This window comes from Herbidospora daliensis (genome assembly GCF_001570585.1).
Classification (GTDB): domain Bacteria; phylum Actinomycetota; class Actinomycetes; order Streptosporangiales; family Streptosporangiaceae; genus Herbidospora; species Herbidospora daliensis.
This window is the reverse complement of record NZ_BBXF01000002.1, coordinates 284,772-512,968: the sequence shown is the minus strand read 5'-3', so window position 1 is coordinate 512,968 and position 228,197 is coordinate 284,772. Positions and strand designations below refer to the sequence as shown.

The 228,197-nt window shown below is 69.0% G+C and carries 221 protein-coding genes, 4 tRNA genes, 1 other RNA gene, 4 pseudogenes and 1 CRISPR repeat array (2 of these 231 cut by a window edge); of the genes and pseudogenes, 132 read left to right on the top strand and 98 right to left on the bottom strand.

The features are described 5' to 3' along the window. The 8 genes from rpmH to AW274_RS08630 form a co-directional block, all read left to right on the top strand. Positions 1–72, top strand: the 3' portion of a protein-coding gene (gene rpmH / locus AW274_RS08665; RefSeq protein WP_155339926.1) for a 50S ribosomal protein L34. 66 nt of this gene lie to the left of the window's left edge; only the last 72 of its 138 coding nucleotides appear in the window; its start codon lies beyond the left edge, outside the window; its stop codon occupies positions 70–72. Positions 73–140: 68 nt separating this feature from the next. Continuing rightward, positions 141–497: a ribonuclease P protein component gene (rnpA, locus tag AW274_RS08660; RefSeq protein WP_062346976.1), complete on the top strand. Its 357-nt coding sequence runs from the start codon at positions 141–143 to the stop codon at positions 495–497. Then, positions 494–772 (top strand): membrane protein insertion efficiency factor YidD, encoded by a 279-nt coding sequence (gene yidD / locus AW274_RS08655; protein WP_061290521.1) that lies wholly within the window; start codon positions 494–496, stop codon positions 770–772. Before rnpA ends, yidD begins: the two co-directional genes overlap by 4 nt. A 4-nt stretch (positions 773–776) precedes the next feature. Continuing rightward, the gene (gene yidC, locus AW274_RS08650; RefSeq protein ID WP_062430543.1) at positions 777–1,724 is read left to right on the top strand and encodes a membrane protein insertase YidC; all 948 of its coding nucleotides are present in this window, start codon (positions 777–779) and stop codon (positions 1,722–1,724) included. Positions 1,725–1,738: 14 nt separating this feature from the next. Next, positions 1,739–2,233, top strand: a complete 495-nt coding sequence (locus tag AW274_RS08645) for a Jag family protein (protein ID WP_062430542.1) — start codon at positions 1,739–1,741, stop codon at positions 2,231–2,233. Positions 2,234–2,412: 179 nt separating this feature from the next. Then, a complete protein-coding gene (rsmG, locus tag AW274_RS08640; protein ID WP_062430541.1) occupies positions 2,413–3,090 on the top strand; it encodes a 16S rRNA (guanine(527)-N(7))-methyltransferase RsmG in 678 nt (225 codons plus the stop codon). 213 nt (positions 3,091–3,303) lie between these two features. Next, a complete protein-coding gene (locus AW274_RS08635) occupies positions 3,304–4,185 on the top strand; it encodes a ParA family protein (RefSeq protein ID WP_269750551.1) in 882 nt (293 codons plus the stop codon). Positions 4,186–4,297: 112 nt separating this feature from the next. Then, the gene (locus AW274_RS08630) at positions 4,298–5,272 is read left to right on the top strand and encodes a ParB/RepB/Spo0J family partition protein (RefSeq protein WP_062430539.1); all 975 of its coding nucleotides are present in this window, start codon (positions 4,298–4,300) and stop codon (positions 5,270–5,272) included. A gap of 2,095 nt (positions 5,273–7,367) precedes the next feature. Here AW274_RS08630 and AW274_RS08625 read toward each other — a convergent pair. Further along, positions 7,368–8,399, bottom strand: a complete 1,032-nt coding sequence (locus AW274_RS08625) for a threonine aldolase family protein (protein ID WP_232320042.1) — start codon at positions 8,397–8,399, stop codon at positions 7,368–7,370. Positions 8,400–8,646: 247 nt separating this feature from the next. Between AW274_RS08625 and AW274_RS40100 the strand changes: the two genes are divergently transcribed. Next, entirely contained in the window at positions 8,647–8,796 is a 150-nt protein-coding gene (locus AW274_RS40100) for a hypothetical protein (RefSeq protein WP_157519920.1), read from the top strand. 326 nt (positions 8,797–9,122) lie between these two features. On the opposite strand, the gene AW274_RS08620 is transcribed toward AW274_RS40100, so the two are convergent. Further along, positions 9,123–10,073 carry a D-alanine--D-alanine ligase family protein gene (locus AW274_RS08620; protein WP_062430538.1) on the bottom strand — a complete coding sequence of 317 codons (951 nt, stop codon included), beginning with the start codon at positions 10,071–10,073 and terminating at the stop codon, positions 9,123–9,125. Positions 10,074–10,131: 58 nt separating this feature from the next. After that, positions 10,132–11,475 (bottom strand): aminotransferase-like domain-containing protein, encoded by a 1,344-nt coding sequence (locus AW274_RS08615; protein WP_083973939.1) that lies wholly within the window; start codon positions 11,473–11,475, stop codon positions 10,132–10,134. 163 nt (positions 11,476–11,638) lie between these two features. Here AW274_RS08615 and AW274_RS08610 point away from each other — a divergent pair, with 163 nt between their 5' ends. Further along, positions 11,639–12,259: a GCN5 family acetyltransferase gene (locus AW274_RS08610; protein WP_062340923.1), complete on the top strand. Its 621-nt coding sequence runs from the start codon at positions 11,639–11,641 to the stop codon at positions 12,257–12,259. A gap of 61 nt (positions 12,260–12,320) precedes the next feature. Here the strand turns inward: AW274_RS08610 and trxA are convergent, their stop codons facing one another. From trxA to AW274_RS08570, 8 genes are all read right to left on the bottom strand, one after another. Next, positions 12,321–12,644 (bottom strand): thioredoxin, encoded by a 324-nt coding sequence (gene trxA / locus AW274_RS08605; protein ID WP_062430536.1) that lies wholly within the window; start codon positions 12,642–12,644, stop codon positions 12,321–12,323. A 26-nt stretch (positions 12,645–12,670) separates the two neighbouring features. Further along, positions 12,671–13,600 (bottom strand): thioredoxin-disulfide reductase, encoded by a 930-nt coding sequence (gene trxB, locus AW274_RS08600; RefSeq protein WP_062430535.1) that lies wholly within the window; start codon positions 13,598–13,600, stop codon positions 12,671–12,673. 117 nt (positions 13,601–13,717) lie between these two features. Then, positions 13,718–14,551 carry an RsmA family anti-sigma factor gene (locus AW274_RS08595; RefSeq protein WP_062430534.1) on the bottom strand — a complete coding sequence of 278 codons (834 nt, stop codon included), beginning with the start codon at positions 14,549–14,551 and terminating at the stop codon, positions 13,718–13,720. Then, the gene (sigM, locus tag AW274_RS08590; RefSeq protein ID WP_062430533.1) at positions 14,541–15,185 is read right to left on the bottom strand and encodes an RNA polymerase sigma factor SigM; all 645 of its coding nucleotides are present in this window, start codon (positions 15,183–15,185) and stop codon (positions 14,541–14,543) included. Before sigM ends, AW274_RS08595 begins: the two co-directional genes overlap by 11 nt. A gap of 96 nt (positions 15,186–15,281) precedes the next feature. Further along, positions 15,282–16,769, bottom strand: coding sequence for a protein kinase family protein (locus AW274_RS08585; RefSeq protein WP_063813187.1), 1,488 nt, complete (start codon positions 16,767–16,769; stop codon positions 15,282–15,284). Between the two features lie 175 nt (positions 16,770–16,944). Beyond that, positions 16,945–18,558 (bottom strand): murein biosynthesis integral membrane protein MurJ, encoded by a 1,614-nt coding sequence (gene murJ, locus AW274_RS08580; RefSeq protein WP_062430531.1) that lies wholly within the window; start codon positions 18,556–18,558, stop codon positions 16,945–16,947. Between the two features lie 41 nt (positions 18,559–18,599). After that, a complete protein-coding gene (locus tag AW274_RS08575) occupies positions 18,600–20,660 on the bottom strand; it encodes a DUF6049 family protein (RefSeq protein ID WP_157519918.1) in 2,061 nt (686 codons plus the stop codon). Positions 20,661–20,697: 37 nt separating this feature from the next. Then, a complete protein-coding gene (locus AW274_RS08570) occupies positions 20,698–21,201 on the bottom strand; it encodes a YbaK/EbsC family protein (protein ID WP_062430529.1) in 504 nt (167 codons plus the stop codon). Positions 21,202–21,315: 114 nt separating this feature from the next. Here AW274_RS08570 and AW274_RS08565 point away from each other — a divergent pair, with 114 nt between their 5' ends. Together AW274_RS08565 and AW274_RS08560 are read left to right on the top strand one after the other, a co-directional pair. Beyond that, positions 21,316–22,731: a CCA tRNA nucleotidyltransferase gene (locus AW274_RS08565; RefSeq protein WP_062430528.1), complete on the top strand. Its 1,416-nt coding sequence runs from the start codon at positions 21,316–21,318 to the stop codon at positions 22,729–22,731. A 2-nt stretch (positions 22,732–22,733) separates the two neighbouring features. Continuing rightward, positions 22,734–23,945, top strand: a complete 1,212-nt coding sequence (locus AW274_RS08560; RefSeq protein WP_232320117.1) for an adenosylmethionine--8-amino-7-oxononanoate transaminase — start codon at positions 22,734–22,736, stop codon at positions 23,943–23,945. Here AW274_RS08560 and AW274_RS08555 read toward each other — a convergent pair. Continuing rightward, on the bottom strand, positions 23,935–25,236 hold the full coding sequence (locus AW274_RS08555) for an MFS transporter (RefSeq protein WP_062430527.1): 1,302 nt from the start codon (positions 25,234–25,236) through the stop codon (positions 23,935–23,937). The genes AW274_RS08560 and AW274_RS08555 overlap by 11 nt on opposite strands. A 90-nt stretch (positions 25,237–25,326) precedes the next feature. Here AW274_RS08555 and idi point away from each other — a divergent pair, with 90 nt between their 5' ends. Continuing rightward, on the top strand, positions 25,327–25,914 hold the full coding sequence (gene idi / locus AW274_RS08550; protein WP_062430526.1) for an isopentenyl-diphosphate Delta-isomerase: 588 nt from the start codon (positions 25,327–25,329) through the stop codon (positions 25,912–25,914). Between the two features lie 44 nt (positions 25,915–25,958). On the opposite strand, the gene AW274_RS08545 is transcribed toward idi, so the two are convergent. Together AW274_RS08545 and AW274_RS08540 are read right to left on the bottom strand one after the other, a co-directional pair. Next, positions 25,959–27,038 carry an inositol-3-phosphate synthase gene (locus AW274_RS08545; protein ID WP_062340934.1) on the bottom strand — a complete coding sequence of 360 codons (1,080 nt, stop codon included), beginning with the start codon at positions 27,036–27,038 and terminating at the stop codon, positions 25,959–25,961. 21 nt (positions 27,039–27,059) lie between these two features. Continuing rightward, entirely contained in the window at positions 27,060–27,704 is a 645-nt protein-coding gene (locus AW274_RS08540; RefSeq protein WP_062430525.1) for a PadR family transcriptional regulator, read from the bottom strand. Positions 27,705–28,418: 714 nt separating this feature from the next. Between AW274_RS08540 and AW274_RS08535 the strand changes: the two genes are divergently transcribed. The 3 genes from AW274_RS08535 to AW274_RS08525 all read left to right on the top strand — a co-directional run bounded on the left by AW274_RS08535 (position 28,419) and on the right by AW274_RS08525 (position 33,499). Further along, positions 28,419–30,893: a transglycosylase domain-containing protein gene (locus tag AW274_RS08535; RefSeq protein ID WP_198169096.1), complete on the top strand. Its 2,475-nt coding sequence runs from the start codon at positions 28,419–28,421 to the stop codon at positions 30,891–30,893. A gap of 70 nt (positions 30,894–30,963) precedes the next feature. After that, positions 30,964–32,286, top strand: coding sequence for a glycosyltransferase family 87 protein (locus tag AW274_RS08530; protein WP_232320041.1), 1,323 nt, complete (start codon positions 30,964–30,966; stop codon positions 32,284–32,286). 1 nt (position 32,287) lies between these two features. Further along, positions 32,288–33,499 (top strand): glycosyltransferase family 87 protein, encoded by a 1,212-nt coding sequence (locus AW274_RS08525; RefSeq protein ID WP_062430523.1) that lies wholly within the window; start codon positions 32,288–32,290, stop codon positions 33,497–33,499. Positions 33,500–33,541: 42 nt separating this feature from the next. On the opposite strand, the gene AW274_RS08520 is transcribed toward AW274_RS08525, so the two are convergent. Beyond that, on the bottom strand, positions 33,542–34,315 hold the full coding sequence (locus AW274_RS08520; RefSeq protein WP_198169095.1) for a deoxyribonuclease IV: 774 nt from the start codon (positions 34,313–34,315) through the stop codon (positions 33,542–33,544). Between the two features lie 98 nt (positions 34,316–34,413). On the opposite strand from AW274_RS08520, the gene AW274_RS40095 reads away from it, so the two are divergent. Next, positions 34,414–34,662, top strand: coding sequence for a hypothetical protein (locus tag AW274_RS40095; RefSeq protein WP_062340939.1), 249 nt, complete (start codon positions 34,414–34,416; stop codon positions 34,660–34,662). Between the two features lie 56 nt (positions 34,663–34,718). Here the strand turns inward: AW274_RS40095 and AW274_RS08515 are convergent, their stop codons facing one another. Then, the gene (locus AW274_RS08515) at positions 34,719–35,027 is read right to left on the bottom strand and encodes a hypothetical protein (protein WP_062430522.1); all 309 of its coding nucleotides are present in this window, start codon (positions 35,025–35,027) and stop codon (positions 34,719–34,721) included. Positions 35,028–35,189: 162 nt separating this feature from the next. On the opposite strand from AW274_RS08515, the gene rpsF reads away from it, so the two are divergent. The 4 genes from rpsF (at position 35,190) to rplI (ending at position 36,871) form a co-directional block, all read left to right on the top strand. Further along, positions 35,190–35,480, top strand: coding sequence for a 30S ribosomal protein S6 (gene rpsF / locus AW274_RS08510; RefSeq protein WP_030452633.1), 291 nt, complete (start codon positions 35,190–35,192; stop codon positions 35,478–35,480). A 68-nt stretch (positions 35,481–35,548) separates the two neighbouring features. Continuing rightward, positions 35,549–36,109 (top strand): single-stranded DNA-binding protein, encoded by a 561-nt coding sequence (locus AW274_RS08505; protein WP_062430521.1) that lies wholly within the window; start codon positions 35,549–35,551, stop codon positions 36,107–36,109. A gap of 60 nt (positions 36,110–36,169) precedes the next feature. After that, positions 36,170–36,406 carry a 30S ribosomal protein S18 gene (rpsR, locus tag AW274_RS08500; protein ID WP_030452635.1) on the top strand — a complete coding sequence of 79 codons (237 nt, stop codon included), beginning with the start codon at positions 36,170–36,172 and terminating at the stop codon, positions 36,404–36,406. 18 nt (positions 36,407–36,424) lie between these two features. Beyond that, on the top strand, positions 36,425–36,871 hold the full coding sequence (rplI, locus tag AW274_RS08495; RefSeq protein ID WP_030452636.1) for a 50S ribosomal protein L9: 447 nt from the start codon (positions 36,425–36,427) through the stop codon (positions 36,869–36,871). Positions 36,872–37,138: 267 nt separating this feature from the next. Here rplI and AW274_RS08490 read toward each other — a convergent pair whose 3' ends face one another. Continuing rightward, positions 37,139–38,437 (bottom strand): MATE family efflux transporter, encoded by a 1,299-nt coding sequence (locus AW274_RS08490; protein WP_232320040.1) that lies wholly within the window; start codon positions 38,435–38,437, stop codon positions 37,139–37,141. 261 nt (positions 38,438–38,698) lie between these two features. Here AW274_RS08490 and dnaB point away from each other — a divergent pair, with 261 nt between their 5' ends. Further along, the gene (gene dnaB / locus AW274_RS08485) at positions 38,699–41,254 is read left to right on the top strand and encodes a replicative DNA helicase (protein WP_062430519.1); all 2,556 of its coding nucleotides are present in this window, start codon (positions 38,699–38,701) and stop codon (positions 41,252–41,254) included. Between the two features lie 7 nt (positions 41,255–41,261). Here the strand turns inward: dnaB and AW274_RS08480 are convergent, their stop codons facing one another. Genes AW274_RS08480 through AW274_RS08460 form a run of 5 tightly spaced genes read right to left on the bottom strand, consistent with a single transcriptional unit; the run spans position 41,262 to position 44,939 of the window. Then, positions 41,262–41,990 (bottom strand): metallophosphoesterase, encoded by a 729-nt coding sequence (locus AW274_RS08480; protein WP_062430518.1) that lies wholly within the window; start codon positions 41,988–41,990, stop codon positions 41,262–41,264. 9 nt (positions 41,991–41,999) lie between these two features. Beyond that, positions 42,000–42,422, bottom strand: coding sequence for a hypothetical protein (locus AW274_RS08475; protein ID WP_062431800.1), 423 nt, complete (start codon positions 42,420–42,422; stop codon positions 42,000–42,002). Between the two features lie 39 nt (positions 42,423–42,461). Beyond that, the gene (locus AW274_RS08470; RefSeq protein WP_062431798.1) at positions 42,462–43,232 is read right to left on the bottom strand and encodes a helix-turn-helix domain-containing protein; all 771 of its coding nucleotides are present in this window, start codon (positions 43,230–43,232) and stop codon (positions 42,462–42,464) included. A gap of 58 nt (positions 43,233–43,290) precedes the next feature. After that, positions 43,291–44,049, bottom strand: a complete 759-nt coding sequence (locus AW274_RS08465) for an ABC transporter permease (RefSeq protein ID WP_062430517.1) — start codon at positions 44,047–44,049, stop codon at positions 43,291–43,293. A 35-nt stretch (positions 44,050–44,084) separates the two neighbouring features. Next, the gene (locus AW274_RS08460; RefSeq protein WP_062430516.1) at positions 44,085–44,939 is read right to left on the bottom strand and encodes an ABC transporter ATP-binding protein; all 855 of its coding nucleotides are present in this window, start codon (positions 44,937–44,939) and stop codon (positions 44,085–44,087) included. Positions 44,940–45,072: 133 nt separating this feature from the next. On the opposite strand from AW274_RS08460, the gene AW274_RS08455 reads away from it, so the two are divergent. From AW274_RS08455 to dnaN, 3 genes are all read left to right on the top strand, one after another. Next, positions 45,073–46,557, top strand: coding sequence for a sensor histidine kinase (locus tag AW274_RS08455; RefSeq protein WP_062430515.1), 1,485 nt, complete (start codon positions 45,073–45,075; stop codon positions 46,555–46,557). Between the two features lie 6 nt (positions 46,558–46,563). After that, positions 46,564–47,211, top strand: a complete 648-nt coding sequence (locus AW274_RS08450) for a response regulator (protein ID WP_062430514.1) — start codon at positions 46,564–46,566, stop codon at positions 47,209–47,211. A gap of 75 nt (positions 47,212–47,286) precedes the next feature. Then, entirely contained in the window at positions 47,287–48,378 is a 1,092-nt protein-coding gene (gene dnaN, locus AW274_RS08445) for a DNA polymerase III subunit beta (RefSeq protein WP_062430513.1), read from the top strand. On the opposite strand, the gene AW274_RS08440 is transcribed toward dnaN, so the two are convergent. The 6 genes from AW274_RS08440 to upp form a co-directional block, all read right to left on the bottom strand. After that, positions 48,375–49,061, bottom strand: a complete 687-nt coding sequence (locus tag AW274_RS08440; RefSeq protein ID WP_062340952.1) for a FadR/GntR family transcriptional regulator — start codon at positions 49,059–49,061, stop codon at positions 48,375–48,377. The genes dnaN and AW274_RS08440 overlap by 4 nt on opposite strands. A 159-nt stretch (positions 49,062–49,220) precedes the next feature. After that, positions 49,221–50,549, bottom strand: a complete 1,329-nt coding sequence (locus AW274_RS08435) for a helix-turn-helix domain-containing protein (RefSeq protein ID WP_062430512.1) — start codon at positions 50,547–50,549, stop codon at positions 49,221–49,223. A gap of 145 nt (positions 50,550–50,694) precedes the next feature. Then, a complete protein-coding gene (locus AW274_RS08430; protein WP_030452650.1) occupies positions 50,695–51,225 on the bottom strand; it encodes a PH domain-containing protein in 531 nt (176 codons plus the stop codon). After that, positions 51,222–51,389: a hypothetical protein gene (locus AW274_RS40090; RefSeq protein WP_157519910.1), complete on the bottom strand. Its 168-nt coding sequence runs from the start codon at positions 51,387–51,389 to the stop codon at positions 51,222–51,224. The genes AW274_RS08430 and AW274_RS40090 overlap by 4 nt, the downstream gene beginning before the upstream one ends. 73 nt (positions 51,390–51,462) lie before the next feature. Then, positions 51,463–51,657, bottom strand: coding sequence for a three-helix bundle dimerization domain-containing protein (locus tag AW274_RS08425; protein WP_062340954.1), 195 nt, complete (start codon positions 51,655–51,657; stop codon positions 51,463–51,465). Positions 51,658–51,752: 95 nt separating this feature from the next. Further along, positions 51,753–52,391, bottom strand: coding sequence for a uracil phosphoribosyltransferase (gene upp / locus AW274_RS08420; RefSeq protein ID WP_062430511.1), 639 nt, complete (start codon positions 52,389–52,391; stop codon positions 51,753–51,755). A 138-nt stretch (positions 52,392–52,529) separates the two neighbouring features. On the opposite strand from upp, the gene AW274_RS08415 reads away from it, so the two are divergent. The 4 genes from AW274_RS08415 to AW274_RS08400 all read left to right on the top strand — a co-directional run bounded on the left by AW274_RS08415 (position 52,530) and on the right by AW274_RS08400 (position 54,088). Further along, positions 52,530–53,018 (top strand): tRNA adenosine deaminase-associated protein, encoded by a 489-nt coding sequence (locus tag AW274_RS08415; protein WP_062340956.1) that lies wholly within the window; start codon positions 52,530–52,532, stop codon positions 53,016–53,018. A gap of 20 nt (positions 53,019–53,038) precedes the next feature. Then, entirely contained in the window at positions 53,039–53,521 is a 483-nt protein-coding gene (locus tag AW274_RS08410) for a tRNA adenosine deaminase-associated protein (protein WP_062430510.1), read from the top strand. 21 nt (positions 53,522–53,542) lie between these two features. Then, positions 53,543–53,977 carry a tRNA adenosine(34) deaminase TadA gene (gene tadA, locus AW274_RS08405; RefSeq protein WP_062430509.1) on the top strand — a complete coding sequence of 145 codons (435 nt, stop codon included), beginning with the start codon at positions 53,543–53,545 and terminating at the stop codon, positions 53,975–53,977. 23 nt (positions 53,978–54,000) lie between these two features. Then, a tRNA-Ser gene (locus tag AW274_RS08400) sits at positions 54,001–54,088 on the top strand. A gap of 51 nt (positions 54,089–54,139) precedes the next feature. On the opposite strand, the gene AW274_RS08395 is transcribed toward AW274_RS08400, so the two are convergent. Together AW274_RS08395 and ypfJ are read right to left on the bottom strand one after the other, a co-directional pair. Beyond that, the gene (locus tag AW274_RS08395; RefSeq protein ID WP_030452656.1) at positions 54,140–54,430 is read right to left on the bottom strand and encodes a type II toxin-antitoxin system VapB family antitoxin; all 291 of its coding nucleotides are present in this window, start codon (positions 54,428–54,430) and stop codon (positions 54,140–54,142) included. A 33-nt stretch (positions 54,431–54,463) separates the two neighbouring features. Further along, positions 54,464–55,321, bottom strand: coding sequence for a KPN_02809 family neutral zinc metallopeptidase (ypfJ, locus tag AW274_RS08390; protein ID WP_062430508.1), 858 nt, complete (start codon positions 55,319–55,321; stop codon positions 54,464–54,466). A 39-nt stretch (positions 55,322–55,360) separates the two neighbouring features. On the opposite strand from ypfJ, the gene AW274_RS08385 reads away from it, so the two are divergent. Then, positions 55,361–55,786, top strand: coding sequence for a hypothetical protein (locus AW274_RS08385; RefSeq protein ID WP_062430507.1), 426 nt, complete (start codon positions 55,361–55,363; stop codon positions 55,784–55,786). Positions 55,787–55,935: 149 nt separating this feature from the next. On the opposite strand, the gene AW274_RS08380 is transcribed toward AW274_RS08385, so the two are convergent. Further along, positions 55,936–56,024: transfer RNA gene (locus AW274_RS08380), tRNA-Ser, on the bottom strand. Positions 56,025–56,111: 87 nt separating this feature from the next. On the opposite strand from AW274_RS08380, the gene ffs reads away from it, so the two are divergent. Together ffs and AW274_RS08370 are read left to right on the top strand one after the other, a co-directional pair. Further along, positions 56,112–56,209, top strand: an RNA gene (gene ffs, locus AW274_RS08375) — signal recognition particle sRNA small type. Between the two features lie 31 nt (positions 56,210–56,240). Next, a complete protein-coding gene (locus tag AW274_RS08370) occupies positions 56,241–58,769 on the top strand; it encodes a DNA polymerase III subunit gamma and tau (protein ID WP_062430506.1) in 2,529 nt (842 codons plus the stop codon). Here the strand turns inward: AW274_RS08370 and AW274_RS08365 are convergent. Both AW274_RS08365 and AW274_RS08360 read right to left on the bottom strand, forming a co-directional pair. Beyond that, positions 58,766–59,230: a hypothetical protein gene (locus AW274_RS08365; RefSeq protein ID WP_062430505.1), complete on the bottom strand. Its 465-nt coding sequence runs from the start codon at positions 59,228–59,230 to the stop codon at positions 58,766–58,768. The genes AW274_RS08370 and AW274_RS08365 overlap by 4 nt on opposite strands. Before the next feature lie 11 nt (positions 59,231–59,241). Then, a complete protein-coding gene (locus tag AW274_RS08360; RefSeq protein WP_062430504.1) occupies positions 59,242–60,576 on the bottom strand; it encodes a helix-turn-helix domain-containing protein in 1,335 nt (444 codons plus the stop codon). A gap of 278 nt (positions 60,577–60,854) precedes the next feature. Here AW274_RS08360 and AW274_RS08355 point away from each other — a divergent pair, with 278 nt between their 5' ends. The 5 genes from AW274_RS08355 (at position 60,855) to AW274_RS08335 (ending at position 64,751) form a co-directional block, all read left to right on the top strand. Beyond that, positions 60,855–61,187, top strand: a complete 333-nt coding sequence (locus AW274_RS08355) for a YbaB/EbfC family nucleoid-associated protein (protein WP_198169094.1) — start codon at positions 60,855–60,857, stop codon at positions 61,185–61,187. Between the two features lie 2 nt (positions 61,188–61,189). After that, entirely contained in the window at positions 61,190–61,789 is a 600-nt protein-coding gene (recR, locus tag AW274_RS08350; protein ID WP_030452663.1) for a recombination mediator RecR, read from the top strand. Beyond that, complete coding sequence (locus AW274_RS08345; RefSeq protein WP_062340963.1) at positions 61,782–62,315, top strand: DUF5063 domain-containing protein; 534 nt, start codon at positions 61,782–61,784, stop codon at positions 62,313–62,315. Before recR ends, AW274_RS08345 begins: the two co-directional genes overlap by 8 nt. A gap of 91 nt (positions 62,316–62,406) precedes the next feature. After that, a complete protein-coding gene (locus tag AW274_RS08340; RefSeq protein ID WP_030452665.1) occupies positions 62,407–63,681 on the top strand; it encodes an aspartate kinase in 1,275 nt (424 codons plus the stop codon). After that, the gene (locus AW274_RS08335; RefSeq protein WP_062430503.1) at positions 63,678–64,751 is read left to right on the top strand and encodes an aspartate-semialdehyde dehydrogenase; all 1,074 of its coding nucleotides are present in this window, start codon (positions 63,678–63,680) and stop codon (positions 64,749–64,751) included. Before AW274_RS08340 ends, AW274_RS08335 begins: the two co-directional genes overlap by 4 nt. On the opposite strand, the gene AW274_RS08330 is transcribed toward AW274_RS08335, so the two are convergent. Next, positions 64,748–65,182: a hypothetical protein gene (locus AW274_RS08330; protein WP_198169093.1), complete on the bottom strand. Its 435-nt coding sequence runs from the start codon at positions 65,180–65,182 to the stop codon at positions 64,748–64,750. The two genes, AW274_RS08335 and AW274_RS08330, sit on opposite strands and share 4 nt — an antisense overlap. Positions 65,183–65,542: 360 nt before the next feature. Here AW274_RS08330 and AW274_RS08325 point away from each other — a divergent pair, with 360 nt between their 5' ends. The 5 genes from AW274_RS08325 (at position 65,543) to AW274_RS08305 (ending at position 69,835) form a co-directional block, all read left to right on the top strand. Next, entirely contained in the window at positions 65,543–66,163 is a 621-nt protein-coding gene (locus AW274_RS08325) for a TetR family transcriptional regulator (RefSeq protein WP_232320038.1), read from the top strand. A gap of 40 nt (positions 66,164–66,203) precedes the next feature. Then, a complete protein-coding gene (locus AW274_RS08320; RefSeq protein ID WP_198169092.1) occupies positions 66,204–66,947 on the top strand; it encodes a bestrophin-like domain in 744 nt (247 codons plus the stop codon). A gap of 1,151 nt (positions 66,948–68,098) precedes the next feature. Then, positions 68,099–68,329: a hypothetical protein gene (locus AW274_RS41845; RefSeq protein ID WP_062430501.1), complete on the top strand. Its 231-nt coding sequence runs from the start codon at positions 68,099–68,101 to the stop codon at positions 68,327–68,329. A gap of 129 nt (positions 68,330–68,458) precedes the next feature. Beyond that, positions 68,459–69,406, top strand: coding sequence for an LLM class F420-dependent oxidoreductase (locus tag AW274_RS08310; RefSeq protein WP_062430500.1), 948 nt, complete (start codon positions 68,459–68,461; stop codon positions 69,404–69,406). Between the two features lie 60 nt (positions 69,407–69,466). Further along, positions 69,467–69,835, top strand: coding sequence for a YkvA family protein (locus AW274_RS08305; RefSeq protein ID WP_062430499.1), 369 nt, complete (start codon positions 69,467–69,469; stop codon positions 69,833–69,835). A 7-nt stretch (positions 69,836–69,842) separates the two neighbouring features. Here the strand turns inward: AW274_RS08305 and AW274_RS08300 are convergent, their stop codons facing one another. From AW274_RS08300 to AW274_RS08290, 3 genes are all read right to left on the bottom strand, one after another. Further along, positions 69,843–70,991, bottom strand: a complete 1,149-nt coding sequence (locus AW274_RS08300; protein WP_232320037.1) for an amidohydrolase family protein — start codon at positions 70,989–70,991, stop codon at positions 69,843–69,845. Between the two features lie 117 nt (positions 70,992–71,108). Further along, entirely contained in the window at positions 71,109–71,903 is a 795-nt protein-coding gene (locus tag AW274_RS08295) for an SURF1 family cytochrome oxidase biogenesis protein (protein ID WP_062430497.1), read from the bottom strand. 19 nt (positions 71,904–71,922) lie between these two features. Next, on the bottom strand, positions 71,923–72,405 hold the full coding sequence (locus AW274_RS08290) for a winged helix-turn-helix transcriptional regulator (protein WP_062430496.1): 483 nt from the start codon (positions 72,403–72,405) through the stop codon (positions 71,923–71,925). 80 nt (positions 72,406–72,485) lie between these two features. On the opposite strand from AW274_RS08290, the gene AW274_RS08285 reads away from it, so the two are divergent. Both AW274_RS08285 and AW274_RS08280 read left to right on the top strand, forming a co-directional pair. Beyond that, complete coding sequence (locus AW274_RS08285) at positions 72,486–72,983, top strand: GNAT family N-acetyltransferase (RefSeq protein WP_062430495.1); 498 nt, start codon at positions 72,486–72,488, stop codon at positions 72,981–72,983. Beyond that, positions 72,980–73,567 carry a TetR/AcrR family transcriptional regulator gene (locus AW274_RS08280; protein ID WP_062430494.1) on the top strand — a complete coding sequence of 196 codons (588 nt, stop codon included), beginning with the start codon at positions 72,980–72,982 and terminating at the stop codon, positions 73,565–73,567. The genes AW274_RS08285 and AW274_RS08280 overlap by 4 nt, the downstream gene beginning before the upstream one ends. Here AW274_RS08280 and AW274_RS08275 read toward each other — a convergent pair. Continuing rightward, positions 73,557–73,844, bottom strand: a complete 288-nt coding sequence (locus AW274_RS08275) for a hypothetical protein (protein ID WP_062430493.1) — start codon at positions 73,842–73,844, stop codon at positions 73,557–73,559. The genes AW274_RS08280 and AW274_RS08275 overlap by 11 nt on opposite strands. Positions 73,845–73,932: 88 nt before the next feature. Here AW274_RS08275 and AW274_RS08270 point away from each other — a divergent pair, with 88 nt between their 5' ends. Beyond that, a complete protein-coding gene (locus tag AW274_RS08270) occupies positions 73,933–75,372 on the top strand; it encodes a N5-glutamine methyltransferase family protein (protein ID WP_232320036.1) in 1,440 nt (479 codons plus the stop codon). Positions 75,373–75,615: 243 nt separating this feature from the next. Here the strand turns inward: AW274_RS08270 and AW274_RS08265 are convergent, their stop codons facing one another. Then, positions 75,616–78,552, bottom strand: coding sequence for an AfsR/SARP family transcriptional regulator (locus tag AW274_RS08265; RefSeq protein ID WP_062430491.1), 2,937 nt, complete (start codon positions 78,550–78,552; stop codon positions 75,616–75,618). A 163-nt stretch (positions 78,553–78,715) separates the two neighbouring features. On the opposite strand from AW274_RS08265, the gene AW274_RS08260 reads away from it, so the two are divergent. Then, a complete protein-coding gene (locus AW274_RS08260) occupies positions 78,716–79,231 on the top strand; it encodes a hypothetical protein (protein WP_062430490.1) in 516 nt (171 codons plus the stop codon). 193 nt (positions 79,232–79,424) lie between these two features. On the opposite strand, the gene AW274_RS08255 is transcribed toward AW274_RS08260, so the two are convergent. Together AW274_RS08255 and AW274_RS08250 are read right to left on the bottom strand one after the other, a co-directional pair. Then, the gene (locus tag AW274_RS08255) at positions 79,425–80,069 is read right to left on the bottom strand and encodes a GNAT family N-acetyltransferase (protein WP_062431790.1); all 645 of its coding nucleotides are present in this window, start codon (positions 80,067–80,069) and stop codon (positions 79,425–79,427) included. 162 nt (positions 80,070–80,231) lie between these two features. Then, the gene (locus AW274_RS08250; protein WP_062430489.1) at positions 80,232–81,542 is read right to left on the bottom strand and encodes a pyridoxal phosphate-dependent aminotransferase; all 1,311 of its coding nucleotides are present in this window, start codon (positions 81,540–81,542) and stop codon (positions 80,232–80,234) included. Positions 81,543–81,639: 97 nt separating this feature from the next. On the opposite strand from AW274_RS08250, the pseudogene AW274_RS43140 reads away from it, so the two are divergent. The 3 genes and pseudogenes from AW274_RS43140 to rnhB all read left to right on the top strand — a co-directional run. Then, positions 81,640–81,816: pseudogene (locus tag AW274_RS43140) on the top strand (LysR family transcriptional regulator); the annotation flags it as partial. 144 nt (positions 81,817–81,960) lie between these two features. Further along, positions 81,961–82,584 (top strand): annotated as a pseudogene (locus AW274_RS08245) (LysR substrate-binding domain-containing protein); the annotation flags it as partial. A 9-nt stretch (positions 82,585–82,593) separates the two neighbouring features. After that, positions 82,594–83,259: a ribonuclease HII gene (gene rnhB, locus AW274_RS08240; RefSeq protein WP_062430487.1), complete on the top strand. Its 666-nt coding sequence runs from the start codon at positions 82,594–82,596 to the stop codon at positions 83,257–83,259. On the opposite strand, the gene AW274_RS08235 is transcribed toward rnhB, so the two are convergent. From AW274_RS08235 to AW274_RS08200, 8 genes are all read right to left on the bottom strand, one after another. Next, positions 83,243–83,884: a potassium channel family protein gene (locus AW274_RS08235; RefSeq protein WP_063813315.1), complete on the bottom strand. Its 642-nt coding sequence runs from the start codon at positions 83,882–83,884 to the stop codon at positions 83,243–83,245. The two genes, rnhB and AW274_RS08235, sit on opposite strands and share 17 nt — an antisense overlap. A gap of 50 nt (positions 83,885–83,934) precedes the next feature. Beyond that, positions 83,935–84,321: an SCO5389 family protein gene (locus AW274_RS08230; RefSeq protein ID WP_062430486.1), complete on the bottom strand. Its 387-nt coding sequence runs from the start codon at positions 84,319–84,321 to the stop codon at positions 83,935–83,937. Positions 84,322–84,356: 35 nt separating this feature from the next. Further along, a complete protein-coding gene (locus AW274_RS08225; RefSeq protein ID WP_062430485.1) occupies positions 84,357–85,283 on the bottom strand; it encodes an ATP-binding protein in 927 nt (308 codons plus the stop codon). Positions 85,284–85,341: 58 nt separating this feature from the next. Further along, the gene (locus AW274_RS08220) at positions 85,342–86,862 is read right to left on the bottom strand and encodes a serine/threonine-protein kinase (RefSeq protein ID WP_062430484.1); all 1,521 of its coding nucleotides are present in this window, start codon (positions 86,860–86,862) and stop codon (positions 85,342–85,344) included. Positions 86,863–86,941: 79 nt separating this feature from the next. Next, positions 86,942–87,334: an RrF2 family transcriptional regulator gene (locus AW274_RS08215; protein ID WP_062430483.1), complete on the bottom strand. Its 393-nt coding sequence runs from the start codon at positions 87,332–87,334 to the stop codon at positions 86,942–86,944. A gap of 5 nt (positions 87,335–87,339) precedes the next feature. Beyond that, complete coding sequence (locus AW274_RS08210) at positions 87,340–88,209, bottom strand: ABC transporter permease (protein ID WP_062430482.1); 870 nt, start codon at positions 88,207–88,209, stop codon at positions 87,340–87,342. Beyond that, the gene (locus tag AW274_RS08205) at positions 88,199–89,020 is read right to left on the bottom strand and encodes an ABC transporter ATP-binding protein (RefSeq protein WP_062430481.1); all 822 of its coding nucleotides are present in this window, start codon (positions 89,018–89,020) and stop codon (positions 88,199–88,201) included. Before AW274_RS08205 ends, AW274_RS08210 begins: the two co-directional genes overlap by 11 nt. Further along, positions 89,017–90,099, bottom strand: coding sequence for an ABC transporter substrate-binding protein (locus tag AW274_RS08200; protein ID WP_062430480.1), 1,083 nt, complete (start codon positions 90,097–90,099; stop codon positions 89,017–89,019). The genes AW274_RS08205 and AW274_RS08200 overlap by 4 nt, the downstream gene beginning before the upstream one ends. A gap of 197 nt (positions 90,100–90,296) precedes the next feature. Between AW274_RS08200 and AW274_RS08195 the strand changes: the two genes are divergently transcribed. Then, positions 90,297–90,896, top strand: a complete 600-nt coding sequence (locus tag AW274_RS08195; RefSeq protein WP_157519904.1) for a Uma2 family endonuclease — start codon at positions 90,297–90,299, stop codon at positions 90,894–90,896. 19 nt (positions 90,897–90,915) lie between these two features. On the opposite strand, the gene AW274_RS08190 is transcribed toward AW274_RS08195, so the two are convergent. From AW274_RS08190 to AW274_RS08180, 3 genes are all read right to left on the bottom strand, one after another. Next, positions 90,916–92,181 (bottom strand): LCP family protein, encoded by a 1,266-nt coding sequence (locus tag AW274_RS08190; RefSeq protein ID WP_062430478.1) that lies wholly within the window; start codon positions 92,179–92,181, stop codon positions 90,916–90,918. A 30-nt stretch (positions 92,182–92,211) separates the two neighbouring features. Further along, entirely contained in the window at positions 92,212–93,540 is a 1,329-nt protein-coding gene (locus AW274_RS08185; RefSeq protein WP_232320035.1) for an LCP family protein, read from the bottom strand. Positions 93,541–93,687: 147 nt separating this feature from the next. Continuing rightward, positions 93,688–94,707: a LacI family DNA-binding transcriptional regulator gene (locus tag AW274_RS08180; RefSeq protein ID WP_062430476.1), complete on the bottom strand. Its 1,020-nt coding sequence runs from the start codon at positions 94,705–94,707 to the stop codon at positions 93,688–93,690. Between the two features lie 253 nt (positions 94,708–94,960). Between AW274_RS08180 and AW274_RS08175 the strand changes: the two genes are divergently transcribed. The 8 genes from AW274_RS08175 (at position 94,961) to manA (ending at position 104,740) form a co-directional block, all read left to right on the top strand. Further along, positions 94,961–96,682: an ABC transporter substrate-binding protein gene (locus AW274_RS08175; RefSeq protein WP_232320034.1), complete on the top strand. Its 1,722-nt coding sequence runs from the start codon at positions 94,961–94,963 to the stop codon at positions 96,680–96,682. Positions 96,683–96,747: 65 nt separating this feature from the next. Beyond that, entirely contained in the window at positions 96,748–97,743 is a 996-nt protein-coding gene (locus AW274_RS08170; protein ID WP_062430474.1) for an ABC transporter permease, read from the top strand. Next, positions 97,740–98,582, top strand: coding sequence for an ABC transporter permease (locus AW274_RS08165; RefSeq protein WP_062430473.1), 843 nt, complete (start codon positions 97,740–97,742; stop codon positions 98,580–98,582). The genes AW274_RS08170 and AW274_RS08165 overlap by 4 nt, the downstream gene beginning before the upstream one ends. Beyond that, positions 98,583–99,527, top strand: a complete 945-nt coding sequence (locus AW274_RS08160; protein WP_062430472.1) for an ABC transporter ATP-binding protein — start codon at positions 98,583–98,585, stop codon at positions 99,525–99,527. After that, positions 99,527–100,309, top strand: coding sequence for an ABC transporter ATP-binding protein (locus tag AW274_RS08155; protein ID WP_062430471.1), 783 nt, complete (start codon positions 99,527–99,529; stop codon positions 100,307–100,309). The genes AW274_RS08160 and AW274_RS08155 overlap by 1 nt, the downstream gene beginning before the upstream one ends. Further along, positions 100,291–102,669, top strand: coding sequence for a glycoside hydrolase family 2 protein (locus tag AW274_RS08150; protein ID WP_062430470.1), 2,379 nt, complete (start codon positions 100,291–100,293; stop codon positions 102,667–102,669). Before AW274_RS08155 ends, AW274_RS08150 begins: the two co-directional genes overlap by 19 nt. 12 nt (positions 102,670–102,681) lie before the next feature. Further along, on the top strand, positions 102,682–103,608 hold the full coding sequence (locus tag AW274_RS08145) for an ROK family protein (protein WP_062430469.1): 927 nt from the start codon (positions 102,682–102,684) through the stop codon (positions 103,606–103,608). Between the two features lie 46 nt (positions 103,609–103,654). Beyond that, positions 103,655–104,740, top strand: coding sequence for a mannose-6-phosphate isomerase, class I (gene manA, locus AW274_RS08140; RefSeq protein ID WP_062430468.1), 1,086 nt, complete (start codon positions 103,655–103,657; stop codon positions 104,738–104,740). Here manA and AW274_RS08135 read toward each other — a convergent pair. Both AW274_RS08135 and AW274_RS08130 read right to left on the bottom strand, forming a co-directional pair. Further along, positions 104,737–104,958, bottom strand: coding sequence for an RNA-binding S4 domain-containing protein (locus AW274_RS08135; protein WP_062430467.1), 222 nt, complete (start codon positions 104,956–104,958; stop codon positions 104,737–104,739). The two genes, manA and AW274_RS08135, sit on opposite strands and share 4 nt — an antisense overlap. A gap of 19 nt (positions 104,959–104,977) precedes the next feature. Continuing rightward, positions 104,978–105,478: an anthrone oxygenase family protein gene (locus AW274_RS08130; protein ID WP_062430466.1), complete on the bottom strand. Its 501-nt coding sequence runs from the start codon at positions 105,476–105,478 to the stop codon at positions 104,978–104,980. A gap of 316 nt (positions 105,479–105,794) precedes the next feature. Here AW274_RS08130 and AW274_RS08125 point away from each other — a divergent pair, with 316 nt between their 5' ends. Both AW274_RS08125 and AW274_RS08120 read left to right on the top strand, forming a co-directional pair. Then, on the top strand, positions 105,795–106,577 hold the full coding sequence (locus tag AW274_RS08125; RefSeq protein ID WP_063813179.1) for a rhomboid-like protein: 783 nt from the start codon (positions 105,795–105,797) through the stop codon (positions 106,575–106,577). Next, complete coding sequence (locus tag AW274_RS08120) at positions 106,564–108,324, top strand: phosphatidylglycerol lysyltransferase domain-containing protein (RefSeq protein WP_083973935.1); 1,761 nt, start codon at positions 106,564–106,566, stop codon at positions 108,322–108,324. Before AW274_RS08125 ends, AW274_RS08120 begins: the two co-directional genes overlap by 14 nt. On the opposite strand, the gene AW274_RS08115 is transcribed toward AW274_RS08120, so the two are convergent. Continuing rightward, the gene (locus tag AW274_RS08115; RefSeq protein WP_062430464.1) at positions 108,254–109,096 is read right to left on the bottom strand and encodes an SRPBCC family protein; all 843 of its coding nucleotides are present in this window, start codon (positions 109,094–109,096) and stop codon (positions 108,254–108,256) included. The genes AW274_RS08120 and AW274_RS08115 overlap by 71 nt on opposite strands. Then, entirely contained in the window at positions 109,093–109,653 is a 561-nt protein-coding gene (locus AW274_RS08110) for a winged helix-turn-helix domain-containing protein (RefSeq protein WP_062430463.1), read from the bottom strand. The genes AW274_RS08115 and AW274_RS08110 overlap by 4 nt, the downstream gene beginning before the upstream one ends. 93 nt (positions 109,654–109,746) lie before the next feature. On the opposite strand from AW274_RS08110, the gene AW274_RS08105 reads away from it, so the two are divergent. Next, positions 109,747–110,622, top strand: coding sequence for a DMT family transporter (locus tag AW274_RS08105; RefSeq protein WP_062431788.1), 876 nt, complete (start codon positions 109,747–109,749; stop codon positions 110,620–110,622). Here AW274_RS08105 and AW274_RS08100 read toward each other — a convergent pair. Next, a complete protein-coding gene (locus AW274_RS08100) occupies positions 110,619–110,999 on the bottom strand; it encodes a roadblock/LC7 domain-containing protein (RefSeq protein ID WP_062341008.1) in 381 nt (126 codons plus the stop codon). The two genes, AW274_RS08105 and AW274_RS08100, sit on opposite strands and share 4 nt — an antisense overlap. 5 nt (positions 111,000–111,004) lie before the next feature. Further along, positions 111,005–111,790, bottom strand: coding sequence for a hypothetical protein (locus AW274_RS08095; RefSeq protein WP_062430462.1), 786 nt, complete (start codon positions 111,788–111,790; stop codon positions 111,005–111,007). 119 nt (positions 111,791–111,909) lie between these two features. Here AW274_RS08095 and AW274_RS08090 point away from each other — a divergent pair, with 119 nt between their 5' ends. Next, a complete protein-coding gene (locus tag AW274_RS08090) occupies positions 111,910–112,275 on the top strand; it encodes a hypothetical protein (RefSeq protein WP_062430461.1) in 366 nt (121 codons plus the stop codon). A 9-nt stretch (positions 112,276–112,284) separates the two neighbouring features. On the opposite strand, the gene AW274_RS08085 is transcribed toward AW274_RS08090, so the two are convergent. From AW274_RS08085 to AW274_RS08070, 4 genes are all read right to left on the bottom strand, one after another. Then, positions 112,285–112,923: a hypothetical protein gene (locus AW274_RS08085; protein ID WP_062430460.1), complete on the bottom strand. Its 639-nt coding sequence runs from the start codon at positions 112,921–112,923 to the stop codon at positions 112,285–112,287. An 8-nt stretch (positions 112,924–112,931) separates the two neighbouring features. Further along, positions 112,932–113,750 (bottom strand): hypothetical protein, encoded by an 819-nt coding sequence (locus AW274_RS08080; RefSeq protein ID WP_062430459.1) that lies wholly within the window; start codon positions 113,748–113,750, stop codon positions 112,932–112,934. Positions 113,751–113,922: 172 nt separating this feature from the next. Next, complete coding sequence (locus tag AW274_RS08075; protein WP_062430458.1) at positions 113,923–114,456, bottom strand: hypothetical protein; 534 nt, start codon at positions 114,454–114,456, stop codon at positions 113,923–113,925. 138 nt (positions 114,457–114,594) lie between these two features. After that, positions 114,595–115,551 (bottom strand): TIGR03885 family FMN-dependent LLM class oxidoreductase, encoded by a 957-nt coding sequence (locus AW274_RS08070; protein WP_062430457.1) that lies wholly within the window; start codon positions 115,549–115,551, stop codon positions 114,595–114,597. Between the two features lie 66 nt (positions 115,552–115,617). Here AW274_RS08070 and AW274_RS08065 point away from each other — a divergent pair, with 66 nt between their 5' ends. Next, positions 115,618–116,238 (top strand): hypothetical protein, encoded by a 621-nt coding sequence (locus tag AW274_RS08065; protein ID WP_157519898.1) that lies wholly within the window; start codon positions 115,618–115,620, stop codon positions 116,236–116,238. Positions 116,239–116,337: 99 nt separating this feature from the next. After that, on the top strand, positions 116,338–116,523 hold the full coding sequence (locus AW274_RS08060; RefSeq protein ID WP_062430455.1) for a hypothetical protein: 186 nt from the start codon (positions 116,338–116,340) through the stop codon (positions 116,521–116,523). Here AW274_RS08060 and AW274_RS08055 read toward each other — a convergent pair. Next, complete coding sequence (locus tag AW274_RS08055; RefSeq protein ID WP_157519896.1) at positions 116,520–118,739, bottom strand: rhamnogalacturonan lyase family protein; 2,220 nt, start codon at positions 118,737–118,739, stop codon at positions 116,520–116,522. The two genes, AW274_RS08060 and AW274_RS08055, sit on opposite strands and share 4 nt — an antisense overlap. 432 nt (positions 118,740–119,171) lie before the next feature. On the opposite strand from AW274_RS08055, the gene AW274_RS40080 reads away from it, so the two are divergent. Both AW274_RS40080 and AW274_RS08050 read left to right on the top strand, forming a co-directional pair. Beyond that, positions 119,172–119,546 carry a hypothetical protein gene (locus tag AW274_RS40080; protein ID WP_157519894.1) on the top strand — a complete coding sequence of 125 codons (375 nt, stop codon included), beginning with the start codon at positions 119,172–119,174 and terminating at the stop codon, positions 119,544–119,546. Positions 119,547–120,279: 733 nt separating this feature from the next. After that, positions 120,280–121,413 (top strand): acyl-CoA dehydrogenase family protein, encoded by a 1,134-nt coding sequence (locus AW274_RS08050; RefSeq protein ID WP_062430454.1) that lies wholly within the window; start codon positions 120,280–120,282, stop codon positions 121,411–121,413. A gap of 103 nt (positions 121,414–121,516) precedes the next feature. Here AW274_RS08050 and AW274_RS08045 read toward each other — a convergent pair whose 3' ends face one another. The 3 genes from AW274_RS08045 to AW274_RS08040 all read right to left on the bottom strand — a co-directional run bounded on the left by AW274_RS08045 (position 121,517) and on the right by AW274_RS08040 (position 124,687). Beyond that, positions 121,517–122,104 carry a PIN domain-containing protein gene (locus AW274_RS08045; protein ID WP_063813175.1) on the bottom strand — a complete coding sequence of 196 codons (588 nt, stop codon included), beginning with the start codon at positions 122,102–122,104 and terminating at the stop codon, positions 121,517–121,519. Between the two features lie 33 nt (positions 122,105–122,137). After that, positions 122,138–122,644: an excisionase family DNA-binding protein gene (locus AW274_RS39010; protein WP_083973934.1), complete on the bottom strand. Its 507-nt coding sequence runs from the start codon at positions 122,642–122,644 to the stop codon at positions 122,138–122,140. Between the two features lie 120 nt (positions 122,645–122,764). Then, entirely contained in the window at positions 122,765–124,687 is a 1,923-nt protein-coding gene (locus AW274_RS08040) for a WD40 repeat domain-containing serine/threonine protein kinase (RefSeq protein WP_157519890.1), read from the bottom strand. A 101-nt stretch (positions 124,688–124,788) separates the two neighbouring features. Here AW274_RS08040 and AW274_RS08035 point away from each other — a divergent pair, with 101 nt between their 5' ends. From AW274_RS08035 to AW274_RS08020, 4 genes are read left to right on the top strand one after another with little or no spacing between them, the layout of a single operon-like run. Further along, positions 124,789–125,175, top strand: coding sequence for a rhodanese-like domain-containing protein (locus AW274_RS08035; RefSeq protein WP_062430452.1), 387 nt, complete (start codon positions 124,789–124,791; stop codon positions 125,173–125,175). A 45-nt stretch (positions 125,176–125,220) separates the two neighbouring features. Then, on the top strand, positions 125,221–127,014 hold the full coding sequence (locus tag AW274_RS08030; protein ID WP_062430451.1) for an AfsR/SARP family transcriptional regulator: 1,794 nt from the start codon (positions 125,221–125,223) through the stop codon (positions 127,012–127,014). A 12-nt stretch (positions 127,015–127,026) separates the two neighbouring features. Beyond that, positions 127,027–127,818: a class I SAM-dependent methyltransferase gene (locus AW274_RS08025; RefSeq protein WP_062430450.1), complete on the top strand. Its 792-nt coding sequence runs from the start codon at positions 127,027–127,029 to the stop codon at positions 127,816–127,818. Further along, positions 127,818–128,387, top strand: a complete 570-nt coding sequence (locus AW274_RS08020; RefSeq protein ID WP_062430449.1) for a carboxymuconolactone decarboxylase family protein — start codon at positions 127,818–127,820, stop codon at positions 128,385–128,387. The genes AW274_RS08025 and AW274_RS08020 overlap by 1 nt, the downstream gene beginning before the upstream one ends. On the opposite strand, the gene AW274_RS08015 is transcribed toward AW274_RS08020, so the two are convergent. The 4 genes from AW274_RS08015 to AW274_RS08000 are packed head-to-tail and all read right to left on the bottom strand — an operon-like array spanning position 128,384 to position 136,246. Continuing rightward, positions 128,384–129,649: a condensation domain-containing protein gene (locus AW274_RS08015; RefSeq protein WP_062430448.1), complete on the bottom strand. Its 1,266-nt coding sequence runs from the start codon at positions 129,647–129,649 to the stop codon at positions 128,384–128,386. The two genes, AW274_RS08020 and AW274_RS08015, sit on opposite strands and share 4 nt — an antisense overlap. Further along, on the bottom strand, positions 129,646–129,882 hold the full coding sequence (locus AW274_RS08010) for an acyl carrier protein (protein ID WP_062430447.1): 237 nt from the start codon (positions 129,880–129,882) through the stop codon (positions 129,646–129,648). The genes AW274_RS08015 and AW274_RS08010 overlap by 4 nt, the downstream gene beginning before the upstream one ends. Further along, positions 129,879–134,792, bottom strand: coding sequence for an AMP-binding protein (locus AW274_RS08005; RefSeq protein ID WP_062430446.1), 4,914 nt, complete (start codon positions 134,790–134,792; stop codon positions 129,879–129,881). Before AW274_RS08005 ends, AW274_RS08010 begins: the two co-directional genes overlap by 4 nt. Next, positions 134,789–136,246 carry a class I adenylate-forming enzyme family protein gene (locus AW274_RS08000; RefSeq protein WP_062430445.1) on the bottom strand — a complete coding sequence of 486 codons (1,458 nt, stop codon included), beginning with the start codon at positions 136,244–136,246 and terminating at the stop codon, positions 134,789–134,791. Before AW274_RS08000 ends, AW274_RS08005 begins: the two co-directional genes overlap by 4 nt. A 244-nt stretch (positions 136,247–136,490) precedes the next feature. Here AW274_RS08000 and AW274_RS43135 point away from each other — a divergent pair. After that, a pseudogene (locus AW274_RS43135) lies at positions 136,491–136,556 on the top strand (hypothetical protein); the annotation flags it as partial. Between the two features lie 173 nt (positions 136,557–136,729). Here the strand turns inward: AW274_RS43135 and AW274_RS07995 are convergent. Further along, positions 136,730–137,317 carry an acyl-CoA-like ligand-binding transcription factor gene (locus AW274_RS07995; protein ID WP_083973932.1) on the bottom strand — a complete coding sequence of 196 codons (588 nt, stop codon included), beginning with the start codon at positions 137,315–137,317 and terminating at the stop codon, positions 136,730–136,732. Between the two features lie 51 nt (positions 137,318–137,368). Here AW274_RS07995 and AW274_RS07990 point away from each other — a divergent pair, with 51 nt between their 5' ends. After that, entirely contained in the window at positions 137,369–138,814 is a 1,446-nt protein-coding gene (locus AW274_RS07990) for an MDR family MFS transporter (RefSeq protein WP_062430443.1), read from the top strand. A 4-nt stretch (positions 138,815–138,818) separates the two neighbouring features. Here the strand turns inward: AW274_RS07990 and AW274_RS07985 are convergent, their stop codons facing one another. Next, positions 138,819–139,847: an NAD-dependent epimerase/dehydratase family protein gene (locus AW274_RS07985; protein WP_062430442.1), complete on the bottom strand. Its 1,029-nt coding sequence runs from the start codon at positions 139,845–139,847 to the stop codon at positions 138,819–138,821. Positions 139,848–139,880: 33 nt separating this feature from the next. Further along, positions 139,881–140,627, bottom strand: coding sequence for an MBL fold metallo-hydrolase (locus AW274_RS07980; protein ID WP_062430441.1), 747 nt, complete (start codon positions 140,625–140,627; stop codon positions 139,881–139,883). Between the two features lie 81 nt (positions 140,628–140,708). Here AW274_RS07980 and AW274_RS07975 point away from each other — a divergent pair, with 81 nt between their 5' ends. The 7 genes from AW274_RS07975 (at position 140,709) to AW274_RS07945 (ending at position 145,719) form a co-directional block, all read left to right on the top strand. Beyond that, positions 140,709–141,095 carry a YciI family protein gene (locus AW274_RS07975; protein ID WP_062430440.1) on the top strand — a complete coding sequence of 129 codons (387 nt, stop codon included), beginning with the start codon at positions 140,709–140,711 and terminating at the stop codon, positions 141,093–141,095. After that, positions 141,092–142,282: an RNA polymerase sigma factor gene (locus AW274_RS07970; RefSeq protein ID WP_062430439.1), complete on the top strand. Its 1,191-nt coding sequence runs from the start codon at positions 141,092–141,094 to the stop codon at positions 142,280–142,282. The genes AW274_RS07975 and AW274_RS07970 overlap by 4 nt, the downstream gene beginning before the upstream one ends. Before the next feature lie 41 nt (positions 142,283–142,323). Continuing rightward, positions 142,324–143,145 carry an alpha/beta fold hydrolase gene (locus tag AW274_RS07965; RefSeq protein WP_062430438.1) on the top strand — a complete coding sequence of 274 codons (822 nt, stop codon included), beginning with the start codon at positions 142,324–142,326 and terminating at the stop codon, positions 143,143–143,145. After that, positions 143,138–143,692: a TetR/AcrR family transcriptional regulator gene (locus AW274_RS07960; protein WP_062430437.1), complete on the top strand. Its 555-nt coding sequence runs from the start codon at positions 143,138–143,140 to the stop codon at positions 143,690–143,692. Before AW274_RS07965 ends, AW274_RS07960 begins: the two co-directional genes overlap by 8 nt. 12 nt (positions 143,693–143,704) lie before the next feature. After that, complete coding sequence (locus tag AW274_RS07955) at positions 143,705–144,427, top strand: dienelactone hydrolase family protein (RefSeq protein WP_062430436.1); 723 nt, start codon at positions 143,705–143,707, stop codon at positions 144,425–144,427. Positions 144,428–144,513: 86 nt separating this feature from the next. Next, on the top strand, positions 144,514–145,044 hold the full coding sequence (locus tag AW274_RS07950; RefSeq protein WP_062430435.1) for an EF-hand domain-containing protein: 531 nt from the start codon (positions 144,514–144,516) through the stop codon (positions 145,042–145,044). A 30-nt stretch (positions 145,045–145,074) separates the two neighbouring features. Beyond that, positions 145,075–145,719, top strand: coding sequence for a pentapeptide repeat-containing protein (locus AW274_RS07945; protein ID WP_062430434.1), 645 nt, complete (start codon positions 145,075–145,077; stop codon positions 145,717–145,719). On the opposite strand, the gene AW274_RS41160 is transcribed toward AW274_RS07945, so the two are convergent. From AW274_RS41160 to AW274_RS07930, 3 genes are read right to left on the bottom strand one after another with little or no spacing between them, the layout of a single operon-like run. Then, positions 145,663–146,526 (bottom strand): PrsW family intramembrane metalloprotease, encoded by an 864-nt coding sequence (locus AW274_RS41160; RefSeq protein WP_062430433.1) that lies wholly within the window; start codon positions 146,524–146,526, stop codon positions 145,663–145,665. The two genes, AW274_RS07945 and AW274_RS41160, sit on opposite strands and share 57 nt — an antisense overlap. Continuing rightward, on the bottom strand, positions 146,523–147,089 hold the full coding sequence (locus AW274_RS41155; RefSeq protein WP_062430432.1) for a hypothetical protein: 567 nt from the start codon (positions 147,087–147,089) through the stop codon (positions 146,523–146,525). The genes AW274_RS41160 and AW274_RS41155 overlap by 4 nt, the downstream gene beginning before the upstream one ends. A gap of 43 nt (positions 147,090–147,132) precedes the next feature. Continuing rightward, positions 147,133–148,173, bottom strand: a complete 1,041-nt coding sequence (locus AW274_RS07930) for an acetate/propionate family kinase (RefSeq protein ID WP_062430431.1) — start codon at positions 148,171–148,173, stop codon at positions 147,133–147,135. Positions 148,174–148,213: 40 nt separating this feature from the next. On the opposite strand from AW274_RS07930, the gene AW274_RS07925 reads away from it, so the two are divergent. After that, complete coding sequence (locus tag AW274_RS07925; RefSeq protein WP_062430430.1) at positions 148,214–150,511, top strand: phosphoketolase family protein; 2,298 nt, start codon at positions 148,214–148,216, stop codon at positions 150,509–150,511. On the opposite strand, the gene AW274_RS07920 is transcribed toward AW274_RS07925, so the two are convergent. Beyond that, positions 150,508–151,833, bottom strand: coding sequence for an MFS transporter (locus AW274_RS07920; RefSeq protein ID WP_062430429.1), 1,326 nt, complete (start codon positions 151,831–151,833; stop codon positions 150,508–150,510). The two genes, AW274_RS07925 and AW274_RS07920, sit on opposite strands and share 4 nt — an antisense overlap. A gap of 154 nt (positions 151,834–151,987) precedes the next feature. Here AW274_RS07920 and AW274_RS07915 point away from each other — a divergent pair, with 154 nt between their 5' ends. Beyond that, on the top strand, positions 151,988–152,329 hold the full coding sequence (locus tag AW274_RS07915; RefSeq protein ID WP_369408615.1) for a winged helix-turn-helix transcriptional regulator: 342 nt from the start codon (positions 151,988–151,990) through the stop codon (positions 152,327–152,329). Here the strand turns inward: AW274_RS07915 and AW274_RS07910 are convergent. Then, positions 152,307–153,458, bottom strand: coding sequence for an AbeC-like domain-containing protein (locus tag AW274_RS07910; protein ID WP_062430427.1), 1,152 nt, complete (start codon positions 153,456–153,458; stop codon positions 152,307–152,309). The genes AW274_RS07915 and AW274_RS07910 overlap by 23 nt on opposite strands. A gap of 119 nt (positions 153,459–153,577) precedes the next feature. Between AW274_RS07910 and AW274_RS07905 the strand changes: the two genes are divergently transcribed. After that, the gene (locus AW274_RS07905; RefSeq protein WP_062430426.1) at positions 153,578–154,540 is read left to right on the top strand and encodes a zinc-binding alcohol dehydrogenase family protein; all 963 of its coding nucleotides are present in this window, start codon (positions 153,578–153,580) and stop codon (positions 154,538–154,540) included. On the opposite strand, the gene AW274_RS07900 is transcribed toward AW274_RS07905, so the two are convergent. Together AW274_RS07900 and AW274_RS41150 are read right to left on the bottom strand one after the other, a co-directional pair. Continuing rightward, positions 154,482–155,900 (bottom strand): hypothetical protein, encoded by a 1,419-nt coding sequence (locus AW274_RS07900; RefSeq protein ID WP_062430425.1) that lies wholly within the window; start codon positions 155,898–155,900, stop codon positions 154,482–154,484. The genes AW274_RS07905 and AW274_RS07900 overlap by 59 nt on opposite strands. Next, positions 155,897–157,243: a hypothetical protein gene (locus AW274_RS41150; RefSeq protein ID WP_198169090.1), complete on the bottom strand. Its 1,347-nt coding sequence runs from the start codon at positions 157,241–157,243 to the stop codon at positions 155,897–155,899. Before AW274_RS41150 ends, AW274_RS07900 begins: the two co-directional genes overlap by 4 nt. 216 nt (positions 157,244–157,459) lie before the next feature. Between AW274_RS41150 and AW274_RS07890 the strand changes: the two genes are divergently transcribed. The 6 genes from AW274_RS07890 (at position 157,460) to AW274_RS07865 (ending at position 161,956) form a co-directional block, all read left to right on the top strand. Continuing rightward, a complete protein-coding gene (locus AW274_RS07890) occupies positions 157,460–158,323 on the top strand; it encodes an ABC transporter substrate-binding protein (RefSeq protein WP_062430423.1) in 864 nt (287 codons plus the stop codon). Next, positions 158,320–159,168, top strand: coding sequence for an amino acid ABC transporter permease (locus tag AW274_RS07885; RefSeq protein WP_062430422.1), 849 nt, complete (start codon positions 158,320–158,322; stop codon positions 159,166–159,168). The genes AW274_RS07890 and AW274_RS07885 overlap by 4 nt, the downstream gene beginning before the upstream one ends. Beyond that, a complete protein-coding gene (locus AW274_RS07880) occupies positions 159,165–159,890 on the top strand; it encodes an amino acid ABC transporter ATP-binding protein (RefSeq protein ID WP_062430421.1) in 726 nt (241 codons plus the stop codon). Before AW274_RS07885 ends, AW274_RS07880 begins: the two co-directional genes overlap by 4 nt. A 70-nt stretch (positions 159,891–159,960) precedes the next feature. After that, on the top strand, positions 159,961–160,488 hold the full coding sequence (locus AW274_RS07875) for a cysteine hydrolase family protein (protein ID WP_062431784.1): 528 nt from the start codon (positions 159,961–159,963) through the stop codon (positions 160,486–160,488). Then, positions 160,485–161,378, top strand: a complete 894-nt coding sequence (locus AW274_RS07870; RefSeq protein ID WP_062430420.1) for a GlxA family transcriptional regulator — start codon at positions 160,485–160,487, stop codon at positions 161,376–161,378. The genes AW274_RS07875 and AW274_RS07870 overlap by 4 nt, the downstream gene beginning before the upstream one ends. Positions 161,379–161,419: 41 nt before the next feature. After that, positions 161,420–161,956, top strand: a complete 537-nt coding sequence (locus tag AW274_RS07865; RefSeq protein ID WP_062430419.1) for a hypothetical protein — start codon at positions 161,420–161,422, stop codon at positions 161,954–161,956. Here the strand turns inward: AW274_RS07865 and AW274_RS07860 are convergent. Further along, positions 161,931–162,575 carry a response regulator gene (locus AW274_RS07860; RefSeq protein ID WP_062430418.1) on the bottom strand — a complete coding sequence of 215 codons (645 nt, stop codon included), beginning with the start codon at positions 162,573–162,575 and terminating at the stop codon, positions 161,931–161,933. The two genes, AW274_RS07865 and AW274_RS07860, sit on opposite strands and share 26 nt — an antisense overlap. Continuing rightward, positions 162,572–163,501 (bottom strand): sensor histidine kinase, encoded by a 930-nt coding sequence (locus AW274_RS07855; protein ID WP_062430417.1) that lies wholly within the window; start codon positions 163,499–163,501, stop codon positions 162,572–162,574. The genes AW274_RS07860 and AW274_RS07855 overlap by 4 nt, the downstream gene beginning before the upstream one ends. A 135-nt stretch (positions 163,502–163,636) precedes the next feature. Between AW274_RS07855 and AW274_RS07850 the strand changes: the two genes are divergently transcribed. After that, positions 163,637–164,128: a CBS domain-containing protein gene (locus AW274_RS07850; protein ID WP_232320032.1), complete on the top strand. Its 492-nt coding sequence runs from the start codon at positions 163,637–163,639 to the stop codon at positions 164,126–164,128. Positions 164,129–164,253: 125 nt separating this feature from the next. Next, positions 164,254–165,537: an ArsB/NhaD family transporter gene (locus AW274_RS07845; RefSeq protein ID WP_062430416.1), complete on the top strand. Its 1,284-nt coding sequence runs from the start codon at positions 164,254–164,256 to the stop codon at positions 165,535–165,537. Here AW274_RS07845 and AW274_RS07840 read toward each other — a convergent pair. From AW274_RS07840 to AW274_RS07830, 3 genes are all read right to left on the bottom strand, one after another. Beyond that, a complete protein-coding gene (locus AW274_RS07840; RefSeq protein WP_062430415.1) occupies positions 165,528–166,688 on the bottom strand; it encodes an esterase-like activity of phytase family protein in 1,161 nt (386 codons plus the stop codon). The genes AW274_RS07845 and AW274_RS07840 overlap by 10 nt on opposite strands. 111 nt (positions 166,689–166,799) lie before the next feature. Then, positions 166,800–167,459, bottom strand: a complete 660-nt coding sequence (locus AW274_RS07835; RefSeq protein ID WP_198169089.1) for a potassium channel family protein — start codon at positions 167,457–167,459, stop codon at positions 166,800–166,802. Next, on the bottom strand, positions 167,452–168,816 hold the full coding sequence (locus AW274_RS07830) for a TrkH family potassium uptake protein (protein WP_062430414.1): 1,365 nt from the start codon (positions 168,814–168,816) through the stop codon (positions 167,452–167,454). Before AW274_RS07830 ends, AW274_RS07835 begins: the two co-directional genes overlap by 8 nt. Before the next feature lie 74 nt (positions 168,817–168,890). Here AW274_RS07830 and AW274_RS07825 point away from each other — a divergent pair, with 74 nt between their 5' ends. Further along, on the top strand, positions 168,891–169,349 hold the full coding sequence (locus AW274_RS07825; RefSeq protein WP_062430413.1) for a MarR family winged helix-turn-helix transcriptional regulator: 459 nt from the start codon (positions 168,891–168,893) through the stop codon (positions 169,347–169,349). Between the two features lies 1 nt (position 169,350). Here AW274_RS07825 and AW274_RS07820 read toward each other — a convergent pair whose 3' ends face one another. Further along, positions 169,351–169,575: a hypothetical protein gene (locus AW274_RS07820; protein WP_062430412.1), complete on the bottom strand. Its 225-nt coding sequence runs from the start codon at positions 169,573–169,575 to the stop codon at positions 169,351–169,353. Between the two features lie 168 nt (positions 169,576–169,743). Here AW274_RS07820 and AW274_RS07815 point away from each other — a divergent pair, with 168 nt between their 5' ends. The 12 genes from AW274_RS07815 (at position 169,744) to AW274_RS07760 (ending at position 177,759) form a co-directional block, all read left to right on the top strand. Then, entirely contained in the window at positions 169,744–170,694 is a 951-nt protein-coding gene (locus AW274_RS07815) for an AraC-like ligand-binding domain-containing protein (protein ID WP_198169088.1), read from the top strand. A 19-nt stretch (positions 170,695–170,713) separates the two neighbouring features. Further along, positions 170,714–171,625, top strand: coding sequence for a BtrH N-terminal domain-containing protein (locus tag AW274_RS07810; protein WP_062430410.1), 912 nt, complete (start codon positions 170,714–170,716; stop codon positions 171,623–171,625). 122 nt (positions 171,626–171,747) lie between these two features. Next, complete coding sequence (gvpJ, locus tag AW274_RS43130; RefSeq protein WP_062430409.1) at positions 171,748–172,164, top strand: gas vesicle protein GvpJ; 417 nt, start codon at positions 171,748–171,750, stop codon at positions 172,162–172,164. Position 172,165: 1 nt separating this feature from the next. Further along, entirely contained in the window at positions 172,166–172,924 is a 759-nt protein-coding gene (locus AW274_RS07800; RefSeq protein ID WP_062430408.1) for a GvpL/GvpF family gas vesicle protein, read from the top strand. Then, positions 172,924–173,157, top strand: a complete 234-nt coding sequence (locus AW274_RS07795; RefSeq protein ID WP_062430407.1) for a gas vesicle protein GvpG — start codon at positions 172,924–172,926, stop codon at positions 173,155–173,157. Before AW274_RS07800 ends, AW274_RS07795 begins: the two co-directional genes overlap by 1 nt. Positions 173,158–173,160: 3 nt before the next feature. Further along, a complete protein-coding gene (gvpO, locus tag AW274_RS07790; protein WP_062336523.1) occupies positions 173,161–173,418 on the top strand; it encodes a gas vesicle protein GvpO in 258 nt (85 codons plus the stop codon). A gap of 4 nt (positions 173,419–173,422) precedes the next feature. Further along, positions 173,423–173,755, top strand: coding sequence for a gas vesicle protein GvpJ (gene gvpJ, locus AW274_RS07785; protein WP_083973931.1), 333 nt, complete (start codon positions 173,423–173,425; stop codon positions 173,753–173,755). After that, on the top strand, positions 173,748–174,515 hold the full coding sequence (locus AW274_RS07780) for a GvpL/GvpF family gas vesicle protein (protein ID WP_062430406.1): 768 nt from the start codon (positions 173,748–173,750) through the stop codon (positions 174,513–174,515). The genes gvpJ (AW274_RS07785) and AW274_RS07780 overlap by 8 nt, the downstream gene beginning before the upstream one ends. Next, entirely contained in the window at positions 174,505–174,717 is a 213-nt protein-coding gene (locus AW274_RS07775; RefSeq protein WP_062430405.1) for a gas vesicle protein, read from the top strand. Before AW274_RS07780 ends, AW274_RS07775 begins: the two co-directional genes overlap by 11 nt. Continuing rightward, the gene (locus AW274_RS07770; RefSeq protein ID WP_062336529.1) at positions 174,714–175,010 is read left to right on the top strand and encodes a gas vesicle protein K; all 297 of its coding nucleotides are present in this window, start codon (positions 174,714–174,716) and stop codon (positions 175,008–175,010) included. Before AW274_RS07775 ends, AW274_RS07770 begins: the two co-directional genes overlap by 4 nt. Before the next feature lie 203 nt (positions 175,011–175,213). Further along, positions 175,214–176,431, top strand: a complete 1,218-nt coding sequence (locus AW274_RS07765) for an FxsB family cyclophane-forming radical SAM/SPASM peptide maturase (RefSeq protein ID WP_232320031.1) — start codon at positions 175,214–175,216, stop codon at positions 176,429–176,431. Between the two features lie 68 nt (positions 176,432–176,499). Beyond that, positions 176,500–177,759, top strand: coding sequence for an HEXXH motif domain-containing protein (locus AW274_RS07760; protein ID WP_062430404.1), 1,260 nt, complete (start codon positions 176,500–176,502; stop codon positions 177,757–177,759). 5 nt (positions 177,760–177,764) lie between these two features. Here the strand turns inward: AW274_RS07760 and fxsT are convergent, their stop codons facing one another. Next, positions 177,765–180,296, bottom strand: coding sequence for an FxSxx-COOH system tetratricopeptide repeat protein (gene fxsT, locus AW274_RS07755; protein WP_063813173.1), 2,532 nt, complete (start codon positions 180,294–180,296; stop codon positions 177,765–177,767). A gap of 184 nt (positions 180,297–180,480) precedes the next feature. Here fxsT and AW274_RS07750 point away from each other — a divergent pair, with 184 nt between their 5' ends. The 4 genes from AW274_RS07750 to AW274_RS07735 all read left to right on the top strand — a co-directional run bounded on the left by AW274_RS07750 (position 180,481) and on the right by AW274_RS07735 (position 185,372). Further along, positions 180,481–180,639 (top strand): hypothetical protein, encoded by a 159-nt coding sequence (locus tag AW274_RS07750; RefSeq protein ID WP_157519887.1) that lies wholly within the window; start codon positions 180,481–180,483, stop codon positions 180,637–180,639. Positions 180,640–180,698: 59 nt separating this feature from the next. Further along, positions 180,699–181,571 carry an SIR2 family NAD-dependent protein deacylase gene (locus AW274_RS07745; RefSeq protein ID WP_157519885.1) on the top strand — a complete coding sequence of 291 codons (873 nt, stop codon included), beginning with the start codon at positions 180,699–180,701 and terminating at the stop codon, positions 181,569–181,571. Beyond that, complete coding sequence (locus AW274_RS07740) at positions 181,571–183,595, top strand: tetratricopeptide repeat protein (RefSeq protein ID WP_062430400.1); 2,025 nt, start codon at positions 181,571–181,573, stop codon at positions 183,593–183,595. Before AW274_RS07745 ends, AW274_RS07740 begins: the two co-directional genes overlap by 1 nt. A 181-nt stretch (positions 183,596–183,776) precedes the next feature. Beyond that, positions 183,777–185,372: an MFS transporter gene (locus tag AW274_RS07735; RefSeq protein ID WP_062430399.1), complete on the top strand. Its 1,596-nt coding sequence runs from the start codon at positions 183,777–183,779 to the stop codon at positions 185,370–185,372. Positions 185,373–186,165: 793 nt separating this feature from the next. Beyond that, positions 186,166–188,459: a CRISPR direct-repeat array (repeat unit 28 nt; unit sequence GGACCATCCCCGCAGGCGCGGGGCCGAC). A gap of 18 nt (positions 188,460–188,477) precedes the next feature. Here AW274_RS07735 and cas2e read toward each other — a convergent pair. From cas2e to AW274_RS07700, 8 genes are all read right to left on the bottom strand, one after another. Next, positions 188,478–188,756: a type I-E CRISPR-associated endoribonuclease Cas2e gene (gene cas2e / locus AW274_RS38990; RefSeq protein WP_083973930.1), complete on the bottom strand. Its 279-nt coding sequence runs from the start codon at positions 188,754–188,756 to the stop codon at positions 188,478–188,480. Then, entirely contained in the window at positions 188,753–189,826 is a 1,074-nt protein-coding gene (gene cas1e, locus AW274_RS07730; RefSeq protein ID WP_062430398.1) for a type I-E CRISPR-associated endonuclease Cas1e, read from the bottom strand. The genes cas2e and cas1e overlap by 4 nt, the downstream gene beginning before the upstream one ends. Further along, a complete protein-coding gene (gene cas6e, locus AW274_RS07725; protein ID WP_062430397.1) occupies positions 189,826–190,623 on the bottom strand; it encodes a type I-E CRISPR-associated protein Cas6/Cse3/CasE in 798 nt (265 codons plus the stop codon). The genes cas1e and cas6e overlap by 1 nt, the downstream gene beginning before the upstream one ends. Before the next feature lie 3 nt (positions 190,624–190,626). Further along, complete coding sequence (gene cas5e / locus AW274_RS07720) at positions 190,627–191,406, bottom strand: type I-E CRISPR-associated protein Cas5/CasD (RefSeq protein ID WP_062430396.1); 780 nt, start codon at positions 191,404–191,406, stop codon at positions 190,627–190,629. Continuing rightward, positions 191,403–192,548 carry a type I-E CRISPR-associated protein Cas7/Cse4/CasC gene (cas7e, locus tag AW274_RS07715; protein ID WP_062430395.1) on the bottom strand — a complete coding sequence of 382 codons (1,146 nt, stop codon included), beginning with the start codon at positions 192,546–192,548 and terminating at the stop codon, positions 191,403–191,405. The genes cas5e and cas7e overlap by 4 nt, the downstream gene beginning before the upstream one ends. Before the next feature lie 44 nt (positions 192,549–192,592). Then, on the bottom strand, positions 192,593–193,198 hold the full coding sequence (casB, locus tag AW274_RS07710) for a type I-E CRISPR-associated protein Cse2/CasB (RefSeq protein ID WP_062431776.1): 606 nt from the start codon (positions 193,196–193,198) through the stop codon (positions 192,593–192,595). 24 nt (positions 193,199–193,222) lie between these two features. After that, positions 193,223–194,857, bottom strand: a complete 1,635-nt coding sequence (casA, locus tag AW274_RS07705) for a type I-E CRISPR-associated protein Cse1/CasA (protein ID WP_083973929.1) — start codon at positions 194,855–194,857, stop codon at positions 193,223–193,225. Positions 194,858–195,096: 239 nt separating this feature from the next. Then, the gene (locus tag AW274_RS07700) at positions 195,097–197,976 is read right to left on the bottom strand and encodes a CRISPR-associated helicase/endonuclease Cas3 (RefSeq protein WP_062431772.1); all 2,880 of its coding nucleotides are present in this window, start codon (positions 197,974–197,976) and stop codon (positions 195,097–195,099) included. Positions 197,977–200,535: 2,559 nt separating this feature from the next. Between AW274_RS07700 and AW274_RS07695 the strand changes: the two genes are divergently transcribed. Further along, a complete protein-coding gene (locus tag AW274_RS07695; RefSeq protein WP_062430394.1) occupies positions 200,536–201,096 on the top strand; it encodes an NUDIX hydrolase in 561 nt (186 codons plus the stop codon). On the opposite strand, the gene AW274_RS07690 is transcribed toward AW274_RS07695, so the two are convergent. Then, on the bottom strand, positions 201,077–202,315 hold the full coding sequence (locus AW274_RS07690; RefSeq protein ID WP_232320030.1) for an NsdA family TPR-like regulatory protein: 1,239 nt from the start codon (positions 202,313–202,315) through the stop codon (positions 201,077–201,079). The two genes, AW274_RS07695 and AW274_RS07690, sit on opposite strands and share 20 nt — an antisense overlap. A gap of 115 nt (positions 202,316–202,430) precedes the next feature. Here AW274_RS07690 and AW274_RS07685 point away from each other — a divergent pair, with 115 nt between their 5' ends. The 11 genes and pseudogenes from AW274_RS07685 to AW274_RS42915 all read left to right on the top strand — a co-directional run. Continuing rightward, complete coding sequence (locus tag AW274_RS07685) at positions 202,431–202,841, top strand: hypothetical protein (protein ID WP_232320029.1); 411 nt, start codon at positions 202,431–202,433, stop codon at positions 202,839–202,841. Between the two features lie 62 nt (positions 202,842–202,903). Continuing rightward, positions 202,904–203,134: a hypothetical protein gene (locus AW274_RS07680; RefSeq protein WP_062430392.1), complete on the top strand. Its 231-nt coding sequence runs from the start codon at positions 202,904–202,906 to the stop codon at positions 203,132–203,134. Positions 203,135–203,224: 90 nt separating this feature from the next. Then, positions 203,225–203,941 (top strand): GntR family transcriptional regulator, encoded by a 717-nt coding sequence (locus tag AW274_RS07675; RefSeq protein ID WP_062430391.1) that lies wholly within the window; start codon positions 203,225–203,227, stop codon positions 203,939–203,941. Between the two features lie 112 nt (positions 203,942–204,053). Next, positions 204,054–204,479 (top strand): hypothetical protein, encoded by a 426-nt coding sequence (locus tag AW274_RS07670; RefSeq protein ID WP_062430390.1) that lies wholly within the window; start codon positions 204,054–204,056, stop codon positions 204,477–204,479. Next, positions 204,476–204,775, top strand: a complete 300-nt coding sequence (locus AW274_RS07665) for a hypothetical protein (RefSeq protein WP_062430389.1) — start codon at positions 204,476–204,478, stop codon at positions 204,773–204,775. The genes AW274_RS07670 and AW274_RS07665 overlap by 4 nt, the downstream gene beginning before the upstream one ends. Positions 204,776–204,862: 87 nt before the next feature. Then, positions 204,863–206,320: an FtsK/SpoIIIE domain-containing protein gene (locus AW274_RS07660; RefSeq protein WP_062430388.1), complete on the top strand. Its 1,458-nt coding sequence runs from the start codon at positions 204,863–204,865 to the stop codon at positions 206,318–206,320. Beyond that, positions 206,317–206,505, top strand: a complete 189-nt coding sequence (locus AW274_RS07655; protein WP_062430387.1) for a hypothetical protein — start codon at positions 206,317–206,319, stop codon at positions 206,503–206,505. Before AW274_RS07660 ends, AW274_RS07655 begins: the two co-directional genes overlap by 4 nt. Next, positions 206,498–206,650, top strand: a complete 153-nt coding sequence (locus AW274_RS40070) for a hypothetical protein (RefSeq protein WP_157519883.1) — start codon at positions 206,498–206,500, stop codon at positions 206,648–206,650. Before AW274_RS07655 ends, AW274_RS40070 begins: the two co-directional genes overlap by 8 nt. Before the next feature lie 50 nt (positions 206,651–206,700). Further along, positions 206,701–208,257, top strand: coding sequence for a replication initiator (locus tag AW274_RS07650; protein WP_062431767.1), 1,557 nt, complete (start codon positions 206,701–206,703; stop codon positions 208,255–208,257). Then, the gene (locus AW274_RS42590) at positions 208,254–208,385 is read left to right on the top strand and encodes a hypothetical protein (protein WP_269750548.1); all 132 of its coding nucleotides are present in this window, start codon (positions 208,254–208,256) and stop codon (positions 208,383–208,385) included. Before AW274_RS07650 ends, AW274_RS42590 begins: the two co-directional genes overlap by 4 nt. A gap of 9 nt (positions 208,386–208,394) precedes the next feature. Further along, positions 208,395–209,480 (top strand): annotated as a pseudogene (locus tag AW274_RS42915) (recombinase family protein); the annotation flags it as partial. A gap of 571 nt (positions 209,481–210,051) precedes the next feature. Here AW274_RS42915 and AW274_RS07640 read toward each other — a convergent pair. Continuing rightward, positions 210,052–210,137, bottom strand: a tRNA-Leu gene (locus tag AW274_RS07640). A 131-nt stretch (positions 210,138–210,268) separates the two neighbouring features. On the opposite strand from AW274_RS07640, the gene AW274_RS07635 reads away from it, so the two are divergent. The 3 genes from AW274_RS07635 to AW274_RS07625 all read left to right on the top strand — a co-directional run bounded on the left by AW274_RS07635 (position 210,269) and on the right by AW274_RS07625 (position 214,310). Further along, complete coding sequence (locus AW274_RS07635) at positions 210,269–211,567, top strand: M20/M25/M40 family metallo-hydrolase (protein WP_062430386.1); 1,299 nt, start codon at positions 210,269–210,271, stop codon at positions 211,565–211,567. 190 nt (positions 211,568–211,757) lie between these two features. Beyond that, positions 211,758–212,201, top strand: coding sequence for a hypothetical protein (locus AW274_RS07630; RefSeq protein WP_062430385.1), 444 nt, complete (start codon positions 211,758–211,760; stop codon positions 212,199–212,201). Positions 212,202–212,390: 189 nt separating this feature from the next. After that, positions 212,391–214,310 carry a chaplin family protein gene (locus AW274_RS07625; RefSeq protein ID WP_062430384.1) on the top strand — a complete coding sequence of 640 codons (1,920 nt, stop codon included), beginning with the start codon at positions 212,391–212,393 and terminating at the stop codon, positions 214,308–214,310. Positions 214,311–214,446: 136 nt separating this feature from the next. On the opposite strand, the gene AW274_RS41835 is transcribed toward AW274_RS07625, so the two are convergent. Further along, positions 214,447–214,632 carry a DUF5703 family protein gene (locus AW274_RS41835; RefSeq protein ID WP_081898449.1) on the bottom strand — a complete coding sequence of 62 codons (186 nt, stop codon included), beginning with the start codon at positions 214,630–214,632 and terminating at the stop codon, positions 214,447–214,449. Between the two features lie 192 nt (positions 214,633–214,824). On the opposite strand from AW274_RS41835, the gene topA reads away from it, so the two are divergent. The 10 genes from topA to AW274_RS07575 form a co-directional block, all read left to right on the top strand. Further along, the gene (gene topA, locus AW274_RS07620; RefSeq protein ID WP_062430383.1) at positions 214,825–217,557 is read left to right on the top strand and encodes a type I DNA topoisomerase; all 2,733 of its coding nucleotides are present in this window, start codon (positions 214,825–214,827) and stop codon (positions 217,555–217,557) included. Between the two features lie 144 nt (positions 217,558–217,701). Continuing rightward, entirely contained in the window at positions 217,702–218,952 is a 1,251-nt protein-coding gene (locus AW274_RS07615) for a metallophosphoesterase (RefSeq protein ID WP_062430382.1), read from the top strand. 164 nt (positions 218,953–219,116) lie between these two features. Continuing rightward, a complete protein-coding gene (gene tmk, locus AW274_RS07610) occupies positions 219,117–221,147 on the top strand; it encodes a dTMP kinase (protein ID WP_062430381.1) in 2,031 nt (676 codons plus the stop codon). 9 nt (positions 221,148–221,156) lie between these two features. Next, positions 221,157–222,338: a DNA polymerase III subunit delta' gene (locus AW274_RS07605; protein ID WP_062430380.1), complete on the top strand. Its 1,182-nt coding sequence runs from the start codon at positions 221,157–221,159 to the stop codon at positions 222,336–222,338. Between the two features lie 74 nt (positions 222,339–222,412). Next, positions 222,413–222,925 (top strand): SigE family RNA polymerase sigma factor, encoded by a 513-nt coding sequence (locus tag AW274_RS07600; RefSeq protein WP_232320028.1) that lies wholly within the window; start codon positions 222,413–222,415, stop codon positions 222,923–222,925. Then, positions 222,922–224,469: a hypothetical protein gene (locus AW274_RS07595; RefSeq protein WP_062430378.1), complete on the top strand. Its 1,548-nt coding sequence runs from the start codon at positions 222,922–222,924 to the stop codon at positions 224,467–224,469. Before AW274_RS07600 ends, AW274_RS07595 begins: the two co-directional genes overlap by 4 nt. A gap of 66 nt (positions 224,470–224,535) precedes the next feature. Beyond that, positions 224,536–225,351, top strand: coding sequence for a PSP1 domain-containing protein (locus AW274_RS07590; protein WP_232320115.1), 816 nt, complete (start codon positions 224,536–224,538; stop codon positions 225,349–225,351). Continuing rightward, complete coding sequence (locus AW274_RS07585) at positions 225,348–226,787, top strand: alpha/beta hydrolase (RefSeq protein ID WP_157519881.1); 1,440 nt, start codon at positions 225,348–225,350, stop codon at positions 226,785–226,787. The genes AW274_RS07590 and AW274_RS07585 overlap by 4 nt, the downstream gene beginning before the upstream one ends. Before the next feature lie 57 nt (positions 226,788–226,844). Further along, positions 226,845–226,918, top strand: a tRNA-Thr gene (locus AW274_RS07580). A gap of 561 nt (positions 226,919–227,479) precedes the next feature. Continuing rightward, positions 227,480–228,197 carry the 5' portion of a hypothetical protein gene (locus tag AW274_RS07575; protein WP_062430375.1) on the top strand. The gene runs 350 nt beyond the window's last position, so 718 of the gene's 1,068 nt are visible here — the first part of the coding sequence; it begins with the start codon at positions 227,480–227,482; its stop codon lies off the right edge, out of view.

Genomic DNA, 228,197 nt, shown 5'->3' with positions numbered 1-228,197 from the left:
ATGCGCACCCGCGCCGGCCGCGCCATCCTGGCCGCCCGCCGCCGCAAGGGCCGTCACGACCTCACCGTCTGACCGGCACTTCGTAGCAGCCCCGCCCGCCGTCATCTCTGACGGCGGGCTACTTGTTAAGGAAGTATCCGGTGCTCCCGCCCGCTTCCCGCATGCGCAAAGGCGAGGAGTTCGCCGAGGCGATCCGGCGCGGGCGCCGCGCCGGTAGACCCTCCCTGGTCGTCCACTTCACCGCTGTGGAGGCCGACGAGACCCCGATCGTGGGGTTCGTCGTCAGTAAGGCCGTCGGTGACGCGGTCACCAGGAACAGGGTCAAACGCAGACTCAGACACCTGATGCGGGCACGTCTGCACCTCCTTCCGCGAGGTAGCCTGCTGGTGGTACGCGCCAATCCACCGGCTGCGTCCGCGCGCAGCGAGCACCTGGCCGCCGATCTCGATGTCGCGCTCCAGCGACTGATCCGGCGGCCGCGGGATGGACGGTCATGACAACCGAGCAGCCCCAGCCGGTCACGCCGGTCTCGACGGCTGCCCGCGTATTGATCGTCCCGATCAGGTTCTACCGGGCGTTCATCAGTCCCCTCCTGGGGCCTCGATGCCGCTTCTTCCCCTCTTGCAGCGCGTACGGTGTCGAGGCGATCGCCGTGCACGGGGCGCTGCGCGGGGTGTGGTTGACCATCCGTCGCATCGGCCGATGCCATCCCTTCCACCCCGGCGGGTTCGATCCCGTGCCCCCTCGACCCCACGACAAGCAAGGGAGCTAGCTCGGTGGAGCTGTCCTGGCTGAACTGGCTTTATACGGCCATCGCCTGGGTGATCACCCATATTCACAACTTCTACAGTCTCGTCCTCAGCCCCGACAACGGGCTGAACTGGGCACTGACGATCATCACACTGACCGTGCTGATGCGCGTCCTGATCTTCCCGCTCTTCCTGAAGCAGATGCGCTCCTCGAAGAAGATGCAGGAGCTCGCGCCCAAGGTCCAGGACCTGCGGAAGAAGTACAAGAACGACAAACAGCGCATGAACCAGGAGGTCATGCGCGTCTACCAGGAGGCGGGCGCCAACCCCCTGGGCGGCTGTCTGCCGGTCATCGCGCAGTTCCCGATCTTCATCTCGATGTTCACGGTGCTGAACGCGATGGCCCACGGCGATCCGAAGTTCGGCATGACGCAGCAGCTGGTCGACAGCGCCCGGGCCGCCCACATCTTCGGCGCCCCGCTTCCGGCGACGTTCTTCACCAGCAGCGCCGACATCGAGGGTTACGGCGCCGACCCGATCGTCGCCAAGATCGTCCTGGTCATCTTCGTCGCGATCTCGTCCTTGACGACGTTCCTGACCGTCCGGCAGAGCGTGACCCGCTCGATGGCGCAGATGCCGGACAACCCCATGGCGCAGCAGCAGAAGATCCTGATGTACATCTCGCCGCTGTTCGCCGTGTTCTCCCTGAACTTCCCGCTGGGCCTGATCCTCTACTGGGTCACCACCAACGTGTGGACCCTCGGCCAGCAGCACTGGTTCTACAGCCGCAACCCGATGCCGCAGTTCGACGCCAAGGGCAACCTGATCCCCGTCGAGGTCAAGCCGGGCTTCTTCGCGCGCTTCCGCAAGACCCCGCCCGTTCCCGAGCAGCCGGCGGAGGCAGAGCCTAAGATCGTTCGTCAGCAGCCGACGCGCCAATCACGGAGCAAGCGGACCGGCAGCAAGAAGTCGTGAGAGGGAGTTCCCACGTGACCGAAGCCGAGGAGACCGTCAAGGCGGCTCCGAGCGTCGCCGCCCTGGAGCAGGAGGGCGAGATCGCCGCCGACTACGTCGAGGGGCTGCTCGACATAGCCGACCTCGACGGCGACATCGACATGGACGTCGAGGGCGACCGCGCCCTCGTCTCCGTGATCGGCCTCAAGGGCGGCGACCTGGTCGGCCCCGGCGGCGAGGTCCTGGAGGCGCTCCAGGAGCTGACCCGCCTGGCCGTCCACCGGCAGACCGGCGAGCGCTCGCGGCTGATGCTCGACGTCGCGGGTTACCGCGAGCGCCGCCGCGCGGAACTCACCAAGATCGGCATGGCCGCCGTCGACGACGTCAAGGCGTCGGGCGAGCCGAAGGCCCTCAAGCCGATGACGCCGTTCGAGCGCAAGGTCATCCACGACGCCGTCGCCGCCGCCGGCCTGCGCAGCGAGTCAGAGGGGGAGGAGCCCCGGCGTTTCGTCGTGGTCCTGCCCGCCTGACACTCCCGCCTGTGGAAACCGCCGCCCCGTCCCGGGTCGGCGGTTTTCTTTGTCTGTACGGCTTACGCCTGGGCTTTTGGCCAGCCGCGCACTGTTGTCCACAGGACACACACCGCAGTATCCACAGGTTTATCCACAGGCTTCGTGGTGGCCGTCCGCCGCCCGATACCCTACGAGGGATGACCGAAGAAATGAGCAACCAGCAGCCCCCCGAAGCCGCCAACACGGTGTTCACGGGCGAGGCCTTGGCCCAGGCGCAAACGTATGCCTCCCTGCTGGCCGGGCCGGGGGTGGTGCGTGGGCTGCTCGGCCCTCGGGAAGTCCCCCGGATCTGGGATCGCCACCTGTTGAACTGTGCCGTGATCGCCGAAGCGGTGCCGCCCGACGTGAAACTCGTCGACATCGGCTCGGGCGCGGGCTTGCCGGGCATCGTCCTGGCGATCGTCCGCCCCGACGTGACCGTCACCCTTCTTGAACCGTTGCTCAGGCGCACCGTCTTCCTCGAAGAGTGCGTCGAGACCCTCAAGTTGCAGAACGTCGAGGTGCTCCGCGGCCGCGCCGAGGAACTCAAGGGGAAACGCACCTTCGACGTCGCCACCGCCCGCGCCGTCGCCCCTCTTGATCGCCTGCTCTCCTGGTCGCTCCCCCTCCTCCGCGAGGGTGGAGAGCTGCTTGCGATGAAGGGGGAACGCGCTGCCGAAGAATTGGCGGGCGCCGACACCCAATTGTCCGCTCACGGGGCAAAGACGGCCGAGCTTGTCACGGTCGGGCGCGGTAAAGTCGATCCGCCTGCAACTCTTGTCCGCGTCATCGCCGGCGCCGGTTCACGAGCTGCACAGCGCCGACGTAAGAGGTAGTCGCGGTCGGACCGGGAACGATCGAACGACCTGTTGAATCAACCCGGGACAACCCGAAAGACTCGCGGCGACGCGACGAGCGCGGCCTGATGGGGGTGGGGCCGCACTCCCGCTCCGAACCACCGGCCACGGCCGGTCGAAAGGACGACCAAGGTGTCCCAGCCCCCGCTAAGCCCCGGTGATTCCCCGCTGGTTCGAGAGGCACTGAGTTCTGTGGTTTCACGTGAAACAGCCGCGCCCGGCAAGCCGGCCGCCGACGGCCCCGTCGGATATTCCGCCCGCCGCGACGGCGACTGGCCACGCCCGCCCAAGACCCGAGTGATCTGCATTTGCAACCAGAAGGGCGGGGTGGGCAAGACGACCAGTGCCGTGAACCTGGCCGCAGCCCTCTCGATGCACGGCCTGCGAGTCCTCGTGGTCGACCTCGACCCACAGGGAAACGCCTCGACGGCATTGGCCACCGAACACCGAGCCGGGACACCTTCCATTTATCAGGTCCTCGTGGAAGACCTCCCGATGGACTCGATCGTGACCCAGGTCCCCGACATGCCGGGCCTGTACTGCGCTCCCGCGACTCTCGACCTGGCCGGCGCGGAGATCGAACTGGTGCCGATGGTGGGCCGTGAGACCCGGTTGAGGCGCGCGTTCGCGGCGTACGAGTCGGCGCAGATGGACTACATCCTGATCGACTGCCCGCCGTCCCTGGGCCTGCTGACGGTCAACGCCCTGGCGGCGGCGCAGGAAGTCCTGATCCCGATCCAGTGCGAGTACTACGCCCTGGAAGGCCTGACCCAGCTCCTCCAGAACGTCGAACTGGTCCGCGTCCACCTGAACCAGACCCTGAACGTGTCGACCATCCTGCTGACGATGTACGACGGCCGCACCCGCCTTGCCTCCCAGGTGGCGGAGGAGGTCCGCTCCCACTTCGGCGCCACCGTGGTCGACGCGGTCATCCCCCGGAGCGTCCGGGTGTCCGAGGCGCCCAGTTATGGCCAGTCGGTCATGACCTACGACCCGGGTTCAAGCGGTGCGATGGCCTACATGGACGCGGCACGAGAGATCGCGTACCGCGGTGCCGCTGTCGCGGAAGCGTGAACCTGTAGCCTCTTACAATCGTGCGCGGCGTTTGAGAAACGACGCGGCGTTTCGGTACGACGGGCTGACGGAGATCAGCCATGCGGCGTTTCGGTGCGGGTGAGGAGCAAGGGTGAGTCAGCAGCGTCGGGGGCTCGGCAAGGGTCTGGGAGCCCTCATCCCCACCGGCCCCATCGTCGACCCATCGGTCGTCGGCGTGCCGGCCCCCACCCCACCGGGTGACAGAGAACTGATCCCGGTGGCCGGGGCCTACTTCCACGAGATCGCCGTCACCCAGATCATCCCGAACCGCCGCCAGCCCCGAACGGTCTTCGACGAAGAGCGCATCCGCGAACTGGCCGACTCCATCGCGGAAGTCGGCCTCCTCCAGCCGATCGTCGTCCGCGCCGCCGGCGTCGACGAAGACGGCAGAGACCAGTTCGAACTCATCATGGGCGAACGCCGCCTCCGCGCCAGCCGCCTGGCCGCCCTCGACCGCATCCCCGCGATCGTCCGCAGCACCGGCGACGACGAAATGCTGCGTGAGGCCCTGATCGAGAACCTCCAGCGCGAGCAACTCAACTCCCTGGAAGAAGGCGCCGCCTACCGCCAGCTCCTCGACGACTTCGGCGCCACCCACGAGCAACTGGCCAGAAAAATCGGCCGCTCCCGCTCCCACATCACCAACACCCTGCGCCTGCTGAACCTCCCCCCGAACGTCCAGCGCCGCCTGGCAGGCGGTTCCATCACCCCCGGCCACGCACGGGCCCTGCTGTCCCTGGAAGACCCGGAAGCACAGGAACGCCTGGCGAACCGGATCGTCGCAGAAGGCATGACGGTGCGGACGGTCGAGGAGATCGTGTCCCTGGGGGAGGCGACCGCCGGCCCTGCTCCCCGGAAGCCGAGAACGAAGCAGCCGGTGGCACCGGCGCTACGGACATTGGCGGACCGGCTGTCGGATCACTTCGAGACCAAGGTGAAGGTCGATTTAGGGCGTCGGAAAGGGCGGATCGTGGTGGAGTTCTCCACGATCGACGACCTTGAGCGCATCATCGGGACGATGGCACCGGACGCGGCTAACCAGATGCGGGAGCAGGAGGGCGACTAGGTTTCACGTGAAACAGGCTCCCTTGGACGTGAGTCCGGGGGAGCTTTTGTTTTGCGGAGACCTCGGGGCTTTGAAGGCTGCGGAGCCTAATGGCCAGGAACGAGCTCGGTTTCACGTGAAACCAGGCTTAGATCTTGGGAACGGGCGGGGAGGCTCTCAGCTCCCGGCGGGGGTGCCACGGTGAGCATAAACGGCTACCCCGATGCCTTTGCCAGCGAGGGCGCGGCCGGGAAGAAGGCACGAGGCGACAAGACGATTGGCCTCTCCTTGCACGAGACAACGACTTTTTACTGCACCATGCGAGCGTGCGGAGGCCCGCATCGACGGGTCAAGCCAGCAAACGTAGGCGTGCGAGACAGCTAGCCCGTGGAGGCTCGCTTTGAATGGCTCGGCAAGAAGGAGGTCGGAGCGGAAGAAGGAGTGGAACCGAGGAGCACTTTCGGAGAGCAAGCCTGAGTGCCATCACTCCCTGCTAGCCTCAACCGCGTCATCGCGAGGGGTCCGAGACTACTCACGCACGTGAAGCTCGCGTAGCAACTACATCGCTTGCTAGCGAAGGCCATGTCAGGCTCAGCGACGCTCTGGGGTTCGGCACTTGATTACACATCGACTCGACCTGGCTCACTCAATGGCGAAGCCAGTTCCCGCCTGTGGGGGAGCACGACTCGATCGCCTAATGCGGGTTGGCTCATGCGTGAGCCCAGGCAGGATGGCGCTTGTAGACGGCGCGACTGAGCCGCGTCGCATACACACATGAACAGAGGCAGCAATGTTCCCTTCAGATGACGGCCCATCTGCCACCACGTGAATCACCGCCTCCGGCCATGAGGTTGGGATGCCGAGTCGAGGATCTCGGTCGATCTCTCGCTTGCCTAAGCCGCTGGCTTGAGACAGCAAATCCATCAAGAACGACGCCCTCGGCACCAAGTCAGCGCCTGACCGCCAGGAGGCCACTCATCCTGACCAGATGATCAGCCACCTGCTCCTGCCGGAAGAGCCGTTCACGAGGCTGCGAGGGCATGACAGCAACTCGGGATCCCCGTTAGATCTCTCGCCTGACATTGCTACTCGCCTCATGCACTCTTCCCCTCGCAGTGCCCCGCCTCGCTCATCTCCAACTGACCGAAGCTCCCGTACTTTGAACCCCATTGATCAGCCAACGCGCGTCTGCCCATCACAGCCGAGTTCATTCCGGCTGGCGAGAGACGATGATGGATTGCGGCCCAGCGAGGGCTTCCGAGAGGGAAGGGCGCGTCAGATGTGTGCAGACGTTCCCGCCGGTGGTCTTCCAGGTGACTACATATTTCTCGAGCGAGCGAAGCCGAATCTCCCGTGAGGGATTGGTCCTCCTGCTGGCACTAGCAAACCAGGATGTTTCTGTAGCCGTCACATCCGCGTGTGCTCGAGCTCGTCTCCTCCCGGCCAGGCGAAGTCATTGACCCGTCGCCAGCCAGCACAGCGTTTCACGTGAAACATTGCGCTGAAGCCTCCCCACCCGATAGACGTCGTCGACGTTCTCGCGACTCGGGGCAGAAATCAGCTAAGTGATGGTCGTGCCGTGCGCGCCTCAGTTACCTACCGCCAAAGGGCCACACAGCGAGATCTGCGCTCCAACGACCTCCCGGCAATATGGCCACACCTAGCCGACAACCGGCTCTCCCCCGAGAGATGAGTCGTCGCGATCGCGGACTCTCACTTCAATTGCGGTCAGCTCGTCGCCCCGTCAGGTCCCCTCTTGCATGGAGCCGGCCGAAGTCCTAGCCTGCCGTCGGCACGTCGGCACGTCGGCACGTCGGCACGTCGGCACGTCGGCACGTCGGCACGTCGGCACGTCGGCACGTCGGCACGTCGGCACGTCGGCACGTCGGCACGTCGGCACGTCGGCACGTCGGCACGTCGGCGGCCGCGCTGGAAACGGTGCGGGTAAGAGACAGCTCAGCGATCCAGCGTGAGAGAAGTCCCGCGGATCAAGGTGCCATCAACAGCTGTGTCCAAGATCTGCGCACCAAGCCCGCCTCGTAAGGGCAGCGACGCACCGATTAACCCAAGACATTCAGTCGGGGCCAGCCAACTTCAACGGGCCCCGACTGATGTTTCACGTGAAACTAAGCGCCTCATGCGTAGCTGCGATCAGCGCGTCGACGTCATCCTCCGTCGTGTCGAAAGCGGTAACCCACCGCACGACTCCCCCAGCCCGATCCCAATGCCCGAAGGTGAACCTCTCCATCAGGTATGCGATCGCATTCTCCGGCAGCACCGGAAACACCGCGTTCGACTGAACCTCGTACCGGAACTTCACCACCGAAGCCACCCCGTCGGCCAACCGATGCGCCATCGCGTTGGCGTGAGAGGCATTCCGCAGCCACAGGTCACCACGCAGCAGGGCCGTGATCTGAGGGGAGACATACCGCATCTTCGAAGCCAGCTGCATACCCTGCTTACGAAGGAAGAGCGAGCCAGGCGCAAGCTCCGGCCGCAGGACGATCAACGCCTCGGCCCCCAACGCGCCATTCTTCGTCGCGCCGTAGCTGAGGACGTCTACGCCGACAGCGGTCGTGATGTCCGCCAGGCCGCACCCGAGTTCGGCGGCCGCGTTGGCCAGCCTGGCCCCGTCCATGTGCAAGAAGAGGCCGTTCTCATGGACGACCTCCGCCAGCGCCGCGATCTCCTCGGGCGTATAAACCGTCCCGCACTCGGTCACCTGGGAGATGGAAACCACCCGAGGTTGCGACAGGTGTTCATTGCCGACAGCACCAAGCTGCGCGAGCACGTCGGCGGGCCGGAGCTTCCCGTCGTCCGTTGCAACGGTGAGCAGCTTCGTCCCGAGAACCCGCTCGGCGGCGCCGGCCTCGTTGCCGTTGATGTGCGCACTGGCTGGGCAGATCACCCCGTCGTACGGCCGAAGCATCAACCCCAGGCCCACCACGTTGGCGCCGGTCCCGTTGAACATGGCGTAACCCTGCGCCTGTTCCCCGAAGACCTCCCGGACGGCGCTCTCCATGTCGGCCGTCCAGGGATCGCTGCCATAGGGGAGCGTGTCACCGTCGTTGGCCGCCACGACCGCTGCCATCACCTCGGGATGAACACCCGCATGATTGTCACTACCGAAGCTTTTCGCATGAACCACCCGCCAAGCCTAGGTCAGCCCTTTCTCACCCGGACCCCCAGGTCAGGCTTGACCGCGAGCGCAAGCCCACGCCCTCGCTGAGAGAACGCCAACGGGGCAACACCTATCAACTGGCCGATGCATCCGAAGCCGATGGGCGGGACGGCGAATCCATTTTCCAAGTAGGGGGAGCAGAGCCATTCCGAAGTAGACGTGAGCGCACGCTCCAGCCGATCAGATGCCAAGCGAATCGAACGATCGTTGGCCCATGAAACTGCTTGAGCCAGTTGAAGCAGCGTTCGACGATGCTGCCGCCGCCCTGATACGGCGCATCGGCAAGCGCGAGCGGACGGCACGTCGTCCGCTCGCGAAAGGGCCGGAACAACTCTCCCGGGTGCTCCGGCGCAATCGTGCTTAGTACTCGCCGCTAGCTCTGGCGTGCAGATCAGGGGACAGCCGGCTAAGAAGCCCAATGCGAAAGCCGCTAGCGGCCCACCGTTGCCGGCGTGTCTTGCGGTCGGCGAACTGGTCCGCGGCTGCGGAGATGCCGTGGCTGATGCCGTGCGGTCGCAGGTGCTGATGATGGATTGCCCTGGAGCCTTCGCCGGTCACCACGTGATCTGGGTGGATGCGTATGTGTCCCGGTCCGCTGGGATGCCGGCCAGGACCCGGATGGAGGTCAGTACAGTCGCAGAGGCTGGTTCGCTTCGAACACGAACCCGCCAGGCCCGCTCACCAGCACCATCACCCCCGCCGAGCCGCTATCTCCAACAACCCCCGGCAAAGCGCCCCCAAATCCCGCCCAGCCGCCTCAGCCGCCATAGGCAGAAGGGAAGTCTCCGTCATCCCAGGAGCCACATTCACCTCAAGAAACCACGGCTTCCCATCCCCATCAACAATGAGGTCAGTCCGCGACACATCCCGCAACCCCAACGCCGAATGCGCCGCCACAGCCATGGCCTCACAGGCGGCCCTAGCCTCATCCCCCAACCGCGCCGGTGCAAAGAACTCCGTCCGCCCCGCCGTATACCGAGCGGCATAGTCGTAAGCCCCACCGTCAGGCACGATCTCCACAGGAGGCAGGGCCACCGGCCCCTCCCCCAGGTCCACCACCGACACGGCCACTTCCACGCCTTCGATGTACGTCTCGACCAGCGCCGTGTCCCCGTAGGCGAAACACCCCACCATCGCCGCCGGCAGTTCCTCGGCCGACCGCACGATGGAAGCCCCCAGCGCAGACCCCCCACGCGAAGGCTTCACAAAGAGCGGCAACCCAAGGGATTCGACAATCCGCGACAACACCGCCGAAGCGCCCAAGTCGTGAAAAGTCTCCTTAGGCAGGGAAACGGAGTCAGGCGTGTTCAGCCCCCACGACCGCACCACGGCCTTCGCCGTCGGCTTGTCGAAGGCCACCCGGCACGCGTCCGGCGCCGCCCCCACGTAAGGCACCCCTAGGAGCTCCAGAACGGTCCGGATCGCGCCGTCTTCACCGGCGCCCCCGTGCAGGGTCACGAAGACCGCGGTAGGACGGTCGGCGAGCACGGAAGGCACCAGGGAGGAGTCGGTGTCGCGCGTCTCCACGTCGACGCCCTGGGCGCGCAGGACTTCGGCCACCCGTCGGCCTGACCGGATGGAGACCTCCCGCTCGTAGGACAGTCCTCCTGCCAGCACGAGCACGTTCCCGAGATCGCTCATAGCCCGGCCTTTCTCCGAATCTGTACGGCTAGCCCGAACAGGCTAGCCGTACAGAGGATCAGGCGAGGTCTGGACCGGGTGTGTCCACCCCGGAGTGGCCACCCCGGGCTCTGGTGCCGAACATCTCCACGGTCCGGAGTTCTTCTTCGATGACGCCGGCCAGGCGGCGGACGCCCTCGCGGATGCGGTCGGGCTGCGGGTAGCAGTAGGACAACCGCATGTGCCGGGAGCCCGAGCCGTCGGCGTAGAAGCCGGTGCCGGGGACGAAGGCGACGCGCTTGTCCACAGCCTGGGGAAGCATGGCCTTCGAGTTGAGGCCCTCGGGGAGGGTCATCCACACGAAGAAGCCGCCCGCCGGTTTGGTCCAGGTGCAGCCTTCGGGCATCAGGGTTTCCAAGGCGCCCAGCAGGGCGTCGCGGCGTTCGCGGTAGAGCTCGCGGAAGGTCTTGATCTGCTCCCGCCACGGCTGGGTGGCCAGGTATTGGCCGACGGCCAGTTGGGTGAAGGTCGAGTGGGACAGCACGGCCGACTCCATCGCCAGCACCAGTTTCTGGCGGATGGCGTGGGGGGCCAGGGCCCAGCCGACCCGGAAGCCGGGGGCCAGGGTCTTGGAGAACGACCCCAGGTAGACCACCCCGTCGGGGTCGTCGGCGCGCAGGGCGCGCAGCGGCTCGCCGTCGAAGCCGAGCAGGCCGTAGGGGTTGTCCTCGACGACCAGGATGCCGGCCTTCTGGCAGATCTCCAGGACCTGGCGGCGGCGGACCAGGTTCAGGGTCACGCCGGCCGGGTTCTGGAAGGTCGGGATCGTGTAGAGGAACTTGATGCGCTGGCCGGAGGCCTGGAGCGCGTAGATCGTCTGGGCCAGGGACTCGGGCACGAGGCCCTGGTCGTCCATGGCGATGTGGACAACCTTGGCCTGGTAGGCCGAGAAGGTGCCCAGGGCGCCGACGTAGGACGGACCTTCGGCGAGGACGATGTCGCCGGGGTCGACGAAGATGCGGGTGATCAGATCGAGCGCCTGCTGCGAGCCCACCGTGACGACGACGTCGTCGGCGCCCGCGTCGATGCCCTCCATGCGCATGACCTCGCAGATCTGCTCGCGCAGTGCGGGGTCACCCTGGCCCGAGCCGTATTGCAGGGCTTCGGGACCTCGGCGGTTGACGAGGTCGGCGACCAGTTCGCCGACCACGTCGAGGGGGAGCGCCGTGACGTAGGGCATGCCGCCGGCGAGGGAGACCACTTCCGGCCTCGATGCGACGGCGAACAGAGCTCGGATCTCGGAGGCGACCATCCCGGTAGCTCGTGCGGCGTACCGATCGACGTAGGCATCGATGCGTGACCCGTGGGTCGCGGGTGTCCGACCGTGATCCGTCTCATTCGTCACGGTCCACCTCCGTTTCATAGGCGTTAATTCAGAGGGTAAGGCAGCCGGGTGAACGGTCCGCAATCGGTATCAGCATGAGAGAAGGGCCGTGTGCTGCGCGCCGAATTCCTGTTCGGACCGGGAGCACCGGCTACTATTCCAGCAAAACTGCCGGGACCAATGCCGGGAATAGGGGCGTCACGTGTCGCGTCGGCTGGCCAGCATCACGCTCGACAATCTTGATGACCTGCCGCGCAGGTGTCGTAATTGCGTGTTCTGGGAGCTCGACCCCATGGGGGGCGAGCGGGCCGCGCAGGCCGGGGAGCCGAGCCTCGAGAAGGAGGCGTGGGTCTCCGCCACGCTGCTCGAATGGGGTTCCTGCGGCAAGATCGCTTATGTCGACGGGGTGGCCGCGGGCTTCGTCCTGTACGCGCCGCCGCTCTACGTACCGCGATCGGTCGCTTTCCCGACCTCGCCGGTGAGTTCCGACGCGGTGCTGCTGATGACGGCCCACATCATTCCGGAGTTCTCCGGCGGCGGGCTGGGGCGCATGCTCGTGCAGGGCGTGGCGAAAGATCTCACCCGCAGGGGTGTACGCGCCATCGAGGCGTTCGGCGACCTGAAATGGGAGCAGCCGGGGGCGTGCGTGATGCCGGCCGACTATCTGCTGTCGGTGGGGTTCAAGACGGTCCGGCCGCATCTGCGCTTCCCCCGCCTGCGGCTGGAACTCAAGACCGCCGTCTCGTGGCGTGAGGACGTCGAGGTGGCTCTCGAACGGCTTCTCGGCTCCATGAGCCCCGAACGGGCGCTGCGACCCGTCTGAAACGATCTGAGAGCCGTACAGACCAAAGAAGAAGCCCTCCCCGGAGGGAGGGCTTCCGAAACTAGATGACGCCGTCGAGTTCGCGGAGCAGCATCGCCTTCGGCTTGGCGCCGATGATCTGCTTGACGACCTCGCCGCCCTTGTAGACGTTCATCGTCGGGATCTGCAGGATCCCGTAGTCGCGGGCGATGTCGGGGTTCTCGTCGATGTTGATCTTCACGACGGTCAGCTTGTCGGCGTTCTCGTTGGCGATCTCCTGCAGGATCGGCGCGACCTGGCGGCACGGCCCGCACCACTCGGCCCAGAAGTCGACGATGACGGGCTTGTCGCTCTGCAGGACCTCGGACGCGAAGTCCTTGGTGGTGACGTTCTTGACGGTGCCCACGATGGCTCTCCTTGTGTTGGTGGGAACTATTCCTGGTCGGTGAGCCAGCGCTCCGCGTCGAGAGACGCGGCGCAGCCGGTGCCCGCTGCGGTGATGGCCTGGCGGTAGGTGTGGTCGACGACGTCGCCACAGGCGAACACGCCGGGGATGTTGGTCTTGGTGGTGGGCGCCTCGACCTTGATGTAGCCCTCGTCGTCGAGGTCGATCTGGCCCGCCACGATCGTGCTGCGCGGGTCGTGGCCGATCGCCAGGAACAGGCCGGTCGCCTCGACGGTCGACTCCTCGCCCGTCTTGAGGTTGCGGACCCGCACGCCGGAGACCTTGGCCTCGCCGAGCACGTCGACGACCTCGCTGTCCCAGAGGAAGCGGATCTTCTCGTTGTTGAACGCCCGCTCCTGCATGATCTTGCTGGCGCGCAGTTCGTCGCGGCGGTGCACGACGGTGACCGACCGGGCGAACCGGGTCAGGAAGGTGGCCTCCTCCATGGCGGTGTCGCCGCCGCCGACGACCACGATGTCCTGGTCGCGGAAGAAGAAGCCGTCACAGGTCGCACACCAGGACACGCCCTTGCCGGACAGCCGCTTCTCGTTGGTCAGGCCGAGCTCGCGGTAACCGGAGCCGGTGGCCAGGATGACCGACTTGGCGTAGTAGGTGTCGGTGTAGGTCTTGACGACCTTGGGGTTGGCGTTCAGGTCGACCTCGACGACGTCGTCGGCGACGAGTTCGGCGCCGAACCGCTCGGCCTGCTTGCGCAGGTTGTCCATGAGGTCGGGGCCCATGATGCCGTCGGGGAACCCGGGGAAGTTCTCCACGTCGGTGGTGTTCATGAGGGCGCCGCCGGCGGTCACCGAACCCTCGAAGACCAGTGGACGTAGATCGGCTCGGGCGGAATAGACGGCCGCCGTGTAGCCGGCCGGGCCCGACCCGATGATGATCACGTTACGGACGTCGCTCAACGCTCTGCCTCTCCTTCAAGCTCTGCACGGGCGTCAACAGATCCTAGGCGTCGGCGATTCCCGCCACACATGACGAAGGCCCCGCGGCATTCCGCGGGGCCTTCGATCAGCGAAAACTCAGTTCCAGGTCGCGAGACCCTCGGGACGCAGACTGTGGCAGTTGGAGCCGACCACGACCACGCGGACCGCGTTGATCGTCTTGTCTTCCCAGAAGGCCATGATCGTGGCGTCCTGGCCGTTGTAGAAGGCCCGGTCGACCGCTATCGGCTGGCGGTCGAGCTCGTTGGCCTTGCGGGCCACGCACTTGTCGGTCTGCTCGTCGCTGTTGCTGCCGGTGCCGGGCTCGGGACCGAAGTAGCCGAGCAGGGGGCCGTTCAGCTCGCGCGAGGTGTAGTTGTGCCCGCTGGCCCGGACGGCCCACGCGGACTCGGCCGTCTTCAGCGGCGACTTCTCGGGCGAGACGGCGGGTCCGGCCACGGTGACGCCTCCGTCACCCGATCCGGACGCCACGAACTGCGTGGCCAGGCCGACTCCGCCGAAGACCACGGCGGCCGCGGCGGCGGCCGCGACCGGCATGCCCCAGGTGCGGCGCGGCTTCTTCCGCCGAGCGGTCAGCGGCACCACCGGCGCGGGCTGAGGCTCAGGGGCGGGCTGCTCCCAGGGCGAGTCCTTCATGATCTCGTCCCAGTCGGGCGCCTCGACGAGGCGGAGGCCACCCCGCTCCGCCTCGGACTCAAGGGCCCTGTCGATCCGCATCGCGACGCCCAGCGGCATGGCGGTCACCGGCACTGCCGAGAGGAGTTCGCGAACCGCGGCCAGACCGGCGAGGCTTTCCCCGCAGGCGTCGCAGATCGCGAGATGCGACCGGACTTCCAGGGCCGTGGCGTCGTCGAGGAGTCCCTCGGCGAGCTCGGCCAGGATCTCCAGGTCGTAGTGCGTGTCACCCGTCACGAAGTTGTGCTCCCTTCGGGGATGAGACGCGAGTGAGGTCGGTTCGGTTCCGCAGATGGGAAAGAATCGGGGCAAGTTTCGCGCGCCCCCGCGCACATCGACTCTTCACCGTTCCGGCCGGAACGTCCAGTACGGCGGCGGCGTCCTCAACCGAGTAGCCCATCATGTCGACGAGGACCAGCGCGGCCCGCTGATCGGCCGGCAGCAGCTTGAGCGCGGCCGTGACCTCGAGAGACACCTCGCGCTCGGCGGTCTGGTCGGGCAGCGGCATGTCGCGCTCGGCGGCCTCGATGAGCTCGTCGTCGGCGACGGGCCGGACCGATTTCCGGCGCATACGGTCAAGACAGGCGTTCACCACGATGCGGTGCAGCCACGTGGTGACGGCGGCGTCGCCCCGGAAGCTCTCGGCCTTGCGGTAGGCGGACACGAAGGCGTCCTGGACCGCGTCGGCGGCTTCGTCGGGGTCGCCGAGCGTACGCAGTGCGACGGCCCACATGCGGTCGCGATGGCGCTTGACGATCTCACTGAACGCCGTGGTGTCGCCCTCGATGTGACGGGTCAGCAAATCGGCGTCACTCAGCGCCGGTCGACCGGAGAGGTCGGCCGGTGGGGGAATGTCTGGCGGCGAGGTCACTGGTCTGCCGATCCCGAGGGGTTCACGTGCACGATGGTGCCACCATACTTCCCTCTGCGAACGGCAAAGCGCGTAAACCAGATCAAACCGGCCTGGTCATTCCTTGATTCCAAGGAGCTTCACGTCGCGGATCATGGTCCGGTAGCCGTTGTTGTGCGGGGGCAGTTCGGTGAACCACACGAGCAGGTAGCGGGTGGCCGACGAGCCGTTGAGGTCGAAGGTCACCTTGCCGCTGACGTCTTCGCGGGTGAGGAAGGTCTTCAGGCTCTCGGGCGCGGGAGAGGCGCCGGTACGCAGCTCGACGGTCCCGCCGGAGGCGCCGAAGTCGATCACCGCCTGGGTCAGCTTGGTCTCTTTGCCCAGGTCGAGCAGCAGGCCGACGCCGTCTTTGAGGCGGCCGAAGTCGGGGCCGCCGTAGGTCTCGGAGTGCCAGTCGGTGGTGGCCGAGCCGTCGATGGCCAGGGCGGCCAGCTCGTTGCGCTCCTCGCCGTCGCCGAGTGGGTCGAAGCCGGTCGCTCCGGAGATCTTCACCTCGGCGGGCTTGCCGGCCGCCTCCCCCTCTTCGGCCGTGGCGCTCGGGGCGGCGCTGGGGACGGCGGGCTCGGTGCCCAGGCTCTTGCCCAGCGTCCAGGCGCCGACGCCGACCACGACCATGGCCAGCAGCACCACCACGGTCAGCACGAACCGCGACAACGCGGGGGACCGGCGCGGCGCCGGGCGGTGGATCATCGGCGGCATCGGGGGCCGCCCGCCCATCGTGTCGACCGGCTCGGAGCGCAGCTCGACGGACGGGGGCAGGGTCGAGACGGAGGCGGGGGCCGGGCGGGGCACCTCGGCCAGGGCCTCGGCGACCTCCATCGGGGAGTCCATCGGCTCGACCGACTTGCGCAGCCCGAGGATGCGCGAGGTGATCGTGTCGAGGTAGTTGGGCACTCCTGCGGTGACCTGGCGCGGGGTGCAGTAGTGGTCGTCGTCGACGGGCGCCTCGGGCAGGCCGCAGTCGTCGTCGGAGGAGGGCCAGTGGCCGGTGAGGGCGGCGTACAGGAGACGGCCGAGACCCTCGGCGTCGGCCTGGGCACGCTCTTCCTCGGTCAGGTTCTCGGCGATGTCGAGGATCGCGGCGTCGACGCCGACCCCGAGGACCTTCACGGTGTTGCCGGAGGTCCACATCAGCCGGTTGGGCGTCAGGTTGAGGTGGGCCAGGCCGTGCTCGTGGGCGTGGGCGATGGCCTCGGCGGCCTCGGCGACCAGGGCGGCGCCGCGCTCGGCTTCGAGCGGGCCGGCGGCCAGCAGGTCGAGCAGCGACTCGCCGGAGACCCACTCGCTGACGACGTAGGCGACGCCGTCTTCGTCGGCGGCGTCGAAGACCTGGGTGAGGCGGGGGTCGGTGAGGCGCGAGGCGGCGCGCGCGGCGATGACCACGTCGTGCTGGCGTTCGAAGTCGGGGGAGAAGGTGTGCACGGCCACGGGGCGGGCGAGCACCTCGTCGATGGCCTTCCAGAAGGTGGCGCCGGCCGACTCGTTCACCCGGTCTTCCAGGCGGAATCGATCAGCGAGGCGGGTTCCGGGTTCGACAGTGGACATGCTCACGCCGCCGCTCCCAAGAACGGCAGTCGACTCCGGGTGGATCCGCCCACACCTGCTCGCTTCCGCTCGACCTTCCACTGTGGCGCACCATGCTAGTGCCGCGCCGGTCTTGCCCGCCTTCCCCTTCGGAGTCGCATCAACCGGACCTTAAGCCCCGTTGGCACGGAAACCGTTAGCGTCCTACCCGTCTCGTCACCATTCCAATGATGGACCGCACTTCCTGGATGCCCAGACGGTGCGCGAGCGCGAGGTAGACGCCGAGCGCGAGACCGCCGCCGACGACGAGCACGACCAGCGAGCTGAGCACGGTCACCTCGGTGATCCGCACGCTCGCCCACAACACCGCCAGCGCCACGAGGGCGGCCGGGATCGCCGCGAGGTACATGCGCATCAGTCCCGAGGCGACGGCCCGCCCGCCGAGTCCGCCGACCCGCCGCGACGCCAGCACCCACGTGAGGACGCACGCCAGAACGTACGTCACAGTGAACGAACCCGCCAAACCCATGACAACCAGGTCTGGTTGGACAGTGAAGTACAAAGTAAGACCGATCGCGGCGTTGACCAGCACGTTCGCCCCCGCGATCACCGCCGGAGTGCGGGTGTCGCCGAAACTGTAGAAAACCCGCAGCAGCAACTGGAAGATCGAGAACGGCACCAGCGCGAGGCCGAACACCTGGAGCACGTTGCCGATGTAGATCGCCTGGTCGACCGAGACCGCCCCCCGGCCGAAGATCAGTACCGTCACCGAGGGGCCCAGCACCATCAGCAGCAACCCGGCGGGCACGATCAGCGCGCTGACGGTCCTGACCCCGCCCGCGAACTCCTCACGGGCCGAGGCGAAGTCCTTGTCGTGTACGAACCGGCTCAGCCGGGGGAGCAGCGCGGTGATCACCGAGACCGCGATGATCCCGTACGGCAGCTGGAAGAGCTGGAAGGCGTAGGAGTAGGGCGTGAGGCCCCGGCCGTGCACCCCCTCTTCCGCCGCGGCGGCCCCGGCCCCGACGGCCAGGTTGGTGGTGATCACGAAGCCGATCTGGTTGATCACCGTGAAGGCCAGCGCGCCCGCGCCGAGCCGGGCCATCTCCCCCAGGCCCGCGTTGCGCAGGTCGAACCTCGGCCGGAACCGCACCCCGGCCCGCAGCAGCGAGACGACCAGCACGAACGCCTGGGCCACGATGCCGGCCGTGGTGCCGAGGCCGAGCAGCAGCAGATCGGCGTGGGTGACCTGGTCGATCTCCGAGGGGCCGTCGCTCAGCAGGTAGGCCGCCGCGACGCCGATGACGACGACGTTGTTGAGCACCGGGGCCCACATCGGGGCGGCGAACCGGTCGCGGGCGTTCAGGATGGCCCCGGCCACGGCGCCCACGCCGAAGAAGGCGATCTGGGGGAGGATGAACTGCGCCATCGTCACGGCCGCGGCGACGCCCTCGGGGGGCAGCTTGTCGGCGTACAGGAGCACGAGGGGCCGGGCCAGCACGACCGCGATGATCGCGACGGCGGTGAGGCCGAGCGCGGCGACGGTCAGCAGCCGCTGTTCGTAGGCGGCTCCCCCGTCGGCGTCGATCTTCTGCCGCCGCACGATCGCGGGCACCACCACGCTGCTCAGCACGCCGGTGATCAGCAGGTCGAGCAGCACGAAGGGGATCGTGTAGGCCACGTTGTAGGCGTCGCCGAGGATCGCCGTGCCGATGGCGGAGGCCAGGATGGCGGTCCGCAGGAAACCGGTCACGCGGGACACCAGCGTGCCCGCCGCCATGATCGCGCTCGCGCGCAGCATCCGGCTCATCGATCAGCTCCTTGATCCACCCGGCCTACAGCGAGACGAGGCTACGCCCCTTGGGGCTCCTCCTGCTCCACGGGTATCTGCACGGGCGCGGGGAACACCGGGTCCTTGCGCTGGTGGCGGCGCAGCAGCCGCATGACGACGGCGGCCAGCATGATGGTCACCGCCACGCCGACGATCACCAGGGCGATGCCGGTGTATCCGGTGGCGGAGATCACGATCTCGGTCGGCCTGCCGTACTTCCGCCCGTCGGCGGTGAGCAGTTGCACGTCGAACTTGGCCTGGCCGTGGTCGGCGGGCACCACGACGGGGATCTCATAGGTGCCGGCCTTCCCGGCCTGGACCTCGGCCTGCTTCTCGACGAACACCCCGCCGGCCGCGTCGACCTGGAGCTGGTCGGGGTCGCGCGACTTGACCTCGAGGTTGAACTTCACGTTCTCGCGGAGCGTGTTGCGCACCGTCACCAGGATGCGGCCGTTGGTGCCGGCCACCGCGAACGGGTCGTCGGCGCCGACGATGAACACCCGGTCCATCTGCTTCTCGATCGAGGAGTTCAGCTGCCGGGCGTACCCGGGCGCCTTCTTGCCGCCCCGCCACGACGCCGAGGTCAGCCGCAGCACCGCCCGGTCGTAGGTCCGCTGCCCGCTCGTCGGCAGCGCCATCGCGACGTCGGCGGTCCGGGCCAGCCGGCGAACCCCGTTCATGTACGACTTGGGCAACTCCCCCTGCCGCGCCTGCGCCGGGTAGACCAGGTCGCCCACCGGGGCGTTCTTGGCCGGCCTGATGGAGGCCAGCGGCACGTCGCGCACCCACGGCAGCGGCTTGAGCAGCGCGGTCATGAACGTCGGGTCGGGGTTCCACAGGTGGTTCGACGGCATCGCGATCAGCGGCGCCGCCCGCTGGGCGGTCAGCCCGTTCATGGCCGTCTCGGCGATGTAGCGCTGCCGGGCCGCCACGGTCGCCCCGGCCGTGCGGCCGTCGGTGCCGAGCAGCCCGCTGAGTACCGGATCGGCCGTCTGCACGATCACCGGCCCGCTCACCGTGTCGACCACCCCGGCCGACCCGGCCCGCGCCGCGGTCGCCTCGGGCGGCACCGCGGCCTGGGCCAGCAGCACCGTGTCGACGCCGTTGACGGCCAGCGCGTCGAGGGTGTCGCGGTCGATCACCCCGCCGACCGGCCAGACCGTGGACGTGGTCGCCGACCCCACCTTGAGCAGCTGGTTGGTGGCGAACGAGCCGACCAGGAGCGCCGTGGGGGTGGTCGTGTCGAGCCCGTTGTGGACGACCGCGCCGAGGTCGGCGTCGGCGTAGGGCATCGCCATGACCGGGTTGTCGGCCAGCGCCGACCGCAGGGAGGTCACCCATTCCGCGCCCTGCTGCACGCCGTCTTTGGCGGTGTCGTCGAGGTAGTAGGCCCGCGACAACCGCTGGGCGTCGTCGAGCACCGAGCCGTCGACGAACCAGGTGGTGGTCTCGTCGGTCGCGGTGGCCAGCGCGAGCAGGTTGTTGAGGCGGCCGTCGCCGAACAGGTCGTCGTCGAGGAAGGTCTGGTCGTCGGCCCGCTTCGGCTGCGCGGTCAGCGGGAGGGCCAGCGCCAGCCGGGTCGGCTTCACGGCGGTGCCCTTGGGGACGTACGTGAGGAAGGTGCGCTCGACGCCGACGATCTGGCCGGTGGCGCCGTCGACGGCCTCGACCTCCAGCGGGTAGACGCCGGGCTGGCTGATGCTGAGCTCGGCCGGCGACACCGTGAGCGTGAACGGCAGCTTGCCGGTGCCGTCGAGCGGGGTCGCCTGCACCTTGGTCCGCCACGAGTTGGTGAAGATCGCTTGACCGGTGACGTAGGCGGCGATGTCGGCGCGCGAGGTGAAGGGGCGTCCGGCGGCGTACCTGATCTGCACGCGGACGGAGCTCTGCGGGATGCCGGTGACGGCGCCCGCGATGGTGATCGTCTGGTCGGCCCGGGTGGGGGACTCGGGGCTGAACTCACTCAGCGTGACCGGGTCGGCCGCACGCGCGGTGGCCGCCGCTGCTGTGGGGGCCGCCGGGATCGCCAGGCCCGCACCGGCGAGCAGAAAGGCGAACAAGACGGGACCGAGGCGACGCACGCCCTGAATGCTATAGGCCCCGGCCATATGGCCGTTGTCAGCTTGCCAGGCCGTGACCGGCGAGCTCCACCGGCTTTCCCGAGGCCAGAGGGAACAGATGCACAGCGCGTAGTCGCAGCGCTGTCATGCGTTCTCCTGTCGCGGTGTGCACGAACACGTCGGGGTCGGTGGCGTCGACCAGGCGGCGGTCGATCAGCAGGGTGAGCTTCTCGGGCAGCAGCAGCGGGCACACCAGCCCGGCCGCGTAGTCGGTGACCGCGTTGACCGTGTAGGAGGAGGCGGGCCTGACCCGTTCGGCGCCTAACGCGGCGGCGATCACGCCGGGCCTGGGCTTGCGGGCCACCGAGCTGATGACCGCGACGGGTTCGCGGCAGCCCCGGGTGGTCACCTCGAACACGGTGACGGTCACGCAGGTCTCCGGCGGGACTCCCAGCACCTCGGGCAGCTCGTCGGCGGAAGTCAGGACGCGCGGAAGCCGTACGATTTCATGGTGGATTTGACGGGCGAGGAGCCAGCGATGGATCGCGAGGGCGTCCTGCATGTGGTCTGCTCCTTCTCCCGGCCCCCGACAGATCTGCACTGAACGTAGCCTGCTGATCGCCATAGGTGTATTAGCCCAGTGGCACCTGTTCCGTAACCGAAGGACCTACCCAGCTTGTCCCCTACAAACCCGATAGAGAACGCTCTGGCCGACCTGCTCCGCCGGATCGAACCCGTCGCCCACGAACTGGGCGACCTGTTCGCCAAACACGGCCACGAGCTGGCCCTCGTGGGCGGGCCGGTGCGCGACGTGCTGCTCGGCCGGTCGGGGGCCGACCTCGATTTCACCACCGACGCCCATCCCGAACGCGTTCTGGAGATCGTGCGCGATTGGGGCGACGCGATCTGGACGATCGGCATCGACTTCGGCACGGTCGGCGTACGCAAGGGCGACTGGCAGCTCGAGATCACGACCTATCGCAGCGAGTCGTACGACCCCAAGTCGCGCAAGCCCGAGGTGTCCTACGGCGACACGCTCGAAGCCGACCTGGCCCGGCGCGACTTCGCGGTCAACGCGATGGCGGTCCGGCTGCCCAGCCGGGAGTTCGTCGACCCCTACGGGGGCCTCAGCGACCTGGCCCGCAAGGTGCTGCGTACGCCCGGCACGCCGGAGCAGTCGTTCGATGACGACCCGCTGCGCATGCTGCGGGCGGCCCGGTTCGCCTCGCAGCTCGGGTTCACCGTCGACCCCGACGCGATCAGGGCGATGACCGAGATGGCCGGCCGCATCGAGATCGTCTCGGCCGAGCGCATCCAGGCCGAGCTCGACAAGCTGATCTGCGGCGCCCACCCGCGCGAGGGCCTGAGCATCCTGGTCGAGACGGGCCTGGCCGACCACGTCCTGCCCGAGCTGCCCAAGCTGCGGCTGGAGATCGACGAGCACCACCGCCACAAGGACGTCTACGAGCACACGCTGATCGTGCTCGACCAGGCCATCGCGCAGGAGGTCGGCGGCCCCGACCGGGTGCTGCGCTGGGCGGCGCTGCTCCACGACATCGGCAAGCCCAAGACCCGCAGGAACGAGCCGGGCAACCGGGTCTCCTTCCACCACCACGAGGTCGTCGGCGCCCAGATGACCAAGCGTCGCCTGACCGCGCTGCGGTTCCCCAAGGAGGTGACCTCCGACGTCGCCCGCCTCGTCGAGCTGCACCTGCGCTTCCACGGCTACGGCACCGGCGAGTGGACCGACAGCGCGGTGCGCCGGTACGTCCGCGACGCCGACCACCTGCTCGACCGGCTCCACAAGCTGACCCGGGCCGACTGCACCACCCGCAACAAGCGCAAGGCCGCCGCCCTGGCCCGCACCTACGACCAGCTCGAAGAGCGCATCGCGAAGCTGGCCGAAGAGGAGGAGCTGGCCAAGATCCGGCCCGAGCTCGACGGCAACGAGATCCAGGAGATCCTCGGCATCCCGCCGGGCCCGATGATCGGCCGGGCCTACAAGTTCCTGCTCGACCTGCGGATGGACGAGGGCGTGCTCGGCAAGGACGTCGCCCGCGCCCGCCTGCTGGAATGGGCGGCCGCCCAGTGAACCTGGCAGAACTGGACGCCCGGCACGTCTGGCACCCCTACGCGACCGTGCCGCCCGCCGTGCCCACCCACGTGGTGGAGAGCGCCGAAGGAGTCAGACTCAGGCTCGCCGACGGCCGTGAGGTCGTCGACGGCATGTCGTCGTGGTGGGCGGCCATCCACGGCTACCGGGTGCCCGAGATCGACGCCGCGATCACCGGCCAGCTCGGCCGCATGGCCCACGTGATGTTCGGCGGGCTCACCCACGAACCGGCGATCCTGCTGGCCGAGCGGCTGGCCGCGATGACCGGCTACGAGAAGGTCTTCCTGGCCGACTCGGGCAGCGTCGCGGTCGAGGTCGCGATCAAGATGGCCGTCCAGGCGACCGGCAAGCGGCGGCTGCTGACCGTCAGAGGCGGCTACCACGGCGACACGTTCGGCTGCATGTCGGTCTGCGACCCGGTCAACGGGATGCACCACATCTTCACCGGGGCGGTGGCCGAGCAGGTCTTCGCGCCGGTGCCGCCGCTCGGCTACGACACCCCGGTCGACCCGTCCTACGTCGAGGAGGTCGACCGGCTGGCGGCCGACCCGGCGGTCGGCGCGCTGATCCTGGAGCCGGTCGTCCAGGGTGCCGGGGGCATGCGCTTCTACAACCCCGGCTACCTGCGGGCGTTCCGCGAGATCTGCGACCGCCGCGGGCTGCTGCTGATCGCCGACGAGATCGCCACCGGCTTCGGCCGCTCGGGCACGATGTTCGGCTGCGACCACGCCGGGATCAGGGCCGACATCGTCACCCTGGGCAAGGCGATGACCGGCGGCTACCTGACGATGGCCGCCACCCTGACCACTCCCGAGATCGCCGAGCGCATCGGGCTGCTGATGCACGGGCCGACGTACATGGGCAACCCGCTGGCCGCCGCCGCGGCCGGCGCCTCGCTCGACCTGCTGGCCCGGCGGCCCTGGCGGGCCGAGGTCGGCCTCATCGAGCAGACCCTGCGCAAGGGCCTGGCTCCGGCGCAGGGTTCGGTCGCCGATGTACGCGTCCTCGGCGCCATCGGCGTCATCGAGTGCCACGAGCCGGTCGACATGAAGAAGGCGCAGGACACCGCGCTCGAGCACGGCGTCTGGCTGCGCCCCTTCGGAAAGCTCGTCTACGCGATGCCGCCCTACGCCTGCACCGAGGCTGAGGTGGCGACCATCGCCGCGGCGATGGTCGCGGCGGCTACGGCTTGACGGTGAGCGGCTCCGCCTGCCGGACGACCTGGAGCACGGCCAGCCGGTAGGCGCCCGCCGCCACGAAGTAGAGCACGGTGATCATCGTCAGCACGAAGAACGACTTGCCGTCGGGCGGCAGCAGCAGCGCCGAGATCGACACCCCGGCCACCATCATGCCGTTGAACAGCAGGTCGTAGATCGAGAAGACGCGCCCCCGGTAGGCGTCGGCGATGCCGCGCTGGACGACCACGTCGGTGCAGATCTTGCCGCTCTGGCCCAGCACGCCGGTGACGAACCCGGTGATCAGGAACCCCCACTGCTGGAACGGCGCGCACAACACGAACTCCAGCGCGCCGCACAGGCCCAGCGTGATCGGGATCCACGACTCGATCCGGAACCGCTGGGTCGCCCACGGGGTCAGGAAGGCCGCCGCGAAGTAGCCCAGCCCCGAGGTGGCCACCACGCCGCTGAGGGCCATCAGCCCGAGCTCGGCGTCGTGGGTGAAGTAGTAGCGGTAGAGCATCAGCACCATGCCGAGCGACATGCCGTAGAGGACCCGGTGGGCGGCCATGCTCCCGAGGGCCGCAGCCGGGCCGCGCCGATGCGCGATGTAACGGACGCCGTCGACCAGCCCGCTGAGCACGTGCCGCACGGCGTCGCGCGCCTGCGGCCGGTCGGGGTCGAACGAGGGGCCGAGCAGTTCACGGGTCATCTGACGGGCGATCAGCGCGCTGGACGCGAAGATCACGCCGGAGATGACCAGGATTCCGGCGGTGCCGAGGTGCTCGGGCCCGAGGATCCACCGCAGCCCGAAGCCGACGCCCGCGCCCACGAACGTCACGACGGTCCCGGAGGTCGGCGTGACCGCGTTCGCGATCATGAGGGTCTCTTTGGGCACGACGTGGGGCAAGGAGGCCCCGAGCGCCGAGAGGAAGAAGCGGTTGACGCCGAGCACGCCGAAGGCGGTGGCGTAGAAGATCCAGTCGGGGGCGCGGGCCGCGACCGCCGCGGCCGACAGCAGCAGCAGACCGGCTCGGATGAGGGGGGCGACGACCAGGATCTGGCGCCGTGACCAGCGGTCGATGAAGACCCCGGCGAAGGGACCGATGATCGAGTAGGGCAGCAGGAGGACCGCGAAGGCGGCCGCGACATCGGCGACCGACGTCTGCTTCTCTGGACTGAAGAAGGCGTACCCGGCCACCGCCAGCTGGAAGATCCCGTCGGAGAACTGCGAGACCAGCCGGGTGCCGAAAAGCCGTCGGAAGTCCCTGCCTCGCAACACGACACGAAGATCTGAGACGTAGGACACGTCGCCAGCCTACGCGTGGCCCGAGCCTGGGACATCAGGGTCATCCCGGATAGGGCAGAAGCGGAACGGAAGAGACCGTAGTCTCATTGCGTGACGAACGATGAACACGTCGTGCTTGTTGACCCTGCGGGCAACGCGGTGGGCACCGCCCCCAAGTCCACGGTCCACGGCACGGCCACCCCCCTGCACATGGCATTCTCCAGCTACGTCTTCGACGCGTCGGGCAACGTGCTGCTCACCCGCCGCGCCGACCACAAGATCACCTGGCCCGGGGTGCTGACCAACAGCTGCTGCGGTCACCCCCTGCCCGGTGAGGGCCTCCCGTCGGCTGTGATTCGCCGGCTGTCCCACGAGCTTTCGCTGACCGTTTCCTCGGTCGACCTGCTGCTCCCCCGCTTCTCCTACCGCGCGGTCATGCCCGATGGCACGGTCGAGCACGAGCTGTGCCCGGTCTACCGCGCCCTGGTGGGCGAGGAGCCGACCGCCAACCCCGAAGAGGTCGGCAGCGTCCTGTGGATGCCGTGGAAGGAGTTCTCCGACCGGGTGCTGACGGGCGACCTCGAGATCTCCCCGTGGGCTGCCGAGCAGCTGCCCCAGCTGGTCGCGCTCGGACCCGACCCCCTCACGTGGCCGGTGGCCGACCCGGCGGAGCTTCCTGCGGCCGTACGGGATCTGTAGAAAAGCCGAGGGCCCCGGGATCTCCCGGGGCCCTCGGCTGCGGTCTAGCGCTCGACCTCGCCGCTGATGAACTTCTCCACCGCGTCGCGGGCGTCGTCGTCGGAGTACTGCTCCGGCGGCGACTTCATGAAGTAGGAGGACGCCGACAGGATCGGCCCGCCGATGCCCCGGTCAAGGGCGATCTTGGCGGCCCTGACGGCGTCGATGATGACGCCGGCCGAGTTGGGCGAGTCCCACACCTCGAGCTTGTACTCGAGGTTGAGCGGGGTGTCGCCGAACGAGCGGCCCTCAAGGCGGACGTAGGCCCACTTGCGGTCGTCGAGCCACGGCACGTGGTCGGACGGGCCGATGTGCACGTCGGCCTTGGCCATCTCGTGCGGGATCTGCGAGGTGACCGACTGGGTCTTGGAGATCTTCTTCGACTGGAGGCGCTTGCGCTCCAGCATGTTCATGAAGTCCATGTTCCCGCCGAAGTTGAGCTGGTAGGTGCGCAGCAGCTCGACCCCGCGGTCTTCGAACAGCTTGGCCATCACGCGGTGGGTGATGGTCGCGCCGACCTGCGACTTGATGTCGTCGCCGACGATCGGCACCCCCGCGTCGGTGAACTTCTGGGCCCACTCGGGGTCGGAGGCGATGAAGACGGGCAGCGCGTTGACGAAGGCGACCTTGGCGTCGATGGCGCACTGCGCGTAGAACCGGTCAGCCTCTTCGGAGCCCACCGGCAGGTAGGAGACGAGCACGTCGACGCGGGCGTCCTTGAGCACCTGGACCACGTCGACCGCGTGGTCGTCGGACTCCTGGATGATCTCGCGGTAGTACTCGCCGAGACCGTCGAGGGTCGGGCCACGCTGGACGTTCACGCCGAGGGGCGGCACGTCGCAGAACTGGATGGTGTTGTTCTCGGAGGCCAGGATCGCCTCCGAGAGGTCACGCCCGACCTTCTTGGCGTCGACGTCGAACGCCGCCACGAACTCGACATCGCCGACGTGGTAGTCGCCGAACTGGACGTGCATGAGGCCCGGCACACGCATGGCCGGGTCGGCGTCCTTGTAGTAGTGGACGCCCTGCACCAGTGAGGCGGCGCAGTTCCCCACACCCACGATGGCTACGCGCACCGAACCCATCGCACTCGCTCCTTTGGATCGTTATTCATCGGAACCGGGACGTTCGTCCCGTTCTGATTGGCTTTTATCGGCGGCTTGCGCCCGTTCAGTGTTGATCAGCTCGTTGAGCCAGCGGACCTCGCGTTCGACCGACTCCAGCCCGTGGCGCTGCAGCTCGAGCGTGTAGCTGTCGAGCCGCTCGCGGGTGCGGGCCAGGGCCGTGCGGACGTTTTCCATTCGTTCCTCCAGGCGGCTGCGCCGCCCTTCGAGGATCCGCAGGCGTACTTCGGCCTCCGTGTGACGGAAGAACGCGAAGTGGATGCCGAAGTTCTCGTCCTCCCAGGAGGAGGGACCCGCCTGGGTCAGCAACTCCTGGAGGCGCTCCTTGCCCTCGGCGGTGAGCTTGTAAACGATCTTCGACCGGCGGCCGAGGACCACGTCGTCCGGGGGTTCCTCCTCGACGATGAGGCCGTCGGTGAGCAAACCCTTCAAGCAGGGGTAGAGCGAGCCATAGGAGAACGCGCGGAACATCCCGAGCAGGGTGTTGAGGCGCTTGCGCAGCTCGTAACCGTGCAGCGGGTTCTCGTGGAGTGAGCCGAGGACGGCGAGCTCCAGCACGCCGTTTCTGGACCCGGTCACTGGAGGCACCTCCTCGGTATTCTTGGGCGATGTATCGAGCTGATACATCTGCAGGATACGTCGCGGCGCTATAGCGTGCAACGCGAGATGCGGGCGGCCGAAGGCCGGCCGTGGCTCTGGAGTCAACGGTTGGGCACGATTTGGCAAAGGGACGTAATCTTGCCCACATGTGGTCACAGCGGACGGGAGTGGCAGGAGGGCCGATGCGGCCCGGAACCATGCCCGCACGCTGGGTAAAAGCCCGGTCAGCAAGGGCCCCGATGGCCCATGAATCCGGCGAATACCCCGACGGGGCGCCGGAGACCTGTCAAGGTTGTGACCGGAACCGTCTGGTGGTCTCGTACGTCCTCGGGACAGACGCCGAGTAGACGTCGACGAGCATTCCCCACGAACTTTTGACGAGGACGCGTGAGTAACAGCAGCTATGGCCCGGGACAGACGGGCGGCCCCTCGGAGGGCGCCGGCCGTGGGCCCCGACCTGGGCGGCGCCGTCGCTCGCCCGAAGAATCGGCCCCCCCTCAGGCTCCGCAGGCACCGCCGCGTCAGCCGATGACCGGCGGCTGGGGCGCGCCACCCGCGCAGCCCCCCGCCCCTCGGCCCGGCCAGCCCGGCCGCCGCCAGGAGGCCGCATTCGAGGACACCGCCTCCATGGGCGCCGTCCCCCCACCCGCGGGCCCCGGCCAGCCGGGCCCCGCGCACATGGGCCCAGGACACCCGGGCCAGGGTCAGCCCACCCGCATAGGCCGCCCACCCGGCGGCCCGGTGGGCCCTGGCGGAAACCTGCCCTACCCGCAGGGCCCGAAGCCGGTGGCGCCGACCGGCGGCTTCCCACGCCCCGCCGAGGGCGAGTCGACCCAGATGATGGGCGCCGGCAGCGGTGGCCGACGCCGCCGCGGCGGCCCGCCGCAGCCCCTGCCGGGAGGCGGGCCGGGTGGTCCCGGCGGCCCGAAGGGGCCCGACGACTTCGACGACGACGATGACGAGCCGCGCCGCCGCACCGGCTGGCGCCGTTTCGTGCCGAGCTGGAAGATCGTCGTGACCGGTGTCACGGTGGTGGTCGCCGGCGTGTTCGGCATGATCGCGATCGCGTACGCGAACACCCCGGTCCCCGACAAGAACGACGCGCAGGCCGAGGCGCTCGCCCAGGGCTCGACCGTCTACTACGCCGACGGCAAGACCCCGATCGCCCACCTCGGCACCAAGCGCGTCATCGTCGACATCTCCAAGATCTCCGACACGCTGCAGGACGCGGTCATCGCGATCGAGAACGACACCTTCCGCGAGGACTCGGGCATCTCCATCCCCGCCATGTTCCGTTCGGTGTGGATGACCGCCACGGGCCAGCAGCTCCAGGGCGCCTCGACGATCACCCAGCAGATGGCCCGCAACTACTACGACGGGCTGAGCCAGGACGTCTCGGTGAAGCGAAAGGTCATGGAGATCTTCGTCGCGGTGAAGATCAACAAGACCATGGAGAAGGACGAGATCCTCGAGCAGTACCTGAACACGATCAACTTCGGCCGGGCCTACGGCGTCGAGGCCGCCGCGCAGGCCTACTTCGGCAAGAAGATGACCGCCGCCAAGCTCGACGTGAACCAGGCGGCCTACCTGGCGGCCCGCGTACAGACCCCGAGCTGGTCGGCCGACGAGCCCGCGCTGCAGTCGCGCTTCAAGGACGTCGTCAACGCGATGGCCCGGCTCGACCCGGCCAAGTACGGCAACCTGCCGCAGACCGCCAAGTTCCCGAAGACCATCAAGGACCCCAACCTCAACGAGATGGGCGGCCTCAAGGGCTACATGGTCTCCGTGGCGCTGCACGAGCTCAAGCAGCGCGGCATCAAGGAAGACGCCATCCAGAGCGGCGGCTACAAGATCGTCACGACCTTCGACCCGAAGCTCATGAAGGCGGCCCAGCGGGTCGTCAAGAGCGTCATGGCGAGCGTGCCGAACACCCGTGAGGTGCACACCAGCCTGGCGGCGGTCGACCCGACCAACGGCCGGGTGATCGCCTTCTACGGCGGCGACGACTACGTCAAGGACAACTGGAACGAGCCCTTCGACTCCGCCAAGCAGGCCGCCTCGGCGTTCAAGCCCTACGTGCTGGCCGCGTGGCTCGAGGCGGGCTACAGCCTGAACAGCTGGCTGCCCGGCAACGTGACCGTGCCGAAGGAGATCCCCGGCCAGGCCAAGGGCGGTTTCACCAACGACCACGGCGGCCCGGCGGCGGTCAACGCGATCACCGCGACGTCGGCCTCGGTCAACACCGCCTACGTCTCGATGGCCTACAAGCTCGACGAGGACAGCGGGACGATCGGCAAGCTCAGCTCTGTCCGCGACATCGTGGTCGAGGCCGGCTTCTCCGAGAAGCGCATGGACGCCGACATCAAGCGCGGCACCTACCAGTTCTCGATCGGCTCGGCCCAGGTCACCGCCGTGGAGCAGGCCGCCGGCTACTCGATCTTCGCCAACGCCGGCAAGCACGTGAACTACCACGTCATCAAGGGCGTCTACCAGGGCAAGCAGCTCAGGTACCCCGAGCGCAAGCCGGTCAAGCAGGTCATCTCGCCCGAGGCGTCCGCCGACGCGGTCGTCGCGCTGGAAGAGGTCCTCAAGTCCGGTACGGCCGGCGGCCAGGGCATCGGCCGTCCGGCGGGCGGCAAGACCGGCACCAACAACGAGGAGAAGGAGGCCTGGTTCGTCGGGTTCACCCCGCAGGTCTCCACCGCCGTCGGCATGTACCGCGAGGAGTGCCGTACCAAGAGCGGCAAGGTCGTGCCCCCGGTGAACGCCCGTTGCCCGTGGTGGAAGGGCAAGTCGCCGGAGAACGGCGACCCCAAGTTCACGATGACCAACCCGTACAGCACGCCCTTCGAGGTGTCGCTCGGCTTCGCCGGCGCCAGCTTCCCGACCCGCATCTGGCGGGAGTTCATGCTGGAGGCCCACAAGAACAAGCCGGTGGCGCAGTTCCCGCCGAAGGCCGGGATCGGCGCCCCCGAGGACATCGTGCCCAGCCCGACTCCGACGCCCAAGCCGGAGGACGAGATCGTCGAGGAGCCGACCCTGCCGTGGGAGGACGACGGCGGCGGCCCCGGCGAGAGCGAGTGCTTCCCGGGCGCGCCCGAGTGTGAGGTCGACATCCCCGACGGCGGCGGCGAAGTGCCGTTCGATCCGTTCAGCTCGCCGGCCACCCCGGCGCAGCAGCCAGCTCCCCCGGCGTCTTCGGGGCGTCGCTCGTAAGGTTCGGACTCGTCCAGGTCGGGGTGTCGCCGGTACAGTGCGACACCCCGACACCTGATCGAATGGCCTCATGATGACCCGGACGACGGAAGCCCCCGGGCCGCGCGCGGCGGTCGTAAACGGACTCATTCCCTACGTGCCGCTGGGGCTGCTGGCCTCGCTGGGCGCGATCCTGGCCTACTACTGGAAGTCCGCCTGCCGGTTCGGCGGGGCGTGGAACTCCGGCATCGATCAGTACACGAACTTCTGCTACACCGACATCTATCCGCTGTGGTTCGCGCGCGGGCTGAATGAAGGAAAGATCCCTTACATTCAGGGAGAGGTCGAATATCCCGTCGGCATCGGCGGGATCATGGAACTGGTGCGCCGGCTGTCGTTCGGCGACGCGGTCCGCTTCTACGACCTCACCGTGATCCTCATGGGCGCGAGCCTCGTGGTCGGCGTCTTGTGCATGGCCGCGCTCGCCGGGCCGACCCGCAAGTGGGACGCCCTCTGGTACGCCCTGGCTCCCGCGGTCATCCTGTCGGCGTACATCAACTGGGACCTGGCCGCCGGAGCGCTCGCGCTCGGCGGGCTGCTCGCCTGGGCCCGCGAGCGCCACTACCTCGCCGGGGCGCTGCTGGCCCTGGCGGTGGCGACCAAGTTCTACCCGCTGATGTTCCTCGGGGCGCTCTTCCTGTTGACCGTGCGCACCGCCAAATGGGTGCCGTTCCTGAAGATGCTGGGCGCGGCGGTCGGCGTGTGGCTGCTGGCCAACGGGCCGGTCATGCTGGCCAGCTTCGACGGCTGGAAGCGCTTCTACACCTTCAGCAGCGAGCGCGGGGTCGACTGGGGCGGCCTGTGGTTCTTCTTCCAGAAGTACCAATGGGGCATCCTGGCCGACGGCGAACACCTCAACCTGATGGCGATGATCGCGGTCGGCGTGCTCCTGCTCGGCATCGCGATCCTCACCCTCGCCGCGCCCACCCGGCCCCGGCTGATGCAGATCTGCTTCCTGGCGCTGGCCGCGTTCATGGTCACCAACAAGGTCTGGTCGCCCCAGTACGTGTTGTGGCTGATGCCCTTCGCGGTGCTCGCCCGGCCGAAGTGGCCCTCGCTCGCGGTGTGGCAGGTGACCGAGGTCTGGTACTTCTTCGCCATCTGGCTCTACTTCGTCGGCATGGACCCGAACTTCTCCGCGCAGGGCATCGGCGACGGGCCCTACTTCCTGGCCGTCTGGGCGCGGGCGCTGGCCGTCATCGGGCTGATGGTGCTGGTCGTGCTCGACATCCTGATGCCCGACCGCGACGTGGTCAGGGTCGCCGGGATCGACGACCAGGCCGGCGGGGTGTTCGACGGGGCGCCCGACCGGTTCGTGCTGTTCCGCCGGGCCGCCAAGACCGAAACGAGCTGAGATGCGATACGCCGCTCCGGTGTGGCTGCTCACTCGCGTGCTGCTGTTCCTGGCCGCGATGCAGGTCATCCCGGTGGGTTTCACCATGTCGTTCGAGAACGACATCCGGCTCTACTCCGACTGGTCGAACGTCCTGCTCACCGGGCAGTTCCCCGACAACGACGAGAAGTGGCAGTATCCGCCGTTCGCGGCCATCCCGATGCTGGTGCCGCACCTGCTGCCGTTCTTCGACTACCTGGTGTCGTTCTTCCTCATCGCGATCCTGTGCGACCTGGGGATCCTGCTGCTGATCTGGCGGTTCTGCCGGCGTACCGGCGGCGGGAACGGGGCCCTGTGGGCCTGGGTGGCCGGGCCGGTGCTGCTCGGGCCGCTGCTGATCGCCCGCTACGACCTGATGGTGGCGATCTTCGCGGTGGCGGCGCTGACGGCGTCCACCGACCCGGCGGTGCGGGGCGCGCTGATCGGCATCGGGTTCTCGATCAAGGTGTGGCCGATCGCGCTGCTGGCCGGGCTGCGCCGCTGGCGTGAGCTGCTCACCGGCAGCGCCTCGGCCGTGGCCGCCACCGTGGTGGCCTGCGGGGCGACCGCGCTGGTCATGCCCAACGCGCTCGACTTCCTGACCGCCCAGCAGGAACGCGGCCTCCAGGTCGAGTCGATGGCCGCGACGCCGTTCGTGCTGCTGCGCGCCCTCGGCCTGTGGGAGGGCTTCTCCACCTACCAGCATGGCGCGATGGAACTCGCCGGCCCGGGGGTCGAGACCGCCATCACGGTCGCCGTGCTGGCCACCCCGATCGCGGCGGTGCTGCTCGTCGTGTGGTGGTTGCGGGCCCACCCGACCGAGGCCACGTTCTACGACGCGGCGCTGACGACCGTGCTGCTGCTCGTGGTGACCAGCCGGGTGCTCTCACCCCAGTACATGATCTGGCTCATCGGCCTGGCCGCCGTGGTGTTCTCGGTGCCGAGGTCGAGCCAGAAGGAGGTCGCGTGGTTGCTGCTGGCGGCCACGCTGCTGACCGGGATCGCCTATCCGTGGATCGAGGAGCACTACTCGTGGAAGGGCGAACTGCCCGGCACCCTGGTGCTGGCCGCCCGGAACCTGCTGCTGCTGATGGCCGCGGTGTTGTCGTTCAGAAGGTTGTGGACGAGCACCCGCCGCCCCCCGGCCGAAGACGACGCGGGCGAGCGGGAGCTCCAGACCGTACCCACTTCTTGAGCGCGGGAATCCGCAGACTTTATCCACAGGCTGTGGAAACCCCTACGGCAGGTTCTTCCTGAGGAAGGCGATGTCCTCGGCCTGGCCGTCGCCCGGCGTCTCAACCACGATGGGGGCGCCGGCCTGACGGCAGATCTCCAGGATCAGCTCCGGATCGATCTGCCCGTGGCCCAGGTTCGTGTGCCGGTCGGCGCCCGAGTCGAACGCGTCGCGTGAGTCGTTGCAGTGGACCAGGTCGATGCGGCCGGTGATCGCCATCACCCGGTCGACGATGCCGTCGAGGTCCTCCCCGGCGGCGTGGGCGTGACAGGTGTCGAGACAGAAGCCGATCTTCTCGGGCTCGCGGGCCTTCGCGGTCACCGCGTCCCACAGGCGGGCGATCGTGTCGAGGTGGCGGGTCATGGCGTTGTCGCCGCCGGCCGTGTTCTCGATCAGGACGGGGATCGGGCAGTCCATGCGCTCGAACACCTTGCCCCAGTTGTCGAACCCCTTCTGCGGGTCCTCACCCTTGTTCAGGTGGCCGCCGTGCACGATCAGCCCGGTCGCGCCGAGCTCGGCCGCGGCCTTGAGCTGGCCCTCCAGCAGCTTGCGGCTGGGGATGCGGATGCGGTTGTTCGTCGTGGCGACGTTGATCAGATAAGGCGCGTGAACGAAGACCTGCACGTCGGACTCGCGGATCGCGTCGGCGCTCGCGGGCATGACCGGCCCCTTGAACCCCTGCGGATCACCGAGGAAGAACTGGACCACCTCGGCCTCCCGAGCGGCGGCGTGGGCCAGCGGGTCGTCTTGGTCGACGTGAGCTCCGATTCGCACCATGGAACCGAGCCTAAGCGAGACGCGGGCGGCCGAAGGCCGATCGCGTCTCGCGCACGGAATCCGCCTCGAAGAAGCGCCTTTTGAAGAGCGTTTCAAAGGTGATCGTCCGGGCAGTCGCGATGGCGGTTGACGCGCCCTGCGTCTCGCGCGTCACGACAAAAGGAGACGACATGCGCTACCGGGTCGGGAGTTTCATCCTGCTGATCTACATCCTGGTCGGCATTTACGTGGCGTGGGTCTACGACTACCTCACGCCCGGCATTCTTCGCGACATCGCCGAGGCCCTTCTTTCGATCTTCCTGTGGTTCCTCGTCCTGCTCGGCGTCGACCTGCATATCGGTAAATAACGCTCATGGAAAAGGCCGCAGACCCGCTGCGGCCTTTTCTCTCTGTACGTCGTCCTCTAGATGAATCCGCCGTGGGCGATGCCCAGCCCGGCGCCGACGAACGACCCCACGATGCCCATGATGTTGAACACCCGCTGGGGCGTGGTCACCGAGATGAACTGGGAGAACAGCCCAGTGAAGAAGCCGACCGCGCCCAGCCACGATGCGGGCACGTGGAGGACCACGACGAACCCGAAGATGAAGGCGAAGACGCCGATCGTGAACACCGAAAGACACAGCGTGTTCTGCAGCCGGTGGGGCCGGCCGTCGGTGTTGAGCGTGAGTTTTCGCGGCTGGCCCGCGACGGGATCCAAGATGTGTGGCATAAGCGCCACCCCCTTCTCCTACCTTCCACCGTTGATTCCCGGACCGGACCGGACACAACCGCGGCCCTGGTAGCCTTGACGGGCTGCGTCTGCTAAGGACGCGCGTCCTCCTGTCACGGCAAGTCGTCGTGGCCGCAGAGTCCAGAGGAGGTTGGATTCCGCATGCGTCGATACGAGATGATGGTCATCCTCGACCCGTCCCTCGATGAGCGCACCGTGCAGCCCTCACTCGACCAGTTCCTCGCCGTCGTCCGCAACGACGGTGGCACCGTGGAGAAGGTCGAAGTCTGGGGCCGTCGCCGGCTGTCCTACGACATCGACAAGAAGTCCGAAGGCATCTACGCCGTCGTCGACCTCTCGGCCGAGCCGGCCACGGTCAAGGAGCTGGACCGTCAGCTCAACCTCAATGAGGGCATTCTTCGTACGAAGGTGCTGCGTCCCGAACTTCACTGACGTTTTGTCGGAGCCTGGCTTTACGCTGGGCGACTAATACGTCGGCGGGATACGAAAGGCTACGACCGATGGCAGCAGGCGACACCACAATCACCATCGTCGGCAACCTTGTCGACGACCCCGAGCTCCGCTTCACGCCCACGGGGCAGGCGGTGGCCCGGTTCCGCATCGCGTCCACTCCGCGGTTCCTCGACAAGCAGACCAACGAGTGGAAAGACGGCGAGGGCCTGTTCCTCACCTGCAACGTCTGGCGTCAGGCGGCGGAGAACTGCGCCGAAAGCCTCACGCGCGGCATGCGGGTGATCGTGCAGGGCCGGCTGCGCCAGCGGTCGTACGAAACCAAGGAAGGCGAGAAGCGCACCGTCTACGAGGTCGAGGTCGACGAAGTCGGCCCCTCGCTGCGCAACGCCACCGCCAAGGTCAACAAGACCGCCCGTCAGGGCGGCGGAGGCGGCGGCGGCTTCGGCGGCCCCGCCAACGACCCCTGGGCCAATGCGTCCCCGGCCCCGTCCGGTGGCGGCGGCTTCCAGGGCGGCGGCGGCGGCGGCGGCGGTTACAGCGGCGGCGGCGGCAGCCCTCAGGGCGGCGGCGGCTTCGGCGGCGACTACAGCGACGAACCGCCTTTCTAATCCATAAGAAAACCGAGCGACCATTCCCGCCTCGCGCGGGGCTCTGAAAGGAGCACCACGATGGCCAAGCCGGCACTGCGCAAGCCCAAGAAGAAGGTTTGCCTGTTCTGCCACGACAAGATCTCCTACGTCGACTACAAGGACACGGGCCTGCTGCGGAAGTTCATTTCCGACCGCGGCAAGATCCGCGCCCGCCGGGTGACGGGCAACTGCACCCAGCACCAGCGCGACGTCGCCACCGCGATCAAGAACGCTCGCGAGATGGCGCTGCTGCCCTACACCTCCACCGCGCGCTAAGAAAGGAGCCTTGGGACAATGAAGCTCATTCTCACCACTGAGGTCTCCGGCCTCGGCGCCCCTGGCGACATCGTCGAGGTCAAGAACGGCTACGGCCGCAACTACCTCATCCCGCGCCAGTACGCGATCCTGTGGACGCGCGGCGCGGAGACCCAGATCGCCTCGATCAAGAAGGCGCGCGACGCCCGCGAGATCCGCGACCTGGGCACCGCCAAGGAGGTCGCCGGTCAGCTGGGCGCCCTCAAGGTCAAGCTGAAGACCAAGGCCGGCGCTTCGGGCCGCCTCTTCGGCTCGATCACCACGGGCGACATCGCCGACGCCGTCAAGGCGGCCGGCGGCCCGACCCTCGACCGCCGTCGCATCGTCATCGACAACGCGATCAAGACCACCGGCACCCACCGGGTCAGCGTCAAGCTGCACCCGGAGGTCGCCGCCGCGGTCGACATCGAGGTCCTGGCCAGCTAATCCCCGGCCCACACGAAGCCCCCTCCGGCCGCGCCGAAGGGGGCTTCGTCGCGTCTGCCACAGGGGTGGGAACCGCTTCGGCGCTTTAGGTCGGGTGGGAGTGCCCGGCTTTGGTGCTCCGGATCAGGTGAGAGTGGTCGGCTGCTGGGCGCCTGGAGGGAGAGAATTGGCTGCCCGTCCGCTCGCCCCACGTGCTGACCCGGGTCGAGGGCTGGCTGAAAGCGGTCAGGTTGCGGGCCGACTCAAAGGGGCGCCTGGAGTGCTGGGCTATTTCCGCACCGAGGGTCCGGTGATCAGCCATTTCGAGCCATAAGCGCGGGTGCCCAGGGTGACCAGACGGGCCGCCATCCACACGCCGATGGCCAGCCACAACCCGGCCAGGCTGCCGGCGACGAAAGCGAAGGGCAGGAAGGCGACCGTGGCCGCCACGGCAGCCCAGGCCAGATAACGCTGGTCGCCGGCGCCGATCAGCACTCCGTCCAGGACGAAGACCACGCCCGCCGCGGGCTGGAGGACGGCCGCGATCCAGATGATCGACGCCAGAGCGGCCGTGACGGCCGTGTCGGCGTCGAACAGGCCGGGGACGAACGGGCCGGCGGCCAGCAGACCGAGGCCGAGGACCACGCCCGAGCCGATGCCCCACAGGATCATCCGCCAGGTCGCCCGCCGCGCCGCCGTCAGCGACCCCGCTCCGAGTTGCCTGCCGATGATGGCCTGGCCGGCGATCGCGATGGCGTCGAGGGCGTAGGCGAGCAGGGCCCAGATCTGGAACATGATGCCGTGGGCGGCCACCTGGGCGGTGCCCATCCGGGCCGCCATCACGGTCGCCACGATGAGCACGACCCGCAGGGAGAGCGTGCGGATGAGGATCGCGATCCCGGCCAGGCCCGACGCCTTGATGCCGGCGAGGTCCGGCCGCAACGACGCGCCCTCCCTGCGCGCGCCCCTGACCACCATGACCAGATAGGTCACCGCCATGAGCGTCTGCGCGGCCGCCGTGCCGGAGGCGGAGCCGGCCAGCCCCCAGCCGAGGCCCAGGACGAACCAGGCGTTCAGCGCAGCGTTCAGGGCGAACCCGCCCACGGAGACGACCAGGGGAGTCACGGTGTCCTGGAGGCCGCGCAGCACGCCCGTACCGGCGAGCACCAGCAGCATGCCCGGAGCGCCGAGCAGGCTGACGCGCAGATAGGTCACCGCGTCGTCGACGATGGCGGGTTCGGCGCCCACGAGGCCGACCAGCCACGGCGCGAGCGGCCAGCAGACCACGACCACGGCGAGGCCGAGGGCCGCCGCCAGCCACAGGCCGTCCATGCCGCCCTGGACGGCCTCCCGTCGCGCCCCCGCCCCGATGCGCCGCGCGACGGCGGCGGTGGTTCCATAGGCGAGGAAGATGCACAGGTTGACGATCGTGGCCAGAATCGTGCCCGCGACACTCAGCGCGCCGAGCGACTCTGTGCCGAGCCGCCCGACGATGGCGTAGTCGGCCAGCAGGAAGAGGGGCTCGGCGACGAGCGCCGCGAACGCGGGGACGGCGAGCCGGAGGATCTCGCGATCGTCGGGGGACATGGAAGTCATTCTGCCGGTCAAGAAAAAACTTCTATCCACAGGGGGTGGATAACATCTCTGCAGTTCAGAACGTTATCCACAGGCATGTGGAAAGGTTATACACAGGCTAATCCCCAAGCTGCCCACACCCTGGAGGCCGTCGTCCACAGGTTGTCCACAGAGTTATCCACAGGCTTACGTTGCTGATGGCGTGTGGTGGCGGGAAACTGTCGGAGGCGTCATCTACAACTGGGGGTGGGTGCGAGCGAGGGGGAGGGCCAAGTGAGCGTCATCGACTTCTCCGGAGGGCCTTCCGAACCGTCCTTCGAACGGACCCCGCCGCACAACATCGAGGCCGAGCAGTCCGTCCTCGGCGGCATGATCCTTTCCAAGGACGCCATCGCCGACGTCGTCGAGGTCCTCCGCGCCGACGACTTCTACCGGCCGGCCCACCAGATCATCTACGAGATCATCACCGACCTCTACGGCCGGGGCGAACCCGCCGACGCCGTCACGGTCTTCAACGACCTCCAGCGCCGCGGCGAGGTCGGCCGCGTGGGCGGCGGCGCCTACCTCCACACCCTGACCGCCGTCGTGCCCACCGCCGCCAACGCGGGCTACTACGCGAAGATCGTGCGCGAACAGGCGGTGCTCCGCCGCCTGATCGAGGCCGGCACCCGCATCGTCTCCTACGGCTACGGCGGCCAGAACGAAGAGGTCGACGACCTGGTCGACCGCGCCCAGGCCGAGATCTACAAGGTCACCGAGCGCAGAACGTCCGAGGACTATCTGCCGCTGAGCGAGATCATGCCCGGCGCCCTCGACGAGATCGAGGCCATCGGCAGCCGGGGTGGCCAGATGGTCGGCGTCCCGACGGGCTTCCAAGACCTCGACGCCCTCACCAACGGCCTCCACCCGGGTCAGATGATCGTCGTCGCCGCCCGTCCCGCCATCGGCAAGGCCCTGGCCCTCGACACGCTCCTGCCCACCCCCACGGGCTGGACCACCATGGGAGAGGTCTCCGTCGGAGACCGTCTGATCGGCTTCGACGGCAAGCCGACCACGGTAGTCGCGGCGACCGAGATCCTCGAAGGCCGACCCTGCTACGAGGTCGAGTTCAGCGACGGCGCGGTCATCGTGGCCGACGCCCAGCACCAGTGGTTCACCCGCTCCCGCCGCGAGCGGCGCAACGGTCTGCCGGGTTCCGTCGTGACGACCGAGCAGATCGTCCAGACCCTCCGTCACACCGCGACTGACCGACGACTCAACCACGCGGTGCCCGTCGCCTCCGCCGTGGTCCTTCCCGAGGCCGAACTGCCGATTCCGCCCTACACGCTGGGGGTCTGGCTGGGCGACGGCAGCAGCGACTCGGCGCAGTACACCAGCGCCGACCCCGAGATCGCCCGGCACATCGAAGCCGAGGGTCTGCGGGTCGTCAGGGCCGGAGACTCCCTGCGCCATCGGATTCAGTTCCCCGAAGCGGCGCCGGTCGAGAGCCGGAACTGCGCGGTGTGCGGCACCTCCTTCGTGCCGCGCACGTCGCAGGTGCGCACCTGCGGCCGATCCTGCGGCGGCCGGGTCAGGTCCCACTCGGCGCCGGTCCCCGAGCCGACCTGTCCCGACTGCGGCGAGCCGTCGACCGGGCTACGTCGATGCCAGGCATGCCACAGCCACCACGGAACCGTGCAGGCCGTGCTCCGCAGCATCGGCGTGCTCAACGACAAGCACATTCCGGCCGCCTATCTGCGCGCTTCGGAGGATCAGCGCCGGGCACTGCTCGCCGGTCTGCTCGACACCGACGGCTACGTCAACAAGACCGGGACCGTCCAGTTCGCCGTCACCAACCGCCGGCTGGCCGAAGGCGCCTGGGAACTGGTGCTCAGCCTCGGTTACAAGGCGACCTGGACCGAGAAGGCCGTACCCGGCCGCAGTGTCGAGTCGTCGACCAGCTACATCATCACCTTCACCCCGGCCGACCCGGTGTTCCGGCTCGATCGTAAGGTCGCTCGCCAGACCGTTCGCGACCACCCGTCGACGCGACTGCGCTACGTCACCGATGTCCGGCCGGTGGCCAGCGTGCCCGTGAGGTGCGTGGAAGTCGACAACGACGACCATCTCTACCTCGCCGGACCGACCTGGATCCCCACCCACAACTCGACCCTGGGGCTCGATTTTGCCCGTTCTGCGGCGATCAAGCACGGTATGACCACCGCGATCTTCTCGCTGGAAATGTCGCGCAACGAGATCACCATGCGTCTGCTCTCGGCCGAGGCCAGGGTCGCGCTCCACGCCATGCGCTCCGGCATGATGAACGACGACGACTGGACCCGCATGGCCCGCCGCATGGGCGAGGTCGCCCAGGCCCCGCTGTTCATCGACGACTCCCCCAACATGTCGATGATGGAGATCCGGGCCAAGTGCCGCCGGCTGAAGCAGCGCAACGACCTCAAGTTCGTGATCGTCGACTACCTCCAGCTGATGAGCTCCCCGAAGCGGACCGAGAGCCGCCAGCAGGAGGTGTCGGAGCTGTCGCGTGCGCTGAAGCTGCTGGCCAAGGAGCTGGAAGTGCCGGTCATCGCGATCTCCCAGCTCAACCGTGGTCCCGAGCAGCGGACCGACAAGCGGCCCCAGGTCAGCGACCTGCGTGAGTCGGGGTCGATCGAGCAGGACGCCGACATGGTCATCCTGCTCCACCGCGAAGACGCCTACGAGCGCGAGTCACCCCGTGCCGGCGAGGCCGACCTGATCGTGGCCAAGCACCGAAACGGCCCGACCGCCACGGTCACCGTCGCCTTCCAGGGCCACTACTCGCGTTTCGTCGACATGGCCAGCCACTGACGCGCGGTCAGACGACCACCCGATAGTGGGTGACCAGGTGCTCGCCGTCGAACACGTGCAGGGCGAACCCCGGCGGTTGTTCGACCGACACCGGCGGCCGGTTCTCGGTCTCGTACGGCGTCAGCCCGGTGCTGACCACGCCCGGTCCGACCAGCAGCGGCAGGCCGGCGAACGTCGTGGCGGCGGCCGTGTGGGCGTGGCCCGACAACACCGCCACCACGTTGGAGTGCCGGCCGAGCACCTCCGCCAGGTCGCTGGGGTTCCGTAGCCCGATGCCGTCGACGTAGGGGCTGTGCAGGGTCGACGCCTGGTGGTGCATGCCGACGAACGCCTTGCCGGGCAGTGTCGAGAGCGTCTCGTCGAGCCACGTCAGCGTCGACTCCTCCAGGCGGCCCTCGGCGCGGCCGGGGATGCTCGAGTCGACCAGGACGATGCTGAACGATCCGACCGACATGACCTGGTTGACGGGGTCCGTTCCGGCGGAGCCGAGCAGCACTTCGCGGAAGGGGCCGCGGGAGTCGTGGTTGCCGGGGCAGATGAGCGTCGGGTGGCGGGTCGTCAGGATCTTGCGGGCCAGCTCGTATTCGGCCGGGGCGCCGTTGTCGGCGATGTCGCCGGTGGCGATCACGGCGTCGACCGCGAGGCCGTCGACGTGGCGCATGACCCGTTCGGCCCGCTCTGTGGCGCGGGGGCCGCCGTCGATGTGGGTGTCGCTGACATGGGCCACGACGATCATCTGGACCTCCTAGGCGAGCCGTTCGACGAGGATACGCGCCCGCGCCAGCTGGACCTTGCGGGCCTCGGAGGCGGCGTAACTGATGATCAGGGAGGGCGCCGACAGATTGAGCACGTCGTCGATGCGGGTCCCGGTTCCTTCGGCGCTGAGGTCGAAGCGGTACGCCATCCGCACCCCGCCCGGGCTCTTCACGTCTCCCCACACGGCGCCGTCATCGGTGAACAGCTCGACCGCGATGCGGTTGTCCCACTTGAGGAAGCCGAAGAAGCGGAAACGTTCGGTGGCGGTGTAGCGGACGACTCCGGGGGCCGACCTGTCGACGTCGTCGACGGCGACCACGATCGGGGAGAGGCCGATGTAGTTCTCCGGGGTCGTCAGATGGTCCAACACGACCTTGGGTTCGACGCCGATGTGAAACGTGTTCTTCAACACCTGAGCCGACACGCTGGGCCTCCGCAGTAGAACGTGATCCTATCTCGCGAATTCTGTCATCACCCGGCGAGTGTGATCGTCGGCGGGGAAGAACGATTCGATGGCCAACTCGGCCACGGTCACGTCAAGGGGCGTGCCGAAGGTCGCCATGATGCTGAAGAAGCGGAGTTCGCCCCTGTCGTGGCGCAGGCGCATCGGGACGAAGATGTCGCCCGGCCCGGGGAACTCGATCTCCGGTTCGGGCTGGTCGCAGGGGTAGCCGCGGAGCTCCTCGTACAGGGAGGTGAGCTCCGGGTCGGCGGTGAAGGCGATCTGGCGGCGCAGGCGGGAGAGCAGGTGGGCGCGCCACTCGCCGTGGTTGGCGATGCGCGGGGCCAGGCCCTCCGGGTGGAGGGAGGCGCGCAGCACGTTGGCGGTCAGGTCGGGGTCGATGCCCTCGGCGAGGAGGGCGAGGCCGGCGTTGGCGTCGACGAGGTTCCAGCGCTGGTCGACGACGACGGCAGGGTAGGGCTCGTGGCCGGTGAGGACCTGCCGGATGGCCGCCTGAATGGCGGCCATCCGGGGGTTGGACAGGGAGGTCTCGCCGTAGACCGGGGCGAAACCGGCTGACAGCAGCAGCCGGTTGCGCTCCCGGAGCGGCAGGTCGAGGCAGTCGGCGATGCGCAGGATCATCTCGCGGCTGGGCCGGGCCCGGCCGGTCTCCAGGAAGCTGATGTGCCGGGTGGAGACGTCGGCGGCGACGGACAGGTCGAGCTGGCTGAGCCGGCGGTTCTCGCGCCATCCGCGGAGCAGGGGGCCGACTGAGGTCATCGTCACACCTCCGAACCTAGGCTCTGACAGGTCATGCGGGCGATTACCCGGCGGGTAATCACAACCAGCGGAAGAACCGGACGGCCACGACCGCGGCGACCGCGCCCCAGCCGGCCATCAGGGCGACGTGCGTCCACTCGGCGCTGCCGGTGGCCAGGACGTCCACGAGCGCGGCGCCGAAGGCCCCCGACGGGGTGAACTCGGAGACGACGCGCAGCGCGTCGGGCATCAGGGCGTGCGGCACCCACATGCCGGCGAAGAACAGCGAGGGGAAGAACACCGCCATGCCGAGGCCCTGGACGATGCGCGAGGTGGGCGCGAAGGCGGCCAGCAGCAGCCCGATGGCGAACGACGACACCATGCCCAGCAGGAGGATGCCGGTGAAGGCGAGGGGCGCCTGGGGGAACGGGACGTCGTACACGAGATTGGCCAGGACCAGCATGAGCACGGTGGTGAACAGCGCCATGGCGAGGTTGAGCACCAGCTGCACGCCGAGCACGGTGACCGGGCTGACCGGCGTGGTCGACATCCGCTTCAGGATGCCGCGCTCCCGATAGGTGACCAGCACGGTCGGGAGCAGCGAGAACGCGCAGGTGAGCACCGAGAGGAGGATCATCATCGCGGGCAGGTGGGTGTCGATCGGCCGCAGGCCGCCGAGCGCGGGGTCGGGCTCGCGGAAGTCGGGGATCGAGCCGCCGAGGATCAGCATCAGGGCGATCGGCAGGCCGACCGCGAAGAAGATCACGGCGGGTTCGCGCAGGTAGAGCTTGGTCTCCACCGAAGTCAGACGGCGGACCTGGGGGGCGGTGACGGCCATGTCGGGCAGAGCTCCTCGTGTGGTGGGGGTGGTGGTCATTCGCCGGTGAGGGCGAGGAAGGCGTCGTCCATCGTGCTGGTCTCGGTCTTGAGGCCGGAGATCGCCGAGTCGGGCAGGGTGGTGACGATCGCGCGCAGCACGTTCTGGTCGCCGGTGACGGTCACCTGGCCGGCCTCGACGGTCACCGAGTGCACCTCGGGCAGCGACTTGAGGCTCTCGACCGGCACGGTCGACCGGAAGGTGACGCGGTGTACGCCGCCCGTCCGGGAGATGAGCCCGGCCGGGGTGTCGACGGCCAGCACGCTGCCGTCGGCGATGACCGCGACGCGGTCGCAGAGGCGTTCGACCTCTTCCATGAAGTGGCTGACCAGCAGCACGGTCACGCCGCGCTCGCGGATCCGGCTGATCAGCTCCCACGTCTCGCGCCGGGCCTGCGGGTCGAGACCGGTGGTCAGCTCGTCCAGGATCGCGATCTTGGGATTGCCGACCAGGGCGAGCGCGATCGACAGGCGCTGGCGCTGGCCGCCCGACAACTTGGCGAAGCCGACCTTCGGGTCGAGCCCGACCTCGTCGAGGAGCTCGGTCACCGAGGCGGGGTTGGCGTAGAAGGAGGCGTACAGGTCGAGGGCCTCGCCGACGCGGAGCTTGTCGGGCATGGTGCTCTCCTGGAGCTGCACCCCGACCTGCTGCTTGAGGTCGGCCGCGACGTGCACGGCGCCGCCGTCGGGCTTGCGCAGGCCGGCCACGCACTCGACGGTCGTGGTCTTGCCGGCGCCGTTGCGGCCGACGATCCCGTAGATCTCGCCCTCTTCCACGGAGAACGAGACGTCCTTGACGGCGATCTTGTCGCCGTACTGCTTGCGCAGGTTCTGAACCGTGATGATTGCCATGCCGAGAACGTTAGAAATCCGCGAGCTCGGAGGTAATGCATCTGGTGACCCACCCGGGGTGGAGGAAACCCCACCCCCCTCGGGCGGCTTCGTGCACTCCCCTCCGAGGCTCCGCGCGGTCACACTGAAACGCATGAAGCAGGTCAGATCGCTCGGTTACGGGCTCGCGCTGTCGGCGTTGGTCATCGTCCAGATCCCGGTGACACTGGTGGCGATCGTCGGCGTGCTGGTGTCGACGGTGGCCGGCATGGTGTTCCTGCTGGAGCCCTCGGTACGCCTGATCCGCTTCATGGCCGGCATCGACCGATCGCTGATCCGCCGCTGGATCGGGGTGGACATCCCCGTCCCCTACCGGCCCCGGCCGCCCGCGCTGGTGCGGGCCCGCGACGGCTACTACCACCACAAGGGCAAGCGCTACCGCACGGCGACCTCGCCGCACATCGACAGGATGCTGGCCTGGGTGATCACCGATCCGGCGACCTGGCGCGAGCTGGTGTGGATCATCATCGACCCGTGGACCCGCTCGGTGCTGGCCTTCGGGCCGACGTTCGTCATCGGCTGGGGCGTCTGGCTGACGTTCTCGGAGGGCCTGTACTGGGGCCTGGCCCTCTCCGTCCTCGCCTTCTTCCTCGCTCCCGTGGCACTGAAGAACTATGGCCTGTACGCCCTGGCCCTGCTCGGCCCCACGGCCAACACCCAGCTGGTCGGGCAGGTCAACAGGCTCAACCAGGTCAGGGCCGATCAACTCGACCTCCAGGCCGCCGAGCTCCGCAGGATCGAGCGTGACCTGCACGACGGGGCCCAGGCGCGCATGGTGGCCGTGGGCATGACGATCGGCGCCGCCGAGCAGCTCCTCGACAACGACCCGGTCGCCGCGAAGGCGCTGCTGGTGAAGGCGAGGGAGTCGTCGGCGACCGCCCTGCAGGAACTCCGGCAGCTGGTCAGGGGCATCCACCCGCCCGTCCTGGCCGAACGCGGGCTCGGCGACGCGCTCCAGGCGCTCGCCCTCGACAGCCCGCTCAAGGTCAAGGTCCACGCCGACCTGCTGGAGCGGCCCGAGTCGCCGGTCGAGTCGGCGGTCTACTTCGCCGTCAGCGAGCTGCTGGCCAACGCGTCGCGGTACGCGTCCAAGGTCACCATCGACATCAGCAGGCGCGGCCGGGCGCTGCGGGTGACGGTGTCCGACGACGGGCCGGGCGGGGCGAAGGCCGTACCGGGAGGGGGACTGGCCGGCATCGAACGGCGGCTGGCGGCCTTCGACGGGGTGCTGGCCCTGTCGAGCCCGCCCGGCGGCGGCACCACGGCGACCATCGAGGTGCTCGACGCGCTTCCCGGCGACGGGGAGACCGAGCCGGTCAACGCGCTGCCGAAGGGCTGGCGCGGCCTGGTCTACGCGCTCTGCTGGAGCTTGTGCTGGTTGCCGCTGTTCCCACAGGGGCTGGTGGCGACGTTCATGCTGATCTTCCAGCCGGACGAGCGGTCGTGGTTCCTGGCCCTCTACATGCCGCCGCCGTTCCAGTGGCCCACGGTCGCGGTCATGATCGCCCTCGGCGCCACCATGCTGGCCACCGGCATCCGGCTCAACCCGACGGTGGCCAAGAATCCGGGCGTATGCTGACCGATCATGAAGGTCGTACTCGCCGAAGACCTCCACCTGCTGCGCGAGGGCCTCGTCCACCTGCTCCGCGCCCACGAGTTCGACGTGGTCGCGGCCGTGGAGTCGGGCCCTGAGCTGCTGCGCGCTCTGGTCACCCACCGCCCCGACGTCGCCGTCGTCGATGTACGGCTCCCGCCCACCTTCACCGACGAAGGGCTCCAGGCCGCACTGGCCGCCCGCAAACAGGTCCCCGGATTACCGGTGCTGGTGCTCTCGCAGCACGTCCAGCAGCTCTACGCCCGCGAACTGCTCGCCGACGGCACCGGCGGCATCGGCTACCTGCTGAAAGACCGCGTCTTCAACACCGACCAGTTCATCGACGCGGTGCGCCGGGTGGCCGGGGGCGGCACCGCGATGGACCCCGACGTGATCGCCAAGCTCATGGTCAGCAACGCCCGCAACGAGCCGATCGCCCGCCTGACCCCGCGCGAACGCGAGGTCCTGGAGCTGATGGCCGAGGGGCGGTCGAACGCCGCGATCGGCCAGCGGCTGTTCCTGAGCGAGAGCGCCGTGGGCAAACACACGGCCAGCATCTTCGGCAAACTCGACCTGGCCCCGAGTGACGACGACAATCGGCGGGTATTGGCGGTTCTGGCATACCTCAATGGCCGCTGAGGCGAGACCGTCGGATTTTGTCGGTAGTGATGGGTAGCGTGTCGTCACTGCCAGTGGTGAGGTCGGAGGTCAACGGTGAAAGTCCAGGTCAACCGCGATGTGCTGGCTGAGGCCGTGGGCTGGTGCGCCCGCATCCTGCCGACCCGTCCGGCGTTGCCCGTGTTGACGGGCCTGCTCCTCGACGCCGCCGGCGACCTGCGCATCTCCGCTTTCGACTACGACGTGTCGGCCAGGGCCGACGTCGACGCCGCGGTCGCCGAGCCGGGGCAGGTGCTGCTGCCCGGCCGGGTGCTCGCCGAGATCGTCCGCAGCCTGCCCGGTGAGGTGGTCGACATCACCACCAGCGGCAGCGAGGCGGTGCTGACCTGCGGCAGCGCCGAGTTCGGGCTGCTGACCATGCCGGCCGACGACTTCCCGACCCTGCCGCCGATGCCGGCCAAGGTCGGCGCGGTCGGCGGCGCGCTGTTCGCCTCGGCCGTGGCCCAGGTCGCGGTGGCCGCCAGCCGCGACAACACGCTGCCGATGCTGACCGCGATCCGCGTCGACGCCGACGGCGTCAACATGACGATGGCGGCGACCGACCGCTACCGCATCGCCGCCCGCGACTTCCTCTGGCACCCCGAGACCGAGGGTGCCTCCCACGGCGCGATGATCCCGGCCAAGGTCCTCGTCGACGTCGCCAAGTCGCTGCGCGTGGGAGAGGTGAGCGTCTGCCTCGGCGGCAACGTCGCCGGCTTCGAAAGCGCCGGCAAGTCGACGACGGTCCGGCTGCTCGACGAGCAGTTCATCGACTACCGATCGAGGCTCGACGGCGACTGGGGCATCACGGCCACGGTCAGCGTGCAGCCGTTCCTCGAAGCGATCCGCCGCGTGGCCCTGGTCGCCGGCGCCCATTCGGCCGTACGTCTGTCGTTCTCCCAGGGCCAGGTGCTGATCCAGGCGGCGGGCGACGAGATCGGCCGGGGCGCCGAGGCGATGCAGGCCGAGCTCGACGGCGACGACATCCTCATCGCCTTCCAGCCCCACTTCCTGCTCGAAGGGCTGGCCGGGGTCGAGACCGAGCAGGCGGTGATCCACCTCGACTCGCCCACCCGCCCGGCGCTGATCACCGACGCGGGTGACGACCCCGCCTTCCGCTACCTCGTGATGTCGCTCCGCATCAACTAGTCGAGCTCGCCCGTCTCGGTGAGGGCGATCAGGATGTGCTCCATGCAGGCGTGCCCGGCGTGCTCGGCCGCCGTGGCGTCGCCCGAGGCGATGGCCCGCAGAATGCCGTCGTGGGGGATGTAGTTCTGCTCCAGCGAGCCGCCGGCCGCCGCGATGCTCGTGCGCAGCGCCGCCGAGAAGTCGACGTAGAGGTCGATCAGCACCCGGTTGTGGGTGGCCTGCACGACCGCGACGTGGAAGGCCAGGTCGGCCTCGACGAACGCGTCGACGTCACCGGAGGCCCAGGCCTGCTCGCGCCGGGTCAGCGCCGCCTGGATGTTGACGATGTCGGCGTCGCTGCGCCGGGTCGCCGCCAGCCGGGCCGCCTCGACCTCGAGGGCACGCCTGACTTCCAGGATCTCCAGCTGCTCGGCCGCCCGGAGCCGCCGCGCCATCGCGCCGGACAACTCACTGATGGCCCGGACATACGTGCCGTCGCCCTGACGGCAGTCGAGCAGCCCCGCGTGGGTCAGCGCCCGCACGGCTTCACGAACCGTGTTACGCCCCACGCCGAGCTGCTCGGCCAATACGGTCTCGGTCGGGATCTTGGCATTCAACTTCCACGAGCCCGAAGTGATCTGCTCCTTGAGCTGGTCGATCACCTGGTCCACGAGAGACGCCCGCTGCGCCGTACGCAGACTCACAACAGTCCGCCTCCTAAGGGGAAACCAGTCATCCCATGAGTCAATGACTGGTCGACCCTAATTATTCCAGAGCTTCCGGCACAAATCCGGTGCTTGACTGGAGGCAGATTCATAACACGAGCCGCGGCTGGCCGAAGGCCCGCCGCGGCTCGTCGTGGCCTACCTGGTCAGCACCGCCGGCGTGACGATGCCCGGCATGTTCGCGTGGACGCCCACCGCTTCGAGCGCCCTGCGGTATGCCTTCGACTGGTCTTCGCGAGACCCCGCCTGCCCCCACAGGTCACCGAGTTCCCGCCAGGTGCGGGCCGCCTCGCGGTCGGGCGCGGGCCCGGTCGCGGAGAGCAGGTCCTGCGCCTTGCGCAGCTCGGCGGTAGCGTTCTGGGACCGTGCCAAATGGACTTCCGCCAGGACGAGGTAGGCAGTCGCGGGAATCGTGCCCCGGATGCCGACCAACTGGTCGAGAGCGCGGTTGGCCAGTTCGGCGGCTCCTTCGGTGTCGCCGGACCGCAGCCGCACCGACGACATCACGATCAGGCTGCGCGCGTGGTCGAGGTGTTCGGCCGGGAAGGCGCCGAGCACCGAACCGGCGGACGCCGCGAGGGCGTTGGCGCGGTCCAGATCGGCGTCTTCGGGGTGAGTAGCTGTGATCTTCGCCCAGGTCATCGCGATGCGGGCCATCCGGACCGCCATGCGCGACGGCCGTCCGGCCGCGATCGCGTCCTCCGCGAGCTGCACCGCGAGCGCCGAGTCCTCCCCTTCTGCGGCGGTCACGCTGGCCTGCCAGAGCGCGAGGATCTCGGTCGTTCGGTCTTCGACCTGCGGCAGCCCATTGGCCACGAGCACGCGGTCGACGAACGGAAGTCCGGTCTCGGTTTCGGCAAGCGCCGCGGCGAGCTCCACGGCGAGTTCGCCCTGGGTCACCCCGAGCGCCTCGACGCGGCTCAACGCGTGTGCACCCAGATCGCGGGCGCGGGCGAGGTCGCCGGCCCGGTGGTAACACCGGCAGAGGGCGACGGTCAGGGGCAGTGCGGCCAGGCGCTCGGGGTGGGCGCCGGCCTCCCGCCGCAGTCGTTCGTAAGCCTCGACGGCCCGGCCGATACGGCCCTGCGCCTCAAGCGCGCGGGCCCGGCCGAGACGGGCGTGGGCGGCGAGCATGGCGTTGTCCTCGCCTGCCGCCTTGACGATGTCGCTGAATCGGTCGGCCGCCATGGCCGGGTCGCCGTGGTGCAGCTCGAGTTCGGCGTGCCGGAGGCCAAGCTCGGTGTCGATCCGCTGACGCGGCTCTATTCCATGAAGGAGGAACTCCGTCGTGCAGCCGAGTCGCTCGGCGAGAAGGCGGGCGACGACGGGCGTCGGCGTTCGCTTCCCCGATTCGATGAGAGAGACGTAGCTGTCGGACAGATCGGGCCCAGCGAGCTGGGCCTGGGACATGCGCCTGCTCAGTCGCAGCGCTCGGACGCGGTCGCCTATGGTTCCCTGACTCGGCATCTGTTCTCTCAGGGCAGGGGATTGGTCAATGGTCCCGCCATGATGGCACGAAGCTGTCGAATCGGGTAACCCTCCCGTCAAGAATCCCGAGGGCGAACTATGTTCGCGCCTCGGGAATCCTCGCTGGAAAGCGGCATAACGGACGTTAGTCGTCCGAGTCGTCCTTGTTCGGGAAGATCATCTGGCAGACCTCGAGGTAAAGGGTCTCGGGGTATGGAATGTAAGGGACGGTCCGCAACGCCTGGTCTTGACCGGCCGATTCCATGACGAATTCCCCGTAGCCGAGAATCCTGCCCATGAGGTCACGCTGGAAGCTCATGTCGGTGACCTTGCCGAGGGGCATCATGGCCACCTTGCGGGTGATCAGCCCGGTGGCCAGCATCATGCGCTGAGAGGTGACGACGAAGTAGTCGACCGACCACTCCGCCACCTTCCACACGAAGCGGATCAGCAGCAGGAGCCAGGCCCACCAGATGATGACGAGGGCCTGGCCGCCGCTTGCGGGGCCGAGCCACTGGCTGGCGAGCCCGGCGATGATCAGGCCGCCGAAGATCTCGGCGACCGGTCGGAGCAACACGGCCGGATGGCGGCGAACCATGATGACCTGATGCTCGTGGGGAAGTAAGTAGCGGTTGACGGAGGACGGGGCGGAGTCCCCGTGGGTGACTAGTCTCATGACAGTCGCGCGAAGAATTGGGCGACTGAGTTGGCGCCGTTGACGACCCCGGTGACCGCGCCGGTCACGGTGTCGGCGGCGTCATGCGGCCGCGACAACAGGTAGAAAGCCACCAGAGCAACAGCTCCCCACTTGAGAATCTTCTTGACCTGCACTGCGGTCACCACTCCCACTGAGTCATAGATTACCCAGGCACCTGGTTCGGTAAAGCGCTTAAAGCCGGAACTACCGGCCTCGCTATGACTCCGTCGCGGTAGCGAGAACCTGGAGGTGCCGGCGCGCGATGCGCTCCACCAGCCCGGGATAGGCGTGACCCGTCACTTCCACGGCCCCATGGTGGGCGGCCTGAATACAGCGCGTGACAGTAGAAGCCGGGTGAATTCCGGCGAACTCATCACGGAGCATGGCCTCGACCTGCTCATACTGACTCATGGCTCTCCCTGGTGCGCGCCCCACGTAACACCGAGTGACGCTAAAGAGACGTCGTCACTACTGTACGTACCCGAGCAGTCACCAAGTGTAACTAATCAGGCGACACCGTAGAGCCGGTCTCCGGCGTCGCCGAGGCCGGGGAGGATGTAGCCCTGGTCGTTGAGCCGCTCGTCGAGGCCGGCGGTGACGAGCCTGATGGGGTGGCCGGAGTCCTTGAAGACCCCGTCGAGGTGGGCGATGCCCTCGGGGGCGGCCAGGAGACAGAGCGCGGTCACGTCGACGGCGCCCCTGGCGAAGAGGAACTGGATCGCGGCGGCCAGGGTGCCGCCGGTCGCGAGCATCGGGTCGAGCACGAAGCACTGCCGGCCCGACAGGTCGTCGGGCAGCCGGGTGGCGTAGGTGGAGGCCTCCAGGGTCTCCTCGTTGCGGATCATCCCGAGGAAGCCGACCTCGGCCGTGGGGAGCAGCCGCATCATCCCGTCGAGCATGCCGAGGCCCGCCCGCAGGATCGGCACTACCAAAGGTGTCGGACGGGAGAGACGTACACCCTGAGTGGGAGTGAGGGGCGTCTCCACGGTCACCTCGGTGACGCGCACGTCCCTGGTCGCCTCGTAGGCGAGGAGGGTCACCAGTTCGTCGGCCAGCCGCCGGAAGGTCGGCGAGTCGGTCCGCACGTCACGAAGGGTCGTGAGCTTGTGCGAAACGAGCGGGTGGTCAACGACATGGGTCTCCATGGGACAAAAGGTACCGTCAACCGGAACAGACATCCGAACCCGCCCGGCGGTTTTGATCACAATTTGCGCGACAACCGGACGGGGGTGTCGCGCGTCTGAAACCATTACGGCCGTGATGACCGCGTCGGTGGAGATCAGATGACAGACGAAGACGTACTTGACTTCGCCATCGTGGTCTACCGCGAAGACGACCAGTGGGAAGCCGAAATGCTCCCAGTGGCGCTCACCTCTGACCTCCGGGGCCTGCTCCAGGCGCTGCGCCAGCAGCCCAGCAACGCCGGAACGATTGGCCTGGTCGCCGTTGGGGATGACTTCTTCGTGGCATTACGGGTCTTCGGCGAGCGGGTGAGCGTCTTCCTGTCAGACATCACCGCGTCGTGGGAGTGGCCGCTCGCGCGGCAGGTGCTCGACTTCATCGACGTCCCGGTGCCCGAGGAGGAGGAGCTCGACAGCGTGTTGCCCGCGGGCGACCTGTCGGTCTTCGCCGACCTCGGCCTCGACGAGATGGAGCTGGGCGCCCTGTCGGGCGACCGCGACCTCTACCCCGACGAGGTGCTGTTCAGCATCGCCGCCCGACTCGGATTCCGCGACCCCTTCGAACGCGCCGTCGACGCCATCATCGGCTGAGAAAACCTCGGGACCTCGCCATGCCCACGCGAACCAATCTCTTCGCCGCCGCTTTCCTGCGCACCAACGGCCGCTGGTCGGGGGCCGAGGTCGACCTGTCCGAAGCCGAGATCGCCGACGACGTCGGCGACGCCGTGAGCGAGGCCCTCGCCCTGACGGGCGACGAGCTGGTGCTCCTGTGCGTCGAGGTCGAAGACGAGTGGTTCGCCCTCGTGCGCTACGAGGGCGACCTCGACCCGAGGGTGTTCCTGTCCGACGCCCAGGCCGGGGCCACCGACCCGCTCGGCGAGCTGTTCGCCGAGCTGGCCGGCATCGCCGTCGACAAGGAGACGCCCGACCTCGGGGTCCGCCCCGGCGGCGACTTCGAGCTGCTGGCCGACTTCGGCCTGCGCGCCGAGGAGCTGCTGGAGCTGAGCGTCGAGGAGGGCATGCTGCCCGCCGACGTCCTGTCGGTCGTCGCCGAGCGCCTCGCCTTCGGCGAAGAGCTCGACCGGCTCAGGTGATCTTCTCTGTACGACCAGGTGATGGGCCTGGCCCTCGCCGAGGCCCTGGAGGCGTCGCAGCGGGGTGAGGTGCCCGTGGGCGCCGTCGTCGTGTCCGGAGACCGGGTGCTGGCGCGGGCCTCGAACACGCGCGAGTCGTCGGGCGATCCGACCGCCCATGCCGAGATCCTGGCCCTGCGGGCCGCGGCCGCGGCGCTGGGGCAATGGCGGCTGTCCGGCTGCACCCTCGTCGTGACGCTGGAGCCCTGCACGATGTGCGCGGGGGCCGCCGTGCTCTCTCGGGTCGACAGGATCGTCTACGGGGCCGTCGACGAGAAGGGCGGGGCCGTCGGGTCGTTGTGGGACGTGGTTCGCGACCGGCGGCTCAACCATCGGCCCGAGGTGGTCATGGGCGTACGCGAAGAGGAATGTTCTGCCTTGCTTTCGGCCTTCTTCGCCGCGAGGCGCGAGCAGTGACCTTTTCCGGTAAGCTGCTCTGCGGTGGTGTCTCCTAGTGGCCGATGGAGCGCGCCTCGAAAGCGCGTGTAGGGCAACCTACCGTGGGTTCAAATCCCACCACCACCGCCACGCATACGAAGACCCGGTGTGATCATCACACCGGGTCTTTTCGTTTCCGCCTCAGAGTTCGAGCACCCGCGCGTGCAGCACCGAGCGCTGGTGCAGCGCCGCACGCAGGGCCCGATGGAGCCCGTCTTCCAGGTAGAGCTCGCCCTCCCACTGGACGACGTGTGGGAAGAGGTCACCGTAGAAGGTGGAGTCCTTGGCCAGCAGCGAGTGCAGGTCGAGGTTGGCCTTGGTGGTGATGAGCGCGTCCAGTCTGACCTGGCGGGGCGGAATCTGCGCCCACTCGCGATGCCCGAGGCCGTGCTCGGGATAAGGGCGTTCGTCGCCGACCAACTTAAAGATCACGCTATGTAGTTTATGAGACGAAGGTGGCCAGGGTCAGATCGACCCGGAGAACGTGTCACATCGTGCTGGATCTCCTGATTTGTAGCCGTTCGTGAACCAGGTGACCCGCTGCTCCGAGGTGCCGTGGGTGAAGGCGTCGGGGTTCACCTGGCCCCCGCTCTTGCGCTGGATCGAGTCGTCGCCGACCGCCGAGGCGGCGTCGAGCGCCTCCTGGATGTCCTTGTCGGTGAACGCGTTGGCGAAGAAGCCGGTGTCGACGGCGTTCTTGGCCCAGACGCCCGCGTAGCAGTCCGCCTGGAGCTCCACCCGGACCGACCCGCTGTCGGCCCCCTCGCCGCCGCTCTGCTCCAGGGTGCCGGTGAGGTTCTGGACGTGGTGGCCGTACTCGTGGGCGATCACGTAGGACTGGGCGAACGGGGTGTTCGCCGCGCCCAGCTGCGATTCCAGTTGGTTGAAGAAGCTCAGGTCCAGATAGACGTAGCGGTCGACCGGGCAGTAGAAGGGCCCCACGGCCGAGTCGGCCGCGCCGCACTCGGTCTGCACGCCCTGCTCGAAGAGCGCCGTCTTGGCCTTCTGGTAGCCGTCGACCTGCGTGGCCCAGTAGTCCTGCAAGCTGTTGACGACACCGACGACCCGGCACTGCTCGTCCTGGTCGGCGTCCGCGCCGGTCTTGCACTTCTCGCCGAGGTCACTGGAGGGCTGGACGGCCGGGTTCTCCGAGCCTCCCCCGCCGGTGATGTCACCGGGGTTGATGCCGAAGACGAGGGCGACGATCAACGCGATGATGCCGGCCGCGCCACCGCCGATCGCAAGCCCGCCACCGGGGATCCCGCCCCGGCCACGGTTCTCGACCTGAGACGAGTCGAGTTGCGCTTGGTCATCGAAATCCATGGGCGCGCTACTGCCCTTCCGATGAGCGATCATGCGGGGATGAGCACCGCGGAAGAGGCCGAACTGATTGCCGAGCTGGACCGGCTCCTGAGGGCCGCCCTCGCCCACGACGACCCGGAGGAGATGCGCGATCCCTTCCTCCGGTCCGCGGGCAGCCTCCTCGACTACGGGATCGATCACCTGGTCGACGTCTATCCCGTCTGGATGGAGATCGACGACATCTTCGACCACTGGCCCGTCGACTACGGCGACGAGACCGACACGATCGCGATGCGGGAGGTCCGGCTGGCGGCGGAGGAGTGGCTGGCCCTGCCGAAGACGGAGGCCGAGATCGGCGAATACGTGAAGCGGTGGCGGACTCGCCAGGCACACGACGATTGGCCGGAACCAGGTGGGGTCTGGATCGCTGGAAACTGGGGCGGTGGTCCCCCAGGGCGGGAGAGGGACGACAGCGGCTTGGGGTGAGAGCAGATTTCTCGTCGCGGGCGTAGCCGGCGCGGGCGGTTGGCGCCGGTTGCGGCCTTAGCCGGGGCGGCGGGCGGTGCCGGGGTGGGCGGAGCCGTAACGGAAAAAGAAAGAAGGGGCTGGTCGGCTGTGCGACCTGCCCCTTCTGGTGGCGGAGGATAGGGGATTTGAACCCCTGATCGGTTTCCCGAAACACGATTTCCAATCGTGCGCCCTAGGCCAACTAGGCGAATCCTCCGCCGAGAAGCTTACATGACTTGGCGCATGCGCCGTCCTTCCAATCGGAGGGCTGGGCACAGGTGGTGCGGCTGGCGGCTAGACTGTCCTCGGACCCCTCGCGCGGCGTCATCCTGTGAACCTCCCCAGGGCCGGAAGGCAGCAAGGATAAGCGGGCTCTGGCGGGTGTGCGGGGGGTTCTTTGCTTCCGGTTCTGCTCTCCCCGAGGAGACCGTTCATGAGTCTCGCGCTCTACCGCAAATACCGTCCTGGGACGTTTGCAGAGGTCAAAGGGCAGGAGCACGTCACCGATCCGCTCCGCCAGGCTCTCAGAAGCGGGCGCGTGAACCATGCCTACCTCTTCAGCGGCCCTCGTGGATGCGGCAAGACGTCGAGCGCGCGGATCCTCGCCCGGAGCCTCAACTGTGAGCAGGGGCCGACTCCCGATCCCTGCGGCGTGTGCGAGTCGTGCGTCGCGCTGGCCCCGACCGGGCCCGGCCACCTCGACGTGATCGAGATCGACGCCGCCTCTCACGGTGGTGTCGACGACGCGCGTGACCTGCGTGAACGCGCTTTCTTCGCGCCCGTGTCGGCGCGGTTCAAGATTTACATCATCGACGAGGCGCACATGGTGACCCGCGAGGGTTTCAACGCGCTGCTGAAACTCGTCGAGGAGCCTCCGCCGCACCTGAAGTTCGTCTTCGCGACGACCGAGCCCGAGAAGGTCATCGGGACGATCAAGTCGCGCACCCACCACTACCCGTTCCGGCTGATGCCTCCGGCGACGCTGAAAGCGCTCATGGAGGAGATCCTCGCGTCGGAGTCGGTGCCCTACGAGCCGGCCGCGCTTCCTCTGGTGGTCCGCGCCGGGGCCGGGTCGGCCCGCGACTCGTTGTCGATCCTCGACCAGCTCCTGGCCGGCGCCGACGAGAACGGGATCACCTACTCGCGTGCGGTGTCCCTGCTCGGCTACACCGACGGCGACCTCCTCGACGAGATCGTCGGCGCCTTCGCCCGGCGTGACGGCGGGCAGGTCTTCCAGGCGGTCAACCGGGTGATCGAGGGCGGCCACGACCCGCGCCGCTTCGCGACCGACCTGCTGGAGCGGTTCCGCGACCTGGTGATCCTGGCGAACGTGCCCGAGGCGGCGGCCAACGGGCTGCTCGACCGGCCCGCCGACGAGCTGGAGCGCCTGCAGGGGCAGGCGGCCGCGATGGGGCCCGCCGAGCTGACGCGGGCGGGGGAGATTTTCAACGCGGGGCTGACGGAGATGCGGGGGGCGGCGTCGCCCCGACTGCTCCTGGAGCTGATGTGCGCCCGCATCCTGCTGCCTGCGGCCGAAGGCGGCGAGGCGGCGATGATGACCCGCCTGGAGCGGCTGGAGCGCGACGGGGTCGCGGGGGCGCGCGGGCAGGTTGCGGCATACCCGGCGGGCGGTCCGGCGACGGCTCACGTCGTCGGCCAGCATGGCGGCCACGCGGGGCAGGCTTCCCAGGCTGGGGCGTATCAGGGGCAGGCTCCACAAGCGGCGTATCAGGGTCAGGCGCCGCAGGCAGGGACCTATCAAGGGCAGGCTTCGCCGCAGAGCGCCCCGGGGGTGCAGACCCCGCAGCACGGTGCTGATCAAAGCCAGACCTCGCAGCGCGGTGCCTATCAGGACCAAGCGCCCAACAGTGCCGCGGAAATGGGGCAAAGCCCGCAGCTCAGGGCTCAGCAGGGCATGCCCGGTGCGCAGCAGGACCATGGCTCGGGTCAGCAGACCGGGGCATCGCCCGCTCAGACCGGTTCCTCTGATGCCCAGCCTGGTGCCGGGCAGGTCAACGGCCGACCGGCGGCGGGTGGCTCGGCCGACGACTGGCCCGAGACGGTCAAGCCCGGTTCGGGCGGGCCCGCGACCCAGGCCCAAGCGGCCCAGCCTGCCGCTCCCCCGGCCGGTGACTGGCCTACAGCCGTCAAGCCCGGGTCCGGTGGCCGGCCCGCCGACGTTCCGGCTTCCCCGCAGCAGGCCGAGGCGCCCCAGCCCGCTCAGGCCCCGCAGGCGGCCGCTGGAGTGGGTGTGGTGGCGCAGGTGTGGCCGCAGGTGCTGGAGGCGGTCAAGAACCGGCAGCGGGTCGCCTGGATGATCCTCAACGCCCAGGGCCGCCTGCTTGGGGCCGAGGGCAACGTGGTGACGGTCGGGTTCGAGAAGCCGGGCGACGTTCAGGGCTTCCTGAAGGGCAAGCGTGACGAGGTCGTCGCCGCGGCCCTCGGTGACGTGCTCGGAGGCCGCTGGCGGGTCGACGTCGTCGTGGGCGGTACCGGAGGCGGGCAGGCTGCTCGTCCGTCCCAGCCGTCTCCGCCGCCGGCACCGCCGGTTCAACCCGCTCAGCCCGCGCAGCCGGTGCAGCAGGCTCAGGCGGCCGCCCCGCCTGCGCCCGCTCCGCCGACTCAGCCTGCCCGGGAGGCCGCCCCGGCTCGTAAGCAGCCCGAGAAGGCCGCCACCGACGAGTCGTGGCCCGATGCGCCGACCGACGAGTTCGAACGGCCGGCCCCGCAGTCCGACTACGAGGCCCCTCCGCCACGGGCGGCGGCGCCCCGGCAGGCGGCGGCCGCCGCGCCCGCCCGGCAGGCCTGGCCGGACGCGGTGCCGTCGCGTTCGAAGAAGTCGGAGGTGGACGACGTCGACCCCGACAACGACGCCGACGTCGACACCGACGGCCTCTCAGGGCTGGCGCTGCTCCAGAAGGAGCTCGGCGGCCGGGTCATCCAGGAGATCGACCACTCCTAATCGCCGATTCCCCGCACGACGTCCATCAGGTCGTCGGTGGTCAGGGGGTTCTCGGTGATGCGGACCGTCAGCGCCACCCCGGGTGAGTCGAGCCAGAAGGCCTCGGTGTCGGTCGCCAGGCCGGGGGTGCCGTCTTTCGAGAACTCCTTGAGGTTCCAGCCGTCGCGCTCGTCGTATTCGGTCAGGAACTCCCGCAGCGACGGCAGGTCGGTCAGCGCCTCGCCGCGCAGCACGGCGACGCGGAGGTCGGCCTGGTGGCCGTCGGGCGTCTCGCGTTCCCAGACGCGGGTCGCGAAGGTCACGTCTTCCCATTCGGACTCGAAGTCGCTCACCGAGGGCCCGGCCCCCGCCGGGACGTGAGTGATCGCGAAGCCGTCGAGGGTGCCGCCGTCGCGGCCCGGAGAGCCGCCGGCGGGGGCCGACAGGACGAGGAGGCCGGCCATGAGGAGCGTGCCGATCATCGAAGGTCTCCCTAGAAGGAGTGGGTGAGGCGGACCGACGCAGCCGCGTGTCGGTGGTCGTCCGCCGGGACGATCGACATGATGCGCTCCAGGATCGCGACGTCGTCGTGGCCTCCGCTGGTCTGTGCATAACTCCAAAGGTGCGTCGCGGACCCCTTGCCCAGGATCTCGGACCTCACGCGGGCTTCCAGTTCGTTCCTTTCGCGGCGGATCTCGAAGGACTCCGACCGGGGCAGCAGCGGGCCCTGGTAGCGGTTGACGACCGTGTCGAGGTCGCCGGTGGACAACGCCCTGCGGACCGTCTGGAGGTCGGTGTCGACCTCGCCGACCAGGCGGTATGGCTTCGCCGCCACGGCGCCGGGCAGCTGCGCGCGGAGCCGGTGGATCTCCGCACGGATGGTCACGGGGTTGCCGTCGTCGCCGTACAGGAGGAAGGAGAGCTGTTCGGCGGTCAGGCCGCGCGGGTGGGTGGCCAGGAGGGTCAGGATCTCCGCGTGGCGCAGCGAGAGGGGCACGCGTCGGCCGCTGTAGTCGGCGAACGGGGTGCCGCCGAGGAGGGTCAGCGACAGCGGGGGCGGGCCGCCGCGACGGCAGTCGACCAGGTAGGAGTCGCCGAGGAACTCCACGTCGCCCACGCGGCCGTCGGGCAGCACGACCCGGCCGCCCTCTGACGGGAGTGAAACACGTTCCCCCTGGAACCGTTCTCCGGCGATGACCCGGCCGCTGCACGACACCAGCAGGCCCGAGCGGGTGGCGTGGCGGGTGCGGATGCGCTCGTCGTTCTCCCGCATGCGCAGGGCGAGGTGGCTCTCGGCCAGCTGGGCGGCCGCGCCGACCAGGGCGACCGTGGCCGGGGGCAGGGAACTGGCGATGCCGCTGATGTCGACGCAGCCCAGCACCGCGCCCGTGTCGGGGTCGACGATCGGGGCGCCGACGCACGACCAGCCGTGGAGGACCTCGATGTGGTGCTGCTCGCCGTAGACGCTCGTGGGGACCCCGGCCGCCAGGGCGGTGCCGATGCCGTTGGTGCCGACGGCGGACTCCGACCAGGCGAAACCGTCGGCCAGGCCGATGCGGTCGCCCTGGCGGAGGACCTCGTGGTGGCCGTCGCGCCAGAGGATGTTCCCGGCGGCGTCGGTGACCACCATGATGTGGGCCGCCTCGTCGGCGATCTGCAACAGCGTGTGGCGGAGAAGGGGCATCAGCTCACGTAGCGGATGCGCGGCGCGGGCGGCCGGGACGTCGGTGGGGTCGTAGACCAGCGGGGCCGCGCGGACGCCGGGGTCGACCCCGGCGGCGAGTGAACGGCGCCATGACGCCGAGATGATCGTGTCGCGTGATCTCACAGGCCCCAACCCTCCCGGATGCTGATCCACAATCTCCAGGAGTAACCGATTGATCGCAACCTGTATGCAACGTTCCAGTGCCTACGTTTGGTTCCGCCACTCCGGGCCGCGGCCGACCCGGGGTGGAAAGGCCGGGTCTCGGACGCTTGGAGGGGGGCCGGGACCCGGCCAGGGCCGCACCAATGAACACGCTCCGTGCTCCGGTGTCAGATGAGCGGCAAACACCGTAGGCTCGGTCGGGACGAACTACGTCGCCGGTCGCTGAGGAGCGCACGATTGTGAACCCAGAAGTCAACCTGCAGCAGTTGCTGGAGCAGGCTCAGCTCATGCAGCAGCAGCTCGTCTCGGCGCAGCAGGAGCTCAACGACGCCGAGGTTCAGGGGAGCGCGGGCGGGGGCCTGGTTGTGGCGACCGTCAACGGCAGTGGCGAGCTGCTCGAACTGAAGATCAACCCGAAGGTCATCGACTCCGGTGACGCCGCCGAGACGGCCGAGACCGTCGCCGATCTGGTCATCGCGGCCGTGCGCGACGCCGTCCGCGCCGCCGGCGAGCTCCAGCAGGAGAAGCTCGGCCCGCTGTCGCAAGGCCTCGGTCAGCTCCCAGGTTTCTAGATATGTACGAAGGCGTCGTCCAGAACCTGATCGACGAGCTGGGCCTGCTGCCCGGCGTCGGTCCCAAGAGCGCGCAGCGCATCGCGTTCCACCTGCTGTCGGCCGATCCGGCCGACGTCAAACGGCTGGCCCACGCCCTTCTCGAGGTCAAGGAGAAGGTGCGGTTCTGCCGCGTGTGCGGCAACGTGGCCTCCGAGGAGGAGTGCCGGATCTGCCGCGACCAGCGTCGCGACCCCCACGTCATCTGCGTGGTCGAAGAGTCGAAAGACGTCGTGGCGATCGAGAAGACGCGCGAGTTCCGGGGGCGCTACCACGTGCTGGGGGGCGCGATCAGTCCCATCGACGGGGTCGGTCCCGACGACCTCCGGGTTCGCGAGCTGATGACCCGGCTCGCCGACGGCGAGGTGACCGAGCTCATCCTCGCCACCGACCCGAACCTCGAGGGCGAGGCCACGGCCACCTATCTGGCCCGGCTCGTCAAACCGATGGGTTTAAAGGTCACTCGGCTGGCCAGCGGTCTGCCCGTCGGCGGCGACTTGGAGTACGCCGACGAGGTCACCTTGGGCCGCGCTTTCGAAGGACGGAGACTGCTGGATGTTTGACGACGAGTGGAAGGACCTGGCCGACCGGGTCGCCGGGCACGCCCAGAACTACCTCGACGGCCTGACCCGGCTGGCGGGGGGCGAGGGCGGCAACGCCATCCTCCCGCTGCTGCTCGTGGAGGTCGCCCAGGTCAGCCTGGCCGGTTCCCAGCTCGCCGCGGTTCACGACGTGATCCTGCAGGGCAACGTCGAGCCCGCCCTCAGCGAAGACCCCGACATCGACCCGCTGAGGGTGGCGCTGGCGGCCCGGCTGGGCCCGGTCGACGACTACGCCGAGGTGTTCGACCCCTACAAGGACACCACGGTGACCCCCTACCGGCTCTCCGACGACCTGACGGCGGTGGCGGCCGACCTGATCCACGGGCTGCGCCACTACAAGGCGGGGCGGCCGCTCGAGGCCATCTGGTGGTGGCAGTACTCCTACTTCAACACCTGGGGCAACCACGCCGGCGCGGCCCTGCGGGCGCTGCAGGCGCTGGTGGCCCACACGCGGCTCGATGTGGCTGAAGAGGTCACCGCGGTCTGAGGTTGTCCACATGCTGGGCTAACTCAGTTGGCCCTCTGGGGTGCGTAGCTAAACTGTGAACTCCACGTCCTGATTCGTTCGGAGAGATCCAGTGGCGCTCGTTGTCCAGAAGTATGGTGGTTCGTCCGTCGCCGATGCCACGAGCATCAAGCGTGTCGCGCAGCGGATCGTCGCCACGAAAAAGGCGGGCAACGAGGTCGTGGTCGTCGTCTCCGCGATGGGCGACACGACCGACGAGCTGCTCGACCTCGCCCAGCAGGTGTCGCCGCTGCCTCCGGGCCGCGAGCTCGACATGCTGCTGACCTCCGGCGAGCGCATCTCGATGGCGCTGCTCGCGATGGCGATCGCCAACCTGGGCCAGGAGGCGCGCAGCTTCACCGGGTCGCAGGCCGGTGTGATCACCGACTCGATCCACGGCAAGGCGCGCATCATCGACGTGTCGCCCGGCCGCCTGCGCGACGCCCTCGACAAGGGCCACATCGCGATCGTGGCCGGGTTCCAGGGTGTCTCGCAGGACACGAAGGACATCACGACGCTGGGGCGCGGCGGTTCCGACACGACCGCCGTCGCCCTCGCCGCGGCCCTCGGGGCCGACGTGTGCGAGATCTACACCGACGTCGACGGCATCTTCACCGCCGACCCCCGGGTCGCCTCTAAGGCTCGCAAGATCCCGCGCATCTCGTACGAGGAGACCCTCGAGATGGCGGCGTGCGGCGCGAAGATCCTGCACCTGCGCTGCGTGGAGTACGCGCGGAGGTTCAACCTCCCCATCCACGTCAGGAGCTCGTTCAGCACCAAGGAAGGCACCTGGGTCACCTCCGACCCCGCGACCGAAGGAACCGAAGTGGAGCAGCCCATCATCTCCGGCGTGGCACACGACCGGAGCGAGGCCAAGATCACCGTTGTCGGCGTGCCCGACAAGGTCGGAGAGGCTGCCGCCATCTTCCGCACGCTGGCCGACGCCGAGATCAACATCGACATGATCGTGCAGAACGTGTCGGCGGCGGCGACGGGCCGGACCGACATCTCCTTCACGCTGCCGACGAGCGACGCCCCCACCGCGCTCACGGCCCTGAAGAAGATGCAGGACCAGGTGGTCTTCGAGACGCTCCTGTTCGACGACCAGATCGGCAAGGTCTCGCTGATCGGCGCGGGCATGCGCTCCCACCCGGGCGTCACCGCCAAGTTCTTCGGCGCGCTCGCCGACGCGGGCGTCAACATCGGGATGATCTCCACCTCGGAGATCCGCATCTCGGTCATCGTCGACCAGGATCAGGTCGACGCGGCGGTCAACGCCGCACACTCGGCGTTCAATCTCGACGCCGACCAGGTTGAAGCTGTGGTTTACGGAGGAACCGGCCGATGAGCACCAAGCCCACCCTCGCCCTCGTGGGCGCGACCGGTGCCGTCGGCACCGTCATGCGCGAGATCATCTCCGGGCGCGACGACGTCTACGGCGAGATCCGCCTGGTCGCCTCGGCCCGTTCGGCCGGCAAGGTCCTGCAGGTCCGCGGCGAAGACGTGGTCGTCCAGGCGCTGACCCCCGAGGTCTTCGACGGCGTCGACATCGCGATTTTCGACGTGCCCGACGAGGTGTCGGCCACCTGGGTGCCGATCGCGGCCGAGCGCGGCGCGACCGTCATCGACAAGTCGGGCACCTTCCGCATGAACCCGCAGGTCCCGCTGGTCGTCCCCGAGGTCAACCCGGCCGACGCCGCCAACCGGCCGCTGGGCATCGTCTCGACCCCCAACTGCACCACCCTGTCGATGATGGCCGCCATGGGCGCCCTCCACGAGGAGTTCGGGCTCAAGGAGCTCGTCGTGGCGTCCTACCAGGCCGTCTCGGGCGCTGGGGTCGCCGGTTCCGCTCGCCTGTACGACGAGGTCGAGGCCCTGGCCGGAGACCGCACCGTCGGCACCACCGCCGGTGACGTGCGCAAGGTCCTGCAGAACAAGCTCGGCGACGGCGACGACACCTTCCCGGCGCCGGTCGCGTTCAACGTCGTGCCGTGGGCGGGCTCGCTCAAGGAAGACGGCTGGGCGTCCGAGGAGCTGAAGCTGCGCAACGAGTCGCGCAAGATCCTCGGCATCCCCGGGCTGAAGGTCTCCGCGACCTGCGTGCGCGTCCCGGTGATCACCACCCACTCGCTCGCGGTCCACGCGACCTTCGAGCGCGAGATCACCGTGGCCGACGCCCACCGGATCCTGGAGGCGGCGCCGACCGTCGTGCTGGTCGACGACCCGGCCAACGGGCTCTACCCGATGCCGATCGACGTCGTGGGCACCGACCCGACCTACGTCGGCCGGGTGCGGCAGGCCCTCGACTTCCCGAACACGCTCGACCTGTTCGTGTGTGGCGACAACCTGCGCAAGGGCGCGGCCCTGAACGCGGCCGAGATCGCCGAGCTGATCGTCGCCACCGAATACACCGCCTAGCGGAACAGGATGTCCCAGTGGTCGCTCTCCCGGGCGAACAGGTCCTGCTCGGGAGAGACGTACAGCTGGGAGCCGTCGCCGCGTTTGCCGTTCGGTTCGAGCTTGCGGGTGATGTAGCGGTCGAGGCAGCGGCTGGGAGCCAGATCGATCTTCCAGCCGTTGCCGTGGCTGTAGGTGCCGACGGCGTGCCCGGTCTCGGTGCCGCCGGTCACGATCAGCCGGCAACCCGACATGCGCTTGAGCTCGATCGTCTTCAGCAGGGTGCCGAGCCTGACGGTGTGCAGCGACGTACACGTCGGGCGGTGCTTGTCGACGCAGTTGCCGGTGGAACGCCAGCCGAGGCCCGCCTTCCGTATTCGGTTCATCGCGTAGTTGTGGTGCAGGCGGGTGTTCATCGCGCGGCGCCAGGTCCAGTAACGCACTTTCAGCACTCCCGTACGGAATGCGGTGCGCACCCCCTGAGGCGCTTCGACGGGGCGGAAGGTCAGCTCCGGTCTGGCGCGTTGGGCGTCGGCGGCGGCCGTTTGGCCGGGGAGTGTGACCAAGGCGAGAACGGTCAACCCGGTGACACTCCAGCCGGTCGTGCGTTGGGTCATTCTACTTCCCCCATTACTCTCCGTAGCGCGGTGGGGGAGCTTGATCAATGGCTTAACTCCCACGCCCGGGGGTGAGCCACCCTCGGAGAGGCGGAGTGTTTGGGGTAACTCGGCCATCATCTGGTGGGTTCATGACCTGACGGGGGCTGGAGACGTACAGTGACCGATGTGCCCAGGTCGAGCAGGGATCTCATCGTGGAGACCGCGCTGCGGCTTTTCCGTGAGCGGGGGTACGACGCGACGACGATGCGCGCGATCGCGGCCGAGGCCGGGGTTTCCGTCGGCAGCGCCTATTACTACTTCGCTTCCAAAGAACAGCTGATCCAGGCCTATTACGACCAGGCCCAGTCGGCCCACGAGGCGGCCAGCCGGGAAATCCTCGCCCGCGAAAGGGCGTTCGCGCCCCGGCTGCACGGCGTGCTCAGCGCGTGGGTCCGGGTTTCCGAGCCCTACCACGCGTTCGCGGTGAAATTCTTCAAGCACGCGGCCGAGCCCGACAATCCGCTGAGCCCTTTCAGCGCCGAATCGGCCCCGGCACGCGATTCCTCGGTGGCGCTCTATCGCGAGGTGGTCGAGGGCTGCGCCGACCGAATGGACCCGGAATTGCGGGCCGAACTGCCCGAACTCCTGTGGCTGCTGTCGATGGGGGTGGTGCTTTTCTGGGTGCACGACACCTCGCCCGGATGCGAACGCACCTATCGGCTCATCGACCGCAGCGTGCCCTTGGTCGATCGTTTGGTCGCGCTTTCCTACCTGCCGGGTTTGCGTGGTGTGACACGAGATTTCATCGAGGTGGTCCGCGAATTGCGGGAATGATCTGATTACTCTCAGTCACATGGTATGGGTCTTCGGGTTTGTGGCGATTGTCGTGGTGGCCCTGTTCGCGGTGCTGACGTGGCTGCGACGCAGCGGACGGTCCGACGAGGAGGGCGGCGCCGGGCCCATCGACTTCGCGGTCAACCTGGCCCTCGCGGTGTTCCTGGTGGTCGTGGCCTACGCGGTCGTGCTGTGCCGCGACGCCATCTCGGCCTCGGACGCCGACGTGCGGGCCGAATCGGAGAGCCTGGTCGAGCTGTACTGGGCGGTGGCGCCGCTGCCGCAGTCGGCCGAGGTGCGGGATCTGGTGCGGGCGTACACGACCCAGACGGTCGAACTCGACTGGCCCCGCATGCGCGAGGCGTCCCTGGACGCGCGGACCGGAGTGACCCTGGACTCGCTGCGGACCGCGATGCTGAAGCTGCCCGCGACCGACTCGGAACTGCGCGCGGAAGCCCTGGCCCGTGCCGCGGAGGTGTCGCACGCCCGAACGGTTCGAGCCGACAACGCGACGTCGGGCCTGGAATCGGTCTTCATGGTGTCGATGGTCGTGTCGGGCTTGCTGGTGATCGCCCTGCCGTGGGCCCTGCGCCGCCGGCCGACGTTGCCGTCAGTGATCGCCGACGTGGTCCGGGTCGCGACGGTGGTGACGGGGATCGTGGTGATCCACCTGATCTCGCAGCCATACGGGATCGAGGGCGCGGTGGACCCGGGGCCCCTCAAGGAGGCCCAGGTCCGATACGACGAGATCGACCGCCTGCTCCCTAACGCCGGCGCCGCCTGAGCACCGCCCCGGCCGCGACGGCGATCACCCCCGTGAAGAGCACGACCACGACGGCCTCCCGATCAGTAGGGCGATGCGTGGTGGCTGCCTGAGCCATCCGCTTCCGCGCCCGCGCAATCGCCCCGTCGGCCAGCGGAACGGAGTCGATCCGCACCGGCCCGGGCGCTTCGGCAGGGGGAACGCCTGGTCCGGGCGGAGCAGCGGGATCCGAGGCGGGATCGGCAGCAGGACCGGCAGCGGGGTTCGCACCGGGAGTCGCAGCACGGTTGGTAGCGGGATCCGCAGCAGGGCCGGGAGCCGATTCCGGGGCAGTCCTGGCGGCAGGTTTGGTCGCAGGTGCCGGGACGGGCGCGAGAGCGGGCGGCTTGGGCGCGGTCGCACTGGCCGGTGCCTGCGCTTCGGCGGGCGTGTTCTCACTCGGCGAGTTCTGGGCAGGCGGATTCGCTGGATTAGCAGGGCGTTTTGGGGACTCGCCGAATGCCGGCTTATAGGGGGCCTTCGAGGTTTTTGCCTGTACGGGCTGAGTGAGCGCCTTCGGATTGATGGGGTGGCCGGGGCCGTGCTCCGGCGCAGTGGCTTGACCTTGGGGCGATGCCTTGTCCACAGGAACTGCGGTGGATAGCTCTCCCACAGCCGGTCTATCCACAGCCGGTCTATCCACAGCCGGTCTATCCACAGCCGGTCTATCCACAGCCGGTCTATCCACAGCCGGTCTATCCACAGCCGGTCTATCCACAGTGGGGTTTTCCCCAGCGGGATTGTGGGCGGCTTGCGTCTCTGCGGGCTTATCCACAGCTGATGGGGTCGTGGCGGGTGAACTCGTAGTCGCATTGTTTGCCGCCAGGTTGTGGGCGGCGCTTCGATCTACGGGCGGTCTATCCACAACGACCGTATCCACAGGCGGCCCATTTGCCGGGATGGTCTCCACGACTGGTCTGTCTACAGGTGCGGTCTCCACAACGGGTTCCGCGTGGGTGGTGTCCACGAGTTGGGCCAGGAATGTGGCGACCGGGATTTTGATGGTCAGCGGCTTCGCAGGCGGGATCCGGATGGCGATGGGCAGCAGCATCGCCGGACGCGGCGCGCCCGGAAGATATACCGGACGCGGCGCTAGAGGCAGATACACCGGACGCGGCGCGCCAGGCATGTATATGAGCGTGCTCGCCGGCACCCGGACCAGTACCACCGGTCTGATCAGCACCGGAATCGTCACCGGCACAGCCAGGAACGCCCGCGTCGGCCGACGCACCACCGGCAGCCAGACCCACCCCGACTCCCCGGCCGACGCCGGTCGAGGCGGCGTCGGCCACGCCCCGGGCGGTCGGACCGTTTCGCTTCGTTCGCAGGTCACCTCGACCCACGGTCCGCGCATTTCCGCGTGACAGGACGTTCTCACTTCCACCGGGATATCTGCCATTTCTTCGTTCTAGCAGCTCAGAGGGCATTTACCCGACGTACCGAACGGTTGGTATGCTCGTGCCCTCACAATCGAAGAAGCCGGGAGGGCAACTGTGGCGCGTTGGGGAATCACCATCCCGTTCGCGGGGAGCGGGCTCGATCGAGACCTGATCGCCGAGTTGCCTTCCCTTGGTTACACCGACGCCTGGTCGGCCGAGGTCAACGGGAACGACGGGTTCACTCCGCTGGCGCTGGCCGCCGAGTGGGCTCCGGAACTGCGGCTCGGGACGGCCATCGTTCCGGTCTCCACGCGTGGGCCGGGGTTGCTGGCCATGACGGCGGCCACGGTCGCCGATCGGGCTCCTGGGCGGTTTCTGCTCGGGATCGGGGCCTCGTCTCCTGCCATCGTCGAGCGGTGGAACGCCGGGGAGTTCGTGAAGCCCTACGCCCGCACGCGTGACACGTTGCGGTTCCTCCGGGCGGCGCTCAACGGGGAGAAGGTCAGTGAGACCTATGAGACCTTCGCCGTCAAGGGGTTCAAGCTGGAGCGGGCGCCCGCGACCCCGCCGAAGATCGTGCTGGCCGCCCTACGACCGCGGATGTTGCGGCTCGCCGCCACCGAGGCCGATGGGGTGATCACCAATTGGTTGTCTCCGGGTGACGTACAGAAGGTTCGGGGGGTGATCGGCGACGAGACCGAGCTGATCGCGCGGCTCTTCGTCATCGTCAGTGACGATGTCGATCGGGTCAGGGCCGTGGGGCGGCGGATGATCGCCGGGTATCTCACGGTGCCCGTGTACGCGGCGTTTCACGACTGGCTCGGGCGGGGTGAGGTGTTGCGGCCGATGCACGAGGCGTGGGCGGCCGGGGATCGTGCCGGGGCGCTCAAGGCCATCCCCGATGAGGTGGTCGACGATCTGATCATCCATGGCACGGCGGAGCAGTGCCGGGCGCGGGTGAACGAGTACGTTCGGAACGGCCTCTCCACGCCGGTTCTGGCCCCGCTTGACCTCGGTGACCTGCCGATGGACCAAACGGTTAGGAATCTGGCCCCGAGGTAACGGAACCAACGCCGCAAAGTCCTCCGTTATCGGGGCAAATGGCCGGGCAGGGAGGCAATCATGGTCAAGGCACGACGGGCTGCGCAGGCGTACAAGGCCTACCAGGACATCTCCAGGCCGGGCAGTCCGGGTCTGGGCGCCCGTGTCCGCGCCCTGCCCCGCATGCTGGCCGGTGCGATGCGCGGTGACTACCGCGAGCTCGGCAAGGGGAAGCTGGCCCTGATGGGGGCCGCGATCCTCTACATCGTGAGCCCGGTCGACGTCGTCCCGGAGGCGCTGTTCCTGGCGCTCGGTGTGGTCGACGACTTCGGTGTCTTCCTCTGGCTGGCGACGTCGCTGCTGGGCGAGAGCGGGCGCTACGTCGACTGGGAGCGCCGGAACCTCGCCCTCGCCCCCCAGCCGGGGGTCGAGCGGCGCCGCCGCCGGTGACGTCGGGTCAGATCTCTTCCATGCGCAACCACGCCCGCGACGGCAGCGGGTGGCCGAAGAGGCGGGCGGCGTTGCCGTAGGCCACCCGCGCGATGTCGGCCGGCGGCAGGTTGCCCAGCCGCCGGGCGACCGAGTGTTGCGTGTCGGGCCACGACGACTCGGCGCGGGGGTAGCCGCTCTCCAGGAGCACGTGTTCCATGCCGACGGCCATGCGCACCCCGCTCAGGGCGGTGTCGTCGAGGGTGCCGAAGAAGAAGTTGCGGCGCAGGACCTCGCTCGGCCGCAGGCCGCCGTCCCAGGCCGACTCGCTCGACACCGGGTGGTCGAGGGCGTAGTCGGCGCGTTCGGCCAGCATCGGGAGCCAGCCCACGCCGCCCTCGACGATGAGGATGCGCAGGCCGGGGAAGCGCAGCGGGATGCCCGACCACAACCAGTCGGCGCAGGCGAACATCGCCGTCGACGGCATCAGGGTGGTGATCGCCTCTATGGGGGTGTCGGGCGAGGGCACCGGGGCCCACGACGACGCGCCGGTGTGGAGGCAGACGACCGTGCCGGTCTCTTCGCAGGCGGCCAGGAACGGATCCCAGTGGCCGCTGTGGATCGACGGCAGGCGCAGGCGGGTGGGGAACTCGGGGAAGACGACGGCCTTGAAGCCGCGGGCCGCGTTGGCCTTGATCTCCTTGGCGGCGACCTCGGGGTCGGGCAACCAGGGGAGCTGGAGGGCGATCACGCGCTCGGGGTAGGTGCCGGCCCACACGTCGACGTGCCAGTCGTTCCAGGCCTTGACCAGGGCTAAGCCGAGATCCTGGTCGCGGGTGCGGGCGAAGGCGACGCCCGCCTGGGTGGCCAGCATGCCGGGGAAGTTCAGGGCCGCCCAGATTCCGGCACGGTCCATATCTTCGATGCGGGCGTCGACGTCGTAGCAGCCGGGGCGCATGTCGTCGAAGCGGACCGGGTCGAGGGTCCACGCCTCGCGGGGGCGGCCGGCGCCGACGTCGATGCCGGCGGCCGGGTAGGTCGCGCCGCCGTAGCGCCACACCTGGTGGCCGCTGTCGGTGTCGACGACCTTGGGGGCCGCGTCGCGGAACTTGGCGGCGAGGCGGTTCTCGAAGACGTCGGGCGGCTCGATCACGTGATCATCGACTGAGATGATCACAAAATCCCGCCGCCTCGGCTCAGGGTCGGGAAGCAGCGGGGTACTCACAGCATTCAACGTTAGGGCCAAGGAATAACGCCAAACAAGCTGGCAGGTCTCCGGTTGGTATCCGTTGGTTCAGGTCGCGGCGTGGCTGGTGGCCTCGGACGCCCCACCATTATCAGTACTTTCGCGCCGGTCGTGAAGCTCTCGCCGGATCAGGAGGATCCAGCCGCCGATCGCCACCCCGATGAACAGCCACCACTGCACTCCGTAGGCCAGATTGAGCCCTCCGCCACCACCCGATTCCGGGGCGGGCACGGGCTCGGGCGCTTTTTCCGCGCTCGGCCGCTGTTCGATGAGGTCGACGTAGCCGCCGTAGAGGGGGGAGCCGACCAGGCCGGCGATGGGGCGGTCGTCGATCAGCAGGACCTGGCCCGCCGGGAGGCCCTTGCGGTCGATGATGCCGGTCGTCTCGGTGGTCTCGGCGGGGCGCAGACGGCCCGTCAATGTCACCTCGCCGCCAGGGGGCGGCGGCACCTCGGGCAGGGTGTCGATGGTCGCGCCGGCCGCGACCCAGCCGCGGTTCACCAGCACCGCGCCGTCGGCGGTCTTGAGCGGGGTGAGGACGTAGAAGCCGACCCGGCTGTTCTGGGTGCGCCTGCGGACCAGCAGCTCGTGGGCCGGGTCGTAGGCGCCGGTGGCGGTGACCCTGCGGAACTTGTCCTTCTCCGGTACGGCCCCGCCCACGCTCGTCAGATCGCCGACCGGCACCGGAGGCGCGGCCAGATTGGTCGCGTTGCGGTCTTCGGCGGCGGAGCGGTCTTCCCACCGGCCGAACTGCCACCGGCCGAGGAAGACGAAGGCCGGGATCACCAGCAGCACGACGACGTGAAGCGCCAGCCAGCGAGGGGTCAGCAGGAACCGGTACACGCCCTAAAGACTAAGGACCCTAGGCGGTGCCCCTGACGCGGGATCCCGGTCCGGGCAGCGCGACGGTCTCTCTGGGCCCGCCGACCTCGTGGCCGTCGGCGCACCGCAGCTCCAGCGTGACCTGGGCGCCGCAGCCGCGATGGGTGACCAGCAGCGACGGACCTTCGGGGTCGGCCATGTAGCGGTCGCCCCACTGGAGCAGCGCGACCAAAATCGGGAAGAGTTCGCGGCCCTTGTCGGTCAGCCGGTATTCGTCGCGCTGACGCTGGCCGGGCTCCTGGTAGGGGACCTTGCGCAGGGTGCCCTCGGCGACGAGCCGGGACAGGCGGGCGCTCAGCACCTGGCGGGGGGCGCCCGTGTTGGCCTGGAGGTCGGCGAAGCGGCGGACCCCGCCGAAGACCTCGCGCAGCACCAGGAAGGTCCACTTCTCGCCGAGGGCGGACAGGGTGCGCTCGATGGAACAGTTGTCCAGCCGGAAGGCGCTTCGCGGCGGATCGGTCATGGCACGCATCGTAAATCATCACTTCCTCTACCCATCTGAGTCTACTTGACATACCCAGCTCGGCAAGAAACCCTGAGTCCATGCAGAGAACTCAGGTGGACGTCCGCCCCGCGGGGCCGGACGACGCGGACGGGGTGCGGAAGTTCCTGCTCGACCTCTCGCTGCGCACGCAGACGCATCGTTTCTTCGCCGGGCTCACCCGGCCGACGAACACGCTCGTCGGAGCCATGCTGGCCAGGGACGAGCGCCGCGACGCCTTACTGGCCACCGTCGACGCGATGGTGATCGGGCACGCGATGGCGTACCGGAAGGGCGAGGAGGCCGAGATCGCGGTGGTGGTGGCGGACGCCTGGCAGGGGCAGGGCGTCGGCTCCCGGTTGATCAGGGAACTGGTCGCCCGCGCGGACGGGGTCCGGTGGCTGACGATGGACGTCATGGGGGAGAACCGGCGGGTGCTGGCCATGATCAACCGGGCCTGGCCGGAGGCCGAGATGGCCGTCGAACACGGGTCGGTTCAGGTCAGAGCGAGCCTCGCATTTGCAGAACAAAGCTCTGTTAGGCCACCATTGATGGTGTGAAGAGCGCGAAGATCGGCCGAGACGGGCGGACCCGGATCATGGACGGCGCCCTGCGCCGGTTCAGCCAGGACGGTGTCTCCGCCACCACGCTCGCCAGCCTCCGCGAGGAAAGCGGCGTGAGCGTAGGTAGTTTCTATCACCATTTCGCCAGCAAAGAGCACGTGTTCGGGGTGCTCTACGCCGAAACGCTGGCGATGTACCAGGAAGCGTTCATCACCCGGCTGCTCGCCAACGACGACGCCCGCGCCGGGATCGAGGCGATCGTCGCCTTCCACATGGAGTGGTGCGGCGAACACCCCGAGCGGGCCCGGCTGCTGATCAGCGAACGGCCGCCCCGGCGCGAGGAGCCCGGCGGCGACGACGTCGCCGAGACGCGGCGGGCCTTCTTCCGCCAGGTCGCCGACTGGTGGAAGCCCCACATGAAGTCGGGCACGCTCAAGACGGTCCAGTCGACCATGTGTTACGTGTTGTGGCTCGGCCCCGCTCAGGAGATGTGCCGCCTGTGGTTCGCCGGCGCCCACCAGCCGACCGACGAGGAGATCCGGTCTCTCGCCGAGGCCGCCTGGGCCGGCCTCAGCGGCTGAGCACCCGCCAGGTGCGCTTGTCGAGGGAGATCTCCAGCCGCAGATCGTGCCGCTGGCGGCGCATGCCCGGCACCGCGATCGTGCGGTTCACCGCGTAGCGGCCCCGGGCCGGGTAGCCGAAGCCCAGCTCCCCCGGCAGCACGCGCAGGTCGTCGCGGTTCCCGCAGGCCGGGCACGTCCACGAGACCAGGTCGCGGCCGCGGTTGTAGTCGTGGCAGGCGCGGAAGTAGTCGTCGGGCCGGAACCGCGAGCCGCACGCCAGGCACGGTATGAACATGGCAAACTCCCCGAAGAGGTTGTCCGGGTCATACGCCCGCCTGCTTGACCGCTGCTTGCAAAGCGCTTACGGCGCTAGATTGCTCTGTGTGGACGCACCATCTGACCTGCTCATACGGCTTCGCGATCGATTCCTGGAGATCGGCTACACGATCGACGGCGTACGCGGGAGGCTCGGCGACACGGCGGCCTCCGCGCTGGCGCGCGAGGAACTCGTGCCGGCGCTGCGCGCGACGCGTGACGGCGACTCGCTGGGCACCCTGATCCGCCTGTGGTGGCTGGGGGTGCCGGTCAGCACGGCCGCCGCCGACCTGCCGCTCCAGGAGCTGCTGCGCGCCGGGCTGCTGATCAAGGTGGGCGACACCGTCCAGGCGAACGTGCACATCCAGCCCTGGGAGACCGGCGGCTACGTGGTGTCCGACCGCAAGGTCCGGCCCGGCGACCCGGCGTTGCGGCGCGACCACGTGGTCGGGGCGGGCGGGGCGTCGGCGAACCTGGCGCAGCTGGTCTCGCGTGAGCCGGTCGGACGGGCGCTCGACCTCGGGACCGGGTGCGGGGTGCAGGTGCTCCACCTCGCCGACCGGGCCGAGGAGATCACCGCGACCGACGTGAACGCCCGCGCGCTCCACCTCGCCCGGCTGAGCTGGGGGTTGTCGGGCGTCACCGAGGTCGAGACGCGCAAGGGCTCGATGTTCGACCCGGTCGGCGGCGAGCGCTACGACCTCATCGTGTCCAATCCCCCGTTCGTGATCTCCCCGGCCGGTCGGCTGACCTACCGCGAGACCGGCTACCGGGGCGACGAGTTCTGCCGCGACCTGGTCAAGCTCGCGCCCGCCCACCTGGCCGCCGGGGGCACCTGCCACCTGCTAGCCAACTGGCTGCACGTGCGCGGCGAAGACTGGCGCGACCGCGTCGGCGGCTGGCTCTCGGCCACCGGCTGCGACGGCTGGGTGGTGCAGCGCGACGTGCAGGATCCGGCCGAATACGTCGAGTTGTGGTTGCGCGACGCCGCCGAACAGGGCACCCCGGCCTACCGCGACCGCTACGACGAGTGGCTGGAGTGGTTCGAGGAGCAGGAGGTCGAGGGCATCGGCTTCGGCTGGATCACCCTCAACGACTCGGGTTCCCTCGATCCCGTCGTCCGCATAGAGCAGCTCACCCACCAGGTCGAGCTCCCCGTGGGGGCCTACGTCGGGAAGGTGCTCGACGCGATCACCACCGCCCACCGGCTCAGCGACGACGACCTGCGCGAGGTCGCGCTGACCCTGGCCGAGGGCGTGATCGAGGAACGGGTCGGCCCGCCCGGCGCCGACGACCCGTCGGTGATCCGGCTCCGCCAGACGCGGGGCCTGCGCCGGACGGCCGACGTCGGCACCGTCGAGGCGGCGCTGGCCGGGGTCGTCGACGGCGAGCTGAAGACCGGCCCGCTGCTGGCCGCCATCGGCGAACTGACCGGTCGGCCGGGCCTGGCCGACACCGAGAGCGTGCGCCGTCTGGTGGCCGAGGGGTTCTTCGCAATCGGCCGTTGATCGATCGTCAAGCGCGAAGTAAGAAAGTGGAACCGGGCGGGGAACCCGGGGGTAGGGACCCCGCCCAGGCCCGGCCGGTCGTTTTCAGAGAGGCGGCTGGCGATCACCGAGGCGCACCGTGTGGATCCCACCGGGCCCCCTAACGCGCCGGGTGAGAGCGGCGACCGGCCGGGCGCGTTCATCTCCACCGCGAAAGGAACCCCAGTGATCAACCACGTCCGGATGACCAGGCTCGACGACGAACTAGGTCTCGACGCGATCGGCGAGCAGCTTCCGGACGTCGTCCGCCTCGGCCGAACCGAGCCGGATGAAAAGGTCGAGGGCCTTCTCTAGCGCGTCGCGGCTGCGGGTGCGGCTGCCGAGCCCGCGCAGCGCCTTGCCGAGCGCGGTCAGCGACTGGGCCTCCCCGTAGGGGTGGGTGATCTCCCGGCTGACCTGGAGGGCCTGCTCGGCGTGCCGGGCGGCCTCCTGGAATCGTTCGGCCTTGGTGAGGGTGGTGGCGAGCCGGTTGCAGACCCGCTGCTCCCAGACCTTCTGGTTGCTGGCGCGGAAGAACTCCAGGCATTCGGCGTGGTGGACGACGGCCTCGTTCAGGCGGCCGACGTACGACAACACCACGCCCAGGTGGTAGCGGGCCCTGGCCACGCCGGGGCCGCTGCCGATCTCGCCGAAGATCTGCAGGCCCTGCTCCGAGACGGCGACCGCGTCGGCGGCCCGGCCGAGCAGCAGCAGGTCGCGGGCCGAGTAGCTGAGCACCAGCGCCTCACCGGCCAGGTTGCCCAGCTCGCGGTAGACCTTGGTGGCCCGGCCGAACCAGTCGAGCGCCTCCGGGTGCCGCCCGAGCCGGCCGGTCACCACGCCGAGCGCGTTGTAGGTCTCCCCCAGCAGCGCGTGGTCGCCGGTGCGCTCGGCGATCTCCAGCGAGGTCCGGAACTCCTGGTCGGCCTCCGACAGCCGGTTGACCCCGAACAACATCCGGCCGCGCACGTAGCGGGCGCGCAGCCGGGCCGGATCGTCACCGGCCTCGATCAGGGCGCGGGTGCGCAGGTCGAACTCGCGGGCGAACGCGCCCGCCTCCAGCAGCGGCTCCATCGCGACCAGCAGATCGGCGGCGGCGGGCACGTCGGCGCGCTCCTCTGCCACCTGGCCCAGCAAGGCGAACAGGTCGTCGGCCTCGGCGGCCAGCCACGCCACCGACTCGTCGGCAGACCCGAACGTGTGGCCCCGGGTGCCGATGACGGTCAGGTTGTCGGCGACCTTGCTGCCCTCGTACGCCAGCCGGTGGGCCGCGCGGGCCGAGCCGAGGTAGAAGCCGAGCAGCCGGTGCAGCGCCTGGCCGCGGGCCTCGGCGGTCTCGCCGTCTTCGGCCTGGCGGCGGGCGAACAGGCGCAGCAGGTCGTGGAAGCGGTAGCGGCCCGGCGCGGGCGCTTCGAGGAGGCTGACGTCGACCATCGACTCCAGCACGTCCTCGGTCTCGACGGCGTTCAGGTCGAGCACGGCCGCGGCGGCCGGGGTGGAGATGTCGGTGCCGTTGGGCAGCGACAACAACCGGAACGCGCGGGCCTGGCGCGGGTCGAGCTGGCCGTAGCCGAGGGCGAAGGTGGCCGACACGGCCAGGTTGCCGATCTTCAGCTCGTCGAGGCGGCGTCTCTCGTCGGCCAGCCGGGGGACCAGCGAGGCGACCGTCCACGACGGGCGGGAGGCCAGCCGGGCGGCCACGATCCGGACCGCCAGCGGCAGGAAGCCGCAGGCCGCGACGACGTCCATGGCGGCGGCGCGTTCGGCGGCGACACGTTCGGGACCGGCGACGGCCGAGAACAGGGCCAGCGCCTCGTCGGGTTCCATCACGTCGAGGTCGAGCAGCTTCGCGGCCGGCAGGTCGGCCAGTTTGCCCCGGCTGGTGATGAGCGCGGCGCAGCCCGGGGCGCCCGGCAGCAGGTGCTCGACCTGGTCGGCGTCGCGCGCGTTGTCGAGCAGCACCAGCATGCGGCGGTCGCCCAGCAGCGAGCGGAACAGCGCGGCGCGGTCGGCCAGGCCGTCGGGGATGACGTCGACCGGGATGCCGAGCGCCCGCAGGAACGCCGCCAGCGCGGTCTCCGGCGACGTCGGTTCGCGGCCGTAGCCGCGCAGGTCGGCGTAGAGCTGGCCGTCGGGGAAGGTGTCGTGCAGCAGGTGGGCGACGTGCACGGCGAGGGTGGTCTTGCCGACGCCGCCGATGCCGCAGATGGCCGCTATCGGCACGCCGTCGGTCGCGCCCAGCTGGTTGAGCAGCCGGTTCACCAGGGCCTTGCGGCCGGTGAAGTCGGTCACGGCGGCCGGGAGCTGCGCGGGTTTCGGCATCTCTATGACGGGCTGGGGTTCGGCCGGCTCGTCCGGCGTGAGCCGTACAGAAGCCTGCTGTTGTACGAAGGTCAGCGTCGGGTCGGCGGCCAGCACACGGCGGTGCAGGTCGGTCAGTTCCGTGCCCGGGTCGATGCCGAGTTCCTCGATGAGGGCGTTGCGGGTGTCGGTGAAGACGTTGAGCGCCTCGGCCTGCCGCCCGCAGCGGTAGTAGGCGAGCATGAGCTGGGCGCGCAGGCGCTCGCGCAGCGGGTGGTCGGCGGTGAGCACCATCAGCTCGGAGATGATCTCGGCGTGCCGACCGAGGTCGAGGTCGAGGCCCATCAGCGTCTCGACGGCGGATATGCGGCGTTCGAGCAGCCGTTCGCGCTGCGACTCGGCGTAGGGCCCGACCGCGCCCGCGAGCGGTTCGCCGCTCCACCAGGCGAGGGCCTCGCGTAACGTCTCGGCGGCCCGGTCGAGCTCGCCCGCCTTGCGGGCCGAGTCGCAGGCGTGCGCCGCCTTCTCGAACCTGGCCAGGTCGAAGGCGCCGTCGGGCAGCCGCAGCGCGTAGCCCTTGCCGACCGAGGTCAGCAACTGCGGTGGTGTACGCGGAGAGCGGTCGGGCTCCAGCGCCGTGCGCAACCGGGAGACGTAGGTGCGCAGCGCGCCCAGCGCCCGGGGCGGCGCCTCCTCACCCCAGACGGCGTCGATGAGCTCGTTGGGGGTGACCGCGCGGCCCTCGCGCAGCAGCAGCATCGCCAGGATGGACCGCTGGAGCGGAGTGCCGAGATCGAGCTCGGCGTCGTCTCGCCAGGCTCTGACGGGTCCAAGTACCGCGAAGCGCAGCTGACCTGCCATCAGAAGCCCTCTTTGTACCAATCGGAAGTTTCGCTCCGAATGATACGACGTCAGGTCGCTCGCAATGAGGTCTCAAGGACGGTGAAAGTCCCGTGCAGGCAGGGCGACCTATCAATGAGGCGTACCCGGAAACGGGGTCGTCCTCAAAACCCTGGAGTATCCAATGCGCATCCGCAACGTGCTCGGCGTCGTCGCCACCGCCTCCGCCCTCACCCTCGGCATGGGCGTCGTCGCCTCCGCCGCCAACGCCGCTCCGCTCTCGTCGAACGACTGGGACTACGACGACGACTGGGGCTACTACTACAGCAACAACGGCAAGGCCAAGGCCAAGGGCTGGATCGACGTCGAGTACGACGACGAGGAGTCGAACACCGTCCGCATCGGCGGCAAGCTCTTCGACCGCGACTACCGGACCGAGCACCAGGGCGGCAAGTGCGGCTACGTCGCCTTCCGCTACACCTCGTGGGACGACCACGAGGACGACTGGGCTTCCAGCTACAAGACCTACAAGCAGTGCGGCACCGACGGCTGGAAGAACTTCAAGTTCACCCGCCACGACGTGGCCCAGGTCGAGGTGAAGGTCTGCCAGGTCGGCCTGCACCACAACTTCGCGACCAAGTGCGGCTCCTGGCACGAGATCTACAACGCGTGGGACGACGAGTTCGGCTACACCATCTGATCTTCCACCGATCCATATAGATAGGGGACAATCGCTCCAAAGCGACTGGTGACACGTCACTTGGACAGCACTTCCGCAGCAGACGAATCACGAAAGCGGCCGGTGCGGGCGATGGTCACCCGGACACGCGGCGGCCCGCCCTCCGGCATGGGGGCGGGCCGCTCGTTCCGTTTCGGCTCGAAGTAATGGCTGGTCAGGCGGCGTGCGCGTAATCAAGACGCGCTTGGATCCGTTCTCGTACCGCCGGCCATTCAGAGCGCAGGATCGAGTAATACGCCGTATCTCGGACCGTGTTGTCGGCGCCTCGGCTGTCCGCTCGCCGCACACCGTCGAGGTGTGCGCCGAGGGCCTCGATGGCGGCCCGGGATCGGTTGTTGCGTACGTCTGCCTTGAGAGTTATCCGGTGGACCTGCCACGTCTCGAACGCGTGGGAGAGCAAGAGATACTTGGCCTCCCGGTTGACACCCGTGCCCTGGGCGGAGGCGCCCAGCCAGGTGTAACCGATGTCCGCGACCGACGGGACCTCGCCCACCACGCCTTTGGTACCCGGCGGCCAGGGCATGGGGCCCTGCCAGTACTCCAGGTGCATCAGACGGGTGGCACCGACCACGCGGTCGGTGTGCAGCCACCGGATGGCGAAGGGCATCGTGCGGCCCTCCGCCTGCTCAGCCAGAGCGGCCTCGACGTACGAGACCATCTCCTCCCGGCCTGCGGGAACGCGAGTAAACGAGTACGTCGCGCGGTCCTCGCTCGCCGCGGCGACCAGGTCGTCGACGACCGCGAGGGTGAGCGGTTCCAGGCGCACGAAGCGCCCGGACAGGGTGACAAAAGCGGGCATGAGCACATGATGGGGTCTGGACGACATGTCTGGTGCCAAATGACACACGACATCTTGTGGAACCCCAGGTTGAGCGCCCACCCTAGCCATAAAACCGCAGGTCAGAGGTGTTTCTTTACGGCTTTGCCACGGCCGTCCAGGGTAAAGATTCGACAAAGATCGTCAACGCGCCGGAGCGGGTGCCAGGAACATCCCCCTTCGTGCTCTCGACGGCTCCTTGGTGGTCAGTCCGCCGAGGGCTTCCTCCAGGTAGTCGAGCGATTCGGCCACCCACGGGAGCGACAGCGGATCCGATCCGTGCAGCGCCGCGAGACGCTGTTCGGCGGTCTCGCCGTAGAGCAACGAGGTGGCCACGCGGACCCGTGCCGAACGTTGCTCGTCGCCGAAGGCGGTGCCCGGCAGGACGCCGACGCCGTGGCGGTCGAGCAGGGTCCGGGCCAGCTCGTCGGAGCTGTCGAAACCGGGGATCTGCGGATAGAGGTAGAAGCCGCCCTGCGGCACGTCCACCTTCGCGCCCGCGCGCGCGAACCGGTCGGCGACCGCGCGGGCCACGGTGGCGTGCAGCCGCCGCGAGTCGTCGATACGTTCCACGATCTCCCCGGGCTCGGCGAACGCGTACGCGGCGGCGTGCTGCACCGGCGCGGCCGGGGCCGACCAGATCTCGCTGGCCACCGCGAGCAGCCGCTGGCGCAGCGCCCACCCGTCGGGCGTGTGCGGTAGCCGCGCCACGCCGATCCGCCAGCCGCCCAGCGCGAGCGACTTGCTCAGGCCGCTGGTGATGACCGTGCGTTCCGGCGCGACGTCGGCCGGGCTCAGGAACGGGGTGGCCTGCGGGTCGTGGACGAGGTCGCGGTAGATCTCGTCGGAGATGATGACCAGGTCGAGCTCGCGGGCGGCCTCGGCCAGCCGCCGGACCGTCTCCGGCCGGGCCAGGCGGCCGGTGGGGTTGTCCGGGAGCGTGACAAGGACCGAGCGGACCGTGCGGCCCTGCGAGCGGGCGTGCAGCACCGCCGACCTGACCTGGTCGGGGTCGGGCACCCCGCCCTCGCCGGGCGCGGTCGGCACCAGGATCGGGCGCACCCCCACGATCTCGGCCTGGGCGGCGTAGCTCACCCAGCTCGGCATCGGCAGCACCATGTCCCCGGGAGACCTCCACTCGCCCGGGTCGGCGCCGATCGCGACCAGCAGCCCGAACAGCAGCGACTTGCTGCCCGGTCCGCAGACCACCAGGTCGGGGTCGGTCGGCAGCTCGCGCCGCGACCAGTAGCCGGCCGCCGCCTCGCGCAGCGCGGCGAGGCCTGCGACCTCGCCGTAGCCGTTGCTGCCGCCCGCGTCGGCGAGCCGGGCCAGCAGTGCGGGGTGGACGGGCAGCCCGGCCTCACCGAAAGCCAGGTGCAGGACCCGCTCCCCGGACCTCCGTCTTCGGGCGATGTCTTCGTTCGCGGCCAGAGTCGCCGAAAGTGTGACGTGCATACTGTTTCCTCCTGAATGCTGTGGAACGTACCCACCTTGTGTGGGTACGGGCATCAGGACAAGCGAGGCTTTTCGGTGCCGGGCATAAGGAGATCCGATGCTGGATCTGCGGCGGTTGACGTTGTTCTGCGAGTTCGCCCGAAGGGGCAGCATCGCCGCCACGGCCGCGTCCCTCGGCTACAGCGCGTCGGCGGTATCGCAGCAGCTAGCCGCCCTGGAACGGGAAGCCGGGGCGGCGCTCATCGACCGCACCAGCCACAGCGCCGAGCTCACCGACGCGGGGCGGCGGCTGGTCGTGCACGCCGAACGCATCCTGGCGATGGTCGAGACGGCCGAGTCCGACCTGTCGGCCCATGCTGGAACTCCAACCGGGCGGGTCATCATCACGGCGTTCCCGACCGCCGCCGTCGCCTTCGCGCCCGCGCTCGCCCAGTCGCTGCGGCGGCACAAACAACTCGCGCTGCGGTTGTCGCAGAGCCGGTCGGGACGCGGCATGCGCGAGGTCGAATCGGGCGAGGCCGACATCGCGCTCGTCGACGACTGGTGGGGCCGGGTGCGGCGGCGCGAGACCCTCACCGTCTTCCCGCTGCTGCGCGACCCGCTGGTGCTCGTCGTGCCGCGCAAACACCGGCTCGCCAACCTCGACCAGCCGGTCGACCCGGCCGAACTGCGCGACGAGGCGTGGATGGCCACCCCCGAGGGCGAGCCGTCCCGCACCGCCGTCGACCGGCTGCTCACCGAGGTCGGCGGCGCGCCGCCCGTGGCTTGGGAGTTCGAGGGTCTCGGTACGATCCTGAGCCTGGTCGCCAAGGGGATCGGGATCGCCGCGGTGCCCGCGCTGTGCCTGGCCGCCGGGGTGCGGGGCGTCGTGGTCAGGGAGTTCCCGGGGGAGCCGGTCGAGCGGGTCATCACCGCCGTGGCGCGCGAGTCGTCGGTGCACCGGGCCTCGGTGGCCGCCTCACTGCGGGCGCTGCACGTCGCGGCCCGCTATCTGGCCAGTGATCTCGGCTATCTGTCCACCACGAACGGGTTCGCCGACTAGGTTTGGCCGGTGCCGTCGTACACACTCGAACGCCTGCTCACCACGGGCCGCAACAAGATCGTCGCCGGGGTCGACGAGGTCGGCCGGGGCGCCTGGGCCGGGCCGGTGTCGGTGTGCGCCGTGGTGACCGACTTCAGCGAACCGCCCGAGGGGCTGACCGACTCCAAGATGCTCGCGCCCGGCCGCCGGGAGGCGATGGTGTCGGTGCTGGAGTCGTGGGTGGTCGGCTTCGGGCACGGCGAGGCGTCGGTCGAGGAGATCGACACCCTCGGCATGACCGAGGCGCTGCGCCGGGCCGCGCGACGGGCGCTCGAAGCGCTGCCGGTCAAGCCCGACGTCGTCATCCTCGACGGGAAACACGACTACCTCGGCGCGCCCTGGCCGGTGCGCTGCGAGATCAAGGGCGACCTCAACTGCGTGTCGGTGGCGGCCGCGTCGGTGCTCGCCAAGGTGCGGCGCGACCTGTTCATGGGCACCCTCGGCGACGACGTCTACGGGTTCGCCGAGAACGCCGGATACCCCTCGCCGGCCCACCAGGCCGCGTTGGCCGAACACGGGCCGGGCGAACACCACCGGATGTCGTGGTCGTACCTCGACGACCTGCCGAAGTGGCGGCACCTGAAGCGCCATCGCGACCCGGCGGCCGGAGAAGGACAACTCACCCTCGGGTTCTGAGCATCTCCTTCAGCTCGCCGATCTCCTTCAGCGCCTCGCGCAGGAGTCTCTCGGTGTCGTCGCCGGTGTCGAACCGGCGGCCGAACCACGACGCCAGCGTCGCCGTCACCACGCCCAGCAGGGCCACGCCGCCGAGCATCAGCGCCGCGCCGATGAGGCGGCCGTCGGGGGTGACGGGATAGGTGTCGCCGTAGCCGGTGGTCGTCATCGTCGTGACCGCCCACCAGGTGGCGTCGCCGAAGGTCAGGATGGTCGCGCCGGGGGCGTCGCGTTCGACGCGCAGCACCGCGAGGCTGGCGGCCAGGCCGAGCACGAGCGTGGTCGTGGCGGTGAAGGTCAGCACCCTGCGCTGGAAGCCGAGCCTTCGTTGCAGCATGCGCAGCGGCATCATCAGCGGCAGCAGGATGACGAGCAGGTCGAGCAGGTTCTCTTTGGCGAACGCCTTCTTGTCGCCGGCCCGCGCGAATCTGACGGCGTATTCGGCCAGGAACAACAACCAGCAGCCGAGCTGGGCGAGCCAGCAGGTCAGCTTCCAGTCGTAGGGGAGCTGCGGGAAGAGGATCGGGGTCGCGTACGCGACCAGGAAGACGCCCGCGAAGACGAGCAACCGCCACTCGGCCCTCATGGCGATCAAGTCTACGCGGGCGTCATCGGTTTGCCCTGGTCAACGCGCTACTAGCAGTCGACGAGCTCCGGCTGCTGGTTGAGGATCTGGGCGCGCGCGGTGGTGAAGTCGGCCAGTTCGGCGGTCGCCGACGGGTCGAACACGGCCACCCGGTGGCAGTTCTGGAACGCCAGCTTCACCTGGAAGTGGCGTTCCAGCGCGCCCCGCATGGCGTCACTGGCGAGGCAGCGCAGCAGCTGCCCCCTTGCCGCCTCGTCGGGCGGCGGGACCTGGTTGTCGGCGAACGTCGCGCCCGACTCGGTCCTGGTTCTGACCAGCTCACTGATCAGCCCCCATGCGTACGGCAACGAGTCGCGGACGCAGGCCACGAAGGCCGCATCGTCCACGTCACCGGCCCTGGCCTGGTCGAGCAGATCGTTCGGAACGGTCAGCGACATGAGGCTTTCTCCTCTCGGTTGGGGCATTTCCGACGTTATGTCAAAGCGACGCTCCCGAAAATGAAGTCGGGGTCGATCTGGTCGGCCAGATCGTGACCCGTCGCCTTGTCCGCCCAGGCGCGCGCGTTGCGCAGATGGAACTCGTGCGCCTGACGGCCGAACTTCGCCCAGTCCTTCTCGGCCGCGTCGACTCGGTCGAGCAGGGTCTGGAGACCGGCGAGGTTCCCGGGCTCCAGGTCGTCGAGGGTGAAGGCACGGCCCTGTTCCATGGCCCGTACGGCCGGGCTGTGGTCGAGGCAGGTGAGCAGGTCGGGGCCGACCTGGTCACGCAGGAACGCGCGGTCGTCGGCGGTCTGGACCTTGTTGCCGACCACCGCGACGGTGACGTCGAACTCGGCGGCGTACTCCTGGTACTGCCGGTAGACGCTGACCCCCTGGCGGGTGGGTTCGACCACGAGGAAGGTGACGTCGAACTTGGTGAACATGCCGCTGGCGAACGAGTCGGCCCCGGCGGTCATGTCGACCACGACGTACTCTCCCGGGCCGTCGACCAGGTGGTTCAGGTAGAGCTCGACCGCGCCGACCTTCGAGTGGTAGCAGGCGACGCCGAGGTCGTCCTCGCCGAACGGGCCGGTCGCCATCAGCCGCAGGCCCTCGACCTCGACCGACGGGAAGAACGCGTCGTCGAGGGTGAGCAGGCGCGAGCCCTTGCCGGGCGGGGTGGTCTTGACCATCACCGAGGCCGACGGGATGCGCGGGTTGTCGCCGCGCAGGTGGTCCTTGATCTCGGTGAGCATGCCGCCGAGCGGGCGGGGCTGCCGCGCGCCGAGCACGAGCGCCAGATGCTGGTTGATGTCGGCGTCGATCGCCACGACCCGGGCGCGGGTGGCCACGTAGCGGGCGAACAGTGAGGAAAGGGTGGTTTTGCCGCTGCCGCCCTTGCCGACGAAGGCAACACGCACGGGTGGTCTCCTGATCACGACGATGAAAACGATTGTCGTAATCAGTTTGCCATGGACCTCAGGTCTGCGTCGGCGAATAGCCCCGGAAGACCCGCAACAACGTGGGCCGCAGGCGATCCCATTCGGCGACGGTGGTCGTCCAGGTGAGAACCGTTGTCGTGGTTTCGGTGGAGATGACGCGCCGATATTGGTGGTACGTCTCCCCCTTCACCAGGTGTGTGTCTCGGGCGTTACGAACCTGGCGCCAGGTGAACTCCCAATCGGCCGCCGACCCCAGCTTCGACCCGACGGTCTTCAGGCGCAGTTTCGTGTACGCCTCCACGTTGGGATAGAGGAACGCCTCGGCCTCGTGGAGGGCGGCCAGCGGATCGGTACCGACCTGGTTCGTCACCTCTATCGACAGGTGGCCGCGCTTACGGGGGTCGACCCACCAGACGGAGTACTCCCCGACGACCCGCTTCCACGTGCGCGGCGCCATCGCGTGCCAGCCGGCCGGGGAGTCGTACGGGACGAGCTTGAACCTCAGCGTGTCGACCGGCGAGGGCGACGGCGAGGGCAGCACGACGGGCGCGGTGGTCGGATCGGTCGCGGCCGTGCGCGTGGTGATGACGGTCGACTCGGGACGTAACAGCGCCCATCCGCTGACCGCCCCCGCCACCACGGCGACCGCCGTGCCGACCGCGATGAACCGCATCCGCCCGCTGCCCCGCACGGGCTTCGGCTCCGGCGGCGCCGGCGGCGGCTCGAACGCCGCGAGCAACTGGTCGGCCGCCTCATGCGACGGACGCCGCTTCGGGTCACGCGCCAGCAGCGCCGCCAGCACCGGCCGCAACTCCTCGGGCGCGGCCGACACGTCGACGTCCTTCGCCGGGGTCCGCGGCTTCTCCTGCGGCAACACCGGCGGCTTGCCGGTGACGGCGAAGTAGAGCGAGGCGCCCAGCGACCACAGGTCGGCGGGCTCCCTGACGGGCGCGTCGGGATCGGTCCGTTCCGGCGCCCGGAACGTGGCCGCCGACCGCGCCGAACTCCACGACTCCCCATGTGCGGGCGAACGTTCGCCCACCCGCTTGGCGAACACCGGGTCGGCCGCCACGGCTCCCACGCCGAAGTCGGCCAACACGACGCGGCCGTCATGCCCGACCAGGATGTTCGCCGGCCGCACGTCACCGTGCCTGACCCCCGCCGCGTGGGCCACCGTGAGGGCGGCGAGGGCGGTCCTGATGACGTACGCGGCCTTCGGCACCTCCAGCGGCCCGTCACTGGCCACGATCCCGTCGAGCGACCGCGACCGGGCCAGCTCCATGACGACGAAGAGCGTGTCGTCGTCTTCGGCGACGTCGAAGACGGCGGCGATGCCGGGATGCCGGAGCCGCTCGGCCTGCCGCGACTCCCGCGCGATGCGCTGCTGCAACGCGGTCGACCGGCTCTCCCGCAACCCGGAGGGAAGCAGCACCTCACGGACGGCGACGGGGCGGTCGAGCAGGTCGTCGTGGCCTTCCCAGACGATGCCCGTGTTGCCCTGCCCGAGCGCCCGGACGAGCCGATAACGCTTGACGACGAGCTGCCCCGGACTACCCATCAAAGCCTGCCCTCTGCACCGGCCCCGACCACCTGGAGTGGGAGTCTTCCATAACTATGGGGCGTAGGTGAGGTATGTGTCACAGGGTCGGCAAAGACCCACCGGCGAGGTGGGCCAGGGTCACTCCGGTCAGGACGCGGGTCTCGTTCTCGCGGAGCGTCGCCCAGACCTTCTCCAGGGGTTCAGAAGCGCCGAAGAACGTCTCGTTGTCCTGTGGCACGCCCTCGATCACCACGATGACCTCGGCCAGGGTGATCTGGTCGGCGGGGCGGGCGAGCCAGTAGCCGCCGTCGGGGCCGCGCTGGCTGTGGATGATGCCCGCGCGGCGCAGTTGCAGCAGGATGTTGTCGAGGAAGCGGCGGGGGATGCGCTGGGCGGTCGAGATCTTCTCCGCCGGGACGGGCCCCGGAGGGGCGGCCGCGAGTTCGGCCGCCGCCCGGAGCGCGTAGTGGGTGCGTGCCGACAGGCGCATGCCTGTCAGCCGATCCGCTGGTCCAGACCCCAGCGGCGGCGCAGCGCGTTGTCCGCCGCGCCGAAGAGCACGTCGACCACGATGCCGATGAGCAAGATGATGATCATCGTGGCCAGCAGGCGGGCCGAGTCGGCCAGCTCTCGGGCGTAGTGGAGCTGCTCGCCCAGTGAGGGCTGGTTGGCGATGATCACCAGGATCTCGCCCGCCATCAGCGACCGCCACGCGAACGCCCAGCCCTGCTTCAGCCCCGCCAGGAACGACGGCAGCGAGGCGGGCAGGATCAGGTGCCGATAGAGGGAGATCCGCCGCAGGCCGAGCACGTGCCCGGCGCGCAGCAGGATCGGGGGCGTGTAGTCGACGCCGGTGATGAGGCCGTTGGCGATCGACGGGGCCGCGCCGAGCACGACCACGAAGGTGATCGCGTTCTCGGTGAGGCCGAACAGCAGGATGGCGAGCGGGAACCAGGCGATCGACGGCATCGTCTGCAGGCCGGTGATCAGCGAGCCGAACGCCGCCCGGAGCAGTTTGATCCGGGAGACGGCCGCGCCGATGGCGACGCCGACCAGGATCGCCAGCAGGAAGCCCGAGACGGCCCGGCGCATCGTGGTGGCGACGGCGTGCCAGAACTCGCCCTCGCCCAGGCGGTTCCCGAGCTCGCCGAGGGCGGTGACCGGCCCGGCGAAGACGTATTCGGGCCAGAACCCGGCCAGGACGACCGCTTCCCAGATGGCCAGCACGATCGAGACGGCCAGCAGCATGGGCCACAGGCGGCCCCAGATCGCGGCGGGGATGTTGCGCTTGGCCTTGACCTGGATCTCCAGGGCGTCGAGCCCGGCGATCTGCGCGTTGAGTTTGTCAGGTGCGTCAACCGACATTCCCGGCCTCCGTCTCCGGACGGCTCTTGCCGGCGTGCCGGCTGACCTCTTCCTTCAGCCGGACCGTGATCTCCCCGGCCAGGCCCGCCACTTCGGCCGACTCGGTGCGGCGCGGGCGTTCGAGGTCGACCGGGTAGTCCTCGATGACCTTGCCCGGGCGGCTGGACAGGAGAACCACCCGGTCGCCGAGGCGGACCGCCTCGCGGACGTTGTGGGTGACGAACAGGATCGCGAGGTTGCGCTCGCGCCAGATGCGTTCGAGTTCGTCGTGGAGCAGGTCGCGGGTCATCGCGTCGAGGGCGCCGAAGGGCTCGTCCATGAGGAGGACGTCGGCCTCCTGGGCGAGCGCGCGGGCGAGGGAGACGCGCTGGCGCATGCCGCCGGACAGTTCGTGGGGGCGCTTCTTGGCGAAGCCGCCGAGGTGGACGACGTCGAGCAGCTCGGCCGCCCGCTCCCTGCGCCGCTTGCGGTCGAGCTTGCGCAGGGCCAGCTCGATGTTGCCGGTCACGGTGAGCCAGGGGAACAGCGCCGGTTCCTGGAACATCATGGCGATCTGCCGGCCGCCGGTCTCGATGGTCCCGGTGGTCGGCCTGTCGAGGCCGGCGACGAGGTTGAGCATGGTGCTCTTGCCGCATCCCGACGCGCCGAGGAGACAGACGAACTCGCCCTGCGCGGCCGACAGGGAGACCTGGTCGAGGGCGAGCAGGCTGGTCGCGCCCCGGCCGTACACCTTGGAGACGGCGTCCAGCCGGACGGCGGGCGCGGGGCCCTCCGTCCGGCCGTGGCCGAGCTCCTGGGTAGGAGCTGTCACTTGTCGCTCACCGCCGTCTCGCCCTTCGCGGACAGGATCCCGTTGAGCGTGGTGAGGTCGTAGATGCCGTTCAGGTCGAGCGGCTTCAGCAGGCCCACCTTGATGGCGTGGTCGGCGCTGCCGACCAGAGAGGAGGCGATCGGGTCGTTGGTGAACGTGATGTTCTTCAGCGCCGCGTCGAGCACCTCGGGCTTGAGCGGCTTGCCGGTCAGCTTCTCCAGCTGGGCGTTGACCGCGGTCGCCGCGCCGGCCGGGTCGGAGTTGATGAAGGCGGTCGACTCGACGTGGCCCTCGATCAGCTTCTTGACCAGGTCGGGGTGCTCCTTGGCCCACTCCTGCCGGACGATCAGGTGGGTGATCACGAACTGCTTGTTCGGCCACAGGTCGCGCTCGTCGATCAGGACCTTGCCGCCGCTCTCCTGGATCAGGCGGCTGGCGAAGGGCTCGGGCACCCAGGCGGCGTCGATGTCACCGGTGGCGAAGGTCTGCAGGGTCAGCGAATTCTCCTGCGGCACGATCGACACCTCGCCGCCGCCCTTGGTGTCGGTCTTGATGCCCTTCTCGTCCAGGTAGTAGCGGAGCGCGACGTCCTGGGTGTTGCCGAGCTGCGGCGTGGCGACCTTCTTGCCCTTGAGGTCCTCGATGCTGTTGATCTCGGGCTTCACGACCAGGTAGACGCCCCCCGACGCCGCCCCGGCCACGATCTTGATCGCCTGGCCCTTCGACTTCTCCCACGCGTTGATCGCGGGGTTCGGGCCGATGTACGTGGCGTCGATGGCCCCCGAGAAGACCGCCTCGATGGCGGCGGGACCGGCGTTGAAGGTGCTCGTCTTGAGGGTGACGTCGTCGCCCAGAGCCTTGGTGAAGTAGCCCTTCTCGACGCCGACGAGGGCGGTCGAGTGGGTGATGTTGGGGAAGAACCCGAGCCGGAGCTCGCTCTTCTCCGCAGGTGCTCCGCCGGCGGGGGCGGAGGCGCCCCCATCGGCGGTCGTACCGCCCCCGCCGCAGGCGGCCGCGAGCGAGGTCACCATCACCGCGGCCAGCGCGGCGACGACCCCGCGAACCCTGCGAGCCTTCATACGCTTCTCCCTGTTTCCTACTTAATAAGTCGGGTTAGGGAGTATTAAAGAGCGGCCCATGATTCCCGTCAAGTCCGGTAGGTTTTCGGACATCAAGCAAACGTCTATGAGACGTCTATATACTTACCGTGACTCTGAAGGGATGACGTGTGAGCCTTATAAGCTTTCGGGAGACCGCCCGATCGGAGGTGAGGGGCGTGGGTGCGGGGCACGAGGATCGTGAGCACTCGTTCAACCACGGCCCTCACGGGATCGCGGATCTGGATCGCATGCCAAGGGACGCGCGCTACGAACTCGTCAACGGATGGATCGTCATGTCCCCCTGGCCCGGCCTCCGCCACGACTATGTCGTGAAGAGACTCGTGCGGATCCTCGACGCGGCGATCGAGGCCGTCGGCGCCGACCTTTATGTCAACGGCCCCGTCGACATGTACACGGTCAAAGGTGTTCGCGTGCCCGACATAGCGGTGGCCGACTGGGCGAGCGTGCGCCAGGGGTTGGAAGACGACGAACGTGCCCATTCGCCGCACAGCGTCAAGCTGGTCATCGAGGTGATCTCGCGGAACAGCGGAAGCGAGCGCACCGACCGATACGAGAAGGCCGACGAGTATGCGGCTTCCGGTGTGCAGGAGTACTGGATCGTCGACACCCTGCCCTCGATGAACATCACCCGCTACTCCCTGGCGACCGGCTATCTGACCTATCACCGGCGGGAAAGGGTGTTCGCCGGAGCGGTCTTCAAGTCTGAGACGCCCGTGCCGATCGAGTTCGATCCGGCCGTGCTCCTGGAGGCGTGAGCCAAACGGCCGCCCGGATTCAGGCGCAGGACTCGTCCAGATTGACCGGCTTGTCGGCCTTTGGTTTGGCGGCCGGGGTGGCCGCCACCGGGCGGGTGTGTGAGCCCAGGGCCTCGCCGACCTTGTCTCTGATCAGGTCCCAGTCGGGGTTGCCGGTGCGGATCAGCGGCGGCACGAACTGGAGGCTGGTGATGTCGGCGTCCTTGACCTTCGGGGCCAGGTCGATCAGGTCGGGCACCAGGCTGCGGGGGATGTCCGTCGACACGTAGCGCTTGGTCACGTCCGCGATGCGTTCGAAGCCGCGTAGCACCTTCAGCGGGTCGGCCTGTTCGGCCACCGCGTTCAGCAGGCACTTCTGCCGGCCCATGCGCTGGTAGTCGTCGCTGTCGGTGCGGGAGCGGCCGAACCACAGGGCCTGGGTGCCGTTCAGGTGGTGGGTGCCGGCCTTGATGAGGCCCTCGCGGTAGGCGCCGAACACGATGTCGTGCGGCACCTTCACCGTCACGCCGCCCATCGCGTTGATGACCTGGGCGAAGCCTCGCATGTCGACCATCGCGTAGTAGTCGACGTCGAGGCCGAGGATGTCGCCGACCGTCGACTTCAGCAGGTCGGCCCCGGATTTCCCGTGGTCTTCGCCCCACTGGAAGACCTCGTTCAGCAGCGCGGCCGGCGGATAGTCGTCGACGGGCACGTTCTGCAGGTTGCGCGGCAGGGAGAACAGCACCGACTCGCCCGTGCGGGTGTCGACCGAGGCCACGGTCATGCTGTCGGTGCGGGCGCCGGGGCGGTTCGCGGCCGAGTCGGCGCCTATGAGCAGGATGTTCAGGCGTTCGCGGCCCGCCCACGGGTCGACCACGGGGGTCACGACGCGGGGCGCGGGGTCGTCGGCGAGGAAGACCGTGCTGACGACCTCGTTCGACACGTACGCCAGCCGCGACGCGTAGCCCAGCGGCGCGGCCACCATGACGCAGAGCCCGGCGACGGCGAGCAGGGGAAGGCCGAAGCGCACCCGCCGGGGGCGGATGACCAGCCACGACCAGACGATGACCGCCACCCACGCGATCGCCAGTGCCGCCCCGGCGGCGACGACGACGTCGAGCCGCCGCACCAGCAGGGTCGGCGCGTTGCCGAGGACGGTCGCCGCGGCCGACAGCAGCGCCAGCCACACGGCGGCGAGGGTCAGGCCCGTGCGCACCCGGCCGGTCCAGATGTGCGCGACGCCCCACATGAGCGCCGAAGCGAGCGTCAGGGTCAGGGCCCTGCGCAGGCTCCGGTTTTCGCGCATGACGTCCCGTATGCCCTGTTCGATACAGGTTTAACGTGTCGTGCAGGTGTCGTGCGTCGCGTCGAAGCCCTCGACGTCCTCGATGCTGGTCTTCGGTTCCTTGAGGCCCTGGTAGTCGGCGCCGAGCACCAGGACGACCTGCTGCGTCGTGCCGTTCTTCACGTTGAACGTGGTCGACTTCTCCAGTTCGCGGAACACCCGCGCCGCGCGCGTCTGGCCGTTCGGGGTGTACTTCACGAACGTCTTCGCGTAGGGCTTGGGCGCGTCCTCGACGCCGAGGATGTGGTAGCCGCGCTGTTCCAGGATCGCCGCCACGTTGGTGGCCAGGCCCGAGCGGCCCGAGCCGTTCTGGACCAAAACGTGGATCTGGCTCTTGGGGATCTTCTGCTCGCCCGATTCGAGCTTCGAGGTGAGCTGGTCTTTGGCGACCATCGTGAACAGGCCCTTGGCCTGGGGCTGCGTCCACTCGACCCGGCCGGGGCTGGTCAGCGAGTAGTGCCACGGCGTGGTGATGAACCTGATCGAGCCGGCCTTGAGGCCCTCGGCGCTCAGCGCCAGGTCTTTGAGCACCGACGGGGTCAGCTCGGGGTCGGTGGTGATCGACTTGGTCACCGCGTCGAGCAGGGCGAGCAGCGCGCCGGGGTTGGTGAGGGTCTCGCCGCTCATCGCCTTCTTCGCCATCGACGCGAGGAACATCTGCTGGCGCTGGATGCGGCCGATGTCGGAGCCGTCGCCGAGGCTGTAGCGGGCGCGGACGTAACCGAGGCTCTGTTCCCCGTTGAGGGTCTGCTTGCCGGGCGCGAGCGTGAGCAGGGCCTTCTTGTCGTTGATCCCGGGTTCCGGTACGCAGACCGGCACGCCCCCCAGCGCGTCGACCATGGCCTTGAAGCCGGTGAAGTCGACCTTCACGTAGTGGTCGATGTGGATCTTGGTGAGCGTCTCGATCGTCTTCCACGTGCAGCCGATGCCGCCCGAGTTGAACGACTCGTTGATCATGCCGACGTGGGCGTTCTGGCCAGGGAAGCCCTTCCTGGCCGGGCAGGCCGGCAACTGGACGAGGGAGTCGCGCGGGAAGCTGATCAACGTGGCCCCGTCGCGCTTGGGGGAGATGTGGGCCAGGATGATCGTGTCGGTGCGCTCTCCGGCGAAGGAGCCATAGCGGGCGTTCGCGCCGTTGCGCTGGTCGGAGCCCACGATGAGCACGTTCAGCGCCGGGTTGATCTTGTCGGGCCGAGGGCCGAGGTCGGCTGTGGGGATCGACTCGTGCTTGACGTTCGTGGTGACCTTCACATAACCGGTGACCACGAAGCTCACCGCCCCGACCACGACGCCCATCACGGCCGCGATCAGCACCTGCACCCACGCCACCCACAGGCGGCGGGGCCGTTCTGGCAGTGGCGGCGGAACCAGCTTTGGACGCACGTCGACCTGACTCAACGCCCTACCCCCGGGGAAACGCCCGGGGCCACCCCCCGGTCACCGCTGCAAAGTGTAACGACGAATCCCCTAATGCCCGGCCGAAACCGGCGGTCCGGTGCTTCCGCGAGGATTCAGACTGGCCGCCCGGTCTTCGAACGAACCGGTCTCGGAGCCGTCGATCAGGTCGAGCAGCATACGTGCGGCGTGTGCCCCATAGGCCGGGATATCCCTGGTCAGGGCGGTCAGCGGGGGGCGTACGACCTGAGAGAGGGGCGAGTCGTCCCAGGCGACGATCGACAGGTCGGCGGGCACGGCCAGGCCCATCTCCTGGGCGACCGAAAGTCCGGCGACGGCCATGATGTCGTTGTCGTAGACGATCGCGGTGGGCCTGACCCGCGACGACAGCAGCCGCCGGGTGGCCCGTGCGCCCTCCTCGCCGGTGTAGTCGGTGTGCACGACCGGGCAGTCGTCGAGCCCGGCGCACGCGCGGGCGAACTCGCGGTCGCGCAGCGTGGTGTGCACGAGTTTCGGCAGGCCCGCAATCCGGGCGATCCGCCGGTGGCCGAGGGCGGTGAGGTAGTCGACGGTCTCGCGTACGGGAGCGCCCTCGTCGGACCAGACCGGCATGAGCGTGCCGGCCCCCGACGGGTCGCCGATGACGACGACCGGCATGCCGAGCTCCTCCATGACCGGCACGCGCGGGTCGTCGACGTGCAGGTCGACCAGGAACGCGCCGTCGATGCGGCCCTCGCCCCACCAGCGCTGGTGGACGGCGATCTCGGCGTCGTGGTCGCCGACGACCTGGAGCATGAGCGCGAAGTCGCGCGCCGACAACTCGGCCTCCAGGCCGCTGATGAGCTCCATGAAGAACGGTTCCATGCCGAGGATGCGGGCCGGACGGCACAGCGTGAGGCCGATCGCGTTGGCGCGGGCGCCGTTGAGGGCGCGGGCGGCGCTGTTCGGCCGCCAGCCGATTTCATCGGCTATCGCAAGAATGCGCTGCCGGGTGGACTCCGATACACCGGGCTGCCCGTTGAGCGCGTAGGACACCGCACCCTTCGAAACCCCCGCCTGACGTGCGATATCAGAGATCGTCGGTCTTTTCACGAACCCACCCCGCCGTGCGACTTAACTGGTTCAGCTTATATCAGGCTATTGACACCCCCGTCATGCGGAATTTACGGTCTCGGTACTTATCCGGTTCAGCCATGAATCACGCATTGGGATCTCCCTTGGGAGCGCTCCCAACACGTCGGCCGGGGGCTCCCACCGGCCGACCCATCGGGGTTGGCCAGTATGTGTGTGGATGCAAGGAGAAGAGACGATGCGGAACCGCGCTACCCGGTTTCTGATCCCTATCGTGGCCGCGGGCTTACTCGCGTCCGCGTGTACGAGTGGCGGCACCCCCACCCCGGCTCCGCAAGCGACGGCGCCGGCCGCACCGGCTCCGGCCGCCGAGGGTGGCGCCTTCCCGCGGAACGAGACGCTTTACACCAGCGGCACCCAGTGGGGGCCGCCCGCGAACTTCAACCCCATTCGTGAGTGGGACTCCGCGACCGGCACCAAGGGCCTGGTCTACGAGACGCTGTTCCACTTCGACCCGGTCGCCGGGAAGCTCACCCCGTGGCTGGCCCAGAGCGGCTCGTGGGTCGACGACACGACGTACGAGGTCAAACTGCGGCAGGGCATCACCTGGTCGGACGGCAAGCCGTTCACCGCCGACGACGTGAAGTTCACCTTCGAGCTCGGCAAGATGGAGACGGTCCCCTACCACAACCTGTGGAACTGGCTCTCGGGCGTCGAGGCGCCCGACGCGTCGACCGTGCGCTTCAGCTTCTCCAAGGCCAACTACCAGCAGTGGGACTTCAACATCTACAGCCGGTCGATCGTGCCCAAGCACATCTGGGAGGGCCGGGCCGAGAAGGACGTCCTCGACGGGATCAACGAGAACCCCGTCGGGACCGGCGCGTACAAGTACCACAGCCACGACCAGGACCGCGTCGCGTGGGTGAAGAACGACGCCTGGTGGGGCAAGGCCCAGCTGAACCTCGACCCGAAGCCGAAGTACATCGTCGACATCGTCAACTCCTCCAACGAGGTGGCGATGGGCCTGCTGCTGCAGAAGGGCCTCGACCTCTCCAACAACTTCCTGCCGGGCGCGGCCAACCTGGTCACCGGCACCTTCGGCATCAGCACGTTCTACCCCGAGCCGCCCTACATGCTCTCGGCCAACACCGCCTGGCTGGTGCCCAACACCACCAAGAAGCCGCTGAACGACGCGGCGTTCCGCAAGGCGCTGGCGACCTCGGTCGACGTGAAGAAGATCGTCGAGGGTGTGTACGGCAACCTCGTCAAGCCCGCCAGCCCGACCGGCCTGCTGCCGCAGTGGGACCAGTTCGTCGACCAGGCGGTCGTCGGTCAGAAGGGCTTCGCCTTCGACACCGACAAGGCCAAGCAGATGCTCGCCGCCGCCGGTTACAAGGACGGCAACGGCGACGGCATGGTCGAGAACAAGGACGGCTCGCCGATCTCGCTCAAGCTGATCGTGCCGGCCGGCTGGACCGACTGGATGGAGGCCATCCGGGTCATCGCCACCGGCGCCAAGGCCGCGGGCATCAACGTCGAGGCCGAGTTCCCCGACTACAACGCCCTCGTCGAGGCCCGCAACTCCGGCAAGTTCGACCTGGTCATCAACAACGAGCGGCAGCTCTCGAACTCGCCGTACACCTACTTCGAGTACGTCTTCCAGCTCCCCGTCCAGGCCCAGCAGAACACCGTGAACTTCGGCCGGTACGAGAACGAGGAAGCCTGGAAGCTGGTGCAGCAGCTCGACGGCGTCAAGACCGACGACGTCGAGGGCATGAAGAAGGTCGCCTCGCAGATCGAGGGCATCATGCTCGACGAGATGCCGGTGATCCCGCTCTGGTACAACGGCCTCTGGTCGCAGGTCAGCAGCAGCGTCTGGAAGAACTGGCCCTCCAGCGAGGGCAGCGCGCCCAAGTCGGCGCCCACGATGTGGCGTAACTGGCTCGAACTCGGCGGCTTCGAGTCGCTCGCGTCGCTGCAGCCGGTCGCTCCCTAGCCAACCCGTCTCGGCCCTCCCCGGCACTGCGAAGCCGGGGAGGGCCACCCTAGGGAGAACCCCTCTTGCGTCGCTATTTCGGCAGGAAACTGCTCATCTACGGGCTGACCTTCTTCATGGCCGTGACCGTCAACTGGCTGGTGCCGCGCCTCATGCCGGGTGACCCCGTCGCGAGCATGCTGGCCCGGGCCAGGGTCGCGCAGCCCGAAGCCCAGGAAGCCCTGCGCGTCTACTACAACAACCTGTTCGGCTTCGACCTCCCCTGGTGGCAGCAGTACCTGAACTCCTGGGGATCCCTGTTCCGCGGCGACTTCGGCATCAGCCTGTGGGCGTTCCCGACGCCGGTCGCCGACCTGCTCACCCGGGCGGTGCCCTACTCGCTGGCGCTGCTCGTCCCGTCGATCCTGCTCAGCTGGGTGGTCGGGAACCGCCTCGGCGCGCTCGCCGCCCGCCGCAAGGTGCTGGACAACACCGTCCTGCCGGTCTCGTACGTGCTCACCGCCACCCCCTACCTCTGGCTGGCCGCTCTGATGGCCTGGGGCTTCGGCGTCGTGTGGGGGATCTTCCCGGTGGCCGGCGGCTACAGCTTCTCGATGACGCCCTCGTTCACGTGGGACTTCTTCGCCGACCTGCTCTGGCACTGGTTGTTGCCGTTCTCGTCGTTGTTCCTGGTCGCGCTGGGCGGCTGGGCGATCGGCATGCGCAACGTGATCATCTACGAGCTCGAATCCGACTATGCCAACTACATGTCGGCGCTCGGCGCCCCGCAGAAGCTCATCCGCCGGTACGCCTTCCGCAACGCGGTGCTGCCGCAGATCACCGGTCTGGCGCTGCAACTGGGCGTGCTGGTCGCCGGCGCGCTGGTGACGGAGATCGTGTTCTCGTACCCAGGACTAGGGTCTTTGATCCTGGCGGCCATCCAGAACAAGGACTTCTTCCTGCTCCAGGGCGCGTTCCTGTTCATCGTGCTGGGCGTGCTGATCGCCAACTTCATCATCGACGTGGTCTACGTGATCGTCGATCCCCGGACGCGAGTCGGAATGGCGGGTGCCGCGGCATGAGGTGGGAGGCGCTCTACTTCGCGGTCCGCAACACGAAGCTGCTGGTGGGGGCCGGGATCATCCTGGTCCTGCTGGGCATCGGCGTGATCGGCCCGTTCTTCATCGAGAAACCCCCGAGCGAGTACGTCGGCATGCAGATGCAGCCGCCCGGCGCGGAGTTCTGGCTCGGCACCAACACGTTCGGGCAGGACCTGTGGGCCCAGTTCGTGCACGGCCTGCGCACGACGTTCCTGGTCGGCGCGCTCGGCGGCGGCATCGCGGCGGTCATCGGCATGGTCGTCGGGTTCCTGGCCGGCTACAAGGGCGGCTGGATCGACGAGATCCTCAACATGCTCACCAACATCGTCCTGGTGCTGCCGACGCTGGCCGTGCTGTTCATCCTGAACGCCTACATCGGCGTGCGCAGCGCGGGCATGCAGGCCCTGTTCATCGGGCTGACGCAGTGGCCGTGGGCGGCCCGGTCGATCCGCGCCCAGACCTTCTCGCTGCGCGGACGCGACTTCGTCGACCTGGCCCGGCTCAGCGGGGTGGGGTCGGGCCGCATCATCGCCCGCGAGATCGCCCCGAACATGAGCTCCTACCTGCTGCTCACGTTCATCCTGCTGTTCGGCGGCTCGATCCTGATCGCCTCGTCGCTCGACTTCATCGGCCTCGGCCCGACCGACGCCGTGTCCCTCGGCCTGATGCTGCAACAGGCCCACCAGTGGAGCGCGATGCATCTGGGCCTCTGGTGGTGGTTCGTCCCACCCGGGGCCGGCATCACCCTCATCGTCGGCGCCCTGTACGTCGCCAACGTCGGCCTCGACGAGGTGTTCAACCCCAAGCTGAGGGAGCTGTAGATGACCCTGGAAGTGGACGACCTCAGGGTCTACTACCGGACCCTGAAGGGCGACGTCCAAGCCCTCGACGGGGTCTCGTTCGGCCTGCGCGACGGCGAGATCCTGGGCCTGGCGGGGGAGTCGGGCTGCGGCAAGACCACCCTCGGCAAGGCGCTGATCCGGCTCGACGGCCGGATGAAGCACGTCGGCGGCTCGGTGACCCTCGACGGGCAGGTGCTGCCGATCGGCGAGGACGCCAAGATGAACCCCTACCGGTTCAAGCAGGTCTCCCTCATCCCGCAGTACTCGATGAGCGCGATGAACCCGACCCGCAAGATCGGCCGCATGGTCAGGGAGCTGCTCGAATCGCGCCGCGAGAAGCTCGACCTCGACGAGCTGCACAAACGCCTCGAACTCGTGGAGCTGCCGAAGGACGTGCTCGGCAAGTACCCGATCGAGTTGTCGGGCGGCATGAAGCAGCGCATGGTCATGGTCATCTCGACCCTGCTCAACCCGTCGCTGCTGATCGCCGACGAGATCACCTCGGCCCTCGACGTCTCCACCCAGAAGGCCGTCGTCACCACGCTGAAGGGCTTCCGTGACCGCGGCTTCGTGAAGTCGATGATCTTCATCACGCACGACATCTCGCTCACCAACCAGCTCGCCGACACGATCATGGTCATGTACGCCGGGAAGCTGGCCGAGAAGGCCCCGGCCTCGACCGTGGTGAACGCGCCGAAGCACCCGTACACCCAACTGCTGATCTCCTCGTTGCCCGAGGTCGGGGTGCGGTACGCCGACAAGCGCCTCACCGGCATCCCCGGGAACCCGCCGTCGCTGCTCAAGCCCGAGCCCGGCTGCCGGTTCAGGGCCCGCTGCCCGCTGGCGTTCGAGAAGTGCGCCGAGGACCCGCCCCCGGTCGAGGTCGAGAAGGACCACGTCGTCGCCTGCTGGAAGGCCGCCTGATGCTGAAACTCGACGGGGTCACCAAGGTCTACCGGATCGGCGCGTTCGGCGGGCAGACCATGACGGCGGTCGACGAGGCCGGCTTCGAGATCAAGCCGGGCGAGGTGGTCTCGCTCATCGGCGAGAGCGGCTCGGGCAAGAGCACGATCGGCAAGATGGTGCTCCGGCTGCTCCCGCCGACCTCCGGGACGATCTCCATCGACGGCCGCGACGTACGCCAGATCGGCAAGCGCGACTACTACCGCAAGGTCCAGGGCGTCTTCCAGGACCCGTTCAGCTCCTACAACCCGGTCTTCAAGGCCGACCGGGTCTTCACGATGATCCGCGAGGTCTATTTCAAGGGGGTTCCCGACAAGGAGTGGACCGCGAAGATCGAGGCCGCCCTCGACGCGGTCCGGCTCAGCCCGGGGGCGGTGCTGAACAAGTTCCCCCACCAGCTGTCCGGCGGCCAGCTCCAGCGCCTCCTGATCGCGCGGGCGCTGCTGCTCGACATCGAATACCTGGTCGCCGACGAGATCATCTCGATGCTCGACGCGTCCACCCGCATCGACGTGCTGAACCTGTTGGCCGACCTCAAGCAGCGGGGCCTCGGGGTGCTGTTCATCACCCACGACCTCGCGCTGGGCAACTACATCAGCGAGCGGACCGTCGTGCTCCACAAGGGAAGGATCGTGGAGTACGGACCCACCGACGCCGTGTTCGAGCAGCCGGAGCACGCTTATACGAGGAAGCTGCTGGCGTCGGTGCCGCAACTGCACACGAAATGGGAGGACGCGTCGTGATCAGGACGCTGCACGAAGGATGGACCGTCACCGCAGTTTCGTCGACCGGGCAACCCCGCCCGGTCGTGGCGGGACTGCCGGCGACGGTGCCGGGATGCGTGCACACCGACCTGCTCGACGCGGGGGTCATCCCCGACCCCTACCTTGACGACAACGAGAACCGGCTCAAGTGGATCGGCCGCACCGACTGGTCGTATGAGACCGCCTTCGACTGGACCGACCCCGGTGACGAACGGGCCGACCTCGTCTGCGAGGGCCTCGACACCGCCGCGACGGTGATCCTCAACGGGGTGCAGATCGGCCAGACCGCCAACCAGCACCGCGTCTACCGTTTCCCGGCCCGGCACCTGCTGCGCGAGGGGCGCAACACGCTGAAGGTGCTGTTCGAGGCGCCCTACGGCTACGCCGAGAAGCAGCGGGCCGCGCTCGGCGACCGGCCGGGCGCGTACGACGAGCCCTACCAGTTCATCCGGAAGATGGCCTGCAACTTCGGCTGGGACTGGGGCCCGACCGTGGTCACCTCGGGCATCTGGCGGCCCATCTACCTGGAGACCTGGTCGTCGGCGCGCCTCGCGGAGGTCCGCCCCCTGGTCACGCTCGACGGGCGCGACGGGAAGGTGCGCGTCCACGTCACCGTCGACCGCGCCGCCCAGGCGCCGCTCACCGTGACCGCGTCGGTCGCCGGGGTCGAAGACCGGGTACGCCTGGCGCCCGGCGAGCGCACCGCCGTCATCACCCTGACCGTGCCCGAGCCCGACCTGTGGTGGCCCCGGGGCCACGGCGAGCAGGCCCTCTACACGCTGACCGTGACCGCGGGCGACAGCGTGTGGGCGCGTGAGATCGGCTTCCGGTCGGTGGTCCTGGAGCGCGAGGCGTTCCGGCTGGTCGTGAACGGCGAGCCGGTCTTCATGAAGGGCTTCAACTGGATCCCCGACGACTGTTTCCCCAACCGGGTCACCCGTGAGCGCGTCGCCGAACGTTTTCAACAGGCTGTGGAAACCGGCGCCAACACGCTGCGGGTGTGGGGCGGCGGCCTCTACGAGAGCGAGGACTTCTACGCCCAGGCCGACGCCCTCGGGGTGCTGGTCTGGCAGGACTTCCCGTTCGCCTGCGCCGCCTACCCCGAGGAGGGCCCGTTCAGGGCCGAGGTCGAGGCGGAGGCCCGCCAGCAGGTCACCCGCCTGTCGAGCCATCCATCGCTGGTGTTGTGGTGCGGCAACAACGAGAACATCGAGGGCCACGCCGACTGGAACTGGCAGGACACCCTCGACGGCCGGAGCTGGGGCGCCGGGTTCTACTTCGACCTGCTGCCCGCGATCGTCGCCGAGCTCGACCCGACGCGCCCCTACTGGCCGGGCTCGCCCTACTCGGGCAGCCCCGACGCCCCGCCGAACGACCCGTCACGCGGCACCACCCACATCTGGACGGTCTGGAACCGCGAGGACTACACCTTCTACGGCACCTACACCCCGCGCTTCGTCGCCGAGTTCGGCTTCCAGGGCCCGCCCACGTACGCCACGCTGCGCCGCGCCGTCTCCGACGAGCCGCTGACGCCGACGTCCAAGGGCGTGCTGCACCACCAGAAGGCGCTCGACGGCAACAAGAAGCTGCTGCGCGGCCTCCGCGGCCACCTGCCGCAGCCGGAGAACTTCGACGACTGGCACTACTACACCCAGCTCAACCAGGCCCACGCGATGGCGTTCGGCGTCGAGCGGTTCCGCTCGCTGACGCCCTACTGCATGGGCACGATCGTCTGGCAGCTCAACGACTGCTGGCCCGTCACGTCGTGGGCCGCCGTCGACGGCGACGGCCGCAGAAAACCGCTCTGGTACGCCATGCGCCGCAGCTTCGCCGACCGTCTCGTCACCTTCCAGGACAACGAGACCGTCGCGGTGGTCAACGACACATCCGATGAATGGCAGGCCGACCTGTCGGTGGTCCGGCTGACCGTCCACGGCGAGGAACTGGCCCGCGAACGGTTCCCGGTCAGGCTGGCCCCGCGCTCGGCGATGACCGTCCCGCTGCCCGCCTCGATGACGCCCGGCGACCTGTCGAAGGAGCTGGTGAGCGCCTCGGTCGGCGACCTGCGGGCCCTCAGGTTCCACACCGACGACCTGCCGCAGGCCAGCTACGACGTGACGACAGAGCAGCTCAGCGACGGTGTACGGGTTGAGGTCACCGCCCGCACCCTGGTCCGCGACCTGGCTCTGTTCCCCGACCGCCTCGACCCGGCCGCGGTCGTCGACGACATGCTCGTCACCCTGCTCCCCGGAGAGACCGCGACCTTCGTCGTGACCGGGAAGGATCTCGGCCCGGAGGCCCTGACGGCCTACCCGGTGCTCCGCTGCGTCAACGAATAGACAGGGGAATCCATGACCGTCTTGGCGATAGACATCGGAGGTACGAAGTTCTTCGCCGCGACGGTCGAACCCTCCGGGGCGATCACCGCCAAGCTGGAGATGCCGGTCGGCCCCGACCCCACGGCGACGCTGAAGGACATCGTGGCGCGCATCGTCGTACCGGGGCTCATCTCGGAAGAGGGCCTGACCGGCGTCGGCATCGGCTCGGCCGGGCCGCTCGACGCGGTGCGGGGCACGGTGAGCCCGGCCAACATCTCGGTCTGGCGTGACTTCCCGCTGGTCAAGACGGTGGCCCAGCTGCTGCCCGGGGTGCCGGTGCACCTCGCGGGCGACGGGCAGCTGATGGCGCTGGGCGAGTGGTGGAGAGGGCGGTTCCACGCGGGCGCGCTGCTCGGCATCGTCGTGTCGAGCGGCATCGGCGGCGGGCTGGTGTTCGAGGGGCAGCCGCACCTCGGGCCGACCGGGAACGCCGGGCACATCGGGCACATCCGGGCCGGCGAGGGCTGGGAGCCGTGCCGGTGCGGGGCCGTCGGGTGCGTGGAGACGATCGCGTCGGGGCCGTCGATGGTGCGGTGGGCGCTGGCCAACGGCTGGCAGCAGGCGGTGGAGCCGACCTTCTGGGCCGGCCGGCCGGTCGACAGCCGGGCGCTGGCCGCCGACGCCAAACGCGGCGTCGCGGTGGCCGTGGAGGCGTTCGACCGGGCCGCGGGCGCGCTGGCGACCGCGATCCTGACGACGGCGGCCCTGTTCGACGTCGACAATGTCGTCGTGGGAGGCGGGGTGGCCGCCGCCGGAACGACCCTGCTCACGCCGCTGCGGCGCGCGGTGGCCGACCAGGCCGGGCTCAAGTTCCTGCGCCGCCTGAAGGTCGAGCCGACCAGCCTCGGCCGCGACGCCGGACTGCTCGGAGCGGCGGCCCTGGCACTCGGGCGCGCCTGACATCCTGGTCGGGAACGACACCCCGATTCCTGAGGACGTAGACGACGTGGACCTGCTCACCAACCCGATCAAGGACTACGGATGGGGTTCCCGCACGGCCATCGCCGCGCTGACGGGCCGCACCGCCACCGGACCCGAAGCGGAGATGTGGCTCGGCGCCCACCCCTCCGGCCCGTCGCGGCTGACGCGTGACGGCGTCGAACGCACGCTCGCCGAGGTCATCGCCGCCGACCCCGCCGGTGAGCTGGGGCCCGAGGTCGTCGAGCGGTTCGGCGAGCGGCTGCCCTACCTCATGAAGCTCATCGCGGTCGACGCCGCCCTGTCCATGCAGGTCCACCCCACCCTCGACCAGGCGTCCGAGGGGTTCCTCCGGGGCGACGCCAACTACTCCGACCCGTGGCCGAAGCCCGAGATGATCGTCGCGCTGACCCCGTTCTCCGCGCTGGCCGGTTTCCGGCCCGGCCCCGAGTCGGCGGCCCTGGTCGGGGCGCTCGAACTGCCCGCCCTGCGGCCGGTGGTCGACCGGCTGGCCGCCGGCGACGTGCTCGGCGCGCTGCGGGTGCTGCTCGAATGGCCCGCCGACGAGCGGCCCGCGCTGGTCGCCGACGTGGTGCGCGCCTCCTGCGACCCGCTGGTCGCGACCCTCGCCGAGAGCTACCCGGCCGACCCGGCCGTGCTCGCGCCGCTGCTCATGCGGCAGCACGAACTGGCTCCCGGCCAGGCCATCTACCTGGGCGCCGGGGTGCTGCACGCCTACCTGAGCGGCTTCGGCGTGGAGATCATGGGCAGCTCCGACAACGTGCTGCGGGCCGGGCTGACCCCCAAGCCGATCGACGTCGACGAGCTGCTGCGCATCACCGACGCCGACGAGCAGCCCGCCGAGATCGTGCCCGTCGGCGACCTCTACCTGCCCCACTGCCCCGAGTTCCAGCTGCGCCGCATCGTCCCCGGCGAGGGCCGCACCCTGCCGGGCGGCGTGCCCCGGATCGCGGTCTGCGTCGAGGGAGCGGTCGTGCTGGCCGGCGAGACCAAGCTGCGGCCCGGCGACTCGGCCTTCCACGCCGCCTCGGCGGGCACCTTCGAGGTGTCGGGCCAGGGCGTCGTCTTCGTGGCCGAACCGCGCCAGAACTAGTGTGCGGCGGCGACGACCTCGATCTCGAAGCCGTCGCCGCTCACCACGTGGCCGGGCCGGACCTTGAACCGCTTGCGCAGTTCGACCTCGCCGTCGACCAGCACGTAGCCCTCGGCGACCAGGTATTTGGCCTCGCCGCCGCTCTCCGCGATGGACAGATATTTCAGCAGGTCACAGAGCGGGATGAACTCGTCATCCAGTTCAAAGGTCTCGCGCACCTCCCCAGCATAGGGAGGGTCAGCGGTTCCCCGCCCAGACGAACAGCCCGGCCCCCGTCAGCAGCAGCCCCGCGCAACTGGCCACGGCGCGCAGGTGGTTCCAGGGCGCCCACTTCGGCGCGAACTCGGCCCAGACCTGCGCCGCCCGCGCCGGATCGGTGATCTCCCCCACCGCCAGCAGCGCGTTGTTCAACGGGACGTTCACGATCGCCGTCGGCACGAACGACCCGAGCACGTAGACGGCCGTCGCCGCGAAGAACCACATCGCGGCCCCCCGCTGCCCCGAACTCAGCAGCAGCACCCCGGCGACGGCCGCGACGATCGGCGCCCCGATGAACGAGGCGAAGAAGACGGGGTTCAGGATCTTGACGTTGATCTGCTGCATCGCCGCGACGGCATGATCGGCCCGCGTGGCGTTGAGCCCGGGGATGACCGACACGGAGTAGGCGTAGAACAACCCGGCGACATTGCCCATCAGCAACAACGCGAGCCCGGCGACGACAACGGTGAGCACGAACATGAGACCTCCCTGTTTAATGGCCGCGCCTCCGGCGCGGCGGGCTTGCTGTGTCTATTGCCGCGCCTCCGGCGCGGCGGGCTTGGCCGCTTCCAGTCCGGGCCTTCCCTCGTCGCTCCGGTTCGCTTCGCTCTCCTGCGCTCCTCAGTCCAGGCCCGGACGCGGCCAAGCCACGACTGGTCGGCGCTACGACTGGGTTTGGCCCCTCTTGGTCACGTTCTGACGGTAAAGACCGGGGTGTGTCCGGCGTATCCGACTGGGGGTTGGACATGTCTCCGACCACAGGGGGAAGCCGAGGTGCCGCATGATCTTTTGTTTGGTGTTCGTGCTGGTCACCCTGGGCTGGTATCTCCTCCGGGGGGTGTCTCGGTGGTCCCCCTGGGCGCGGCGGGCGGTTACGGCCGGGGCGCCCTATACGCGGTTCGCGCATCAGTGGGTGCTGTCGGCGCCGGCCACGTTCACCTATGTGGTCGTGTTCACGAGTTCGACGGTTCTGCAGCGGACCGGGCCGCCGGATCTGATCGACGTGCTGACGACCTTCCAGAGCACCAATCTGGCGCGGCTCTCGGACAATCCGCTGGTGGTGCTGGCCGACAGTGCGCTCTGGGTGTCGGATCGCGGGGCGTTCCTGGCCTTCTACGTGATCGTGTACGCCACCGTCGTCGCCTGGGCCGAGCAGCGTTACGGCACGCCGCGCATCATCGTGATCGGGCTCTGCGGGCACGTGTTCGGGTCGCTGCTGACGGCGCTCGTGGAGTATCGGGCCATCACCAACGGGCTGGCTCCGGCGCGGCTGGCCGTGTCCACCGACGTCGGGGTCAGTTACATCATGGTCGCCGGGGTGGTGGCCGCCGTGGTGCTGATGCACGGGCGGTGGCGGGCGGCCTGGATCATCGCGTTGACGGTGGGTGTCGGGGCGCCGATCGTGATCAGCCGTACCGTGTGGGATCTGGGGCATCCGCTGGCGACCGCCTGTGGTCTGGCGGCCGCGTTGATCTGCCTGCGGGTCGCGCCGCCGCGTCCACCACCCGCTTTTGACCTGGGAAAATGGGGTATGTCCCCTTCGTCGCCGGTCTTGGGGGGAAACGATGGCGCGGGCTGACGTGCCGCGGGTGGCGTCCATCGTGCTGACCGTGCTGGCGGTCTATTCGGCGGCCATCGCGATCGTGCCGCCGTTGCGGGAGATGGCGCGGCCGCTGACCGCGCTGGTCGACGACTACGCCGTGCCGCTCACGCCCAACCTGGCCTACGCCGCCTTCCTCGGGCTGCTCGCGGGGGCGCTGGCGCGGCGCAAACGGGTGGCCTGGCGGCTGCTGGTGCTGCTGCTGGCGTTCTCGGTGCTGCTCAGCGTGATCTCCACGCCGCTGGTGGCGGTCGCGCCGATGGCCGAGGTGCCCGACCGGGGGCGGTTGTTCAGCGAGGTGCTGGTCTCGGGGGCGATCGCGCTGATCCTGATCGGCTACCTGTGGTGGGGGCGGGGCGAGTTCTTCGCCAGGACGCAGGCGGGCTCGTTCCGCAAGGCCACCGGCACCCTGATCGCGCTGCTCGGGTTGTCCTACGTCGTGGGCTTCCTGCTCGCCTTCTTCTTCCCCGGCGACCTGATCCGGTCGGCCCGCGCGATCTGGGTGCTGAGCCGGGTGCTCGGCGGGGTCATCGAGGTCGAGGGCTACGGCCATCCGCCGGCCTGGGTCGCGTTCCTGATCGGGCTGATGAGCGCGATCGCGCTGCTGGTGGCCTTCGGGGTGCTGTTCCGGTCGCAGCGGCAGCGGGCCGTGCTCGCGCCCGGCGACGAGGAACGGCTCCGGGCCCTGCTGGGCGAACGCGACTCGCTGGCCTACTTCGCCACCCGCCGCGACCGCAGCGCCATCTTCTCGCCGAGCGGCAAGGCCGCCGTGTCGTTCCGGGTGGTGAACGGGGTGACCCTGGCGGGCGGCGACCCGCTCGGCGACCCCGAGGCGTGGGACCACGCGATCAGGGCGTGGATCGGCCAGGCGCGGGAGTTCGGCTGGACCCCGGCTGCCATCGGCTGCGGCGCCGAAGGGGCCAGGGCCTACCAGCGGGCCGGGCTGAAGGTGCTCGAACTCGGCGACGAGGCCGTCATCGAGGTCAAGAAGTTCAGCCTGCAGGGCCGGGAGATGCGCGGCGTGCGCCAGGCCGCCAACCGGGTCGAACGGGCCGGCTACCAGCTGCGGGTCCGGCGCCACGGCGACATCGCCCCCGAGGAGATGTCCCTGATCGGCGAACGCGCCGACGCCTGGCGCGACACCGAGACCGAACGCGGCTTCTCGATGGCCCTCGGCCGTCTCGGCGACCCGCTCGACGCCGGTTGCGTGCTGGTCGAGAGCCTCAGCAAGGAGGGCGACGAGGCCGCACTGCTCTCGTTCGTGCCGTGGGGCGACCGGGGGCTCTCGCTCGACCTGATGCGCCGAGACCGGACGGCCGAGAACGGCCTGGTCGAGTTCATGGTCGCCGGGCTGGTGCGGAACGCCGGCTGGCTCGGGGTCGAACGGATCTCGCTCAACTTCGCGGTCTTCCGGTCGGCCTTCGAGGAGGGCGCGAGGATGGGCGCCGGCCCGGTGATCCGGGCCTGGCGGCGCACCTTGTTGTTCCTGTCGCGCTGGTGGCAGCTCGAAGCGCTCTACCGGGCCAACGTGAAGTATCACCCCGAGTGGGTGCCCCGCTTCCTCGCGTACGGGGACACCCGCGACCTCGTCAGGGTGGGCATCGCCTCGGCCATCGCCGAAGGCTTCTTCAAGCCGCCGAGCCTGCCCCGGATGCTCAGTTCTGGACGAACACCGACCGCCAGTTCGGCTGCTCCAGGTAGCGACGCAGCTCGACCAGGCCGCTGAGCCAGCCGCCCCAGGCGGCGTAGGGCGGGTTGGCCGCGTCGAACCCGCTGGTCACGAACGTGAGCGTGGTCTGGCCGCCGGAGCCCTCGAGCTCCCAGCTGGTCACCATGCCGCCCCAGTCGATCGTCGCCGACGTGGCGTCGAGCGAGACGAACCTCGCGGCGTGGTCGCCGGCCGCTTCGAGGCCGCCCATCGCGAACCGGCCGCCGACCTCGGGCTCGATCCCGATCGGGTAGCCGAACCACGCGGTGGCCTGCTCGGAGTCGGTCAGCGCGGTGCGGACGCGGTCGGCCGGGGCGTCGACCGTCAGCGTCGCGCTGAACTCGCCGACCTTCGCCGTGTAGTCGACCTTCGGGCCGAGCGTGCGGCCCTCGACATGGTCGGCGAGGTTGCCGAGCGCCAGCGCCCAGAAGGTCTCCAGCGCGACGAGCGGGCTGGTGCTGCCGGAGAAGAGCAGGTTGCGGTCGAAGTGGGACTGGTACACCGCGACCAGGGTCTCGCCGTCGGTCTCGGTGAGCCGGATCTCGGTGGTGGTCTCGGTGCCGTCGAGCGTCCAGGCGAACTTGATGTGCTCGTCGGACGCCTCCAGCACCCGCTGGTGGGGCGCGTCGCCCTCCAGGGTGTGCCGGCCCCAGAAGTCGTACCGGTTCGGCAGGTCGACCTCGGCGTGCTCGGCGAACCAGACGCGCAGCTCGGCGGGGTCGGTCAAGGCGTGGAACACCGTCTTGAGCGGGGCCTGGATCCGGACGGCGGAGGTGGGGGACTGGGTCATGACTCTTCTCCTTGCTGGTTGGGGTAACAGGCCACGACGAGCTTGAAAGGGTCGCCCTCAGCTCCGCCGTACTTCGTGAACAGGCGCTGCAGGACGGCCTGGAGCTCGGCCAGGAATTCCGGCCGGCGCTCCGGTGGGACGCGGATGTCGCCCGAGACGCCGATCGACGGCAGCTCGGGAACCGATCGGTCGAGTGCGGCGATGTCGGCCTGGACCTCTTCGACCAGGTCGAGGAGGTGACCAAGGCTGAGCTCGTCGCGGGCCCGGCCGAGGCCGATGTGGCCGACGAGCCGGGGTGAAAGCCAGTAGGAGCGGGCGGTGGCCTGGTAGATGCCCTCGGAGATGCCACGCACCTTCCGTTCGGACACCTGCTCGACCAGCCCGGCCTCCACCAGGCGTTTCACGTGGTAGTAGACCCGCTGGGGGGTCTGCGCCAAGATCGCGCCCACCTCGCCGCAGGTGCGCGGCTCGGCGAGCTGCCGCAGCACGTCGATGCGTTGTGGCTTGAGCAGGGCCTCGGCCTGCTCGATCTCTTCCAGGTACAGGACGTCTCTCATCGCAAAAACAAGTTTGTACGTAAAAAACTTCCTTGTCAATAGGGCGCGAAACCGTGATGCGTGGGGGCCAGGTGTCCCCCTAAAGTGCCCACCGTGGAACAAACCGACCGCAGGGCCCTCATCGCCGCGGGGGTGACCGTGGTGCTCTGGGCGTCCGCGTTCGTCGCCATCAGGCACGCCGTTCTCTCGTACTCCCCCGGAGCCCTCGCCCTCGGGCGGATGCTGGCCGGGTCGCTGACCCTCGTGGTCATCCTGCTGGCCCGGCGTGAAGGGCTGCCGCCGCGTGCCGCCTGGCCGGGGATCGCGATCTCCGGCGTGCTCTGGTTCGGGATCTACATGATCGCCCTCAACTGGGGCGAGCAGGAGGTCGACGCCGGGACGGCCGCCATGGTCGTCAACATCGGGCCGATCATCATCGCCCTGTTGTCGGGGCTGTTCCTCAACGAGGGCTTCCCCCGCCGGCTGCTCATCGGCATGGCCGTGTCGTTCACCGGCGCGGTCGTCGTCGGCTACTCGATGTCCGAGGGCGGCGGGGCCTCGGTGCTCGGCGTGGCCCTCTGTGTGGTCGCCGCGGTGACGTGGGCGATCGCGACCATCGTGCAGAAGCCCGCGCTGCGGCACGCCTCCGCGTTGCAGGTGACCACCTTCGGCTGCCTCATCGGCGCGGTCACCTGCCTGCCGTTCGCCGGGCAGCTGATCGGCCAGGCCGCCGACGCGCCGCTGTCGGCCACGCTGAACCTGATCTACCTCGGCGTTTTCCCAACAGCGTTGGCCTTCACGACCTGGGCGTACGCCCTGGCCAGGACGACCGCGGGGAAGATGGGCGCCACCACCTACGTGGTTCCGGCGATCGTGATCGTGATGGCGTGGGTGCTGCTGGGGGAGACCCCGACCTGGCTGGCCCTGGCGGGCGGCGCGCTCTGCCTGGCGGGTGTGGCCGTCTCGCGGCGCAAGACGGCTGTCTCCTAGGCGCGGGCCCGTTCGTCGACGAGCAGGTGGGTCAGGCGTTCGACGGTCGGCCGTGACTCGACGTGCAGGCGGGCCACGTCGAGTCCCTCGTCGCCCAGGATCGCGAGCAGCGCGATGGAGCCCACGGCGTACACGACGATGAAGCCGCCGCGGCAGCGGATGACCACCTCTCGCAGTTCGTGGAGGCCCACTTCGTAGCCGAAGCGCTTGCCGAGACCGAGGGTCGCGGCCGACAGGGCCGAGACGGTCTCGGGGGAGACGCCGTCGGTGTCGGCGACGACGAGCAGACCGTCAACGGTGGCGACAGCCGTCTCCATCACCCCCGTCACGCGGTCGCGCAGGGAGTGCAGTTCTGCCTTCAGAGCGTTCTGTGCCATGGTTCTTAACTTTCGTCGGCGCCCATTAACTTGGCGATCTTGCTGGTGCCCGGCCGGCGGCGCGGCAGCAGGGGTTGCCGCCGCTCCTCCTGTGCTCCGGACTGCTCCTTGCGGTCGTCGACCTGGGGAGCGGGCGGGGTGATGGTGAGCAGGCCCTCTCTGACCAGGGCGGCGATCTCCTTGATCACCACGAACAGGCCCTGGCCGAGGGCGAACGCGATGTCGCGGGGCGTGCGCCGCCCGTTGGCCTTGGTGAGGATCTCGTGGCGCAGGTGATCGGCGGCGATCGTCAGCGCGGGGATCGGCCGCACCGCCGTGGGCCGGATGAACGGGGTGATGCCCAGCTCACGCCACTCTTCGGTGATCGCCAGCCGGCGGGCCGTCTCCCTGGCCAGCCGCTCCCGCTCGATGCCGGGCACGACCGGTAAAGGCGGCGGCACGTCGTTGTCGTCCGTCGGCTCGGGCTGGCTGTCCTCCACGCCGAACAGGGCCATCGCGAAGACCGCGTCGAACACCGCCGACAGGCAGACGGCCTCCAGCCCCGCCTCCCCCACGCTGCCCCGGGCGACCAGTTCGGCGGCCAGCCGGTCGTCGGGGGCGCCCGCGGTGAAGGCCTCGTTCCAGGCCGTCTCGCTCACCCGTCCCGAACGGATCAGCAGGGATTCCGGTCCGGGGGACGCCGGTGTGGTCGCCGCGACGACCAGCCCGTCGCGTACGTGGACGATCCCGCCGGGGCTCCCCATGACGCGCAGCAGATGAGAGCCGTCGATGGGTTCGCCCAGCCGGAGCATGGAATCGACACCGACGGGGTGATCGAGGTCGTGCGATGACACTTTTGTGCCCTTCACTATCTGAGGCCGCAAGAGTTACCTTATGTCCCTGCACGCACAACAGCATTGGATAAGGCAGCATGAACATCGAAACCGCCCTAAAAGAGGCGATGGCCATCGACGGGGCGATCGGCGCCGCGCTGGTCGACTACGGCAGCGGCATGAGCCTCGGCACGATCGGCGGCGGCCGCGAGTTCGACCTCGAAGTCGCCGCAGCCGGTAACACCGAGGTCGTGCGGGCCAAGCTGCGCACCATGGCCTCGCTCGCCCTCGACGACGAGATCGAGGACATTCTCATCACGCTGAACAGGCAATATCACATCATCCGGCTGCTCAAGGCCCCCGGCGGACAGCTGTTCCTCTACCTGGTGCTCGACCGCGACCGCGCCAACCTCGCGCTCGCCCGCCACAACCTGCGCAACATCGAACGGCAGATGAGCCTGTAATTTCTCCTGTCACGCCACCGAATGGGTGATGGTGCCCGAATAGGAACCAGCGACCGCTGATGACGGAACTCTGACAATTACTGTCGGATTCCAGCTGACCGACGTATTTCCCACCGCCAATGTCACGGCGAAAGCCGTGTGGTTACCCGTGAGGGCGACCGCGTTCGCGGCCGTGAGCTGGCCGGGGGTGAACACGCCGACGCCAGAGGCGGCGGTCGCCGGGCCCGACCAGTAGGAGATGTTCGGTCTCGAGATCGTCGAGGTGTTGCCGTTGATCGTGGTGGTGAAGTTGGTCGTGCTCACCGTGGCCGTGTAGCTCAGCTGGATCAACAGGCCGCGATCGTCCACCACGGTGACCGCGCCGAGCTGGGACGAGAACTGGCCGCCGATCGTGCCGCTGCCGAGCGATCTGGACGTGGGGGCGGTGATGGCCAGACCGGCGAGAGCCAGCCGTTTCGCCGGATGAGCGCGGGGTTTGCGACGGGCCGGGCCACCTTGGGCGGACTTCTCCTGTGTGCCATCCAGGACGCCGCCCGAGGTTCCGCCCACGACGACGGTGTCGTCCACGGGCGGATCGGCCTGGTCGTCCGCGATGGCGGGGAAGGCTGTCACGACGGCGGCGACCACTGCCGCCAGGGTCGCCGTCACGCGTGGTCTCACGGTGTCCTCCGGGCCCGTCGCCAGATGAGGTAGCCACCACCCGCCACTGCGAGCGCCCCGGCTGTGGTGAGCAGGGCGGTCAGCGAGGGAAAGGCGGTGCTGCTCAGTTTCACGGCGGCCGTCGTGTTGACGGCGGCGGGGAACGTGACCGTCCCGCTCGCGGTTCTGGTGGTACGTCCGCTCGTCAGTTCCAGATCCGCCTTCCACGGCCCCGCCGGAAGCGAGGGATCGAGGAGGACCTCGACCTGTCCCACGTCCTTGGGCGCCATGGTCACGCCGGTCGTCACCTCGAACGGCCCGGCCGACGTGCCGCCCGGTCCCTCCGACAGCCGCAGCTCACCCGTCATGTCGACGGCCCGCATGCCGATGTTGCTGACCTGCGCCTCCAGGCGCGGCTTCCCGGCCTGGTCGCGGCCGGCCCAGATCTTGTCGACGCGGAAGTCGGTCGGCGGTTCGCCGCCGCTCCCCACGTCGAGGTAGACGCGGATGCCGACCCGGTTGTGGATCTGGACGTTGCGTTCCTTCGTCGCCGGCGCGCGGGCCTCGGCCCACATGACGGCGTACCGTTCGCCCTTCCAGGCCGTCTGCGGCACCCGGATGGTGGCCTTGAGCAAACGTTCGCCGCCGGGTGGCAGCGTGACCGCCGGGCGGTCGAACGCGATCCACGAGGACAACTCGTTGGCCGTCTGTTCCGGCAGGAAGTCGAACTTGCGCTTCTTGATCTCCGCTCCGGCCGCGTACAACCACAACGTCTGCGGCTTGGCGGAGGTGTTGTTCACGGCGAAACGCCGGTGGATCACGGTCCCCGGCTTCACGTGGTCGACGATGTAGGCCCGCGCGCGCGGATCGTCTGATCTGTCCTGTGGCGCCTCAACGAGCCGGATCCCGACCTGGCCCTCCTGCTCCGCGTCCGCCCGGCCGGTCAGGGCCAGGACGGGAAGCAGAACCAGGAGGGGCGAGATCAGGATCCGGTGAAGAGCGGCGCGGCTACGCCACCGAATGGGTCACCGTCCCGGTGTAGGTGCCGACGACGGCCGAGTTCGGGATGGTGACGCGCAGGGTCGGGTTCCAGGTGACCGTGTTGTTGCCGATCAGCGCGGTCGCGGTGAACGCGGTGACCGTGGCGGAGAGCGGCTGGGCCAGCAGGACGGTCAACTGGCCGGGCACGAAGGTGCCGACGCCGCTGGTCGAGGTGGCCGGGCCCGAGGCGTAGGCGGCGTTGGCCTTGGCGATCGTCTCGTTCGCGGTGCCGCCACCAGTGGTGAAGTCGGTCGAAGTGACGCTGGCGGTCCAGGTGCCGAGCAAAGTGCCACGCAGGTCGCTCACCGTGACCGGGCCGATCGTCCCTTGGAGGGTCGCGCCCGCAGCGGTGTTGCCGAGGTTGACGCTTGCCGGAGCGCTGATGGTGAGCGCGCCGCCCGTGATCGTGAAGGTGACGATGGTGTCGGCCGCGTGGGCCGGGGCGACCGAACCCACCAGTAGCGCCATGGCCATGCCGATCACATATTTGAGAAACCGCATTGGTCATCCTCACATCGCCCGGAAACACCGGGATGCGAACAAGTCAGCGCGAGCGTAGATCGCTGACGATTCGCAGCCCGGCGCTCCGCGCGCAGGTCAGAGGAGATCTTGACCATCTGCGGGGCCACTCCTGGTCGATCACCCTGTAGTGAGCTCGGGCAGCACTTTCGCGCCGAATGTCTCGATGAACCGGGTCTGCTCCTTGCCCACGTGGTGCAGGTAGACCTCGTCGAAACCGGCGTCGGCGTACCCCCGCAGCCACTCGGCGTGCTGTGCGGTGTCGGCGGAGACGAAGACTGATTTGCGCACTTCCTCCGGGGTGACGAACCGCGCCACGCTGTCGAACATCTCCGGGCTGTCGAAGTCCCAGCTGCCGGGCGGTCCGACCACGTTCGACCGCCACTGGTCGTGCGCGGTCGCCAGCGCCTCGTCTTCGGTCGGCGCCCAGCTCAGATGCACCTGTACGGCAGCGGGGCCCCGCCCGCCGGCCTCGCGGTAGGCGTCCAGGACCTGCTTGGAGTGGGGGCTGTTCACCGTGATGAGCCCGTCGGCCCACTCGGCCACCCACCTGGCCGTCTCCACGCTGACCGCCGCGCCGACCAGCTTCGGCGGCTCCGCCGGGAGCGACCACAACCGGGCCCGGTCGACGGTGACGAGCCCGTCGTGGCTGACCTCCTCGCCGTTCAGCAGGGCCCGCATGACGTCGACGCACTCGCGCAGCCGCTGCTGCCGGATCTCCTTGCGCGGCCACCGGTCGCCGGTGACGTGCTCGTTCGACGCCTCGCCCGAGCCGAGCGCGGCCCAGAAACGGCCCGGGAACATCGCCGCGAGCGTGCCGATCGCCTGCGCGACGATCGCCGGGTGGTAACGCTGGCCGGGCGCGTTCACCACGCCGAACCGCAAGGTCGTGGCCTGCAACGCCGCGCCCAGCCACGACCACGCGAACCCCGACTCGCCCTGCCGGGCGCTCCAGGGCGCGATGTGGTCGGAGCACATCGCCATCGCGAAGCCGGCCTCGTCGGCGAGACGGACGGCGTCCAGAAGATCACTGGGGGAAACCTGCTCATGGGAGGCGTGAAAGCCGTAGATCGCCATCTCTATCGACTACCCCGGCAAGTCATCCGCTATCGGGTGTAAAGCGGACGGCTCTAAGCTCGCCCCATGTCCTCAAGATCACTGTTAGCCGGCGCCGCGGTGACCGCGACCGCCCTGCTCACCGTCGCCGCCCCCGCCAACGCGGCGCCCGCTCCCGCCACCGTCGCCAAGAACGTCTTCAAGGGCTTCGTCAAGAAGGACCGGAAGGCGATGCTGAAGTGGGCCGCCCCCGACGTCGTCGACAAGCTGCTCGCGTACAAGTTCCGCGCCCCCGACAAGTTCGCCGGCTGCACCGCTTCTGGAACGTGCCGATTCGTGCACACGAGCGTGAAGGTGCCGGGCGACCTCAACGGCTTCCTCATGGTCGTCAAGAACTCCAGGGTGACCACCGTCTACACGTCGCAGCACGTCACCTCGCCCTCGACGGTCGCGAAGACCTTCTACCGCTACTGGCAGCTCGGCGCCAAGAACCGCGCCCGCGAGATCGCCACGGCCGGGGCCATCAAGACCCGCTTCGCCGTCAAGTACGACCCGACCGGCGTGCCCTACTACTGGCAGGGCTGCTCGAAGGAGCCCAAGGGCTACAGCTGCGCCTACTCCTACGAGGGCGGCGCGATGTTCCTGCACGTACGGGGCACGAAGGCGGCCGGCTACTACGTGAACTCGGTGAGTTACATCGCCGACTAAAAAGGTATTTATGTGCTGTCCTGGCTAACAGGGAAGTGCACAGAAGCGGCTCAGGTCGGCACGCTGGGTGTCCAGCAGCTCTCCCGAAAGGGGAGTCCCGTGGCCTCGCTCATGCCCGTCCTGTTCATCCTCGCCGTCGTCTTCGTGTTCTACGTCGCGGCGACCAACAACCCGCTCAGGAAGTGCCCTCGCTGTGGAGGCAAGGGCACTCTCCCGTCCAGCGTCCTCGAAGGCCGCTACCGGATCTGCCCCCGCTGCAACCGCAAGGGCGAGATCGGCAACTAGCGCACGTACACGTTCGGCCTGGCCGGGGTCGCCATTCCGTCGCCGATGAAGAAGCTCGGGTGGGGTGGCTGGTTGTAGGCGGTGTTCTGCCAGGCCAGCGCGACGCGGTACATCGGGTCGTGCATCAGTGTGTGGATCTTGACCGAGGTGGCGATCGGGGTCGAGTAGATGCGCAGCGCCCGGTTGTCGCTGGTCGGCCAGATCACCTCTTCCCGCCAGTCGCCGAGGATGTCGCCCGACAACGACGGGGTCGCCTTGGTGCCGTTGTTGGAGTGCACGTTCGAGCCGGTCAGCAGGCGGGTGTCGCCGCCGGTGCCGTACTTGTCGATGCGCACGTCGTCGAGCAGCTCGCGGACCGGGTCGGCGTCCCACCAGGCCAGGAAGTTGATGGACGAAGGTTCGCGGCCCAGCGAGGCGCCGGTCGGCGAGCGGAGCGTGGTGTCGCGCGCCGACCACGACTCGGCGCCCGCGCTGCCGGCCCAGATGTCGCCCGAGACGCCGCGGCCGTTGTCGCCGCCCGACGCGGTCTGCCAGAGGATCTGGCCGGTCCGCGCGTCGGCCATCCACGAGCCCGGCTTCGAGGAGTCCTCGCTGACCTTGAAGATCTCCAGGCCCTGCCGTGCCGGGTTCAGGTCGCCGACGTGCAGCGCGTCGCCGTGGCCGAGGCCGGTGTTGTAGAGGCCGCTGCCGTTGTCGTTGATGACGGCGGCGCCGAAAACGATCTCGTCCCGGCCGTCGGCGTCGACGTCGGCGATCGACAGCTGGTGGTTGCCCTGGCCCGCGTAGGAGGTGGCGTTGTTGGAGTCGAAGGTCCACCGGCGGGACAGCGTGCCGTTGCGGAAGTCCCAGGCCACCACGACCGCCCGGGTGTAGTAGCCCCGGGACATGATCAGCGAGGGGCGCTGGCCGTCGAGGTAGGCCGTACCGGCCAGGAACCGGTCGACCCGGTTGCCGTAGTTGTCGCCCCAGTTCGAGACGGTGCCCCGGGCCGGGACGTAGTCGACGGTCGACATCGCGGCGCCCGTCTGGCCGTTGAACATGGTCAGGTACTCGGGGCCCGACAGGATGTAGCCGCCGGAGTTCACGTAGTTCGCCGAGCCGTTGCCGATCACGGCGCCTCGGCCGTCGACGGTGCCGTCGGCGGTCTTCATGGCGACCTCGGCGCGGCCGTCGCCGTCGTAGTCGTACACCTGGAACTGGGTGTAGTGCGCCCCGGCGCGGATGTTGCGGCCCAGGTTGATCCGCCACAGGCGGGTGCCGTCGAGCTTGACCCCGTCGACGTAGACCGGTGACGTGACGCCCGACTGGGAGTTGTCCTTGGCGTCGTTCGGCTCCCACTTGAGGACCAGGTCGACGCGGCCGTCACCGTCGAGGTCGCCGACGCTGGCGTCGTTGGCGGTGTAGTTGGAGCTCGGCGGGCTGATCGGCACGTCCAGATAACCGCTGGAGAACCGCAACGACGTCTCGGAGCTGGGCCCCTCCCCGCCGCCGTTCACCGCCCTGATCGTGTACGTCGCGTCGGACGACGCCCCGCTGTCCAGGTAGTTCGTCGAGTTGGAGACGGTGGCCACGCGCGTGCCCGACCGGTAGACGTTGAACGAGGTGTCCCTGGCCTCGGTGCCGAGCAGCCGCCACGACACGAGGTTCGCGCTGCCGCTGCGGACCGAGATGACCCCGCGGTCGAGGTCTTCGACCTGCTTCGCGCCGCTGGGCGTGGGCGTCGGGGTGGGGCTCGGCGTCGGAGTCGGCGTGGGCGACGGCGTGGGGGTCGGCGACGGAGTGGGCGTCGGCGTCGGGCTCGGGGTCGGCGTCGGGCTGGGCTGGGAGCCGTTGCAGGTGACGCCGTTGAGCGCGAAGTTCGTCGGCGTGGGGTTGTTGGTGCCGCTCATCGAGGCGTTGAAGCCGAACGCGGTCGAGGCGCCCGTCGCGAGCTGCTTGTTGTAGCCGGCGTCGTCGGCCGTCACGTTCGCGCCGCTCTGTGTGAGGGCGGTGTTCCACGCCTGGGTGATCGTCTGCCCGGCCGTGAACGACCAGGTCAGCCGCCATCCGTCGATCGGGTCGCCCAGATTGTTGACGGTGACGGTGGTCGAGAAGCCGCCCGGCCACGAACTGCCGACGGAATAGTCGATCCGGCAGGCCACGGCCGCCGTGGCCGGACCTTGCAGGGCGACCGCGGCCACCAGCAGCCCTGCCGCGACGAGGGCGAAACGTTTCATAGCCGGTCCAATCTGGGGGAGCGTCAGGCCCAGAACGTAGAAATCCAGACTCAACCGGTCAACCATCGTCGACATCGCCGTAATGTCATCCGAGGTCGTGACTGAAACGTTCAGATCAGCCGATTCGGACTCATGGGTCTCATGTCTGTTTTTTATTGGTCGCCGGACCGTACGAGAAAGCCTGATCTGTCGGCACACGGCGCACCTGTCGGGCGGGGCCGACAATGGCTGACCCTTCGCCGGGATATCCGGATTTAGTCAGCGTACCGACGCCGAAAAAAGGGACACAAGCCCACATCGCGGCGCTCGAATTTTTTCTTCGGAAGTTTGTTTACAGGCGTGATCGCCGGGGGTAGTTCAGGGGTGTCACTAAATAAGGCGCCACCCCCCGGGGCGAAAATCAAATGAGCTCGCTATTTGTGGGGGTGTGTTGTGGGCAGGCTGATCGGCAGAACATGGGCGATTCTCGTCTCGCTCGCCTTCGCCGTCATCGGATTGTTCGTTCCCGCAGGTACGGCTCTTGCCCTGTCGGTGACGCCGGTGCCGGACGTGGTGGTCGACGCTGAGGAGACCATCACCGGGCGCATCAATCTACCGTGGTGGCCCGGCGATCTCGCGCCGGGCGGAGATGCCACGGTGACGCGAACGATAAAACAAACGAGAAATTATCTGCTCGTCGAATTCGTGCCGGTGATTCTGGTCAGAGATAATCGGCCGGTTCAGGTGCACAGCGCGTGGCGGCTGCCAACCTCCGCCCACGTCGCCGGCGCCCCCGGACACCGGGCCCGCGCACCGCCTCACACCTGAGCCTGAATCAGACCTACCGCGATAAGAGATCACGATTGGCGTGCCCCCATCAACGGGGGCACAGCGGTACCTTTTCTCCCCGTGAGGAATCGAACTCCGGCGCATCTCCATGCCGCCGGTGGCCCCGTTCCGCACTGCGTCCGGCGTCGAGACCTCTCGCCGCCCACGCGAGTGACCGGCCGGTGCCGAGGGGTGGGGCGAACGCGTGGCCATGGCTGAGCCGCGCTACAGCCCCCTGCTCGAAGATGGCTTCTAGTAACACCTCTTCCCGATTCCACCGACGCATACGGCGTCGCCCCGGCGCAGGCCCTGTTCAGGGGCCATCGCATGGCCAGGCGACGCAGCGGCCTGACCCCTATCGGGGTCCGCTGAGATCACCGCACCCTTTCCGACGCGGTCACCGGCTACGTGGCCTGACGGAGACGTGCGGATCAAGCTGGAGGTCGAGCCCGGATGGGTGTCGAACCGGCCTGGGCCGTAACCCGAACAGTTCGGCGACGACCGTTTTGCAGGCCGAGAAGAACGCTGTGGCCGGGCCGCGAACGTGGCCCTGGCAACACATACCGGCTCACCTTCCTCGGCCACCTGGATGGGGCCCGCCATCCGAACTCTCCGACTTGTATGCCGGCTCAGGCGTTTCCGCCTCGCCCGCTTGACCAGATGACCACCGTGAAGGAGTGGACACGGCTCTGAGACCATCGGGGTTACCAACGACCGATGTCAGGAGATCCCTGTGGCCGTCGACCGGCTCCTCCCCACCCCGGAGGCCCGTGACCTGCTCGACCTCACCCGTAATGTGGCCGACAAGGAACTGTCGCCGATTGTGGACCGGCACGAACGTGCCGAGACCTATCCCGAGGGCCTCTTCGCCACTCTCGGCGCGGCCGGCCTGCTGAGCCTCCCCTACCCGGAGGAGTTCGGCGGCGGCGGCCAGCCCTACGAGGTCTACCTCCAGGTGCTCGAGGAACTCGCCGCGCGCTGGGCGTCCGTCGCCGTGGCGGTGAGCGTTCACTCGTTGTCGTGCCACCCGCTGGCCACCTTCGGCACCCCCGAACAGATCGAACGCTGGCTGCCCGACATGCTCGCGGGCGACCTCGTCGGCGGCTACAGCCTGTCAGAACCCCAGGCCGGCTCCGACGCCGCCGCCCTGACCTGCCGCGCGACCCGCGTCGCCGACGGCTACGAGATCAACGGCGCGAAGGCGTGGATCACCCACGGCGGCCGCGCCGACTTCTACGCACTGTTCGCCCGCACGGGCGAGCAGTCGATCTCCTGTTTCCTCGCCCCGGGCCAGGTCGACGGCCTGACCTTCGGCAAGCCGGAAGAGAAGATGGGCCTGCACGCCGTCCCCACCACCAGCGCCCACTGGGACGGCGCGATCCTGCCCGCCGACCGCCTGATCGGCGCAGAGGGCCAGGGCCTCCAGATCGCCTTCAGCGCCCTCGACTCGGGCCGCCTCGGCATCGCCGCCTGCGCGACCGGCCTGGCTCAGGCCGCCCTCGACGCGGCGGTCGCCTACGCGAAGGAACGCACCACCTTCGGCAAGCGCATCATCGACCACCAGGGCCTCGGTTTCCTCCTCGCCGACATGGCCGCCGCCGTCGACTCGGCGCGGGCGACGTACGTCGACGCGGCCCGCCGCAAGGACGCTGGCCTGCCGTTCTCGCGGCAGGCGTCGGTGGCCAAGCTCGTCGCCACCGACGCGGCGATGAAGGTGACGACCGACGCGGTCCAGGTGTTCGGCGGCTACGGCTACACGCGCGAGTTCCCGGTCGAGAGGTACATGCGCGAGGCGAAGATCATGCAGATCTTCGAGGGCACCAACCAGATCCAGCGCCTGGTCATCGCCCGGGGCCTCGCTCGTTAATTGCGGTGGAGTTGGGATCGGACCTCGGCGACGGAGCGGTGGACCGCATTTCTCCAGTGGCGACAGGACGTCTTCGAGGGCACCCAGCAGATCCAACGCCTGGTCATCGCCCCGGGCCTGGCCCGCTAGTCGCGGTGGAGTTGGGATCGAACCTCGGCGACGAAGCAGGGGACCCGCATATCTCCAGTGACGACAGGACGTCTTCGAGGGTCATCGCAGGACGCGGCGGTTTACCGGTCGCCGCGGCCTGCTCCTTCAGCACGTTGAGGATCACGGACCGGGCGCACTCCACTTCATGGAGCAGGAACGTGTCGGGGTGCAGCGGCTCGATGTCCCAGGGTTCGCAGGCGGTGAGGGGAAAGTCGCGCAGGTTGAAGGTGACGATCGCGTGGGCGTGCCCGCGAACGGCGGCGGCGAGCACATGGCGGTCTTTGGGATCGTTCGTCATGGAACGTTCCAGGGATTCCCAGCCAGTCACCGTCGCTTCCGGGAACGCGCGCCGGGCGAGGGACACCATGCGGGTGACATTCGATTCGGGCAGCCCTTTGCGAATCAGGGCGCCGTGGACCTCCGCCAGGATGCGCTCGCTCCATAACGGCTGGTAGGTGCCGGCCTGCGCGAGCCGCAGAAGGGTGTCACGCAGGGCGTTCGGAAACAGAACGCATGCATCCAAGACGGCGGAGAATGGCACGCGGACAGCATATGTACGTTCCGGGAAAACGTCTCAGAAATCGTCTGACGGCTTGTCGTATGTGCCCGAATCTACGGATTCCTGAGTTAGTTCATCCAAGATGCGGCGTTGTTCACTGCGCCGCTTTTCCTGATAAATCAGGACATCTCGGAGTTTTACGCGGCGGTGTGCTCCCGGCCGGTCAGTCGCTCGCTGGTAGGGGATTTCCCGGCTTTCGAGAAGTTTGACGAATGTCGGCCGGGAAATGCCGAGCAGTTCGGCGGCCTGGTAGGTCGACAACGTCGTGTGCTGCGGCGCGACCGTCACGGCCAGGCCTTGGGAGAGCGCCTCGGCCACTTTCAGGAGAGCGTCATAGAGCGCAGGTGGCAGCGGCAGTTGAGGGGAGCCGTCTGGGCCGGTCAGGAGGGCCGGGCGGTCGGCGACCGAGCGTTGTCGCCTTCGCAGTTCCGCGGCCAGATCGACTATGGCGGCCTGGTTTCCAGGATCTTCCTCCGGGAGGAATGTCCTGGCGTCACCGGCGGCCAACGATGTGTCGCCCATCCGAGACCTCCCTCGCCGCATGTTGCCGTAGTCAGAACTCTACCCCGAAACGAAAATATCGAAAACGCAATTGGTGATTTCTGTTGGAACCCCGGATTGTGAATTCACTAGATCGTATTGTCAGCCGGGTAGCGGGGGCGACAGGTCCCATAGGCGGATCGACTCGTCGCGGCCGCCTGTGATGGCGACCGGTTTTCCGTCGACCGTGCCGAAAGCCGCGCAATACACCCGGTCGGTGTGCCCCTCCAGTGGCTCGCCGATTTCGGCCCCGGCCGCCAGGTCCCACACGCGGGCGGTCTTGTCCTCACTGGCGGTGACGGCGATGGTCTTGCCGTCTGACTCGCCCAGGGCCACGCCCCACACCCAGCTCGTGTGCCCCGTCAGCGGGGTGCCGAGGCTCGTTCGGGTCGTCAGGTCCCAGACGCGGGCGGTCTTGTCCTCGCCGCCCGTGACGGCGATGGGCTTGCCGTCGAGGGCGCCGATCGCGATCGATCTGGCCCAGCCGATGTGGCCGGTCATCGGGTCGCCGAGTTGCTGCCTCGTGGTCAGGTCCCAGACCCGGACCCAGCCCTCGTCGCCGGTGCTGACCACGATCGGGACGCCGTTCGCCTCGGCCAGGGCGACCGCCCAGACGGCTCCCGTGGTGCCGGTCATCGGGTCGCCGATCTGCTCGCCGCTGTGCAGGTCCCAGACGCGGACGGTGCCGTCGACGCCGCCGCTGACCGCGATGGGGTCGCCGTTCAGCGTCCCGAGGTCGACGCCTTTGACCCCTCCCTCGTGGCCGAGCATCGGGTTGCTCAGCTGGGTGCCCTTGCGCAGGTCCCAGATGCGCAGGGAGCCGTCGTCGGCGGCGGTGACGGCGATCTCGGTGCCGTCGAGCAGGCCGACGGCCACGTCTCTGACCCACTTCTCGTGGCCCGTCATGGCGTGGAGCTCCGTGCCGGTGGTGAGGTCGACGGCGCGGACGGTGTTGTCGTCGCCGCCGCTCACCGCCGTCGGTACGCCGCCGACGGTGATGTAGCCGATGTTGCGGACGTCGTCTTCCTGCACGTTCACCGGGTTTCCGACCGGCTGGCCGAAGGTGAGCGTGGTGCCCATGCGGGCGCCCTCTCCCGTCGTGCCGGTGTCGGGCTTCGGCCACAGTTGCCAGGTCAGCACGCCGCCGGCCACCACGACCGCCAGGGCGCCGGCCAGCCAGGCCGGTCTGCGGTTCTTCACCGGGGGCGCGAGCGGCATCGTCTCGACCGCGAAGTCGTCGCCCGTCAGCGCCTTGACCAGGTCGGGGGCGGTGGGGCGGAGCGCCGGGTCCTTGTTCAGGGCCTGTTCGATCAGCGGGCGCAGGTTCGGGGGCACGCCGTCGAGCCGGGGTTCGCGGGTCATGATGGCGTTGATCAGCTGGGGCACGGTCGTGCCGGGGAAGGCGCGTCTGCCGGTCGCGGCGAAGGCCATGGTGGCGGCCCACGCGAAGACGTCGGCGGCGGGGGTGATCTCGCCGTTCTCGATCTGTTCCGGGGCCATGTAGCCGGGGGTGCCGATCGAGCCCGACATCGTCGCGGTGTGGTCGAGGGCGCGGGAGATGCCGAAGTCGATGACGACCGGGCCCTCGGGGCCCATCAGCACGTTGCTGGGCTTGAAGTCGCGGTGCACGATCCCGGCCCGGTGGATGGCCGCCAGCGCGGTCGCGGTCGCCACGGCCAGGCGTTCGAGGCCGCCGCCCGTGCGGGGGCCCTCCTGCTGCACCACGTGGTGGAGGGAGGTGCCGGGCACGAACTCGCTGACGATGTAGGGCCGGTCGCCGAAGACGCCCATGTCGAGCACGCGGGCGGTGCAGAACGGGGCGACCCGGCGGGCCAGTTCGACCTCGCGCAGGAACCGCCGCCGGTGGTCGGCGTCTTTCGACAGTTCGTCGTGGAGGACCTTCAGGGCGACCGGGGCGCCGTCGGGGCCTTCGGCGCGGTAGACCGCGCCCTGGCCGCCGTGGCCGATGCGGTGGAGGATGCGATAGCTGTCGATCGACGCCGGTATGCCAGGCTCCGCGTTCACGACCTCATGATAGGAGCGGTCCACGCGCACACGCCTCCTCACACGGTGGGCCCGGATAGTCGGGGTTCGTCACACGACGACGTCCAATGAGGGGGACAACCATGAGCGAGTCCGTGAAGGATCTGATCGCCCAGGCGCGCGCGCAGATCGACAACCTGCCGGTCGAGCAGGTCGCGAAGGCGGTCGAGGCCGGCGGCGTCACGCTGGTCGACCTGCGGGAGCCGGGCGAGGTCGAGAAGGAGGGCACCATCCCGGGGGCCGTCCTCGCTCCCAGGGGGATGCTGGAGTTCTACGCCGACCCGGCCAGCCCCTACCACCGCGCCGAGTTCGACCCGGCCGGGACCGTGATCCTGTTCTGCGCCTCGGGCGGTCGGTCGGCGCTGGCCGCGCGCACGCTCCAGTCGCTCGGCTACCGCGACGTCGCCCACCTCGACGGCGGGCTGAAGGCGTGGAAGGACGCCGGGCGTCCCACCACTCACGAGAACTGAAAGTGGATCTGGGCCGACGCCCCCGACCGATGTGAGAGTGGGCTCATGGTGTCGATCCGGCTGCTCGGGCCGCCCGCCGTCGAAATAGGCGGCGGACCGGCGAAACCGCCGCGCGGCCGGAAGGCGTGGGCCCTGCTCGCCTATCTGCTGCTGGCCGAGCGGCCGCCCAGCCGCAAGCGCCTCGCCGAGCTGCTGTTCGGCGACGCCGACGACCCGCTGGGCGCGCTGCGCTGGACGCTGGCCGAACTGCGCCGCGCGCTGGGCCTGCGGGAAGCCCTCTCGGGCGACCCGGTCCGCACCGGCTTCGGGGAGGACGTCACGGTCGACGTGCACGTCCTGCTCGACCAGGACGCCGATCCGGCGCCGCTGCTCGAACTCGGGGGAGAACTGCTCGAGGGTGTGCACCTGGCGTCCTCCCTCGAGTTCGAGTCCTGGCTCCTGGTGGCCCGCCACCGGGTCGCCGGCATGGTCGAGGCCCGGCTCCGGCAGGCCGCCGCCCGGCTGCTCGCCGCCGGCCGGGCCAGAGAAGCGGTCGTGTACGCCGCCCGCGCGGTCGAGCACAACCCGCTCGACGAGGGCAACCACGAGCTGCTGGTGCGCAGCCTCACCATGGCCGGCGACCGGCCCGCCGCGCTGAAGCAGGTCGCCGTGTGCGAAGACCTGATGCGGCGCGAGCTGGGCGTGCAGACCTCTCCGGCGTTGCGGGAGGCGGTCAAAGTGGGCTCGGACTCGCCGATGTTGCCGCCGCTCAGCGGCCGGGCCGCCGCCGTCAGCCAGCTCGACGCGGGCCAGGCCGCGATCATGGCCGGGGCCGTCGCGGCGGGCGTCCAGTGCCTGCGGACGGCGGTCGCCGAAGCGGCCCGGACGGGTGACGCGGCGCTGAAGGCGCGGGCCTACTGCGCGCTCGGCGGCGCGCTCGTCCACGCCCTGCAGGGACGCGACGAGGAGGGCTCGCTGGCGCTGCACGAGGCGATCCTGCACGCCGAGGCCGCGGGCGACCGGTCGGTCGCGGTGACCGCCCACCGGGAGCTCGGCTTCGTCGAGGTCAAGGCGGGCCGGCGGACCGCCGCGACGATGTGGCTGACCAAGGCCGCCGCGATGGCGCGGACCGACGCCGAGACGGCGGCGATCTGCGGGGTGCTCGGCCAGAACACCTCCGACCAGGGCGACTACCGGGCCGCGATCGGGCACCTGGAGCGGTCGATCGAGCTGGCCGCCCGCGGCGGCCACCACAAGCAGCACGCGTGGTCGTTGTCGATCCTCGGCCGCGTCCACCTGATGCGCGACGAACGTTCCCAGGCCCACCAGGTGCTGCGGCGTTCGCTGGAGCTGACCGAGGAGCAGCGCTGGATGGCGTTCCTGCCGTGGCCGACCGCGCTGCGCGCCGAGATCGACCTGCGCATGGGCGACGTCGAGGCCGCCGCCGACGGCCTCGAACGGGCGTGGGTGCTGGCCTGCCAGGTCGAAGACCCGTGCTGGGAGGGCACCGCCGCGCGGGGGCTCGGCCTGCTCAGCCGCAACCTGGGCGAGTACGCGGCGGCGCTGCGCTGGTTCGGCCAGGCCACCGACAGCTGCAACCGGCTGCCCGACCGCTACCAGTGGGTGCACGCCAACGTGCTCGACGCGACGATCGCCTGCGCGCTCGACGCCGGCGACACCGAGCGGGCCCGCCCGCTCGTCACCACGCTCGGGTCGCTCGCGGCCCGCTGCGACATGCGCGAATGGGTGGTGCGCGCCCATCTGCACCGCGCCCGTCTCGGGGACCCGACGGCGCTCGCCTCCGCGCGGACACTCGGGGCGGGGATCGACAATCCCGCCCTCGCCGCGCTGCTTCGATAGGAAACAGGGGAAATGTACGATTCGACGGCCTGGACGCTGGTCGACGAGGGGTGGGGCCGCCGCGCGGTCGACTTCGCGACGCTCAGCGAACCGGGGAACTGCAGAGAATACGTCACCATGCACCAGCACCTGGGCGTCGGCGACGGCGACCGGATCCTCGACGTCGCCTGCGGCGCGGGGCTGGCGCTGGAGCTGGCCGCCGCCCGGGGCGCTCAGGGGGCGGGCATCGACGCCTCGGCCCGGCTGGTCGCGGTGGCCCGCGACCGCAACCCCGGCGCGGACGTCCGCGTCGGCGACATGCACGACCTGCCCTGGGACGACGCGTCGTTCGACGCCGTGACCAGCTTCCGCGGCGTCTGGGGCACCACGCCGGTCGCGCTGCGGGAGATCCACCGGGTGCTGAAGCCCGGCGGCCGGGTCGCGCTGACCGTGTGGGGGCACATCAAGAAGTCGCCGGGCGCGTGGGCGCTGGCGCCGTTCCGGCTGGCCACCGAGCCGAAGGTGGACAACCAGCGCAACATGGTCGCCCTCGGGCGTCCGGGAGCGGGCGAGCAGATGCTGGCGGAGTACGGGTTCACCGGGGTCCGGCGGGTGAGCGTGCCGTTCGCGTGGGAGTTCGCCGACCCGGCGACCTACGCGCGGGCGCTGGCGTCGACCGGGCCGGCGTACGAGGCGATCCAGAACATCGGCGAGGACGCGTTCACCGCCGCCGCGATCAAGGGGGCGGAAGAACGGCTGCGGTCGGGCCTGCCGCTGCGGGCGAGCATCGACGTCGTCGGCTACCTGGCCCGGAAGGAGGCGTGATGAGCAGCTTCCTGGCCGACATGGAGGCCGACCCGGCGGAGGCCGAGGTCGATCTCGAGGAGCTCGGGTACGTCATGAACGCCACCCGCTTCTGGGGCTACCGGCCCGAGGTGGCCGAGGGCATCTTCGGCATGGCCCGCCAGGTCACCCGCGAGATCCCGCTGCGGCTGCGGGGCGTCATGGTGACCGCGTGCGCGGTCGCCTACGGCAACTCCTACTGCGCGCTCTCGTGGGGCAACAAGCTCGCCTCCTGGGCCGACGCCGAGACGGCGGCCTCGGTGCTCACGGGCGACGACGCCGGCCTGACCGAGGCCGAGCGGGCCGTCGCCGCGTGGACCCGCAAGGTCACCCGCAAGCCTCACGCGACGACCGAGGACGACGTACAGGAACTGCGGGACGCCGGGTTCACCGACGCGCAGATCTTCGACATGACGACGTTCGTCGCGCTCCGCATCGCCTTCTCGACCGTGAACGACGCGCTGGGCCTGCGGCCGGACGCGCAGTTGCGGACCGCCACCCCCGAGGGCATCCTCGCGGCGGTCGACTTCGGCCGCCCGATCGCCGACTAGACCGCCCCGACCAGCCGGGCCTCGACGCCGCGCAACATCGACTCCGCCGTGGCCCGGGGGAGGTAGGCGGTGTCGGCGATGAGGCTCAGCAGGCCGGTGCCCGGGTCGGCGCCGACCGTGAAGAACACCTTGAACCGCACCCCCGGCCAGGCCTTCTCCGTGTACGTCCGGGTGTTCGCCACCGAAAGGTCGGTGTCGGGCGGGAGGGCCGGCCAGCCGGGGGCGGCCCTCCGGTCGTTGAAGAAGGCGTCGAGGTCGTGGCCGCCGGCCTGCTCGCGCATCACGGTCATCGCGGCCGGGTCGTAGTGGGCGTTGCGGTAGGCCTGCAGGGCGGCGCGGTGGGTGTTGCGGCAGAACTCGGCGAAGTCGGGCCCGGGAGGGTCGAGGACGATCAGGGCGTCCTGGCCGACCGTGCCGACCATCTCCCGGGTCCTGGCGTCGCGGCGGTTGTTGTGCACGAGCTGCATGACCACCCGCGACCGCGCGCTGACCTGGGCCAGCGCCTCGGAGCAGGCGGCCAGGATCACGCTGGTCGAGCTGACCGTGAGCCGGTTCGACAACCGGGTGGCGGCCACCGCCAGCGCCGGCGAGTCCATGGTGACCTCGATGAACCGCGGGTTCTCCGGCTCGCTCGGCGGATGGTCGAACACGTCGAGCGGGGTGTCGCGCAGCACGTCGCGCCAGTAGGCGATCGACCGCGCCGACCGGGCCTGCCAGCGGTCGGACGACTCCAGCCCGGCCTGGTCGCGGGGCTGCCACGCCACCGGCGGCAGCACGGCCCCGCGCAGCAGCGCCTTCCACTCCTCGGCCAGCAGCGCGAGGGCGGCGTAGTCGACCGCCAGGTGGGTGAAGACGCAGGCCAGCGCGAACGGGCGGCCGTCCTTCAGTACGACCGTGCAGCGCAGCGGCCATTCGGAGCCGTGGTCGAAGACGGCGTGCGCCATCTCGGTGGCCACCCGCTCGGCCACCCTGAGCCCGCGCTCGGCCCCCGCCTCGACGAGCTCGATCTCCAGCACGCCGCTGCGGCTGACCCGCTGCCCGGCGTCGGAGAAGGTGGTCCGCAGGGCCTCGTGCCGTTCGATCAGCACCCGCAGGGCGTCGAGCACGAAGGACAACTCGCGACGGCCGTAGACGGGGAAGACGAAGGGGCAGTTCAGGTAGTTCTGGCTGGCGCCCATGAGGTGCACGGCCCGCCACATGAGCCGCTGCCCCCACGTCATCGGCGCCTCCCCCGCTGTGGCGCCGACGAACTCGATCTTCATTTGAGCGCCGCGACGAGGGTGTCGACGTCCTCGAACGACGACAGGTCGCCGCTGAGGTCGATCTCCAGGCCGAAGACGTCCTCGATCGTGTCGATGAGGCTGATCCTGGCCAGCGAGGTCAATCCGAGGGCCGACAGCGTGTGCCGTCCGGACAGCACCTCATCGGGGCTGATCACGCCGTTGGAGGCGTCCGCGATCATGCCCGCCAGCCGGACCCTGAGCTCTTCGGTCATGCCATCTCCAGATCAAGCAGTTCCTCGACGGCCAGTGCGAGTCCGGCCACGGTCGGCCGTTCGAAGACCGTTCTTATCGGTACGTCCAACTCCAGCGCCTCCCGCAGTCGCGAGGTCACCCGCAGCGCCAGCAACGAGTGTCCGCCGAGTGCGAAGAAGTCGTCGAGGGCCCCCACCTCCGGCAGCCCGAGCAGGTCGGCCCACACGTCGGCGACCAGCGTCTCGGCGTCGGTGCGGGGCCGGACGAACTCGGCCGCGACCACGGGCGGCGGGTCGGGCAGGGCGGCCAGGTCGACCCGGCCGCCGAGGGTCAGCGGCAGCGTCTCGACGCCCACCCAGACGTCCGGGCCCGGCTGCGTCATTTCGGCCGGGCCGGTGACGTAGGCGACCAGGCGGCCGTCCCTGACGGTCACCACGGCGGGCCGGTCGAGCGCGGCCTCGATCCGGACGCCCCGCAGCCCGGCCGGGTCGTCGAACCGGCCGAGGAACTCCAGCTGCCCGTCGGGCCGCCGCCTGACCCGGTCGCCGGTACGGAAGAGGCGCTCGCCGTCCACGTGCGTGAACCCCGGCCGGTCGTGGACGTAACCCCGCGCCAGCCCGATCCCGCCCAGGTACAGCTCGCCGGGCGACCCCGGCGGCACCGGCTCGCCCCACGGCCCGAGCACCCGGGCGAGGGTCCCGGCGACCGGACGGCCGATCGGCGGCCGCGAGCCGTCGGGCACCAGGTCGGCCGCCGTGGCGACCACCGTGGCCTCGGCCGGGCCGTAGACGTTCACCAGCCGGGCCCGGCCGCCGAACCGGGTCACCGCGGCGGCGTTCACCTGTGCACCGCCGACGACCACCAGCCGGAGGCTCTCCGGCCAGGCGGCGGCGTCGTCGACGAGCCGGTGGAAGCGGGCCGTGGGCAGATGGAGCACGGTGACCGGCAGGTCAGGCGACAACACGACCGTCGCCCCGGCCGACAGCGCGGGGAAGATCTCGGCGACGTGGGCCTCGGAGCCGAGCGAGGCCGACTGCCCGACGCGGTCGGCCGGGGTCAGCCCGTAGTGCTCCCGCATCCACCGGATCCGCGCGCCCACCGCGCCGTGCTCGGTGAGCACGCACTTGGGCGCCCCGGACGACCCGGAGGTGAAGATCACGTAGGCCGGGTCGCCGGGCGCGAGCTCCGGCCAGGGGACCGGATCGCCGACGGCGTCGGGCGTGATGACCCGGGTGACCTCGGGGAGCCGTCCGGGCCGGTCGGTGATCACCACGTCGGCGTGCCCGGCCAGGTGGGCGAGCCACTCGCCCGGGTGGCCGGGGTCCATCGGCAGGTACGCCGCCCCCGCCCGCCACACGGCCAGCAGCGCCACGACCGCCTCGACCGACCGGTCGAGACAGACCCCGACGACGCCGCCGCGCGGCAGCGCCCCGGCCAGTTCAGCGCTGCGCCGGTCGAGCTCGGCGTAGCTGATCTCCTCGTCGCCGCAGACCAGCGCGGTCGCCGGGCCGGGCGTGAACGAGAAAGGCTCGGCCTGCCCCGGTTCGGCGGTGATCGGGTCTTCGGCCGCCAGCGGCAACTTCGAGATCGGCGTCGAAGGGTCGGCCGCGATGCCGTCCAAGAACAGGCCGAAGCGCCGGGCGAGTTCGCCGACCGTCTCGGCCCGGAACCGGGTCGTGTCGTAGCCGAAGACGGCGAGCAGGCCGTCGTCCTGCCGCCACGCCTCCAGTGCGAGGCCGGTCCCGGCCGGCCGGCAGCCGACGTCGAACGGCTCCACCCGCAGGTCGCCGACCCGCTCCGCCGGGTCGTGCGGCCGGTCGTGCAGCAGCACCGTCGTCTGGAGCAGGTCGCCGCCGACCTCCTCCAGCGGCACCGCGCCGTGGGCCCGCGCCGCCAGCGCGGTCTCGGCGGTCGCCGCCAGGTGGCCGGTGAACGTCGGATCGCCGGTCAGGTCGGCGCGCAGGAGCAGCAGGTCGGTGAGGCAGCCGATGATCGGCTCGAACTCGGCGTGGTCGCGGGCGGGCCGGGGCGTACCGACGACGATGTCCTGCTGTCCCGAGTGCCGGGCCAGGAACACCTGGTAGGCGGCGGCCAGCACGGTGGACAGCGGCGCGTCGAGCCGTTCGAGCCCGGCGACGACGTTCTCCGGTACGTAAAACCGGTGCCGGGCCCCGACCGGCGGCCCGTCCCCGGGCAGGTCGGCGGGCAGTTCCGTCGGGGCCGCCCCGCCGAGGTGCGCCCGCCAGTAGTCGACCGACGGGCCGGGCCGCCACGCCGCCGCGTCGGCGAAGCGAAGAGCCAGGTCAGGTGGCTCTTCGTCGCCGTAGAGGGCGAACAGGTCGGCGCGCAGCACCCCGAGCGACCACTCGTCGGCGACGATCTGGTGGACCACGAAGCAGAGCACGTGGTCGTCGGGGCCGAGTTCGGCCAGCACCACCCGGAAGGGCGGTTCGGTCAGGTCGAACGGGGCGTCGACGCGCTCGGCGACCGTCTCGACGTCACGCGACGACTCGATCGGCACCGGCCCGGGCGGGCGCACCCGCGCCTCCGGGCCCTCGTGGAAGGACGTCCGCAGGCTCTCGTGCCGGGCCGCCACCCCGTCGACCGCCGCCTGGAGCCGGTCGCGGTCGAGGGGCCCGCGTAATCGGAGCGCGAGGTGCAGGTGGTACGACGGATCGGCCGGATCGAACCGGTGCAGGAACCACAACCGCTGCTGCGCGGGCGTCAGCGGCGGCACGACCCCGGTCCGTTCGAGGGTGCCGTCCTCGCGGTGACGGGCCAGGTCGCCGGTCCGGTAGAGCCGGTCGCCCGGCGCGCCGAACGGGTCGGGCACGAACCGCTCGGTGGTCAGCGCGGGCCGCCACCGATAGCCGTCGGCCAGGCCCGCGCCGCCGACGCACAATTCGCCCGGCACGCCGATCGGCACCAGCCGCGACCGCTCGTCGAGCAGCCGGACGACGGTGTTGGCGATGGGCCGCCCGATGGAGTCGTCCTCGGAGAAGGTGCTCCAGATCGTCGTCTCGGCCGAGCCGTAGACGTTGACCACCCGGCCGAAACGCCGCCTGAGTTCGCGCGCGGGCAGCGCCTCACCGCCGCTCAGCGCCGTCGCGCCGGTGAGGCCGCTCGGCAGCAGCAGCCGCCACACCGATGGCGTGGCCTGGACGAACGTGACGTCCTGCGCCTTGGCGAGCGCGACGAGAGCCTCCGGCCGGCGAAGGGCCCCCGCCCCCGCGATGACCACCCGGCCGCCGGTGATCAGCGGCAGGAAGAGCTCCAGCGCGGCGGCGTCGGCCGCCGGGGAGGTGAGGGCGAGCCATCGGTCGGCGGGGCCCGGCCCCAGCAGGTCCCGCATCGACGACAACAGGTTCGCCAGGTTCCCGTGGGTGACCTCGACGCCCGCCGGCTGCCCGGTCGAGGCGTAGCTCACGTAGGCGAGGTCGTCGGGGGCGATCAGCCGCAGGTAGCCCTCGTGGTCGTCGGCACGCGCGTCGGTCAGCACCAGCTTCGGCTGCGCGTCGTCCACGATCGCGTCGAGGCGCTCGGCCGGGTGGCAGGGATCCAGCGGCAGGTACGCCGCCCCCGTCCGCACCACGGCCAGCAGCGCGATCAGCAGGTCGTCGGAGCGCGGGATCCGGACCGCCACCAGGTCGCCGGGGCCGACGCCGAGCCGGCGCAGCCGTCCGGCCAGCCGCCCGGCGGCCATGTCGAGTTCGGCGTAGGTGAGCGTGCGGTCGTCGTACCAGACCGCGACCGCGTGGGGGGTGGTGCGCACCTGGGCCGCGAACAGCTCGGGCAGGGTGACCGGCGGGTGGGCGACCCGGGTGTCGTTCCAGGTGACGAGCAGTTTCTCCCGGTCTGCGGCGGGGATGACGTCGAGCTCCCCGACGGTGACCTCCGGCTCGGCGGCGGCGTGCGCGAGGAGCGTGCCGAGCGCGTCGCGGAACCGGACCACCGTCTCCCGGTCGAGCGCCTCGGGGTCGAACCGCGACCAGCTGCCGAGCCCGTCGACGACCTGGAGGTGCAGCGGGCCGCGTACGCCTTCGGCCGACACCGTGTGGTCGACCGTGACGCCGAGGCCGCGGAACTCGGGCGGCGCGCCCGCCCGGCGGTAGCTCAGCGAGACGGGGATCGACGGCGGCCGGGCCGGCCGGGCCGTGCGGTCGAGGCCGCGGACCTGGGCCCGCACCTCCCGCGTGAAGTCGTGGAAGGACAGCGGGTCGTGCGGCCGGGTGACGACCGGCACCTCGTTGACGTAGGGGCCGATGTGGTCGCGGGTGTGCGGTCCCCGGGTGGTGACGTCGACCAGGACGGCGGGGGTCTCGACGCCGTACCGGAACAGCAGGGCGTGCACGCCGGCCAGCAGCGCCTCGAACGTCGTCACCCCGGCCGCCGCCGCGACGGCGGCGGCCGACGCGAGCACGGCGTCGTCGCCCTCGACCCGTTCCCCCGGGCCCAACCGGGCCGACCGGCGCTGACCGGGCAGCGTGTATCCGGCCGCCTCGACGTCGAGCGGCGTCGCGGCCGGCGGCTCGAACTCCACCGGCTCCCATGACGTCCGGGGGTCGTCGTAATGGCGGGCCAGGTCGCGGACGAGCACGTCCTTGGAGAGTTCGTCGAACACCAGCCGGTGGGCCACGAAGAGCAGCAGGTGCCGGCCCTCGCCCGCGGGGGCGAGCGTGAAGCGGGCGAGCGGCCCGTGGTCGAGGTCGAAGGGGCGCGCGATCTCGGCGGCGACGATGTCCGGCGTCGCCCCGGCGGCGACCGACACCGCCGGAGCGGGCCCGTCGACGAGCTCGCCCGACTCGGTCACCAGCGCCGACAGCACCCGGTGCCGGGCCGCCACGGCGGTGCAGGCCGCGAACAGGGCGGGCACGTCGAGGTCGCCGTCGAACCAGATCGCGACCGGTAAGTGGCCGGGGGCCCGCTTCATGATGTCCGTCCGGTGGGCGTGCGGGCCGGCCCGATCAGGTCGAGCAGGCGGGGTTTCACCACCTTGCCGAGGTGGTTCTTGGGCAACTCGGCCACGAACACGAGCCTGCCGGGCAGTTCGTGCGGCGCGAGCCGGTCGAGCAGGAAGGCGCGCAGTTCGGCGGGGGTCACCGGGGCGCGGGTCACCACGGCCGCGCCGGTCACCTGGCCGAGCACCGGGTGCGGCAACCCGGCGACGGCCGCCTCGGCGACCGCCGGGTGCTCGTGCAGCGCCGCCTCGACCTGGAGCGTCGACACCTTGTGCGCGCCCGACTCGACGACGTCGCTCTCCCGGTCGACCAGGTAGAGGTAGCCGTCGTCGTCGAGGTAGCCGAGGTCGCCCATGCGCACCCAGCCGTCGCGGAACACCCGGTCGGTGGCCTCCGGGTCGCCGTAGTAGACGCGGGTCCCGGCGGGCGAGCGCAACCAGACCTCGCCGGTCTCCCCGGGCTTCACCGGATCGCCGTCGGGCGACTGGATCCGCAGCTCGGCGCCCTGCGCGGGGCGGCCGGCCGAGCCGGGCCGGTTCGGGTCGAAGATCATCACCGTCTGCGCGGGCGCGGCCTCGGTCGACGTGTAGTAGTTGACGATCGTCGCCTTCGGGAACGCCCTGGCCATCCCGGCCGCCACGCTCGGCGGCAGGCTCGCGGCCGTCGAGCCGAGCAGCCTGACCGAGCCGAAGTCGTGCCGTTCGTGCACGCCCGCGTTGAGCAGCTGGATGGCGTGCGCCGGGACCACGAACACGGTGCCCACCTGGTGGAGCTCGATGAGCCGGGCGAAGCGCCCCGGCGTGAACATCGGGGTCGTCAGCGCCGCCGGGCGGGCGTCGAGCGCGTTGACCAGCATGGTCTGCCCGGCGTTGGTGCCGATCGGGAAGGCGTGCAGGAAGTGCCGCGAATGGGCGAGCTTGCGATGGCGCGGATCGACGCCGAAGGCCAGGTTGGCGTGGGTCGCGCCGACGCCCTTGGCCCGGCCGGTCGTGCCGGCGGTGTAGATGATCTGGGCCAGCTTCTCGGGCCCGAGGCACCGTCGCATGGGGGCGGTGTCGTTGGCGGCCAGCTCGGCCGCGGTGTCCTTCGAGATCGTCTGTACGACCCCACAGTCGGCCATCGCGTGTTCGAGTTCGGCCGGGGCCGACCGCTCCGAGAGCGGCACCGCCACGCCGCCCGCGCGCAGCACCCCGCACCAGGCGACGGCGTAGTCGATCCAGTCGCGCTCCCCGAAGACGAGCGCCACGCGGTCGCCGGGCGAGAGGCCGCGCTCCACGAGGGACCGGGCGGTCGCGTCGGCCCGGCGGTCCCAGTCGCCGAACGTGATCTCGCCGACGTCGGCGACGACGATCGCCGTCTTCTCGGCCTGCTCGGCGGCCCGGCGGGCGAGCAGGTCGGGAAGCGTGAGGTGTCGGTCAACCCGCACGGCTACCACCGTTTCGAAACATTTCGAGCCACCATGAACCCGGTCAGGGGGCACGGAAAGTGACAACTTGCCCAGGCAGGACAAGCACTGAAATTTCTCGTATCGGCAGAATAGGCAACGCCAGCGGGAAACGACAGAGAAATGTTTGAGCCGTTACGCCGAAACTTTCACACTGCCGGGGTATGTCCGCGAGGTGGAACTGGAGGGGCAGGGCTGGGTCCAGATCGGCGAACTGGCACTGGCGATGGTGTTGTCGGCCGCGATCGGCCTGGAGCGCGAACGCCGCCAGCACGGGGCCGGCTTGCGCACCCACACGCTGGTCGGCCTGGGCGCGGCGCTCTTCATGATCGTATCGAAGTACGGCTTCGCCGACGTGCTCGGGCCCCGGAACGATCACGATCCGGATGGTGCTGCAGGGCGGAGGGTCGATCTCCGGCCTGGCCCTGGAGCTGACCGACCTCGACGGCGTGCTCGAGGTAGCCGTCAGCTCCCGGTGAAGTCCTCGCCCATCTCGGCGAGGCTGGCCTGGAGCACCTCGCCCAGCGGGCGCGACTCGCGCTCGTCGAGCCAGACGGCGATGGCGACGCGCAGCGCCGCCAGGAAGGCCGCCGCCATCACGCGCGGGCGGAGCGTGTGGTCGGCCAGGCCCTCGCGGGCGGCGACCTCGACGGCGATCTCGGTTTCGAGCAGGGCCTGGTTGGCGAGCTGGCGGGCGAGCAGGGCCGGGTGGCGGCGGGCCAGCCGGGTGCGCATCGCCCACTCGCGGTCGGCCTCCTTGCCCTGGGCCGCGTAGAGCTCGGCGGAGGCGCGGCAGAGCGCGGGCCAGGCGCGTTCGCCGGCCGGGCGGCGGCGGATGCCCTCGACGAGGTCCTGGATGCGCTGCTCCTCGCCGTAGAGGACGGCGTCCTCCTTGCCGGCGAAGTAGTTGGAGAACGTGCGCCGGGAGATGTTGGCGGCGTCGGCGACGGCCTCGACGGTCACCGCGTCGAAGCCCAGCTCGACGGTCAGCCGCAGCGCGGCCTCGTGGACCGCCTGCCTGGTCTCGGCCTTCTTCCGCTCTCTCAGTCCCACAGCAGGCACCCTACTGTCCGCACAAATTTGCGCAATGGGTAAAGTTGCCTCGTGAGCAAAAATTCTCGGCAAGTCCTGGAGGCGCTCAGCGGCCTCCTGCTCGTGCTGTTCGTCGCGATGATCTCCAGCACGATCGTCTCGGTCGCGCTGCCGCAGATCATCACCGCGCTGAAGGGCACCCAGTCGCAGTACACCTGGGTCGTCACCGCCTCTCTGCTGACCGCGACCGCGACGACCCCGATCTGGGGCCGCCTCGCCGACCTCTACAACAAGAAGACCCTTCTCCAGGTCGCCGTCGGCCTGTTCCTCATCGGCTCGCTGGCCTGCGGGTTCGCCCAGGACACCGGGCAGCTGATCGCCTTCCGGGCCGTCCAGGGCCTCGGCATGGGGGCGCTGCAGGTGCTCGTCCAGGTGATCATCGCGGCGATGATCCCGCCGAAGGAGCGCGGCAAGTACAACGGCTACCTCGGCGGCGTGATGGCCGTGGCGACCGTCGGCGGCCCGCTGCTGGGCGGCGTCATCGCCGACACCTCGTGGCTCGGCTGGCGCTGGTGCTTCTGGATCGCCGCGCCGTTCTGCCTGGTCGCGTGGGCGCTGCTGTTCAAGACCCTCAAGGTCGAGACCGTGCGCCGCGACGTGAAGGTCGACTACGCCGGGGCGGGCCTCATCGCGGCCGGCGTCAGCGTGCTGCTCGTCTGGATCACCTTCGTCGGCAACTCCTTCGACTGGATCTCCTGGCAGAGCGCCGTCATGGTCGGCGGCTCGCTCGTGCTGCTCGGCCTGGCCACCTACGTGGAGTCGCGGGTCAAGGACCCCGTCGTCCCGCTGCACGTCATCAAGCAGCGCACGCCGGCCCTGGCCATCCTCGCCAGCCTCGCGGTCGGCATGGCGATGTTCGGCGGCGCCGTCTTCCTCGGGCAGTACTACCAGGTCGGCCGGGGCTTCACGCCCACCGAGGCCGGGCTGATGACGATCCCGATGATGGCCGGCGTGCTGCTCTCCTCGGCGATCTCGGGCCAGATCATCTCCCGCACCGGCCGGGTCCGCCCGTGGATCATCTCGGGCTCGGTCATCCTCACCGTCGGCTTCCTCGGCCTCTCCCGGATCGACCACACCACCTCGATCTGGTGGATCATCCCGGCGATGGTCCTGGTCGGCGCCGGGGTCGGCATGTCGATGCAGAACCTGGTGCTGGCCCTGCAGAACACCGTGGCCCTGCACGACCTGGGCGCCGCCAGCGGCGCGATCACCTTCTTCCGCTCCCTCGGCGGCACCATCGGCGTCTCGGTCCTCGGCGCAATCCTGGCCGACCAGGTCGCCGAGAACGCGGTGAAGAGCCCGCTCCCGGTGGCGTTCGCCGACGCGACCGGCCACATCTTCCTGGTCTCGGCCGCCATCGCCGCCCTGGGCGTGGTCGCGACGTTGTTCTTCCGCCCGGCCCCGCTGCGCGAGACCGTGGAGAAGGAGGACGCTCCCGTCCCCGCCGGGGTGAGCTGACCGCTCAGGGGCGGCTGCCGATGCCCGTCGCCATCTCGCGGGCGCGTCCCTCCAGGCCCGTCTCGGGCTTGAGCGGGGCCGTGTCCATTCCCGCGCCCTCGCGCAGGCCCTTCAGGAAGGCGAGGATCGCCTCCTGGGAGTCGTGCGCAGGCGTCCAGCCGAGCTCCTCGCGGGCCCGCGAGGTGTCCATGACCGGGATGTGCAGGGCGATGTCCAGCATGCCGGGCATGGTCGGGATCAGCCGCAGCCGCCAGGCCGCCGAGACCGCGATGCGGGCCAGCCCGGCGGGCACCGGCACCAGCCGGGCGTCGAGCAGTTCGGCCACCATGGGCATGTCGAGCACCGGCTCGCTGGCGATGTTGAACGCGCCGCGCACCGGCTTGGTCGCCGCCAGGCGGTAGGCCTGGGCCGCGTCGTCGGTGTGCAGGATCTGCAGCTTGAGCCCCGGGATGTCGGGGACCAGCGGGATCCGGCCCGGCCGGGGCGCGAGCGGGCCGACGAAGAGCCGCCGCTGCTGGGTGGCGGCCTCGCGCTTGAAGATGAACCCGGGGCGCATCCGCACCACCCGGACGTCGGAGTGGTCGCGCTCGAAGACGTCCAGGACCCGCTCCAGGTAGGCCTTCTCGCGGCCGTAGGGCGCCCCGGGCCAGCCGTGGGTGGGCCAGGTCTCGTCGACCAGGCCGCCGGGCGAGTAGGCGCCGACGGAGGAGGCGTACACCAGCGCGGGCACGCCCGCCTCGGCGACGGCGTTGAAGACGCGGATGCCGCCGATGACGTTGTTGCGCCAGGTCAGGATCGGGTTGCGCATGGGCTGGAAGAGCCAGGCGAGGTGGATCACCACGTCGGCCCCGGCGAAGATCTCCACCAGGTCGTCGGTGGAGATGTCCGCCGCCCGGAAGACGGTCTTGCCTCCCATCGCCCCGGGCAGCCGACGGGCCACCCCCACGATCGAGGTGACCTCGGGATCCGCTTCCAGAGCCGCGAGGACACTCGTGCCGACGTTTCCGGTCGCACCTACCACGATTACTCGCATATCGGGCGAATGCCCCAGGGTATGCACCCGAAACTAGACCTGGGCCGTCAGGCCCTCGCCCATGGGGAACCAGGTCAAGGGCAACTGAGCCTGGACGATGCCCTCCCGGCCGTCCCGGAAGTGCGACCAGCCCTCCCAGTGGACGGCGAAGACGTTGGCCGGCGCCATGTCGCCGAGCAGGGTCACCGCGTCGCGGCCCGTCATCGTGTAGCGCAGCGGGCCGGTGATCGGGAACCGCACGCCGCCCAGGTGGAAGACGACCGTGCCGGGCTTCAGCGTGCGGGCGGTCTGCCGGAGGGGGGCGTACAGGACGGTGTCTCCCGTGATCCACAACGGGCCGTGGGTCTGGCCGGGCCATTCGAGGGCGAACCCGATGACGTCGCCGACGATGGGGTGGCTCAGCGGCGGCCCGTGGCGGCAGGGGGTGGCGGTGATCTTGACGTCGTTCAGGCGGGTGCTCTCGCCGGGACGCAGGCCCGTGCCGCCGATCCGGGTCGCCCCCGAGTGGGTGGTGATCACCAGCGGGACGTCCTTCAGGAAGGCGCGTCCGGCGGCGTCGAGGTTGTCGTCGTGGTGGTCGTGGGTGAGCAGCACCGCGTCGACCGGCCCGATCTCGTCGGGCGTGAGCGCCGGTCCGGCGACCTTGGTCGACGAGGTGCCGAAGCCGAAGTTGTACCTCCGGCCGGGCGCGTCGAAGGTCGGATCGGTCAGCAACCGGAGACCCTCGAACTCGATGAGTAACGTCGGGCCGCCGACATGGGTGAATGCAACCTCCGTCATGCCCCGTATTTTGGCGTTCCGGGCATGTCCGGCGGGAGTCCCCGGCTCCGACGTATCAGGTGAGCGAAGGGAGATCGGATCATGAAATACATGATCATGCTGTACGGCTCACAGCGTGACTTCGACGCCATGGCGACCGGCGGCCCCGAAGTGGCCGAGATGCACGCGTTCATGGAGAAGTGGAACAACGACCTGGTCGAGTCGGGCGAGTTCGTCGACGCCAAGGGCCTGTCGGCGCCCGTCCACACGCGCCGGATCTCGTTGCAGGGCGGGGTCCCGGTCGTCACCGACGGCCCCTACCCGGAGACCCAGGAGGTGCTGGTCGGCTACACGATCGTCGAGTGCGCCGGCTTCGACCGCGCCACCGAGATCGCCGCCCAGCTGGCCCGCACGCCCGGCCAGGAGGGCGAGGGGCAGTACGTCGACGTGCGGCCGATCATGGAACACTTCGACGACATGTTCGAATGAGTCGTGACGTGGAGGACCTGCTGCGCGAGCACGCGCCGCGGGTCCTCGCCGCGCTGGTGCGCCGCTACGGCCACTTCGACACGGCCGAGGACGCCGTCCAGGAGGCGCTGCTGGCCGCCGCCATCCAGTGGCCGGCCGAGGGGGAGCCCGACGACCCGAAGGCGTGGCTGATCACCGTCGCCGCCCGCCGCCTGACCGACCTGCTGCGCAGCCAGCGGGCCCGCCGGGAGCGCGAGGAGGCGGTGGCCCGCTGGACCCCCGTCCCGGCCGACCCGCCCGCCACCGGAGACGACACCCTGGTGCTGCTGTTCATGTGCTGCCACCCGTCGTTGTCGCCGGCGTCGCAGATCGCGCTGACCCTGCGCGCCGTCGGCGGCCTGACCACGGCCGAGATCGCCCGCGCCTTCCTGGTCCCCGAGGCGACCATGACCCGGCGCATCACCCGCGCCAAGCGGACTATCAAGGAGAGCGGCCAGCCCTTCGGCCTGCCCCGCGACCGCGCCGACCGCCTGGGCGTGGTCCTGCACGTCCTCTACCTGATCTTCAACGAGGGCTACGCGACCACCTCGGGCCCCGAGTTGCAGCGGGTCGAACTGGCTCGCGAGGCGATCAGGCTGACCCGCATGCTCCGCCGCACCCTGCCGCACGACGGCGAGGTCGCGGGCCTGCTGGCGCTGATGCTGCTGACCGACGCCCGCCGCGCCGCCCGCACCGGCCCCGGCGGCGCTCTGATCCCCATGGACGAGCAGGACCGCTCCCTGTGGGACCCGGCCCAGATCGCCGAAGGCGTCGCCCTGCTGGAGGAGGCCCTCCCGCGCGGCGAACCGGGCCCCTACCAGCTCCAGGCCGCCGTCGCCGCCCTCCACGACGAGGCCCCGGCCCCCGCCGACACCGACTGGCCCCAGATCAGGGCCCTGTACGACGCCCTCTACGAGATGACCCCCACCCCGGTGGTGGCCCTGAACCGGGTGGTCGCCCTGGCCATGACCGAGGGCCCGGCCGCCGGTCTGGCGGCGCTGTCGGAGATCCGCCCGGTCGACCACCGGGTGCTCGGCGTACGGGCCCACCTGCTGGAGCTGACGGGCGACCTGACGGCGGCGCGGGCGGCCTACCTGGAGGCCGCCGAGGCGTCGACGAGCCTGCCGCGCCAGCGCTACCTCCAGACCAGAGCCCGGCGATGTCGGTAGAGGCCTTGACGACTGAAGCTAAAGCTATTAGCTTTTGAGCTATGAGCATTAGCTACTTGGAGCGCGAGGGCGGCCGGATCGCCTACGAGATCGACGGCGACGGCCCCCTGGTCGTCCTGGTCCACGGCATGGGCGACGGCCGCAGGGCCTTCCGGTTCCTCGCGCCGAAGCTGGTCGCGGCCGGTTACCGGGTCGCCTCGGTCGACCTGCGCGGGCACGGCGACTCGTCCGCGAAGTGGGCCTCCTACACGCGTACCGACACCGCGAACGACGTCGTCGCGCTGATCAGAGAGCTCGGCGGCCCGGCCGTCGTCGTGGGCCACTCGTTCGCCGGCGGGTCGGCGACGATCGCGGCCGTCGACGCGCCCGACCTGGTCAGCGCCGTCGTGCTGGTCGGGCCGTTCACCCGGGCGCAGAAGATCGACTTCGGCGCCCTGCTGCGCGACGGCCACCACCGGCGCGGCATGATGCTGCTGATGGGAACCGCGGCCCTGCGCAGCGTGAAGTTGTGGAAGAAGTACCTCGACCACGCCTACCCGGGCGTCAAGCCCGCCGACTGGCAGGCCTACCTCAGTGAGCTGGAGACCACGCTGCACATGGACGTCGTGGCGAAGATGGGCATGAACCCGCCGGTCGACGCGGGCGAGAAGCTGCCCCGGCTGAAGGCCCCCGCGCTGGTCGTGATGGGCGACCGCGACCCCGACTGGGGCGACCCCCGCGCCGAGGCCGAGGGCATCGCCGCGACCGCGCGGTCGGCGACCGTCGCGATGATCCCGGGCGCCGGCCACTACCCCCACGCCCAGTTCCCGAACCAGGTCGCCGACGTCATGCTGCCGTTCCTCGCGGAGCACACGCGTGGCTAGGGCGGGCCTGACGCCCGAGATCGTCGTCGACCTCGCCATGGCGATCGTCGACGAGCACGGCCCGGCCGCCGTCACCCTGTCGGCGGTCGCGGCCCGTGCCGGGGTCGCCACGCCCTCTCTCTACAAGCACGTGCGCAACCTGGCCGAGCTCACCGAGCTCGTGTCGATCAGGGTGATGGGCGAACTGGCCGACCGCGCCTTCGCCGCCGTCGCCGGCCGGTCGGGCGAAGACGCCCTGCGCGCCTACGCCGACGCCTGGCGCGGCTACGTGAAAGACCACCCCGGCCGCTACGCCGCCATGATCCAGACCGCCTCGCCGGAGTTGTCGAAGGCCGGCCAGAAGCTCATCGACATCAGCCTGGCCACGCTGCGGTCGTACGGCCTCGAAGGCGAACAGGCCATCCACGTCACCCGCGCGCTGCGCGCCGCCATCCACGGGTTCGTCACCATCGAGGCGGTCGGCGGTTTCGGTCTCCCGTACGCCATCGACGAGAGTTACCACCGGCTGATCGGGATGGTGATCTCGGGCCTGCCCGAACCCGTGTGACAAGATCGCCCCATGTGTCACAGCACCGACAGCAGGCCACCCGCGCCGCCGGTGGCGGGGGCGGTCGCCTCTCATGAGCAGACCACGCTGACCAGCGAAGACGGCACCCGCTTCCTGGCCTACCGGGCCGAACCCGCCGAGCCCAACGGCCGTTCGGTGATCATCCTGCCGGACATCCGCGGCCTCCACCCCTACTACCAGGACCTGGCCGTCCGGTTCGCCGAAGCGGGTTTCCGCACCATCGCGATCGACTATTTCGGCCGCACGGCCGAAACCGATGATCGGGGCGAAGACTTCGACTGGCAGCCCCACATCGCCCAGGTCACCCCGGAGCAGGTCGGCATGGACGTCGCCGCCGCCCGGGCCGAGCTGCCCGCGCCGGTCTTCACCGTGGGCTTCTGCTTCGGCGGCTCCCACTCGTGGCGGCTGGGCGCCCACGGCAGCGGTCTGGCGGGCGCGATCGGCTTCTACGGGGCGATCCGCCGCATCGGCGAGGTGCCGGCCACGCCCGGCGCCCCGATCCTGCTGCTGCGCGGCGGCGCCGACACGGCGTCCACCCCGGAGGAGTTCGACGGCTTCACCGCCGCCCTCGACGCCGCCGGCACACCCAACAGGTCTGTCATTTATGACGGCGCCCCCCACTCGTTCTTCGACCGTTCGTTCGCCGAATGGGCCGAGGCCTGCGACGACGCGTGGCGCCAGATCATGGACTTCACGGCGGTTCACTCCCAGTAAGAGAACTGTCACTGAGAGTGTCATCGTGGCCGCTCGCCCGGGTTGGTGACCATCAAGGTCCCCCCACCCGTGAAGGGAGTGGCCCGATGGCTACCAAGTTTCAGTACCGCAAGATCACCGGTGTCTTCCGCGCGATGGACGTCGACGGCGACGGCTACCTGACCGAGTCCGACTTCGAGGCGCTGGCGAGCCGGTGGGCGGCGATCCAGGGGCAGCCCAAGGGCCGCATCTACGCGATCATGATGAACTGGTGGGCCACCCTCCTCACAGCCGACCGCGACGGCGACGAACGGGTGACCCTCGACGACGTCATGGTGATCGTCGACCGCCTCAACGAGATGCCCCACGCGATGGCCACCACGGCCCTGTCGATGTTCGACGCGGTCGACGCCAACGCCGACGGGCAGATCTCGGCCCGCGAGTACAACCAGCTGATCGTGGGCTGGACCGGCGTGCCGACCGACACCGACGACGTCTTCGACGAACTCGACGGCGACGGCGACGGCTACCTGTCGCGCTCGGAGTTCGGCGAACTGTGGGCGGAGTTCTGGTCGGGCGACGACCAGCGCTCGTCGGGGTCGCTGGTCTTCGGCCGGATCGATGTGCCGGCCCGCTGAAATGACAGACCCGGTTGCGACAATGGCGCGATGCCGCGCGAACTCGAAGACCTCCCCTACGCCCCCTACCTCGAACTCCTGACCGGAGACCTCGAACGGGAGGGCGACTACGACGGCGTCCATCTGCGTGACGCCACGTTCGACGACGTCAACACGGTCGGCGCCCGGTTCATGGAGTCGGCGGTCCAGCAGGTCACGATCAACGACAGCCGCATGGACCGGAGCCGCTACAACGACGTCTGGTTCCACACCGTCCGGTGGATCGGGGTGAACCTCGCCGAGAGCGACTGGTTCGACGTCGAGGTGATCTCCAGCGCGATGTCGGGCGTGCCGATGTTCGGCTCCCGGGTCCACCAGGTGACCTTCCACAACTGCAAGCTCGACTCGGTGAACCTGCGGTCGGCCACGTTGCGGAACGTCATCTTCGAAGACTGCCTGCTGCGCGAGGTCGACTTCGCCGGGGCGACCCTCAAGGAGGTGTCGTTCCCGGGGTCGGAGCTGGAGGAGCTCCGGTTCGACAAGGCGCAGCTCACCAAGGTCGACTTCCGGCAGGCCCGCAGTCTGGGTATCGACGGCGGTCTTGAGTCGCTGCGCGGCTCGACGATCTCGATGAGCCAGCTACTCGACCTGGCCCCACGTATGGCTCACTCGCTGGGGATCTCCGTACGCGATTGACCGCCGGTCCATGTGCCGGGCCGCGATGAACACCACGATCGCGATGACCAGCAGCGGGATTCCCTTGGCGAAGGTCGAGTCGGGGAGCAGGGGCGAGTCCCACCAGGCGTGCATCAGCATGGCCAGGATCCAGGTCGAGACGGCCACGGTGACCCGCGTCGCGGCGGTGCGGTCGGTGCGCGCGATGGCGTAGCCGAGGCCGGCTCCGGCGACCGCGGTCATGGCCCAGTGGCTCCACCAGGCCGAGTAGACCAGCCGGGCGAACAACGATTCGACGGTGTCGCCGCTCTGCATGATGCCGCCGGTCGCGATGATGGTGTTGAAGACGTACAGGAGGTCTTCGACGATCTGGAAGGCCAGGCCGACGATCGCGCCGTAGCCGAATCCGGCCAGCGCACCCGACATGACCCAGGGGGCGATCAGCGCGATCAGGGCGACTCCGGCCAGTTTCGCGGTCTCCTCGTCGAGCGGGGCGACGATGGCGTCGGCCCAGCGGTCGGCGAAGAGCGGGGTGGTGGTCTTGGTGAGGATCGCGTTGAAGGCGGTGTTGGCCAGGAACGCGACGCCGAACGCGGCCAGGCCGCCCCAGGCCAGGGCCATCCACGAATAGCCGATCGGCGCGGCGCGCAGCGGCCGGATGCGGGTGAACAACCAGAACGCGACCAGCAGCACCGGCACCAGCACGCACAACGCGATCAGGGCGCCGACCGTGAACACCCGGGCCTGCGGGACGAGCGTCGTGTAGACGAGCAGGGTGCCCATGACGACGCCGAGGAGCCAGACCCAGAAGGCCGGGCGGCCGGTCACTGCGGGGCTCCGGCGAACTGGATCGAGGCGATCATCTGGGTGATGTCGTCGCTGCGGGAGGCGATGGCGGCCGGGTCGCCGGCCACCAGCACGCTCGCGCCCTGCGTGGGGGCGGCGAAGACCGCCTGGGTGCCGATGTGGTCGTCCACGGTGATCATGCCGGCCAGGCCGGGCACGCCCTGCGTGGTCGTGATCGGGGTGGGGCTCTCGGCCGTGATGGGCACGCCCTGCGCCTGGAAGATCAGGCGCTGGCCGGCCCAGAGCTCCTGCGGGGTGGCCGCCTCGACGTCGATCACGCCGAGCTGCACGGTCGCCCCGCCGCTGACCAGCGACACCGACTCCGACAACGACGACGCGCCCTCGTCGAACGCCCATCCGGCGGGCACGACCATGGAGATGGGGCGCGATCCGCCGTCGAGCTCCTGGCCGACCTCGACGACGCTGCCCGCCTTGAGCGGCACGGCGCCGTCGGCGACGACCGAGTTCGCCAGCGGCAGGCCGATGGCCAAGACCGCGAGTATCACCAGGACCACGATCGATCCGGGCCATCCGGTGCGCGACATGAGACCCCTAAAGACCAGGGGGGATGCCCCGACTCATAACCGGCTACGTCAGAACAAAACCTGCTTCGCGGGCGAGCTGGAGCTCTTCCCGGGTCTCGACGACCACGACCGGCACCCCATCGGTGCTGATCAGGCCGTCGTCGGTACGGTTGCCACCCACCGGCTCCCGCACTCCCAGCAATCCGAGGCGGCGGCAGACGCCCACGCGCACCTCCGGCTGGTCCCAGCCGATCTCGCCGGTGAACACCAGGGCGTCGAGTCGGTCGAGCGAGGTCGCGGCGGCGGCGATCTCGCGGGCGACGCGGTGGCAGTAGACGTCGAGGGTGAACGTGTCGCCCGCCTCGACCAGGTCGCGGGTGTCGCCGGAGAAGCCGTCCGAGAGGCCCAGCAGGCCGGAGTGCCGCTCCAGCCCGTCGCGGAGCTCGGCCAGGGTGAGCCGCCCGTCGAGGAGCCACAGCAGCATGCCGGGGTCGACGCTGCCCGACCGCTTGCTCATCGGCACGCCCTCCAGAGGCGTGAAGCCCATCGAGGTGTCCATCGACCGGCCGTCGCGCACCGCGCACACCGACGCGCCGCCGCCCAGGTGGCACATGACCAGCTGGGACGCCTCGACCAGCTCGCCGGCCCGGCGGAGGGCGTGGGCGTAGGAGAGGCCGTGGAAGCCGTAGCGGCGCAGGCCGAAGCGGGTGCGCCAGTCGGCGGGGATCGGGTAGGTCGCCGCCACGTCGGGCAGGCCGGCGTGGAAGGCGGTGTCGGGGCAGAGCACCTGCGGCACGTCGGGCAGCGCCTCCAGCGACGCCCTGATCAGCTTCAGCGCCGGGGGCAGATGAAGCGGGGCGAGGTCGGAGATCTCCGACAGCCGGTCGACCAGCTCCACCGAGGCCCTGACCGGTTTGCGCACGATCGGCCCGCCGTGCACCAGCCGGTGGGAGATCGCGTCGGGCTTCTCGTCGAGGAACTCCAGCAGGGCGTCGGCCGAGGTGGGGGCCTGCTCCACGTGGTGCTTGGCGAGCACGTCGCCGTCCGAGGAGACGAGGTGGAGCTGCAGACTCGACGAACCGGCGTTGACCGTCAGAACTCTCACGACAAGGACACTTCCCCGCGAAGCCGGGTAGAGACCTCGAATGGATGCACTCCAGCAGGTCTCCGCGTACTGGCGGGCCGCCAACTATCTCTCGGCCGGGCAGATCTATCTGCTCGACAACCCGCTGCTGACCGAGCCGCTGCGACCGGAGCACATCAAGCCGCGCCTGCTTGGCCACTGGGGCACCACCCCGGGCCTCAACTTCGTCTTCGCCCACCTCAACCGGATCATCACCGAACGCGGCCAGGACATGATCTACATCGCCGGTCCGGGACACGGCGGCCCCGCGACCGTGGCGCACGCCTGGCTGGAGGGCACCTACAGCGAGCTCTATCCCGACGTCTCGCAGGACGCCGCCGGCATGCGCCGCCTGTTCCGCCAGTTCTCCTTCCCGGGCGGGATCCCCAGCCACGCCGCCCCGGAGACGCCCGGGTCGATCCACGAGGGCGGTGAGCTGGGCTACTCGCTGGCGCACGCCTACGGGGCCGCGTTCGACAACCCCGACCTGGTCGTGGCCTGCGTGATCGGCGACGGCGAGGCCGAGACCGGGCCGCTGGCCGGGAGCTGGCACTCGAACAAGTTCCGGCACCCCCGCAAGGACGGCGTCGTGCTGCCGATCCTGCATCTCAACGGCTACAAGATCGCCAACCCGTCGTTCCTGGCCCGGATTCCCCCGGCCGAGCTGGCCAAGCTGATGGAGGGCTACGGCTACCGGCCCTACGTGGTCGAGGGCGACGACCCCGACGTCGTCCACCCGCTGATGGCGAGCACCCTCGACGCCGTGTTCGACGAGATCGCGACCCGCCCGGAACACCTTCCGATGATCATTCTCAGGACGCCGAAGGGGTGGACCGGGCCCAAGGAGGTCGACGGCAAGCCCGTCGAGGGCACCTGGCGGGCCCATCAGGTGCCGCTTTCGGAGGTCCGCACCGACGACGGGCATCGGGAGCAATTGGCGGCCTGGATGCGGTCGTACAAGCCCGAGGAGCTGTTCGACGACACGGGCCGGCCCTACCCCGAGGTCGTCGGGCTGGTGCCGAAGGGCCCGAAGCGCATGAGCGCCAACCCGCACGCCAACGGGGGAGAACTGCTCCGGCCGCTCGTGCTGCCCGACTTCCGCGACTACGCCGTGGCGATCGAGCGGCCCGGCACCGCGTCGACCTCGCCGACGCAGGTGCTCGGCACGTTCCTGCGCGACGTCATCGCGGCCAACCCGCGTTCGTTCCGGCTGATGGGCCCCGACGAGACCGCGTCGAACCGGCTCCAGGCGGTCTACGAGGCGACCGGCAAGGAGTGGCAGGCGGCGACGCTGCCGACCGACGAGAACCTCCAGCCGGGCGGGCGGGTCATGGAGGTGCTGTCGGAGCACCTGTGCCAGGGCTGGCTGGAGGGCTACCTGCTGACCGGTCGGCACGGGCTGTTCAACTGCTACGAGGCGTTCATCCACATCGTCGACGCCATGTTCAACCAGCACGCCAAGTGGCTCGACACCGCCCGCGAGATCCCGTGGCGGCGGCCGGTGGCCTCGCTCAACTACCTGCTCTCCTCGCACGTCTGGCGGCAGGACCACAACGGGTTCACCCACCAGGATCCGGGCTTCCTCGACGTCGTGCTGAACAAGAAGGCGAGCGTCGTGCGGGTCTACCTGCCGCCGGACGCCAACACGCTGCTCTCGGTCGCCGACCACTGCCTCCGGTCGCGCGACTACGTCAACGTCGTCGTCGCCGGGAAGCAGCCGGTGCTCGACCTGTTCGACCGCGAGGAGGCGGTCGTCCACTGCACCCGGGGCCTGGGCATCATCGACTGGGCCTCCAACGACGCGGGCCAGGAGCCCGACGTGGTGCTGGCCTGCGCGGGCGACGTCCCGACGCTGGAGACGCTCGCCGCCGTCTCGCTGCTCCGGGAGAAACTGCCCGACCTGCGGGTACGCGTCATCAACGTCGTCGACCTGATGCGCCTCCAGCCGCCCGGGGAACACCCCCACGGCCTGCCCGACGCCGAGTTCGACGCCCTGTTCACCACCGACCGGCCGGTCATCTTCAACTTCCACGGCTACCCGTGGCTGATCCACCGGCTGACCTACAAACGGCACGGCCACGACAACTTCCACGTGCGCGGCTACCGCGAGGAGGGCACCACCACGACCCCCTTCGACATGGCCATGCTCAACGGAATCGACCGCTTCCACCTGGTCAGAGACGTGATCGACCGAGTGGAAGGGCTCGGGGTCCGGTACGCCGCCCTCCGCCAGGAGATGACCGACGCGCGCCTGCGGGCGCGTGCGCACACCCGTGAACACGGGGAGGACGCGCCCGAGATCCGCGACTGGACGTTCTAGGCCGGTTCGAGCACCGGAACCGGCCGCCGGGAGAGCACCAGCACCCCGGCCAGGGCCGCCCCGACCACGGGGATGAACAGAGCGGCGTGCAGCGACCCAGTCGCGTAGACGGCGGTGGCGGCCGAGATCCCCAGGGCCATGCCGAACTGGGCGCACGAGTAGAACAGCCCGCCGGCCACGCCGTGCTCCCGGTCGGCCACCCCGTCGGTCGCGGCGATCGTGTAGGGCCCGTAGGCCAGCGCGAACGCCACCCCGACGAGCAGCAGCGCGGGCAGCATGACCAGCGCCGCCTGATCGATGCCGGTGGGCAGGAACAGCAGGTACGCCACCGCCCCGACGCCAGCCCCCGCGAAGATCACCCGGACCGTGCCGTACTTCCTGATCAGCCACGGGGTGACCGTCGGCCCGAGGATGGCGTCGACCCCCATCGTCGCCATGATCAGCCCGGTCTCCAGCGTCGACCAGCCGCGCTCCTCCTGCAGGTGCAGGGTGACCAGGAACTGGAACGCCGAGAACGCCACCATGAACAGCACCGCGCTGAGGTTGGTGCGGGCGATCGTGCCGGTCTTCAGCAGCCCGAGGCGGAGCAGCGGATGGGCGGCCCGGCGTTCGATGGCGACGAACGCGGCGACCAGCCCGAACGCGGCGGCGAAGATCGGCACCGCCCACAGGTCGGGCCGCTCCAGCCGGACCACCCCGTAGATGAGCAGCAACATCGCGCCGGTCACGGTGAACACCCCGGCGAGGTCGAAGCGGCCCTCGACGCGGTCGCCGTGGTCGCGGATCAGCGGGATCGCCGCCGCGAGCAGCAGCGAGGCGAAGATGACCGGCGCGAAGAACACCCACCGCCAGCCGAATGTGGTCAGCACGCCCCCGGTGACCATGCCGAGCGAGTATCCGGCGCCGCCGACCGCGCCGTAGATGATCAGGGCCCGGTTGCGTAACGTGCCCTCGGCGAAGTTGGTCGTGATCAGCGACAACCCGGCCGGCGCGATGAACGCCGCCGCCACCCCGGTCATGAACCGCGCCAGCAGCAGCATCCACCCCTCGGTCGCCAGCCCGCCCAGCCCGCTGAAGACCACGAAGATCCCCAGCCAGAGCAGGAACATCCGCCGTCGGCCCAGCATGTCGGCGGCCCGCCCGCCCAGCAGGATGAACCCGCCGAACCCGAGCACGTACGCCGACACCACCCCGCTCAGCACCCCGGTCGAAAGGCCGAGGTCGGCCCTGATCGCCGGCAATGCGACGTTCAGCAGGGCGACGTCGACGCCTTCCATGAAAATCGTCCCGCACAGCACGAAAAGCACACCCCACGTGCGCATGTGTCCCCCTGAGTCGGTTACCTCTTGTAAGCGACTCCATCCTGAGTAACCATTGCCAGCTATGGAAGACGGGACTTTTTTGACACCCGGTCACTGTGGAGATACCGGCTCTGACTACGACGCTTTCCAATGGGACAGCCGCGAAGACTGCGAAGTGCGGCAGATTCTCGACCGCATCGCCGACAAATGGTCGCTGCTGGTGATCGCGCTGCTCGACAACAAGACGATGCGGTTCACCGAGCTGAAGCGCGAGATCGACGGCATCAGCCAGCGCATGCTCGCCCGCACCCTGCGCCACCTCGAACGCGACGGCCTGGTCAAGCGCACCGTCTTCCCCGTCGTGCCGCCCCGGGTCGACTACGAGCTGACCACGCTCGGCGAGAGCCTGCACGAGACGATCCAGGCCCTGGTGACCTGGACCGAGGCCCACCAGACCCAGATCGCCGCGGCCCGCGAGAACTACGACCGCGTGGTCAGTGGATCTTCTCCGGGATGATCTGGGTCAGCACCGTGCGCGGCCGCAGCCGCTCCCTCAGCAGCGTGATCTGCCGCTGCACGTCGAGTTCCTGCAGGCAGGTGAGCGGTCCGGCGCCCAGTTCCCGGACCGACAACCGGGCGCCGTAGTCGTAGGCGACGTCGGGCCTGCGGGCCTTCGGCGCGAGGAGACGGCACAGGCGCAGCGGCGCGAGCAGGACGTCCACGGCGAGCTCCTCCCGGCGGATCGACAACGAGCTGCGGGCGATCTTCAGCGGGCCGCGCGGCAGCAGGTCGGCCAGCCGGTAGGCGTCGGCCACCGGCGGCAGCACGGTCACGACCACCTCGCCGTAGGGGCCGTCGGCGCGCAGGAACGCGGTGACGATGATCTCGTCGTCCTGGAGCACCACCCGCCGGTAGCAGCGGGCGCCCTCGGTCACCTCGATCACCGGGCGGGCGTGGCCGAGCAGCGGTGAGCCGGGTTCCAGCACCCCCGGCGCGACGAACACGTCGGTGCCCTCGGGGGGTTCGAGGCCAGGCGAGGGCCAGGTCTCCCTGACCTCGCCCCAGCCGATGAACGCCCGCTTCGCCAGCGTGAGGTTGCCGTACTGGGCGCGGTCGAGGTAGTCGAGCCTCGGGTCGTCGATCGGCGGCGTCGCCGCCCCGGCCCGCAGGCGCTTCGCCAGGATCACCCCCGAGCCGACCCGGAACCCGGCCACCACGACCAGCGTGAGCGTGATCGCCGACATGCCGACCGGCATCGTGCCCAGGTCGACCGGCTGGCCGCTGACCAGCGCCTCCAGCCACGGCACCTTGACCATCAGCAGCACCCCGAGGCACATGACGACGACCGGGCCGCCCCGGCGGGAGTGCCGGAACCAGACGAACCCGCCCAGCACGACGAGCCAGCTCACCATCCGCCAGAAGTCGAGCACCATCCCGGCCGCGATCACGAGAGAGACGAGCAGATCCCGGTACGCCATCAACCGCCGCGCCCGCAGGCAGTGCCGCACCACCGGGACCACGTCGAAGTCGCCGGCCGAGGGGGCCACGCCCCGGTAGGGGTCACGGTTCAGTTCCCGGAGGACCGCCTCGCGGAACCGGGTGTCGAGATATCCGGCCGCGCAGAGATGACGCGTCGTGTTCGACATGAATGTGGCCACAGCACCAGTAAGAGGGCGGGTATTCAATTTGTCTGCCATCAAATGCGGCTATTGGCTACCTTTTGTCAATTCCTTGCGGGGTGCCGCCTATCGTCGGACGGGTGGAGATGAACGCCTGGGTGGTGGCCCGGCCGGGCACCCTGGAGGCCACCCGTCTGCCGGTCCCGGAGCCGGGGCCGGGTGAGGTGCTCGTGCGGGTCGAGGTGTGCGGCGTGTGCCGGACCGACCTGCATCTTCTCGAGGGCGACCTCGACGTGCACCGGCCGCGTACGGTGCCCGGCCACGAGGCGGTCGGACGGGTCGTCGGCACCGGTGAACGCGTCGGGGTGGCGTGGTTGCGGTCGACCGACGGGACCTGCCGTCACTGCCGGCGCGGCGACGAGAATCTGTGCCCCAATTCGACGTACACGGGATGGGACGCCGACGGCGGTTACGCCGAATATCTCGTCGCGCCGCGCGACTACGTCTATCCGCTGCCCGACGACTATCCGGCCGGGAAACTCGCGCCGTTGTTGTGCGCCGGGATCATCGGCTACCGGTCGCTGCTCCGGGCCGAACTGCCTCCCGGCGGGCGGCTCGGCGTCTACGGCTTCGGCGCGTCGGCCCACCTGACCGCGCAGGTCGCCATCGCGCAGGGGGCGACGGTCCACGTGCTGACCCGGGCGGAGGAGGCCCGGCGGCTCGCCCTCGAACTCGGCGCGGCCTCCGCCCGCGGCGCCTACGACCAGCCGCCGGAGAAGCTCGACGCCGCGATCCTGTTCGCGCCGGTCGGCGACCTGGTGCCGGTCGCGCTCGAAGCCCTCGACCGGGGCGGCACCCTCGCCGTCGCGGGCATCCACCTGACCGACATCCCGCCGCTGAACTACGACCGGCACCTGTTCCAGGAGCGCGACCTGCGCTCGGTGACCGCCAACACCCGTGCCGACGGCCGCGCCTTCCTGGACTTCGCCGCCGCCCACCCGCTCACCGTCGAGACCACGCCCTACCCGCTCGACCAGGCCGACCGGGCGCTCAGGGACCTGGCGGGCGACCGGATACATGGGGCCGCGGTGTTGAGTACCACCGCGTGACCCAGACCGCCGACGCCCCGACCACCGTGCCGAGCACCACGGCCACCACCGAGGCCTGGGCGTAGGTCGGGATCCATCCCACGCTCCACGCCTGGAACGGAGCCATGATGGCGAGCCAGGTCAGCCCGCCCGCCGCCAGGCCGACCGGCAGGATCCACAGGGGCGGCCGGGCCAGGATGGCGAAGAACGCCATCAGGCAGAAGGCGGTCGGGGGGAGCAACAACCCGACGATCACGAGTCCCACATCGGGGTAGAGCGGCGGCGCGTATCCCTCCGACACGATGTCCCAGAACTCCGTCCGGGGCGCCAGCCAGTACCACGCGGCCACACATCCGACGGCCATGCCGGCGGTGAACCCGATCGTGCGCACGCCCGTTGCGAGCGCGTAGAGCCCGACGATGACCGCGATCAACAACGCGTTCGTCGGGAGGAGGTCGTCGTAGCGGCCGAGGGCGTCGACGGACACCGCCGCGGCCGGATCGAGCTCGTAGTCGTCGATGCCGACCCTGCTCCAGGTCCCGGAGGCGTCGCGGACCGCGACCCCGTCGGCTCCGTTGGCGACGACGACCACGCCCGGGATCGCCGAGACGCTGAGCGACTCGACCGGCTGCCGGTCTTCTGGCCGTTCGGGCGGATAGGCCCGGAAGAGCCGGTCCTGTACCTCGGGGGAGAGCTCCCACGCGGTCGTCCAGGTTCCGCCGCCCGCCGACTCCATGACCTTCAGCCGTCCAGGGACGACGCGGAAACAGTGCTCGCCCACACATGAGGAGGCCGCCGGGATGGGCGAGCCGGTGAACTTCCACTCCTCCCAGGTGCGCCCGTCGCGGGTCAGGTAAGCGTGGTCCGAGTAGCGGTCGTCGCTCTTGAGGTGGACGATGATCGCCCCGTCGCGCACCTCGGTGGCGTAGGCCATGGGCGGCACGTAGGGCAACTCGGGACTCGTCGCGGTGATCGCGAGCACGGCGGCGGGGGTCAGCAGCATGACCACGGTCCTGCCCGCGGGCACCGGGTGCCGGGAGGCGTGCCAGGCGACGTACAGGGCGGGCAGGGTGAGCAGGTCGGTCGGGTCGGCGAGGATCACCGACGGCCCCCACGCCAGCGACCACGCCTCGGAGGCCAGCCAGGCCCCGGTGGCGGTGGCCTTGACGAAGGCGAACCCGACGCCGGTGACCGCGATGGAGAGCGCGGGCCGGCGGAGCACCAGGTCGAGCACGGCGGGCAGCAGGATCAGGCCGGCGACGTCGCTCAGCTTCCCGGTGACGACCCCGGGCCAGGTGTGTTTCAGCAGGTGGTCGTTGACGACCAGGACCACCAGGGCCAGCACGGTCAGGGGGTGGCCGATCCAGCTGGTCCGTCTCATCGCTGCCTGCCCGTCAGGAATCCGGCGACCATGCCCGCCGCCGTCGCCACGATGAAGGCGACCAGCGCGGTCCGGTCGGCGTCGGCGTAGAAGTCGAGGCCGCCCATGCTCCAGGCGGTGTAGGGGGCCAGCACCGCGAGCCCCGTCAGCAAGCCGGCGACCAGGCTCACCACGAGCAGCCGCCATGACGGCGCGGCCCGGGTGAAACCCCAGCCCAGCAGTCCGGTTCCCAGCACCATGAACATGAGTGCGGGGGGTGCCCCGAGGAAACCCAGATTCCCCTTGACCATGCCCAGGCCGACTCGCAGGCCGAAGAGCAGCACGATCCCGCCGCCGATCAGCACCACCCGGCTGCGGGCGCCGGCGACCAGCGCTGCCAACCCGGCGACCAGCACCGCCTGGGCCACGAGTTCGGTCACGTCGTATCGGCCCGGCGTGGTCAGCGGCACCGCGGTGGCCGCGTCCAGGCCATCGGGTCCGACGCCGAGCCGGTGCCAGGTGCCCCGGGCGTCCCGCAGGGCGATCCCGTCGGTGCCGTTGGCGACCACCAGCAGCCGTTCGGTCACTGCCACCGCCAGCGACTCCGTCGGTTCGGGGTGGCCGAACGGGGGGTCGGGGTGGAGACGGATCAGCCGGTCGCGCTCCTCGTCGGGGATCTCCCACACGGTCGTCCACCGCCCGTCCCGGATCTCCTGGACGCGCAGATGGCCGGGCACGACCCGGTAGCAGGCCGTGCCGTGGCAGTCGCGGGCCACCGGCTCGACCCGCTCGTGCTGGATCCACGTGTTCCAGGCGACCCCGTCGCGGGTGCGGTAGGAGATCAGGTCGTTGCCCATGCCGTAGCCGCCCCGGGTGTGCACGACGATCTCGCCCCCGGCCTTCTCGACGGCATAGGCGGTGTAGGGCCAGTCGAACGGCGCCGCGCTCGTCGCGGCCACCGCCAGCACGGCGGGCGGCACGACGAGGAACACCACCGCCTTGTGCACGGACACCGGATGCCGGTACGCCCACCAGGCCGCCCAGAGCGCGGGCAGCGCCAGCAGGTCGGTCGGGTCGGCCAGCACCCGCGACGGCCCCCAGACGGCCGTCCACGCTTCCGAGGCCAGCCACGCGCCCGTCGCGGTCGTCTTGACCAGCGTGAACCCGACGCCGGTGACGGCTATGGAGATCTTCGCGCGCCCGACCAGGAGGTCGAGCAGCGCGGGGAAGAGGACGAGCCCGGCGACGTCGCTCAGCTTGCCGGTCACGAAGCCGGGCCAGGCGTGTTTCAGCACGTGGTCGTTGACGACGAGAACGACCAGGGCCAGCACGGTCAGGGGCTGGCCGATCCACGTATGCCGCACTCCTTAAGGGAACGCGCCAAACCGTTCGAAACCGATACCCGTGATCGTTTTGGGATCGGATCGTACGTACGCCGATGCGCCGCGCCCACCTCGGAGATCGCGAAAGGATTTCGCAGACAGTCTGTGACCACATCGGAACGGTTCCGGGTATTTGCCGAGGTCGGACATTTCCGACATCATCTGGGGGTTAGTCACGTTCGACCCCGGAGGCTCCCTATGCACCGTTCCTCGCTAGTCCTGGCGGCCGGTGTGCTCATCCTCGCGACCGCCTGCGCTCCCGTGGAGACCCCGGCGGCGGCGCCCGGCACGGCGGCTCCGGCCGCCGACGCGTGCGCCAAGGAGAGCCTCAAGCTCATCACGCCCGGCAAGCTGACCATCGGGACCGACAAGCCGGCCTACGAGCCCTGGTTCAAGGACGACGACCCCGCCAACGGCCAGGGCTTCGAGGGCGCGGTCGCCGCGGCCGTCGCCAAGGGGCTCGGGTTCACGCCGCAGGAGGTCGTCTGGGAGACCGTGCCGTTCGACTCCTCGTTCGCGCCCGGTCCGAAGAAGTTCGACTTCGACATCAACCAGATCTCCATCACGCCCGAGCGGGCCAAGGCGGTCGACTTCTCCGACGGCTACTACACGGTCAAGCAGGCCGTCGTGACGCTCGGCGACTCGAAGTTCGCCTCGGCGGCCAATCTCGCGGCGCTCAAGGACGCGAAGATCGGCGTCCAGGTCGGCACGACCGCGCTGAGCGCCGTGCGCGAGGTCATCCAGCCCGGTCAGGACCCGAGCGTCTTCAACCAGCAGATCGACGCCGTCAACGCGCTGAAGAACGAGCAGATCGACGCCATCGTGGTCGACCTGCCGACCGCGTTCTACGTCACCGCCGCGCAGGTCGAAGGGTCGAAGATCGTCGGGCAGTTCGCCGCCTCCGGCGGTACGCCCGAGCAGTTCGGGCTGCTCTTCGAGAAGGACAACACCCTCGTGAGCTGCGTCAACAAGGCGCTGGCCGGGATGAAGTCCTCCGGTGAGCTGGCCGCGATCGAACAGCAGTGGCTGACCTCGGCCGCAGGCGCACCCGAACTGTCGTGACGACCACCTGGGTCAAGAGCGACCGCCAGAAGGAGCGCGAGAAACTCCTCAAGGCCCGGGCACGGCGGTCGGTGTCGGCGGCGACGATCTCGACGGTCGTCGTGGTCGTCCTGGTCGTCGTCGGGCTGCGCGCCTCACCCGGCTGGCCCGTGGTTCAGGAGAAGTTCTTCAACTGGGACGCCCTGGTCGCCTCGCTGCCGGACGTCCTGCGTGGGTTCCTGCTCAACGTGACGATCTTCCTGATCGCCGAGCCGGTCATCCTGCTGCTCGGGCTCGGGGTGGCGCTGCTGCGCGGGCTGCGGTCGCCGGTGTTCTTCCCGCTCCGGGCGCTGGCCGCGCTCTACACCGACATCTTCCGCGGCATCCCGGTCCTGCTGCTGATCTTTCTGATCGGGTTCGGCGTCCCGGCGCTCCGGCTCCAGGGGGCGCCGAACGATCCGGTGGTGCTCGGGACGATCGCGCTGATCCTGTCGTACACCTCCTTCGTCGCCGAGGTGTTCCGATCGGGGATCGACTCGATCCACCCGAGTCAGCGGTCCGCCGCGCGGTCGCTCGGGCTGTCGCACGGGCAGACGATGCGGTACGTCGTCGTCCCGCAGGCCGTCCGCCGGGTGGTTCCGCCGCTGCTGAACGACTTCGCGTCGCTCCAGAAGGACACCGCGCTCGTCGCGACGCTCGGTCCGCTGGAGGCGCTGCGGCAGGCGCAGATCTACGCGTACGACAAGTTCAACTACACGTCCTACGTCGCCGCCGCGCTGCTGTTCGTGGCGCTCACGGTGCCGATGGCCCGCTTCACCGACCACCTGGCCGCCCGCGCGGCACGTCAGCGCGGAGGCGCGACATGACCCTCCTCACGATCGACGGGGTCTGGAAGCGGTACGGGGAGCACGAGGTCCTCAAGGGCGTCGATCTCGCCGTCGACACGCACGAGGTCGTCTGCCTCATCGGGGCGTCCGGCTCGGGGAAGTCGACCCTGCTGCGCTGCGTGAACCTGCTGGAGACCGTCGACGACGGCGCGATCACGCTCGACGACGTTGAGATCACCGACGTCCGGGCCGACCCCGATGACGTGCGGAAGCGCATCGGGATCGTCTTCCAGGCGTACAACCTGTTCCCGCACATGAGCGTGCTCGACAACATCACCCTCGCCCCCCGGAAGGTGCACGGCGTGGGCCGCGCGCAGGCCGAGGAGCAGGCGCGCGAGCTGCTGACCCGGTTCGGGCTGGAGTCGAAGGCGCGCGACTACCCCGACCGGTTGTCCGGCGGCCAGCAGCAGCGGGTGGCGATCATCCGGGCCATCGCGACGCAGCCCCGGCTGCTGCTGCTCGACGAGGTGACCTCGGCGCTCGACCCGACGCTGGTCAACGAGGTGCTCGGGGTGATCCGTGAGCTCAAGGAGTCGGGCATGACGATGATCCTGGCCACGCACGAGATGGGCTTCGCCCGCGACATCGCCGACACGGTCTGCTTCCTGGCCGACGGGGTGCTGCTGGAGCGCGGCCACCCCGACCAGATCTTCGGCGCGCCGAAGCACCCGCGCACCCGCGAGTTCCTGTCGCGCACGTGACCGGATCGGTCCGGCCCTGGACCCGATCCGGTCTGGTCTCCCGGTGTTCGGCGAGGTCAGACTGGTGGACATGAGTCGAGCCCTCGTCGTCATCGATGTCCAGGAATCCTTCCGCGCCCGGCCCGAGTGGGATCAGATCGGCAACCCGAAGATCTTCGACCCGGTGAACCGGCTGGTCCGGGCCGCACGGTCGAACGGCGACCTCGTCGTGTGGGTGCTGCACGCCGAAGAGGGCAGCGGCGGCGTGTTCGACCCGCTCTCCGGTCACGTGAAATTGCTGGCCGAGCTCGACCAGCCGGTGGCCGGCGAGCCGATCCTGCACAAGTCCTCGCACAACGCGTTCACCACGACCAACCTCCAGCAGCGGCTCGTCGAGGCCGGTGTTCGGGAGCTGGTGGTGTGCGGGATCCGGACCGAGCAGTGCGTGGAGACCACCGCCCGATTGGCCTCCGACCTGGGCTATCAGGTCGTCTTCGTGACCGACGCGACCACCACCGACGGGGTCGGCGGCTTCTCCCCCGAGGAGATCGTCGCCCGTACCGAGGCCGTGCTCCGCGACCGCTTCGCCCGCATCGCGACGGTGTCAGAGCTGGTATGACCCTGGTCGTCTTCGCCCTGGTCGACGGCGTGCACCTGCTCGACCTGGCCGGTCCGGCGCAGGTCTTCGACACGGCCGGCTACCGCCTGGCCTACGTCGCCGACCGCCCGCAGGTCACCAGCGCCCAGGGCCTGCCCGTCGTGGCCGGGCGGGAGTGGCCTGCTCTGGGCGTGGACGACCTGGTCGTGGTGCCCGGCTGGCGCGGCGAGGCCGAACTCTCCGACCGCCTGCTCGCCCACCTCCGAGGCCACCACGAGGCGGGCGGCGTGGTCGCGAGCGTCTGCGCGGGCGCCCGTGCGCTCGGCGCGGCCGGTCTGCTCGACGGCCGCCGCTGCACCACCCACCACGACCTCCAGGACGACCTGGCCCGCCGCCACCCCGGCGCGACCGTGGTCCGCGACGTGCTGTTCACCGTGGACGACCGCGTCATCACCTCGGCCGGCATCGCCAGCGGCGTCGACCTGGCCCTCCACGTCGTCGCCACCCGCCACGGCCCGGCCAGGGCCGCGCAGGTGGCCCGCCAGATGGTCGTCTACACCCGCCGCAACGGCGCCGAACCCCAGGCCAGCACGATGCTCCGGCACCGCGACCACCTCGACGACACCGTCCACCAGGTCCAGGACCTGATCGACACCCGCTTCACCGAACCCCTGCCGCTGGCCCGCCTGGCCGCCCACGCGGGCGTCAGCGCACGCACCCTGACCCGGCTGTTCACCCGCGCCACCGGCCTCACCCCGCTGCGCTACCAGCAGGCGCTCCGCATGGAACACGCCGAACACCTGATCGGCCACGGGACGACGGTGGAGACGGCGGCGAGAGAGGCGGGCTTCGACGACGCCCGCATGCTGCGCCGCCTGCGTTCCCGTTTCCGCCCGGTGCAAGCCGGGTAAATCCGAACGAATGGGGTGATCTTCAATAGGGGCGAGGCGCCATGGCGACGTTCGACAGAGACGCCGGTTTAGCCGAATACCACGAGGCCCTCGCCAAGGTGAACGCCGAGGCGCGCGACGTCCGCCCTCCGGCGCACCACCGTCCCCGGGGCATCGCGATCGTGCTCTTAGGTCTCTTCTTCCTGGGGGGCGCCGCCGCCGGCTTCTACGTCGACTGGTACGGGCCCACCTACGGCAGGCCCGCGACCGGGACGATCAGCGCGATCGAAGGCCGGATGATGTACGTCGCCTTCACGACCGCCGACGGCGTGCTCAAGGTGGGGAGCACCAAGAAGCTCCCGGAAGCACGGCTGGGCGAGCAGCGGAAGATCCTCTATCTGGTGAGCGGGTCGTCCCCGGACCAGGTGAACATCTGGAACCCGGACATCCCCCCGACGATGACCCTTGCGGTGATCTTCGCTTTCGCGGGTCTCGGTGCGGTGGCGACCGGTTTCATCGAGTTCTCCGGCCGTGCCCCGTGGCGTTACGCCGTCTGGCTCGACGAGAGGTCGATCACGGCTCGATCAGACCGGCCCTGATCGCGTAGCGGGTCAGGTCGAGCCGGTCGCTCATGCCCAGCTTGGCCAGGATGTTGGCCCGGTGGCGGTCGACCGTCTTCGGGCTGATCACCAGGGTCTCGGCGATGGCCTTCGCCGAGTTCCCCTCGGCGATCAGCTTGACGATCTCCTCCTCGCGCGGCGTGAGGATCTGGTCGGGCAGCGCCTCGCCCCGGCGGTGCCGGTGGAGGTAGTCGCGGATCAGCGCGGTGACCGCGCCCGGGTAGAGGAACGGCTCGCCGCGTACGGCGGCCCGGCAGGCCTCGATGAGGTCGCGGTCGGCGACCGACTTCAGCACGTAGCCCGACGCGCCGGCCTTGAGCGACTCGAAGAAGTACTGCTCGTTGTCGTACATCGACAGGATCAGGATGCGGACCCCGGGCCAGCGCTTGGAGATCTCCCTGGCGGCCTGGAGGCCGGTCATCCGGGGCATCGCGATGTCGAGGACGGCCAGGTCGACGTCCTCGTTCCGGCAGGCGTCGACGGCCTCCGCGCCGTCGGCGGCCTCCGCGACGACCTCCAGGTCGGGTTCGGCGTCGAGGATCAGCCGCACCCCCCGGCGCACCAGCGCGTGGTCGTCGGCCAGCAGGATCCGCGTCATCCGATCACCCCGGGTATGGTTAGCGTGACCTCGGTGCCCCGCACCGACGTCACGGTCAGGCGGGCGCCGATCAGCAGCGCCCGTTCCTGCATACCCCGCATTCCGGCTCCTTCGGCACGCACGCCGCCGATTCCGTCGTCGGTGATCTTCAGGACCAGGTCGGCGCCCTGGGGGCGGAGCGACAGGCGTACCGACGACGCCTTGGAGTGGCGCACCACGTTGGTGAGGCTCTCCTGGGCGATGCGGTAGATGACGAGTTCGACCTCGGGGGCGAGCGGCGGCAGCGCCTCGATGCGGCGGATCACGTCGACGGCGGGGGCGACGTCGGTGGTCAGCGCGGTCAGCGCGCTGTGCAGGCCGAGGTCTTCGAGCACCCCCGGGCGCAACCGCCGGGCGACCTGCCGGACCTCGTCGAGGCTGCCCCGGACGGTGTCCCTGACCAGTTGCAGCTCCTCGGACAGTTCGGCGGGGGCGCGGTCGGCGACGCGTTTCAGGCCGAGCAGCGCCACGGTGAGGCTCTGGCCGATCTCGTCGTGCAGTTCGCGGGCGATGCGCTGGCGTTCGTTCTCCTGGGCGGCCAGGGCGTGCGCGCTGGCCGACGAGCGTTCGGTCTCCAGCCGTTCGAGCATGGTGTTGAACGAGTCGATCAGGTAGGTCAGGTCGCCGTTGCCCCGGTCGACGGCCCGGTCATGGGTGTGCAGGTCGACGCGGTGCATGAGCGCGGTGAGGGTGGTCAGCGGCGCGAGGCTGCGGCGCAGCAGCAGCGCGTTGGTGATCAGGATGATGGCCAGCCCGGCCCCCAGCACCAGGATCTCGCGGAGCAGGATCGGCGACGACACGGTGGCGGGGGAGAACGCCAGCGCGAGCGTGCCGACCGTGAACACCGCGCCGTTGATCACGCACAGTCGCCAGAACAAGGGCCCCATGGTTCCAGGTTGGCAAGGCTTGTCCGTTCTGTCTATGCAGGCTGCGCAGCCCCGAAGATGGGTGTCAGACCCCATAGCCGGACAAAGGGGTGCAGGGAAGACTAAAGGAGTTCCTAACTCCGGAGGTGACAGGCCGTGACCGAAACCTACGCGCCCTACCGTCCGGCGCGAGTGGATGGTGACATGCAAGCGCGCGACATCGCTGCGACCCTGCCGACCGTGACGTCGACCGATTCGGTCGTCCGCGCGGTTCGGATCATGGTCCTGAACCGGCTCCCCGGCCTCATCGTGGTCGACGGGCAATCCCGGCCCTGGACGGTGCTGCCGGGCACCCAGGTGCTCCGGCTCGCGATACCGCTGAGCATCCACGAGGACCCCGCCCTGGCGCGGACGCTGGATGAGACCCACGCCGATGTGTTCTGGCAGGAGATCGGCAACCTGACCGTGGGCGACTGCCTGCCCAAACCCGTGGCCCGACCCGTGACCGTCCCGATGGGGGCGACGCTGCTGGAGATCGCCGCGCTGATGGCGCGGGCCCGCAGCCCGCTGGTGGCGGTGGTCCGCGACGACGGCACACTCCATGGCGCGATCACGCTCGAACGACTGCTGATCAGCCTGTCCATCTGAGGCCTGACCTTTTCTGACTTGGGCGCCGGCGGCCGCGACTGTGCGGGCGGTCCCCGCCGGCGTCCAACCCCTCACCTGCTCGGAGGTCGTTTTCGCATGCCCACGGTTCCGCTGGTCAGGCCGGGATGAGCGCAATCCTCGCCCTGCTCGTCTTCGTGATCGCGTTCTACTTCATCGCCACGGAGAAGGCGAACAAGGTCAAGGTCGTTCTCATCGCCGCCGGGGTCATGACCGTCCTCGGCTTCGCGCCCGGAGCGGAAGTGTTCTTCTCCGAGCACTCCGGCGTCGACTGGAACGTCATCTTCCTGCTGCTCGGCATGATGGTCATCGTCGGGGTGGTCAAGCAGACCGGCCTGTTCGACTACCTGGCCATCTGGGCGGCGAAACGCTCACTCGGACGGCCCTACCGGCTGATGGTGATGTTGATGGCCATCACGGCCGTCGCCTCGCCGTTCCTCGACAACGTCACCACGATCATGCTGGTCGCGCCGGTGACGGTGATGGTCTGCAACCGGCTGCGCATTCCCGCGCAGCCCTATCTGATCGCCGAGATCCTCGCGTCCAACATCGGCGGCGCGGCCACCCTGATCGGCGACCCGCCCAACATCATCATCGGCAGCCGTGCGGGCCTGACCTTCAACGACTTCCTGATCCACATGGCCCCCGCCGTCGTCGTGATCTTCGCGGCGTTCGTGCTGCTCACCTATCCGCTGTTCCGCAAGTCCTTCGAGTACCACCCCGAGCACGTCGCGGCCGTGATGGCGCTGCAGGAGAAACGCGCGATCACCGACAAGCGGCTGCTGATCAAGTCGCTGGCGGTGCTGGCCGGCGTGGTCGTCGCCTTCGGCCTGCACGCGGTCGTGCACGTCCAGCCGTCGATCGTCGCCCTGGTGGGCGCCGGCGTCATGCTGCTGGTCACCAAGGTCGACCTCTCCGACGTGCTCAAAGAGGTCGAATGGCCCACGCTGGTCTTCTTCATGGGCCTGTTCGTGATGGTCGCCGGCCTCTCCCACACCGGGGCGATCCGGGCGATCGGCGAGTGGACCGTGGACCTCTTCGGCCAGAACCACTTCGCCGCCGCCACGTCACTGCTCTTCGGCTCGGCCGTGCTGGGGGCGTTCTTCGACAACATTCCGTACGTCGCCACGATGGCCCCCGTCGTCGAGGGCATGGCCGCCGCCGCCCCCGACCCGCAGACCTCGCAGGCCCTCTGGTGGTCGTTCGCCTTCGGCGCCGACTTCGGGGGCAACGGCACGGCCGTCGCGGCCAGCGCCAACGTGGTCGCGATCGGCATCGCCGCCCGGACGGGCAACCCGATCTCGTTCTGGCAGTTCACCCGGTACGGAATCGTGGTGACCCTGCTGAGCACGACCATGGCGTGGGCCTACATCTGGTTGCGCTACTTCTGACGGTCCCTGCTGTGCGCCACGGGGCAGCCCTTGGCGGCGTACAGGAGGAACTGGGTCGACTCCTCGGCGGAGAAGTTGTCGTCGGAGCCGATCACCAGGGTGCACTCACCGGTCTTCAGGCGCGGGCCCCAGGCCAGGCTCTCGAGGTTCTGGGTCGGCTCGGGACGGTTGATGTCGAGCACCAGCGTCTTGCGGACCGGCCGGTAGAACATGCGGGTCATCAGGCTGTCGCGGTTCAGGATGTCGGTCGCGCCGCGCAGGTCGATCTCGTAGAGCCGCACCCGGTAGTTGACGCCCTCGATCCACGACCGCTCCAGCGCGAGGTAGCGGTGGTCGTCGATGGCCAGCAGCTCGGAGACGCCGCTGTCGGTGGCGCCCGTCGGCGGGATCGGGGCGGCGGGCAGCTTCTCGATCGGGTAGGCGTACTGGCCGCGCACCCGGCCCTCGCGGTTCCACACCGTGATCCGGGCCGGGGCGCCGCCGTCGACGGCCGGCGGGGTGCCGTCCTCGAAGCGCGGACCCTCGACGATCGCGGTGATCCGGCGCTTGGTCAGCGTCAGGCCCTCGATGCCGAAGTTGCGGCGCGGCCCCCGGTTCTCGTCGGTCAGCAGCAGGTTGCCGGGCAGCTGGAGGCCGCGCACGTGCTCGCCCTGCCGGTTGACCCAGCGGATGAACTGCTGCGACAGCGGGATGGCGGTGTTCTGCGGGTCGGGCCGGTCACCCTCGCTCGACCAGACCAGCTTGCGGGTCAGCGGGTCCCAGCGAATGCTCTCGGGGTCGGCCGAATCGGGCTGCGCGTAGGCGGGGTAGGGAGACCCGTCGGGCCGCTTGAGGGTGTAGACGCTGTCGAGCGACACCCCGCGGAACTCGCCGGTCCGCTTGTTGATGTCGAGCTTGCCGGTGTAGAAGCGGGCCGGCTGGTAGCGCCAGCGGTCGTCGGAGATGAAATACCAGGTCCCGGTGGCCGGGTCGCGGTCGATCCCGGAGATCCCGCCGAACGTGGTGCCCTCGACCTGGGTCAGGTGCGGCAACCGCTGCTCACCGAGGAACCGGGTGATCCGGAAGTCCGGCCGGTCGGCGGCCATCGCGGGCTGGGCCAGGCCGACCACGGCCATGGCCACCAGGGCGATCCGGGCAAGATGGTGTCGCACGATTCTCCTCGTCCCCCGAACAGTTCGATCGGGGTCATGAGATCGCGTACGTCGGCACAAGTCACGCGTATCCCGCCTGGTGGGAGGCTTCCTTGACCTTCCGCTGAGAACTCACGGGAGCTCGGCGAAGCGCTCCACGTCGTCGGTTCGGCCGGAGATCAGGATCACGTCGCCGTAGGTGAGTTCGGTCTCGGCGGTCGCGTAGGTGAAATCCTCGTTCGGGCTCTTCACGGCCACCACCGTGACCCCGTACTTGCGCCGAAGGTTCGACTCCCCGAGGGGCCGGCCGACGTACTCGCGCGGCGGGCGGGTCTTGCACAATGCGAAGTCGTCGTCGACCTGCATGTAGTCGAGCATGCGCCCGCTCACCAGCCGGGCCACCCGCTCGCCCATGTCGTTGTCGGGGAAGACCACGTGGTGGACGCCGATGCGGCGCAGGATCTGGCCGTGCTGCTTGGTGATGGCCTTGGCCCAGATGTCCTCGATCTCCATCTCGACCAGGAGGGCGGCGGTCAGGATGCTCGCCTCCAGGCCGGTGCCGATCGCGACCACGGCCCGGTAGAAGTCGGGCACGCCGAGCTGGCGCAGCGCCTCGAGGTCGGTCGCGTCGGCGGTCGCCACGTGGGTGATGCTGCCGGCCAGGTGCTGCACGGTCTTGGCGTTGTTGTCGATGGCCAGCACCTCGGTGCCGCGGCGGGTGAGTTCGAGAGCCAGCGAGCTCCCGAACCGGCCCAGGCCGATCACCACGACGGCGTCGCTCTTGTCAGCCAACGATCACACGCTCCTCGGGAAGTTCGTATCGGCGCGTGCGTTCCTTGAGCGCCAGCGCCGAGCCAAGGGTCAGGGGCCCGATGCGCCCGATGAACATCAGGATCAGCAGCAGCACCTGCCCCGCCTGCGGCAGATCAGCCGTGATGCCGGTCGACAGGCCGACCACGCCGGTGGCCGACACGACCTCGAACAGCACCTCGCCCAGCGGGTGGGGGCTGATCACCAGCAGCACGTACGTCGACACCGCCACCAGCGCCGCGCTCATCGCCGTGATGACGATCGCCTGCCGCTGCACCGACGACGACAGGCGGCGATGGCCGACGTTGACGTGGTTCTCGCCGCGCATCTCGGCCCAGACGATCAGGATGATGAGCCCGAACGTGGTCACCTTGATGCCGCCGGCCGTGCCCGCGCTGCCGCCGCCGATGAACATCAGGAACTCGGTCGCCAGCCAGCTCGACGGCTCCATCGAGGCGATGTCGATGCTGTTGAAGCCGCCCGACCGGGGCATCACGGCGGTGAAGAACGCCGCCAGCAGCTTGCCGGGGTCGTCGAGCGCGCCCAGCGTCTTCGGGTTGTGCCACTCGGCCGACAGGAAGACGAGCGTGCCGCCGGCCAGCAGGATCGTCGTCACGAACAGGGTGATCCGGGTCAGCACCGACCAGCGGCCCGGGTGCCGCCAGATCCGCACCAGCTCGAAGACGACGGGGAAGCCCAGCCCGCCGACGATGACCGCGATCGCGATCGTCAGGCAGATCCACGGGTCGGTGGCGAACCTCATCAGGCCGTCGGGCCAGAGGGCGAACCCGGCGTTGTTGAACGCCGAGATCGAGTGGAAGAAGCCCAGGTAGGCGCCGCGCAGCACCGATTCGTCGTAGGAGACGACGAACCGGACGGTCAGGATCGTGCCCGCCACGGTCTCGCAGAAGAGGCTGAACAGCACGACGTTGCGGACCACCCGCCGCACGTCGCTCATGTTCATCGCACGGGTCTCCACCTGCGCGATCATCTGGGTGCGCAGCTTCAGCCGCCGCGCGATCAGGACCGTGAACAGGGTGGCCAGGGTCATGATGCCGAGGCCGCCCATCTTGATGAGCGCGGCGATCACGATCTCGCCGAACACCGACCAGTGGGCCGCGGTGTCGACCATGACCAGGCCGGTCACGCAGGCCGCCGAGGTGGCGGTGAACAGGGCCGGCATCAGCCCCGGGGAGGTGCCGGACGTCGTGGCGATCGGCAGCGACAGCAGCAGGGTGCCGACCAGGATCGCGAACCCGAACCCGCCGACGACGACACGAGCGGGATGGTGAAAGATCGACGGTCGGCGGACGCGTCGCGCCGTTAACAACCCAGCCATTGGACAAACGCCTTCGGGAGCACGGCGTGATCGGCCCCCACGCTAACAGCAACCACCGGGTTAGGGTGGATCGCATGGCTCCCCGGCATGCGTCCAACTTCGGCTGGTCCATGAGCGTGGTCCTCCGGCGCTGGCAGCAGTTCGCCGAGGAGACGTTCAAGGACCTGCCCCACGGGAGCCGCGGTTTCCACCTCCTGTCGGTGGTGGTCCACGAGGAGGTCCGCACCCAGGGGGCGCTCGCGACCAGGCTGGCCGTCGACCGGACCGTCCTGACCTATGTGATCGACGACCTCGAGAAGGCCGGGCTGATCGAGCGGCAGGCCGATCCGCGCGACCGGCGGGCCCGCCGGATCGTCGCCACCGAGCAGGGCCGCAAGGTCCAGGCCGCGGGCGAGGAACGCATGGCCGACGCCGAGGAGCACGTGCTCGGCGGCCTCACGGAAGACCAGCGGGAGGCCTTCCGCGAGTTCGCCGATCAGGCCGCCGCGGCGATCTACAACGCCGCCCCCGGCACCGATCTGTGCGGGGCGTAGGTCAGGCGTACAGGAACCAGAACCACTGGTTGCCGCCCATGGTCTGGTAGGAGCACCGGTAGCTGGTCCACCAGCCCCACTGGATGCCCAGGTTGCCGCCGTTGTAGCAGTCGGCCTGCATGTAGTAGGCGTACCGGATGCTCTCGGCCTGCGCGGGCGCGGCGGTGACCGAGACGGAGAGGAACACGCCGCTCACGAGAGCGGCCGAGGCGAGCAGTTTGCGCATGTCGATCCTCCAGGGGTGGGGTGCCGGCACCCGGAATATCGCACCGGCGCAGGTCGCCGCCCAGGCATGGGTTTCCCGGTCGTGAGGCGACCTCGGAGGATTTCGGCCCGCACCTGAAACCTTCAGCGGATCTTGAGGGTCTGACATATCGTCCAAAACGGAGGAATGATGCAGACCACCCTCATTCGGCTCGACCACTTACCGGCGTGCGAGCGGTTCGACTTCTGGTGGGAGGCCGTCGGCCAGTCAGTGGTGTCGGTGGACGCCGCCAGCGCCCACGCGGCCGACTTCTGGGCCGAGATGACCGCCGTCGACCTCGGGCTGATCCAGATCTCCCGGGTCCGCTCGGCGTCGTTCGAGGCCCGCCGGACCACCCGGCGCATCCGCCAGTCGGATCCGGAGTTCTACCAGCTGAACTACACCGTGACCGGCAGGTCGGGCCTGGAGCAACAGGGCCGCCAGTGCTCCCTGAGCGCCGGCGACTTCGTTCTGTACGACACCTCGCGGCCCTTCCACGCCTGGTCGGCGGCCACCCCGAGCCAGCCGCCCCACGGCATCGTGGTCCAGTTCCCGCACCGGGCCATCCCCCTCCCGCCGGGCACGGTCGACCGCCTGCTGGCCCAGCCGATCCCCGGCCGCACGGGCGTCAACGGCCTGCTGGCCGGCCTGCTCATGCGGCTCGCGGGCCCCCGGCCCGCCCCGGCCCCGCTGACCACGACCATCCTGGAGATGATCACCGGCCTGCTGGCCGACCACGCCGGCGTCGCCGAGCCCGGAGACGTCCCGCTGATCCGGATCCAGGCCTTCATCGAAGACCGTCTCGCCGACTCCGGCTTGTCTCCCTCGTCCGTCGCCCAGGCCCACCACATGTCGCTGCGCAACCTCCAGCGCCTGTTCGAGCGGCACGGCCTCACCGCCGCGACGTGGATCCGCGACCGCCGCCTGGCCCGCGCCCGCCGCGACCTGACCGACCCGCGCTGCGACACCCTGGCGGTCCGGTCGATCGGGGCGCGGTGGGGCTTCCAGAACGACGCCCACTTCAACCGGACGTTCCGGGCGGCCTACGGGGTGTCGCCGGGGGCGTACCGGACGGGCGTGCGCTCGACTCTGACACCGTGAGAGGGTCCAGGCTGGGCGCATGCTCCACTGCGAGACCACGGCCCTCGGCGTGCTGCTCCGGCACGAAGGGCTCGACCTGTCAGAACCGATGATGTTCGGGCTCGGCTCGGGGTTGTCGTTCGTCTACTGGGACGCCAAGGCGATGCCGTTCCCGTTCCTCGGCGGCCGGGTCAAGCCCTTCGAGCTGACCAGGAACCTGGCCGCCCGGCTGGGCCTCACGCTGCGGGTCGAGGAGACCGCCTCTCCCGCGAAGGCGTGGCGGAACCTGGCGGCCGGCGTGGACGCCGGGCGTCCGGTCGGCCTGCAGCTCGACTGCCACCACCTGGAGTACTTCCAGACGAAGGTCCACTTCGGCGGCCACGTGGTCGCCGCCGTGGGCTACGACGAGCACGACGTCCACCTCGTCGACACCGACCAGCAGGGCGGGCGGGTGCGCACCAGCCGCGCGAGCCTGGCCCAGGCCCGGTCGGAACGCGGCCCGATGACCGCGCGGAACCGGTCGTTCACCGTGACCGGGGCCCCTTCGCGGTGGCGGGACCAGATCGTCCCGGCCCTGAGAGACTGCGCCGACGCCTTTCTCGCCGCGCCCATCGCCAATCTCGGCCATCGCGGCATCGGGAAAGCCGCGAAACAGGTGCCCAATTGGCGGATCTCGCCGGAGAACCGCCGCCAGGCCGCCCTTCTCATGGAGAAAGGCGGCACCGGCGGCGCGCTGTTCCGGAACCTTTATCGCGATTTTCTGGGTGAATGCCTGGAGACGGTCGACCGTCCCGAGATCCGGGCCGCCCACGGGCTGTACGCCGAGGCCGCGGCCCGGTGGACCGAGGTCGCCGCGCTCATCGAGGAGGGGCGGCTCGCCGACGCGGGCGCCATTCTGGGCGACCTTTCCCGCATCGAGGAGAACGCCATGCGGGAGCTGCGGCGGATGTAGACCCCGGGTCATGAGGCTCTCAAGCTTGTCTCTTGTGTACAGATATGTGGTTGTTTGCCGGGTTTGCGGGGATGGGGGGCCTGTTCGGGAGGGATCAGCCAACGAACAGGGAGAGGTGACTCATGACGGTGCAGCCTGTGGGCAGCCGGCCGGGAGGCGGCGTACAGAAGGGCTCCTCCGGCAACGGCCTGGCCGACGTCATCGACACGATCCTCGACAAGGGGCTCGTCATCGACGCCTACGTCAGCGTCTCGCTGATCGGCATCGAGATCCTGAGCATCGACGCCCGGATCGTCGTGGCGAGCGTGGACACCTACCTGCGGTTCGCCGAGGCGACCAACCGGCTCGACCTCACGAAGTCCAGGAAGCCCGGGCTTCCCGAGGTCGTCCAGACCGCGATGAGCGGTGGAGGCGGCCAGCAGGCCCCGCAGCCGGAGCAGCTCGAACAGCTCAAGGAACGCAGCCCCTTGGAGGCCGCGGGCGACAAGCTGAGCGATTTCTCCGACGCGATTCCCCGGCAGAGCAGGAAGGAGGGCTGACATGGCCGAGTCCGCGACCTACATCTACGGCGTCGTCCCGCAGGACATCGAGGTCGACGAAGAGGCGAAGGGAGTGGGCGACCCGCCCGCGCCCATCACCGCGATCCGTCACGGCAAGATCGCCGCGCTGGTGAGCGACGTCAGTGCGGGCCGTCCGCTCGGCACACCCAAGGATCTGTACGCCCACGAGCAGCTCCTCAACGCCACCGCGGCGGAGGTGCCCGTGCTGCCCATCCGCTTCGGCGCGGTGGTGGCCGGCCGCGACGCCGTCGTCGAGGAGTTCCTGGCGCCCTACCACGACGAGTTCGTCGCCGCCCTGAACGAACTGGAGGGCCGCTGCCAGTACGTCATCAAGGGCCGCTTCGTGGAGGAGACGGTGCTCGGCGAGATCCTCACCGAGAACCCCGAGGCCGCGCAGCTCCGCGAGGAGATCAGCACGCTGCCCGAAGACGCGGCCCGCGACCACCGCATCCGCCTCGGCGAGATCATCAACCAGTCGATCGAGGCCAAACGCGACGCCGACACGGCCGCCATGTGGGACCAGGTCGAACCCGTCACGGTGATGCAGACCGTCCGGCCGCCGTCGCACGAACTCGACGCCGTGCACATCGCCGTGCTCGTCGAGAACAGCCGCCAGGACGACCTCGACCGCGCCGTCGAAGACCTCGGCCGCAAGTGGTCGGACCAGGTCGAGCTGAGCCTGTTCGGCCCGATGGCGCCGTACGACTTCATCGTCTCGCAGGACCAGGACGGCGAGTGATGGGCCTGTTCACCTCGATCCTGGAACTGCCGCTGGCCCCCGTCAAAGGGGTGATCCGGCTGGGCGAACTGCTGCGCGACGAGGCCGAGCGCAAGCTGCGCGACCCGACGGTGGCCAGGCGGGAACTGGAGCAGATCGAGGCCGCCCAGGCCGCGGGCGAACTCACCGAAGAGGAGGCGTCCGAGGCCATGAACGCCGTCCTGCAGCGGATGATGCCGCCGGAGGGAGAGTGACCCATGGCCACCCTGACGGCCGTGACGGCAGGTGAGGCCGGAGTGAAGCTCATCTCCGGCCTCACCTCGAAGGAGGCGGAGGGCGTCACCCTGGTCGAACCGGCGGAGTCCGGCTGGCTGGTGGTCGTCGAGGTCGTCGAAGACCGCCGCATCCCCTCCTCCGGCGACATCCTCGCCCTGTACGAGGCCGACCTCGACAAGGAGGGCAACCTGCTGTCGTACCGGAGAAAGGCCAGGTACCGCCGAGGCACGGGAGGTTGATGAGATGACCGACGGGTCACGATACGTGCCGGCCGTACGACCCGGCTCCCAGCCCGCCGCGCGCAGAGAACCCGCCAACCTCGGCGACATCCTCGAACGCGTCCTCGACCGGGGCGTGGTCATCGCGGGCGACATCCGCGTGAACCTGCTCGACATCGAACTGCTCACGATCAAACTCCGCCTGGTGATCGCCTCGGTCGACACGGCCAAGGAGATGGGCATCGACTGGTGGGAACACGACCCCTGGCTGACGGGCGACAGCAAGGCCCTCCAGGACGAGAACAGGCGGCTCCGCGCCCGCCTCGACGCCCTCGAATCGGGAGACCGCCATGACTGACACCGCCACCTACCTGTACGCCGTGACCCGCTCCGAGCCGTCCGACGAGATCGAGGGCCTGCGCGGCGTGGCCGGGACCGAGGTCCGCACCATCGCCTGCGAGGACCTGCTGGCCTACGTGAGCACCGTCTCCCTCGACGATTTCGGCGCCGAACCCTTGCGACGCTCGATGGAAGACCTCGACTGGCTCGGCGAAACCGCCGGCGCCCACCACCACGTGGTCGAAGAGGTGGCCGACCGAACCCCGGTGGCCCCGGTGCGATTGGTCACCGTCTATCGCGGCGACGACCAGGTGAAAGCCCTGCTCCGCGACCGCCACGACGACTTCGTGGACGTCCTCTCGAACGTCACCGGCCGCCGGGAGTGGGGCGTGAAGGCGTACGTCGACCTGAGCGCCCCCGGCCCGACCCAGACGGCGCCCTCACTAGGCGGACCAGGCACGGCCTACCTGAAGAGACGCCAGGCGGGCCTGCGCAGCCGCGAGGACGCCTGGCGGCAGGCCGCCGCGCACGCGGAACGGCTGCACGAGACGTTGTCGTCGGTCGCCGTGGCCAGCCACCGCCACCGCGCCCAGGACCCGGAACTGTCGGGGCGCAAGGAGGCGATGCTGCTCAACGGTGCTTACCTGGTCGAGAGCTCACGCGACGACGAGTTCCTGAAGACGGTCGACGACCTGCGCGACCGTGGCGTGGAGATCGAGCTGACCGGCCCGTGGGCGCCCTACTCCTTCACCGACCTGGAGGTGCGCGGTGACGGTTGACCCTCCGCGCGGGGCGGCGCTGGCCGAACAGGGGCGACTGCCCGCTGAACGGGTCGCGCTGGTCGACCTGCTCGACCGGCTGCTGGCCGGCGGGGTGGTGGTCAGCGGGGACCTGGTGTTGTCCATCGCGGACATCGACCTGGTGCGGATCTCGTTGCGCGTTTTGATCATGTCGGTGCGGGAGAACCTGGGGGAGGCATGAACGAACCTGTGCGGACGCCACGGATGCGCATCCAGGCCGACTCCGAGGCGATGGAGCGGGACCTTTCCCGGCTGGTGCTGACGTTGGTGGAGCTGGTGCGGCAGCTGGTGGAGCGACAGGCGATTCGGCGGATGGAGCAGACGGATCTGACGGATGAGCAGATCGAGGTGCTGGGGTTGACGCTGATGCGATTGGAGGAGGCGATGACGGAGGTGTGCGAGCGGTTCGGCTTGTCACCGTCAGAGCTGAACCTGGACCTCGGCCCCTTGGGAACCCTCCTGCCGGAAAACTGACGACGACTAATTCATGTGTCGAACAAGGAATAGGTTCTGGTCATATATTCAAGTTACGGGACCGCTGAACTCTCTTGAGCAGCAAGAACAGTGGTGCGGCCGGTTTGCGCCCCACGGATCGAAATAGACGATCTTACTCGGCCTGGTTGTAAGTGGTTAATATAAGCCTGTCGGGAGGCCGGTCAAGTTGGGGGCGCCCCAGCGTGAATGATGAAATCGGTTGGCCGCAGCGGCCACGGCCGGAGTGGCCCGCCACTCTTGAGGTTGAGAATCTGCTGGCGGCGGGATGGCGGCCCAGGCCCTTCCGGCAGTTCATTCTCAAGGTGCATAGCCGCTGCAACTTGTCCTGCGATTATTGCTACGTCTACGCACACGCGGATCAGAGCTGGCGGACCCGGCCGCGAGTCATGCCAGACCACGTGGTCGACGCCGCACTGCGGCGGATCGCCGAACACGCGCGCACCCACGATCTCGGGGCAGTAAGGCTCATCCTGCACGGTGGCGAGCCGCTTCTGGCCGGCCGGCACTGGCTGACGGCTCTGATCGAAAAGACACGAAGCGCTCTGAGGGTTGACGTCGAATTCGTCATGCAGACGAACGGACTCCTGCTGGACGAACGTATTCTCGACACCCTGGTCGAAGCGGGTGTGCGTATCGGCGTCAGTCTCGACGGCGGGGAACAGGACAACGACCGCCACCGGAAGACCGCCGGCGGTACCGGGTCGTACGACGACGTCGCCAGGGCGTTGGCGCTGCTGACCCGTCCCGCGTTCCGGTCGAGCTACGCGGGGATCCTCTGCACCGTCGACGTGGCGAACGACCCGGTGGCGACCTATGAAGCCCTCGCCCACTTCGACCCGCCGATGATCGACTTCTTACTGCCCCACGGCACCTGGGCCGATCCGCCGACACCTCCTGTCGGTGACCCGTCCGCGACCCCGTTCGCCGATTGGCTGATCGCCGTCTACGACCACTGGAGGGCCCAGCCGGCGGGCGCGCCCCGAATCCGGTTGTTCGGAGAGATCGTCTATCTCCTGATGGGAGGCACCTCCGGCGTGGAGGCCGTAGGTATCACTCCCACCACTTCGCTTGTGGTGGAGACGGACGGGACGATCGAGCAGTCGGATTTCCTGAAAGTCGTCGGCACGGCTGTCGGCACCGGGAAGAACGTGACCGACCACCCATTCGACGACGTCCTTTTCCGGCCGGATGTGGCCGTTCGTCAGATGGGGATGGACGGTCTCGCCGCAGAATGCCGGTCATGTCGTTATGGGCGCGTGTGCGGAGGCGGGCACTATGCGCATCGATACCGTAAGGGCAGCGGTTTCCAGAATCCATCTGTCTACTGCGCCGACCTCTATCGGCTGATCAACCATATTCATGGGCGGATCCAGGCTGATCTGGGAGGGGCGCGACATTGAATCGCCTGCATACCGTTCCCGGTGAGCTTTTCGCGGAACTCGCCGCTGGAGCGGGGGGCGAGCCCGCCATGCGGCTTCTCGCCGCGGCGGAACGCAGCAGGCATCTCCTTCTCGTGCGCAGCGTGATCATCGCCGCCCGCCGGACCGGCCATGAACGCCTGTGGGAACTGGCCGAGGCGTACGACCTGCTGGCCGGACTCCACGAAGACCACCCCGAGGCGGTCGAACGCGTCCTGTGCTACCCCACGGTCGGAACGTGGGCCATGCGGGTTCTTCGAGCGCTGGTGAGCAAAACCGGTGGGGGTCCCGTCGCGCTCGCCTACCTGCCGGGCATGGCGCTGGCCGCCGCGGTGATCGCGGGAGCCGACGCCGAACTCGACGTCTCCGTGCCGAGTGGCCGTGTCGTACTCCCCACACTGGGCGTGGCGCGCCTGGCGTCGGCCCCCCGGGGCAGCGTGGGCCGGGTGACCGTCCGGACCGGCACGACCGGAGGTGAGATCACCGGCTTCGGGGGTGCCACGTCGATCCCACGCAGTCCAGACCAGTACGCGGAGTCTTGGACGGGCGTCCGCAGGCTGACGACCTGCCATCACGACCGCGTCCTCGACGTCTACCTGGATGACGTCGATCCCTTCCGGATCCCGGAGGGCTGGCCCGCCCCGCGACGGCGTACCCACGTGGTCGAACGGTGGCAGGAAGTCCTCGAGGAGGCCTGGGCCCTGCTCGTCGACCACCATCCCCTGTACGCGGAGGAGGTGGGGGCGGGCGTCAGGATGATCACTCCGACACATCCGCCGCGAGGCCGCACCGTGAGCTCCACCTCCCGCTACGCGTTCGGCGAGTTCGCCGGCTCCCTTCCCTCCGACGGCCGGATCCTGGCGTCCCTCTTGGCGCACGAGATCCAGCACGCGAAGCTCTGGGCCCTCCTGGGCCTGGTCTCGCTGGCTGAACCACCCAAAACGGTAGACCCACTCCTGCTCTACGCGGCATGGCGCGACGATCCGCGCCCTCCGGTCGCGCTCCTGCACGGCGCGTACGCGCATCTTGCGGTGGCCGCCTTCTGGCGGGTCCAGCGGCTTCTGGACGAAGGACAGGCCGCCCAGCGGGCCCATGTCGAATACGCCCGCTGGCGGCGGCACACCCGTCAGGCCATCGAGACGCTCCTGGAGAGCGGAAGCCTGACCGAGGTGGGAGTGTCCTTCGTAACCGGTATGGCCGCCGCCCTCGCACGCTGGCAGAGCGACGACATCCCTCTCTCGGCCGACCGCGAGGCATCGCGGGCATCGGCGGAACACCTTCGGGCGTGGCAGGACCGCAATGCCCGGTGACGCCCTCAGACGGCCGACGGTTCGAAGTCGGTGTTCAGCCGGTCGCCACGCCGGACGACGTCGACATCGGGATAGTCGGGACCGAGGGTTCGCGTGAATCGCTCAATGGCGTCCGCCCGAAGCTCGTCCGCGCGATCGGTCTCTCCGAGCGCGCGCAAATCTATGCCGAGGTTGGCGGCACAGGCGAGAGTGTGCGGATGATCCGCCTTCAGGACGTCGTGGAACAGTCTCAAGGCCTTATCGCCGAGTCTGACGGCCTCCGGCAGGTCGCCGGTCTCGGCGACGCTCGCGGCGAGATTGGTGGCGCACGTGAGCGTGTAGTGGTGTGCCTCGCCCAACGTGTCGGTCAGTCCGTCGAGGGCGTCCTTGAGCATGGCACGTGTTCGGGACGCGTCACGGAGGAGCCTGAGGGCGATGGCCGTGTTCAGGGCGGAGGCGAGCGTGAACGGGTGCCTGGCGCCCAGGATCCGGCGGTATTTCGCCGTCGTCTCATTCGACAACGACGCGGAGGCGTCGAATTCGCCCACGAGCCGCTGGCAGTTCGCCAAGGTGGCGGCGGCGGCGAGCGCACTCGGATGCTCCTCCGTATAGGCGTCCCGGAATCGCTGGTAGACCGAGGTCGCGAGTTCGAAGGCGCCCGCGTAGTCGCCTGACTTCCGGCGGGCGATGGCCAGTTCTCTCGCCTGGTTCAGCACATCGAGATGCGTTTCCGGCAGGATGCGCTGGCGGATGATGTCCTGGTAGATCGCGTAGACGCGTTCGCCCTCCAGCCGTGCCTCGTGATAGCGGCCGAGGAGCCGAAGGTCGCGGGCGATGGCGTTGCTGGTGAACGCGACCCGCCAGTGGGCGTCGTTGCCGTAGAAGTCTCGCCGCACCTCGAAACTCTCCTGATCGAGGCGCAGCGCGTCTTCGTATCGGCTGGCGAGCGCGTTGTCGAGGGCGATGTTGCTCAACACCCGCTGTGTGTTGGGATGCGTCGATCCGAAGTTGCTGCGATGAGGGGCGAGCGAAGCCTGGTCCGAGGCGAACGCGTCGGAGAACCGGCCGACCGACCGCAGGATTCCCCCGTGGATGTTCGTGAGGATCAGCGTCTCGTCATGGTGGGGTCCGTGCGCTTCCCGCAACCTCTTCAGCGTGTCCTCGCTGAGAGTGATGGCTTCGCGCTGACGACCCAGGATCACGAGCAGGTTCGTCTTGAGCCGACGCATGATCAGCAGATGGAGGTCGTTCTCGTCGTCGCCCTTCTCCCACTCGCGAAGGGCGCTGTCGATCCACCTCTCGCACTCCTTGTGGTCACCCTTGACGAGCAGGTAGCGAGCCATGTTGGTGACGAGGCGGCGGGTGTCCGGCTCGGCGCATTCGATGATCTCCGCCGGGATGACGTGCGGCAGAAGTTGTTCGTACGCCGGCCAGGAGGTCTCGTCGTCCGGGCGGTCGGGGTCGGTGGCGCCCAGGAGGAGATGGACGTCGTGCCGGGCCGCGCGGCGGGTCTCCTCGGGGAGTTCGTCCCGGATGAGCCGCTGGGTTATGCGATGCATCTGGAGGGTCCGCCGCAGGTTGTCGATCCGGGCCAAGGCGTAGCGGGCCAGTTCCCGGATCGCTTCGCTCATCCGGTAGGGGTCTTTGATCGTCCGCTTAAGGCCGGAGTCGGCCAGCACGTGGCGGCCGATGTTGATGAGGTCCAGTGAGATCGGCTCGGGCCCGAAGTAGGCGATGCGATAGAGAAGCTCCATGGCGGAGGGGGTTCTCTCGCGAATGTTGGAGAGCGAGACGCTCCACGCCGCGGCGACCGAAGTCGGATAGTCGAGAGAGGTGCCCTGCCCGAGGATCTTGCTGGCCGCAGTGCCGAGTTCGGAGAGGTAGGTGTCGACGCTCATCGCGGTCTCAGCCATGAGCGCGCTCGCCTGCTCAAGCGCGAGAGGAAGATCTCCGAGTTCTGCGGCCAGCCGGTCGGCCTCCTGGTCGGTCATCCCCTCGACTCTGCGTTGCAGGAACGCCTTGCTCTCCTCGCGCTCGAACACGTCGACGTCGAGCGTCGGCGCCCATGACTTCCAGCGATGGTTGCGCGAGGTCACCAGAACGTGGCCCATCCCTCTGGGCAACAGGTCACGGAGATCTTCCGGCTGATCCGCGTTGTCGAAGACGACCAGCCAGCGTGAATAGGGCTCACCCCGGCGCAGGGCCTCCCGCACGGCGTCGATCAGGTCCTCCTGCCGCCCGATGGGAATGCCGGTGACGCCCAGGCGGGGGGCGAGCGAGGCGAGTGAACCCCGCAGCAGAGCCGGCTGGTCCGCGGGGATCCAGCAGATCAGGTCGTAGTCGCCGGAGTATCGATAGATGTACTCGATCGCGAGGTGTGTCTTGCCCACCCCGCCATATCCCTGGAGAGCGTGGATGACGAGTGCGTCCTTCTGCTCACCGAGCAGCATGCGCAACTGGTAGAGCAAATCCGAACGGCCGGTGAAGTTGGCGTTGCGCTGAGGAACGTCCTTCCAGACGATGGGCGCAGAAGCCCCTTGCCTATCAGAGCCAGCCACTCCAGGCCTCCCGGTGTCATCTGGTAACAAAGATGGTATCTCTCAATATCGCAATACTGCTTGCGGCGACAGCCCGAAAGTCCGAAATGGGGTATATTGCGCCAGCCTGAATGGCACGTCTGGACGTAGCGCCTATCCTGATTTATCAATGAAAGAACAGATGGGCATGTTTCGAGGGGCGGCCATGGCTGAACTGCAGAGTGATCTCATCAGGCTCGACGACGAGCGGCTCGGCGACCTAGCTCGGATGGACGACGATCTCCTAGCGGACGTGGTCCGCCGGCTGATGGTTGAGCGAATGGGCGTCGACGACCCACTCGCCCGTTTTGATGCCGGATTCTGATTTCATGGGTTAGATTCGCCACCGTGCAGAACCGGATGAATCTCTGAGCGGTGGCGTTGATGCCCAAGTTCGACTGGCAGCGGTTGATCGATTGCCTCCAGCGCGGCGACTGCGTGCCGTTCATCGGATCAGGCATGTGCAGCCCCACTCTTCCCACCGGCGGCGAACTCAGCTCGATCTGGGCGAAGCGCCTGAGATATCCCCTCGGTGATCCGAGCTCGCTTCTCGAGGTCATGGAATACGCCATGATCAAAGCCGAGGATCCGATTTACGTGAAGCGTCAGGTGCTCGACTACCTGGACTCCTTGGGCAGACCGGATTTCGACGACCCGGACGAGCCCCACCGCCTGCTCGCGAAGTTTCCCATCGGGCTGTACATGACCACCAACTACGACCCGTTCATGGCCGATGCGCTGGCCATCGAGGGAAAGCTACCCAAGCGGATCATGAGCCCTTGGTACCTGAGCCGCGACGAACCGGACCCGAGCGAAGACCTTGAGCCGGATCCCGCCGAGCCCATGGTCTTCCATCTGCACGGCAGTTCGCAGAACCCCCGTTCACTGGTGCTCGGACGCAGTGACTACGTCAACTTCCTGCTCGGTCTCACCAAGGACTACCGCGTGACGGAGCGGGCGCTCATCCCTCTGTCGATCAGGCCGAACCTGGCGGAGCAACCCCTGCTCTTCGTCGGTTACCGGCTTCAGGACTGGACATTCGAAGTGCTGTTCCGAGGGATCCAGCAAATGGTGCCCGAGGGCCACAGACGGCGTCATATCAGCGTGCAGTTGTCCCCGCTGGATCTTTCCGACCGCCACAGACGGGCAGCGGAGAGATATTGGGAAAGCTATTACGCTAGATGGAACATATCTATATATTGGGGTAAGATCACTGACTTCTGTGCCGAACTGCGCCACCGTCTGAGGTGGAGTTAATGGACAATCCCTATGTCGGGCTGAACGCCTTCGGGTCCGATGACGCACACCGCTTCTTCGGGCGCTCGCGAGAGGCCCGGGATCTGGCGTACCTGTGGCGCAGTAACCGGGTCGTGGTCCTGTTCGGGCCGTCGGGGATAGGGAAATCTTCGCTGTTACGGGCCGGCGCTATTCCACGCCTGCGCCCGGATGCGAGCGATCTGCTGGCGGTCGGCCGGCTCGCGCCCGGCACGTCCTTCCCGGCCCCCAGTCTCGAAGATCACAATCCTTACACCTTCAGTCTCCTGTCATCGTGGTCGCCGGCTGAATCTCCCTCGTCGCTGGTGGGCAAGACGATCTCGGAGTTTCTGCTGGAACGCACTCGTACGACGGGGAGATATGAAGATCCAGTTCCGATCTTCGCCGCGATCGATCAGTACGAAGAGGTTCTGAACACTCCGCCCGCCTGGCAGCGGTCGGCGGATGAATTTCGCGGCGAACTCAATCGGGCGCTCAAGGACGTGCCCCATCTGAGGCTTCTGATCGCGGTGCGAGGAGACGCGGTCGCGGGGATGCTCGACCGTGAGACGAACCTCGGCGCCGAGCATCAGGCCCTGATGCGCCTCGAACCCCTGTCGCCCTCGCAGGCGCTCGCGGCGATCACCGACCCGCTCGAGGAGACGGCGCAGTCGTACGCGCCGGGTGTCGCCGAGGCTCTGCTGGACGATCTGCGCACGGTCCGGATACGCGACGTCCTGGGCGCCGTCCATGAGATCGAGATCGGTTCCGTAGAACCCTGGCAGCTGCAGTTGGTGTGCACGCGGTTATGGGATCGCCTCCCTCCAGGGCGGGAGGTGATCAGTATGGAAGACGTCCGTGAATTCGGAAGCGTGGGCCAGACCCTTCTGGAGACCTGCCAGAGAGAGGTCGTGACGGTCGCCGAGCGGTTGAGGCTCGCCACGAGCGACGTGTGGATCTGGCTGCGAAGCCACTTTATTACGGAGTTCGGCACGCGAGCGCAGGTGTACGAAGGCCCTCATCTCACGAGGGGAATGCCCAATCCCGTTCCGCGAGATCTGGAAAATCGGCATCTCCTCCGCTCGGAATGGAAACATGGCGTTCGATGGTACGAGTTACAACATGACCGGTTGATCGAACCGGTGCGGCGCGCAGCGCAGATGGCGCGAGTGGCCGGAGACGAAGGACAGGGTCCACAAACGCCCGCGACACTCGCCGGCCCGAACGAGTACCTGCAAGCCGCGGAGAACGCGCTTGCCGAAGGACACCTCGCCCTGGCCAAGCAGTACGCGAAGGAAGCGGGGCGGCTGACCGAGCACAACGCGGCGGTGGAGGCGGGCTGGCTCTACGCCGAGGTCGAGTCCTTCCTCGGCAACGTCGAATTCCACCACGGACGGCTCGACGACGCGGAACGGCGATATTCGAGCGCGATCCGGTTGTTCGGCGCACTTGGCGCCAAGCCCGCCGCGGCACGACTGATGGCGGCGGTCGGGCGGATCCATCTCCGGCGCGGTCGATACGCGAAAGCGATCGAAACCCTGCAATCGTCGCTCAAGGAACTGCCGGGCGATCAGACGATCCGCGTGGACCTGGCGAGGGCCAACTGGTTCGAGGGCCAGCTGGGCGCGGCAAGAGGACTCTACGATTCGGTCCTCGCGGTCACCGACAACGCGGAGGCGCTCTCGGGTAGGGGTCGGGTCTCCGTGGAACTTTCGGATTTCGACCGGGCGTTTTCCGATCTCGATCGGCTGTTCGCGCGATATCCCAGCCGTAAGCGGGACCTGGAAGCGCGTGCCGCCCACGCGGTGGCGCTCGCCGAACTCGGCCGGACCGAAGAGGCGACTGCCGAGATAGACGCGGTTTTGCCGGCAGCCGCAGACAACGGACCAGTGCTTCTCTACGCCACCTGGGTGGCTCAGCGGTGCCGAGACGTCAAAAGGGCCAGGCGACTGGCCCAATCGGCTCTGGAGGCCACGGGCCCGCCTCTGACGGGAGCCCTCTTCTCTCGCCTTCGAGACGTGCTCTAATCTCTGCTCTCTGCTGCAAAAAATCTTGCGCTTGCGGTCGCCCGGTCTTCCGGCAGGGCAACTAGGTGTCTGCTTATGGACAGGATTGGTCCATATGTCGCCTGGCTCCGTACCTGGGGATGAGCAGTCGCGATAACCAGTAACGCAGGTGGCCGGTAAGACATTGAGGTGCTAGGGAACGATGGACAGTCGACGAGGCCGATCGAGGTACGTCTTCGCGGCCGCGTGGACCGGCTCGTTCTCGTCGATGCTCGCCTCACGGATGTTCGGCGTGACCTACCCGCTGCTCGCACTGGCGATCCTGGGCTCGGCGACTCAAGCCAGCTGGATCGGCTTCGCCTGGGCTCTGCCACACGTGCTTTTCTACGTGCTCGCCGGCGCGCTGGTCGATCGCTGGGACTATCGGGCGATCATTCTGATAGCCGACACCGCACGCGCGATCGCTATGGTGAGCCTCGGTGCCGCTCTGCTGTTCACAGAACTCACCTTCATCCACCTGATGGTGGTCGCCTTCGTCGAAGGCGCGCTCTCCGTATTCCACAGCCTGGCCGTGACCGCCGCACTGCCGTCGATCGCCCGAACTCTTCAGGCGGCGAACCCGGCTCGCCATTCCAACCTCGGCCTTTCTGACGCGCGTCTGCACAAGGGGGTCAGCCTTCATGAGACCGGCGCGCAGGTAGCAGTTTTCTTGGGCCGCCCACTGGGCGGATTCCTCTTCGGCCTTTCGCAGTGGGTCCCGTTCCTCGCCGGTGCCGTTCTTTTCGGCTTCTCCCTTCTGGTCACGCGATCGCTGCCGCGTGACAACCGGTTGAGAATATCAGACCGCAGGAATTTGACGGCGGAGATCATCGAAGGCTATCGAAAGCTTGTCGCCTTCAAACCGCTCTGGGCGGCCACCGTCGTCATCGTATTCACCAACGTGGCATTCCATGCACTCATCTGGATCTTCTATTCCGCCATGGGCGAGCAGGTCTCGCCCCTCGTCATCGGCCTCGTCGTCGCTCTGACGGGCATGGGAGGTCTGACCGCGTCAGCCTTCCACCGACCGGTTCAGGCGTACTTCAGGACACTGTTCGGCGTGCCCGAGGACAGGATGCCACGTTACCGTTTACTCCGGGCTCCTGTTTTCTCCTGCTCGGCACGAGCCACCCGACCGCCATTCGGTGTCTCGCAGGTTTCGAGCGTTTCATCGACGCGAGACATCTCCTCAATGTGGAGCGACTCGTCGGCGCAGGACTTCATGGCCCCCCGCAAGCGGCGCAACGCCCCCAAGGTTTCCATGATGCTTTTCCACGCATGGTGCTGGGTGGCGGCACTCGCCCTTTTGTGGATCTTCGGTCAGAATATCTACACATTCATCGGTGCTCTGACGATCATGGGGGCCGCCGGTGGTTTAAGCAACGTATACGTCCGTCTGCTCATCCACGAGCACATCGCTCCAGATGTGGTGGGCAGGGTGGTGAGCGTTTCTCGTCTCCTGGGCTATGGCGGGATCGCTGTGGGGCCCCTGGTGGGTGGGCTGCTGATCTCCTGTGGGGGAGAGGAGTTCGCCGTCGAACTTCTTCTGGGGTTCGTAGGGGCCGTCGCTCTGTTGGGGACTGCTGTCCCGGGGTGGCGGAGGGCGTTCTTCGTGCCGAAGCCCGACGACCTCAACCGCGCTGCAATCGAGAGCGCCGACCCGCTGCCAGAAACCGATCAACGGGTGAACGACGTCCAGCCGTCTGAGGGCACGTTCACCACGGTTAGTGGGCGCCCTGCGCGAGACATGGATACTTAGAGTCCGGCTCAGGCGTCGCCAGTAGCGCGGAGACAGCGGGAAAAACAAAAGTCCTGGTCGCCTTTCGGCTGACCAGGACTTCATGGGGTAACAGTTGTGTCCGAGGGGGGACTTGAACCGTTCGCCTACGTTCTGAGCAGAGTCGACGCTCCGTGGCTGGACATATCGTGCCCCTGACTGATGACCATCTCCATAGGCGCGGGGCCGATTGCGCCGGGCAGGTCTGGACCCTGACGCCGTCGAGACGATCCCCACACTCGGGGGGCCGGCGTTGTCAGGTCGACCAGTGTGGTCCCGGCCGCGGGACGATCCCCTCAGGCGCGGGGTCGACGACACGATGGTCTCGGCGACCTCGGGGGCGAAACGGACCATCCCCGCAGGTGCGGGGTCGACGTGCCTGGCCAGCTCGGCGAGCGTCATCCAGACGGACCCTCCCCGCAGGCGCGGGGCCGACATGAGGCCCGCGTTGTGGAGCGAGGTGAGCAGGGGACCATCCCCGCAGGCGCGGGGCCGGCATGGCGGGGACCAGCGCGTTCATCATCCCGGCGGGACCATCCCCGCAGGCGCGGGGCCGACGCGGGTAGTCACTAACGCAGAATGTACGGACCGAGACCATCCCCGCAGGCGCGGGGCCGACTGCCACGAAGACGCGATCAGCAACGAGTCCACAGGACCATCCCCGCAGGCGCGGGGCCGACGCGGAAGCGGGCTGGGCCGGCGGCATGACGACGGGACCATCCCCGCAGGCGCGCGGGGTCGACGAGGTCGTCATCCCGCACGACCTGCCACTCAAGGGACCATCCCCGCAGGCGCGGGGCCGACTTGAGACCATGCTTCTGCCTGTAACGAATGATCGGACCATCCCCACAGGCGCGGGGCCGACGACAAGCTCTCGCGCGACCAGCTCGTCGAGCGCGGACCATCCCCGCAGGCGCGGGGCCGACCGGCCCTCACCGTTCCGGCATTCGCCGCAGGGAGGACCATCCCCGCAGGCGCGGGGCCGACGTGGCGTTGACGGAGCCCTTGGCCTTGCCCAGCGGACCATCCCCGCAGGCGCGGGGCCGACGGGGCGCCCAGGGCGACCGCCGCCCTGCACAACGGACCATCCCCGCAGGCGCGGGGTCGACTACTCGGGGAAGGACTACGGCGGCAAAACCTCCGGACCATCCCCGCAGGCGCGGGGCCGACGACGCCCAACCCCGATAATGGGCATCCGATGCAGGACCATCCCCGCAGGCGCGGGGCCGACAGCCCAGCGTCGACCAAGCCGTCAATCGCCGCCGGACCATCCCCGCAGGCGCGGGGCCGACGGCACCGCGAATGCCAGCGTCCGACTCATCACGGGACCATCCCCGCAGGCGCGGGGCCGACGCCACGGAGCGACGCCCGCTTGGCCGCCACCTGGGACCATCCCCGCAGACGCGGGGCCGACTGGACGTCGAGGTGATCGACGTCGTGCTCCAGAGGACCATCCCCGCAGGCGCGGGGCCGACGTGCCCTCTTCGTGCGGCACGAGCTCGCGGCTCGGACCATCCCCGCAGGCGCGGGGCCGACGCGCTGACCGCCCTCGGCATCGACGTCACCGGCACCGTGCCGGACCCTCCCCGCAGGCGCGGGGCCGACGCGATGACCGCGACCGCGACCGAGCCGGAACTCGGACCATCCCCGCAGGCGCGGGGCCGACGTGGACGGGTCGAAACGGCCCGCTTTGGCGAGAGGACCATCCCCGCAGGCGCGGGGCCGACATCCCGTCTGCCTGATGCTGCGCATGTCGTAGGGGACCATCCCCGCAGGGGCGGGGCCGACCCGTACCAGTGGGGCGGCATCGGACCAGACCGGGGACCATCCCCGCAGGCGCGGGGCCGACGCGTCTCGCCACTGCTCGACGGTGCCACCGGCCGGACCATCCCCGCAGGCGCGGGGCCGACATCCGCAAGCACTGCCGGCCGGGCGCGATCGTGGGACCATCCCCGCAGGCGCGGGGCCGACCCTGCCATCTGGGAGGACGTCACGCCCTACCTGGGACCATCCCCGCAGGCGCGGGGCCGACCCACGCCTCTACTGCCTGGCCGTGGTCATCCTGGGACCATCCCCGCAGGCGCGGGGCCGACCTCACCACCCGCTTGAGCATCCCGGGCGCGCAGGGACCATCCCTGCAGGCGCGGGGCCGACAATTCCGACGGGGTCGCGCGGCTCACCAACTAGGGACCATCCCCGCAGGCGCGGGGCCGACACCTGGACCGGATCTCCCGCCATCTGGGCTGCCGGACCATCCCCGCAGGCGCGGGGCCGACGTAGCCAACGCCCTCGACTCCATCGGCTGCACCGGACCATCCCCGCAGGCGCGGGGCCGACGCAGCGGAGGCTATCCCCGAGGAGTGAACGACAGGACCATCCCCGCAGGCGCGGGGCCGACCCAGGACGGAGGTCCTGGAAAGGCTGGATAGGGGGACCATCCCCGCAGGCGCGGGGCCGACGGGCTGGAGAACGAGAGCGTCCCCCGGCAGCAGGGACCATCCCCGCAGGCGCGGGGCCGACGTGGGGGATGCCGTAGACCTCGCAGACCTCCAGGGACCATCCCCGCAGGCGCGGGGCCGACTTCCACTCCTCGACCGCGTCCTTGAGTTCGGCGGGACCATCCCCGCAGGCGCGGGGCCGACGCGACCTTGAGGGCTTCCCTGGCGGCGTACTGGGGACCATCCCCGCAGGCGCGGGGCCGACGGCGCTTCGATCGCTCAGACGGGGCCGTCGTGCGGACCATCCCCGCAGGCGCGGGGCCGACGCATCCCAACCTTAGGCGTAAGGCTCACTATCGGGACCATCCCCGCAGGCGCGGGGCCGACGCATACGGGCAGAGAGTTCCTCGGTGACGTCGGGGACCATCCCCGCAGGCGCGGGGCCGACCGGCCCGGACGAGCTGCTGGAGCTGCACCGTCGGGACCATCCCCGCAGGCGCGGGGCCGACACTCACGATGAGGCCACCATATCTGTTGGCCTAGGACCATCCCCGCAGGCGCGGGGCCGACTTGACCGCACCCTCGAACCCGGTGATCTGCTCCGGACCATCCCCGCAGGCGCGGGGCCGACACTTGCTGACCAGGTCGTTTATCGACGAAGACGTGCAGAAAGAATCAGTCCGTCAAAGTCGACCGGGTACCAACGATCCCTCCCCGCAGTCCGCACGGCCCACCCCTGCTCGTTAGCTGCGGGCTCCACGAGGACGGCTTGCCCATCCCCGATCCGCTCAGCCAGCAGGTTCCAGATACGGTCCCGGACACGCTTACTGGGATTGCCGACGAACACGCCCGCATTGACTTCCACCATCCACCGGGTGAGGTGTCCGCGCAGGCCTTCGGGTGCTGCGATGAGGACCACGACGGTCATAGACCACTCCCCTCGCCAAGGGTGGCATCGTCGAATGGATCATGGATCTGCTCCGCTGCTTGTCCTTCCAGTTCAGGGCCGATGATCGCGATGTGCTCATCGCCCATCTCCGCCTCGACAAGGCCGCTTCCACGCACGCTTCCTGATCCGTTAGCCCAGTTGACCCCTCCGGGGACGGCTCCCAGTTTCTCGTCCCATAGTTCGTTGACGTCGATCTCTGGGATCTCCGACCCGTCAGGAGAGAGCAGCGCCTTGATGTCCCGGACGATCCGGCCGAGCAGCTTGTCTTCGGCGATCCGGTCGCGTAGCCCGAGCCTGGCGTCGCGTTCCTCGGTGAGGCCACGGGCGGCCAGGTCGAACGCCAAAGGGATCGTGTATTCGGCCTTGTATAGGTCGGCGATGTCCATGACGAACGAAGTCGCGTTGCCCGTATGCACGAAGCCCAGGCCAGGGCTGGCACCCAGGCCGACGATGACCGCATGGCAGATGCCGTACAAGGCCGCGTTGGAGGCGGACAGCAGCCGGTTGAGGTCATCGCCGGCAGCGAACGCATCGCCTGGTCGGTACTCGCGCCCGCTCCACTGCACACCGGTGCGACGGGAATGGGCTTGGTAGAGCTTACGAACCCGCGCCCCTTCCCGCCCGCGCAACTGCTGCATGGTCATCGCAGAGACGTCCTCGCCAGGGAAGCGCATGCTGTACATGGCGCGGGCCACACCCAGTCGTTCCTTGGTACGGGTGACCAGCCAGGCTTGCCGGTACAGCAGACCCGAGCCCCTACTGGGGCCCAGGCCTGCGGCGTACATGCGTACGCCCTGTTCGCCTACCCAGCACACTGCGGTGCCGGAGTCGGCCAGGAGGCGAATCGCGCCGTGTGTGATGCGGGTGCCGGGGCCGATCAGCATGACGGCGACCATCGCGGCGGGTACCCGGACGGTGTCGCGCTTGTTGATGATCACAACCGCGTTCTCGTCGCGGTCGATGTGGCATCGCTCGACGTACACGCTGGAGACTCGGTCGGCGATGCGGTGCAGGTCGTGCGGGTGTGCCTTCCACCAGATGTCGGCCATCACCCGTCCAGCGAACGGGCACCGGGCAGAGGAGCGAGGGTCAGCAGGCCGCATCCGTAGGCTTTGGACGGGCCGATGCCGCCCAGCAGGCGCTCGGTCAGCAGGTCGGTGTTGGTGACTCGCAGCCGCCCTTCGAAGGTGGCGACCGTGAGGGTCACCTCTTTGGGGCGAGTCTTGCCCTGACTGGCGTCGCGCTGCTCGTCTTTGCGGAACGATAGGCGTCCTCGGGAGATGATTCGCATGTCCCTGGGGATCGAGGCGCCATCGTCGAGCGGTTCAAGTCCGGGTCCGGCGGGCTCTGCGGCCACTTCGGGGATCTCGAACCCCCATTTGCGCGTCCGGTCCAGGAACCAGTCGAGCTGCTGGGCCGAGGTGCGGTGCCCTATGCGGAACGACCGGTTGAGGCCGGCCTCCATGCGCCTGCGCTGTTCGGGTGTCGGCTTGACGGGGTTCTTGGTGTTCTGGACCGGGCTGGCGGTCAGCCGGAACGCGAACTCTCTGCCGACGGCGATCCGGGCCAGCAGCGGCGTGTAGTCGCGCACCATGGCGTGGTCGCCGTCGGCTCCGGGCCAGCCGGCCTGCTCCACGATGTGGGTCCAGTCCGGTTTGGTCTCGGTGAGCACGAACAGCACCGGCCGATGCGGGTTGTCGGAGTCCAACCGCCACAGGATGCGTTCCTCCAGCGGGCGGTCCGGTACGCCGTACATGACCGCGCCGTGCATGGCATGCGGGTTGCGCAGCAGGCGTCGGCTGTTCTCTCGCAGCGGGTTGATCCTGATACGGGACAGATAGGTCATCGGTCACCAGCCCAGCAGGGCGAAGGGGTCGTGATGGTTGGCGGACTCATCGGGATCGGCGAAGCCGGTAGGGACGCTCACCCAGTCGTGGCGGACGCGTCGGTCGGCGAATTGCCGATCGCGAACGGCGAAGGAAAGCGGGACGTCGTTGAAAGCGTCTTCTCCGGCCGGGTCGTCCAAGGTCACGGACAGGTCGACCGTGGCCGAGCGTGAGCGTCGTTCGATGCGGTCACGCGCCGTGGCCGTGGCCTGCCATGGCTCGGTCCGCAACACTTCCTCCAGGTCCGTCTCGCGGATGCCCAGAAGCAGAGGCTGGCTCGGTACGCATGAACGCCGCCCGAGGGCGAGCGGGAAGGCCGGGTGGCTCACCGCGTGCGCGAGGGTGGCGATGAAGTCGGCGGGCCCCTGCAACGCGGCCAGGAAGACGGCGTCCTGCAGGTAGAACCGCTGGCTGACGTGCGTCATCTTCACCGGGGAGGTCGGCCGCTGTAGCCCCTTAGCGGATACTCCGGCCTGCGGCAACGGACGACCGCGGTGGTCGCTGGCCGTGTGATAGTCGCGCAGCAGGCTTCCCGGCTGGTCGACACGCACCCCCAGCCGTAGGCCGAGCAGATCTCCGGGCGGTTCTTCACGGGAGCGCCCGGCCGCGGCGGCGAGCAGGCCGAGGACACCGGACTTCGTGGGTTCGGGCCGGGTGTCGCGTCGGTTGAACATGCTGCGGTCGCCCCACGACTGCAGCGGGCCGCCCAGCCGCAGGACGAGAGTGGCCTCGGCGCCGCTCATCCGGCCTGCTTGATGATCTCGACCAGTCGGGCACGCAGTCCGGAGGTCAGCTGAGGGAAGGTCTGCACGGCGCCGAAGGCTTCTACCAGGCGATTCGCCGTCGTGTCCTCGCCGTAGGTGTGGCAGGCGGCGGCGTGTAGGGGGACGTCGCCCCACTGTCGGGTCGCCAGCTGGTACTCGCCAGCCAGCCGGATCGCCGATAGCGCGGCGATGCTGTCGGTTTCGTTCTTGGTCAGGACAGGCCGTTCGAAGGCGGAGACCAAGTTGACCGGCTGGTCGTCGCGGACCACGACGGCGACCAGGCTGGGCAGCGTGCGATGAGCGAAAGAGTTCTGGTGCCCAGAGGGAATGGAGCGGGCGAAGTACTTCACGAACGCGTCGACTGCATCGAGCGCCGCTTCGGTCTCACCGAGATTGGCCGTGAGCTGGTGCAGGCCGATGGTCGCGTACCGGTACAGCGTGGCCGAGTTGAAGGCGATCGTGCCGATCATCCCGGCACCGGTCTCCTCCTTCAGGTTCTCGTCGTCGACGGCCGTGTAGTAGTCGAACTCCAGCTCCACCGGGTGAGTGGACAGCGCATGGGCGACCTGTACGGCGGCGTCGACGTTGAGCGCCGGGATGTCGGCGACCATCCGGCCGAACAGCGCCACCTCCATGGGATGGCCGGTCTGCAGCTTCTCGGCCACCGGCAGAGTCTTGACGGCTGCGGCCAGGTCGTCGTCACTCATCGCGGCGAGGTCGGCGGCCTGCTCGGTCACCAGGTCCACGATGGCGTCCAGCTGCCGGTACCCGAAGAACAACAGGTAGGCGGTGTCGCCGGCTTTCTTGCCCTCCTTGATTCCAAGCGGCTCCAGGAGCTTGGCCGCGATCCGAGGCGCCTGCTCGGCCGTGAGCACGGTGTCGAGGGCCAGGCGCTTGGCCAGTTCGGCGACGATCCGCTTGGTGCGGGTCGCGTGGTCCTGCTCGGGGGCGTTCTGGGCGAACGCGGTACGGGTGGCGCGCTTCCACGCCTGGGAGGAGACACGGGCACGGCGGGTGCCGCCGAAGTAGGCCTCCTTCGGGTTTCCCTGATCGTCACGGTTGAGGTTGGCCGGTGGCACGGTCTGCACGATGTGTACGTCGATGAAGAGGCGCTTGTCCATGGATGTCTCCAGGCGTAGATGGGTGGGGATCGTGCTGTGGGCGGTCAGCGTGCCGCCGCATCACCTGGCAGGGCATCGCGGGTTTGGGACCATTCGAAATAGTCCAGTCCCCACCTGCGGCGTGCCCTCCTGCGGCTCTCCGAGTTGTGCCAGGCAAGAATGTCCTGCTCCAACAGGTCGTAGTCCAGCGGCTGCGAGACTGTCCGCAACTGCGACACCAGCCCACGTAGGTGAATCAGCAGAGCCGGTACTCGCGTCGCGCTGGCGGCGATCTTGACTCGGCGGTCCACGGCTTCAGGGGAGAAACCCTTGCCGTCGTCCTTGGCGTGCAGCTGACGTAGCGCCTGCCCCAAGCGAATACCGGGCCGGTGCATCGGCACTCGTATGGTCTGCTGGTGCAGTCCGTACAGCGCCAGTGCAGCGTGTTCCGCGTGCTGTTCGGGGGAAACCTTGCTGGCGCGCGCCAGCCGGTCGTCAACCGCAGAGCGGTAGAACGGCCACATGGCGGGGATCGTGCCGGCCTCATGGCCGAGCCCCGCGCGTAATGCGGCCAGATCCTCGCCGGGCGGGCGGCGGCTGTCGTCACGCCAAGTGCCGTCTTCCGCGATGTAGCGCTTCCAGTACCGGGGGCGTTCACGGGCGGGGGGCATGGTCCTCACCTTTCGTGGTTCGGGTTACGCGGACTTGCGGCGTTCCTGTGCCGCGCGAGGAAGGATCTTGCCGAGCTGGATGATGAAGTTCTTTTGGGCGGTCGAAGAGCGAAATGTCAGCTCCCGGTTTTCCTTCTTGACCGTGCGGCCGATGAAGGCGCCTGGAGTGGCGCCGTCCATGACGGTGTCCGCGACTTCCTGTGTGTGTTTTTTGGCGAGCTGCTCCCACGCGGTGCGGCCCTGCTCGATCAGATCGGGATCCCTGGTGGCCTTCCGCATGCCGGTCAGCAGCCGACGTACCAGCGGATCGAGGGCGTGCAACACGAATTCGCCCGGACGCTGCCCCTTGTCCCAGGGGATGGGCTCGGCTCCCATGGCACGCCGCAGGTCGGCGGACAGGTTGTTCACCGCCCGAGCAAGCTGCTCGGCCTGCTCGGTCATCTCCAACAGGGCTGTGTACAGGTCTTCGTCGGCGCGAAGGGCGGCCACCGGCAGTGGGATCGAGTCCGACATCACGTCCTCGATCACCGCCGACTGATTGCCGTAGGCGATGCCGACGGCATCCAGTTGCAGCGGATAGTCATAGTCGAGGTGGTCCTCGGCTTGCAGGCCGGCCAGCTGCATCAGCAGCACCGAGGTCTCCACGGCGCCGTCACGGCTCTGCGGTTCGGAGGTCAGCAGCGCGTCCAGACCACGCCAGAGGGCCTTGCCCTGCACGTGACGTCGCGGCCTACGGATCGTTCCTGTACGGCTTTTGGGGACCTTCTGGAACGCCCAGGTGGTGTGGGGCTCCCACTCAGGGATCTCCAGCAGGCGGTCGCCGGCGCACAGCACGACCTGCGACACTCGTATGCCTGCAGGGGTTTCCTCAGGGATCAATCGGATCCGCCGGGACTGCCAGGTCCACAGGTCGAGCAGTCCGCTCGCGTGCCTGGTATTCCAGCTGGACCCATCGGGCTGGGGTCGCCGCCATCGGGGCCGGTCGTCGCCCGGCTGCACACCGATGGGCAAGTTGAGCATGATCGTCTCGTACAAGGTCTGACCCCTGGGGACGACCACACCCAGTGAGCCGAGCGGCCCTGTGGGGTTTCCGGTGGTTTTGCCCGCTTTTACCGCAGGGTCTCCGACGGCACCGGTCTTGATGGCGGCGGTGTCCCAGCAGTGTGCGTGCAGCAGCCAGCGCAGCCCCTGATCGGGAGTCATCGCCAGTGGATTGGCCTCGGTCCGGTTGTCGAACAGGGGAACGTTGTTGCCGAACGCGGCGGTGGCGACCAGCAGCGCCGCCCCCTTGGTTTCGTTTTTTGTCGTCCGGAGGCCGGCTGCTTGCGCGAACGGGGCCTGCTCACTGAACAGGTCGAAACGCTCTCGGTGTTCTTCCAGATAGGAGCGGAGCAACTCGCGTTCCGTGTCAGAGAAGCGGCCAGCCTCGAACCGCTTGGCCCACTGTGCGCGGTCCGCTGGACGGCCAAGGGCATCCATGACCACAGGGAGCAGCAGTTGGCGCAACAGCGCCGGCCACTGAGTAGGCACGTCGACCACCAGGCGGTCGATCTCATGGGCGTTCAGGAGAAGTTCCAGGAGGGACAGGAGCTCCGCGTCATTACTGTCGAGGCGTCGCGCCAGGAGGCACGGAGTATCACCAAGGCCGAAAGGCGGCATAAATGAATGCTCCAATTGTTTCCGTGTTGGCCGGTGGCAGCAGAGGAGAGATTGCCATAAAGAAGAAGGGCTTCGCGCGGATTGCCTAGAATTTCCCTTGGCCCGCTAACTGGTAAATCCAGTTATGTCAGGCATGGTCCGTGTTTACGTGTCGGACGCAGATTGGCCCCGCTAGTGCGGGGGTTTGCCCCTATGGGTGATTTACGAGCGGTCGGTACGCCATAAAACACCCATAGGGGTTACCTGCGTCTACCGTGGTTCTTCGGGCCACCTGTCACCACGAGACCCAAGCGGCTGTCGTATCTCAGCGAGTACTCACCCAGTTCTCGTGTGGATGCGGCGCCAAGAACCAGGGCACGGCAGTGCTTGAGCCAGGGATGCCCGCGCCAACCGTCCAAGGGCGTCAGCTCCCGCTCTGCCAAGTCGGTCAACTTGGCCGGCAGGCGTACCGTGCCCATCAGGACGTCGTCGACAAGCTCGTCTGAGGTCTCGCCGTTGACCCCCAATGAGCGACCTGCGAAGGTGCGGTATCCCCGCTCGTCTTCCCAGACCACGACCACTTCCACGCTGGGATCTCCGTCACGGACCACCGCCTGAAGCTTCTCCTCGGGGGCGTTACGCCGGTCGGCGCCGTAGTGCAGGCCGTCGAGAGTGACATGGGCATGTTCACCGGCCCGGGTCAGCAAGTAGGGCTCCGCGTTCTTGGCCCGTTCCTCCTGATCGCGCGCCCAGTCCACGTACGCTTCCTGCTCCTTCTCCTGCCAGTGAGTCGGCACGAAATCAGAGGAGTCGCCGTACACGTGGGCCACCAGGCTGGGTACCTCGCTCGGGACCGACCACGTCTTGTCGTTGGCCGCCTCTACGAGAGCGGCGGTCCGCATCAGCAGGTAACGGCTGTAGATTCCCTCACTCGCAGGCAGGATCGATGGGCCGTCCTCGCCGGGTGAGAAGCCGGTGATGACCACTTCGGGGACACCGAGCGCCCCCGGCCGATCTCCCCAGTCGTGCCGATGCATGCGCCCGATCCGCTGTAACAGGAGGTCGATCGTGGTCAGATCGCTGACCAGCACGTCCACATCGACATCGAACGACTGCTCGGCGATCTGCGTTGCGACCAGCACCAGGCGGGGTGGCCGCGTCCTGTCTTCACCCGGTGGTCCCAGCAGATCAAGGCACTTCTCGGTACGGTCGGCGCGATCGGCAGCTGACATCCGGCCGTGCAGCAGACGGACATCGGCCCCGAACCTCTTTCCGAGCGCCTCGAAGGTCGCCTGAGCGCGCGGAACGGTGTTGCGGATGACTAGCGCGCATCCGCCATCCCGGAGCCGATCCGCCAGCAGGCCGGCGACCGCCACGTCGCAAACTGCTTCTCCGGTCTCGGATCCAGCCCTCGCCGTCCGCACTTCCGGCAGAACGGTGACCTTTACCTGCAGGTCCTTGCGCCACTGGTCTGCATCGCGGACGTCGTAAACCGGCTGGCCATCGACCAGGCAGGCCGCAGTCACGTTGGGATACCCCTGCGGCTCTCGCAGGTCCGTCACGTCGAACGTCTCGCGCGCGGCTGCCCCTGCCAGGTAGGCGCCCACCAGGGCTCGGCGCTGTTGCGGCGGCAAGGTAGCCGACAGCAGCACCACTGGCACTCTGGCCTGCCCCAGCCACCGCAACGCCTCTTTGAGGAACTGCGACATATAGACGTCTGCGGCATGCACCTCATCCAGGATGACGACCTTGCCCATCAACCCAGCGGCTCTCAACATCACGTGCTTGGTACGAGTCGCCGTGTACAGCAGTTGGTCGATGGTGCCGACCACGAACGGGCTCAGCAGCCCACGCTTGGATCCGAGGAACCATTCGGCAGGCGCATGACGCTCGGCCTCCGGTTCATCGTCGAAGTCGGCCCCTGACCCGTACAGGTCGTCCTCGTCGACACTCTGGTAGGCGTCATCCGGGTTCTCGTCAGCCTCGCCCAGGAGCTGCCGCCACTCCTTGTTGAAGCGCCGCTTGCCATGCAGCAGCGCCACTTGATCTGCGAGGTCCGGCCGTATGCGGGTCAGCCAAGCTCGCACCTGAGTGAAGATCGGGTCGCAGGTGGCCTGCGTCGGCATGCCGACGAACACTCCGTCGCATCCGAATGCCGAGGCCAGCACCTCACTCGCCAGAAACGCCGCTTTCGTTTTGCCCTCGCCCATCGGCGCTTCGACGATCAGCAGTCCAGGCGTGGGCATCCGGCTCGCGGCGTCGATGACCAGTTTTTGCGAGTCGCGCGGGCCGTGGCCGAATCTCTGCTGGAACGTCCCTGCCCCGGGGGCCGGTAGGGCGCCCCACCCGCCGCGCAGCTCCAACTTGGCCCAGGCTGCGGCCGCCCGCTTCCGAGCCCGCTCCATGCTCACGTCGGCAAGGTCGTCAATCCCGACGAAATGGCGCTGGTCACTGGCGATCCAGTCGGCCATCACGATGAGCCCGCTGAGCTGCAGTTGCGTTGCGCGACTGGGGACCTTCATGGGCTCCACGTCAGCAAGGCCCGCATAGCCGACCAGGCGCGTGAAAATCTCCACCAAACCACGCTGCGCGGCTCGCCAATCAGGGCTGCGGCCCTGAGGCCCTCCGCGCGCGGTACGACGATCAGCGAAAACCGCCGCCGAAGGAAACGACCCGTGGTGACCGGCGACCAATGGCCACAGCCAGGCGATGTGCTCTTTGCTCCATCCGTCCTCTTTGAGGAGGGTCCGCAGGAGCATCCCGCCGGCTTTGTCATGCCGCCATGAGTGCTGCTTGACGGCGTTATCGTTCCAGGTGAGGCCAGCTCGTCGGAGCGCCTGTGCGCCTTCGTCGTCGACTCGCTGGAACGCCGGTGTCGCCTTCCCGCAGTCGTGCACTCCGCACAGCCAGGCGAAGAACAGACGGCCACGGCCTGCCGAGATCTCTTCGAGCAACTGCTTGGTGGACGGAGCCAGATACTGATCCCAGATCTGTTCGGCAACGGCTGCGGTGTCCAGGAGGTGGGACAGAACGAGATTCGTCCTACCGCCTGCTTTTTTGCGAGACTTTCCCCACAAAGCTCCGATATGTCTAATTATCGATGGCTCGTAGTTCAGTGATCGAATCGTGTCGCCCGGCATCTTCATCTCCTTTGGGGAGGAGAGTAGAGAAGACCACCGACAAAACTCGTATGGTCATGTTGTGTGATTTAAGCCGAACGGGATTCGGCTTTGTCGTGGTGGTTGCATGGCCGAGAGCGAGTGGAGAGCAAGTGAAGTTTTTCTGCGGGTCGGTTCGGTAACGTTGCAGGTGAGCAAGTGTCGCCCCGCACCCGCGGGGATCGTCCTGCGAGAGAGACTCAGCTAACGGGCAGTGTTAAGTCGGCCCCGCACCCGCGGGGATCGTCCCAGCGTGTGACGTCGGGTGTACCGGCTCAGGTCGTCGGCCCCGCACCCGCGGGGATCGTCCGCCGTTGAGTTGACTGGGATGCATCCTGAGAGGGTCGGCCCCGCACCCGCGGGGATCGTCCGGGGCATGGGTGACCCTCGCCGGTATGTGGATTGTCGGCCCCGCACCCGCGGGGATCGTCCTACGTGTGGCTCAAGCACACGCCCCGGACTCTGGTCGGCCCCGCACCCGCGGGGATCGTCCTACGTGTGGCTCAAGCACACGCCCCGGACTCTGGTCGGCCCCGCACCTGCGGGGATCGTCCGGCGCCGGCCATCTGGAACAGCTCGTAGGCGACGTCGGCCCCGTACCCGCGGGGATCGTCCCTCGGCGTCTTCGACCTGCCGGCCGAATGGCCCGTCGGCCCCGCACCCGCGGGGATCGTCCGAGTCGGTGGACCAGGCCACCGGTCGTGAAAAGGTCGGCCCCGCACCTGCGGGGATCGTCCGCGCAGGGTTGATGGCGAGCGACATGAGGGACCGTCGGCCCTGCACCCGCGGGGATCGTCCCGCGGTGCGGGCCTGCTCGTCGTCGAGGTCCTCCTCGGCCCCGTACCCGCGGGGATCGTCCTGCTGGTAGTGCTGGGCACGGCCATTGTGTCGGGTCGGCCCCGCACCCGCTGGGATCGTCCTAGACGAGAGACCGAACGGGGGAGATGATCCCCGTCGGCCCCGCACCTGCGGGGATCGTCCCCCGAGCCCGAGGCGGCGGAGGACGACGGCGCCGTCGGCCCCGCACCCGCGGGGATCGTCCGTAGTACGCGAGGTTGCCCGCGATGGTCGTTTTGTCGGCCCCGCACCCGCGGGGATCGTCCCATCGCCATCATCGGCGCCGCGAGCTAAGGGGGGTCGGCCCCGCACCCGCGGGGATCGTCCGGGGTGGCGAGATCTGGGATATGCCCTGACCGCGTCGGCCCTGCACCCGCGGGGATCGTCCCAAGATCGGCATCGGGACGCTCGTCGTCTACCCGTCGGCCCCGCACCCGCGGGGATCGTCCGGGTCGATCTCCAACGCGACGTCGAGCACGTACGTCGGCCCCGCACCCGCGGGGATCGTCCGGTGCGGCTGGATTCGCCGCGCCGAGAGGTCACGTCGGCCCCGCACCCGCGGGGATCGTCCGCTCCACGGCGTGGCCATGACGCAGGTCGAGGCGTCGGCCCCGCACCCGCAGGGATCGTCCCATGCCGGGCAGGCCGCGCCGGATCACCCAGTTGTCGGCCCCGCACCCGCGGGGATTGTCCCTCCAGCAACGTGAAGACGGTGTCGATGTCGGCGTCGGCCCCGCACCCGCGGGGATCGTCCGCCAGGCACCGGCAAGACCACCTCCGCCGTCTGGTCGGCCCCGTACCCGCGGGGATCGTCCGCGCCGGCCGATCCGGACCCGGCTGGTGTCCTGGTCGGCCCCGCACCCGCGGGGATCGTCCGGGATTCACCGCACCGTGCTGACCGGTCGTGACGTCGGTCCCGCACCTGCGGGGATCATCTGCTGTACGCGTGGGAGTGGCTCACCTCGAAAGCGTCGGCCCTGCACCCGCAGGGATCATCCGGCGGGGTCGGTGCAGGTGATGGTGGCGAGCAGGTCGACTCCGCGCCCGCAGGAATCATCCTCGCTTCTGGCGGACGGGAGGGCTCACACGCGTGTCGGCCCCGCACCTGCGGGGATCGTCCCTGCGCGTCCATGGCGGTGAACTCTTGCCTGATGTCGGCCCCGCACTTGCAGGGATCGTCCGATGGGCTGCATATACGCCGAATGACGCGAGCCGTTGGTCCCGTACTTGCGGGGATCGTGCCCGAGCTAGAAATAAGAGAGGATGAGCGTTAGTCGGATGACCCAGCTGCAAGTGCCGCAACACGTCGCCGCAGTGGACAGCGGATATCTCGGCACCCGTTGAGCCGGGGCTGAGGAACGAAGCCCTGGATCGTCGATCGCCCCCGACCATCAACCAATCGCCAACCACCATCAGGCGATCGTGAGGGCGAACCTGGTACGGCGGTGCGCCGCAGGACGTCGGCGAGATCGTTCGGCAACGACGGCCCGCCGGGTCGGTAAACGGCCCGGGCCGCAGTCGGCCGGGACCGGCCCCCAGGCCGCAGCCCGGACGGCGGGCGGCAGAGGGCCAGTTACGGCGGCGCGGCGCGCCGCCGTCTTGATCCCTCACAAGAACAATTCGGCAATGTAAGCGTCCAGCCGTTAGGCCAGTGGCCTACTTCTTTCCGTGTACGTCGGCGATCTATGGCTGTAGCGTCGCGCTGTGGCTACCAACGAGGAGCAGACGCGCTGGATCGTCCACGGCGAACGCCTCATCTACGATAACGAGTGGATCAGGCTGGGTCTGGTCGACGTCGAGATCCCCGACGGTGAGCGTTTCGAGCACCACGCCGTGCACCTGGGACGAGCCGCCATGACGGTCGTCGTCGATGACGAGCAGCGCGTGTTGATGATGTGGCGTCACCGCTTCCTGTTCGACCGCTGGGGCTGGGAGCTCCCCGGCGGCCTGGTCGAGGTCGGCGAAGACCCTCAGGCAACCGCCGCTCGCGAGGTAGAGGAAGAAACCGGCTACCGGCTAAGGGAGATCGAGCACCTGATCACCTTTCAGCCCATGGTCGGCATGGTCGACTCCGAACACCTCGTGTTCCTGGGCCGGGGTGCCGAATTGGCCGGCGAACCCGTTGGAGAGGTCGAGGCCGACCGCCTGGAGTGGATCCCGATGAAGGAGATCCCCGGCATGATCGCGCGTGGCGACGTCTGGAACTCAGGTGTCCTGGTCGGTCTCCTGTACGCCCGAGAACGCCTCAACGCTCTGCACGACTGAGCGCCTTCCGCAGCCGGGCAATCCGTCTTCCGTTGCGCCGTGAGCCGGTCATGGTGGCGAGTTGCTCGGCTCGGTAGAGGTGCGGTTGCGCGGCGTCGGTTTCGCCCAGCGCGAGCAGCGCGTGAGCCAGATCGCATCTCAACCCTGCCTCGGCGCGGTTGAAGGTGCCGTCCATCCCGGCAAGTGCGGACTTGAGGTCTTCCACGGTCTCCGGGTCGCCGAAGTGGACGAGACAACTCCCACGCCACCGGGCCAAGTGGTGCTTGTTGAGTGCCAGATAAGGAAGCTCCGGATCGGTGTCGCCTTCGGGTAGGAGATCGGCGGCCTGGTCGAGCGCGTCCCGACAGGTCTTCTCGTCTCCGAGAGTGGCGGACGCCTCGGCCTCGGCCACCGCGAGCCACGTCCGCAGCCGGGCAGGCACAACGCGGTCGAACGTCCCGCGCACGTGGTGGATGACCTCGGCTGCTTCCGCCGGCCTTCCCAGGTCCATCAGCACATATGCCTGCTGCCCCTGCGCATACGCCAGAACCGCAGGGTCCTCAGCTTCACGGCCAGCCGTGATGGCACGTTCGTGGTGGTTCCACGCATCGTTGAGAGCGCAGGTGTCGATGGCCTGCCATCCGGCAAGAGAAGCGGTCTCTGACAACACATGCGCGAGATCCCGCCGTATCCCATGCCTGATGGCGTGATGGTGAGCACGCTCGATTTGGGATATCTGGGCGCGCATCTTGTCGGCGATGGCCGCGCTTCCGAGACGCCTGTCGAGTAGCCGCAGATTATTGGTGTCCGTCGAAAGGATCATCACGGTAACCGGGTCGACCACGGCGGCGGCCTCGATCCGCGCCTTCAATTCGTCGCTCTGCTCTTGGTGGTCGTTGCCGCGATTGCCGGTTGGTGAGGCGACGTCGATAGGGGCAAGGCCGAGCAGCATTCGTGCGTGGTCGGGCAGGCTGAGGCCGGCGGCGATGCGCTCGAACACCTCAAGGTCGGTGACCTGCCGTTGTCCGCGCATGTGCTGGCTGACACGGCCCTGGGAGATGCCGGTGGCGGTGCTGATGCGTACCTGGCTGGCGCCCGTGTACTTGACTGCGATCTTGAATAATCCCGCTATGTCGCGATCCCTGAGAATTGCCTGAGTCGACTCCTTGTCCCATACCTCGTCGGGAATGTGGATGGGCTCGTACGCATTTCCTGGCATACCAGGCTCCGGGGCGTTCATGCTGTACGGATGCTTGAGGGGTGCGCCTTGGACCCTACCTCTTTCGGCTCGATATCACTCGCTGGTATATCCCGGTGAGATAGGACAGGAATTCGGCGCGTTCCATTCTTGCCTCATGACAACCCCGGTTAAGTGCGAAGCGTGCGACGGGCGCGGCTGGAAGATCGTCACCCGTCGCGGTCAGGCCACCGCCAGGCTGCTCGGACTGGAGACCAGCGCTCCAGAGGACTGCCTTTTCTGCGACGGGCCGTTGCAGATGAGTGAGATGTACGAGTGGGAGGTCTTCCACTCCATCGGCGGGACAGATCGGATCGGTCCTTGTGGCACCACCTCACAGCAGGCGTCGTCGATGGACGAGCTGCGTGCCGCTCTTCGCCAGACGCCCGCCGACGTGTCGGTGTGGGGGCGGATCAAGCGCCGTGCGTACCGCTTCGGATTCGTCCAGGACGACCGGGACTGTGAAGTGCTTTTTCACGCGACGCTGGACGGAGCAGGTCAGGTCCGCTTCGAAAGAACCGGCGGGTGACCGGGAAGTATTGGCCCCGTCCCTGCTCGGCTCCCCACGTTCAACCGCGCAGGCCCGGAGCGGTGCAGCTGTTCTGGCACCCCGCGCAACGGTTCGAACGATGTCGCGTCGCGGCCTGGACCTGCGCCGACCATGACGGCCCGTGGTACGAGTTGTGCCACTCGGGCGGACAGTGGTTCATCCAGGCGATGCGAGGAGACCCGTTGAAGCCGACCATCCTCCACTCTCGTACCTGGCGGGAGGACGAAGCACAGCGGATCTGGGCGGCGCTGCTGTTCGGCGCGGTGAGATAGGGCTTCCTCGCATCTCCGGGCACTGACAGGCACCTGGTTAACCGCTAGTCTGCTTATGCAGACAAGTGGAAAAGTGATTGGGCGGTCAGAATGAGCATGGAATTCGCCCCTCCCAAGTACGCCCAAGTGATGGCGGCGATACAGCAGCGCATCCGGGATGGCGAGTACGCCCCCGGCGACATGTTGCCCTCAGAGACCCAACTGGTCCGTGAGCTGGGCGTCGGCAGGACGACCGTGGTCCGCGCACTCCAGACCTTGGCGATGCAAGGGTGGATCGAGCGCGAACACGGTCGCGGCTCCTTCGTCAAGGGACGACCCGAGACGCCGACCGAGCGATCCCGGCCAGGACTCTCGGCAACCGAGCAACCAGAGCTCGGCGACACCACTGTCAGCGTCACCCGGGTGCCGGCGCCTCGTCACATCGCCCGCCTGCTTGGAGTGGACGAGCGGACGCCGGTGGTCGTTCGTCGTCGGGTTGCCCGGCAGGGTGATCAGATCTTCGCCGCCCAGGCTTTGTGGTTCCCGCTTGAGGTCGTCATGGGAACCGATCTGGAGAAGCCCGACCCGCTACGGCACGGTGTCCGCCAGCATCTCCAGGCCGTGAAGCACCTCCGCTTCGACCACGTGATCGAGCGGCTGTCCGCCCGCAAGCCCACCAAGGATGAGGCCGAACAACTCGGTTCGTCTGCGCCGATCCTCGCTGTGCTGTCGTCGGTCCACGACGCGGCCGGCACTGCGTTCATGGTCGTGAGCCTTGCCCTGCCAGGCGATCTGCACGAGCTCGAAGATGTCTATCAGGTGAGTTGAGCCTTACCCCGCGCGTCTACTCGTTTACTTGACCGGACGAGTGGGGTAAGTTCAGAGCAACTCAATCGGACAAGTGGACGACCGAACAAATGGTTGTCCCAGAAGGAGGCTCATGGCTTTGCAGGGACCGATCCCCGTCACCTTCGCCCAGCTCTTCCCGCGCGGCTGCTACGTCGTCGGAGACGTCGAGCCGGTCAAGGACTTCGACGCTTCGACCAACGGCCGGTTCGTCCAGACCCGCGACAAGCAGACGCGAGAACTCGTCTGGCAGGTGCCGGTTCTCGACGCCGATCCCGAGGTCAAGCCCGCTCAGAAGACCGTGTCCGTCAAGATCCTCGCCTCGGTCCAGCCGGTCCCCCCGGCGCCGATGCCGGGCCTGCCCTTCACCCCGGTGGAGTTCGGCGAGATCGCGGTGGTCGCGTATGTGAACGCGGCGGGCCGCCTGGCCTGGTCGATCAAGGTTCGTCAGATGTACGCCCCGCGCTCCATGGCCGGGGTCGGCAAGCCCGTCCCGAACATGAAGGAGAACGCGTCATGAGTGAGGGCTACGGCTACGCGAGCATCATGATCCACCCCGGTCGTGAGGCCCGGGTCAACGTGGCGATCGACGCCGGACCCGAGGCGCGGGTTCGGTACTACCCCCGCCGGGGCTCGATGGGCGGTTACGTCGTCATCGACCAGGACCGCGTCAGCATGCGGATCTGCCTGCCCGACACGGACGCCGAACCGCCGATGGACTTCATGGCCGAACTGCTGGAGGCCGTGACGAGCCTGGTGGCTGAATGCCGGCCTCAGTCGGCGCCCCCCGGCCCCAACGAGACCGAAGCGGCCTGACTCAGGTGGGGCGGCTGGAGCTTGGACCCTCCGGCCGCCCCGGTTCTCCCAGCCCACTGCATATGTTCCGAGAGGAGCACAACCCTAGTGTTTCGCCGACTTCCTGGTGACGAGGCACGGAACCTCGTCACCACCACCCCGGACACGAAGATCGTGTTCAGGCCGGTCGTGGTCAACACCCCGGCCGTCCTGACCATCGGCTTATGGTTCGTCCGTCTCATCGCCGGTTCGTTCCGGCTGACCTGGCGGCACCCCATCGCGGTCGCCATCGTCGGGGCACTGGTCGCCCTGGCGGTCCTGGTCGACTGGCGCGGCAGCCTCTTCCTGATCGGGGTGGCTGTGCCCATCCTCGCCAGTTGGGCCATGATTCACCGGCCGTCGTTCTCCTCGCGGGTCACCTGGCCGCTGCTGGCCTTCTGGCGAAGGTTCTGGATCTACCGGAGACACTGGCAGCCCGTCATGATCGTCTCGGGTCTCGGCCGGCACTTGCACGGTCGTGACTACCTGCCCCGACTGCGGAAAGTCAGCTGCACACCGTGGGCCGATCTGGTCATCGTCCGCATGCTGAAGGGCCAATCCCTGGAGGACTGGACCAAGCGGGCCGACCACCTCGCCCAGGGCTTCGGTGCGCCCGTCGCCCGCGTCACCCTGCACACCCCGGGGACCGTGCTGCTGACCCTGCCGCGCCGCGACCCGCTGGCCCATCCGATCCCTGCTCATGCGCTGCCCGACCACACCGAGCAGAGACCGGCTGAAGTCAGGCCGGTAGACGTGGGCGACCGTGAGGACGGCGAGCCCTACCGGCTCAACGTGCACGGAACCCACATCTTGATCGCGGGCGCTACCGGCGCCGGCAAGGGCTCGTGGATCTGGTCGATCATCCGTGGCCTGCTCCCCGCCATGGCGGCCGGGCTGGTCCAGGTCTGGGCGCTGGACCCCAAGCGGATGGAGTTGTCTCTCGGCAGGCCCTTGTTCGACGGCCGTTACGCCGCCACCCCGGCGGACTGCGCCGACCTGCTGGAAGCCGCCGTAGCGGAGATGCAGCAACGGGCCGACAAGTACGCAGGCGTGCGCCGCACGCACACCGCGACGGTGGACGAACCGTTCGTCCTGGTGGTCGTCGACGAAGTGGCGTTCCTGACCGCCTACCAGTCCGACAAGGCCCTTCGCCAGCGCATCACCGCCGCTCTGGCCACGCTCACCACCCAGGGGCGGGCTGTCGGCTTCGGCGTCCTGGCCGCATTGCAGGACCCACGAAAGGAGGTCATGAACATCCGCAACCTGTTCCCGGACAAGATCGCTCTTCGCCTCGACGAGTCCGAACAGGTCGACATGGTCCTCGGTGACGGTGCCCGGGACAGGGGCGCGCTGGCCGACCTCGTCTCGTCCAACCCCGAACAGGGCGCCGGCATCGGCTACGTCCGTCTCGAAACCTCGCCCGACCCGATCCGTGTCCGCGCCACTTACGTCTCCGACGACGACATCCGGGACATGGTCGCCCACCACCTGGCCACGCGGCCTGCTGTCGAGAGCGGGGCGGCGTGAAGCTCACCCTGACCGGCACGCGCGCCGAGGTGATCAGCGTTCCCGAGGAGCTCATGTTCCTGCGGCTCACCAGCGCGGGGGAGATGCGGTTCCTTCGCCTGGTTGACGTCCAGATCACCACCGAGCCCTACACCGGCCTGACCCGCCTGCGCGCCGACCTCGTTGAGGGAGACGACCGTGGCTGAGTTCTCCTACGTCCTCGACGACCTGACCTGCTCCTGCTGTGGCACGACCGACAGCCTGTGGATCTACCCCGTCCGCGCCGTCGTCGAGTGCCGCGAGTGCGGCGCCAAGGCGACCGTGATCCCCGACGCCGACCACTGGAGGTGACGTTGAACAACCCGACCGACCGGCACACCCCGCGCGCCGTCAAGCAGGCGATGCCCCTGGCGCGCGAGGTGGTCGAGGCCATCGCGATCGACAACGGCGTCTGCATCCGCCCGGTGGCACTCCGCCGGATGGACATCACGACCGGCACCTCCCAGATCATCGACGTCCCGTGCGGCTCGACGCTGGACGCCAAGTGTCCGCCGTGCGCCAAGCGGAACCGGAAGTTGCGGATGGCCCAGTGCCGCGAAGGTTGGCACCTGGCCGCCGAACCGGTCACCACCCCGGACGAGCCCACCGAATACCAACGGCACCTGGTCGAGTGGCGGGCCGAAGCCCAGGCTCTCCGCGACACCGCGCAATCCGCGGGCGACCCCACCGACGACTACGACCAGGCCATCATGGAACTCGACGCCGAGATCAACGCGGCGGGTGTACGCGGCAACGTCGTCGGTCTGGTCGGAACGAAGCGTTCCCGCTCGACCCGTCGTCGCCAAGATGCGCCCAACCTTCCGAAGCGGATGATGACGGCGACCACGCTGGGCCGCACGTACAGCGGGGCGGATGGGCGCTCGTACCGGCCCTCGATGTTCATCACTCTCACGCTCGACACCTACGGCCGGGTGAACGCCGGCGCGCCGGTCGACCCTGGCAGCTACGACTACGTGCGCGCGGCACGGGACGCGATCCACTTCGGCAAGCTGATCGACAGGTTCGTGCAGAACCTTCGCCGCGTCGCTGGCTACGACGTCCAGTACTTCGCCTCGGTCGAGATGCAAAAGCGCCTGGCGCCGCACCTCCACATGGCCATGCGCGGCACCCTGCCCCGCGCCGACATCCGCGCCCTTGCGGCGGCCACCTACCACCAGGTCTGGTGGCCCTCCTGCGATGTGGTCCGCTTCGAGGGCAACCACCTCCCTGTCTGGGACGAACAAGCCGGCTACCTCGACCCCGCCACCGGCGAAGTCCTGCTCACCTGGGCACAGGCACTCGACGAACTCGACCCTGACGCCCAGCCGTTCCACGTCGTCCGCTTCGGTCCGCAGATCGACGCCCAAGGCATCCTCGCGGGCACCCCCGACGCGGACCAGGCCATCCGCTACGTCTCCAAGTACCTGACCAAGACCCTCGGCCAAGCCGCCGACACCCAGGCAGCTCGCGATCACGCCGCCCGTCTACTCGACGCCTTGCGCTACGAACCTTGCACACCGACCTGCCCAAACTGGCTTCGCTATGGCGTCCAGCCCAAGAACGCCAAGCCAGGCATGATCCCCGGCCGCTGCCGGGGTAAGGCCCACCGCGCCGAACACCTCGGTTACGGCGGACGCCGAGTGTTGGTCTCCCGGAAGTGGTCGAACAAGACCCTCACCGAGCACAAGGCCGACCGCCGCACCTGGGTTCTGGAGGCTCTCGGCCTCGACGCCGAACCCGCCGACGCCGGCCGCTACATCTGGTCGCCGGTCGCGGCTGGAGACCCCGACGTCTCTCCGATCCGGGTCCGCCTGCTGCGCTCCATCCGCGAGCGCCTCCGCTGGAGGGCTCACATGAACCAGCTCCAAGCCGCAGCAGAAGGCCAAGATCTTTCGGCAGTCGAAGGGAGGGCCGCGTGAAAGAGGAACTCTCCATCGACCTGCCGAGCGAGGTTCCCCACCTGACCACGCAAGCGGCGGTCCAACTGCTGGCGATCCTGATGGACGCCGTCCACACCACGAAGTCCGCGCATCTGAACGCGGCCTGAAAGGCGATCATGAGTGAGATCCGGTTCGGCTTCTACGGCCGCGTGTCCACAGAGGACAACCAAGATCCTGCGTCATCCCGAGCCTGGCAGATCACCCGCTCCCGCGCCCTCATCGAGTCGCGCGGGGGCGGGATCGTCGCCGAGTTCTTCGACGTCGACAAGTCGCGTTCGATCCCCTGGCAGCGTCGTCCCCGCGCGGCGGCTCTCCTGGCGGCTCTCAGGGACCGTAATCGCGGCTTCGAAGCGGTGGTCATCGGTGAGCCGCATCGGGCCTTCTACGGCAACCAATACGGCCTGACCTTCCCGATCTTCGAGCACTTCGGCGTGCCCTTGTGGGTGCCTGAGGTGGGCGGCCCCATCGACCCGGCGAACGAGGCGCACGACCTCGTCATGAGCGTCTTCGGCGGGATGAGCAAGGGGGAGCGGAACCGCGTCAAGGTCCGTGTTCGCAGCGCCATGGGCGCCCAAGCGAAGATGGAGGGCCGGTTCCTGGGTGGACGCCCGCCTTACGGCTACCTGCTCGTTGACGCGGGGCCGCACCCGAACCCGTCCAAGGCCGCCGATGGTCGGCGACTTCACCGGCTGGAGCTCGACTCGATCGCCTCGGTCGTCGTCGCCCGCATCTTCGCCGACTACTTGACGGGGTACGGGTTGTTCGCCATCGCCGAGCGTCTGACCCGGGACGGCATCTTGAGCCCTTCGGCGCATGACCGCGCGAGGAACCGTCATCGCTCGGGCATCGCCTGGTCCAAGGGCGCTGTTCGCGCCATCCTGACCAACCCCCGGTACACGGGCTACCAGGTCTGGAACCGGCAGCGCAAAGACGAGGTGCTCATCGACGTCGACGACGTCGGCCTGGGCCACGTGTCCAAACTCCGCTGGAACCCGGAGAGCAACTGGATCTGGTCGGACCAGCCGGCGCATCCGCCCATCGTCAGCCGTGAGGACTTCGAGGCGGTACAGCTCACCATGGCCGGTCGAGGAGATTGCCACACCGACAAGACCGTGCTGCGGACCCGCCACGTCTACCAGCTCCGTGGCCTGCTCGTCTGTGGTCTGTGTGATCGCAACATGCAGGGGCAGTGGATCAATGAGACGCAGTACTACCGCTGCCGCTACCCGGAGGAGTACGCCTTGGCGAACCGGGTCGAACATCCCAGGAATGTCTACCTTCGCGAGATCGACATCGCGCCACGGCTCGATCGTTGGCTGGAGCGTCTGTTCAGCCCGTCCAACATCAACCGAACCCTGGACCTGCTCGGCGAGGTGGAAGAGACACCGGCTCCTGAGGTCACAGAAGCCGAGAACATCCGCCGTCAGATGGCCGAGTGTGATCGAAAACTGGCCCGTCATCGGGCGGCTCTGGAAGCGGGTGCCGACGCAGCGTTGGTCGCTGGCTGGATGGGCGAAGAGCAGAAACGCAAGGCTGCCCTTGAACACAAGCTCCGACGGCTGCCCGTCCCTCAACGGCGGACCTTCGACCGTGACGAGCTTGCCGCCGCCCTTCGAGACATGGGCGGCCTGGTGGACGTCCTTGGCCGGGCGGAGCCGACCCGCAAGGCCAAGATCTACAACGAACTCGGCCTGAGACTCACGTACCACCCCGGACAAAAGAAAATCCTGGTTGCTGCTGTCAGCAACCAGGATTCCATAGGCTGTCGGTACGTGTCCGAGGGGGGACTTGAACCCCCATGCCCATCACTGGGCACTAGCACCTCAAGCTAGCGCGTCTGCCTATTCCGCCACCCGGACCGGTGACCCACACACGGAACGTCTTCCCCGCGTCGGCTGTTAAAGGTTAGCACTCCCGGCCGCGTGGTTCATCCCGAGATCCAACCGGCAGGATGGGAGGCGCAAGCCGAACCACGCTCTGGAGGAACGCCATGACCGCCGTCACCGGCGAGAACGACGTCGTCACCCTGTGCCAGGAACTCATCCGCATCGACACGACAAACGCCGGCGACAACCGCGGTCCCGGGGAACGTGAGGCGGCCGAGTACGTAGCGGCGAAGCTGGCTGAGGTCGGTGTCGAGGCCACGATCCTGGAAAGCGATCACAAGCGGGCCAACCTCGTCGCCAGGATCGAGGGCACCGACCCTGGCCGCGAAGGGCTGATCCTGCACGGTCACCTCGACGTCGTGCCCTTCCAGGCCGACGACTGGCGGCATCATCCGCTGTCGGGGGAGATCGCCGACGGGTGCGTCTGGGGGCGCGGGGCGGTCGACATGAAGGACATGGACGCCATGATCCTCGCCACCGTCCGCAAGCGGCTGCGGGAGGGGCGGCGGCCCGAGCGGGACGTGCTGCTCATCTTCACCGCCGACGAGGAGGCCGGGGGGAACTACGGCGCGCAGTGGCTCGTCGACAAGCACCCTCACCTGTTCGAGGGGGCCACCGAGGCGATCGGCGAGGTGGGCGGGTTCAGCGTCACCGTGGCCGAGGACAAGCGCCTCTATCTCATCGAGGCGGCCGAGAAAGGCATCGCCTGGATGAAGCTGACCGCCACGGGGCGGGCGGGGCACGGGTCGATGCTCAACCACGAGAACGCCATCACCGAGCTCTCCGAGGCGCTGGCGCGGCTGGGGCGGTACGAGTGGCCGATCCGGATCACCCCCACGGTCAGGTCGTTCTTCAAGGAGGCCTTCGACATCGAGGTCGAGGCCGAGAGCGCCGAGGCGGCCGTGGCCAAGCTCGGGCCGCTGGCGCGGATGATCGGGGCGACCCTCCGCAACACGACCAACCCGACGATGCTGGAGTCGGGGTACAAGGCCAACGTCATTCCGCAGACGGCCACCGCACGGGTCGACGGGCGCTTCCTGCCGGGTACGGAGGAGGAGTTCTTCGAGAAGGTCGACGAGCTGCTCGGGCCCAACGTCACGCGCGAGTTCGACTACCACGACATCGCCGTCGAGACCTCGTTCGACGGGCGGCTGGTCACGGCCATGGCCGACGCGCTCGAGCAGGAGGACCCGGGGTCGCGGGCCGTTCCCTACATGCTCTCGGGCGGCACCGACCTCAAGGCGTTCACCCGGCTGGGAATTCGCGGGTTCGGTTTCGCGCCGCTCAAGCTGCCCGCTGACCTGGACTTCTCTGGGATGTTCCATGGCGTGGACGAGAGGGTGCCGGTCGATTCGCTCCAGTTTGGCGTGCGGGTGCTTGATCGATTCCTTGACCTCTGCTGAGTTTCCGGTTGCGATCACTTGGCGTGGCTGTAAAGTTACTCCGCGTTGAGGGGTTGATCCGCACTGGGCGGCTCGACGGCACCTGGGAGGTCGCGTGTTCCGCATGCCGAGTGTTCAGCGAGGGGCGTTCGCGCCCGTCGCTGACCGGCGTGCAGACGCGGCCGTCCCGGCCGGGAGCCGGGAAGCTCGGATGGCGCGGTTCGCGGCCGATTCCCGGCTGAGTCGCCTTTTGGTCGTCGGTGGTCTGATCGCCGTCGGCTGGGTGCTCGGAGTGGTCTTCGGGTTCGCCGGTGAGGCACATGCCTCCACCGGCCCCGTCCCCTCACCTGTCGTCGCCGGGTCGGTGCAGGTCGCCGACGGGTTCCCCACGGCGGGCGACGCGCAGGCCATGGCCGGGCGCAACGTCGACGGGCTCACCAGCTCGTCCACGCCGGTCGCGCCTCCACCCGCCTCCGCCGAACACTCTCAGGGCAACGGTCTCGTTCCCCAGAACGGCGGCGGTTCCATCCTTTTCGGGGATGTCGCTCGGTCCTTCTCCGGCCCGCGGCCCGCGGCCCTGCCTGTTCCCATGGCGGCCGTGCTTCCCCCGGTCGTCCGCACAGCGGCGGACGACCCTTCTTTCTCTCCTGACTGATCCCGCGATCCGGTGGTCGGTCTCGCCTGAGTCCTGGCTCTTCCCCGTCAGGCAGGCATCTCCTTCTCCGCGCTGATAGTCGCGGAATTCCCCAATCCTCGTGACGCTCCATGGCACCGCTGTGCCTTCGGCCTGGAGTTCTTCTGTCACGAGTTGTCAGGTACCCCCAGAACAAATGGAGTTTTCATCATGCGAACGTGGGCGAAGGGCTCTGCCCCCGCGGCTCTCCTCGCGGCCGGCGTCATGGCCCTCGGCACGGGGACCGCTGTCGCCGACACCGACGGTCAGAGCTCGGTCGGTGGCGGTAACCAGGTCAACCTGCCGGTGTCCCTCCCGATCGACCTGAGCGGCAACGCCATCGGGGTCGCGGGCGGCTCGACCGCCACGTCGAAGGGCGGCGCGTCCGTCGACAACAGCAACACCTCCGGCAAGGGCATCCAGGGCAGCACCTCCGGCAAGAGCAGCGTCCTGGGCGGCAACCAGGTGAACGCGCCGGTCAGCGCGCCGATCAACGCCTGTGGCAACGCGATCGCGCTGTTCGGCAACTCCGACGCCGGGTGCAAGGGCGGCTCGGAGGTCAAGACGTCCGGTCAGGGCGGCGCGGGCAAGAACACCACCAGCGGGGCCAACAGCCTGCTGGGCGGCAACCAGGTCACGGCGCCGATCACGGCTCCCGTCAACGCGTGCGGCAACGCGGTCGCGATCTTCGGTGACGCGGTCGCGGGCTGCAAGGGCGGCTCGACCGTCAAGAACACCGGCACCGGGCCGGGCGGCAACTCCACCTCCGGGCGCTCCGCCGCCCTCGGCGGCAACCAGGTCATCGCGCCGGTCAGCGCGCCGATCAACGTCTGCGGCGTCACCGTCGCGGTGTTCGGCGACGCGTTCTCGGGCTGCAAGGGCGGCTCGACCTCGACGAACGGCGACCCTGGTCCGAAATACCAGCACGGTCCCGGCAAGCCCGGCTCGACCGGCAACGACACCGACGGCCGCTTCGGCGCCGGCAGCGGCAATCAGGTGATCGCCCCGGTCAACCTGCCCGTCAACGTCTGCGGCAACGCCATCGGGGGCGCGCTGGCCGGATGCAAGGGCGGTTCCGAGGCGGTCAACACCACGCCGGGCACCGGCGCGGGCGGCAACACCACCGACGGCCGTTCGGGGGTCGTCGCGGGCAACCAGGTGATCGCGCCGATCACCGCGCCGATCAACATCTGCGGCAACGCGGTCGCGCTGTTCGGCGAGGCCTTCGCCGGGTGCAAGGGCGGCGCCACCGCCAAGAACGGCGGCAAGGGAGCGGGCGGCAACACCACCAGCGGCCGGTCCGGGGTCGCCGCGGGCAACCAGGTGATCGCGCCGATCACCGCGCCGATCAACGCGTGCGGCAACGCCGTCGCGGCGGCGGGCGGGGCCGAGGCCCACTGCACCGGCGACGTCTCCGCCGAGGGCGGGCCCGGCGGCGGTGGCAACAAGACCGACGGCAAGTCCGGCGTGCTCGCCGGGAACCAGATCATCGCGCCGATCACGGCGCCCATCAACGCGTGCGGCAACGCGGTCGCCGGGCTGGGCGACGCCGCCGCCGGGTGCCTCGGCGGCAGCAAGGTCGGCCGTTCGGTCAACCACACCACCGGCGACGGTTACGACAACCTGACCCAGAGCTGGGGCAAGGTCGACGCGGCCGAGACCTCCGGCCCGCTGCCCGCCCTGCCGGCGATGAGCTCGGCCCGTCAGCTCACCAAGATGAGCGCCGCCGGTCTGCCGCTGGTCGGCGACCTGCCCGGCATGCTCGGCCTCCCGGCGCTGCCCGGCCTGCCCGGCGCTCCGGCCGTCCCGGCCGCCGCTGCGGGCAAGAAGGCTCCCGCCAAGAACGCCCAGGCCAGCCCGCTGGCCCCGGTCACCGGTGCGGCCCAGGGCCTGCCGGTCGCGGGTTCGCTCGGTTCGGCCGCCTCGGCGCTGCCCGTCGGCGGGCTCGGCCTGATGAGCGCCGCCCAGCCTGACTCGATCACCGGCATGAACTCGGGTTCGCTGGCCGCCCTGCTGCTGGGTGCCATGTTCGCCGCCTCGGCCACCCTGTTCGCCGGCGCCCGCCGGCTGCGCTTCGGCCGCCGCAAGTAGGCCCTAAGTAAGACGTGCCGCCGCCGTCAGGCGGCGAGTCCACAAGGTGTCTCCCCCGGCCGGGCGGTTCCCGCTGGGGGAGGCGGGAAAGCTTTGCCCGTCTCGGGGGCGCGGCCCGGGGCGGGCAAAGCCATGTTTAAAGAGTGCTGACCGCGCGTATGATCTTCCGTCGCAGCCAGACCCTGCGGCTGCCGTCGGAATAGAGGCGCAGACGGTGGAGTTCCCAATGGCCGTATTCGGCATGTTCCGTCAGGAGTTGACGAGCCGCTTCACGCGAGGTTCCGCGTGGAAGGAAGAGCTCCATGTAGGAGTAGTCGAGCACAGCGATTAGTCTCCCGTTGGGGACGGTGGAGTCCGATGGGCTCTATTCTGCGTCCTCGTGGGATAACGGGTCCAGGTGGTTACAGACCGGGGCCCACCCGGGTAGCCCGAGGGGGAGGGCCGCTCGTGACGGGTTACCGTGAAAGGCCCACACCGACGGGGATAAGCAGCGAACAGCGAGGTAGGTAGCAGCGTGCCAGCGAACAACGGCAACGCCGGCGGAACCCGCCTGGTCATCGTCGAGTCGCCTGCCAAGGCGAAGACGATCGCCGGGTACCTCGGGCGCGGTTACGTCGTCGAGTCCAGCATCGGCCACATCCGCGATCTTCCGGGGAAGGGCGACACGATCCCCGAGGAGTACGCGAGCCAGGCCTGGGCCAAGCTCGGCGTGAACGTCGACGACGACTTCGAGCCGCTCTACATCGTGAACAGCGACAAGAAGTCGCAGGTCTCGAAGCTGAAGCAGCTTCTGAAAGAGGCCGACGAGCTCTACCTCGCGACGGACGAGGACCGCGAGGGCGAGGCCATCGCGTGGCACCTGCGCGAGGTGCTGAAGCCGAAGGTGCCGGTCCACCGCATGGTGTTCCACGAGATCACCCCGCAGGCGATCCGCGACGCCGTCGCCAACCCGCGCGACCTCAACTTGCGCCTGGTCGACGCGCAGGAGACCCGGCGCATCCTCGACCGTCTCTACGGTTTCGAGGTCAGCCCGGTCCTGTGGAAGAAGGTCAAGCAGGGGCTCTCGGCGGGCCGGGTTCAGTCGGTCGCGACGCGTCTGGTGGTCGAGCGGGAGCGTGACCGCATCGCGTTCACCAGCGCCTCCTACTGGGACCTGTCCGCCGTTTTCGACACCGGGCTCGACAGTGACGATCCCAGCCGCTTCGGTGCGACTTTGCTGTCCGTCGCGGGCAAGCGGGTCGCCCAGGGCCGCGACTTCGGCTCCGACGGCCGTCTGACCAGGCAAGACGTGCTCCACCTCGACCAGGCCGCCGCCACCGCGCTGGCCGGTCGGCTGAACGGGGCTTCTTATTCGGTACGTTCGGTCGAGCGCAAGCCGTACACGAGAAAGCCCTATGCGCCCTTCCGGACGACCACCCTCCAGCAGGAGGCGAGCCGGAAGCTCGGCTTCTCGGCGAAGTTCACCATGCAGGTGGCCCAGAAGCTCTACGAGAACGGGTTCATCACCTACATGCGAACCGACAGCATCACGCTGTCGGAGACCGCCGTGGCGGCGGCGCGCAGCCAGGCGATCAAGCTCTACGGCGCGGCCTACGTGCCCGACAAGCCGAGGGCCTACGCCAGCAAGGTCAAGAACGCGCAGGAGGCCCACGAGGCGATCCGCCCGTCGGGTGAGGAGTTCCGCACCCCCGGCGAGACCGGGCTCTCGGGCGACATGTTCCGCCTCTACGAGCTCATCTGGCAGCGCACCGTCGCGTCCCAGATGAAGGACGCCGAGGGCGAGTCGGTCTCGGTCCGCGTGCTGGCCGACCGTGAGCAGGCCGAGTTCAGCGCGACCGGCCGCACCATCACGTTCTACGGCTTCCTGAAGGCCTACGTCGAAGGGGCCGACGACCCGTCGACCGACCGCGACGACTCCGAGAAGCGGCTGCCCAACCTCGCCGAGGGCCAGGCGGTCGACATCCTGGAGCTCGCCCCGGCCGGGCACGCGACCAAGCCGCCCGCCCGCTACACCGAGGCGTCGCTGGTCAAGGAGCTGGAAGACCGCGAGATCGGGCGCCCGTCGACCTACGCGTCGATCATCGGGACGATTTTGGAACGCGGATACGTGTTCAAGAAGGGCACCGCGCTGGTGCCGTCGTTCCTGGCGTTCGCCGTGGTCAACCTGCTGGAGCAGCACTTCGGCAACCTGGTCGACTACGACTTCACGGCCGAGATGGAGAAGGTCCTCGACGACATCGCCAACGACCGCGCCGAGCGGGTGCCCGAACTGCGGCGCTTCTACTTCGGCGACGGCGGCGACGGCGACGAGGGTCTGAAAGACCTGGTCAGCGACCTGGGCAACATCGACGCCAAGGAGATCAGCTCGTTCCCGATCAAGGGAACCGACATCGTGATCCGGGTGGGCCGCTACGGCACCTACCTCGACCGCGAGGGCGCCAAGGTCAACGTGCCCAGCGACGTCACGCCCGACGAGCTGACCGCCGAGAAGGCCGAGGAGCTGTTCGCGCAGCCCTCCAGCGCCCGTGAGCTGGGCGCCGATCCGGCGACCGGGCATGCGATCTGGGTGCGCAACGGGCCCTACGGCCACTACGTGACCGAGGTGCTCCCCGAGGAGCCGGCGGCCGCCGACGCCCCGAAGAAGCGGGTGAAGAAGGCCGATCAGCCCAAGCCGCGCATCAGCTCGCTGTTCAAGACGATGGACCCGGAGACGATCACCCTCGAGGTGGCGCTGAAGCTGCTGACGATCCCCCGCGTGGTCGGGGAGATCGACGGCGAGGAGGTCGTCGCCCACAACGGCAAGTTCGGTCCCTACATCAAGAAGGGCACCGACTCCCGGTCGCTGACGGCCGAGGAGGAGCTGCTCACGATGACGATCGAGCAGGCCAGGGAGGTGTTCGCGCAGCCGAAGCAGCGGGGTCGCAGGGCCGCTGCCGCGCCGCTGCGCGAGCTGGGCGAAGACCCGGCGTCCAAGAAGCCGGTCGTGGTGAAGGAAGGCCGCTTCGGTCCCTACGTGACCGACGGCGAGACCAACGCGTCGCTGCGCAAGGGCGACACGGTCGAGGACATCACCATCGAGCGGGCGGCCGAGCTGCTCGCCGACCGTCGTGAGAAGGCTCCGGTCAAGAAGGCGCCCGCCAAGAAGGCTCCGGCGAAGAAGACCACCACCGCCACGAAGGCCAAGACGGCGGCGGCGAAGTCGACGACCACCAAGCCGACGGCTCGGGCCAACACCAAGGCGAAGTAGCCGTTTTACAGCTTGTCAGCCTGCGCGGTCCGCCGCGCAGGCCGCGGTTGTCCACAAGCGACAGCTTGTCCACAGGCGGCTCTCCCGGCTGCTGCGCGCGGGTTCTTTACTCGTAGCATGAGCGCGGTCCGTTAGGGGGTAACCGTGGGTTTTCTCGTCGTCGTGTTCGGCGTGGTCTTCGCCGTCCACTACTACCTCTACCGGCGGTTGATCCGATCGACGACCCTGCCGGGCCGGGCGCGCAAGGCCCTGACCGCGGTGCTGGTCCTGCTGCTCGTGCTGTTGCTCGTGGCGCTCGTCGGCACCCGCGTGGCGTCGTCGTGGATCGTCCACCTGCTGGCCTGGCCGGGGTTCATCTGGGTGGCGGTCATGTTCTACGTGACGCTGATCTGCCTGGCGCTGGAGATCCCCCGGCTGATCCTCAACCGCTTCTTCCGGGGCGACCCGGTCAAGGCCGCGCCGCCGCCCAAGGTCATCCCGGCGACGGTCGGGTCGTCGTCCGGGCCCAGGAAGATCGAGATCCAGGTCGAAGACGTCGTCGAGCCGCCCAAGCGGCCCGACCGGCGGTTGTTCATCAACCGCACGGCGGCCGTGGTGGCCGGGGTGGGCGCGGGCACGATCGTCGGGTTCGGCCTCAAGTCGGGGCTCGGCGATCCCGTGCTGGAGCGGGTGCCGATCAGGCTGGCGAACCTCGACCCCCGGGCCCACGGCCTGCGGATCGCCCTGGTCAGCGACATCCACCTGGGGCCGCTGACGGGCATCGCCCACACCGAGCGCATCGTCGACAAGATCAACCGATGCGACGCCGACATCGTGGCCATCGTGGGCGACCTCGTCGACGGGAGCGTGCGGGAGCTCGGCCATCTGGCCGCTCCGCTCCGCGACATCCAGGCTCGCCAGGGCAGCTATTTCGTCACCGGCAACCACGAGTACTACATCGAGGGCGGTCCCGCCGAGTGGATCGACACCCTGGAGGCCTACGGCATCCGCACGCTGGCGAACGAGCGTCTCTCGATCTACCACGACGGCGTCGAGGCGATCACGCTGGCCGGGGTGAACGACGTCAACGGCGCGACCATGGAGGCCGGTCCCGACCTCCATCCGGCGCTCTTCGGCCGGCCCGAGGGGGTGCCGACGGTCCTGCTGGCCCATCAACCGGTCATCGGGACCGAGGCGGCGTCGTGGGGGGTCGACCTCCAGCTCTCCGGCCACACCCACGGCGGCCAGATGGTGCCGTTCGACCAGATCGTGCCGCTCCAGCAGCCCGTGGTCCGAGGGCTCGACACGATCGGCGAGATGCAGATCTACGTCACCAGGGGCGCCGGGTTCTGGGGGCCGCCGGTCCGGGTCGGGGCGCCGCCCGAGGTCACCCTGATCCGGCTGGAGCGGGGCTGACGTGGCGACCCGGCGATGGGTTGGCGCTCCCGCCGAAGTCGTCGCCAACGCGCATGACTACTGCGGCACCACGCGGTTCGTAATACCCTCAGGCGATGAGCAGCCCGGACAAACCGGCCTGCTCAGCCCCCCACCCGCAGCGAGCACCTGGATACGCTGACACCATGAGCACCCCCGGCCGGGCCCGCAAGCCGTCCCACGTGCTGGCCATCGCTCCGTTCCGCCGCCTGTGGACCGCGATGTCCGTCGGCGGGCTGGGCGACTGGCTGGCCCTGATCGCGTTGACCGCCCTGGCCGGGACGCTCACCCAAGGAGACGGCTACCCGACGCAGAGCCTGGTGATCGGCGGGGTCTTCCTCGCCAAGCTGCTCCCGGCGGTGTTGCTCGGGCCGCTCGCCGGGCTGCTGGTCTCCAAGGTCGACTGGCGGCTGGCCATGGCCGCGGCCGACGCGGTGCGGTTCGTGGTGGTCCTGCTGGCGCTGGTCGTCGGCGGCCACCAGTGGCTCATCCTGGCGATGTTCCTGATCGAGTGCGCGTCGCTGGTGTGGAGCGCGGGCCGGGACGCCGCCGTCTCCGGGCTGGTGCCCGCCGCCCGGCGGGCCGACGCCGACCGGGTGGGCCTGCTCGCCTGGTACGCCATGGCCCCCCTCGCCGCGTTCCTGTTCGCCCTGATGGCGGGCCTGGTCAACGTGGTCACGGCGATCGTCCCCGGGTTCGGGCTCGGCGCCGGGAAGATCATGATCGTGGTGGCCGGGATCTGCTACCTCGCCACCGCCGCGCTGGTGTTCACCCTCGATCTGCGCAACGCGGGCGGGCGTCCCAAGCCGTCGGTGCTGACCCAGCTCGCCGACGGGTGGCGGCTCGCCACCGTGAACCGGGCCGTCAAGCGGCTCTACGTCGGCATGATCGGCGTGTTCGCCGCGGTCTCCATCGTGGTGGCCGTCGGCCGGGCCTACGTCGACGTGCTGGGCGGCGGTGACGCCGGATACGCCACGGTGTTCTGCGCCGTGTTCGCGGGGGCGGCCGCGGGCTCGTTCTTCGGGCTGCGGTGGCTCACCGAGTTGTCGCGGCGGCGGTTCTTCGGGCTCTCGATCATCCTGGCCGGGCTGACGGTCGCGGCCATGGCGCTGATCCACAACCTGGTGCTCGTGGCCGGGCTGACCTTCGTCTCCGGGGTGTTCGCCGGCATCGCCTGGATCATCGGCTTCACCACGATCGAGGCCGAGTCCGAGGGCCGGCGGCCGGTCGACTTCCTCCACGCCGTCACCCGGGTCGTGTTCCTGGGCGTGGTCGCCGTGGCGGCGCTGGTGGGCGCCTTCTTCGGCGAACACGAACTGGTCGTCGGAGATCTGGCCTACGCCTTCGACGGCGCCAACCTGGTGCTGCTCGTCGGGGCCGTGGCGGCCGTGGTGATCGGCGTCCTGTCGCTGCGGCGGCTCGACGACCGGCCCGAGGTGCCGCTGCGGGTCGACCTGGTGGCCGCGCTGCGCGGCGAGCGGTTCGCGCCCGAGCCCCAGGAAGAGGCGCCGGGCATGTTCATCGCCTTCGAGGGCGGCGAGGGCTCCGGCAAGACCACCCAGTCGCGGCTGCTCGCGATCTGGCTGCGCGACCAGGGGTTCGACGTCGTCCAGACCCGGGAGCCGGGGTCGACCAAGGTCGGCATGCGGCTGCGGGCGATCCTGCTCGACTCCACCCACCAGGGCCTGTCGGCCCACGCCGAGACGCTTTTGTACGCCGCCGACCGGGCCGAGCACGTCGAGAAGGTCATCAGGCCGGCGCTGGAGCGCGGGTCGATGGTCGTCTGCGACCGCTACGTCGACTCCTCGCTCGCCTACCAGGGGGCCGGACGTGTCCTCGGGACCGACGAGGTCGCCCAGGTCAACCAGTGGGCCACCGGCGGGCTGGTGCCCCATCTGACCGTGCTGGTCGACGTGCCGCCGTCGGTGGGCCTGCGGCGGCACGCCCACCCGGCCGACCGGATCGAGTCGGAGCCGCTCGACTTCCACGAGCGGGTGCGTTCGGAGTTCCGTGCGCTGGCCGCCCGCGACCCCGAGCGTTACTTCGTCGTCGACGGCACGCTCACCCAGCCCGAGGTGTCCCGGTTGATCCAGGATCGGGTGCGTGAGGTGCTGCCCGACCCGGTGCCCCGCGAGACCGAGGCCAACACCGGAACGATGCCCGCCATCAAGGACTAGCCTTTCCGGGTGGACGTGTTCGATGACCTCGTCGGCCAGGAACAGGCCGCGACGGTGCTGCGCCGGGCCGCCGCCGCTGCCGCCGAGGTGCTCGCCGGGGGCCGCGGCGCGGGCATGACCCACGCGTGGTTGTTCACCGGGCCGCCCGGCTCGGGGCGCTTCGACGCCGCCAAGGCCTTCGCCGCCGCCCTGCTCTGCCCCGATCGGGGCTGCGGCCACTGCGACGCCTGCCACCAGGTGATGATCGGCTCCCACCCCGACCTCGAGTCGGTCCGGCCCCAGGGGCTCTCGTACGGCGTGAAGCAGACCCGCGAGCTCATCCTCCGGGCCGCCGGGCGGTCGACGATGGGCCGCTGGCGGGTGGTGCTCTTCGACGACGCCGACCGGGCCACCGAGCAGGCCGCCAACGCCCTCCTCAAGGCCATCGAGGAGCCCCCGCCACGCACGGTGTGGCTGCTCTGCGCGCCGGCGCCCGACGACATGATCATCACCATCCGGTCGCGCTGCCGGGTGGTGACCCTGGTGACGCCGTCGAGCCAGGCGGTGGCCCACGCGCTCGTGACCCGCGACAGCGTGGCTCCCGGGGTGGCCGAGTCGGTGGCGCGCGCGGCTCAGGGCGACCTGGCTCGGGCCCGGCGGCTGGCGCTCGACGCGTCGGCCAGGGGGCGACGGGAGGCCGTACTGTCGATTCCCAAGAGCCTGACCAACGTCGGCGAGTGCATCGCCGCGGCCGAGAAGCTCGTGAAGACCGCCGACGAAGACGCCGCAGCGGCCACCGTCGAGCTCAACGAGAGCGAGATCGCCGAACTGCGGGCCATCTACGGCGAGGGCTCGACCGGGAAGGGCCTGAACAAGGGCCTGGTCAGGGGCGGCGCGGGCGCGCTGAAGGAACTCGAGACGGCGCAGAAGTCCCGGGCGACCCGGATCAAGCGCGAGTCGCTCGACACGGCGCTGCTCGACCTGATGGCCTTCTACCGCGACGTCCTGGCCGTGCAGTTCGGGGCGCCGGTCGAACTGGCCAACGGCGACCGGCGGGCCGAGCTGGAGGCGGCGGCGCGGGCGTCCAAGCCCGAAGAGACGCTGAAGCGCACGGCGGCGATCATGCGCTGCCGCGAGCGGCTGGCGGCCAACGTGAACCCGCAGATCGCCGTCGAGGCCCTGACCCTCGCCCTGTGGAAGCCGACCGGCTGACTCTGGACATTCGGCCGGGCGGGCGAGCAACCTCGGAGCATTCTGTACGTCTCTGAAGCATGCAGGCCGAAACGGTGGACATTGCCCTCTCCTCCGGTGATCGCGATGAGGCGATCAGCCGCCTCTACGAGGAGCATGCGCTCGGGCTGACCAGGCTGGCCCTGATCATGCTCGGCGACCGGGAGAGCGCGGAGGACGCCGTCCAGGACGCGTTCCTGGGGCTGCACCGGCGGTGGCGGCACCTGCGCGATCCGGCCGCGGCCGTGCCCTATCTGCGCAGTTCGGTGCTGAACAACGCGCGCAGCGTGCTGCGCCGAAGACGGTTGCCGTCGTGGTTCGCGGGGGCCTACGACCCACCCGTCTGGTCGGCGGAGTCGGCCGCGTTACTGGGGGCGGAGCGCCGGGAGGTCCTGGAGGGCCTGCACCGGCTGCCGCAGCGGCAGCGGGAGGCGCTGGTGCTGCGGTACTACGCCGAACTGTCGGAGGAGGAGACCGCCCAGGCGATGGGGGTCAGCCGGGGGACCGTCAAATCCACGACCTCCCGGGCACTCGACGCGCTGGGTCGCATTCTTGGAGAGAACGCATGAACGACGTCATTTCCCGCCTGAAGGACGCGACGACGGCCGCCGGCGACACGATCTCCACGGTGCCTCCGCTGCGGCTGGAGAAGGCCAGGAAGGGCTTTCTGGCGCCCCTGGCGGCGGCGCTGGCGGTCGGGCTGGCGATCGTGGGGAGCGTGGTGATGACACGCGGCGGGCTCGGCCAGACCGCGTCGACCACGGTGGCCCCCCGGTTCATCGTCCAGGTCAAGGACGAGTACGCGCTGATCGTCCGGGGGGCCGGCGACGGGGCCGAACTCGACCGGATCGAGGGGACGGCGGGGTGGTTCTACAACCAGGTCCAGGCCGCGCCGGACAATCGCACCTTCTACGCCTCCCAGAGCGGACCCGTGCTCTGCTCCAGCAGGATCGTCCGGTTCAGCGTGGACGACCAGGGCCGGGCCGGGCCGCTCAGCGAGGTGCCGGTCCGGCGGCCGGACCGGACCAGGATCAGCGCCTTCGCGGTGAGTGGCGACGGGACGAAGATCGTCCTCGGGGCGGTCCCCTGCGTCACCGACGGCGACGGGACCGGCTTCCTCGTGGTCGCCGACACCGGGTCGGGGAAGGACCGGCGGTTCCGGGTCGCGGCGCGGACCGGGTTCGCCGCGATCTCGACGAGTGACGACGGGTCGAAGATCGCGTACACGACGATGGCGGTGGACCACCAGGTGGCCGTCTCGGAACCGACGGTGATCGTGGCCCCGCCATCGGACATTTCGACGCCGCTGCCGAGTCCGCCGACGCACGAGCCCGCGGCGGTCATGTCCGTGGCTCCGGTCACGCCGACGCCGCTGCCGAATCCGCGGCCCACGGATGGGCCTGCGGCGGTCTGGCCCTCGCCATCGGTCCCGCTGACACCCGTTCCGAGCGCACCCCCGCCTTCCGGGGCGCCAGAGAGGCCGATGGTCGTCTCGGTGCCCACCCACACGGTGTCCGACCGTGGACCGTCCGGGAACGTGGTGGTCGTCGTCCCCTCTCCCGGGCCCATGCCGAGCGGAAACTTCGACGTGTATCCCGCGCCCACGAGCGTGCCACCCAGTCTGGGCACGCTGAAGGGGGTCGGTTCGTGCCGTTTCTTCGAGGTACGCGAGGTACTGGAGAACGGGGAGCTCGCGCCCAACCAGCTGCGCGCGCTCGACTGCGCCGACTCTCCCGAGATCTACGTGCTCGACACCGACGAGTCCGCCGACCCGCGCCGCGTGGTGCTGTCGGGTGAACTCGACGGTACGCGGGTGCAGTTCTACGGCGTGCGGATGTCGTCTGACGGCACCCGGCTGATCGCGGGCGTGGGCACCGGGATGACCACGCTCGGCGACCCCCGGGCCGCGGTCATGGCCTTCGATCCGGACGGCAGGGAACCCGCCGAGGTCCTCTACCGGGGCCGTGCCTGGTTGCGGGTCCTCGACCTGGCGCCCGGCGGAGGCCGGATCCTCGTCCAGAGCGAACTGGAGATCGGGGAGGTCTCGGAGAACGCGTACCGGAAGGTGATGGACATTCCCGGCCGTGTCATGGACGGAGTGGTTGCCTGGTAAAGAGGGCGCGTAGGGTGGCGGGAAGGCGCAACCACACGAGGAGGCCGGGCTCCCTTGGGCATGATGATGGCCGTGAGCTTCACCCGATACGGGCGGTTGTACTACCTCGATCCGGGTGGCCACTCTCCGAAGGTGGGCGATCGGGTCCTCGTGCCGACCGACGCCGGGTTCGAGGTCGCCGAGACGATCTGGGCCCCCCAGTGGGTCTCGGAGGACGTCGACGGCCTGCCCGTCTGCGGCGGCCTCGCGGGCGATGAGCACCTGACCCGCGACGAGTCCAACAAGCGCCGCCGCGCCGAGGCCCGCAGCGTGTCCAAGCGCCTGATCAAGCGCCACGACCTGCCGATGAAGGTGGTCGGCGTCGACTACATCGACGCCGACAACGTTTACACGGTCTACTTCTCGGCCCCCCATCGGGTTGACTTCCGCGCGCTCGTCCGCGACCTGGCCCGCAACCTGCGCGCCCGCGTCGAACTGCGCCAGATCGGCCCGCGCGACGAGGCCCGGCTCCAGGGCGGGATCGGCCCGTGCGGGCGCGACCTGTGCTGCGCGACCTTCCTGAAAGACTTCGAACCCGTTTCCGTACGCATGGCGAAAGACCAGGACCTCCCGGTCAACCCGCTGCGGATCGCGGGCGCGTGCGGTCGCCTGATGTGCTGCCTGAAGTTCGAGCACCCGCTCTACCAGGAGTTCCGCGCCGGAGCGCCTCGGGTCGGCCTGACCGTCGACACCCCGGAGGGCGCGGGGGTCGTCGTCGGCCACAACGTGCCGTCCGACTCGGTGATCGTGCGGCTCAACGACGGCGGCCGGCGGTGCGCGTGCTCCAAGGCGAGTGTGTGCGGCCCGCGGAAGGCGTACGAAGAAACCTACGAATCGTCGTGAGGCGACTGCTGCTGGCGCTGGCACTGCTGGCGGCCGGGTGCTCGGCGCCGGAGGCGTCGTCGTCGCCCACTGATGAGGGTCTTTCGTGGACGTCATGCCATGAGGGCCTGCAGTGCGCGACTCTGGCCGTACCGCTCGATTATGACCAGCCCGACGGCGAGAAGATCGAGATCGCGGTCGCGAAGCTCCCCGCCACCGGCGACCGCATCGGCTCGCTGCTGATCAACCCGGGCGGACCGGGCGGCTCGGGCATCGATTATGTACGGGATTCACCCGTCTCCGACACGCTGCGCCAGCGTTTCGACCTGGTCGGCTTCGACCCTCGGGGCGTGGGCGAATCGACGCCGCTGAAGTGCCTGTCGGAGGCCGAGGTCGAGTCCTACCTGTCGCTCGACATGACCCCCGACACGCCCGAAGAAGAGGCGGCCATGGTCGCCGGGGCGAAGAAGTTCGCCGAGGGCTGCCGCCAGAACAGCGGCGCACTCCTGGCTCACGTGGGCACCGCCGATGCGGCCCGCGACATGGACGTCCTGCGCGAGGCCCTCGGTGACGACAAGCTGACCTACCTCGGCAAGTCCTACGGGACCTACCTGGGGGCGGTCTACGCGCAACTGTTCCCCGACCGGGTGCGGGCGCTGGTCCTCGACGGCGCGGTCGACCCCCGGATCTCGGCCCTCGAACAGAACGCCGTGCAGGCCAAGGGCTTCGAGGTGGCGATGCGCGCCTTCGTCGAAGACTGCTTCACCGCCGCCGACTGCCCGTTCTCCTCCCGCACGGTCGAGGGCGCCCTCGACGAGATCTCCCGGCTGCTCCAGCGCGCCGACCTGCTGCCGCTGCGCAACCAGACCGACGCCCGGGTGATCAACGACACCTGGGCGGCCTTCGGCGTGATCACCCCGCTTTACGACCGCAACTCGTGGGAGATCCTGCGAGGGGCGCTCAAGGAGGCCTTCGCAGGGGACGGGACCCAGTTGTTGCGGATGGCCGACGTCCTGCTGGGGCGGCGCATCGACGGATCGTGGACCAACCAGACGGAGTCGAACAAGGCGGTCAACTGTATTGATCACGCCTATCCCGCGGAGGTGGCCGACTACGAGGCGGCGGCCAAGAAGGCGGCCGAGACGGCGCCCCGATTCGGGAAGTTCGTGATGTGGGACAGCCTGGCGTGCGCTTACTGGCCTGAGCGGTCTGCCGAGGCCGACCTGAAGATCACCGGGGCTGGGGCGGCGCCGATCCTGGTCGTGGGGACCACGCGGGATCCTGCTACGCCCTACGAGTGGTCGGAGGCGCTGGCTTCCGAGCTGGAGTCGGGGGTTCTGCTGTCTTATGACGGGGATGGGCACACGGCTTATCTGACGGGGTCGTCGTGCGTCGATCGGGCGGTGGACGGGTACCTGGTGGATCTTGCAGTGCCCAAGGAGGGGACGCGGTGTTGATCGTGGGCGCGGAGTAGGGGGCGGAGGCTGTACAGTAGGACTGCTGCTTGCCAGCATGCCGCCTTAGCTCAGTCGGCCAGAGCGACGCACTCGTAATGCGTAGGTCTGGGGTTCGATTCCCCAAGGCGGCTCTTTCGGAATGGCCCGTGGTCGACGCCCCTTCGGGGCGGCTTTCACGGGCCGTTCCTCATTTCTACGGAGGGCGACCCCCGAACCCCCGATACGAGAGGGCTGCGCCCCCTCGCGCTCCCCCTGGCCGCTTCGCGTCCTGGCATCGCTGGCGCTCTGGGTCGCTGCGCTCCCGGCGAAGGGCTTCGCCCCTCGCGCTCCCTGATATGGCCTCGCTTCGCTCGGGTTGTGCTCGCTTCGCTCGATTTTGATCTTGGGGTGTCATTTCAAACGTCCTGGGACTGGACGTGGTCGATGCCATTGACCTGGGAACCGACCTCAATTGCACCGAGACGGGTGGGTCGGCCTGGAGCAAGGTCGTGGCGTGGCTATGCCGGGCATGGCAGCGGTCGCCGGACGCCTTGATCGCCGTGGCATCAGCGCTCGCGGTAGATCGGTTGGCCCTATCCGGTGGTGCAGACGTGGAGAACGGGAGTAGCCACCAACGGCGACCTCGAATGTCGTGACGGGATGGGCTTTCATGGCACCTGCCCGAATGAGCCGACCTTGCTACGGTTTCCGGCATGCTGCCGAGGCGCCTGGACATCATCGACGCCGTTGAGGCGGTTGGGCTCGCGGGTGTGGGGGCCGAGGCGTTCAGTGCCGGCGGCGCCGAGTTCGTTGTCGGACTGGACGGCACGGTGATCATCGTGGCGGCCGTGGACGATCCGGCCGTCAGCGGAGTGTGGAGCAGTGAGACGTTCAGGCTGCTCGGCCCCATTCCCCGGGCTGTCGGTCGCCGGTGGGTGGGGCCTGACCCCCAGCTGATTCATCTCTTTGTCCGGGTGGAGCGAGGTGTGCTCTACCTCGGTGACGGGCACCACGGGGTCAGCGGCTGGACCGACAGCGTGCTCACGGACTGTGATCTGCGGATCGATCCGCCGCTGAGTGTCGAGGTGCTCGACCGGGTGCGCCCGCCGAGCACGCCTGCCGCTCTGCCCGATTTGGAGTGGCTTGAGCACGTCAACGGTGACCGCGCCACGGCGTTGCGGCTGTTCGTTGAGGGCTGGCACCCTGCGCCCGGCCCGGCTGCGGAACCGGTCGTGCCATCGGGCCCCGTCCCTGCGGCGCTGGCCGAGTTCTACCGGCTTGCCGAAGGTCGGCCGCAGGTCCTCGGTGTGCAGAATTTCATCTGCCCCGCGAGTGGGCTGAGCACCGACGGTGAAGGACTGCTGCTGTTCGGCCATGAGAATCAAGGTGGCTTCGAATGGTTCCTCGACCCGGCTGAGGACGACCCGGTCG

Bases quoted from the DNA above. Each gene is read 5' to 3' on its own strand.
- AW274_RS07670 (WP_062430390.1), top strand. From the start codon at position 204,054: ATGGCTTTGCAGGGACCGATCCCCGTCACCTTCGCCCAGCTCTTCCCG.
- cas6e (WP_062430397.1), bottom strand. From the start codon at position 190,623: ATGACCTATCTGTCCCGTATCAGGATCAACCCGCTGCGAGAGAACAGC.
- AW274_RS07845 (WP_062430416.1), top strand. From the start codon at position 164,254: ATGAGCGCAATCCTCGCCCTGCTCGTCTTCGTGATCGCGTTCTACTTC.
- AW274_RS40100 (WP_157519920.1), top strand. From the start codon at position 8,647: ATGAAACTGCTTGAGCCAGTTGAAGCAGCGTTCGACGATGCTGCCGCC.
- AW274_RS08210 (WP_062430482.1), bottom strand. From the start codon at position 88,209: ATGTCGGTTGACGCACCTGACAAACTCAACGCGCAGATCGCCGGGCTC.
- cas5e (WP_062430396.1), bottom strand. From the start codon at position 191,406: ATGAGCGGCGCCGAGGCCACTCTCGTCCTGCGGCTGGGCGGCCCGCTG.
- AW274_RS08435 (WP_062430512.1), bottom strand. From the start codon at position 50,549: ATGCCGAGTCAGGGAACCATAGGCGACCGCGTCCGAGCGCTGCGACTG.
- recR (WP_030452663.1), top strand. From the start codon at position 61,190: ATGTACGAAGGCGTCGTCCAGAACCTGATCGACGAGCTGGGCCTGCTG.
- AW274_RS08285 (WP_062430495.1), top strand. From the start codon at position 72,486: ATGCAGAGAACTCAGGTGGACGTCCGCCCCGCGGGGCCGGACGACGCG.
- AW274_RS08415 (WP_062340956.1), top strand. From the start codon at position 52,530: ATGACAGACGAAGACGTACTTGACTTCGCCATCGTGGTCTACCGCGAA.
- AW274_RS08150 (WP_062430470.1), top strand. From the start codon at position 100,291: ATGGGAGGACGCGTCGTGATCAGGACGCTGCACGAAGGATGGACCGTC.
- AW274_RS08145 (WP_062430469.1), top strand. From the start codon at position 102,682: ATGACCGTCTTGGCGATAGACATCGGAGGTACGAAGTTCTTCGCCGCG.
- AW274_RS08005 (WP_062430446.1), bottom strand. From the start codon at position 134,792: ATGAAGCGGGCCCCCGGCCACTTACCGGTCGCGATCTGGTTCGACGGC.
- AW274_RS07910 (WP_062430427.1), bottom strand. From the start codon at position 153,458: ATGTCGAACACGACGCGTCATCTCTGCGCGGCCGGATATCTCGACACC.
- AW274_RS07595 (WP_062430378.1), top strand. From the start codon at position 222,922: ATGAACGACGTCATTTCCCGCCTGAAGGACGCGACGACGGCCGCCGGC.
- AW274_RS08070 (WP_062430457.1), bottom strand. From the start codon at position 115,551: ATGGCGATCTACGGCTTTCACGCCTCCCATGAGCAGGTTTCCCCCAGT.
- AW274_RS07900 (WP_062430425.1), bottom strand. From the start codon at position 155,900: ATGAGACGGACCAGCTGGATCGGCCACCCCCTGACCGTGCTGGCCCTG.
- AW274_RS41845 (WP_062430501.1), top strand. From the start codon at position 68,099: ATGAGCGTGCTCGCCGGCACCCGGACCAGTACCACCGGTCTGATCAGC.
- AW274_RS07825 (WP_062430413.1), top strand. From the start codon at position 168,891: ATGGCTCCCCGGCATGCGTCCAACTTCGGCTGGTCCATGAGCGTGGTC.
- AW274_RS07955 (WP_062430436.1), top strand. From the start codon at position 143,705: ATGTGTCACAGCACCGACAGCAGGCCACCCGCGCCGCCGGTGGCGGGG.
- casA (WP_083973929.1), bottom strand. From the start codon at position 194,857: ATGCCGCCTTTCGGCCTTGGTGATACTCCGTGCCTCCTGGCGCGACGC.
- AW274_RS39010 (WP_083973934.1), bottom strand. From the start codon at position 122,644: ATGGGCGACACATCGTTGGCCGCCGGTGACGCCAGGACATTCCTCCCG.
- AW274_RS07815 (WP_198169088.1), top strand. From the start codon at position 169,744: ATGCAGACCACCCTCATTCGGCTCGACCACTTACCGGCGTGCGAGCGG.
- AW274_RS08275 (WP_062430493.1), bottom strand. From the start codon at position 73,844: ATGTTCATACCGTGCCTGGCGTGCGGCTCGCGGTTCCGGCCCGACGAC.
- tmk (WP_062430381.1), top strand. From the start codon at position 219,117: ATGAGCACCCCCGGCCGGGCCCGCAAGCCGTCCCACGTGCTGGCCATC.
- AW274_RS08480 (WP_062430518.1), bottom strand. From the start codon at position 41,990: ATGATCGTCGTGGCCCATGTCAGCGACACCCACATCGACGGCGGCCCC.
- AW274_RS07745 (WP_157519885.1), top strand. From the start codon at position 180,699: ATGCCCAAGTTCGACTGGCAGCGGTTGATCGATTGCCTCCAGCGCGGC.
- AW274_RS07735 (WP_062430399.1), top strand. From the start codon at position 183,777: ATGGACAGTCGACGAGGCCGATCGAGGTACGTCTTCGCGGCCGCGTGG.
- AW274_RS08260 (WP_062430490.1), top strand. From the start codon at position 78,716: ATGCGCATCCGCAACGTGCTCGGCGTCGTCGCCACCGCCTCCGCCCTC.
- AW274_RS08585 (WP_063813187.1), bottom strand. From the start codon at position 16,769: ATGTCCACTGTCGAACCCGGAACCCGCCTCGCTGATCGATTCCGCCTG.
- AW274_RS08335 (WP_062430503.1), top strand. From the start codon at position 63,678: ATGAGCACCAAGCCCACCCTCGCCCTCGTGGGCGCGACCGGTGCCGTC.
- AW274_RS08370 (WP_062430506.1), top strand. From the start codon at position 56,241: ATGAGTCTCGCGCTCTACCGCAAATACCGTCCTGGGACGTTTGCAGAG.
- AW274_RS08620 (WP_062430538.1), bottom strand. From the start codon at position 10,073: ATGAGCGATCTCGGGAACGTGCTCGTGCTGGCAGGAGGACTGTCCTAC.
- tadA (WP_062430509.1), top strand. From the start codon at position 53,543: ATGGGCCTGGCCCTCGCCGAGGCCCTGGAGGCGTCGCAGCGGGGTGAG.
- AW274_RS08540 (WP_062430525.1), bottom strand. From the start codon at position 27,704: ATGTATCAGCTCGATACATCGCCCAAGAATACCGAGGAGGTGCCTCCA.
- AW274_RS08290 (WP_062430496.1), bottom strand. From the start codon at position 72,405: ATGACCGATCCGCCGCGAAGCGCCTTCCGGCTGGACAACTGTTCCATC.
- AW274_RS07925 (WP_062430430.1), top strand. From the start codon at position 148,214: ATGGATGCACTCCAGCAGGTCTCCGCGTACTGGCGGGCCGCCAACTAT.
- cas7e (WP_062430395.1), bottom strand. From the start codon at position 192,548: ATGGACAAGCGCCTCTTCATCGACGTACACATCGTGCAGACCGTGCCA.
- AW274_RS08025 (WP_062430450.1), top strand. From the start codon at position 127,027: ATGTACGATTCGACGGCCTGGACGCTGGTCGACGAGGGGTGGGGCCGC.
- AW274_RS08215 (WP_062430483.1), bottom strand. From the start codon at position 87,334: ATGCGCCTGTCGGCACGCACCCACTACGCGCTCCGGGCGGCGGCCGAA.
- AW274_RS08110 (WP_062430463.1), bottom strand. From the start codon at position 109,653: ATGAGAGACGTCCTGTACCTGGAAGAGATCGAGCAGGCCGAGGCCCTG.
- AW274_RS08230 (WP_062430486.1), bottom strand. From the start codon at position 84,321: ATGTCGCTGACCGTTCCGAACGATCTGCTCGACCAGGCCAGGGCCGGT.
- AW274_RS08250 (WP_062430489.1), bottom strand. From the start codon at position 81,542: ATGCACGTCACACTTTCGGCGACTCTGGCCGCGAACGAAGACATCGCC.
- AW274_RS08010 (WP_062430447.1), bottom strand. From the start codon at position 129,882: ATGACCGAAGAGCTCAGGGTCCGGCTGGCGGGCATGATCGCGGACGCC.
- AW274_RS07750 (WP_157519887.1), top strand. From the start codon at position 180,481: ATGGCTGAACTGCAGAGTGATCTCATCAGGCTCGACGACGAGCGGCTC.
- cas1e (WP_062430398.1), bottom strand. From the start codon at position 189,826: ATGGCCGACATCTGGTGGAAGGCACACCCGCACGACCTGCACCGCATC.
- AW274_RS08505 (WP_062430521.1), top strand. From the start codon at position 35,549: ATGGCAGCAGGCGACACCACAATCACCATCGTCGGCAACCTTGTCGAC.
- AW274_RS08220 (WP_062430484.1), bottom strand. From the start codon at position 86,862: ATGGGTAGTCCGGGGCAGCTCGTCGTCAAGCGTTATCGGCTCGTCCGG.
- AW274_RS07700 (WP_062431772.1), bottom strand. From the start codon at position 197,976: ATGCCGGGCGACACGATTCGATCACTGAACTACGAGCCATCGATAATT.
- AW274_RS08345 (WP_062340963.1), top strand. From the start codon at position 61,782: ATGTTTGACGACGAGTGGAAGGACCTGGCCGACCGGGTCGCCGGGCAC.
- AW274_RS07865 (WP_062430419.1), top strand. From the start codon at position 161,420: ATGGCGACGTTCGACAGAGACGCCGGTTTAGCCGAATACCACGAGGCC.
- AW274_RS08365 (WP_062430505.1), bottom strand. From the start codon at position 59,230: ATGATCGGCACGCTCCTCATGGCCGGCCTCCTCGTCCTGTCGGCCCCC.
- AW274_RS08200 (WP_062430480.1), bottom strand. From the start codon at position 90,099: ATGAAGGCTCGCAGGGTTCGCGGGGTCGTCGCCGCGCTGGCCGCGGTG.
- AW274_RS08455 (WP_062430515.1), top strand. From the start codon at position 45,073: ATGAAGCAGGTCAGATCGCTCGGTTACGGGCTCGCGCTGTCGGCGTTG.
- AW274_RS07830 (WP_062430414.1), bottom strand. From the start codon at position 168,816: ATGGCTGGGTTGTTAACGGCGCGACGCGTCCGCCGACCGTCGATCTTT.
- AW274_RS08090 (WP_062430461.1), top strand. From the start codon at position 111,910: ATGAACATCGAAACCGCCCTAAAAGAGGCGATGGCCATCGACGGGGCG.
- AW274_RS07760 (WP_062430404.1), top strand. From the start codon at position 176,500: ATGCGGCTTCTCGCCGCGGCGGAACGCAGCAGGCATCTCCTTCTCGTG.
- AW274_RS08385 (WP_062430507.1), top strand. From the start codon at position 55,361: ATGAGCACCGCGGAAGAGGCCGAACTGATTGCCGAGCTGGACCGGCTC.
- AW274_RS08065 (WP_157519898.1), top strand. From the start codon at position 115,618: ATGTCCTCAAGATCACTGTTAGCCGGCGCCGCGGTGACCGCGACCGCC.
- rplI (WP_030452636.1), top strand. From the start codon at position 36,425: ATGAAGCTCATTCTCACCACTGAGGTCTCCGGCCTCGGCGCCCCTGGC.
- AW274_RS07820 (WP_062430412.1), bottom strand. From the start codon at position 169,575: ATGCGCAAACTGCTCGCCTCGGCCGCTCTCGTGAGCGGCGTGTTCCTC.
- AW274_RS08430 (WP_030452650.1), bottom strand. From the start codon at position 51,225: ATGAGACTAGTCACCCACGGGGACTCCGCCCCGTCCTCCGTCAACCGC.
- AW274_RS08530 (WP_232320041.1), top strand. From the start codon at position 30,964: ATGATGACCCGGACGACGGAAGCCCCCGGGCCGCGCGCGGCGGTCGTA.
- casB (WP_062431776.1), bottom strand. From the start codon at position 193,198: ATGCCCCCCGCCCGTGAACGCCCCCGGTACTGGAAGCGCTACATCGCG.
- AW274_RS08160 (WP_062430472.1), top strand. From the start codon at position 98,583: ATGACCCTGGAAGTGGACGACCTCAGGGTCTACTACCGGACCCTGAAG.
- AW274_RS07980 (WP_062430441.1), bottom strand. From the start codon at position 140,627: ATGACGGAGGTTGCATTCACCCATGTCGGCGGCCCGACGTTACTCATC.
- AW274_RS08525 (WP_062430523.1), top strand. From the start codon at position 32,288: ATGCGATACGCCGCTCCGGTGTGGCTGCTCACTCGCGTGCTGCTGTTC.
- AW274_RS07880 (WP_062430421.1), top strand. From the start codon at position 159,165: ATGACCCTCCTCACGATCGACGGGGTCTGGAAGCGGTACGGGGAGCAC.
- AW274_RS07635 (WP_062430386.1), top strand. From the start codon at position 210,269: ATGACCGCCGTCACCGGCGAGAACGACGTCGTCACCCTGTGCCAGGAA.
- AW274_RS07685 (WP_232320029.1), top strand. From the start codon at position 202,431: ATGACAACCCCGGTTAAGTGCGAAGCGTGCGACGGGCGCGGCTGGAAG.
- AW274_RS08490 (WP_232320040.1), bottom strand. From the start codon at position 38,437: ATGTCCCCCGACGATCGCGAGATCCTCCGGCTCGCCGTCCCCGCGTTC.
- AW274_RS08100 (WP_062341008.1), bottom strand. From the start codon at position 110,999: ATGGCACAGAACGCTCTGAAGGCAGAACTGCACTCCCTGCGCGACCGC.
- AW274_RS07740 (WP_062430400.1), top strand. From the start codon at position 181,571: ATGGACAATCCCTATGTCGGGCTGAACGCCTTCGGGTCCGATGACGCA.
- AW274_RS08015 (WP_062430448.1), bottom strand. From the start codon at position 129,649: ATGAAGATCGAGTTCGTCGGCGCCACAGCGGGGGAGGCGCCGATGACG.
- AW274_RS07945 (WP_062430434.1), top strand. From the start codon at position 145,075: ATGCCGCGCGAACTCGAAGACCTCCCCTACGCCCCCTACCTCGAACTC.
- AW274_RS07920 (WP_062430429.1), bottom strand. From the start codon at position 151,833: ATGCGCACGTGGGGTGTGCTTTTCGTGCTGTGCGGGACGATTTTCATG.
- AW274_RS07950 (WP_062430435.1), top strand. From the start codon at position 144,514: ATGGCTACCAAGTTTCAGTACCGCAAGATCACCGGTGTCTTCCGCGCG.
- AW274_RS08470 (WP_062431798.1), bottom strand. From the start codon at position 43,232: ATGACCTCAGTCGGCCCCCTGCTCCGCGGATGGCGCGAGAACCGCCGG.
- AW274_RS07630 (WP_062430385.1), top strand. From the start codon at position 211,758: ATGGCGCGGTTCGCGGCCGATTCCCGGCTGAGTCGCCTTTTGGTCGTC.
- AW274_RS07860 (WP_062430418.1), bottom strand. From the start codon at position 162,575: ATGACGCGGATCCTGCTGGCCGACGACCACGCGCTGGTGCGCCGGGGG.
- yidD (WP_061290521.1), top strand. From the start codon at position 494: ATGACAACCGAGCAGCCCCAGCCGGTCACGCCGGTCTCGACGGCTGCC.
- AW274_RS08615 (WP_083973939.1), bottom strand. From the start codon at position 11,475: ATGAAACGGAGGTGGACCGTGACGAATGAGACGGATCACGGTCGGACA.
- upp (WP_062430511.1), bottom strand. From the start codon at position 52,391: ATGGAGACCCATGTCGTTGACCACCCGCTCGTTTCGCACAAGCTCACG.
- AW274_RS07675 (WP_062430391.1), top strand. From the start codon at position 203,225: ATGAGCATGGAATTCGCCCCTCCCAAGTACGCCCAAGTGATGGCGGCG.
- AW274_RS07650 (WP_062431767.1), top strand. From the start codon at position 206,701: ATGCCCCTGGCGCGCGAGGTGGTCGAGGCCATCGCGATCGACAACGGC.
- AW274_RS08545 (WP_062340934.1), bottom strand. From the start codon at position 27,038: ATGGGTTCGGTGCGCGTAGCCATCGTGGGTGTGGGGAACTGCGCCGCC.
- AW274_RS08035 (WP_062430452.1), top strand. From the start codon at position 124,789: ATGAGCGAGTCCGTGAAGGATCTGATCGCCCAGGCGCGCGCGCAGATC.
- AW274_RS07590 (WP_232320115.1), top strand. From the start codon at position 224,536: ATGGCCGTGAGCTTCACCCGATACGGGCGGTTGTACTACCTCGATCCG.
- AW274_RS08570 (WP_062430529.1), bottom strand. From the start codon at position 21,201: ATGCAGGACGCCCTCGCGATCCATCGCTGGCTCCTCGCCCGTCAAATC.
- AW274_RS07975 (WP_062430440.1), top strand. From the start codon at position 140,709: ATGAAATACATGATCATGCTGTACGGCTCACAGCGTGACTTCGACGCC.
- AW274_RS08520 (WP_198169095.1), bottom strand. From the start codon at position 34,315: ATGGTGCGAATCGGAGCTCACGTCGACCAAGACGACCCGCTGGCCCAC.
- AW274_RS07970 (WP_062430439.1), top strand. From the start codon at position 141,092: ATGAGTCGTGACGTGGAGGACCTGCTGCGCGAGCACGCGCCGCGGGTC.
- AW274_RS08130 (WP_062430466.1), bottom strand. From the start codon at position 105,478: ATGTTCGTGCTCACCGTTGTCGTCGCCGGGCTCGCGTTGTTGCTGATG.
- AW274_RS41155 (WP_062430432.1), bottom strand. From the start codon at position 147,089: ATGTCGCGCACCGGATGGCCCGGATCGATCGTGGTCCTGGTGATACTC.
- AW274_RS08460 (WP_062430516.1), bottom strand. From the start codon at position 44,939: ATGGCAATCATCACGGTTCAGAACCTGCGCAAGCAGTACGGCGACAAG.
- AW274_RS07690 (WP_232320030.1), bottom strand. From the start codon at position 202,315: ATGAACGCCCCGGAGCCTGGTATGCCAGGAAATGCGTACGAGCCCATC.
- gvpO (WP_062336523.1), top strand. From the start codon at position 173,161: ATGGCCACCCTGACGGCCGTGACGGCAGGTGAGGCCGGAGTGAAGCTC.
- AW274_RS07800 (WP_062430408.1), top strand. From the start codon at position 172,166: ATGGCCGAGTCCGCGACCTACATCTACGGCGTCGTCCCGCAGGACATC.
- rpsF (WP_030452633.1), top strand. From the start codon at position 35,190: ATGCGTCGATACGAGATGATGGTCATCCTCGACCCGTCCCTCGATGAG.
- AW274_RS08075 (WP_062430458.1), bottom strand. From the start codon at position 114,456: ATGCGGTTTCTCAAATATGTGATCGGCATGGCCATGGCGCTACTGGTG.
- AW274_RS08165 (WP_062430473.1), top strand. From the start codon at position 97,740: ATGAGGTGGGAGGCGCTCTACTTCGCGGTCCGCAACACGAAGCTGCTG.
- AW274_RS08465 (WP_062430517.1), bottom strand. From the start codon at position 44,049: ATGGCCGTCACCGCCCCCCAGGTCCGCCGTCTGACTTCGGTGGAGACC.
- AW274_RS07985 (WP_062430442.1), bottom strand. From the start codon at position 139,847: ATGCGAGTAATCGTGGTAGGTGCGACCGGAAACGTCGGCACGAGTGTC.
- AW274_RS07795 (WP_062430407.1), top strand. From the start codon at position 172,924: ATGGGCCTGTTCACCTCGATCCTGGAACTGCCGCTGGCCCCCGTCAAA.
- AW274_RS07890 (WP_062430423.1), top strand. From the start codon at position 157,460: ATGCACCGTTCCTCGCTAGTCCTGGCGGCCGGTGTGCTCATCCTCGCG.
- rsmG (WP_062430541.1), top strand. From the start codon at position 2,413: ATGACCGAAGAAATGAGCAACCAGCAGCCCCCCGAAGCCGCCAACACG.
- ypfJ (WP_062430508.1), bottom strand. From the start codon at position 55,321: ATGGATTTCGATGACCAAGCGCAACTCGACTCGTCTCAGGTCGAGAAC.
- AW274_RS08235 (WP_063813315.1), bottom strand. From the start codon at position 83,884: ATGAGGGCCGAGTGGCGGTTGCTCGTCTTCGCGGGCGTCTTCCTGGTC.
- AW274_RS07855 (WP_062430417.1), bottom strand. From the start codon at position 163,501: ATGGGGCCCTTGTTCTGGCGACTGTGCGTGATCAACGGCGCGGTGTTC.
- AW274_RS08305 (WP_062430499.1), top strand. From the start codon at position 69,467: ATGGTCAAGGCACGACGGGCTGCGCAGGCGTACAAGGCCTACCAGGAC.
- AW274_RS07780 (WP_062430406.1), top strand. From the start codon at position 173,748: ATGACTGACACCGCCACCTACCTGTACGCCGTGACCCGCTCCGAGCCG.
- AW274_RS07905 (WP_062430426.1), top strand. From the start codon at position 153,578: ATGAACGCCTGGGTGGTGGCCCGGCCGGGCACCCTGGAGGCCACCCGT.
- AW274_RS08265 (WP_062430491.1), bottom strand. From the start codon at position 78,552: ATGGCAGGTCAGCTGCGCTTCGCGGTACTTGGACCCGTCAGAGCCTGG.
- rpsR (WP_030452635.1), top strand. From the start codon at position 36,170: ATGGCCAAGCCGGCACTGCGCAAGCCCAAGAAGAAGGTTTGCCTGTTC.
- AW274_RS08055 (WP_157519896.1), bottom strand. From the start codon at position 118,739: ATGAAACGTTTCGCCCTCGTCGCGGCAGGGCTGCTGGTGGCCGCGGTC.
- AW274_RS08120 (WP_083973935.1), top strand. From the start codon at position 106,564: ATGGCGCGGGCTGACGTGCCGCGGGTGGCGTCCATCGTGCTGACCGTG.
- AW274_RS08410 (WP_062430510.1), top strand. From the start codon at position 53,039: ATGCCCACGCGAACCAATCTCTTCGCCGCCGCTTTCCTGCGCACCAAC.
- AW274_RS07875 (WP_062431784.1), top strand. From the start codon at position 159,961: ATGAGTCGAGCCCTCGTCGTCATCGATGTCCAGGAATCCTTCCGCGCC.
- AW274_RS08115 (WP_062430464.1), bottom strand. From the start codon at position 109,096: ATGACCCAGTCCCCCACCTCCGCCGTCCGGATCCAGGCCCCGCTCAAG.
- AW274_RS07770 (WP_062336529.1), top strand. From the start codon at position 174,714: ATGAACGAACCTGTGCGGACGCCACGGATGCGCATCCAGGCCGACTCC.
- AW274_RS08450 (WP_062430514.1), top strand. From the start codon at position 46,564: ATGAAGGTCGTACTCGCCGAAGACCTCCACCTGCTGCGCGAGGGCCTC.
- AW274_RS08255 (WP_062431790.1), bottom strand. From the start codon at position 80,069: ATGCCCGCTTTTGTCACCCTGTCCGGGCGCTTCGTGCGCCTGGAACCG.
- AW274_RS08190 (WP_062430478.1), bottom strand. From the start codon at position 92,181: ATGCGCGAAAACCGGAGCCTGCGCAGGGCCCTGACCCTGACGCTCGCT.
- murJ (WP_062430531.1), bottom strand. From the start codon at position 18,558: ATGAGCCGGATGCTGCGCGCGAGCGCGATCATGGCGGCGGGCACGCTG.
- AW274_RS07625 (WP_062430384.1), top strand. From the start codon at position 212,391: ATGCGAACGTGGGCGAAGGGCTCTGCCCCCGCGGCTCTCCTCGCGGCC.
- cas2e (WP_083973930.1), bottom strand. From the start codon at position 188,756: ATGACCGTCGTGGTCCTCATCGCAGCACCCGAAGGCCTGCGCGGACAC.
- AW274_RS08030 (WP_062430451.1), top strand. From the start codon at position 125,221: ATGGTGTCGATCCGGCTGCTCGGGCCGCCCGCCGTCGAAATAGGCGGC.
- AW274_RS08155 (WP_062430471.1), top strand. From the start codon at position 99,527: ATGCTGAAACTCGACGGGGTCACCAAGGTCTACCGGATCGGCGCGTTC.
- AW274_RS08425 (WP_062340954.1), bottom strand. From the start codon at position 51,657: ATGAGTCAGTATGAGCAGGTCGAGGCCATGCTCCGTGATGAGTTCGCC.
- AW274_RS08020 (WP_062430449.1), top strand. From the start codon at position 127,818: ATGAGCAGCTTCCTGGCCGACATGGAGGCCGACCCGGCGGAGGCCGAG.
- AW274_RS07665 (WP_062430389.1), top strand. From the start codon at position 204,476: ATGAGTGAGGGCTACGGCTACGCGAGCATCATGATCCACCCCGGTCGT.
- gvpJ (WP_083973931.1), top strand. From the start codon at position 173,423: ATGACCGACGGGTCACGATACGTGCCGGCCGTACGACCCGGCTCCCAG.
- AW274_RS08515 (WP_062430522.1), bottom strand. From the start codon at position 35,027: ATGCCACACATCTTGGATCCCGTCGCGGGCCAGCCGCGAAAACTCACG.
- AW274_RS07810 (WP_062430410.1), top strand. From the start codon at position 170,714: ATGCTCCACTGCGAGACCACGGCCCTCGGCGTGCTGCTCCGGCACGAA.
- gvpJ (WP_062430409.1), top strand. From the start codon at position 171,748: ATGACGGTGCAGCCTGTGGGCAGCCGGCCGGGAGGCGGCGTACAGAAG.
- AW274_RS07965 (WP_062430438.1), top strand. From the start codon at position 142,324: ATGAGCATTAGCTACTTGGAGCGCGAGGGCGGCCGGATCGCCTACGAG.
- AW274_RS07870 (WP_062430420.1), top strand. From the start codon at position 160,485: ATGACCCTGGTCGTCTTCGCCCTGGTCGACGGCGTGCACCTGCTCGAC.
- AW274_RS08095 (WP_062430462.1), bottom strand. From the start codon at position 111,790: ATGCTCCGGCTGGGCGAACCCATCGACGGCTCTCATCTGCTGCGCGTC.